Here is a 168,710-nt window from a genome sequence, read left to right on the forward strand (position 1 = left end):
ATGGCACGCGACGACCTGCGCGGGATGGCGCGCCTGACGGCCGAGCTCGTCGACGCGAACCAGAACAGCCAGAGCGTGTCGCACCTCGTGCGCAGCAACTTCTCGCTGTTCGCGCGCAAGCTCGTCGAGACCAACGCGGACACCGGCGAGCACTACATCTCGCGCGGCCGCGCCGAGTACCTGAAGATGCTGCGGATGGCCGCGGGCGGCGGGCTCGTCACCGTCGTGACCGTGTGCGTGAAGTTCGCGATCACCGGTGCGCACCTGCAGTCGATGCTCGAAGGACTGCTCGCGGGCGTCAACTACGCGGCGAGCTTCATGTTGATGCACTTCCTGCACTTCACGCTCGCGACCAAGCAACCCGCGATGACTGCGCCGACGCTCGCGCGCGAGCTCGACGACACCGGTCACGAGGAAGGCGTGAAGGCGTTCGTCGCATCGGTGATCGCGCTGATCCGCACGCAGGCCGCGGCGATTTCCGGCAACGTGCTCGTCGTGCTGCCGGTGTGCCTGCTCGTGCAGCTGTTCGCGGGCAACCTGCTGCACGCGAACCTGATCTCGCCGGAGAAGGCGCACGCGACGCTGCATTCGTTCTCGCTGCTGGGCCCGACGCCATTCTATGCGGCGCTCACGGGCGTGCTGCTGTGGGCGTCGAGCCTGCTCGCAGGCTGGGCCGACAACTGGTTCGTGCTGCATCGGGTCGGCGACGCGCTCACGTACAACCGACGGCTGCGGCTCACGCTCGGTGCGTCGGGTGCCGCGAAACTCGCGCACTTCTGTCGCTCGAACGTCGCGGGCGTGGTTGCCAACGTCGGTCTCGGCCTGATGCTCGGCCTGATCCCGGCGATCGTCACCGTGTTCCTGTTCCCGTTCGAGGTGCGCCACGTGACGCTGTCGGCCGGGTCGATCGGGATCGCGCTCGGCGTGCTCGGCAAGGGCGCGCTCGGCACGCCCGAGCTGTGGTGGGCCTGCGCCGGCGTCCTGAGCATGGCGATCCTCAACGTGCTCGTGAGCTTCGCGCTCGCGTTCACGATGGCCGTGCGCTCGCGCAGCCTGCGCCGCACCAAGGTGCGCGCGCTGGTCGGCGCGATCGTCCGCACGGTGCTGTCGAAGCCGTCCGCGCTGTTCTGGCCGGCCGGCACCCCGGCCGCCCGCGCCAGCCAGCCGGGCTCGCACTGATCCTTCGACGGCGGCGTGCCAACCCGCGCAGGCACCGCCGCGCGGGCCCGCCGGCTCGCCGTCACGGCCGGCGCGCCGGCGCCGGCGTCCCGAATCGGATGCAACGCCGGCTCCGGCGGCTCGCGCCGCGTACAATAGTGGACTTTTGCACGTCCTCACCCGCCTTATGTCCTCGCCCACCCTGTACGAATTCTTCGCTCCCTGCCCGCGCGGCCTCGAAGCGGCGCTTGCCGCCGAGCTGGCCGAAATCGCCGGCCGACATCTGGACGGTGCGCCGTTCACCGCGGGCGCGCAGGTGCCGGGCGGCGTTCATTTCCGGGGCGGCTGGGCGGCCGGCATGGCCGCGAACCTCCATTCGCGAATCGCGAGCCGGATCCTGCTGAAGATCGCACACCGCCCGTACCGCAACGAACAGGACGTCTACGCGCTCGCGCTCGAGCAGCCGTGGGAACGCTGGTTCGCATCGACGCAGACGCTTCGCGTCGACATCACCGCGATCAAGTCGCCGCTGAAGAGCCTCGAATTCGCGACGCTGCGCGTGAAGGACGCGATCTGCGACCGGATGCGCGACAAGACCGGCGCGCGCCCGAGCATCGACACCGGCGCGCCGGACGTGCGCGTGTTCGCGTTCCTGACGGCCACCGAGTGCACGCTGTACCTCGATACGTCGGGCGAGCCGCTGTTCAAGCGCGGCTGGCGCCTCGACAAGGGCGCGGCGCCGCTGCGCGAAAACCTCGCGGCCGGCATCCTGCGCCTGACGGGCTGGACGCCCGGCACGCCGCTGTACGACCCGATGTGCGGCAGCGGCACCTTCCTCGCGGAAGCCGCGCAGATCGCGCTCGGCGTCGCACCGGGCGTCGAGCGCCGGTTCGGCTTCGAAAAGCTCAAGCAGTACGACATCACCGCATGGCAGGGCCTGAAGGTCGCGGCGCTCGACGCGAAGCGCGCGGCGCGCGGCAAGCGCGATTCGCTCGGCGTGTACGGCAGCGACATCTCGGGCGACATGCTCGAGAAGGCGCGCGCGAACCTCGAGCGCGCGGGCGTGCCGTCGGTGTGGCTCAAGCAGGTCGACGCGCGCGGGATGACGCCGCCGTGCGACGGCCCGGGCATCATCCTCGCGAACCCGCCGTACGGCGAGCGGATCGAGGTACGCGGCCGCAGCGCGCGCGGCGAGGTCCGCGAGACCGGCCGCAACCGCGGCAACGACGACGCCTTCCGCCGCACGCACACCGACGCGCCGGACAGCGAATTCTTCAACGCGCTGGGCGATGCGCTCAAGCAGCGCTTCACGGGCTGGCAGGCGTTCCTGCTGACGTCGGACCGGTCGCTGCCGGGCCAGCTGCGCCTGCGCGAATCGGCGAAGACACCACTGTTCAACGGCGCGCTCGAATGCCGGCTGTTCCGCTTCGACCTGATCGCCGGCAGCGTGAAGGCACGCCCGGCCGCGCGTGAGGGCGACGCCTGACACGCGAGACGGCCGTCGCGGCCGCCTGCTGACACCCACACGACGCCCGGCCTGAGCCGGGCGTTTTGCTTTCCACAGCCCCCACGCGGGCGGCGCCCCGCGTGCCGCCCCGCCACCCGCGCGCCGATGCGGTTCCCGCACCGCCCTTGCCCGCCCAAGCCGTCAGGTTCGCCCTTTTGTCAGCACCGCCACGACTACTGACAGCACGCTGTCAGCAGCACCCGATCACACTGCAATCCCGGCGCAATGCAAGGCTGGTTTCCATCAAGAACCCGAACAACAAGGAGCTCGTCATGACGTCCGCAACTGCAACCGAAACCGCCACCGTGGAACGCGCGATCGCGTGGTTCGACATCCCGTCCCTCGATTTCGACCGGGCGATCCGTTTCTACGAAACCGTGCTGCAGACGACACTGCAGCGCGAAGTCATCGGCGGCGTGCCGATGGCCGTGTTCGATCACGAAGCATCGAGCACGGGCGGCAGCATCGTGTTCGATCCGCAGCAGATGAAGCCGAGCGCGAACGGCGTGCTCGTGTACCTGAACGCCGGGGAATCGGTCGTCGCGGCGCTCGAGCGCGCGAAGCGCGCGGGCGGCGTCGTGCAAGGCTCGGTCGTCGAGCTGCCGAACAACTACGGCTACATCGGCTACCTGATCGATACCGAAGGCAACCGCGTCGGCCTGCACGCACCGAAATGCCACTGAGCGCGTCCACGGTCCGGCCGGCGCGGCGCTATCATCGCGAAGTCCCCGTAGCCGTTGGAGTCGAGGTCCATCCATGACGCGCCGTGCCGACCGCCTGTTCCAGATTGCCGAGCTGCTGCGCGGGCGTCGTCTCACGACCGCGCAGCAGCTCGCCGACTGGCTGTCGGTGTCGCCGCGCACGGTCTATCGCGACGTGCGCGACCTGCAACTGTCAGGGGTGCCGATCGAAGGCGAAGCCGGCATCGGCTACCGGCTGAACCGCAACGCGAGCCTGCCGCCGCTCACGTTCACCGCCGAGGAGCTCGCGGCGCTCGCGGCCGGCGCGCGGATGCTCGAAACCTGGGGCGGCGCGCGCTTCGCGGGCGGCGCGCGTTCGGCGCTCGCGAAGATCGCGTCGGCGATGCCGGCCGACAAGCGCACCGCGCTCGATCGCCTGCCGGTGTTCGCGCCGTCGTTCCACATCGACGAGACGTTCTGCGCGAAAGTCGACGCAATCCACCAGGCGGTCGACACGCGTCACATCGTCAGCTTCGACTACCGCGACCGGCTCGGCGCGCACACGAAGCGCCGCGTGTGGCCGCTTGGGCTCGTCTACTGGGGCGGACGCTGGACGATCGGCGCGTGGTGCGAGCTGCGCGACGACTTCCGCACCTTCGACATCGCGCGGATGGGCGACATCACCGTGCACGAGCAGTTTCCGGACATGGAAGGCCGGCGCATCGCCGACTACATGCGGATCGCGGAAGCGCCGATGCGCTGACGCGCGCCGCCGCCACTCGCATGCCGGGGCGTCCGCGCCCCGGCAACGCCCGTCATTCCCCGAACACGACCGACCGCTTCGGCCGCTCGTCGACGTGCAGCGAAAACACGTCGGGGCGCGCATAGTGCCCGACCACGTCGAAGTCGTAACGCGCACGCACGAGCTCGTCCGTATCGATGCGCGCGGTCACGAGCCCGGCCTCGCCGATCAGCGGCTCCGTCAGCAGGTCACCGAGCGGCCCGACGATCACGCTGCCGCCGCGGATCAGCGGCCGCTCGGGATCCCAGCCCGGCACGTCGATGCCGAGCACGCGCGGCGACGGCTGCACCTGGCACGCGCTCACGACGAAGCAGCGCCCTTCGTGCGCGATGTGCCGCATCGAGTTTTGCCACAGGTCGCGCTCGTCGACGGTCGGCGCGCACCAGATCTGCACGCCTTTCGCATACATCGCGCACCGCAGCAGCGGCATGTGGTTCTCCCAGCAGATCGCGGCGCCCGCACGGCCCGCGGCCGTGTCGATCACCGGCAGGGTCGAGCCGTCGCCCTGCCCCCAGATCAGCCGCTCGGTGCCGGTCGGCATCAGCTTGCGGTGCTTCGCGACGAGCCCGTCGCGCGGATCGAAGAACAGCGCCGTGCAGTAAAGCGTGCTGCCGCCACGCTCGATCACGCCGACCACGAGGCTCGCGCCCGTGCGCTGCGACAGCGCGGCCAGTTCGTCGGTTTCGGGCCCCGGCACGTCGATCGCCTGTGCGGCGTAGCGCGCATACGCGTCGCGGCCTTCGGGCAGCCGGTAGCCGAGCCGCGTGCCGAAGATCTCGCCCTTTGGATAGCCGCCGAGTACGGCCTCGGGCAACAGGACGAGCGACGCGCCGCTGTCGCGGATCGCGGCTTCGTAGCCGAGGATCGTGTCGAGCGTGGCGCGCGTGCCGGCGGGCGATGCGCCGATCTGCAACGCGGCGATGACTGAGTTGGACATGAAGGCGTCTCCGGTGAGTGGGTGACGCCATCTTTATCGATATCATTTCATCGATCAAATCGATAAAGCGATAACTGACATGAATGCGGATGATATCGCCGCGCTCGACCTGAACCTGCTGAAGGTGTTCGAGGCGCTGTACGAGGAAGGCGGCGCGAGCCGCGCGGCGCTGCGGCTCGGCCTCACGCAATCGGCGGCGAGCGCGGCGCTCGCGCGGCTGCGCGTGATCTACGCCGATCCGCTGTTCGTGCGCACCGGCCGCGGGCTCGCGCCGACGCCACGCGCCGACGAACTGAAGCCGATCCTGTCCGACGCGCTCGACCGCTGCCGCGCAAGCCTCGCGATCGCGGCCGACGGCGGCGAGCGGGTCGGCCGTACGATCTCGATCGGGTTGTCGGACGACTTCGAGATCGCGCTCGGCCGCGCGCTGATCGACGCGGTCGCCCGCGAAGCCGCGGGCATCCGGCTGATCTTCCGGCAGACGCACAGCGGCATCGCGGGCGACGCGCTGCTGCGGCACGGCGTCGATCTCGCGATCGCGTCGGGCGGGTTCTCGGCGAACGGGTTGAGCCGGCGCGCGGTCGCGACAGGCGGCTACGCATGCCTGATCGATCCGGCCGGCCGCGCGCACGCGCCGAGCACGCTCGCGCTCGCGCTCGCCGATTTCGTGCAGCGCGATCACCTGCTCGTGTCGTCGGGCGGCGTGATCGGGATCGTCGACGAAGCGCTGGCCGCGCTCGGCCACAAACGGCGCGTCGCGGCGTCGACCACGCATTTCGCGGCGCTGCCGTACCTGCTCGCCGGCTCCGACGCGGTGGCGACGATTCCGGCGCACGCGGCACGCGCGATCGCGCAGTCGACGTCGCTGCGCGCGCTCGCGTGCCCGGTCGAGCTGCCGCGCTATCCGGTGGAAATTGGCTGGCGCACGAGCACGCAGCGCGACCCGGCAATCGTGCGCGTGCGGGATACGATCGCCGCCTGCGTCGCAACGATCGTCGCACCGTGAAAAACGGGGCGCGATTCGGCGCGTAACGGTCGGACCGCCCTGGCTGGCCGCCAGCCTAGGCAGGCGGCGCCGCCGGAACGCGTCGCGGCGATCGGGCAGACCCGTTGCCGCCACGAGAACGACCGGGGTCGGATTCGTCTAACCTGACGACCGGCAGCGTCCGGGCGCAACCGGTAAAATGCCGAACCATGAAACCCGAAATCTGGACCCCGCATGTGACCGTCGCGGCGCTCGTCGAGCGTGCCGGTCGCTTTCTCGTGATCGAGGAAGAAACCTCGACGGGCCTGCGCATCAACCAGCCGGCCGGCCATCTCGAAGCCGGCGAGACGCTCGCCGACGCCGTGATCCGCGAGACGCTCGAGGAAACCGCGCATCCGTTCGTCCCCGACGCGCTCGTCGGCGTCTATCTCGCGCACTACGACCGCCCGGACAGCACCGGCGCGACGTACCTGCGCTTCACGTTCTGCGGCACGGCTGGCGAGCCGCTGCCGGGCCACATGCTCGACGACGGCATCGTCCGCACGCTGTGGATGAGCGCCGACGAACTGCGCGCGTGCAGCGAGCGCCATCGCTCGCCGGCGGTGATGCGCTGCGTCGACGACTATCTCGCCGGGCGGCGCATTCCGCTCGATTTCGTGCACACGCATTCGGTCGCGCCGCGCCCGGAAGCATTCGACCGTCAGGCGGTAAACAAATGAGCAAGCGCCGTGTAGTAGTGGGCATGTCGGGCGGCGTCGATTCGTCGGTGACCGCGTGGCTGCTGAAGGAACAGGGGTACGACGTGGTCGGCCTGTTCATGAAGAACTGGGAAGACGACGACGACGGCGAATACTGCTCGACGCGCCAGGACTGGATCGACGTGGTGTCGGTGGCCGACCTGATCGGCATCGACGTGGAAGCCGTGAACTTCGCGGCCGAATACAAGGACCGCGTGTTCGCCGAATTCCTGCGCGAATACTCGGCCGGCCGCACGCCGAACCCGGACGTGCTGTGCAACGCCGAGATCAAGTTCAAGGCGTTCCTCGACCACGCGATGTCGCTCGATGCGGAAATGATCGCAACCGGCCACTACGCGCGCGTGCGCGAGCGCGCCGGTCGCTTCGAACTGCTGAAGGCGTTCGATCATACGAAGGATCAGTCGTACTTCCTGCACCGGCTGAACCAGGCGCAGCTGTCGAAGACGATGTTCCCGCTCGGCGAGATCCCGAAGACGAAGGTGCGCGAGATCGCCGCGCAGATCGGCCTGCCGAACGCGAAGAAGAAGGACTCGACTGGTATCTGCTTCATCGGCGAACGGCCGTTCCGCGACTTCCTGAACCGCTATCTTCCGACGAAACCAGGCCCGATGAAGACGCCCGACGGCAAGGTGGTCGGCGAGCACATCGGCCTCGCGTTCTACACGTTCGGCCAGCGCAAGGGCATCGGCCTCGGCGGCAGCAAGGACGGCAGCGGCGAACCGTGGTTCGTCGCGGCGAAGGACATTGCGTCGAACACGCTGTACGTCGTGCAGGGCCACGACCACCCGTGGCTGCTGTCGCGCGAGCTCGTCGCCGGCAACGTGAGCTGGGTCGCGGGCGAGCCGCCGGCCGACGGCTTCTCGTGCGGAGCGAAGACGCGCTACCGGCAGGCCGACGCGGCCTGCACGTTCGGCCGGGCCGCGTTCGGCCGGGCCGCGCTCGGCCGGGCCGACGGCGAACGCTTCTCGCTCGCGTTCGACGACGCGCAATGGGCGGTCACGCCCGGCCAGTCGGCCGTGCTGTACGACGGCGAGATCTGCCTCGGCGGCGGCATCATCGAGTTCGCGGCCACCGGCCAGCCCGGCCAGACGGCGCCGTCGGCAACGCACGCGGGCGCGCTCGCGGAAGCACGCTGACATCCATTCGGTTTAGACTTGCGGCACGCCGCGCCCGGCGGAACACGATTCCGCCGCGGCCGGTGCGCCGCCGCGCAGCGTACGCATGGCGGCATTTCAAGATGCTTACGGAGCCCCCATGCTTTCACGACGCTACCTCGCGATGTGGTGTGCCGTCCTGCTGCTCGTTGCTGCGGCCGCACTCGCGTCGATCCACGTGCTTTCCTGGCTGTGGATCATCCTCCCCGTCGCCCTCGTCGCCCTCGGCCTGTACGACCTGAACCAGGACCGTCACGCGATCCTGCGCAATTATCCGCTCTGGGGTCATTTCCGCTTCCTGTTCGAGTTCATCCGCCCCGAGATCCGCCAGTATTTCGTCGAGGACGACACCGACGAGAAGCCGTTCTCGCGCGCGCAGCGCAGCCTCGTCTACCAGCGCGCGAAGAACGTCGCCGACAATCGCCCGTACGGTACCGAGCTGAACGTGAAGGCCGTCGCGCACGAATGGATCAGCCACTCGCTCGCGCCGACGAAGCTGCCGAACCATGACTTCCGCATCCGGGTCGGCGCGAACCGCGCGCAGCCGTACGACATCTCGATCTTCAACATCTCGGCGATGAGCTTCGGCTCGCTGTCCGCGAACGCGATCCGCTCGCTGAACCTCGGCGCGAAGAAAGGCGGATTCGCGCACGACACCGGCGAAGGCTCGCTGTCGAAGTACCACCGCGAGAACGGCGGCGACATCATCTGGGAAATCGCATCCGGCTACTTCGGCTGCCGCAACGACGACGGCACGTTCAATCCGGACAAGTTCGCGAAGCAGGCCGCCGATCCGCAGGTCAAGATGATCGAGATCAAGCTGTCGCAAGGCGCGAAGCCGGGCCACGGCGGCGTGCTGCCGGCCGCGAAGATCACGCCCGAGATCGCCGAGACACGCGGCGTGCCGATGGGCAAGGACTGCATCTCGCCCGCGACGCACTCGGAATTCTCGACGCCGCGCGGGCTGCTCGAATTCGTCGAGCGGTTGCGCACGCTGTCGGGCGGCAAGCCGACCGGCTTCAAGCTGTGCATCGGGCATCCGTGGGAATTCTTCGGGATCGCGAAGGCGATGATCGAAACGGGCATCGTGCCGGACTTCATCGTCGTCGACGGTGCGGAAGGCGGGACCGGCGCGGCGCCGCTCGAATTCACCGACCACGTCGGCGTGCCGCTGCAGGAAGGGTTGCTGCTGGTGCACAACACGCTCGTCGGCATCGGCGTGCGCGACCGCGTGAAGATCGGCGCGAGCGGCAAGATCATCACCGCGTTCGACATCGCGCGCACGCTCGCGATCGGCGCGGACTGGGTGAATTCGGCGCGCGGCTTCATGTTCGCGGTCGGCTGCATCCAGGCGCAGCACTGCCACACCGACCGCTGCCCGACCGGCGTCGCCACGCAGGACCCGGTTCGCCAGCGCGCCATCGTCGTGCCCGACAAGGCGGAACGCGTGTACAACTTCCACCGCAATACGCTGCATGCGCTGCAGGAACTCGTGCAGGCGGCCGGCCTCGGCCATCCGTCCGAGCTGCGCGCGCATCACATCGTGCAGCGGGTCGCGCCGCACGAGGTGCGGCTGATGTCGCAGCTGCTGAAGTACCTGAAGCCCGGCGCGCTGCTCGACGGCCACACCTGCGGCTATACGCTGTACGACAAGTGGTGGCCGATCGCGCGCAGCGATTCGTTCGTGCTCGGGGAGACCGTTTACGCGTCGATCGAGTGACGCGATCGCCAGCCGCCGGGCGGCTCGCCATAAAAAAGCGCCCCGCGGGGCGCTTTTCTTTTGTCTGCGCGATCCGCCGCCGGCGGTCGGTCAGCCCTGCGGCAGCGTATCGACGAACGTCTGCCGCTGCGACAGCTTCACGAAGTGCTTGTCGAGGTTCGGATGGCGATCGCGCCAGTTGAGTTCGGGCATCCGGAAGTCGAGGTAGCCGAGCGCGCAGCCAAGTGCGATGTCGGCGAGCGTGTAATGATTACCGACGCACCACGTCTTGCCGCCGAGGCCTTGCGACATCGCGACGAGCGCGTCGTCGATCTTGCGCTGCTGGCGCGAGACCCAGCTCGCGCTGCGCTGCGCTTCGTCGCGCAGCGTGTGTTCGAGACGAATCGCCACGGCCGCGTCGAGCACGCCGTCACCCAGCGCCTCCCAGCAACGCACTTCGACACGCTCACGCCCCGACGGCGGAATCAGCTTGCCGACCGGCGACAGCGTATCGACGTATTCGCAGATCACGCGGGAATCGAACACCGCGGCACCATCCTCCATCACGAGACACGGGACCTTGCCGAGCGGATTCGATGCATGAATGTCCGTCTCCGGCGCCCACACGTTCTCGAGCTCCAGCTTGTAGTCGATCTTCTTTTCAGCAAGCACGATCCGCGCCTTTCGGACGTACGGGCTGCTGAGCGAACCGATTAATTTCATCATCTGCCTTTTTAAGGGAACCGCCGAGAGTATACGTTGTCGCCGATCATAACCGGCCGGCGTGGCCGGGCAGAAAATCGCCCGTCCGGCCTGTGGATGGTTTGCAACAGCCATCGCCGAGCCCCGTCCGGCGCGGCTTGCAGCCGCGCCACTCACGCGTCGCGTCCGGCGGCGCTACAATCGCACGATGAATGCGCCCCTCGATACCGCCATCGCCGTCGACGTCTACCGCCAGCGCCGCGAACGCGTGCTTGCCGCACTGCGCGCCGCGGGCGGCGGCGTCGCCATCGTTCCCACCGCGCCGGAAATGCTGCGCAACCGCGATACGGCCTTCCCGTACCGGCATGACAGCTACTTTCACTACCTGACGGGCTTCACCGAGCCGGATGGCATGCTCGTGCTGAACGCGGCCGGGTCGCACGGCACGCCGGAATCGATCCTGTTCTGCCGCGCGAAGAATGCCGACCGCGAGATCTGGGAAGGCTTCCATTACGGGCCCGAGGCCGCGCGCGATGCGTTCGGCTTCGACGCGGCCTACGCGGTCGACGTGATCGACACCGAAATGCCGCGCCTGCTCGCCGATGCGGGCACCGTGCACTATCGGTTCGGCGCCTCGGCCGAGTTCGACCGCCAGCTCGCCGGCTGGATCGACGCGGTGCGCGCGCAGGCGCGCACGGGCGTCGCCGCGCCGGACGCGCTGCTCGACCTCACGCCGCTCGTCGACGACATGCGGCTCGTGAAGGACGAACACGAACTCGCGATCATGATGCGTGCCGCGCACATCTCCGCGCTCGCGCACCGTCGCGCGATGCAGGTGTGCCGCCCGGGTATCCGCGAATACGAACTCGAGGCCGAGCTGCTGTACACCTTCCGCAAGCATGGCGCGCAGGCGCCCGCGTACGGCTCGATCGTCGCGGCCGGCGCGAACGCGTGCGTGCTGCACTACCCGGCCGGCAACGCGGCCGCGCGCGACGGCGACCTGATCCTGATCGATGCCGCGTGCGAACTCGACGGCTACGCGTCGGACATCACGCGCACGTTCCCGGCCAACGGGCGCTTCTCGCCCGCGCAGCGCACGCTGTACGACATCGTGCTCGCCGCGCAGCAGGCCGCGATCGACGCGACGCGCGCGGGCGTATCGTTCGAGGCGCCGCACGACGCAGCCGTGCGCGTGCTGGCGCAAGGGTTGCTCGATACGGGCATCATCCCGAAGACGCGCTTCTCGAACGTCGACGACGTGATCGCCGAGCGCGCATATGCACGCTTCTACATGCACCGCACCGGCCACTGGATCGGCATGGACGTGCACGATTGCGGCGATTACCGCGAGCGGCTCGCCGCACGCGATGCCGACGGCGCGTTGCCGTGGCGCACGCTGAAACCCGGCATGACGCTTACCGTCGAGCCGGGCCTGTACGTGCGCGCAGCCGACGACGTGCCGTCCGAATACTGGAACATCGGCATCCGCATCGAGGACGACGCGATCGTGCGCGAGCACGGTTGCGAGCTGATCACGCGCGACGTGCCGGTGGCGGCCGCCGAGATCGAGGCGCTGATGCGCGCGGGCGCGGCGCACGGCGCGTGAGCGTGCCGCGGGTTGCCCTCGCCCCGCTGTCGAGCCACCGTTGTCTCGCTGTTGACCGCCGTTGACCGTTACCCCGTTTCACGAACACTGATGACGACCGCTTCCTCCCCGGCCACGCCGGACTACGATCTCGCCATCGTCGGCGCGGGCCCCGTCGGGCTCGCGCTCGCCGGCTGGCTCGCCCGACGCAGCGCGACGCAGCACGCGACGATCGCGCTGATCGATGCGCGCGAGCCGGCCGCGAGCGCGAACGATCCGCGCGCGATCGCCGTGTCGCACGGCAGCCGCGTGCTGCTCGACACGCTCGGATGGCCGGGCGACGCGACACCGATCGAACACATCCATGTCTCGCAGCGCGGCCATTTCGGCCGCACGCTGATCGAACGCGACGAGCACGACCTCGCCGCGCTCGGCTACGTCGTACGCTACGGTTCGATCGTGCAGGCGCTCGCGCAGGCCGTGCGCGGCACGCGCGTCGACTGGCTCACGTCGACCACCGCACGCACGCCGCAACAGGACGCCGACGGCGTCACGCTGACGCTCGACGGCCCGCAAGGCGAGCGCATGCTGCGCGCGCGCATCGTCGTCAACGCCGAAGGCGGGCTGTTCCACGAACAGCAGGCCGATACCGGCAAGCATCGCCGCGACTACGGTCAGACCGCGATCGTCGGCACGGTCACGGTCTCGGCGCCGCGCCCGAACGTCGCATGGGAACGCTTCACGCACGAAGGCCCGCTCGCGCTGCTGCCACTTGGCGGTGCCGCGTACTCGCTCGTGTGGTGCTGCACGCCCGACGAAGCGGCCCGCCGCGCCGCCCTTCCCGACGACGCGTTCCTGCGCGAACTCGGCGCTGCCTTCGGCGAGCGGATGGGGCAGTTCGTCGCGATCGCGGGGCGTGCATCGTTTCCGCTCGGGCTGAACGCCGCACAAACGCTCGTCAGCGGGCGCATCGCGATCGTCGGCAACGCCGCTCAAACGCTGCATCCGGTCGCCGGCCAGGGGCTCAACCTCGGGCTGCGCGATGCGCATACGCTCGTCGACGTACTGTCCACCCAAGGCTTCGAAGCGACCGCGCTCGCAACCTTCAACGCGCGGCGTGCGCTGGACCGGCGCTTCACGATCGGCGCGACCGACACGCTCGCGCGGCTGTTCACGGTCGACACCGGCCCCCTTCCGCTGTTGCGCGGCGCGGCGCTTACCGCGCTCGAATTCGTCCCGCCGCTGAAGAAGGCGATCGCGCGCCAGATGATGTTCGGCCAGCGCAACTGACGCGCGGCGCGGCGCGCGTTGCGTCTCATCGGCGCCGCGCAAACCGGGTCAAATCGGCGGGGCATGGGAATACGGTAAAATGCGCGTTTTCCCTCCGCCCTTTTTTGCCCGCGACGCCCGGCGCTCGCGGGCGGTGCCATTGCGATGCCCGTTATCGGCCCTCACGTATTGCGTAACAACCTGTTCGTCGCCCCGATGGCCGGGGTGACGGATCGCCCGTTCCGCCAGCTGTGCAAGCGGCTGGGGGCCGGATACGCCGTGTCCGAGATGGTCGCGTCCAATGCGCAGCTGTGGAAGAGCGCGAAAACGATGCGGCGAGCGAACCACGAAGGCGAGGTCGAGCCGATCGCGGTGCAGATCGCCGGCGCCGATCCGGCGATGATGGCCGAAGCCGCCCGCTACAACGTCGACAACGGCGCGCAGATCATCGACATCAACATGGGCTGCCCGGCGAAGAAGGTCTGCAACGTCGCGGCCGGCTCCGCGCTGCTGCAGAACGAGCCGCTCGTGCAGCGGATCGTCGAGGCCGTCGTCGCGGCGGTCGGCACGGGGCCGGATGCGGTGCCCGTCACGCTGAAGATCCGCACCGGCTGGGATCGCGAGCACAAGAACGCGATCACGGTCGCGCGCCTCGCCGAAGCGGCCGGCATCTCGATGCTGACCGTGCACGGCCGCACGCGCGCGGACCTCTACCGCGGCGACGCGGAATACGACACCATCGCGGCCGTGAAGGCGGTCGTGCGCATCCCGGTCGTCGCGAACGGCGACATCACGTCGCCGGCGAAAGCGAAGGCCGTGCTCGACGCAACCGGCGCCGACGCACTGATGATCGGTCGTGCCGCGCAAGGCCGGCCATGGCTGTTCCGTGAAATCGATCATTTTCTGCAAACCGGCGAGCTGCTGCCCCCGCCGCGGATCGACGAGATCCAGCACGTGATGAACGAACACCTGGAAGACCACTACGCGTTCTATGGTGAATTCACCGGCGTCCGTACTGCGCGCAAGCACATCGGCTGGTACACTCGCGGCCTTTCCGGTGCCAACGGGTTCCGGCACAGGATGAACACGCTCGATTCCACCCGCGAGCAACTCGCCGCCGTCAATGCATTCTTCGAGGCGCAAAAAGCGCTGTCGGACCACCTCGTCTACGTCGATGACGAAGAGGAAAACGGCCAGGGCGAGTCGGACGACCATAACCAGTTAGCAGCATGAGCAAGCACAACATCGAACAATGTGTCCGCGAGAGCCTGGACGTGTATTTCCGGGACCTAGACGGCTCCAATCCGCACGACGTCTATGAAATGGTGATGTCCTGCGTCGAAAAGCCGATGCTCGAGGTCGTGCTCGTACAGGCCGGCGGCAATCAGTCGCTCGCCGCGGAGTACCTCGGCATCAATCGCAATACGCTGCGCAAGAAGCTGCAGCAGCACGGCCTGCTGTAGGCGGCCGTCCCGTCCCCGTTTCCCTGGCTATTGGTGGTTCCATCATGATCAAGCAAGCGCTCATTTCCGTTTCCGACAAGACCGGCATCGTCGACTTCGCAAAGTCGCTGTCCGACCTCGGCGTCAAGCTGCTGTCGACCGGCGGCACCGCGAAACTCCTCGCCGACGCGGGCCTGCCCGTTACCGAAGTGGCCGATTACACGGGCTTTCCGGAAATGCTCGATGGACGCGTGAAGACGCTCCACCCGAAGGTGCACGGCGGCATCCTCGCCCGCCGCGACCTGCCCGAGCACATGCAGGCGCTGGAGCAGCACGGTATCCCGACGATCGACCTGCTGGTCGTGAACCTGTATCCGTTCGTCGCGACGATCGCGAAGGACAACTGCACACTCGCCGACGCGATCGAGAACATCGACATCGGCGGCCCGACGATGCTGCGCTCGGCCGCGAAGAACCACCGCGACGTGACGGTCGTCGTCGATCCGGCCGACTACGCGGTCGTGCTCGACGAAATGAAGGCGAACGGCAACGCGATCGGCTACGCGACCAACTTCCGCCTCGCGACCAAGGTGTTCGCGCACACGGCGCAATACGACGGCGCGATCACGAACTACCTGACGAGCCTGACCGACGAGCTGCAGCACGCATCGCGCAGCGCGTACCCGGCCACGCTGAACATGGCGTTCGACAAGGTGCAGGACCTGCGCTACGGCGAGAACCCGCACCAGAGCGCAGCGTTCTACCGCGACCTCGCGGCACCGGCCGGCGCGCTGGCGAACTACCGCCAGCTGCAGGGCAAGGAACTGTCGTACAACAACATCGCGGATTCGGACGCGGCGTGGGAATGCGTGAAGACGTTCGACGCGCCGGCCTGCGTGATCATCAAGCATGCGAACCCGTGCGGCGTCGCGGTCGGCAACGACTCGGCCGATGCGTACGCCAAGGCATTCCAGACCGACCCGACGTCGGCGTTCGGCGGCATCATCGCGTTCAACCGCGAAGTCGACGAGACGGCCGCGCAGGCGGTGGCGAAGCAGTTCGTCGAAGTGCTGATCGCGCCGTCGTTCTCGGACGCCGCGAAGCAGGTGTTCGCCGCGAAGCAGAACGTGCGCCTGCTCGAAATCGCGCTGGGCGACGGTCATAACGCGTTCGACCTGAAGCGCGTGGGCGGCGGCCTGCTCGTGCAGTCGCTCGATTCGAAGAACGTGCAACCGAGCGAGCTGCGCGTCGTCACGAAGCGTCAACCGACCGCGAAGGAAATGGACGACCTGCTGTTCGCATGGCGCGTCGCGAAGTACGTGAAGTCGAACGCGATCGTGTTCTGCGGCAACGGCATGACGCTCGGCGTCGGCGCCGGCCAGATGAGCCGCGTCGATTCCGCGCGCATCGCGAGCATCAAGGCACAGAACGCGGGCCTCACGCTGGCCGGCTCGGCCGTCGCGTCGGATGCGTTCTTCCCGTTCCGCGACGGTCTCGACGTCGTCGTGGCGGCAGGCGCGACCTGCGTGATCCAGCCGGGCGGCTCGATGCGCGACGACGAGGTGATCGCAGCGGCCGACGAGCACGGCATCGCGATGGTCCTGACGGGCGTGCGTCACTTCCGTCACTGATCGCACGCGGCCCGCGCGGCCGCTGAATGCAAACCCGGCGGCATCACACCCGCCGGGTTTTTTATTGCGCGGCGCCGGCGCACACGACCGTGCGACCGGCACCGCACACCATTCGTTGTAGTATCGCTGCATCAGGTTTTTCTCCTCACTCATGCGAATTCTCGGCATCGACCCCGGCCTGCGCGTCACCGGCTTCGGCATCATCGACGTCAGCGGCCATCGGCTCGCCTATGTCGCGAGCGGCGTGATCCGCACGCCAACGGCCGACCTGGCCACCCGACTCGGCACGATCTTCCAGGGCGTATCGACGCTCGTGCGCGAACACGCGCCCGACCAGGCCGCGATCGAGCAGGTGTTCGTCAACGTGAACCCGCAGTCGACACTGCTGCTCGGCCAGGCGCGCGGCGCCGCGATCTGCGGGCTCGTCGCCGGCGGCTTGCCGGTGGCCGAATACACGGCGCTGCAACTGAAGCAGGCCGTCGTCGGTTACGGCCGCGCGACCAAGTCGCAGATGCAGGAGATGGTCACGCGGCTGCTCAATCTCACGGGCCAGCCCGGCAGCGACGCGGCCGACGCGCTCGGGATGGCGATCTGCCATGCGCACAGCGGTAATACGCTCGGCACGATCAGCGGCCTCGCGCCGGCGCTCGCGAAAAAGGGGCTGCGGGTGCGGCGCGGACGGCTCGTCGGCTGACGCGGCGGCACTCACGTCTACGGCGCTTCGCGCGTGGCGCCTGCGACCACCCTGCCCGCCGATCAACTTGATCGCCTGCGTCACGCACGCGTGTCGCATCGCCCCGACCTGAAGGGCAACCCATCGGCATCGCGCCACACCTGCGCTACACTCGCGCTTTCTTCCTCGCTTCCCGCCATCCATGATCGGTCGCATCGCCGGCATCCTGCTCGAAAAGAACCCGCCCCACCTGCTCGTCGACTGCAACGGCGTCGGCTACGAGATCGACGTGCCGATGAGCACCTTCTACAACCTGCCGCAGACGGGTGAGCGCGTCGTGCTGCTCACGCAGCAGATCGTGCGCGAGGACGCGCACCTGCTGTACGGCTTCCTGACGCCGCAGGAGCGCACGACCTTCCGCGAACTGCTGAAGATCACCGGTATCGGCGCGCGCATGGCGCTGGCCGTGCTGTCCGGCATGAGCGTGCAGGAGCTCGCGCAGGCGGTGACGATGCAGGACGCCGCACGTCTCACGCGCCTGCCCGGCATCGGCAAGAAGACCGCCGAGCGCCTGTTGCTCGAGCTGAAGGGCAAGCTCGGCGCGGACCTCGGTGCGCTCGCCGGTGCCGCATCCCAGTCCGATCACGCGACCGACATCCTCAACGCGCTGCTCGCGCTCGGCTACTCGGAAAAGGAAGGTCTCGCCGCGATCAAGAACGTGCCGGCCGGCACCGGCGTGTCCGAGGGCATCAAGCTCGCGCTCAAGGCACTGTCGAAGGCGTAACACCCGCCAGAACCGGCTGTCGCAGCCAGTGTCGCGCCGCCGTGCGGCGCACACCAGTCGGCCGTTCGGCCAGTTCGACCGCGTGACCGCGCGCGGTACAATGGCCGCATGATTGAAACCGACAAACTCGCCGCCGAGCGGATCATCGCCGCCACGCCCGCCTCGTCTCACGAGGAGGTGTTCGAACGCGCGCTGCGGCCGCGCCAGCTCGACGACTACGTCGGCCAGGAAAAGGTGCGCGGCCAGCTCGAAATCTTCATCGAGGCCGCGAAGCGCCGCTCCGAGCCGCTCGACCACGTGCTGCTGTTCGGGCCGCCGGGCCTCGGCAAGACCACCCTCGCGCACATCATCGCGCGCGAGATGGGCGTGAACCTGCGTCAAACGTCGGGCCCCGTGCTCGAGCGCGCGGGCGATCTCGCCGCGCTGCTGACCAACCTCGAAGCGAACGACGTGCTGTTCATCGACGAAATCCACCGGCTGTCGCCGGTCGTCGAGGAAATCCTGTACCCGGCACTCGAGGATTACCAGATCGATATCATGATCGGCGAAGGGCCGGCGGCGCGCAGCGTGAAGCTCGACCTGCAGCCGTTCACGCTGGTCGGCGCGACCACACGTGCAGGGATGCTGACCAACCCGCTGCGCGATCGCTTCGGGATCGTCGCGCGCCTCGAGTTCTACGATGCCGACCAACTGTCGCGCATCGTGCGGCGCTCGGCATCGCTGCTGAACGCGCAGATCGATCCGAACGGCGCGCTGGAAATCGCGAAGCGCTCACGCGGCACGCCGCGGATCGCGAACCGGCTGCTGCGCCGCGTGCGCGACTTTGCGGAAGTGAAGGCTGACGGCCAGATCACCGCGGCCGTCGCCGATGCCGCACTCGCGATGCTCGACGTCGATCCGGTCGGCTTCGACCTGATGGACCGCAAGCTGCTCGAGGCGATTCTGCACAAGTTCGACGGCGGCCCGGTCGGTATCGACAACCTGGCGGCGGCGATCGGCGAGGAGCGCGACACGATCGAGGACGTCCTCGAACCGTACCTGATCCAGCAGGGCTTCCTGCAGCGCACGCCGCGCGGGCGCGTCGCGACGCTGCTCACGTACCGCCACTTCGGGCTCTCCGCGCCCGATGCCGGCAACACCGAACGCGGGATGTGGGATACCTCCGACGGGAAGTAACCCCCGCCCACGCCACGCCTGCCATGACCACGCCGCCCAGCCCGCACCCCGCCACACCCACGCCGGGCCCGCGTTGGGTCGAACCGATCCGCAAGCGGCTCGTGGCCGGCATTACGCACCTGACGACCGGCGGCGGCGGTCCATCGATCGACCTGTCGTCGCCCCCCGGAGACCCGGGGCTGTTCGGCCCCGACGCCATCTGCTGGCGCGTGCATGCCGATTTCACGTCGATGATGACGGGCGGCATTGCCGCGCTGCTGCTGCAGGCGCTCCATCCGCTCGCGCTGGCAGGCGTCTGGGATCACTCGTCGTTTCGCACCGACATCCTCGGCCGCTTGCGACGCACCGCCACTTTCATTACCGGCACGACGTTCGGCAGCCGCGCGGACGCACTCGCGCTGATCGAGCGCGTAAAGACAATCCACGCGCGCGTATCGGGTACCGCCCCCGATGGCCGGCCGTACCGAGCCGACGATCCGGCGTTGCTCACCTGGGTGCATGTCGCGGAAGTATCGAGCTTCCTCGCCGCACATTTGCGCTATGTGAATCCGTCGCTGTCGGGCGAAGAGCAGGACGGCTACTACGCCGAGACAGCATTGATCGCCGAACTGCTCGGCGCCCGGGATGTTCCCCGCTCGCGTGCGGAAGTCGCAGCCTATTTCACGCGCATGCGGCCCGAACTCGAAGCAGGGCCACGCACCTTCGACGTCATGGACATCCTGCTGAATGTGCCGATCGCTACGCCCGCGCTACGGCCGGCCGCGTCACTGATCATGCATGCGGGCATAGACCTGCTGCCGCACTGGGCGCAGCGCATGCTCGGCGTGTCGACGTTCGCGCCGCTGCGACGCGCGGTGGTCCGGCCCGGCGTCAAGGCGGTCGCCCCCGTGCTGCGCTGGGCGCTCGTCAATGGCGCCTCGAAACGCGCACGCCGACGCGCAACGGCGACGCCGCCCGACGGTACCCCGCCCGCCTGACGGTCCGTTTCTCCGGATCATTTCAATTTGCCGTCGAATTCCCGTGACCGCGGTGTCGATGCGATCAATGGCGGCAAGAAGTACCCGAAAGGAGAATTCGACAAGCTGCGCCAGCCGATTACGGCCGACAAGCCCGGCAGGATCGCGTACGCGCTCGGCTACAGGACGCGCGAAGCACTGCCGCACCGCACCTGACATGGAAAGCGGCCCCCGGCCGGTCACGCCGGCGGCACCGGCATGACCGCATCAAAGTACCTTGCGATACCCGTCATCGTCGCTCGCGGTATCCAGATGCGACACGTCGGCCCATTGCACGATTTGCGCACGGCCATCGACGTAATCGACGACGTTGATGCTGGTGTTGAGCAACTGATAGCTGCGCGGCGCCGACAGGTCGAGACCGTTGGCAAAGCGATACACGCAATCGAGCACGCCGCCGTGCGCGACGCATGCAATGCGCCCGCCAGGATGCGCAGCGACGATCGGCTCGAGCGCATGCAGCACGCGATGATAGAACTCGCGCTGCGACTCGCCGCCGTCGGGTGCGAAACCCGGGTCGCGCGTCTGCCACGCGGCGTAGGCGTCCGGAAACAGCGTCTCGATCTCGGTGCTGTCATGCCCCTGGAACACGCCGTACGCACGTTCGCGCAGCCCTTCGCGCAACCGCAGCGCCAGCCCGAGCGCATCGGCAAAGGGTTGCGCGGTCTGCTGCGCGCGCATCAGGTCGCTCGAATAGATCGCGTCGATCCGCTGCCCTTCATGCGCGTCCCGCGCGAGCCGGACGGCCAGCCGCAGCGCCTGCGCGAGCCCCGTGTCGGCCAGCGGAATGTCGATATGGCCCTGGATGCGCTTGATGCGGTTCCAGGCCGTCTCGCCATGACGAATGAACAGAATCTGCGTGGTGGCCATCGCGGCGCGTCTCCGGGCAAGAATCAGGGCCGCACTTGCAGCCAGAACGTCACGGGGCCGTCGTTGACGAGCGACACCTGCATGTCGGCGCCGAATTCGCCCGTCTCGACGACCGGATGGCGCGCGCGCGCGGCCGCGACGAAATAGTCGAACAGGCGCGCGCCTTCGTCGGGCGGCGCGGCCGGCGTGAAGCTCGGCCGCAGCCCGCTGTTGGTATCGGCCGCGAGCGTGAACTGCGACACGAGCAGCAGGCCGCCGGCGCCGCCCGCGCCGTCGATGTTCGACACCGGCAGGTTCATCTTGCCGGCCGCGTCGCTGAACACGCGATAGCCGAGCAGCTTCGCGAGCAGCTTGTCGGCCGCGGCCTCGGTGTCGCCTCGCTCCGCGCAGACGAGCGCGAGCAGCCCTGCGCCGATCTCGCCCGTCGTGCGGTCGCCGACGCGCACGTCGGCGCGCTTCACACGCTGGATCAGCGCGATCATGCGGTCAGCGTGACGCGCGCGAAGCGGCGCTTGCCGACCTGGACGACGAATTCGCCGGCCTCGACCTTCAGGCCCTTGTCGGACACCGTCGCACCGTCGATCTTCACGCCGCCCTGCTCGATGTTGCGCAGCGCTTCGCTCGTCGATGGCACGAGGCCCGCCTGCTTCAGCAGCTGGCCGATCGCGAGCGGCGCGCCCGCGAGCGTGACCGACGGGATGTCGTCCGGCACGCCGCCCTTCGCGCGATGATTGAAATCTTCGAGCGCACGCTCGGCGTCGGCCTGCGAGTGGAAGCGCGCGACGATTTCCTGCGCGAGCAGCACCTTGAAGTCGCGCGGATTGCGGCCGCCTTCGGCTTCGCGCTTGAAGCCGGCGATTTCGTCGAGGCCGCGGAACGACAGCAACTCGAAGTAACGCCACATCAGCGTGTCCGAGATGCTCATCAGCTTGCCGAACATGTCGGTCGGCTTCTCGCTGATGCCGACGTAGTTGCCCTTCGACTTCGACATCTTCTCGACGCCGTCGAGGCCTTCGAGCAGCGGCATCGTCAGAATGCACTGCTGTTCCTGGCCGTACTGCTTCTGCAGTTCGCGGCCGACGAGCAGATTGAACTTCTGGTCGGTGCCGCCGAGTTCGAGATCGGCGTTCAGCGCGACCGAGTCGTAACCCTGCATCAGCGGGTACAGGAATTCGTGGATCGAGATCGGCACGCCGCTCTGAAAGCGCTTCGTGAAATCCTCGCGCTCGAGGATCCGCGCGACCGTGTAGCGCGAAGCAAGCTTGATCATCCCGTCCGCGCCGAGCGGCATCGACCATTCGCTGTTGTAGCGAATTTCGGTCTTTGCGCGGTCGAGCACGAGCGCAGCCTGCTCGAAGTAGGTCTTCGCGTTCGACTCGATCTGTTCGCGCGTGAGCGGTGGGCGCGTTGCGTTGCGGCCCGACGGGTCGCCGATCAGCGACGTGAAATCGCCGATCAGGAAGATCACGGTGTGGCCGAGATCCTGCAGCTGGCGCATCTTGTTCAACACGACCGTATGGCCGATGTGGATGTCGGGCGCGGTCGGATCGAGGCCGAGCTTGATGCGCAGCGGCGTGCCGGTGGCCGCGCTGCGCGCGAGCTTCTGCGCGAACTCTTCCTCGATCAGCAGTTCGTCGACGCCGCGCTTCGTGACGGCGAGCGCATGGCGGACTTCGTCGGTGATCGGGAAAACAGGCTTGGAACTGGGTTCGGTGCTCATCGGTGCCGGGAAGAATGTCGCAAAGACAGGGATTTTCCCATAACTTGCGCGTGCATCGCTTAACGACGCGTCAGGTTGCGCGGATAATCGGGCGCAAGGCGCGTGGCACAGGCCCGCGCCGCTCGATCCAGGAGAACCCAACGTGCCGCAACGACATCCGCAACCCGCCCATCCGGCCGACGGCATCTACTTCGGGCTGATGTCGGGAACCAGCATGGACGGCGTCGACGGCGTCGCCGTGCGTTTCGAGACCGGCCGCGCGCCGGTCGTGCTCGCGGAAGCGTTCGTCGGCTTCGCGCAATCGCTGCGCGATGCGCTGTTCGCGCTGCAGCAGCCCGGCGACAACGAGATCGACCGCGAATCGCTCGCGGCGAACGCGCTCGTCGCGCGCTACGCGGTGTGCTGTCACGAGTTGCAGCGCACCGCCGGCCTGTCGCGCGACGAGATCCGCGCGATCGGCGTGCATGGCCAGACGGTCCGGCACCGCCCCGAGCGCGGCTACACGCGCCAGCTCAACAATCCGGCACTGCTCGCGGAGCTTGCCCATATCGACGTGATCGCCGATTTCCGCAGTCGCGACGTCGCGGCCGGCGGCCACGGCGCGCCGCTCGCGCCTGCGTTCCATGCGACGATGTTCGGCTCGCCGGGCGAGACGCGGGTCGTCTGCAACCTCGGCGGCATCAGCAACATCACGATCCTGCCCGGTGACGGCGGCGACGTGCGCGGCTTCGACTGCGGGCCCGCGAACGCGCTGCTCGACGCATGGGCGACACGCCACCTCGGCAAGCCGTACGACGACGGCGGCAAGTTCGCCGCGCGCGGCACCGTGCACGGGCCGCTGCTCGACGCGCTGCTCGACGAGCCCTACTTCACCGCGTTGCCGCCGAAAAGCACTGGCCGCGACCTGTTCAATCCCGCGTGGCTCGACGCGAAGCTCGCCGCATTCGCGCAAGTCGCGCCGGAACACGTGCAGGCGACGCTGACGGCGCTCACCGCCGTCTCGGTCGCCCGCGAAGTCGCGCAGCACGCGACGGATTGCAAGGCCGTGTTCGTCTGCGGCGGCGGCGCCCGCAATCCGGTGCTGCTCGCCGCGCTCGCGGAAGCGCTGCGCGAGGCCGGCGTGCCGTCGACGGTGGATACGACGGCCGCGCTCGGCGTACCGCCGCAACAGGTCGAAGCGCTTGCGTTCGCGTGGCTCGCGTATCGCTTCACCGCGCGCCAGCCCGGCAACCTCGCGAGCGTGACGGGTGCCGCGGACGCGCGCGTGCTAGGCGCGCTCTATCCGCGCTGATAGACGGCCCGAGGGAGCGGTTCGCGCCGCGCGTGGGCACAAAAAACGGGGCATGATGCCCCGTTTTTCATTCCGGCGAACCGGACAGGATCCGTCGTGCGCTCAGACCGAGAACGACGAGCCGCACCCGCAGGTGGTCGTTGCGTTCGGGTTCTTGATCACGAACTGGGCGCCGTTGAGGTCGTCCTTGTAGTCGATCTCGGCGCCGACCAGGTACTGGTAGCTCATCGAATCGATCAGGAGCTGGACGCCGTTCTTGTTCATCACGGTGTCGTCCTCGTTGACTTCCTCGTCGAACGTGAAGCCATACTGGAAGCCCGAGCAGCCGCCGCCCTGCACGAATACGCGCAGCTTCAGGTCGGGATTGCCCTCTTCGTCGATCAGTTGCTTGACCTTGTCGGCCGCGGCGTCGGTGAAGACGAACGGTACCGGCATTTCGGTGGTCGTTGCTGCGGATTCGGTAACAGCGTTCATGCGAACTCTCCAAAAAGCTTTAGCCGCTATTGTAGGGCCGATCAGAAGATCGTGCTGATGTCCATGAAATCAATAGGTTCTTGTTGATTTCCGTAAAGGAAACGGCCCGCGGGGCCCCGCCGCGCGGGCATAAAAAAACCGCCAGCGCGAAAGCTGGCGGTTTTTCCGGCGGACGCCGCCCGGAAGCGGCGCGGCCATGAAGCGGAATTAACGCTTCGAGAACTGCTTTGCGCGACGTGCCTTGCGCAGACCAACCTTCTTACGCTCGACTTCACGTGCATCGCGCGTGACGAAGCCTGCGTTCGACAGCGACGGCTTCAGCGTCGCATCGTAGTCGATCAGCGCGCGGGTGATGCCGTGGCGCACTGCGCCTGCCTGACCCGTTTCGCCGCCGCCGTTCACGTTCACCTTGATGTCGAACGTCTGGCCGTGGTTCGTGAGTTCCAGCGGTTGACGCACGATCATGAGCGACGTTTCGCGCGAGAAGTAGTCAGCGATGGGCTTGCCGTTGACGATGATGTCGCCCTTGCCAGCCTTGATGAAGACACGTGCGACTGCGCTCTTGCGGCGGCCCGTACCGTAGTTCCAGTTACCGATCATGTGGGCTCCCCTTAGATCTCGAGCGCTTTCGGCTGTTGAGCCGAGTGCGGATGCGTCGCTTCAGCGTAGACCTTCAGCTTCTTGATCATCGCGTAGCCGAGCGGACCCTTCGGCAGCATGCCCTTGACCGCCTTCTCGAGCGCACGGCCCGGGAAGCGTTCCTGCATCTTGCCGAACGTCGTTTCATAGATACCGCCCGGGTAGCCCGAGTGACGGTAGTACTTCTTGTCCAGAGTCTTGTTGCCCGTGACCTTCAACTTGCTTGCGTTGATGATGATGATGAAATCACCAGTGTCGACGTGCGGGGTGAACTCAGGCTTGTGCTTGCCGCGCAGACGGCGTGCCACTTCGCTGGCAACACGGCCGAGAACCTTATCCGTCGCGTCAATCACGTACCATTCGCGCGTCACCTCATGGGCTTTTGCGGAAAACGTCTTCATGATCGATCCAAAAAAAATGCTTTGCCCGATGTGTTCTTCCTGCTTGTCTGTGTGCGCTTCGAGGCGCGGTGCAGGCTCTCCCTGTTCTTTTTCCGTGGGCATGAATGCGGAAAAGCCCTGAATTATAAAGGAAATACGGCAGCGCGGTCAAAAAGAATCCACGTCCCGTGCCGGCGGCGCCCGAAATGGGCCAAAATCAGGTCGTGCCCCGATATATCGCGCGAACCGAGCGCCCGGGGAGGCACCCATCGACGCGCGGCACCTGACCTTGCCCCGCCAGACCGGCCGACAACGGAAGAACAACAAACAAGCACGATGAAACAACGACTTACGCCCCTTCTCGCGACGGCATTGCTGGTCGCCGCTGCGCCCGCCGTCGCCGCCCGGGCCGGCTGCGAGGCCAAGCTCGACGCACTCGACGCTCGTATCGCCGACGCCCGCGGCGCCCATGCCGAAGATCGCATCGCCCGCCTGCGCGCGGTCCGCGAACGCGTACGCCATTTCTGCGCGCGCGGTCATGGCCACGCATCGGCCGCGCAGGTTTCGCCCCCTGCCGCCGGCTCGACCGACACGCCAACCGGCGCGGCATCGCAGGCAGCCGCACGACAGCCCGCGTAAACGGAGTCAAAGACAGGAAGTCAACGACCGACATCGAAGCGCGCAAACTGCGCGTCTATGCTTGCATTGGACGAAAAAAAGCCCGAACGGCTGGTTCGGGCTTAATCCACCTTAGGAGGAGGGTGGAGGAGACATGCGGAGGTTGCCGCAGCGCGACAACCAATGAGGCTCATTATACGAATGCGCCGGCGACTTCACAAGATAATCTGCATTGCGAAATCCATAACCATAATGCGGAATATGATGGATTTCGCCGTCAAATCGCGTTTTCTCTTTTGAAATCAACCGATTGGGAAACAAGGACGCAACCGGAAGTCTGCCGCATCTAGAGCAAAACCCCTAAAGCAGGCAGGGAAATCGGCGTTCGGCGCGCCGCCAGGCGCCGCTTGCAGCGGCGCGACGTTGCGCGTCGTGCAGCGCATCAGCCGACCGTTACACTGCGGGCTACAATGCATGATCGAATTCGAATCAGGCAACGCTGGAGTGCAAGCATGGAATGCAAAGTAAGCTGGATGGGTCAGGACGGCATGGCGTTTTCCGCTCAGACCGGGAGCGGACACCTCGTCGCGATGGACGGCGCACCGGAAGGCGGCGGCCATAATCTCGCACCGCGCCCGATGGAAATGGTGCTGGTCGGCACCGGCGGCTGCACCGCGTACGACGTCGTGCTGATCCTGAAGAAGAGCCGCCAGGAAGTCACCGGCTGCTCGGTCACGCTGAAGGCCGAACGCGCGAGCGAAGATCCGAAGGTGTTCACGAAGGTCCACTTCCACTTCACCGTCACGGGCCGCAACCTGAACCCGGCCACGGTCGAGCGCGCGATCAACCTGTCGCACGACAAGTACTGCTCCGCGTCGATCATGATCGCGAAGACGGCCGAGCTCACGCATTCGTTCGACATCGTCGCGGCCTGAACGCCCGGCGGCCACGCATGAAAAAAAGGGCCGGCGCTCCTGACGGAGCGCCGGCCCTTTCGCATTCGAGCGGCAAAGCAGGCCGATAAGCCGGATTCTGTGCACGCTGCACGCCGAAGCGCACGGCGCGTGGCAGCCATTCCTCTAGGCGCGCCATTGCTGACGCGCTCAAGCTTCCTACCCGCAGACGAGACGGGGGCACCGTCCTGCATCCGAAAATGCGCGCCTGCCTACTTGGAATTGCTCCGGGTGGAGGTTACCGTGCCGGCGGACGTCGCCGTCGCCGCGGTGCGCTCTTACCGCACCGTTTCACCCTTACCTGATCCCGGCTTGCGCCGGGCCATCGGCGGTTTGCTTTCTGTTGCCCTGTTCCGCGTGTCGCCACGGATGGCCGTTAGCCATCACCCTGCCCTGTGGAGTCCGGACTTTCCTCGTCCTCGCCTGCCCGAAGGCGGCGAGGCCGCGACTGCCTAGCCTGCTTTGCGACGCGCATTCTAGCACTGCGCGCCGCCGCCGGCAGCGCGCGAACGGCGGCCGCTGCGGAAAACCGCCGGATCGTCGTAGAACGCGGGCACGGCATTCGCGTCACACCAGCCCGGCACGCCGAGCACCGGGAGAGGCGCGAAATCGCGGCTCGTCAGGTCACGGGTCGCGAGTTCGCCGGCGATCCGCTCATCGACGTGCGCGGCACGCTGCGCGTCGGGCCACGAGAAATAGTCGTCACTCACTTCGACGATCCACGTGTGCGCGGTGCAGGACTTGTACGGCACGACGAGCTTCTCGAGCAGCGCATGGCCGACGAGCCGCGCCTCGCAGCGCGTGCCCCACGCGTCGCGCGCCGCCACCAGCAGTTGCTGCCAGTTGAAGCCACGCAGCGCGTCGGCGAGCGCACGGTCGGCCGTCACGAACAGCGCGGCGTTCTCGTCGAACAGCGTGAGCGCATCGCGCAGCGTGCCGCGCACGGGACCGACGCCGCCCGCGGCGTCGATCGCCGCGGCCTGGCGTGCGTTCAGCGCGGCCTTGGTGCGCGGATACGCGAACCAGACGAGCGCATTGAAGAAGTCGTGAAGATTGTGGCGGGTCGGGACGCCGCCCGTGTCGGCGATATGCGTTTCGTATGCGATGCCTGGCGGCAGCTCCGCCTGCGGCACGAAGCGCAGCGGCCGGCCTCGGCCGCTCGCCCGCGTACCGCCGCGCAGCGCGCCGTTCAACGCATCGAGCAGCGCGGTCTCGCCCGTGAGCGCCGCCGCCTGCAGCGTACGACCGGGCGCCGCGTAAGGCGCGAGCCACGGCGCCGACCAGTCGATCTGCGCGAATACCGCCGCCCCGCCGCCAGCCGTCAGGCCGGCCCCGCGCGGCGGCGTGCCGGTCACGCGAACTTCCAGCCGATCGTTTCGCCGGCGCGCAGCGGGACGACCGGCGTATCGCCTGCGAAGACCTCGCGCGGCAGTTCCCAGGTCTCGCGGCGCAGCGTGATCGTCTCGGTGCTGCGCGGCAGCCCGTAGAAATCGGCGCCGAAGCGGCTCGCGAAATTCTCCAGCTTGTCGAGCGCGCCGGCCTGGTCGAACGCTTCCGCATACAGCTCGAGCGCGTGCAGCGCCGTGTAGCAGCCCGCGCACCCACACGCGGTTTCCTTCGCGCCGCGCGCGTGCGGCGCGCTGTCAGTACCGAGGAAGAAGCGCGGGTTGCCCGACGTCGCCGCTTCGACGAGCGCGACGCGGTGCGTTTCGCGCTTCAGCACCGGCAGGCAGTAGTAATGCGGGCGAATCCCGCCGACGAACAGCGCGTTGCGGCTGTACAGCATGTGCTGCGGCGTGATCGTCGCGCCGAGCAGGCCCGGCGCCGCGTCGGCGTCGCGCACGTAGTCGGCCGCGTCCTTCGTCGTGATGTGCTCGAACACGACCTTCAGGCCCGGGAAATCGCGGCGCAGCGGCGTCATCACGCGGTCGATGAACACCTTCTCGCGATCGAACATGTCGATCGCCGGATCGGTCACCTCGCCGTGCACGAGCAGCGGCATGCCGGTTTCCTGCATGACCTCGAGCGTCTTCGCACACTTCGCGAGATCGCTGACGCCGTGATCGGAGTTCGTCGTCGCGCCGGCCGGATACAGCTTCACGCCGTGCACGAAGCCGCTGTCGCGCGCGCGGCGGATTTCGTCGGGCGCCGTGTTGTCGGTCAGGTACAGCGTCATCAGCGGCTCGAACGCCATGCCCGCCGGCAGCGCGGCCAGGATTCGCTCGCGATAGGCCTGCGCCTGCGCGGTGGTCGTGACGGGCGGCTTCAGGTTCGGCATGACGATCGCGCGGGCGAACTGGCGCGCCGTATGCGGCAGCACCGCGGCCAGCATGTCGCCGTCGCGCAGGTGCAGGTGCAGGTCGTCGGGACGGGCGAGCGTGAGCGTCGCCGGAGAGGAAGCGTTCGAGGCAGTCATAGGAGGCGTCGTGAGGAACGGGCTGGCCATCTGCGGGGCCGGAACGCACGTGCGCGGGCCGACTGACGGCAAACCGCAACACGAGGCCTTCGGCCGGCGGAATCCGCTTTTTACCGCTCAAGGCTCGGTGATATGCTAGAAGCCACATTGTACCGGGGTTCACCCGGTTGGTTACCCCGCTTCCGCCCCCGCCCCAAGTAAAATGTGCCAACTCCTAGGAATGAACTGCGCCGCGCCGACGGACGTCACATTCTCCTTCACAGGTTTCGCGGCCCGGGGCGGCCTCACCGATCACCACGCCGACGGCTGGGGGATCGCGTTCTTCGAGGACAAGGCGTGTCGCCTGTTCATCGACCAGCAGGCGTCGGCCACGTCGCCGATCGCCGAAATGGTGAAGCGCTATCCGATCAAGTCGAAGAACACGATCGCGCACATCCGCAAGGCCACGCAGGGCCACATCCTGCTCGAGAACAGCCACCCGTTCATGCGCGAGCTGTGGGGGCGGCACTGGATCTTCGCGCATAACGGCGATCTGCAGGACTACGAACCCGACCTCGACGGCAGCGTCTACCATCCGGTCGGCACGACCGACAGCGAGAAGGCGTTCTGCGTGCTGATGCAGGGGCTGCGCGAAGCGTTCCCCGGCGCGCAGCCGCCGCTGCCGGAGCTGTTCGAGCGCGTCGGCGAGCTGACGCGCGGCATCACCGATCACGGCGTGTTCAACTTCCTGATGTCGAACGGCCAGGCGCTCTTCGCGCACTGCTCGACGCGGCTGCACTACCTCGTGCGGCGCTGGCCGTTCTCGACCGCGCATCTGGTCGACGAAGACCTGTCGATCGACTTCGCGAAATACACGACGCCCGAGGATCGCGTCGCGGTGATCGCCACGCAGCCGTTGACCGACAACGAAATCTGGACCTCGTTCGAACCGGGCGAGCTGATCATGTTCCAGTGCGGCGACGTCGCCGCGCGGATGCAGATCCCGGTGCCCGAACGCGTGCTCGAAAAGCTGCGCAACCCGGCGCTCGACGCATCGGCGTCCGCGCCGTGCGGCGGTGTGCGGCGCGAGGCGCTGGCGGCCGGCACCGCGGACGACGCCGACGACCCGATCGACTTCTGAGTGCGCCGCGCCGTCGGGCGCCCGCCTTTCCCGCCATCCGCGTGTGTGCGAACGTCACGACCCGGCGATCCCCGGCAGTGAAAGTCTGCGCCCGATGACGTTACACGTTTCATTCAGATCGCCATTAGATGCACGCGATCAACGACATACAACATTCGCTTTTATTTTATTAATTTTCGAGTAAAAATAATTCATCGACGAAAAACAAAGACAAAAGCGATCGAAAGCGGATAATCTGGAAACCATAGAATAAAGTACAAACCAAATACCGACCGTGCGTTATCCCACCGACCGGACGATTCCGGCCGGTCTATAGAAAAACCTGCCAAACCCTTCCCCACCAAGGCTTTCAGTTCGATTAGCCACACAATTCAGAAATACCACCCCATACCGTTACCATCCCTACATATCTTGATTTTCCGACAATCGACCGCCCCGTCGATTAGTAGACTCGCTCCATCTTCGGTGTAACGCATCCTGATTGGCACTCGACGCAGCCCCGGCTGCCGCACGCCCATTCGAAATACACGTCACCGTGGAATGCGCATTCGCCGCATACGGCGAATACCAGTTCAAATAAAGAGAGAGGGGCTTGTCGTGAATCACTCATTTCGATCGATATGGAGCGAAGCCGCCGGCTGCTGGGTCGCGGTTGCGGAAACGGCTCGGGCGCGCGGCAAGCGTTCGGGCAGCCGCTCGGCCGCAAGCCGCCGTGCCGGCCGCACGGCGATCCGCCGCTCGCCGCTGCGCGTCGCCGCGCTCGGTGCGGCGCTGGCCGCGCTGTCGGCCGGCTCCGCGTACGCATCGACCTGCGGGGATGGTTCGGCGGTCGCAAGCGACGGCAGTTGCGCGCTCGGCAGCGTCCGCCCGACCGTCAACGACAACCGGGCCGGCGCCACGACCGTGTCGGGCGGCGACACGGTCGGCGTGACGGGTGCATGGACGGGCGCCGCCGGCGACCCCGGCTATACGCTCACGCCGATCGGCAATACGTCCATCGTGTCGGGCGACCCGAACCAGCCGCTGCTGTCGCTCGGCGGCAAGACGCAGAGCGTCAGCACGCCCGACACGATCACGGGCACCCATACGTCGATCGCCACGTACAACTCGTCCGCGTTCGCCGCGTCGACGGCCGGCTCGACCAACGTGCCCGTCTACCACGACGTGAACGGCGACCAGTACGTGAACCTGCGAATCGGCACCGTCGACAACACCGGCGGCACGCTGAACGTGTCGATCGGCAACCCCGCGAACGCGCCCGACGCGGCCGGCAACGCGATCTCGATCGCGCCGAAGCAGACCGACCTGACCTTCGCGGACGGCACCGGCTCGGCAAAGAGCGTCGTCAACTGGAATTCGCGCAACCAGGTCTGGCTCGGCACCGGCGACTATCTCGCGAGCGGCGGTGCCGTCGGCAATCTCCAGCTCGACGTCCCGGCCTACGCGGGTACCTTCACCGCGTTCGACGGCAGCACATGGACCGTCACCGACGCCGCATCGCTCGCCGCGTACAACGACTTCCTGGTGCGCTCGGTCCAGAGCGGCGCGCTCGGCTCGCAGGCCGCCTACGACACGGCATTCGGCCAGGCCGTCACGTTCTCGAAGGAAACCTTCCAGTACGCGAACAACGTGTCCGCCGGCGACAAGAACACGCTGCCGATCGATCACCTGTCGGCCATGCACGGCACCGGCGCGAACGCGACGCTGCAGATCGGCAAGGACGGCCAGATCGACTTCCGCGGCACCAACACGATCGCGTCGAGTTCGGCCGTCCTCGCGGAAAACGGCGCGCACTTCGTCAACAACGGCCGCCTGTCGGGCGACTTCACGCTGGTGCGCCTGCTGAGCGGCGCGAGCGGCGTCAACAACGGCACGATCTCGTCCGGCTACGCGTCCGGCGACAATTTCGACACGAGCGGCAGCGCGCCGCCCGACAACTTCGGCTTCCACGCGTACACCGAGGGCAACGGCGTGTATGCAAGCGGCACGGGCACCTCGTTCGTCAACAACGGCGTGATGAACGTCGGCGCGTGGACGCTCGACGGCAACCGCCCCGACCTGCAGAACTACGCGGTGGCCGTGACGAGCGGTGCGAACGCGTCGAACGCCGGCACGATCAACGTCGGCGTCAACGCGACGACGCTCGACAGCCAGGTGATCGGCGGCCTCGCGGCCGGCGGCACCTTCACGAACGCGGCCGGCGGCACAATCTATCTCGGCCGCGCGGCCCAGTACGGACCGGGGGCAGCGGCGAACGACGTCGCGCTGTCCGCGCATTCCTACGGGATCCTGCTCGGCGCATCGGGCACCGCCAGCAACCTCGGCTCGATCGTGATCGGCTCGCAAACGCAAAACGGCGCCGGGATGGCGAGCATCGACTCGACGTCCGGTACGCTGCGCAACGCGGGCACGATCGTCGTGAACGGCGCGGCACCCGGCACGCCGTTCGCCAACGTCGGCATGCTCGCGGCCAATACGGCCGCGACCGTGACCAACACGGGCACGATCACGCTGAATGGCGTGAACGGCATCGGCATCATGGTGGTCGGCACCGGTGCGACCGCGACGGCCGCGACGTCGACCGGCACGATCAACGTGGCCGGCGGGCTCGATCCGGCGTCGGACACGCGCAACTACGGCGTGTGGGCCGAAGGGCCGCGCGCGAAGGCCACGGTCGACGGCGCGCTCAACCTGACCGGCAACGGCGCGATCGGCGTCCATGCGCGCTCGGGCGCGACGATCGACGTCGATGCCAACGCCGTGCCGGCCTTCATGTCGGGCACGAACCAGACCGGCTTCTACGCATACGGCGCCGGCTCGAAGATCAATGTCGCCGCGCAGCATCTGAGCGTCGATACCGACGATTCGACGCTGTTCCGCATCGCGGGCGGCGCGGCCTACACGGGCGCGTCGGCGGCCGGCACGCTGACGACCGACGTGAACGGCCAGCGCGCGCGCGGCGTGCTCGCGACGGGCGCCGGCACGACGCTGTCCACCGGCCACGCCACCTACAACGTCAACGGCGCGAACGGCATCGCGGTCGCGGTCGAAGGCGGCGCGAAGGGCACGATCGACTCGGGCGCGACCATCGGCCTGAAAGCAGCCGGCGCGATCGCGGGCACCGTCGACGGCCAGGCACACGCGCTCAGCGGCGCGAACGCCGGTACGCCGGTGGCGACGACGCTGACCAACAACGCGGCGGTCGCGTCGTCGACGGCCGGCGTGACCGGCTTCGTCGCGCAAAACCTCGGCACGCTCGAGAACCGCAATACGGTGCTGCTGACCGGCGCCGGCTCGACGGGGGTCGTGGCCGGCACGCTCGGCACGGTGAACAACGCATCGGCGATCCGCGTATCGAACGGCACCGGGGCGCTCGTGCAGGGCGCGTCGGCCACGCTCGCCAACGCGGGCACGATCGAGGCGGACGACGGCATCGCCGGCGTGCACCTGACGGGGTCCGGCGCGTCGGTCGCGCTGTCGGGCGCGGGCACCGTCGTCGCGAACGGCAACGCCGACGGCGTGCTGATCGACTCGACCGTATCGGGCGGCGGGATCGCGGCCGGCGCGACGTCGATCGCGGTGGGCGGCGCCGGCAAGGGCATCGACAACCTCGGCGCGAACACGACGATCGTGCTGTCGGGCACGCAGATCGGCACGACCGGCAACGGCGCCGACGGACTGTCGTCGACGGGCGCCGGCGCGCGCATCGCGACCGGTGCGGCGACCGTCGTGCGCACCGCCGGCGACGACGCGCGCGGCCTCTTCGTGACGGGCACGGATTCGACGCTCGCGGCCGGCGGTACGACCGTCGCGACGACGGGCGCCGGCGCGCACGCGATCGTCGCGGGCAGCGGCGCGACCGCCCTGCTGTCGGGCGCGAAGGTGTCCGCGGCGGGCACGGCGGCCGACGGCCTCGTCGCACGGAACGGCGGCCGCATCGGCGACACGGGTTCGTCGATCGCGAGCGCGGCCGGCAACGGCGCGACGGTCGACGGCGGCGGCGTGCTCGCGCTGACCGGCACGACGCTCGAGGGCGCGACGGCCGGCGTGCTGAGCACCGACACGCTCGCGACCGGCGCGACCAGCGCCGTGCTCGTCGACGGCGGCAGCGTCGCGTCCATCGCCGGGCCGGCATTCGCCGCGCGCGGCGGCACGGTCGACATCGCGGTGCGCAACGGCACCGTCGTGACGGCCGGCAACGGCACGCTGCTGGACCTCGCGAACGGCAGCACCGCAACCTTCAACGCATCGGCCGTGAATCTCGCCGGCGACATCGTGTCGGACGCGTCGAGCACCGGCAACGTGTTCCTCACGAACGGCACGACCCTCACCGGCAAGATCGACCCGGTCGCGCTGACCGTCGACGGCACGAGCACGTGGCACATGACCGGCAGCTCCGTGCTGAGCAGCCTGAACAACGCGGGTCTGGTCGCGTTCGCCGCGCCGTCCGGCGCGCCGGCGGCGGCAGGCAGCTACCGGACCCTGACGACGGGCAGTTATGTTGGCAACGGCGGCACGATCGCGCTGAACACCTATCTCGGCGCCGATGCATCGCCGACCGACCGGCTGATCGTGAACGGCGGCGCCGCGACGGGCACGACGGGGCTGAAAGTCGCGAACACGGCCGGAACCGGCGCGCAGACGACGGGCGACGGCATTCCGGTGGTCGTCACGACCAACGGCGGCACGACCTCCGCATCGGCGTTCCATCTCGCGGGCCCGGTGCAGGCAGGCGCATATGAATACCGGCTCTACCGCGGCGGCCAGAGCGATGCGAACGGCTGGTATCTGCGCTCGCAACTCGACCCGACGGACCCGGGCGATCCGGTCGGCCCGAACGTCATCAACGGCGGCGGCAATCTCGCGTACCGTCCAGGCGTTGCAGGCTATGCGATGACGCCGCTGCTGAACGCGGACTACGGCTTCTCGACGCTCGGCAAGCTGCACGAGCGCGTCGGCGACATCTACAACCTCGAGAAGCAGGCGCCGGGCAACCGCCACGGCGTCTGGGGCCGCGTGGGCGGACAGAGCCTCGATGCGAACGCGGGCCGCTTCGCGGCCGACGAGCGCACGTTCTTCGCGCAGTTCGGCAAGGACTGGACGCTCGACCAGGCGCCGGCCGGCGGCAGCACGCATGCGGGCGTGACGGCGAGCATCGGCGGCGCGAACGCGAGCTTCAGCGACATGGCACGCGCCGGCACGGCGGGCCTGTCGACGTCGACGGGCTCGGTCGAGATGCACGCGCAGAGCATCGGCGGCTACTGGACGCGCTACCTGTCCGACGGCACCTACTTCGACAGCGTCGGCCAGGTCACGCACTACGGCAACCGCTATCGCGACAGCTACGGCAACGAGGCATCGCAGAACGGCTTCGGCATCGCACTGTCGCAGGAGGTCGGCAAGCCGTTCGGGATCGGCGGCACGCCGATCGCGGTCGAGCCGCAGGCGCAACTGATGTACCAGTACCTGAAGCTGAACGGGTTCAACGACAACGTGTCGGCCGTGTCGGGCACGACGACCAGTGCGTTGCGCGGACGCGTCGGCGTGCGCATCTTCCGGCCGAACCTCGATGCGAACGCGGGCGGCGGCGCCGCGACGCCGTATTTCACGGCCGACGTGCTGCACGACTTCCTGTCGCCGGGCCAGACCGTCGTCGGCGGCACGCCGTTCGCGACGCACCTGGGCCGCACGTGGTACGAGCTCGGCCTTGGCGTGACCGCGGGCTTCGGCAAGTCGGGCGAGTTGTACGCGAACGTGAAATATGCGCGCAACCTCGGCGGCGATTACCGGCGCGGCGTCACCGGGCAGGTCGGCTACCGCTACAGCTGGTAACGCCCCGTGCCGGAATCCGTCCTTCGCCCGCGGTGACCGACGGGCAACAGGCGAAAAAAAAACGCCCGGCGTTCGGCCGGGCGGTTTGCGCATTCCGCGCGCACGGAGCGCGCGACGCACGAGCGTTCAGTGCAGGATCTTCGCGAGGAAGTCCTTCGCGCGATCCGACTTCGGATTCGAGAAGAAATCGTCCTTGCGATCGTCCTCGACGATCGCGCCCTTGTCCATGAAGATCACGCGATGGGCGACCTTCTTCGCAAAGCCCATTTCGTGCGTGACGACCATCATCGTCATCCCTTCCTGCGCGAGCTCGACCATCACGTCGAGCACTTCGTTGATCATCTCCGGATCGAGCGCGGACGTCGGTTCGTCGAACAGCATCGCGATCGGGTCCATCGACAGCGCGCGCGCGATCGCGACCCGCTGCTGCTGGCCGCCCGACAACTGCCCCGGAAACTTGTGCGCATGCGCCTTCAGGCCGACGCGATCGAGCAGCTTCATGCCCTTCTCGGTCGCTTCGTCCTTGCCGCGACCGAGCACCTTGATCTGCGCGAGCGTCAGGTTCTCGGTGATCGACAGGTGCGGGAACAGCTCGAAATGCTGGAACACCATCCCGACCTTCGAGCGCAGCTTCGACAGGTTCGTCTTCTTGTCGCCGACCGACTGGCCGTTCACGAGGATCTCGCCCTGCTGGAACGGCTCGAGGCCGTTCACGGTCTTGATCAGCGTCGACTTGCCCGAGCCCGACGGGCCGCACACCACGACCACCTCGCCTTTCTTCACCTCGGTCGTGCAATCGGCGAGGACCTGAAACTGGCCGTACCACTTCGAAACGTTCTTGATGGAAATCATCTTGTGACCTTTTTCTGGAGACCTTTGACGAGGGCAGACGCCACCGAGCAAATCACGAAATAGCATGCACCCGCGAACAGGACCATCTCGACGGTCGTGCCGTCGCGATCGCCGATGTTGGCGGCCGTGCGGAAGAAGTCCGCGAGACTGATCACGTACACGAGCGACGTGTCCTGGAACAGGACGATCGCCTGCGTGAGCAGCAGCGGCACCATCGCGCGGAACGCCTGCGGCAGGATCACGAGGCGCATGGCCTGCGCGTAGTTCATGCCGAGCGCGAACGCGGCATTCACCTGCCCGCGCGGCACCGCCTGGATACCGGCGCGGATGATCTCGGAATAATACGCGGCTTCGAACAGCGAGAACGCGACCATCGCCGACGCAAGCCGGATGTCGATCGTCGGCGACAGCCCGAGCACGCCCTGCAGCACCTGCGGCACGATCAGGAAGAACCACAGCAGCACCATCACGAGCGGGATGGAGCGGAACACCGTCACGTATGCCTTCGCGAACCACTCGAGCGGCTTCACGCCGGACAGCCGCATCAGCGCCAGCAGCGTGCCCCAGACGATGCCGATGACGATCGCGATCAGCGTGATCTTGAACGTGACGATCGCCCCCGTCCACAGCGTCGGGATCGCGCCGGGAATACTACTCCAGTCGAACTGATGCATCACTTGCCTCCGATGTAGCCGGGCAGCCGCGTGCGGCCTTCGATCCAGCGCATGAACGCCATCACGACGAGGTTGATGAGCACGTACGCGAGCGTCACCGCGATGAACGACTCGTAGGTCTGCGCGGTGTAGTCGACGAGCTGTCGGGCCTGCGCGGACAGGTCGAGCAGGCCGATCGTCGACGCGACCGCCGAGTTCTTGAAGATGTTCAGGAACTCGGACGTGAGCGGCGGCACGATGATCCGGTATGCAACCGGCAGCAGCACGTAGCGGTACGTCTGCCATTGCGTGAAGCCCATCGCGAGGCCGGCCGCGCGCTGGCCCTTCGGCAGCGCGTTGATCCCCGAGCGCACCTGTTCGCAGACGCGTGCGCCCGTGAACAGGCCGAGACAGATGATCGACGCGGTGAAGAACTGCGTGCCGGGCGGCAACTGCTTGATCCAGGTGCCGATCGACGCGGGCAGCAGTTCGGGCACGACGAGGTACCAGACGAAGAACTGCACGATCAGCGGGATGTTCCGGAAGATCGACACGTATACGGTGCCGATCGCGGACAGCCATTTGTTCGGCACCGTGCGCAGCACGCCGAACAGCGAACCGACGATCAGCGCGACGACCCAGGCGACGAGCGACACCTCGATCGTCACCCAGAATCCGGACATCAGCCATCCGAAGTAAGTCGTCGGCTCGCCGGTCGAGACGGGGCTCAGGAAGATGCCCCAGTTCCAGTGGTAAGACATGGGCAAGACTCCAGCAAAAAGAAACGGAAGAAGCGAAGCCTCTTCCGTTTCAGTAGCGTCATTTCTGCGTCAACGGCTGCGTGGTCAGTCGAGCGCCTTGTCGTTCGGGTTCGCGTACAGCTTCTTCATCGAATCGGACAGCGGGAAGTTCAGGTTCAGCCCCTTCGGCGGGATCGGGTTCTCGAACCACTTCGCGTAGATCTTCGCGGCCTCGCCCGATTTCTCGACTTGCGAGATCGCGTCGTCGACGACCTTCTTGAAGTCCGCATCGCCCTTTCGCATCATGCAGCCGTAAGCTTCCTCCGACTGCGGCGTGCCGACGATCACCCACTCGCCCGGCTGCTTCGCCTTCGCGCGCTCGCCCGCGAGCAGCGCGTCGTCCATCATGAACGCGACCGCGCGGCCCGACTCGAGCGTGTTGAACGAGTCGCCATGGTCCTTCGCGCTGATGATGTTCATGCCCAGCTGCTTGTCGTTGTTCATCTTGCGCAGCAGGCGCTCGGACGTCGTGCCGGCGGTGGTCACGACCGTCTTGCCCTTCAGGTCCGCGAAGTCCTTCACGCCCGAATCCTTCTTCGTCATCAGGCGCGTGCCGATCACGAAAATCGTGTCGGAGAATGCGGCCTGCTGCTGACGCTCCGTGTTGTTGGTCGTCGAGCCGCACTCGATGTCCACCGTGCCGTTCTGCACGAGCGGGATGCGGTTCTGCGACGTCACCGGGATGTTCTTGACCTGCAGGTTCGGCAGGTTCAGCTTCTTCTTCACCGCGTCCACGACCTTCATCTGGAATTCGCGCGAATAACCGACGACCTGCTGGTTCTGGTCATAGTAGGAGAACGGAATCGACGATTCGCGGTGACCCAGCGAGATCACGCCCGTGTCCTTGATCTTCTTCAGCGTGCCGGTCTCCTGTGCATGCGCGCCGCTCGCGAACGCGCACAGCGCCGCGACCATCAGGACTGCCTTCTGGTATTTCATTTTGGTCATCTCCTTGGCTAAAACCCGCGCCAGTGTATCAAAGTAATATTTTTGAAAGTACTGGTTGTTTACCGTACTACGAATCGTCCTGAACGAAGCCGTCCTCCCGGCTTCGCGCGCCCTTGGCGGCGCCTGAATGCGCACGCGGGCGGCGCCGGATTCGGCACCGCCCGCGAGGGTTCATGCACACAATCGGGTGGATTGCGTCATGCTTTTGTCATAGTCTCCGATCGTCTCGGCAATGACCGATCAGGGATACAGGCCGCGCATTTCGCGCGCCATCAGGATGCGCTTGCACGCGACGATGAACGCCGCCGTACGCACCGACACCTTGTGCTCCTCCGCGACCGCCCACACGCCGGCGAACGCTTCGCGCATCACGCGCTCGAGACGGTGGTTGATCTCGTCTTCCGTCCAGAAGAAGCTCGAGAAGTCCTGCACCCACTCGAAGTACGACACGGTCACGCCGCCCGCGTTCGCGATCACGTCGGGGATCACGAGCACGCCGTTCGCGCTCAGGATGTCGTCGGCCGCCGTCGTCGTCGGGCCGTTCGCGCCTTCGACGATGATCTTCGTGCGGATCTTCGATGCGTTCTTCTCGGTGATCTGGTTTTCCAGTGCCGCCGGGATCAGGATGTCGGTCTCGACCGTCCAGAACTCGTCGTTCGGCATCGGTTCGGCGCCCTCGAAGCCCGCGACGCCGCCCGTGCGTGCGACGTGGTCGAGCAGCTTGTTCGAATCGAGGCCGGCCGGCTGGTAGATCGTGCCCGTGTGATCCTGCACCGCGATCACCTTCGAACCCGCTTCCTGGAACAGCTTCGCCGCGATGCCGCCGACGTTGCCGAAGCCCTGCACCGCGATGCGCGCACCTTCGATCTCGAGGCCCTTCTTCTTCGCCGCCTCGCAACCGACGACGAACACGCCGCGGCCCGTCGCTTCCTTGCGGCCGAGCGAACCGCCGAGCGAGATCGGCTTGCCGGTCACGACGCCGGTCGACGTCTGGCCCTGGTTCATCGAGAACGTGTCCATCATCCACGCCATCACCTGTTCGTTGGTGTTGACGTCCGGTGCCGGAATGTCGGTGTTCGGGCCGATGATGATGCCGATTTCGCTGGTGTAGCGACGCGTCACGCGTTCGAGCTCACCGCGCGACAGCTTGCGCGGGTCGACGCGGATGCCGCCCTTCGCACCGCCGTACGGCACGTTCACGGCCGCGTTCTTCACCGACATCCATGCCGACAGTGCCATCACTTCCGACAGCGTCACGTCCTGGTGGTAGCGCACGCCGCCCTTGCCCGGACCGCGCGACACGTTGTGCTGCACGCGATAGCCCTCGAAGTGCGCGACGGTACCGTTGTCGAGCTCGATGGGCACGTCGACGATCAGGATGCGCTTCGGACGCTTCAGCGTTTCCAGCCAGCGCGACAGCGAACCGAGGTACGGTGCGACGCGATCGACCTGCTGAAGGTAGTTGCCCCACGGGCCGAGATCGTCGGCATGAAGGTAGGACGGGATGGACTGCAGTTGCGAAGACATGGACGCTCCAACGTTCAACGGATTGCGCACATTGTCGAAAAACCCGTTTTTTTTATCCAATGCCGTTTGCTTATTCGATTATGCGTTTCTTGCATGATCGCGATTTTTCGCAAATCCGCGGTCGATTTGCGCAAGAACGCCCGCGATCGGTCGTGCATCGCGTCGGCGAAAAGTCGGCGGGGGAAATACGCGGAACGCCCGCCGGACGTGCGTCCGATGGGCGCGGCAAGCGCGTCGGCGGCGGCGTGCGCTCGGCTGGCGCGGTTAACCGCCCACGGTTAACCGGCGGTTTCGCGCAGCTCGTCGCGCACGACTTCCCACAGCGCGCGCACGAGCTTCTGATGCGGGTCGTCGCCCTGCAGCGCGAGCTTGTCGCAGTACAGGCGGATCTCCATCGTCAGCGTGAACGGGTGCGTGCCGCCGCGCGCGGACCGGTCCAGCCGGATCAGGCGGCCGCTTGCCACCGCATCCTCGACCGCGCTGTGCGGCAGGAACGCGACGCCGTGGCCCGCGAGCGCCATCGCCTTCAGCCCTTCGGCCATGTCGGTTTCGTACACGCGATCGAGAAACAGCGACGTCGGTGCGTTCGCAACGATGACTTCGGTCATCCGGCCGAGATACGCGTTCGGCGTATACGACAAGTACGGCACGCGCGCCTCGGCCGTGCCCGGCAGCGTGTAGCGCGGCCGGCCCGCGCGGCCCGGCGCCGAAAATGCGCTGATCGGCTCGCTGCCGAGGACCAGCATGTCGTAGCGGGCCGGATCGAGCGCGACGGGGTGGCTCGGGTGGTGGTAGCCCATCACGAGATCGCAGCCGCCCTCGACCAGAGACAGCACGGCGTCGTGCACGTTCAGCGCGCGCAGCCGCGTGTGGACCTGCCCCATCTTCGCCTCGATCCGCTGCAGCCAGCGCGGAAAATACGTGAGCGACAGCGTATGCGGCACCGCGAACTCGATGGTCGGCACCGGCGCGCCGACGTGGCCGCGCAGCAGCGTGCGCGCCTCGTGCGCCTGCGACAGCATCGTCAGCGCCTGCTCGTAGAAGATCTGGCCGGCCTGCGTGAGCCGCGTCGGATAGACCGAACGATCGATCAGTTCGGTCGCGAGCCACGCCTCGAGCGCCTGGATGCGCCGCGAGAACGCGGGCTGCGACACGTGCCGCAGTTCGGCGGACCGGCTAAAGCTGCGCGTTTCCGCGAGCGAGACGAAGTCTTCGAGCCATTTCAGTTCCATGCAGGCGGGCGCGACGGGCGGCGGTCGGGAGGAAGCCTGCATTCTACCGGCGGGCGGGCCAGCCCGGCGGTGCGGCGACCAGCCCGGCGAGCCGGCCCGGGCGCCGGCCGGCGTCCGCATGCGTGCCGATCGCGTACGGCGGGCGGCGGCCGGACCGGTTCGGCCGGAATCGCCCCGCGCCAATGGTAAAATGTCGGATTCTCCTCCCCTCGTTCGCACCGGCCCCAAAGGCCACGCCCGATCATGTCCGACACTCGTCCCGATACGCTTTTCGCCCTCACCGCGCTCTCGCCCATCGACGGCCGCTACGCCAGCAAGACCGAAGCGCTGCGCGACTGGCTCTCCGAAGCCGCCTTCATGCGCCACCGCGTCACCGTCGAGGTGCACTGGCTGATCGCGCTGTCGCGCGCCGGCTTCGCGGAAGTCCCGCGCTTCTCGGACGCCTCCGAACAATTCCTGCTGCAGCTCGCCGAGCGCTTCACGGCGCACGACGCCGCGCGCATCAAGGAAATCGAGCGCGTGACGAACCACGACGTGAAGGCCGTCGAATACTGGCTGAAGGAATCGGTCAAGGGCCAGGCCGAACTCGAGAAGGCCAGCGAATTCATCCACTTCGCGTGCACGTCCGAGGACATCAACAACACGTCGCACGGGATGATGCTCGCCGGCGCGCGCGAGCACGTGATCGTGCCGGCGCTGCGCACGGTCCACCAGCGCCTCGTCGCGCTGTCGCACGCGCTTGCCGAGCAGCCGATGCTGTCGCGCACGCACGGCCAGCCGGCCAGCCCGACGACGCTCGGCAAGGAGCTCGCGAACGTCGCCGCCCGCCTCGCGCGCGCGATCACGCGCATCGAGAAGGTCGAGATCCTCGGCAAGATGAACGGCGCGGTCGGCAACTTCAACGCGCATCTTTCCGCGTATCCGGAATTCGACTGGGAAGCGTTCTCGCGCGACGTGATCGAGAACCGCCTGAAGCTCACCTTCAACCCGTACACGATCCAAATCGAGCCGCACGACTACATGGCCGAGCTGTTCGATGCCGTCGCGCGCGCGAACACGATCCTGCTCGACCTCGACCGCGACGTGTGGGGCTACATCTCGGTCGGCTACTTCAAGCAGAAGACGAAGGCCGGCGAGATCGGTTCGTCGACGATGCCGCACAAGGTCAACCCGATCGACTTCGAGAATTCGGAAGGCAACCTCGGCCTCGCGAACGCGACGCTGCGCCACCTCGCCGACAAGCTGCCGGTGTCGCGCTGGCAGCGCGACCTGACCGACTCGACGGTGCTGCGCAACATGGGCGTCGCACTCGGTTATTCGCTGCTCGCGTACGACTCGCTGATCCGCGGCCTCGACAAGCTCGAAGTGAACCCGCAGCGCCTGAACGAAGACCTCGACAACTGCTGGGAAGTGCTCGCGGAGCCGGTGCAGACGGTGATGCGCCGCTACGGCATCGAGAACCCGTACGAGCAGCTGAAGGAACTGACGCGCGGCAAGGGCATCACGCGCGAAGCGCTGCAGGAATTCGTCGGCACGCTGGCGATCCCGCAGGACGCGAAGGACCGCCTGCTCGCGATGACGCCTGCGTCGTACATCGGCAAGGCCGTCGAACTCGCAAAGCGGATCGCGTAAGCGCCGCCGTCGCCGGACGGAAAAAAGCCCGATGCGAGCAATCGCATCGGGCTTTTTCATTGGCGGCTCGCGCGCGCTCGGTACGCGGCAACGCCGGCGATCAGAACGAAATCATCCGCCCCGGATTGATCGCGCTCATCACGCTCATCGCCGCCTTCGCGGCAGGAATCGCGATCGGCGACAGTTGCCGGCCGAGCGGAATCTCGCGGTGGTCGATTCCGGTCAGCATCGAGAAATCGTCGTTGCGTCCGACGAAGTCGTCGCAGATCGCCTTGCCGATCCGCACCGTCTGCGCGACGCCATGCCCGCTCCAGCCCTGCACCATGTACATCGGCACGCGGCCGTCGGTCTTGCGGCTGTCGGTCGCGCCGTTCAGCGTGAAGTCGCTGACGCCGCTCCAGCAGTAGTCGAGCGCGAACTGGCCGTCGACCTGCGGGAACACCGTGTTCAGCCGCGTCAGCAGATACGCGTTCACATCGGGCTGCGGCCAGCACGTGCCTGTGCCCTGCCCGCCGAACAGCAGGCGATTGCCGCGCACCGGCCGGTAATAGTCGATCTGGAACTGCGTGTCGTACACCGGCATGCCGGCCGGCATCAGCGTCGCGACGTCGACGTCGAGCGGTGCCGTCACGCTCACGTACGTGAAGAACGGCACGGTGGTGGTGGCGCCGTCGTCCAGCAGCCGGAACGTCGTGTTGTGCAGCGCGAGCACGACGCCACGGCGCGCGGTGATCGTGCCACCCGGCGTCGTCGCGACGACACCTGCCGGCGTTTCGTCGAGCTCCAGCACCTCGGTGCCCTCGTACAGCGCGCCGCCGTTCAGCCGGAAGCCGTGCACGAGGCCGCGCACCAGCGCGAGCGGATGAAGCTGGCCACCGGTCGCGTCGATCGCCGCGCCGTGATACAGCCCCGAGCGCACGTATTCGTCGTGCAGCTGATGGCGGCCGACGAGCGTCACGCCGGCGTCGCCGAGATGGCGGCGTGCGTCCGCGCCGTCGAGCAGCGCGCTCATGTGGCCCGGGTGGACCGCCGCCGTGATGTGGCCGCGCTTGCGGTCGAGGTCGAGCGCGTAACGCGCGCCGATCGCGTCGATCAGGTCCATCGATTCGGCCGACGCGAAGCGCCACAGCCGCTTCGCGTCGTCGTGCGACAGATGGTCGATCATGTCGGCCGCTTCCCAGCGCGCGAGGCCCGGCGTGAGCTGGCCGCCGTTGCGGCCCGACGCCGCGGAGCCGACGTGATGCTTGTCGACGAGAATCGTGTCGACACCCGCTTCCGCGAGATGCAGCGCAGCCGATGCGCCGAGCAGCCCCGCGCCGATCACCAGCACGTCGCACACCGTGTCATGCGCGAGCGGCGCGCTGTTTTCATGGCGCGACAACGACGCCTCGTACCAGTTGGCCGGGCGCTCGCCGTCGTAGCGCGACGGATCACACCAGTTCCAGTTGTCCTTTTCGATGTTCAGTTGCGTCTGGTCGAAACGCGATTCGCCCTGGATCAGGGGTTTGTGATTCGAAGTCATGATTGCACTTGCATGGTCTTGGGCCGCCTGTCGAAGGGCCGTTCAGGCTTCGCGGGTGGGGCAGCCGGTTCCACTTGGGTGTCAACGAGATAAAGGGCGCGAAGGCCCGTGTTGACGGCAGGCACGCTCGTGCCTGCCAGGATCCCGGACCGTGCGAAAGCACGCATTGAAAGGTGCCGGGACACCCAATTTCTACACCGCAGAAATAATTCTACAGCGTAGAATACACTTTCGTCAAGATTACAACCGCTGTCATCCTGCTTCCATGAAAGACAAACCTGCCCAAGGCCCGCGCGGCCTCGACAAGGATGCGATCGTCGCGGCCGCGCTCGCGCTGCTCGAAGAGGTCGGCGAAGCCGCGTTCAGCGTGCGCAAGCTCGCGCAGTCGGTCGGCTGCGACCCGATGAGCGTGCTCTATCACTTCAAGTCGAAAGAGGGCCTGAGCCGTGCGATCGCGAACGCGCTGTCGCGCTCGCTCGTGCCGGTCGATCCTTCGCTGCCGTGGCGCGAGCGGCTGCGCGATCTCGCACGCCAGTATCGCGCGCTCGCGCTGCGCCACCCCGCCGCGTTCGCGCTGCTGCAGCGTCACATGAGCACCGGGCCGGCCGATCTCGCGCACATCGAGACCGTGCATCGTGCGCTGGCCGATGCCGGCATCCCGCGCACCGCGCTGCCGTCCGTGTGCGTCGGCTGGTATGCGAGCGTGATCGGCCTCGCCGCCGCCGAGGCCGGCGGCCTCACGCGGCCCGCGAACGAGGTCGAGCTCGCGGAAATGCATGCGCTGTCCGATACCGCGCATCCCCTCGTCAAATCGGCCGCCCCGCTCTATGCGCAGCTCGATCCGGCCGCCGTGCACGACACGATGCTGGACGTGCTGCTCGACGGCATCGCGCAGCACGCCCGCGCGACCTGAGCGGCGCGACGCACCGCCAACGAAAAAAGGCGCCCCGAGGGCGCCTTTTTCACTGCTGCATGACGATTGCCGCGAACCGCGCTCAGTGCTGCTGCGCGATACCGATCTTCAGCATGACCTGATCGACGATCTGTTCGGGCGTCAGCTCGATGCTGACTACGATCGCTTCATCCGGGCCCGGTTCCTCGAGCGTGTCGAGCTGGCTCTTCAGCAGCGACGGATCGAAGAAATGGCCGGTACGGGTCTTCAGGCGCTCGTGCAACACCTCGAACGAACCCTTCAGATACACGAACCGCACGTCGGTATCGGAGCCGCGCAGCACGTCGCGGTACGACCGCTTCAGCGACGAGCAGGTGAACACGGCGGTCTCGCCGGCACGCTGCTTCTCCTCGATGGCCGCGCGGATCGTGCGCAGCCACGGCCAGCGGTCGTCGTCGGTCAGCGGAATGCCGTTGTGCATCTTTTCCTTGTTCGCCGCGCTGTGAAACGCGTCGCCGTCGGTATAGCTGCACGACAGGCGTTCTGCCAGCATTTCGCCGATTCGCGATTTGCCCGCGCCCGACACGCCCATTGCGATCAGAATCATTGACTACCCCTTGTTACAAAACCACGCTCAGCAGCAGCGTAAAGCTCAGACCGAGCACCGAGATGATGGTTTCAAGCAGCGACCAGGTCTTGAACGTCTGGCCGACCGTCATCCCGAAATATTCCTTGATCAGCCAGAAGCCGCCATCGTTCACGTGCGAGAAGATCAGCGAGCCCGAGCCCGTCGCGAGCACGAGCAGCTCCGGACGAACCGCCGCGCCCGACGCCGCCGCGATCGGCGCGACGATGCCGCAGGCCGTCGTCATCGCGACCGTCGCCGAACCCGTCGCCAGACGCATCAGCGCCGCGACGAACCAGCCGAGCAGCAGCGGCGACAGGTGCGCGTGCTTCGCGGTCTCGACGATCTGCTGCGAGATCCCGCTGTCGCGCAGGACGCCGCCGAAGCCGCCGCCCGCACCGACGATCAGCGTGATGCCTGCGATCGGCGCCAGGCACTCGCCGCAGAACTTCTGGATCTGGTCGCGGTTGAAGCCCTGCAGCTTGCCGAACGTGAAGAAGCTCACGAGCACGGCGATCAGCAGCGCGACGTCGGAGTTGCCGGCGAAGCGCAGCAGGTTGTTCGGCAGCGACTTCGGTGCGAACACCAGGTCGGCCCAGCTGCCGACGAGCATCAGCACGACAGGCAGCAGGATCGTGAACAGCGTGATGCCGAAACTCGGCAGTTCGCGCTTGCGGCCATCCGTGTGCGTATCGACGAACTGCGCCGCGAGCGGGTTGTTTTCCGGCAGCTTCACGAACTTCGAGATCATCAGCGCGAACAGCGGACCGGCGATGATCGCGGTCGGCACGCCGACGATCAGGCCGAATGCGATCGTCTTGCCGATATCGGCGCCGTATTGCTGAACGGCCAGCAGCGCGGCCGGGTGCGGCGGGATCAGCCCGTGCACGACGGACAGGCCGGCCACCATCGGCAGACCGACGACGAGCAGCGACTTGCCGGTGCGCTTCGCGACGTTGAACGCGATCGGGATCAGCAGCACGAAGCCGACTTCGAAGAACACCGGCAGGCCGACGATGATCGCGACGAACATCATCGCCCAGTGAATGTTCTTTTCACCGAACCAGTCGATCAGCGTGGTCGCGATCCGTTCGGCGCCGCCCGATTCGGCCATCATCTTGCCGAGCATCGTGCCGAGGCCGACGACGATCGCGATGTGGCCGAGCGTGCCGCCCGTGCCCGTTTCGAACGACTTGACGATCTTGTCCATCGGCATGCCGACGACGAGACCCAGGCCCAGCGAAACGATGATCAGCACCAGGAACGGGTAGATCTTGTAGCGCGCGATCATCAGGATCAGCGCGGCAATCGCGATCAGCGTGAATACGAGCAGCATGCTGCCTTGGACAGCCCCCATGTGGCACTCCTCCTAGGATTGTTCGAAACCGGGCGAGTTGTTGCGAGTATGCCCGGCTATGCAGGTCTCCGAAACACGGGAGGTAACCCACCCCGTGAGGACGCTGAATTTTACTTATCTTTACGGCCCGCGGATAGAACCGGTTCCATCAGCAAAAACCCTCGGTAAAACAAGCACTAAGCGCTTGCTTGCCGAGGGTCAAACCTTCATTTCGTACAAGTATTAACGGTGAAGCTGGCTTGCGGCTTGCGCGAGACGCGTGACCTCGGCCCAGTCCTGCGCGGCGAGCGCGGCCTTCGGCGTGAGCCACGAACCGCCGACGCACACGACGTTCGGCAGCTTCAGGAAATTCGGCGCAGTGTCGACCGTGATGCCGCCCGTCGGGCAGAACTTCAGCGCCGGGAACGGGCCGTGGAACGCCTGCAGCATCGGCACGCCGCCGGCCTGCTGCGCGGGGAAGAACTTGACGATTTCGTAGCCGAATTCGAGCGCCTGAATGATGTCGCTCGGCGTCATCACGCCCGGCAGCAGCGGCAGGCCGGCGTCGAGCGACGCGAGGTGCAGGTCCTTCGTCAGGCCCGGCGACACGCCGAACTTCGCCCCCGCGCGCTTCGCCTGCTCGCAGTGCTCGGGCTTCGTGATCGTGCCGACGCCGACGACGATGTCGTCCGCGAGCTGGCTCGCGCGCTGGATCGCCTCGAGGCCCGCCGGCGTACGCAGCGTGATCTCGAGCACCTTGACGCCGCCCGCGTGCAATGCGCGCGACACGTGTTCGCCCTGCTCGACCGAGTCGAATGCGAGCACCGGAATCACCGGGCCCAGCTTCACGATTTCAGCAATCGTCTTCATCAAATTCGCTCCTTGAAATTCATGCAGAGACGCGGACGGCCGCTTCGCCGACCAGCGCCCCGAAAACCGATGCGCCCTGCTCGGCCGGCGCGGCCGCCGCGCGGAACACGCCGAACAGTTCGCGACCGAAACCGACTTCGTTCTCGGCCTGGTGCAGCGGCTGCGCGACCGGGCGTGCCTGCCACTCGGCATCGTCGACCTCGATGTCGAGGATGCCGGCTTCCGCGTCGATCACGAGCGTGTCGCCCGTCTTCACCTTGCCGAGCGGGCCCGCCAGCAGCGCTTCCGGCGACACGTGGATCACGGCCGGCACCTTGCCCGACGCACCGGACATGCGGCCGTCGGTCACGAGCGCGACGTGGAAGCCCTGATCCTGCAGCACGCCGAGCAGCGGCGTCAAACGGTGCAGCTCGGGCATCCCGTTGGCGCGCGCGCCCTGGAAGCGCACGACCGCGACGAAATCGCGCTTCAGCTCGCCGCGATCGAACGCCTCCTGCACGGCTTCCTGCGAATCGAACACGATCGCGGGCGCGGTCACCTTGCGGTGCTCGGGCGCGACCGCCGAAATCTTGATCACGCCGCGGCCGAGCCGGCCCTGCATCAGGCGCAGGCCGCCGTCCGGCTGGAACGGGTCGCGAATGCCGCGCAGCACCTTCGTGTCGTGGCTCTCGGCCGTGCCGTCGACCCACGTCAGCTTGCCGTCGATCAGCTTCGGCTCCTTCGTGTAGTGCGACAGCCCCTTACCCGCGACGGTCGTCACGTCTTCGTGCAGCAGCCCGCCTTCGAGCAGGTTGCGCACCAGGAACGCGACGCCGCCGGCCGCGTGGAAATGGTTCACGTCGGCCTTGCCGTTCGGGTAGATCTTCGCGAGCAGCGGCACGACCGCCGACAGCTCGTCGAAATCGTTCCAGTCGATCAGGATGCCGGCCGCGCGCGCGATCGCGACGAGGTGCAGCGTGTGATTGGTCGAGCCGCCCGTCGCGAGCAGCGCGACGATCCCGTTGACGATCGCCTTCTCGTCGATCACGTGGCCGATCGGCGTGTACTGGCCGCGCTCGACCGTCAGGTCGAGCACGCGGCGCGCCGCTTCGGCCGTCAGCGCGGTACGCAGCGGCGTGTGCGGATGAATGAACGCCGAACCCGGCAGATGCAGGCCCATCAGTTCCATCAGCATCTGGTTGCTGTTCGCGGTGCCGTAGAACGTGCAGGTGCCATGACCGTGATACGCGGCGGATTCGGCTTCGAGCAGCGCGTCGCGGCCGACCTGGCCGGTCGCGAACTGCTGGCGGATCTTTGCCTTGTCGTCGTTCGACAGGCCGCTCGTCATCGGGCCGGCCGGCACGAAGATGGTCGGCAGGTGGCCGAACTGGAGCGCGCCGATCAGCAGGCCCGGCACGATCTTGTCGCAGATGCCGAGGCAGAGCGCCGCGTCGAACATGTTGTGCGTGAGCGCGATCGCCGTGCCCATCGCGATCGCCTCGCGGGAGAACAGCGACAGCTCCATCCCCGGATTGCCCTGCGTGACGCCGTCGCACATCGCGGGCACGCCGCCGGCGAACTGCGCAACGCCGCCGTTCTCGCGTGCGGCGGCCTTGATGATGTCGGGGAAATCCTTGTACGGCGCGTGCGCGGACAGCATCTCGTTGTACGAGGACACGATGCCGATGTTCGGCTCGCGGATCGCCTTGATCTGGAATTTGTCGCTGCCTTCGAGACCCGCGAAGCCGTGCGCGAGGTTCGCGCACGACAGCGCGCCACGCGCCGGGAACTTGCCCTGCGCGCCGTCGATGCGCTGCAGATAGGCGGAACGGGTCGATTGGCTGCGGGCGATCACGCGTTCGGTGACTTTCGCCAGGGTGGGGTGCAGCGACGTCATGCTGGGCGCTCCTGTATGCCGGACGACACCGGCGGTTGGAATCGTGGGGACGGTCGAGTGCGTCGAACGAACGAAGCCAGTCTAGTAGAAAAACTACAAGCATGCAATGCGGATTCACATGCGCGCAACCCTCATTCCCGCCACCAGCAAGGCTTTACCTAGTATAAACCCTAATCTTCATCACTCACCGCCCCGGAAATCTCCGGTGACGGAGCTAGTATTTTCATGTAGATTTTCTACAATTCGATTGCGATACACTCGCTCATCCGAACCCGATTTTCATTCGCCGTCCCATGCTGCCTCGCATTGAAGCGATCCGCGCCGACCTGCGCCCGTCCGAGCGCAAGCTCGCCGACTACATTCTCGCCGCGCCGCGCGAGGTGCTCGACCTCGCGATGACCGAGCTGTCGACCCGCGCGGGCGTCAGCCAGCCGACCATCGCGCGCTTCTGCCAGGCGCTCGGTTGCAGCGGCTTTCGCGAATTCAAGATCCGGCTCGCGCAGAGCGTCGCGCCGGGCGTGTCGTCCGTCTATCGCGACGTCGAGCCCGACGAGCCCGCGCCCGGCATCATCGGCAAGGTGTTCGACCGCACGATCGGCGCGCTGATCGAAGTGCGCAACAGCCTGTCGGCCGGCAGCGTCGCCGACGCGATCGCGCTGCTGTCGAACGCGTCGCGCATCGAGTTCTACGGCGCCGGCGGCTCGGGCATCGCCGCGCAGGACATCCAGCACAAGTTCTTCCGGCTCGGCGTGCCGAGCGTCGCGTATTCGGACCCGCACACGTTCTCGATGTCGTCGGCGCTGCTCGGGCCGCACGACGTCGTCGTCGCGATCTCGAATACCGGCCGCACGCGCGATATCGTCGATGCCGCGCGCTCGGCGCTCGCGTGCGGCGCGAAGGTCGTCGCGATCACGCAGAGCCACTCGCCGCTCGCGAAGCTCGCGACGGTGAGCCTCGCATCGAACGTGGCCGAGGAAACCGACGTGTTCTCGCCGATGACGTCGCGGATGTCCCATCTCGCGATCGGCGACATCCTCGCCGTCGGCGTTGCGCTGTCGCGCGGGCCCGCGCTGATGGAGCGCGTCGGCCGCGCGAAGGAAGCGATCACGCGTCGCCGGATAGACGACCCGACGAAGGAATGACGTGTACGAGGCGCACGTGAAAACGGCGCCCCGAGGGGCGCCGTTGCGCAGCGATCGATTACCGGCGTGCCGCCGCCGGAAAGTTCAGAACGGCTTGATCACGACCAGCGCGACCGCCGCGAGCATGCCGAGCACCGGCAGTTCGTTGAACACGCGATACCACTTGTCGGTGCGTTTGTTCTCTCCACGCTCGAACACCTTCAGCAGGTGCCCGCAGTACGCGTGATAGATCACGAGCAGCAGCACGACCGTCACCTTCGCGTGGATCCAGCCCTGCCCCTGGCCGATGCCGATCACGAGCCAGAGCCACAACCCGCATGCGAGCGCCGGCACGGCGATCATCGTCATGAAGCGAAACAGCTTGCGCGCCATCAGCAACAGGCGCCGCACCGCGGCCGGATCGGTCTCCATGGCCAGGTTCACGTAGATGCGCGGTAGGTAGAACAACCCCGCGAACCACGCGGCGATCAGAACGATATGGAACGTCTTGACCCAGAGCATTGCCATCGGTTGTGCGCCTCGCTTTACTGACGGCCTTCGCCGTGCCCCAGCACGACGTACTTCAGCGACGTGAGCCCTTCCAGGCCGACGGGGCCGCGTGCGTGCAACTTGTCGTTCGAGATGCCGATTTCCGCGCCGAGGCCGAATTCGAAGCCATCCGCGAAACGCGTCGACGCGTTGACCATCACGCTCGCCGAGTCGACTTCGCGCAGGAAGCGCATCGCGCGGTCGTGATCCTCGGTGACGATCGCATCGGTGTGATGCGAGCCGTAGTGGTTGATGTGCTCGATCGCGGCGTCGAGGCCGTCGACGACCTTGATCGCGAGCACCGGCGCGAGATATTCGGTGTGCCAGTCTTCGTCGGTGGCGTCGACGAGCGGCCCGATGCCCGCCTCGGCGAGCACCGCGCGCGCGGCCGCATCGACGCGCAGCTCGACCTGCTTGTCGCGATACAGCTTGCCGAGCGGCGGCAACAGCGTCGCCGCGATGCCGCTCGCAACGAGCAGCGTTTCCATCGTGTTGCAGGTGCCGTAGCGGTGCGTCTTCGCGTTGTCGCACACCGTCAGCGCCTTGGCGAGATCGGCGCGATCGTCGACGTACACGTGGCAGATGCCGTCGAGGTGCTTGATCATCGGCACGCGCGCCTCGTTGATCAGGCGCTCGATCAGGCTCTTGCCGCCGCGCGGCACGATCACGTCGACGTATTCGGTCATCGTGATCAGCTTGCCGACCGCCGCGCGATCGGCTGTCGCGACGACCTGCACGGCGTCCTGCGGCAGGCCGGCCGCCTCGAGCCCCTCGCCGATCAGCTTCGCGAGCGCCGCGTTCGATTCGAGCGCCTCGGAGCCGCCGCGCAGGATCGTCGCGTTGCCAGACTTCAGGCACAGCGCGGCCGCGTCGATCGTCACGTTCGGGCGCGACTCGTAGATGATGCCGATCACGCCGAGCGGCACGCGCATCTGGCCGACCTGGATCCCGCTCGGGCGGTACTTGAGATTGCTGATCTCGCCGATCGGATCGGCCAGCGATGCAACCTGACGCAGGCCTTCCACCATCGTCTTCAGCGCCTTGTCCGACAGCGTCAGGCGGTCGATGAACGCCGCATCGAGCCCCTTTTCACGGGCACGGGCGACATCGCGTGCATTCGCATCCTTCAGCGCCTGCGCGTCGCGCTCGATCGCGCGTGCCACGGCGTCGAGCGCCGCGTTCTTCGCTGCCGTGCTGGCGCGCGCCATCGCGCGGGAAGCGTGCCGGGCACGGCGGCCCAGGTCCGTCATGTACTGGTCGATATCCATCGTGTGACTCGAAAAGCGAGCCGCTTGGCGCGGCGTGAATTCGTGGGAAGCGTGGAGCGCGGCGGCAAGCGGGCCGCGCCAGCAATCGAAACATTGTAAGCGGGTTGCGATGCGTGTGCCGAAGGCCCGGACGGGGCCTAACGACGCACGCGACCCGCGGTCGGCGGTCGCTCGCCGCGGGCGCCTGCCACCGTCATCGCGAGCTGGAACAGGCCGTCCCACGGATCGGGCGGCGGATCGTCCTGCGTGCGGCGGCCCGGCGTGACGGCGGACAGCCCCTTCACCTGCCGGTCGAGCTTCGCGGCGAACGCCAGCGCCTTCTCCAGCACAGCTTCCGACACGCGGTTCAGCGCGGGGCCGATCAGCCGCTCACGCGGGCCCCACACGCGGTTCTCGCGCAGCAGCGTGGCGAGCGGCTTGCCGGCCGTCGCGCCGCGCTTGATCCGCAACAGCGTGCGCAATTCCTCGACGACGGCCCACATCACGAGCACGATCGCCTCGCCCTCGCCCTTCAACCCGTCGATCATCCGCGCGAGCCGCGCTGCGTCGCCCGCGAGCATCGCCTCGTTCAGTTTGAAGACGTCGTAGCGCGCGACGTTCAATACCGCGTCATGCACCTGCTCGAACGACAGCACGCCCTGCGGATAGAGTAGCCCGAGCTTCTGGATTTCCTGGTGCGCGGCGAGCAGGTTGCCCTCGACGCGCTCCGCGATGAACTGCAGCGCGCGCCGGCCATCGTCGCCCGGCGCGGCGCGCTGGCCCTGCATCGACAGACGCTGGCCGATCCAGTTCGGCAGCTGCGCGCGGTCGACCGGATCGATCTTCAGCGCGACGCCGCCGTTCTGCAGCGCGGTAAACCACGCGGATTTCTGCGTTGCAGCGTCGAGGCGCGGCAACGTGACGAGCATCAGCGCGTCGGGATTGGGCGTCGCCGCGAGCGTCTTGAGCGCGTCGGCGCCTTCCTTGCCGGGCTTGCCCGACGGAATGCGCAGCTCGATCAGCTGACGCTCGCCGAACAGCGACATCGCCTGGGTCGCGCCGAGCAGCACGCTCCAGTCGAAGCCGCGCTCGACGGTATGCACCGAACGTTCGGTGAAGCCAGCCGCGCGCGCGGCCGCACGAATGCGGTCGCACGCTTCCTGCGCGAGCAGCGGCTCGTCGCCGTAGACGGTGTAGAGCCCGGCCATCCCCTTCGCGAGGTGCGGCTCCAGTGCATCAAGTCGCAATTGCATCGGTGCGTGCGCGGGCGATCAGAGCGGCGGCGGCGGCAGCGGCGCGCGCGGCGCAACGCCCGGCACCACGTCCTCCGGCGCTGGCGTCAGCGAGTGGACGATCGCAAGACGCCGCATTAGCTGGTCGACCGCGTCGTTCTGCATGTCGCCGTACAGGATGTCGGCTTCCTGAGCCTTCGCGTTCGTGTACTGGTCGCTGTACGTCATCGCGCGGTTCAGCGCGATCGCGCTCGGCGGGATCAGCACGGTGCCGTCCTTGCTCGTCAGCGTGTAGTTCAACGTGTAGAAGAGCGCATATTCCTGCGCCGAGCCGTACTTGTTCAGCGTCAGCGTGTTCTGCCCGCGCGACTCCCACATGCGCAGCACGGCGTCGGCGTCGTCCGCCGACTTGACGATCTTCGTGTCGCTGCCCGCCTCGACGAGGCGCACCAGGCGCGCCGCGACGGGCGCCGGCGCACCGGCCACCAGCAAGTGCTTGAACGCGTAGTTCTGCTGGCCGCGCAACTGGAAACCGCATGCCGACAGCGCGACTGCGCTGCCGACGGCGAGCATCAAAAACGATCTGCGGATCACCTTCGCTCCTTCTGTGTACGTCCAACGGCCAGCGGCCGTCAGACGACGATGTTCACGAGGCGGCCCGGCACGACGACGATCTTCTTCGCCGGCTTGCCGTCGCTGAACTTCGCGAACGCGTCGTCGGCCACCGCCGCGGCCTCGATCGCCTCGCGGCTCGCGTCCTTCGCGACCTTCAGCGCGCCGCGCACCTTGCCGTTCACCTGCAGCACGAGTTCGATCTCGGCCTGCTCGAGCGCGGCCTCGTCGACCTTCGGCCACGGGGCGTCCAGCAGCGGGCCGAATTCGTCAGCGTAGCCGAGTGCCTTCCACAGCTCGAACGTGACGTGCGGCACGACAGGGTACAGCACGCGCAACAGCACGCCGTACGTCTCGCGCAACACGCCGGGCGTCGCGCCCTTCGCGCCGTCGATCGCGTTCAGCATCTTCATCGCGGCCGATACGACCGTGTTGTACTGCAGACGCTGGTAGTCGAAATCTGCCTGCTTCAGCACGCTGTAGATCTCGCGGCGCAGTGCCTTGTCGGCGTCGCCGAGCGCGGCCGCGTCGAAGCCCGCGCGCGCGGCGAGCGCTTCGCGGTTCGTCGCGCCGAAGCTCCACACGCGACGCAGGAAGCGGCTCGCGCCTTCGACGCCCGCGCCCGACCACTCGAGCTGCTGCTCGGGCGGTGCGGCGAACATCGTGAACAGGCGCGCGGTATCGGCGCCGTACTGGTCGATCAGCACCTGCGGATCGACGCCGTTGTTCTTCGACTTCGACATCTTCTCGATGCCGCCGAGCACGACCGGCTGGCCGTCGGTGTTCAGCGTCGCGCCGACCGGGCGGCCCTTGTCGTCGTGCGTGACCGTCACGTCGGCCGGGTTGTACCAGGTCTTCTTGCCCGCCGCGTCCTCGCGGTAGAACGTCTCGTTCAGCACCATGCCCTGCGTCAGCAGGTTCTTCGCCGGCTCGCCGAACTTCACGAGGCCGAGGTCACGCATCACCTTGGTCCAGAAGCGCGAATACAGCAGGTGCAGGATCGCGTGCTCGATGCCGCCGATGTACTGATCCATCGGCATCCAGTAATCGGTGCGCGCGTCGACCATCGTCTCGGCGTCCGGCGCCGTATAGCGCGAGAAGTACCACGACGAATCGACGAACGTGTCCATCGTGTCGGTTTCGCGCTTCGCGGCCGCGCCGCACTTCGGGCACGTGCAGTTCAGGAACGCTTCCGACTTCGCGAGCGGGTTGCCCGAGCCGTCCGGCACGAGGTCTTCCGGCAGCACGACCGGCAGGTCCTGCTCCGGCACCGGCACGTCGCCGCACGACGGGCAGTGGATGATCGGGATCGGCGTACCCCAGTAGCGCTGGCGCGATACGCCCCAGTCACGCAGGCGCCACGTGACCTGCTTGTCGCCGAAGCCGCCGGCCTTCAGGTCGGCCGCGATCGCATCGACCGCCGCGCCGTATGCCATGCCGTCGTACTTGCCGCTGTTGACGCAGACCGCGACTTCCTTGTCGCCGTACCACTCCTGCCACGCGTCCAGCGAGTACGTCTGGCCTTCGGCCGCGATCACCTGCTTGATCGGCAGGTCGTATTTCTTCGCGAACGCGAAATCGCGCTCGTCGTGCGCCGGCACGCCCATCACCGCGCCTTCGCCATAGCTCATCAGCACGTAGTTGCCGATCCACACCTCGACCGGCTCGCCCGTCAGCGGATGCGATACCGTGAAGCCCGTCGCGACGCCCTTCTTCTCCATCGTCGCGACATCGGCTTCGGCGACGCCGCCGCGCTTGCATTCGTCGATGAACGCCTGCAGTTCCGGCTTGCCCTGCGCAAGGCGCGTGGCGAGCGGGTGCTCGGCCGCGATCGCGCAGAACGTGACGCCCATGATCGTGTCGGCACGCGTCGTGAACACCCGCAGGAGCGCCTTCTCGCCGTCGAGTTCGTACGGGAAGCCGAAGTTCACGCCGAAGCTCTTGCCGATCCAGTTCTGCTGCATGATCTTCACGCGCTCGGGCCAGCCGAGGCCGTCGAGGTCGTTCAGCAGCTCGTCCGCATACTGCGTGATGCGCAGGTAGTACATCGGGATCTCGCGCTTCTCGACGAGCGCGCCCGAGCGCCAGCCGCGGCCGTCGATCACCTGCTCGTTCGCGAGCACGGTCTGGTCGACCGGGTCCCAGTTCACGGTGCCCGTCTTCTTGTACGCGATGCCCTTCTCGAGCATCTTCAGGAACAGCCACTGGTTCCACTTGTAGTAGTCGGGCTTGCACGTCGCGATCTCGCGCGACCAGTCGATCGCGAGGCCCATCGACTGCATCTGGCCCTTCATGTAGTCGATGTTGTCGTAGGTCCACTTCGCGGGCGGCACGCCGTTCGCCATCGCGGCGTTCTCGGCCGGCATCCCGAACGCGTCCCAGCCCATCGGCATCAGCGTGTTGTAGCCGTTCATCCGCAGATAGCGGTACATCACGTCGTTGATCGTGTAATTGCGCACGTGACCCATGTGCAGCTTGCCGGACGGGTACGGCAGCATCGACACGCAGTAGAACTTCGGCTTCTGCGAATCTTCCTTCGTCTTGTAGGCATCGGCTGCGCGCCAGTCGCCCTGAGCGGCGGCTTCGACGTCGGCGGGTACGTATCTCTCGTGCATGGTGTGGTTCGGACTAGGCTTTAAGCGGCGCGCCACGAGGCGGGCACGCGGAAGTGGACGAAATCGGGCAGCCCGGCGGCGGGAGCAGGCTCACGGTTCTCGGGCCTGCCTCATGGTTCTGGATATTCGCCGGGTAACCCGGAAGGTCTCCAGGTTACCCGGCGAAACCCTGCCAACCGGGCGGAAACGACGATTATACCGTCCGTGGCGGGCGGGACGGCCGGTCTCGCGGGCCGGCCATGCATTCTTGCCCGCCCGGGCGCGCGGGCGGCCTGCGCGTCAGCGTGCCGCGCCCGCGGCAGCCGGCGCGGCGGTGCCCGCCGGCGGCATGTCGGTGACGAAGCCGATCCGCGTGAGGCCCGCGGCCTGCGCGGCGCCCATCACCTGCGCGATCACGTCGTAGCGGGTCGCGCGCGATGCGCGCAGCCGCAGCTCGGGCGGCGCAGCGCCCGCGGCGGCGGCCCGGAAGCGCGCCGGCAGCGCGTCGAGTGCGACGGGTGCGTCGTCCCAATAGAGTTTGCCGGCGTCGTCGATCGACAGCGTGACCGACTGCGGCGTGTCGCGCGCGACGCCGGCCGCGACCTTCGGCAGGTCGAGCCGGATCGCGTGCGTCATCAGCGGCGCGGTGATGATGAAGATGACGAGCAGCACGAGCATCACGTCGATCAGTGGGGTCATGTTGATCTCCGCCATCGGCGCGGACGTCTTGTGGTGCTCCAGCCCGCCGAATGCCATGGTCGTTCCTCCCGGCCGCGCGTCAGGCGCCCTGCGCGCACACGAATACGTGCAGGTCGCGCGCGAAGCCGTCGAGTTCCTCTGCGAGCTGGCGCACGAGCCGCCCGAGGATGTTGTAGGCGAGCACCGCGGGGATCGCGACGACGAGCCCGAACGCGGTCATGATCAGCGCCTCGCCGACCGGCCCCGCGACGTTCTCGATCTGCGCCTGCCCGCTTGCGGCGATGCTGCCGAGCGCGTGGTAGATGCCCCAGACGGTGCCGAGCAGGCCGACGAACGGCGCGGTGCTGCCGATCGACGCGAGCAGCACCTGACCGAACTCGAGACGCCGCTGCGAGCGCAGCATCGCGTGACGCAGCGCACGCAGCACACGTTCGCTGCGCTCGACACGCGCGGCGAGCGCGGCCGGATCGTGTTCGTCGGCCGCATCGCGCGCGGCTTCGGCGAGCGGTACGAACACGCGCTCGCGGTCGGCATCGGCGAGCGCGGCGATGCCGGCGTCGAGCGACGCCGCGCGCCAGAACGAGGCGAGCGCCCGCGGCCCCTGCCGCTTCGCGCGGACCAGCAGCCAGGCTTTCATGAGGAGGAAGCACCAGCTGGCGACGGACATCGCCAGCAGCACATAGGCGACGGCGTGCGTGATCGCATCGCCGCTTTCGAGGTAGTGGACAACGCCGGTGGGAATCGCCATCGGAGTTTCCCCGTGAGGGTCAGCGCAGGCCGAGCACGTCCTGCATGTCGAACAGGCCGGCGCCGCGCGCCGACAGGAAGCGGACCGCACGCAGCGCGCCCTGCGCGTACGACACGCGGCTCGACGACTTGTGCGTGATCTCGATCCGTTCGCCGATCCCGGCGAACAGTACAGTGTGATCGCCGACGATGTCGCCGCCGCGCACGGCCGCAAAGCCGATCGTCGACGGATCGCGTTCGCCCGTCACGCCGTGGCGGCCGTACACCGCGCATTCGTCGAGCGAGCGCCCGAGCGCGCCGGCAACGGCCTCGCCCATCATCAGCGCGGTGCCCGACGGCGCGTCGACCTTGTGACGGTGGTGCGCCTCGATGATCTCGATGTCGTAGCCGTGCGAGAAATGCTTCGCCGCGAATTCGAGCAGCTTCAGCGTGACGTTCACGCCGACGCTCATGTTCGCCGCGAACACGATGCCGATCTTGCCTGCCGCGGCCTGCAGCTCCGCCTTCTGCTCGGCGGTGAAGCCGGTCGTGCCGATCACGAGCTTCACGTCGTGGCGCAGCGCGGCCGCGACGTGCGCGATCGTGCCTTCCGGCCGCGTGAAGTCGATCAGGTAGTCGGCCTGCGCGAAGACGGCGTCGAGGTCGTCGGTCAGCTTGATCCCGGTTTCCTTGCCGAGGAACGCGCCAGCGTCCTGGCCGAGGAACGGCGAATCGGCGCGGTCGAGCGCGCCGACGAGCTGCGCGTCGGAATCGTTGAGAACGGCTTCGATCAGCATCCGGCCCATACGGCCCGATGCACCGGCAATCGCAATCTTCATGGCTTTCTACACGACAGGTCTAAAGGCGGGCGGCGCATGCCGCCCTGTTTCCGCTCGCCGGCCGCTTATTGCGACTGGGCCGGCGCGGTGAGCGGCTGATTCTGCAGGTTGTCCGAACCTCGCGGGCCGACCGGCGGCGACGCCTCGTTCGACACGTTCGGCTGCGGCGGGCGATGGAACTGGAATTGCGGCTGGATCGCCGGCGCGGCGCCCGGCGGCTGGCCGCCCGGCACCGGCGCGCCACCCGAGGCCTGCGCGGACGGCGTGAAGCGGCGAGCGGTCGTGCCCTGCCCCGACACCTGGTTGGTCGCGCGGTTCGCCGCGCGCGCCGCCTGGGCGTTGGCATCCTGATCGACGACCGCGCCGGACACCGGCTCGGCGGACGGGCTCGCGGCAGCAGCGGCTTCGGACGCCTTCTTCGCCGCGGCCGCGGCCTTCGCCTTCTTGCCGCCGCGATCGCCGTCGATATCGGCCAGCAGGTCGAGTTCGGAAGGCAGGTTCTCGGCACCCGTCCAGCTCGCGAGGCGATCGCCCGAGAACGTCAGCACGAGGTCGCGCTGCTGGACGACGGACGTCGAGCCGCGCTTGAAGTAAAAGAGGTAATCCCAGCGGTCGGCATGGAACATGTCCGACAGCAGCGGCGTGCCGAGCAGCGCGCGGACCTGCTCGCGCGTCATTCCGGCCTGCAACTGCGCGGCCTTCTCCTGCGACACGAAGTTGCCCTGCACGACGGTGATCCGATAGGGCGTGATGCTCTGCGCGATGCGCTGCGTCACGCTGTCGTACGACGAACAACCAGCCAGCGCGGCAACGGCGGCGGCAGCGATGATGGCACTCCGCATGCGACTCCTCTGAAGGTGCGAAAGAGATTCCGGGAACATTTCCGTCACCGTGCAGGCCCGCGTCGCGGGCCGCGCGTGTTTCTGGAACGGCGAAAAGCCGGTAACATTGAAGCCCTGCATTGTACTCTAGGGATGCCTAGCCATGACCAATCCGACGGATCTCAAGAATATCGGGCTAAAGGCCACCCTACCGCGCCTCAAGATTCTCGAGATCTTCCAGCAAAGCCCGGTGCGTCACCTGACGGCCGAAGACGTCTACCGCAACCTGCTCAACGAGCAGCTCGACATCGGGCTCGCCACCGTTTACCGCGTGCTGACGCAGTTCGAGCAGGCCGGCCTGCTCACGCGCAGCAACTTCGAATCCGGCAAGGCCGTGTTCGAACTGAACGAAGGCTCGCACCACGATCACCTCGTCTGCCTCGATTGCGGCCGCGTCGAGGAATTCTTCGATGCCGAGATCGAAAGCCGCCAGCAGGCGATCGCGAAGGAACGCGGCTTCCGGCTCCAGGAACACTCGCTCGCGATGTACGGCTCCTGCACGACCGAGAACTGCCCGCACCGCAAGCACTGATCCGCACGCTTCACGCCTGCGCCACGGCCCGGCCGGCATCTCGCCGTCCGGGCCGTGTTGTTTTCGGGATCGGAATGGAAAAGGCCCGCACGTTGCGCGCGGGCCTTTTCCGGAACGTTTCCAATCGTGAGCGGCGAAGCCATGCTGCCGCCGCACGGTGCGCGATGCTCGACGCCCGATGCCGTGCCTTCGCCGCGCGTCAGGCCGCGCTCGCGCACGCCGGCGCGAACTCGAGCGCCCACGCGTCGTCGAGCGGAATCTCGTGGCAGTTCGGCTGCGGGCCGCCACGGTCGACGATCACGAAGTCGCTGACCGCGTCGAGCGCGAGCAGCGGATGGTGCCAGACGCCCTTCGCGTAGTTCACGCCCTGCCAGCCTTCGGCGAGGAACGCGCGCATCGCGTCGGGCCGGAACTCGCCGGCCGGCGCGACGACGATCGCGTAGCGCGACACGGCCGCGAGCGGAATGAACGCCTGGCTGCCGTGCGGATGGCGCTCCATCAGCGTGATCGCGACCGGCAGCGCGCGCGGCTGCGCGCGAAACACGCTGACGAGCGGCCGGCCGCCGTCCGCGCAGACGTCGATCGTCGCGAGATCGTGGAAGCGCTCGGTCGTGCCGCCGTTGATCGGGAAGTGCCGCGCGCCTTCGAGCGCGATCACGTCGCCGAACGGCGCGAACGCCTCGCGGGTCAGGCGCTCGACGCGCAGGATGTGTGGTCCGCTCATGCCGATCCCTCCTTCAAGCCGGCTCGCCCCACAGACGCAGGCGCGACACGCCGCCGTCCGGGAAGATGTTGAAGCGCACGTGCGAGACGGGGCCGAGCGCCGCGAGCTGGTCGAACGTATGCACGTGGTCCATCTGCAGCTTCTGCTCGCCGAGCAGTTCGGCCCAGAACATCGCCTGCGTGACGAGCGAATCGTCGGTGCCGCCCGCGACCCGCGCGGCCTGCAGCGAACAGCGGTCGGGGAAGTTGCCCTTGAAGAACGCCGTGTCGACTTCGACACGCCGGATGATGCCCGGCCGCGCCAGCGCGACGATCGCCCAGTCGTTGCCGGGCTCGCGGCGGCGCCGCGTTTCCCAGCCGTCGCCCATGTTCGCGCCGCGCCCCGGCATCAGCATCTGCGAGGCCGGACCGAAGTGCTGGTTGTTCGCGGCCACCAGGTAGCCGCCGTTCTCGATCGCCGCGAGATCGACGAGCTCGCCGGCCGGCACGTGGCGCCAGTCGCGCTGCGGCTGGCCGTATACGCGCAGCCGCGCGAGCCCGCCGTCCGGATACAGGTTCACGCGCAGGTGCGTGACCGGCTGCGCATCGTCGACGCTCACGTAGTGGTGCGAATTGCCCTGCAGCGTCGTCGCGGGCACGATCGTGCGCCATTCGGCATCGTCCGGCGGCGTGTCGCCGTCCACCGCGCATGCCTCGATAGACGCGGCCGGCGGGAAGTTGCCGGTGAAGTGGCTCGTATCGAGATCGACGCCGTGAATCACGCCCGGCCGCGCGAGCCGGACCACGCAGAAGTCGTGGCCGGTGGTGCGCTTGCGGCGCGTTTCCCAGCCGTCCATCCACTTGCCGTGGTCGTCGTACTTGCCGGGAATGAAGACGGCCGGCTCGGGATTCAGCATGCGCTCCTTCGGCGCGAAGAATTCGTCGCTGGCGAAGAGCGCCTGCGCGCCCAGGCGCGGGTCGGCGAGGTTCATGTAGCGCCGCGTGAAGGCCGGCGCGTTCGGATCGAGGATGGGGGCTGCCATGTCGTCTCCATTATCTTGATGAGGGCCGGCGCATCGTGGCGCCGGCCGCAGGAAATTCGTTCGCGCGAAGCGGTCGGGGAAGCCGCTTCGCGCGAGGGCGCTCAGAGCGCGTGGGCCTGGTCGCCGGCGACCGGTGCGGCGCTGCCCTGCTCGTCGGCCACGTAGCGCAGTTCGCGGTTCAGCACGCGCGTCGCTCGGGCCCGGTCGATGTCGTTCTCCCACACGGCGACGACCACCGTCGCGACGCAGTTGCCGATCAGGTTGGTCAGCGCGCGGGCGATGCCCACGAACCAGTCGACCGGCAGGATCAGCACGAGGCCGAGCACCGGAATCGCGGGAATCGCCGACAGCGTCGCCGCGAGGATCACGATCGCCGACCCCGGAATCCCGTGCGCGCCCTTCGACGTGACGAGCGATACCAGCAGCACGACGATCAGGTCATGCGTGGACAGCGGCGTGTTGGTAGCCTGCGCGATGAACAGCACGGCCAGCGTCAGGTAGATCGAGAAGCCGTCGAGGTTGAACGAATAGCCGGTCGGGATCACCAGGCCGACCGTCGAATCCTTGATGCCCATGTATTCGAGCTTGCTCATCACCTGCGGCAGCACCGCGTCCGACGACGCCGTGCCGAGCACGATCGACAGCTCTTCGCGCAGGTAGCGGATCAGCTTGAACACCGAGAAGCCCGCGATGCGCATCACGATGCCGAGCACGACCGTGACGAACACGATGCAGCTCAGGTAGAACACGGCGACGAGGTAGCCGAGCTGCTTGAGCGACGCGACGCCGTACTTGCCGGTCGTGAACGCGATCGCGCCGAGCACGCCGAGCGGCGCGAGCTTGATGATGAAGCCGATGATGCGGAAGAACACGTGCGACAGCTCCTCGATCAGGCTGTTCACGCGCTGCGCCTTGTCGCCGAGCAGCGACAGCGCGGAACCGAACAGCACCGCGAACACGAGGATCTGCAGGATGTCGCCCTTCGCGAACGCGTCGATCGCGGTCTCGGGGATGATCTTCATCAGGTAGCCGGCCGTGTCCTTCAGGCTTTCGGCGTTCTTCGCGTACGACGAGAGCGAGGCCGCGTCGAGCGAGCGGAGGTCGATGTTCATCCCGACGCCCGGGCGCGTCAGCCACGCGAGGACGAGCCCGATGCCGAGCGCGATCGTCGTCATCACCTCGAAGTAGACGACCGCCTTCAGGCCGACCCGGCCGACCTTCTTCAGGTCGCCCGCATTGGCCATCCCGCTGACCACGACGCAGAACACGATCGGGCCGATGACCATCTTGATGAGCTTCAGGAAGCCGTCGCCGAGCGGTCGCAGCGACTCGGCGAAATGCGGGAAGAACGCGCCGAGCGCGACCCCCAGGATTAATGCGACGACTACCCGGCCAAACAGCGAATTGAGGAATTTCGACACGGCGCTCTCCCGATCCAACGGTTGCAGTTTCGTCTGTTCATACTGGTAAGACCAGTGATGTTATGGTGGATAGTAGGAAGCCGATATAGTCGCGTCAAGGGCGAATAAAATAGGGATTTCCCGCGCATGCGGGGGCGGATCGTGGCTTTCCCGTAGGCCGGTCATGCATCGCGCGCAGGCGGATTACAATGCCGGTCAGACCGGCCATCGTTCACATCATGAAAAACGTTCCGCACACCGTGACCGACGCCGCCATCGCGACGATTCGCGACCGGATCGAGGCAGGCGTGTATCCGGTCGGCAGCCTGCTGCCGGCCCAGCGCCAGCTCTCCGAGGAGCTGGAAATCAGCCGCGCGTCGCTGCGTGAGGCGCTCTCCACGCTCGAGGCGCTCGGGATGCTGCGCATCCGCGCCGGCAAGGGCGTGTATGTCGAAAGCGCCCAGGCGACGGCCGCCCATCCGTGGCAGTTCGCCGAGCAGTCGTCGCCGCCCGATACGTACCAGATGCGCTATGCGCTCGAAGGGTTCGCCGCGCGGATGGCCGCGCACGTCGTCACCGACGACGACATCGCATGGTTCGAGGACAACCTCGCCGACCTGCACGTCGCGCTGACCGAAAGCGCACTCGACGAAGCGTCGCGGCTCGACTTCGACTTCCACATGCGGATCATCCATCTCGCGGGCAACGCGGCGATCGAGTCGGTGCTGCGCAGCAGCGCGGACATCATGAAGGAAAGCCAGCGCATGCCGTTCTACCGGCGCGAGCTGCTGCTGTCGACATGGCACGAGCACCGCGCGATCGTCGACGCGCTGATCGCCCGCGATGCGGCCGCGGCCGGCACGGCGATCGAGACGCACATCGCGAACGCCGCGCAACGCGCGGGCATCTTCTTCCCGACTCCGGGCGCCTGACGCCGCCGTCGGCCGGCGGTTCCGGCGGTCCCGGCAGCCGCGGCAGCCATTCTCCGGTCGTACCGGTCATCCCCCCGAAGGATCGCGATACGCGAGCGCACGCGCGATGAACGCGCGCGCCGCGACGCTGCGGTACGCGCCCTTGCGCGTGAGCAGCGCCGCCGTGCGCGACGGCAGCGGCGGATCGAGCGCCAGCGCGCACAGGTCGCCGCTCTCGCGCGCGACCGCGTCCGGCAGCACCGTCGCGAGCCGCCCGCGGCGCACGAGCTCCAGCACCGCGCTGACCGTGTTCGTCTCGATCGCGATCGTCGGCCGCGCACCCTGTTCGATGAAATACCGGTCGATGCTTTCCCGCGTCGCGAACACGCGGCTCAGCAGCACCAGCGGCTCGCCGACGAGCTCGGCCGGGCTCAGCGCGCGCCGGCGGCGGGCAAGGCGGTGCGTGCGCCCCGTCACGAGCGCGAGCGGTTCGTCCCACAGCGGCAGCGCGTCGATGTCCGGTGCACGCGGCGGCACGAACGCGAAACCCGCATCGAGCCGGTCGTCGGCGAGCAACGCCTCGATGCGCTCCTGCGGCATCGCGTCGATCGTCAGCGCGACGTTCGGGAAATCCGCATGGAACGCGTCGATCAGCGAGCCGCTCAGGTAGGCCGCGAAGGTCGGCATCATCGCGAGCCGCAGCGAACCGCTGCCAAGATCGGCGACGTCGTGCAGCGCGCGCTGCCCGGCATCGAGTTCATGCAGCGCCGCGCGCGCGTGACGCGCATAGACCTCGCCGAATTCGGTGAGCTGAACCGCGCGGCCCGAGCGGTCGAACAGCTGCACGCCGAGCATGTCCTCGAGCTGGCGGACCTGCTGCGACAGCGTCGGCTGCGACACGTGCAGCACATCGGCCGCGCGCGTGAAGCTGCGCTGCTCGGCGACGGCCAGGAAATAGCGGATGTGACGGAGTAGCATCGCGGCCAGTGTATTGGTAATGCCAATGGATACCATAAGAATCCAGTCTTGGACGCTATGGTTCGATTTCCGCATCATACGCACATCCGCTCCCGCCCACGACGCCTGGCCGCCGCACCGGAGCGGCTCACCCGGGCCCGCCCTCCCTTCGCCCGCCGCACGACGATCCGCTGCCCCGTCCGGGCGCCGGCCACGCTCACCCCGGCGCGCATCGGCGCATCGCCGATACGTAGACGTCGGCCCCGATTTCCGCAACCCCGCGTTGCCGACGGCCCGTGCCGCCGGCCGGCGGCGCTGTTTTTTCGCGACCATGGAACCGCATCACGACAACCATCCTCCCCTGACCCGCGCGATGACGCTGTTGTTCGCCTGCGCGTGCGGCATCGTCATCGGCAACATCTATTACGCGCAGCCGCTGCTCGCGGCGATCGCGCACAGCTTCGGCCGCCCGCCCGCCGAACTCGGCTATCTCGTCACGCTGACCCAGCTCGGCTATGCGGCGAGCCTGCTGCTGATCGTCCCGCTCGGCGACGCGGTCAATCGCCATACGCTGATCGTTCGGCTGCTCGTGCTCAACGTGATCGCGCTGATCGCCGTCGCGTTCAGCACGAACTTCACGATGTTCGTCGTCGCGAACGTCGCGCTCGGCTTCGTCACGTGCTCGACGCAGCTGCTCGTGCCGTTCGCCGCCTCGCTCGCCGATGCGCGCACGCGCGGCCGCGCGGTCGGCACCGTGATGAGCGGGCTGCTGCTCGGCATCCTGCTCGCGCGCGTCGCGGCCGGCGCGATCGCCGACGGGTTCGGCTGGCGCGCGGTGTACGGCATCGCCGCGGCGATGATCCTCGCGCTGACCGGCGTGCTCGCGGCGAAGCTGCCGAAGGATCGCCGCCACGCGCGGCTCGACTACTCGGCGCTGATGAAGTCGCTCGTCGCACTGGTGCGCGCGCAGCCGCTGATCGCGCTGCGCTCGATCTACGGCGCGCTCGTGTTCGCATGCTTCAGCCTGCTGTGGACCGGCCTCACGTTCCTGTTGAGCCAGCCGCCGTACAGCTATTCCGAAGGGCAGATCGGCCTGTTCGGGATCGTCGGCGCGGTGGGCGCGCTCGCAGCGACGTCGGCCGGCCGCCTCGTCGATCGCGGCCACGGCAACGCGGCGACAGGCCTGTTCGCTGCGGCCGTGCTCGCCTCGTTCGCGATGATCGCGGCCGGCGCGCATTCGCTCGTCGCGCTGATCGCGGGCATCCTGCTGCTCGACGTGGGCGTGCAGGGCATGCACATCTCGAACCAGAGCGTGATCTATGCGCTCGCCGGCAACGCGCGCAGCCGTGTGACGACGATCTACCTGACGAGCTACTTCATCGGCGGCGCATTCGGGTCGTTCGCGGCGAGCGTCGCGTACGGCGTCGATGGCTGGCGTGGCGTCTGCATCGCGGGCGCGGCGCTCTCGGGCGTGCTGATCGCCCTGTGGCTCGTGTCGCAGCGCGTCGACGCGCGGCAAGTCACGCAGTAGCCCGCTTTCGCCCTCGCCAATGAAAAAGGCACGCTCCGCAAATCGCGGGCGTGCCTTTTCTGCATGCGCGCCGTCGCGTCATCAGCAGACGATCATGCCCCCTCGTGCGCGAAATCGATCAGCACCTTCATCGCACGCTGCCGGTCACCGGCCAGCTCGAACGCGCGATTCGCGTCGCGCATCGGGAACACGCCCGTCACGGCCGGGCTCAGGTCGACGCGCCGCGCATTGATCAACTGCACCGCGAGCGCGAATTCCGCGTGGAAGCGGAACGACCCGCAGATCGACAGCTCCTTGGCGACCACGACGTTCTGCGGCAGGCTGACGTCACCGCCGAGCCCGAGCTGCACGACGACACCGCGCGGCCGCATCACGTCGAGGCCGTCGCGCAATGCGCGCGCATTGCCCGAACACTCGATCATCACGTCGAACGCCCCTTTGTCGGCGCCGTAGCGCGCGACCCAGCCGGTGTCCGTCGACGCGTTGATCGCGTGATCCGCGCCGAGCGCGCGGGCGACCTCGAGCGGCGCATCGACCACGTCGGTCGCGACGATCTCCGCCGCGCCGTGCACGCGCGCCGCCGCGACCGCCAGCACGCCGATGGGCCCGCACCCCGACACGAGCACGCGGCGGCCGATCAGCGGGCCGGCGCGCGACACCGCATGCAGCCCGACCGCGAACGGCTCGGCGAGCGCCGCGAGCGACAGCGGCACATGGTCCGCCACCTTCACGCACTGCGCGGCATCGCACACGAGCGCGTTGCGAAATGCGCCCTGCACGTGCGGCACGCGCATCGCGCTGCCGTAGAAGCGCATGTCGAGACACTGGTTCGGGAGCCCTTCCAGGCAGTAGCGGCACGCGCCGCACGGGCGGCTCGGATTCACCGCGACGCGATCGCCGACCTTCACCGACGTCACGCCCGGCGCGACCGCCGCCACCGTGCCGGCCACTTCATGGCCGAGCACCATCGGCTGCTGCAGCCGGATCGCGCCGAAGCCGCCGTGCCGGAAATAATGGAGATCGGAACCGCAGATGCCGCCCATCGCGACATCGACGCGCACCTGGCCCGGGCCGATCTCGCCCGCGTCCTGCTCTTCGAGCCGCAGGTCGTTCGGCCCGTGGATCACGAGACACATGCAACGCATACGCATGACGCTCTCCTATACCGCGCTGGTCAGGCCGCCGTCGACGAACAGCGTGTGGCCGTTCACGAAATCGGATGCGGCCGATGCGAGAAAGATCGCCGCGCCGCACAGCTCGTCGACGCGCCCCCAGCGGCCGGCCGGCGTGCGCTTGCACAGCCAGTCGGAAAACGTCGCGTCGTCGACCAGCGCGCGGTTCAACTCCGTCTCGAAATAGCCTGGCGCCAGGGCGTTCGCCTGGATGCCGTGACGCGCCCAGTCGGCGCACATCCCTTTCGTCAGCATCCGCACCGCGCCCTTGGTCGCCGCATACGGCGCGATCGTCGGCCGCGCAAGCTCGCTCTGCACCGAGCAGATGTTGATGATCTTGCCGCGGCCGCGCGCGATCATGTGGCGCGCCACCGCCTGCGCGACGTTGAATACGCCGTCGAGATTCACGCGCATCAGCGCGTGCCAGTCGTCCGGATCGAATGCATCGAGCGGCGCGCGACGCTGGATGCCCGCGTTGTTCACGAGGATGTCGATCGCGCCGACGCGCGCCTCGAAATCGTCGATCGCCGCACGCACCTGCGCGTGTTCGGCCACGTCGAACACCGCGTGATCGGCCGCGAAACCTTCGTCGCGGAAATGGCGCGCGAGCGTCGCGGCCTTCTCCTCATTGCGATCGTTGATCACGATCGCCGCACCGGCCTCCGCGAGCCCGCGGGCGAGCGTCAGCCCGATCCCGCGTCCGGAACCCGTGATCAGGGCGCGGCGGCCGTCCAGGCGGAACCGGTCAAGCGCGTTGCTCATGCATGTCTCCTCGTGCCATCGAGCCGACCGCCGGTCGCGGCCGGTCTCGCGATGAGCGTATCTTCGGCGCTCGGCCGGGGTCGCGCCAATGGTCATTTTTGATCCGGTTATCATGAAACCCGATCACCATCCGCTGCCGCCCGCCCACCATGGAACTCAAGCAATTGCGCGCCTTCGTCACGCTCGCGGAAGAGCTGCATTTCGGGCGCGCCGCGCAGCGCCTTTTCATCGTGCAGTCCGCGCTGAGCATGCAGATCAAGGCGCTCGAGGAAGATCTGGGTGCACGCCTGTTCGAGCGCGATCGCCACAAGGTCGAACTTAGCGATACCGGACGCGTGTTCCTGCCCGAGGCGCGGGCGACGCTGCAGCAGGCCGCGCGTGCGGAGCAGATGGCGCGGCTGTCGAGCCGCGGCGAGATCGGCACGCTGCGCATCGCGTTCGTGTCGTCGGTGCTGCCGGCGCTGCTGCCGGCCGTGCTGCGCACGATGCGCGAGCGCTATCCGCTGATCGCGCTCGAACTGAAGGATCTGCCGACGCCCGACCAGATCGCCACGCTGCGCGACCGGCGCATCGATTTCGGCATGATCCGGCTGCCGGCCGCGTATGCGGGCATCGATACGCGCGTGGTGCTCGAGGAGGGCTTCGTCATCGCGCTGCCGATCGACCATCCGCTCGCCGCGCACGAGACGATCGACCCGGCCGCGTTGCGCGGCCAGCCCGCGTTCGTGCTCGCGCGCCGCTACGCGCCCGGCTTCCACGACGACATGCTGCTCGCGCTGAGCCGCGCGGGCACGACGCTCGAGATCGCGCAGGAATTCGGCGAATTCACGACGATGCTCGCGCTCGTCGCGGCCGGGATGGGGATCGGGCTGATCCCGGCGGAAGCCGCGAGCGCGCTGCCGCCGAACGTGCTTGCGCGGCCGCTCGACCTGGCCGGGCACCGGACCGGCATCGGCCTCGCGTGGACCGACCTCGACGGCCCGCTGAAGCGCGCGTTCGTCGACGCGCTCGAACACGTGACGGCGAACGCCGGGCAATAAAAAAAAGCCCGGCCGGAAAAACCGGGCCGGGCTCGTTCGCCACGCAGACCGCCTTGCGGCGGCCGCCTGACGTGCGGGATTACTTCGCGTTCGCGAATGCGACTGCCGTATCCAGCATGCGGTTCGAGAAACCCCACTCGTTGTCGTACCAGCTCGACACCTTGACGAGGCGGCCCGACACCTTGGTCAGCGTCGCGTCGAACGTCGACGAAGCAGGATTGTGGTTGAAGTCGATCGACACCAGCGGTGCGTCGTTGTAGCCGAGGATGCCCTTCAGCGCGCCTTCCGATGCTTCCTTCATGATCGCGTTGACTTCCTCGACCGTCGTGTCGCGCTTCGCGATGAACGACAGGTCGACGATCGACACGTTGATCGTCGGGACGCGGATCGCGTAACCGTCGAGCTTGCCGTTCAGTTCCGGCAGCACGAGGCCGACGGCCGATGCAGCACCCGTCTTCGTCGGGATCTGGCTGTGGGTGGCCGAACGCGCGCGGCGCAGGTCTTCGTGGTAGACGTCCGTCAGCACCTGGTCGTTCGTGTACGCGTGGATCGTCGTCATCAGGCCGGTTTCGAGGCCGATCTTGTCGTTCAGCGGCTTGACGAGCGGCGCGAGGCAGTTCGTCGTGCACGATGCGTTCGAGATGACGGTGTGCTCGGCCTTCAGCACGTCGTGGTTCACGCCGTAGACGATCGTTGCGTCGACGTCCTTGCCGCCCGGCGCCGAGATGATCACCTTCTTCGCGCCGCCCTTCAGGTGCGCACTCGCCTTTTCCTTCGTCGTGAAGAAGCCCGTGCATTCCATCACGACGTCGACGCCCAGCTCGCCCCACGGCAGTTCCGCCGGGTTGCGGTTGGCCAGCACGCGGATCTTGTCGCCGTTCACGACGAGGTAGTCGCCGTCGACCGACACTTCGCCCGGGAACTTGCCGTGCGCGGTGTCGTACTGGGTCAGGTGCGCGTTGGTCTTCGCATCGCCCAGGTCGTTGATCGCGACGATCTCGAGATCGTGCTTCTTGCCGTTTTCATAAAACGCGCGCAGCGTATTGCGGCCGATACGGCCGTAGCCGTTGATTGCGACGCGAATCGTCATGGTCTATCTCCTGATGGCTGAAAAAATTCGTTTCGTGCAGCTTCACGGTGCGACGCGCGCCGGGGGTGGCGCGCGTCGCGAATGCTTTTAGGCCAGCACGGCCTTCGCGGTCTCGACGACGTGCTCGACGGTGAAGCCGAAGTACTTGAACAGCACACCGGCCGGGGCCGATTCGCCGAACGTGTCGATCCCGACGACGCCGCCTTCGAGGCCGACGTACTTGTGCCAGAACGCGGTCACGCCCGCTTCGATCGCGACGCGGCGCACGCCGTGCGGCAGCACGCGTTCGCGGTACTCGGCGTCCTGGCGGTCGAACACGTTGGTCGACGGCATCGACACGACGCGGGCCGCGATGCCCTGCTGCGCGAGCGGCTCGACGGCCTTCATCGCGAGTTCGACTTCCGAGCCCGTCGCGATCAGGATGATCTTGCGCGCGACGATCTCTTCGTCCCAGTCCTTCAGCACGTAGCCGCCCTTCTCGATGTTCGCGATCTGCGCGTCGGTGCGCGGGTTGAACGCGAGGTTCTGGCGGCTGAAGATCAGGCTCGACGGACGGTCTGCGGCAACCGCGTGGGTCCATGCGACGGCCGTCTCGACCGTGTCGGCCGGACGCCATACGTCGTGGTTCGGGATCAGGCGCAGGCTCGACACGTGCTCGATCGACTGGTGCGTCGGGCCGTCTTCGCCGAGGCCGATCGAATCGTGCGTGAACACGAAGATCGACGGGACCTTCATCAGCGACGCGACACGCAGCGCGTTGCGGCTGTAGTCGGAGAACGTCAGGAAGGTGCCGCCGAACGGCTTGTGGCCGCCGTGCAGCGCGAGGCCGTTGATCGCGGCGCTCATGCCGAATTCGCGCACGCCGTAGTTGATGTGGTTGCCGAGCAGCACGCCCGCGCCTTCCGGATTCGCGCGGACCGCCTTCGATGCCTTCCAGTTGGTCAGGTTCGACCCGGTCAGGTCGGCCGAGCCGCCGAGCAGTTCCGGCAGTGCGGCAGCCAGCCCTTCGATCGCCTGCTGCGATGCCTTGCGGGTCGCGACCGTCTCGGCGCGCTCGTTCGCGCCGGCGATGATCGCCGCGGCCTTCTCGGCCCAGTCGGCCGGCAGCTTGTTGGCCATCCGGCGCTCGAATTCAGCGGCTTCTGCCGGGAACTTCGCGCGATATTGCGCGAACGATGCGTCCCATTCGGTTTCGGCACGCTTGCCGGCTTCCTTCGCGTCCCATGCCGCATAGACTTCCTGCGGGATCACGAACGGTTCCCACTTCCAGCCGAGCGCTGCGCGCGTCTTCGCGATTTCTTCCGCGCCGAGCGCCGCGCCGTGCACGTCGTGGCCGCCGGCCTTGGTCGCCGCGCCCTTGCCGATCACCGTCTTGCAGCAGATCAGCGTCGGCTTGTCCGACAGCTTCGCCTTCGCGATCGCCGCGTCGACTGCGTCGACGTCATGGCCGTTCACGTTCGGGATCACGTTCCAGCCGTAGGCTTCGAAGCGCTTCGGGGTGTCGTCGTGGAACCAGTTGACGACGTCGCCGTCGATCGAGATGCCGTTGTCGTCGTACAGCGCGATCAGCTTGTTCAGCTTCAGCGTGCCCGCGAGCGAGCAGGCTTCGTGCGAGATGCCTTCCATCAGGCAGCCGTCCCCGAGGAACACGTACGTGTGGTGATCGACGATCTTCGCGCCGTCGCGGTTGAACTCGTCGGCCATCAACGCTTCGCCGAGCGCCATGCCGACCGCGTTCGCCAGACCCTGGCCGAGCGGGCCGGTGGTCGTCTCGACGCCCGGCGTGATGCCGAATTCCGGGTGGCCCGGCGTCTTCGAGTGCAGCTGGCGGAAGTTCTTCAGCTCTTCCATCGGCAGGTCGTAGCCGGTCAGGTGCAGCAGCGAGTACAGCAGCATCGAGCCATGGCCATTCGACAGCACGAAGCGGTCGCGGTCTGCCCAGTGCGGGTTCGTCGGGTTGTGCTTCAGGTGGCGCGACCAGAGCGCAACGCCGATTTCGGCCATGCCCATCGGCATGCCGGGGTGGCCGGAGTTCGCTTGCTGGACGGCGTCCATCGCGAGCGCACGGATCGCGTTGGCCATCAGGGTGGTGGAGGCGGGAGACGAAGTCGTCATGTCGAGTCCGGAGAACGAGTCGAGGAAACGGGGGCACGGCGGCATCCGGCAGCTCGAGCGTCAATCGTTCCCGGCGCGCGGTGCGGCGCCTGACGGACGCGAAGCGGACGGAGCCTACGGACGGGGCTGCAAAGCTCGACATTTTAACAGATGGGCTGACATTTCCCTTGTCGGCGCGCGGTGTTCCGGCACGCTTTTCCGCGGAACCGCACGCCTCCTATAATTCAGGCGTCGGAACTGCCCGCCCCGAGCGGCCCGCCCGTGAACACGACCCTTCTCTTCCATCCCACGCCCGACGCCGCGTACGGCTTCCCGAACGCACGCCGGCTCGCGCACGTCGCGTCGCCGCACCAGCACATCGAAGTCTGGGAAACCCCGCAGCTCGGCCGCCTGTTCACGCTGGACGGACGGCCGATGACGTCGGTCGGCGACGAATACGTGTACCACGAGTGCATGACGCACCCGGCCGCGCTCGCGCATCCGTGCCCGCGCAAGGCGCTCGTGCTCGGCGGCGGCGACGGCGGCGCGGCGCGCCAGCTGCTCAAGCACGCGTGCATCGAGCGGATCGTCGTCGCCGAACTCGACGATGAAGTGGTCGGCATGGCGCGCCGCTATCTCGACGACGTGCACCAGGGCGCGCTCGACGACCCGCGCGTCGAGGTCGTGATCGGCGACGCCGCGCATTTCGTCACGTCGACCGTCGAGCATTTCGATCTCGTCGTGTTCGACCTCACGCCGCCCGATTCGCCGGCGGCCGGCCTCTATACGCGCGAGTTCTACGCGCGACTCAAGCGGATCCTCACGCCGTGCGGCGCGATCTCGCTGCATCTCGGCTCGCCGGTGTTCCACGCGGCGCGCATCGCCGCGCTGCTCGCCGACCTGCGCGCGAGCTTCGCGTTCGTCGATCCGTTGTCTGCGCACGTGCCGCTGTACGGATCCCAATGGCTGATGGCGATCGCGAGCGACACGCTCGATGCCGCCGCGCTGTTCGCGCACGACATCGACGAGCGTCTCGCCGCGCGCCGCGTGCAGGGCTTGCGCTACTACGATGCGCGACTCCATGCGGCCCTCTTTGCCCTGCCGCGCGCGCTGCGCGATACACTGGGCGTTCGTCGCTGAGCGTCCCGGGCAGACGCATCGTTCTGCGGGTTGATCGCGCGTTCTCCCGCGCTCGACCCGCGACGCCCGCGCCCGGAACGATGCACGCGGCCCGCCGGCATGTCCGCGGGACCACACCGGGCACCCGCGCGCCAATATCCGTTGGACTGCCAAGCATGGGACCGGAGTGACCGCTCAAGCGCCAACACCGTTCGACAGGAGATTTTCATGACCGATCCACGTCCGGCCAACGTGCCTTGGTTGACGCCTTACCTGGCCGTGCGCAATGCGCATGCGGCCATCGAGTTCTTCCAGGCCGCATTCGGCTTCGAGTTGCGCGACGTCCTCGACGAGGACGGCGCGATCATGCACGTCGAGATGACCTACCGCGGGCAGCTGATCGTGATGTTCGCGCCAGAAGGCGCGTTCGGCTCCACCGCGCTCACGCCGAAGAGTGCGGGCGCAACCGCCCCGCAATCGTTCTATTTGTACGTCGACGACGTCGACGCGACCTGGCAGCGCGCGCTCGACGCAGGCGCGAAATCGCTGACCGCGCCGCAAGACCAGTTCTGGGGCGACCGCTTCGCGCAGATCGAGGATCTCGACGGTTACCGCTGGGCGCTCGCGCGCCGTCTGAGCGCATGAACGGAGCTGCGATACGCATGAGTGAAGCCACCACCACCGCGGCCGTGCCGCGCTTTTTCATCGAGGCGGCGCTGCGCACCGACGCGACGCTCGCGTTGCCCGCCGACGTCGCGCGTCACGCGCAAGTGCTGCGGCTGCAGCCCGGCGACGCGCTGGCGCTGTTCGACGGCAGCGGCGGCCAGTACCTCGCGCGGCTCGTCGAGATCGACAAGCGCAGCGCGCTCGCGCAGATCGAGGCGTTCGACCCGGCCGAGGCCGAACCGCCCTACCGCGTGACGCTCGCGCAAGGCATCGCCGGCGGCGACAAGATGGACTGGGTGATCGAGAAGGCCGTCGAGCTCGGCGTCGCGGCGGTCGTGCCGCTGTCGACCGCGCGCGGCGTCGTGAAGCTGTCCGGCGAGCGCGCGGACAAACGCATCGCGCACTGGCGCGGCGTCGTGCGCGCGTCGTGCGAACAATGCGGGCGCAACCGCGTGCCCGACGTCGCGCCGGTACGCGGCTTCGGCGCCTGGCTCGATGGGCTGCCGGCCGTGCCGGCCGACGGCGAGCTGCGGCTGCTGCTGTCGCCGCGCGCGAGCATCCCGTTCGCTTCGCTGCCCGACGCGCCGCCCGCGGCGGCCGTCACGCTGCTGATCGGCCCCGAAGGCGGGCTGTCGCCGGACGAGGAAAACGCGGCACGCGCACGCGGGTTCACCGCGTTGTCGCTCGGCCCGCGCGTGCTGCGCACCGAGACGGCCGGCGCGGCCGTGCTCGCGGCGCTGGCCGCGCGCTGGGGTGGCTGGTGACGAAACCGAAGTGTCGCGACACGCGGCGCGCCGGCTCCCGGGGTCGCCGCGTGAATGTGGCGCACGGACGCAAAAAAGCCCGCGCGTGGCGGGCCTTTTGCCGGATCGGCCGCGTTCGGGCGGCCGACGGGTTCGCGCTTTACGCGAACGAATAGAACACGCGGAACGCGACCTTGCGCTCGGCCCAGAATTCGGCGGCTTCGCGGAACACGTCGAGCAGCGTCTCGCGCCCTTCCTTGTCGAATTTCTGCGCAATCGGCAGCCCTTCGAGGACGATCACGAAACCGGGCTGCGCGCCGGCCTTCGCGACCAGGTCGGTCAGGCAGTCGTACAGCGCATCGTAGTTCTTCCCGAAATGTTTCGGAAACAGGAACGACGTCGCGATCGTCTCCATCACTTCCTGCTTCGACTGCGCGGCGCCGCAATACGCGTACAGGAAATGCTGGCCGAGCCGGTTGGCTTCGTCGGCGAGATCCTGCACGCGGAACGCGCGGATCGACTGCACGAGATTGGGTCGCACGGTCGTGAAAAGGCTCATAGGCTCCTCGTTCGATGAAAGCCCGGGCTCGGCTTCCTGTTGCTCCGGCGCGCCGCCGGCCTGTGCCGCCGCGTGGAGTTGCATCACGCGCTGAAACAGATTGCCGTCGCCGGCCGCGAACAGTTCCGCCGCCGCCGTATCGTGCGCGTAGATGGAGTCGCTCATGCCGTTCATCCCGAAGTCATTCAACAATACGTTTAAAACTGTTGTAGTGGTCGTCCGTGTAATAACAGTTGTCGATCCGGCGCAATGGCCCGCCACAGACGATCCGGCGTGCGCCGCGATTGCGTGCGCGCGGCGTCGGCACCGTGTACTCGTGGTAGTAGCCGCGCTTCGCCTTCGGCAGAATCCGCTCGCGGTTGCCGAAGACGACGCCGTCTTTCTCGTACGGATAGGGGCCACCGGCGCCGATCAGCCCAAGCGTGGTCACGGCCTCGCGCGGCAGACGGGCGGTCGGGATCGTATCGACCCCGCCGACGGCCAAGTCGGCCGATGCGGCCTGCCGTGCGTAAGCGGCGGAAACCAGACTGCCCGTCGGTGTACCGACGATACCCATCGCGAACATCGCGAAGACGGACGCGAGCGCGCCGTTGCGGAGCCACTTGCGTGCCATGAACCAGGGTTCCCGCTGTTAAATCAAGTAGTTGACGACCAACCAAAGGCGTTAGCGTAGCGCTATTGTCCGCGCGAATCAATGTTCGTTTGGGAATCGAAAGGCTGGCCTCGCCCGGAATCGCGCATTTTTTACCGAAATAAGACTACATTTATCTTACATGAGATAGAATATTGGCGGCATCTCTCGTATGGCAAGACTTTGCCTCCTTGCCACGCTCGCTACCTGGAGTGGAGAGATGTTGCTGCTGCTTATGGGAAGCGCGTTTGCGCCCTGCCCGACGGCGTGCCCATTGCGGGCACGCCTCTTTTTGCTTTTGTTTACAATTTCGCCCGACGCGCGGCACCGGTTCGACCGTTGCCGCGCGGTTCTTTCCGGGCTCAGCGGGCGGCGTTCACGTCGGCGACCAGCAGCGCCGCCATGTTGACGATGCGGCGAACGGTTGCCGATTCGGTCAGCACGTGCACCGGCTGGGCCGCGCCGAGCAGGATCGGCCCGATCGCGATGTTGTTGCCGGCGGCCGTCTTCAGCAGGTTGTACGCGATGTTCGCGGCATCGATGTTCGGCAGGATCAGCAGGTTCGCGTCGCCTTCCAGCGTCGATTCCGGCAGGATTTCCTTGCGCAGCGCCGCGTCGAGCGCGACGTCACCGTGCATTTCGCCGTCGACCTTCAACTCCGGCGCACGTTCCTGCAGGATCGCGAGCGTATCGCGCATCTTCTGCGCCGAAGGCGCGTTGCTCGTGCCGAAATTCGAGTGCGACAGCAGCGCGACCTTCGGCTCGATACCGAACCGGCGCACTTCTTCCGCGGCCATGATCGTGATCTCGGCAAGTTGCTCCGGGGTCGGATCGACGTTCACATGCGTGTCGACCAGGAAGATCTGGCGGCCCGGCAGCACGAGGCCGTTCATCGCAGCGTACACGCTGCAGCCCGGGCGCTTGCCGATCACCTGGTCGATGAAGTGCAGGTGGCGGTGCGTGGTGCTGATCGTGCCGCAGATCATCCCGTCCGCTTCGCCCTTCTTCACCAGCATCGAGCCGATCAGCGTCGTGCGGCGGCGCATCTCCACACGGGCCAGCTGCTCGCTGATGCCCTTGCGCGCCATCATCTTGTGGTACGTCTGCCAGAAGTCACGGTAGCGCTCGTCGTGCTCCGTGTTGACGACCGTGAAATCGGCGCCCGGCGTGAGGCGCAGGCCGTAGCGCTGGATACGGTGCTCGATCACCGACGGACGGCCGATCAGGATCGGCTTGGCGAGCTTCTCGTCGACGATGATCTGCACGGCGCGCAGCACGCGCTCTTCCTCGCCCTCCGCGAACACGACGCGCTTCTTCTCCGCCGGCGCGCTGCGCGCGAGCTGGAAGATCGGCTTCATCGTCGTGCCGCTGTGGTACACGAACTGCTGGAGGTGAACGCGGTACGCCTCCATGTCCTCGATCGGGCGCGTCGCGACGCCGCCGTCCATCGCGGCCTGCGCGACGGCCGGCGCGATCTTGACGATCAGGCGCGGATCGAACGGCTTCGGAATCAGGTATTCGGGCCCGAACGACAGGTCCTGGATCCCGTATGCGGTCGCGACGATGTCGCTTTGCTCCTGCTGCGCGAGTTCAGCGATCGCGTTGACGGCCGCGATCTCCATTTCACGCGTGATCGTCGTCGCGCCGACGTCGAGCGCGCCGCGGAAGATGAACGGGAAGCACAGGACGTTGTTGACCTGGTTCGGATAGTCGGTGCGGCCGGTCGCGAGAATCGCGTCGGGGCGCACTTCGAGCGCCGCTTCCGGCAGGATTTCCGGCGTCGGGTTCGCGAGCGCGAGGATCAGCGGGCGCTCGGCCATGCCCTTCACCATCTCCGGCTTCAGCACGCCGGCGGCCGACAGGCCGAGGAAAATGTCCGCGCCGTCGATCACCTCGGCCAGCGTGCGGGCTTCGGTTTCGCGGGCGAAACGCTCCTTGTCCGGATCCATCAGCTCGGTGCGGCCCTTGTAGACCACGCCGGCCAGATCGGTCACCGTGATGTTCTCGAGCGGCAGGCCGATGTCGACCAGCAGGTCCAGGCACGCGAGCGCGGCCGCCCCCGCGCCGGACGCGACGAGCTTCACCTTCTTGATGTCCTTGCCGACGACCTTCAGGCCGTTCGTGACGGCCGCGGCCACGACGATCGCGGTGCCGTGCTGGTCGTCGTGGAACACCGGAATCTTCATCCGCTTGCGCGCTTCGCGCTCGACGATGAAGCAGTCCGGCGCCTTGATGTCTTCCAGGTTGATCCCGCCGAAGGTCGGCTCCAGCGCGGCGATCACGTCGACCAGCTTGTGCGGGTCCGACTCGTTCAGCTCGATGTCGAACACGTCGATGCCGGCAAACTTCTTGAACAGTACGGCCTTGCCTTCCATCACCGGCTTCGACGCGAGCGGGCCGATGTTGCCGAGCCCGAGCACCGCCGTGCCGTTCGTGACGACGCCGACCAGGTTGCTGCGCGCCGTGAAGCGCGCGGCGTTCAGCGGGTTCTCGACGATCTCCTCGCACGCATACGCGACGCCCGGCGAATACGCGAGCGCGAGGTCGCGCTGGTTGATCATCTGCTTGGTCGGGGCGATCGCGATTTTCCCCGGCGTCGGGAATTCGTGATAGTCGAGAGCGGCTTCGCGGAGCTTGGCTTTGGAGGAGGCTTGGGTCGACATGTGTCTCTTGACGTGCGGATTAGAATAACTGTTCGACGGCATTGTAGCGCCAATCGAAGGCCGCCAGACCGGCGATTCGGGTGCAACAGCCGCGACAAAAATGTACTGAACGGTGCAGGAACGGCGCCGTTCGCTGCGTACAATGCCGTTCCCTTCACCGCTTCCAGGTTCGTCCGCCGTGCCAGCCGCCCTGTCCGAGTTTTCGCTGATCGATCGCTTCTTCGCGCGCCGCGCGGCCCGGGGGGCGCGTGCATCGACGCTTGGCATCGGCGACGATTGCGCGCTGATCGCGCCTCGATCCGGAAAATTGCTGGCCATTTCGACGGACATGCTGGTCGAAGGCCGCCATTTCTTCCCCGATGTCGCGCCCGACGCGCTCGGCCACAAGACGCTCGCGGTCAACCTGTCGGATCTCGCGGCGATGGGCGCCGAGCCGCGCGCGTTCACGCTCGCGTGCGCCCTGCCGCGCGCGGACGCGGCGTGGCTCGAGGCGTTCAGCAACGGGCTGTTCGCCCTCGCCGAGCGGTTCGGCTGCGAACTGATCGGGGGCGACACGACGAGCGGTCCGCTGAACCTGTGCGTGACCGTGTTCGGCGAAGTCTCGCCGGACGCGGCGCTGCGGCGCGACGCCGCGCGCGACGGCGACGACGTCTGGGTGTCCGGCACGCTCGGCGACGCCCGCGCGGGGCTCGGGATCGCGCGCGGCGAATGGACCGCCGGCGCGGACGAAGCCGCCGCGTTCCGGCAGGCGCTCGAGCGTCCCGAGCCGCGCATCGCGCTCGGGCTTGCGCTCGCCGGCGTCGCGCATGCGGCACTGGACATCTCGGACGGCCTTGCCGGCGACTTGCAGCACATCCTGACCCGCTCGAACGTGCGCGCCGAGATCGACGCGGACGCGGTGCCACGCTCGGCCGCGCTCGCGACGCTGCCGCCGGATGTGCAGCGGCGCTGCATGCTCGCCGGCGGCGACGACTACGAACTGTGCTTCACCGCGCCGGCCGCGGCCCGCGCGGCGATCGAGGCAGCAGGCGCGAGCGCCGGCGTTCGGGTGACGCGAGTCGGTACAATACACGCGTTGTCCTCGCCGTCGGAGCAGCCCGCGATCGCGTGGCGCGACGCCGCCGGCGCCCCCCTGACTCTCACGTTGCACGGTTTCGACCACTTCCATGCAGACTGACCCGCCCGCGCAATCCGCGGCCGCGCCCGGCGCCGCCCGACACGTGCCGCAGCGCGCCACCGCGCGCTTCATGGTGTCGCATCCGGCGCACATCGTGTCGCTCGGCTTCGGCAGCGGGCTCGCGCCGTTCATGCCCGGCACGTTCGGCTCGCTGTTCGGCTGGCTCACGTTCGTGGTGCTCAACCGCTACCTGACGGTGCCCGAATGGTGGGCGCTGATCGCGGTCGGTTTCGCGGCGGGCACGTGGATCACCGGATTCACCGCGCGCAAGATGGGCACGTCCGATCCGGGCGCCGTCGTCTGGGACGAAATCGTCGCGATCTGGCTCGTGATGCTGTTCGTCACGCCCGCGACCTTCATCGGCCAGTTGTGGGCGTTCGTCGTGTTCCGCTTCTTCGACATGCTCAAGCCGCCGCCGATCCGCTATTTCGACCGTCGCGTGAAAGGCGGGCTCGGCATCATGGTCGACGACCTGATCGCCGCGTTCATGACGCTGCTCGTGATCGCGTTCTGGCGCTCCGTCGTCGGCTGACCGATTTCCCGATTCCCGTCTCCCGACGCGCATGCCAACCGATTCCGTCGTCCATCAGCTTGCGATCCGCGCAGGCAACAAACTGCGTGACGAGCACCTGACGCTCGCCACCGCCGAATCCTGCACGGGCGGCCTGATCGCCGCCGCGATCACCGACATCTCCGGCAGCAGCCAGTGGTTCGAGCGCGGCTTCGTCACCTACTCGAACCAGGCGAAGATCGACATGATCGGCGTGCCGCCCGACCTGATCGAGAAATACGGCGCCGTCAGCGAGCCGGTCGCGCGCGCGATGGCCGAAGGCGCGCTGCGCAACAGCCGCGCGCAGGTCGCGCTGTCCGTAACCGGCATCGCCGGCCCGGCGGGCGGCAGCGAGAAGAAGCCGGTCGGCACCGTGTCGTTCGCGTGGAGCAACCGGCTGCATACCGACGTCGAGACCCTCGTATTCAAGGGCGACCGCGAGCAGATCCGCACGCAGGCGGCCACGCATGCGCTGCGCGGACTGCTGAAGCTGCTCGATGAACGCGAACGCTGATTCGCCGGCGCAGCGGCAGGGGCGTCCTCCGCCCGTGCCCGCCTGCCGGATCGCGTCGGGCTTCGCGACGCTCCCGTTCTAGTCCGCCGTGACCGGCAGGCCGGGCGCGTTCTGCCGCGCGGCCCGCGGATGCGGGCTTGGCGGTGAAAGGCCGCCCGTGCAGGCGGCCCGTGTTTCGGCGATATTTCAGCGATACGCGTTGATCGTATCGCGCGTTTTCTGCGCGGCGAGCGCGGCGGCTTCGGCGAAATCCTCGCCCTTGCTCGCGTACAGGATCGCGCGCGACGAATTGATCATCATCCCGGTGCCGTCGGCGGTGCGACCCGCGTTGACGGTCGCCTGCACGTCGCCGCCCTGCGCGCCGATGCCGGGGATCAGGAGCGGCATGTCGCCGACGATCCCGCGCACGATCTCGATTTCCTTCGGGAACGTCGCGCCGACCACCAGGCCGAGCTGGCCGTTCTTCGCATTCCACTTGCTCGCCGCGAGGTCGGCCACGACCTGGTACAGCGGCCGGCCGTTGGTGTCGAGGAACTGCAGATCCGACCCGCCCGGGTTGGACGTGCGGCACAGCACGATCACGCCCTTGCCTTCATGCTCGAAGTACGGCTCCACCGAGTCGTAGCCCATGTACGGGTTCACGGTGACCGCGTCCGCGCGATAGCGCTCGAACGCCTCGCGCGCGTACTGCTCGGCCGTGCTGCCGATGTCGCCGCGCTTCGCGTCGAGGATCACGGGCAGGCCCGGATGCTGGAGGTGGATGTGCGCGATCAGGCGCTCGAGCTGATCTTCCGCGCGATGCGCGGCGAAGTACGCGATCTGCGGCTTGAACGCGCTCGCATACTGCGCGGTCGCATCGACGATCTGCCGGCAGAATTCGAAGATCGCGTCGGGCTGGCCGTCGAACTGCACGGGAAAGCGCGACGGCTCGGGATCGAGGCCGACGCACAGCAGCGAATTCGTGCGCTGCCACGCGGCGCGCAGCGATTCGATGAAAGTAAGCGGGGAAGACATGGCGGATACTCGCGGCAAACCGTTGGTAGACCGCGTATTTTACCCGCGTCGCCGGCGTCCTTCGCGCGCGGCGGCGTCGATGCGCGCATCGGACCGCTCGACGGTGAACGCGAAACGCCGCGTAAGCCGCTCGCCCGGCGCGAGCAGCGTCATTCCGTGCGCGGCCGCGCCGCCCGGCAGGTTCACCGCATTGATCGGATGATCGACCGGCTCGAAGCAGAAGAAATGCTCGCCGGGCGGCGTATAGAGCACGTACGCATCGGCGTCGGCCGCGATCGTCAGCAACAGCCCGCGGCGCGGCCAGCTCACCGTCGCGTGGCCGCCCCAGCCGGTGAACGCATGATTGACGAGCGTCGCCGGCAACGGATACGCGACGCCGAACTGCCAGGCCGGCGGCACGCGCACGTGCCGCACCGGCAGGAAGTCCGTGCCCGACAGCCACAGGCCGCCTGCGGCCGCGGCCAGCTCGGTCGCGTCGTCGCGCACGAGGAACGGATGCAGGCCGAGCCCGAACGGCAGCCGTGCACGCCCTGCGTTTTCGATCGTCAGCGCGATCGACAGCGTCGTGTCGTCGAGCGCGAACGACTGGATCGCGCGAAACGCGTACGGTGCGCCGCTCGCGCGATCGAGCGACAGCTGCAGCGTCGTGTCGGTCGCGTCGTCCACCTGCCACGGGGCGAGCCAGCCGTCGCCGTGAATCGGCAGCGGCTCGTCGCGGCGGTTGCGCGGCACCGCGACGCTGCGTCCGTCGCATTCGAAGCGGCCGCTGCCGATCCGGTTCGAGTACGGCAGCAGCGGATAACACGCGAGCGCGTTCGGATCCGTCGCCGTTTCCGGGTGCTCGCACCGCCGGAACACCGGCACCAGCGCGCCGTGGTCGCCGCGCCAGTCGAAGCGCGCGATGCCGCCGCCCAGGTGCGGCAGCACGTCGAGCCGCAGTGACGCATTCGACAGCGTGACGGCCGCCGCATGCGCGGCGCCGACGCCCTGCGCGAACGCGGCGGTCTGCGGGCCGGCGCTGACCGGCTGCGCGGCGGCAGCCAGGCGCGCGCGGCGCGACTGGCTCGTGGACGACGACGATGCGCGCGAGGACGTGGCGGTCATGGTGAGCTCCTTTCCTTCGTCGATGAAGCGATACGGGTCGTCGCGCGGTGCCGCGCGAACACGAACGTCGGCAATCAGGCCCAGCCGCCGTCGACCACCACGTCCTGCGCGGTGATCATCCGGCTGTCGTCGGCCGCGAGAAACAGCGCCATGCGCGCGAGATCGTCCGGCAGCAGCTCGGCGTCGATGCACTGGCCGGCCTTGATCGCCGCGCGGCCCGCGTCGTCGAGCCACAGCCTGCGCTGCTTGTCGGTCATCACCCAGCCGGGCACCAGCGAATTCACGCGGATCCCGAACGGGCCGAGATCGCGCGCGAGCCCGCGCGTGAGGCCCTGCACGGCCGCCTTCGCCATCACGTAGACGGGGTAGCCGCCGTTCTTCAGCATCCAGCTGATCGAGCCGAGATTGATGATCGCGCCGCCACCGCGCTGCTTCATGTCGTCGATCACCGCCTGCGCGGCGAAGAACTGGTGGCGCAGGTTCACCGCGATGCCCGCGTCGAACGATTCGGGCGTCACATCGCCGATCGCGTGGCGCGCGTCGTTCGCCGCGTTGTTCACGAGCACCGCGATCGCGCCGATGCGCGCGCGGATCGCGTCGATCGCATGGCGCAGCGCGTCGATGTCGGTCAGGTCGCACGGGAGGAACAGCGGCGCGTGGTGCACGTCCGGCGCCTGCGCGAGGTTTTCCGCGAGCGCCTGGCCCGCGTGCGCGTCGAGATCGACGAACGCCACGCGCGCGCCTTGCCGCGCGAAGTGCTCGACGAACGCCGCGCCGATTCCGGTCGCGCCGCCCGTGATCAGCACCGCGCGATCCTCCAGGCTCGGGTAGCGCGCATAGCGCGCGTCGCTCGTGGCGCGCGGGTTCTGCGCGGAAGTTTCGTTGGTCATGCGAATCGTCTCCGTGGAATCGGTCAGTCGCGTACGCCGCGGTTCTTCAACTGGTCGAGCAGCACGGCCGCGAGCAGGATCGCGCCGCGCACCAGGTACTGGTAGAACGCGTCGATGTTCAGCAGGTTCATCACGTTCTCGACGGTGCCCATGATCAGCACGCCGATCACGACGCCCGAGATCGTCGCGCGGCCGCCCATCAGCGACACGCCGCCGAGCACGCACGCGGAGATCACGTTCAGCTCGAAGCCCTGCGCCGCGTTCGGCTGGCCCGACGTGATGCGCGATGCGAGGATCACGCCGGCGAGCGCCGTCACCGCGCCCTGGATCAGGAAGATGTACACGCGCGTGCGTTCGACGTTGATCCCCGCGAGGCGCGACGCCTCGGGATTGCCGCCGATCGCGAGCGTGTTGCGGCCGTACACGGTCTGGTTCAGCAGCACGCCGAACACGATGAAGCACATGAGCGTGACCCAGATCGGCAGCGAGACGCCGAAAAGCGACAGCCCGCCGAGCGCGATGAACGTATCCGACGACACGCCGACCGCCTGCCCCTTCGACACGATGAAGCCGAGCCCGCGCACGATTTCCATCGTCGCGAGCGTCGTGATCAGCGCGTTGATGCGCAGGTACGCGATCACCGCGCCGTTCACGAAGCCGATCGCTGCCCCGGCCGCGACCGCCGCGACGATCGCGACGAACGTATTGTCGGTCGCATTCAGCACCATCGCGCACAGCACGCCCGAGAACGCGACGGTCGAGCCGATCGACAGGTCGAAGTCGCGCGAGGCCAGACAGAACATCATCGTGCACGCGACCATCCCGATCTGCGAGATCGACAGCGCGAGGCCGAGCATGTTGTCGATCGAGAAGAAGTGATCGACCGTCAGCGACATCGTCACGAACATCACCGCGAAGATCGCGATCAGGCTGTATTCGGTGAGGTGCTGCCACCACTTCTGGCGGTCGCTCTGCTGGGGGACCAGCGCGTCGGCCGACGGCTTCACGGCTGCGCTGGCGAGGTTTTCCCTGACTTGCATGGTGGTGTCTCCTGGTCCTGCATCGCGCGGCCCGCGCCGCGCTTGATCGATTCGAATGTCGTGCGCCGCCCGTGGCGACCTCACGCTGCGTCAGCCGCCTCGACGACGCTCGTCTGCGGCAGCGCGAGGCTCAGCACCGCATGCTCGTTCGCCTGCTCGCGCGGCAGCTCGCCCGCGATGCGGCCTTCGCGCATCACGACGATGCGGTCGGACACGCCGAGCACTTCCGGCAGTTCCGACGACACCATCACGATCGCGCAGCCGCGCTCCGCGAGCCGGTAGATCACGTCGTAGATCTCGTGCTTCGCGCCGACGTCGATGCCGCGCGTCGGCTCGTCGAGGATCACGACCTTCAGGTCGGGCTCCGCGAGCCAGCGCGACAGGATCGCCTTCTGCTGGTTGCCGCCCGACAGGAAGCGGATCTTCTGCCGCCGGTTCGGCGTCTTGATCTTCAGCCGCTGGATGAAACGGTCGGCCGTTTCGCTTTCGGTCTTGCGGTCGATGAACAGGCCCGCGCGCAACGAATGGCGACGGCAGCTGATGTTGATGTTCTCCGCGACCGACGCCATCGCGATGATCCCTTCCTCCTTGCGGTCTTCCGGGCACAGCACGATGCCGTGACGAATTGCGTCGCCGGTGCGCTTCACGTCGATGCGCTTGCCGTCGAGCGTGAGCGCGCCCGCGCGCCGGCGGTCCGCACCGTACACGAGCCGCATCAGTTCGCTGCGCCCCGCGCCGACCAGCCCGAAGAAGCCGACGATCTCGCCCGCGCGCACCGAGAAGCTCGCGGGTTCGCGCAACGCGGGGCCGTCGACGCCTTCGGCCGAAAACCGCACGTCGCCGAGCGCACGCGGCGCGTAGTGGTAAATGTCCGCGATCTCGCGCCCGACCATCTCGGCGACCAGCCGCTCGCGCGGCACGTCGGCGAGCGATTCGTGCGACGCGATCTTGCGCCCGTCGCGAAAGATCGTGCACGCATCGCACAGCCGGTAGATCTCGTCCATCCGGTGCGAGATGTAGATCAGCGCGCGGCCCTGCGCGCGCAGGTCGTCGACGAGCTTGAACAGCACCTCGGTCTCGCGATGCGACAGCGAGCTCGTCGGTTCGTCGAGCGCGATCACGCGCGCGTTGCGCATCAGCGCCTTGCAGATCTCGACCATCTGCCGCTGCGCGATCGACAGCCGCCCGAGTTTCGCGTCGGGATCGAGATCGACGCCCATCGCGGCAAGCCGCTCGCGCACATGGCGCTTCGCCTCGCCCTTCCTCACCCAGCCGAGCGCATTCGGCAGGCGGCCGAGCAGCAGGTTCTCCGCGACCGTCAGGTCGGGCACGTACTGCAGCTCCTGGTGAATCACCGCAATGCCGGCCGCGATCGACGCGGCCGCACTCGAAAAATGCACGGGCTGGCCGTCGACCAGCACGCTGCCCGCATCGGGCTGGTATTCGCCGCCGAGAATCTTCAGCAGCGTCGACTTGCCCGCGCCGTTCTCGCCCATCAGGCCATGCACCTCGCCCGCGTGCACGTCGAACGAGATGCCGTCGAGTGCGCGCACGCCGGGAAATACCTTGCCGATATTGTCAAAACGCAGTGCCGCTGACACGTCGTCTCCCTGCTTGCAGTTCCATCGATCGCCGGCCGCCGCATCGCCGCGGCAGCCGGCGGGCCGCTTACTTCGATGCGAGCCCCATCTCCTCGCGCACCTTCGACACGTTGTCGCGCGTCGCGAGCATGCCCGTCGTCAGCGTCAGCGCCGGCGGTGCCTTGCCCTGCGTGATCCACGCGTACATCAGGTCCGAGGTTTCCTCGCCGTGGCGCTTCGGGCTGATGATCACGGTGCCGTAGAAGCCCGTCGGCTGCGGCTTCTTGAACTCGTTCAGCGCCGAATCGGAACCGCCGATGCCGATGCCGATCATGTTGTCCGCCTTGAAGCCGCGTCCCTCCGCCGCGCGCACCGCGCCGAGCACGGCCTCGTCGTTCAGGCCGTAGGCGACCCAGTGCTTGAACTGCGGGTTCTTGGTGAGCGCGATGTTCGCCGCGTTGAACGCGTTCTCGGTGTCGGTCTTCGCCTGCGGCGCCGCGATCACGTTCGCCTTCGGGAAGCCGGCCGCCACCAGCGCGTCGGTCGCGCCGCTCGTGCGGTCGTGCGCGGTCGGCAGCTGCTCGTAGGTGATGTCGATCGCGCCGACGTCCTTCATGTCCCAGCCGCGCTTCTTGATCTCGGCCGCGATGCCGTCGCCGACCTGCTTGCCGATGTTGTACGCCGAGATCCCCATGTGCGGCACCGCCTCGATCGGCTTGCCCGCGCCGTCGACGAGGCGGTCGTCGACCGTCATCATCTTCAGGTTGTGCGACTTCGCCTTCGCGACGATGCCCGGCCCGAGCTTCACGTCGGGCGTGCAGATGATGAAGCCCTGCGCCTTCTGCGCGGACAGGTTGTCGATCGCGCTCATCACCTTCTCGCCCGACGGCGCGCCGATCTTCACGAGCGTGAAGCCCTTGTTCTTCGCCGCGATCTCGGCGAACTTCCATTCGTCCTGGAACCACGGCTCTTCCGGCTGCTTCACCAGGAAGCCGATCTTGACCGGGTCGGCCGCATGCGCGACCGGGCTTCCGATCACCACTGCCGCCGCGGCGGCCAGCGTTACGAAGGTTCTGCGTTTCATCTCCAGTGTCTCCTTGTCTTCATCGAACGGAATGCAGCCGCTTGTTGGTTTCGACGCAGCGTGCGCGCGGCCGTCGCACGTGCGGTCTGTCGAATCGTTGCGTCAGTCGTGGTACAGCGCCGCACGCCCGCCGTCGACGGTGATGCACGCGGCATTGATGAACGGCGCCTCGTCGGACGCGAGGAACACGGCCGTCATCGCGACTTCCTCCGGTTTGCCGATCCGCTTCATCGGCTGCAGCGCGAGCGTCTCGGCGCGCGCCGCGGCCGGGTCGGCCTGCGCGTCCCACCAGTCGCGCGTGAGCTGCGTCTCGATGTAGCCGGGCGCGATCGCGTTCACGCGCACGTTGCGCGCCGCGTATTCGATGCCGAGTGCGCGCGTGAGGCCCAGCACGCCGTGTTTCGCGACCGGGTACGGAAAGCAGCCCGGGATGATCCGGAACGCATGCGTCGACGCGATGTTCACGATGCTGCCGCGACCGCGTTCGACCATCCCCGGCAGCGCCGCGCGGCAGCCGTGCCACACGCCGTCCAGGTCGACCGCGAAGCAGCGGCGCCAGTCGTCATCCGTCATCGTCAGCGGATCGGCGAAAACATTGATGCCGGCGTTGTTCACCAGCACGTCGAGCGGGCCGAATGCGGCCTCGGTCTGCGCGAGTGCGTCGCGCACCGAATCCTGCCGCGTGACGTCCGCATGCAGCGGCAGCACGCGCGCGCCGTCGATGTCATCGGCGATCGCCGCGGCCGTGCGCTGCGCTTGCGGGAAGTCGAGGTCGACGAGCGCGACGGCCGCGCCCTCGCGCGCGAACGCCTGCGCGATCGCGGCGCCGATCCCGCGGCCCGCGCCCGTCACCATCGCGACCTTGCCCGCGAGACGTCCCATCATGCGGCTCCGCCGCGCGCCGCGCGCAGGCCGGCCTGGAACGCGCGCGCGTTCGCCGCGGTCGCGTCCGCCGACTGGCCGGGCCGGTACAGCGCCGAACCGAGCCCGAAGCCGTTGGCGCCGGCCGCGAGGAACGGCTGCATGTTGTCCGGCGAAATCCCGCCGACCGGAATCAGCGGCACCGCGCGGTCGATCACCGCGCGCCATGCCTTCACGACGGGCACGCCGAGCTGCTCGGCCGGGAACATCTTCAGCACGTCGGCACCGTTCGCGAGCGCGGCGAACGCCTCGGTCGGCGTCGCGACGCCCGGCGCGCTCGCGAGCCCGCGCTCGCGCGCACGGCGGATCACGGCCGCGTCGCTGTGCGGCATCACGATCAGCGTGCCGCCCGCGTCCTGCACGCGGTCGACATGCTCGGCGCGCAGCACGGTGCCGGCGCCGACGATCATGTCGTCGGGCAGCGCGCGGCGCAGCGCGGCGATGCTGCCGAACGGATCGGGCGAATTGAGCGGCACCTCGACGATCCGGAAGCCCGCTTCGTGCAGCGCAAGGCCGTGGTCGGCCGCTTCGGCGGACGTGATGCCGCGCATGATCGCGATCAGCGGGCACGCGTCGAACGCGCGCATCAGCGCGGCGTGCGGCGTGTACGGGGCGGGCAGCGTAAGGTCGGACGACATCGGCGGTTCCTCTTCAATCGATTCACTGGTCGACGCAGACGGGCTCGCCGTCCGCGCGCACGAGCCCGGCGCGCGACGCGATCCACCACAAGCCGCGCTCGGTCGCCTGTCCGACGACACGCGCATGCGTGCAGCCGAATACGCTCAACGCGTCGACGTAGCGCGCGCACAAACCGTCGTCGCCGATCAGCAGCAGAGGCTGGTTCGCAAGTGCGACGCCGCGTTCCGCGAGCATCGCGTCGAGCGCGTTCAGCTCATGGCCGATCAGCAGGCCGGACAGGTAATCGCCCTGCGCATCGGGCGCGAGCCGGTCGGTCAGGCCGAGCGTGCGCGTGCTGAAGATCGTCGCGAGCAGCCCCGCGCGCTGCGCGCCGCGGGCCACCGCGACACCGCGCGCGAATGCCGCGCGGTCGGGCGACACGCTCGCGCGCATCGTGCGGCCGAGGATCGTGTGATCGCGCAGCGCCGCGAACAACTCGCCGGTCATGAAGGTCTGGAAGCGCTCGATGAGCCCGTCCTTCACCCATGCCCATTTCGCATGCGTGCCCGGCAAGCCGATCAGTACGCCTGAACGATCTGCATCAAGCATGGGATCGTTCGCGAGTGCACCGAATATTTGCGTTTCTTCGCCGCGCATCACGTCGGGCAATTCTCCCGTCACGATCACGCCCGGCACGATCGACACCGTCGTGCCGCGCGACGTCGTCACCGTGACGAGCCCCGCGACGAGCGCGTCGGCGCCGGCGGGCACCTGGACGTACGGCGCCTCGCGCCAGCCCTGCGCGCTGCCGACCATCCCCGCTGCCAGCACCGGCACGCCCGGCGCGCGGTCGAGCCAGTCGCCGCACGCTTCCTCGAACACGACGTCGAAGGCACGCGCGCCGCCGGCAGGCACGTGCATCACGCCCGCGGCGCGGCTGCGCGTGTCGAGCAGCGCACCGTGCGCGTCGAACAGATACGCGCGCAGCGACGTCGTGCCCCAGTCGAGCGCGATCAGCGACGGTGCGGCGCAGGCGGCGTCCGGAGCGGTCCGGGTCGAATTGGTCATCGTTTGATCCTGCGGGTACCCTGCGGCGGGCTCCAGCCCAGTTCCGCGGAAATGGCTCGCGCTTCGCGCTGCACGAGCGGAATCAGTTCGTCCATCCGGTCGTGCGGCATGTACGGAATCGTGCTCGCGACCGATACGGCCGCGACGATCGCGCCCGACGCGTCACGGATCGGCGCGGCCACGCAGCGGATCGACGCCTCGTTTTCCTCGAGGTCGAACGTGTAGCCGCCGGCCGCGTAATGCGCCATGCGCTGCAGGAACGCGCTCGTCTCGGGCCGGTTGTCCGGCTTGAAGTTGACGCCGGCCAGCGCGCGCCGCGCGGCTTCGAACAGCGAGCGCCACAGGTCCGGATCGAGGTCGAGCATCATCGCCTTGCCGATGCCGGTCGACGCGAGCGGCATCCGGTGGCCGACACGCGAGCGCATCTCGAGGCCGCGCGTGCCGGGGATCTTGTCGATGTACAGCACGTCGTCGCCGTCGCGCACGCCGAGGTGGATCGTGTCGAGCGTCGCTTCGGCGAGCGCCTCGAGGTGCGGCCGCGCGACCGCCGTGAGCGGCATCTGCTCGAGCGCGATCGTGCCGAGCTCGATCAGCTTCGGGCCGAGCAGGTAGCCGCCCTGCACCTGGCGCAGGTAGCGCGCCTGCACGAGGCTGCTGACGAGGCGGTGCGTCGTGCTGCGCGTCGTGCCGAGCGCGGCGCCGATCGCACGCATGTCGCGCGCGCCGTTCGCGATCGCTTCGAGGATCGCGAGACCGCGCAACAGCGTCTGCGTGCCGGCCTGCTGCGCGGCGAGGTCGAGCGGCGTACTGGTCGCGCCGATGGTGTCGGTGAGCGGCGCATCGTCCGGCGTCGCGCGCCGGGCGTCGAGAGCAAGGGAATCGGGCATCTTGGTCATGGAACGTGCTTCTTCAGCGGAATCGGTGAAGCCGCTGTCGCGACGCCGGAACGAGGTCGGGCGTCGCGGCAACGCGGCGGTCGATGCACCGAGGAAAGCGCCCGGCGAACTTCATGGAATGTGTCTCCGTGTGCGTCGGGCGCCGCGCGATGCGTGGGTCCGAAGCTGTCGATGTGCTTCGGATTGTAGGAGCGCACGCACTCGTCTCCAATATTTGAATGCGTTGTCCAGATAATGAGATACGCCGGCAACGGGCTGCGACGGCCGTCGCGAAACGGCCGCGCCATGCGCACGGGGGCGGAACCCGATGCGTCGCGGGTTCCGCCCCCGTTGGTCACCCGCGCGGCGCTTACTGCTGGCTCGTGCTGCGCGCCTGCATGTAGCGCTGCACGTCGGAGAACGACACGCGACCGCTACCGCTCGCGTCGATCTGCCGGAAGTGATTCGCGACATAGCCGAGGCCGGCCGCGCGCGCCTGCGCTTCGGTGATCGAGCCGGTGTTCTGCGTATCGGCCGCGCCGAACTGCCGCGCGAGCTTGCGCACCACCTGCGCGTGCAGCGCGGCGCCCGTCGTCTGCGTGCCGGCGGTCGGCTTGCGCGCGGCCGGCGGCACGTACGGATCGCCGAGCTGCGCCTGGCGCGCGCGCGCCGGGGTGGCGGCGTCGCTCGCCTGCGCGAACGCGGACACCGATGCGGATGCTGCAACGCCGACGCATGCGAGCGCGGCGGCAACGACGATGAAACGTTTCTTCATGTCAGGCTCCAGTCTGGAATGAGGTCGTCGACGGCCGGCGAACGGCGCCGCCACGGGCGCGCGTCGCCAGGCCCGCACATCGCATCAGTGCGCGGCCGCGTTGTAGAAAGTCACGAGGTCGGCTTTCTCCTGCGGACGCGACGTATCGTCGAGATAGACCATGTGTCCACCCTGATAGTCCTTGATCGTCAGGTTCGGTTGCGAGCCGAGCCGCGCGAGGTCGAGCTCGGTCTGGTAGAACGGCGTCGCGATGTCGTGATACCCGTTCAGCGACAACACCTTCAGCGACGGATTCAGCGTCAGCGCAGCCGCAAGATCGGGAATCGTGTCGGGCATCGCGAGGCCGTCGTGCGTCCAGTCCCAGGTCTGGATCGCATTGCTGCTCACCGAATACGCCGACTGCGCGCTGTACTTCAGCACGTTCGGCAGGTAGCTGCCGATCGTGTCGGTGAACGGCTTCGTGATGAACGTGCTCGACGGGTCGCCGTCCGCCGCGAGCGGGCTCGACGACGGCACGTTCACGCGTGCGTCGTAGCGGCCGATCAGCGTGCCCGGGATCAGCGACACCTGGAAGCTGTTGTCGAAGAAGGTCGGGACCACGTTGAAGTCCGCGTTCCACAGCGTCTGCTTCACACCGGTCGAATTCACCATCGTCGTGACGAGCGTCGGCGGCGGCGGCGTGTGGCTCGCGAGATACGCGTTCACGGCGGGCGCGTAGCTGCCGGCCGTCAACTGGCGCATCTGGTCCGCATATTGCGGCAGGCTCGACGGGTTCGGGTTGTCGAGCTGGTAGTACGCGCCGACGGTGCCGTAGGACGGCACGAAGCCCGCGCAACTCACGGGGCTCGCCCCGTTGTTCGAGTTGCCGACATAGTCGCTCGCCATGTCGCAGTTCGTGTTGTAGTTCAGGATCGACGACTGCAGCACGATGCCGTCGAGCTTCACGCCGGCCGTCTCGAGCAGGTTCGCGAGCACGTCGGTGCGCGGCGTGCCGTACGACTCGCCGAACAGGTATTTCGGCGAAGTGTCGCGCTGGTTCACGGCGATGTAGCGCGTCACGAAGTCGCGGAACGCGCCGCCGTCCTGGTCGACGCCCCAGAACGTCTGGTTCGTGTTGGGTGCGATCGCCTCCGAGAAGCCGGTGCCGATCGCATCGACGAACACGAGGTCGGTCGTATCGAGCAGGCTTTCCGCGTTGTCGACGAACGGGAACGTCGATGCGTTCGCGTTCGGGTCGCCCGTCTGGATCCGCTTCGGACCGAACGAGCCGAGATGGAGCCACACCGATGCGGAGCCGGGGCCACCGTTGTACAGGAATGTGACGGGCCGCTTCGCCGCGGGCTGGTTGTCGGCGGTGTACGCGACGTAGAAGAACGATGCTTCGGGCGCGCCCGTCTGCGGATTGCGCGCGACGAGGTGGCCAGCGGTGGCCGTGTAGCGAATCGTCTTGCCGTTCAGCGTGATCTGGTGATGGGTGACGGCGGCCTTTTCGACCGCGGCGGACGCGTCGAGCGACGCGGTCGCGCTCGACGAATAACTGTTGGGATCGTTGTACGGCTTGTCCACCTGAGCGGCGGGATCGGCTGAATTGTCGGCACCTGCTGCGGAGGACGACGTCACGTCGTCGTTGCAGGCCGTCAGAATCAGCGAAGAGAACACAACTCCCAACAACAGCTTCGCTTTGCTCGCTGGCATCGTTGCTTTCCTTCTCTCGAATGTTTTTTGTGTCGAGCAGCCGGGTAAGCCGCCCCCCGCCTCGATTGCGGCCGATAAGCCGAGGCGCTGGCCAATATACGTGAGCGGGTGGGCTTTGAAAAATTTGGAAATATTTGAGCGACGTTCGGTGCGGTGCACACCTTTCAGGAATGCTTCGATTGACGAACCATTGTTTTTCGGTAGCCTTTCAACTGCTTTCGCGTTTACCCGGAAACACTAAAACCGCGCGGATTTCGCGCCATATCGGCAAACAAAATGCCCCGCGGGCGAGTATTGCTCAGTAAGGCGAAATAGACGAATTCGTCTAATGGATGTGTCCCGAAATGCGGGCGACACGAATGCGCTGCAGCGCACCAATGGCGCACCGGCGACGGAACGGACAATGTGACGGCGCGGGCGCGCCGATCACTGCGATTGCGGAAGTTCGGCCGCGCCCATCCGGCGGGCGATCACGGCCGCGCGCTGCGCCTGATAGGCCGAGCCGCGGTGCGCGTCGAACCAGCGCGGCTTCGGCAGCATCACCGCGAGGCGCGCCGACTGCCACGCGCCGAGCCGGCTCGCGGGAATCCTGTAGTAATAGCGAGCGGCGGCCTCCGCACCGTACACGCCGCGGCCCCATTCGACGGAATTCAGGTAGATCTCGAAGATTCGCTCCTTGTCGAGCACCGTCTCGAGCATCCACGTGATGATCAGCTCCTGCCCCTTGCGGATATAGCTCTTCTCGCGCGACAGGAACAGATTGCGCGCGAGTTGCTGCGTGATCGTCGAACCGCCCGCGACGATCCGTCCGCGCGCCTTGTTCTTCTCCCACGCCTGCAGGATCGCGTCGACGTCGTAGCCGTTGTTGGTCGCGAAGGTCGAATCCTCCGACGCAATCAGCGCGCGCTTGAGATTGCGCGAGATCTGGTCGTACGGCACCCACTGGTGCTGGATCCGAGCGGGCGGATCGTCGCGCGACAGCCACCATGCGTCGGTCCGCATGAACGCGGTGGAACCCGGATTGATGACCGACCACAGCGCGATCTGCGCGAAATAGAACAGCTGCGTCGCGAGCCACGCGCCCGCGAACACCGAACCCGCGTAGACGATCCAGCGGGTCGGGCTGATCGTCCGCGTGCGCTGCGTGCCGCTCACCGCCACCACCTGTCGCGCTCCGGTCAGGCGGCCGCAAGCGCCTGGCGCAGCGCGGCCAGCACCGGTGCGCCGTCCGGCCGCACGCCGCGCCAGATGAAGAACGATTCGGCCGCCTGCTCGACCAGCATCCCGAGCCCGTCGGCCGTGCGTGCGCCGAGCGACGCCGCATGCTGCATGAACACGGTCGGCTGCGCGCCGTACATCATGTCGTACGCGAGCGTGCCCGGGCCGAACGCGGCCGCGTCGCACTCCGGCAGCGCCGCGTCGAGGCTGCCGGCCGTCGCGTTGACGATCACGTCGTACGGTTCCGCACGCACGGCGTCCGGGCCGCCGCCCGACAGCACGCAGCCCGCATCGTGCGCGGCCTGCGAGAACTGACCGACGAGCGCCTCCGCCTTGCTCGCGGTGCGATTCACGATCGTGATCGACAGCGGCGCGCGCTCGAGCATCGGCAGCACAACGCCACGCGCCGCGCCGCCCGCACCGAGCAGCAGGATGCGCGCGCCCGCGAGCGACACGCCGAGATTCGATTCGATGTCGCGCACGAGGCCGACGCCGTCCGTGTTGTCGCCGTAGATGCGGCCGTCGGCTTCGATGCGTAGCGTGTTGACCGCGCCCGCCGCCGCCGCGCGCGGCGACAGCGTGTCGGCAAGCGCATGCGCGTCGAGCTTGAACGGCACCGTCACGTTCGCGCCGCGCCCGCCTTCGGCGATGAATGCGCGCACGGCGGCTTCGAAGCCGTCGACCGGCGCGAGCCGGTGCTCGTAGACGATCGCCTCGCCTGTCTGCGCGGCGAACTGCGCGTGGATGAACGGCGACTTGCTGTGCGCCACCGGATTGCCGAACACCACGTAGCGGTCGGCGCCGCTCGTCGACGCGGCTGCGTTCATGATGCGCGCCCCGCTTCGCGTTCTTCGCTTTCCTGGCCGGTGCCGCTCGCGGCCTCGCCGTCTTCGACCGCCGCGCCGTCCGCTTCGGCCAGTGCCTCGGCCTCGGCTTCCGCCGACGCGTCTTCCGCATCGACCAGCGTGTCGTCGCCGCCTTCGGCCTCGTCTTCGTCGTCGGCCGCGTCGCCGCTCGTCACGGTCGGCGCATCGAGCACGTTCAGCAGCCGCACCGACGCCTCGATCGTCAACTCGTCGAGCGACATCACGTCGAGCAGCACGCGCGTGCCGCGCGCATGCACGCCGAGCCCCGGCACGTGCAGCAGCAGCGGAATTTCCTCGAGGCGCACCAGGTCGCCCTTCACGACGCTCGCGACGACCTGCTTCTTCTGCTCCTGCGCGAGCCAGCGCAGGCACCAGAAGTACTCCATCCGGCGCTGGTAGTCGGCGTAGGCGGTATAGGTGTCGTCGAAGCCCTGCACGACCGCGTACAGGTCGGCGTCCTTCGGCTTGAACGGCGCGGCGAGCTTCGCGGTGACGCCGTGCTGCACGCACGCGAGCAGCTGCCACTGGTTCACGAGGTCGACGTAGCGGCGCAGCGGCGACGTGCTCCACGCATACTGCGCGACGCCGAGGCCTTCGTGCGGCGCAGCCGTCGTCTGCATCCGCGTGCGCTTCGGGCCCGGCGCGCCGAAACCGCGCTGCGAGCGATAGATGCCGGGCACCGTGTGATCGTGCAGGAACGCGCCCCACGTCGAGTTCGCGAGGATCGCGAGCTCCGACACGATCAGGTCGAGCGGCGACCCGCGGCGACGCGGCGTGATCGTCACGTGCTCGCCTTCGACGTAGAAGTTGTAGTCGGTGTTGCGCTGCACTTCGCGCTTCAGGCCGTAGCCCGCGCGCGCGACCTGGCGCTTCTCGAACAGCGCCTGCGCGAGCGGCCACAGCACGGCGATGTCGTCCTTGTGCGGGTAGTCGCCGGTGCCGGCCGCGAGCGTCTCTTCATTGACGAGCTCGTCGAGCGTGTTGTGGCGCAGGTTGTTCTTCACGAACACGAGTTCGGCACGCGTCTCGTTCGCGACGATCTCCTGCGTCTCGCGGTTGACGATGATGTACAGCGACAGCGCCGGGCGGTAATCGCCTTCCTTCAGCGTGAACACGTCGACGACGTCGTCCGGCAGCATCGTGATCTTGTCGCCCGGCATGTAGACGGTCGACAGGCGCGCGCGCGCGATCGCGTCGACCGCGTCGCCGCGCACGATGCCGAGCGCCGGCGCCGCGATGTGCACGCCGATCCGCACGCGACCGTCGGACAGGTGTTCGACCGAGAACGCGTCGTCGATTTCGGTCGTCGTGATGTCGTCGATCGAGAACGCCTCGACGTCCGCGCGCGGCAGGTCGTCCGGCAGCGGGCCGACCGTGACGGCGGGAAAGCCCGTGCCGTGCGGGAAGAATTCCGCGAGGAAGCGCGCCTCGTGCAGCGCACGCGGCGACGCGATGCCGCCGCAGTCGAGCATCAGCCGCGCCGGCGACACGCCGCGCGCCCCGGCGGCCGCTTCCATCGCCTTGTATTCGATCGCGTTCTTGTCCGGCCGCGTCAGCAGCCCGAGCACCTTGCCCGCGAACGCTTCCGGCAGCTTGCCGGCCTTCAGTTCCTCTTCATACTGCGCCTGGACGAGCGCCTGCTGGCGCTTGCGCTCGAGCGACGCGAGCGCCATCTTGAGCTGCTCTTCCGGCGCGCGCTGATACTGGCCGCGCCCCTTGCGTCGGAAGTAGACGGGCGAGCCGTGCAGCCGCAGCACCAGCGCCGCGCGCTCGACCGGGCCGTAGGTCGCGCCGAAATATTCCGAGGCGAGCGCCGTATATGCGAATTCCTCGGCCGGCGCGCATTCCCACAGGAAATCCAGGTCGATCTGCTGCGCGGCCGTATCGGCTTCCTGCATCAGCTCGCTCGCGGCCGGCTTCTCGAATTCGATCAGCACGTCCTTCGCACGCACCTTCGCGCGCCGCCCGCCGGGCAACTCGACCTGAAATGCGTCGCCCTGGCGCGACAGCACGCTGCCCGCCTTGAAACTGCCCGATTCCTCGAAGAAAACGTTCACTCAGTACTCTCGTTCAGACTGCCGGACGCCGCATCGGCGGCGCCGCATGATGATGGGAATTCGATCGGCATGACGCCGGGTTCATGACGTTCTTTCGTCGCAAAAGGCGAGAACGTCGTCGACATAGTCGGCAAATTCGCTGATTCCATGATCGCTGCCTTCGATCACGCGCGTTTTCGCGCCCGGGTAATGGGCGAGCATCTCGCGGTAGTCCAGCACTTCGTCGCCCGTCGCCGCGAACAGATAGTAGCGTTCGGGCCGCGAAATCGCCGGCACGCGCAGCGCATCGAGCTCGTGCAGGTGATGGCGCTCGACGACGATCGACCCGCCCCCGTGCCACAACGGCTGCTCGCCCAGATACTGCTCGAGATCGCGCTGCGGCACGATCGCCGGATTCAGCACCACCGCCTTCCAGCCGTGCTTTTCGGCGAGCCAGGTCGCGTAGTAGCCGCCGAGCGAGCTGCCGATCACCGTCACGTCATGCGCACCGGCCACCTCGGCTTCCGCGACGGCGATCGCCTCGAGCGGCGACACCGACAGCGACGGGCAGCGCCACTCGTGCGCGCGGCCGAGTTCGGCCATGCGCGCGGCGAGGAGCCGCGACTTCTGCGACTCCGGCGACGACCGGAATCCGTGCAGATACAGGATCACGCGCGGCTCCCGAGCGCGTCGAGCAGCTTCTGGTGCACGCCGCCGAAGCCGCCATTGCTCATCACGAGCACGTGGTCGCCCGGGCGCGCGGCCTCGACGACCGACTTCACCAGCAGATGGAGATCGTCGAACGCGCGGGCCTTGTCGCCGAGCGGCGCGAGCGCGTCGCCGAGGTTCCAGCCGAGCGCGTCGCGCCCGGCCGGGGCACCGTAGCCGAACACCAGGTCGGCGTCGGCGAGGCTTGCCGGCAGTTGCGCCTTCATCACGCCGAGCTTCATCGTGTTCGAACGCGGCTCGAGCACGGCGAGAATGCGGGAATTTTGACGGCCGATGCGCGCACGAAGACCGGCGATCGTCGTTTCGATCGCCGTCGGATGGTGCGCGAAGTCGTCGTAGACGGTCACGCCGTCCACGCTGCCGCGCACTTCCATGCGCCGCTTCACGTTGCGGAACGATGCGAGCGATTCGGCAGCCTGCGCGGGCGGCACGCCGACGTGGCGCGCGGCGGCGATCGCCGCGAGCGCGTTCATCCGGTTGTGGTCGCCCTGCACCTGCCACGCGACCTCACCGACGCGCTCGGCCTGCGAATACACCGCGAAACGCTCGTCGACCGGCACGCCGTCCTCGGCAGGCAGCGCCTGCCAGCCGCCGTCGACGCCGAACCGCTCGACCTCGCTCCAGCAGCCGCGCGCGAGCACGCGCTCCAGCGCGTCCGAGCGGCCGTTGGTCACGATCCGGCCGACGCCCGGCACGGTACGCACGAGGTGATGGAATTGCGTTTCGATCGCGGCGAGATCCGGGAAGATGTCGGCGTGATCGAATTCGAGATTGTTGAGCACCGCGGTGCGCGGCCGGTAGTGGACGAACTTCGAGCGCTTGTCGAAGAACGCCGTGTCGTATTCGTCGGCCTCGATCACGAAGAAACTCGAATCGGTCAGCCGCGCCGACACACCGAAGTTCAGCGGTACGCCGCCGATCAGGAAGCCCGGGTTCAGGCCCGCATCTTCCAGCAGCCACGCGAGCATCGACGACGTGGTCGTCTTGCCGTGCGTGCCCGCGACCGCCAGCACCCATTTGCCGGCCAGCACGTGCTCGCCGAGCCATTGCGGGCCCGATACATACGGCAGGCCGCGATCGAGGATCGCCTCCATCAGCGGGTTGCCGCGCGTGACGACGTTGCCGATCACGAACAGGTCGGGCTTCAGGTCGATCTGCTCGGCGCCGTAGCCCTCGATCAGCGTGATGCCCTGCGCTTCGAGCTGCGTGCTCATCGGCGGATAGACGCCCGCGTCGCAACCCGTCACCGTGTGGCCCGCCTCGCGCGCGAGCACGGCGAGACCGCCCATGAAGGTGCCGCAGATGCCAAGAATGTGGATGTGCATAGATGAATGCTTTCGCGCCGCCGGGCGCCGTCGATTCGGAAAGATGGTCTGCGGCACGCCGGACGGGCCGCCCGGCCAACGACTTTCGCCGCGACACAAAGACCGTCATTGTAACTGACGGCCCGCCCTGCCCGGCGGCCCGAACGATGGATCCGAACGCCGCGCGGTGCGGCGGGCGGCACCCGGCCGCACCGCGTTCGGCCGTGGCGGCGATCGAGTATGATTGCCGGATCATGTCTCGCAAACCTCTTATCGACCCGCGGCGCGCCCGCGAGGAAATTGCCCAGTCCGCCGCCCGCCTGATCGCGGAAGACGGCCTCGATTACGCCGGCGCGAAACGCAAGGCCGCGCGCCAGCTGTTCGGCGATACACGCGTTGCCGGCGAATGGCTGCCGGATAACGACCTGATCGAGGAAGAACTGCGCGAGTACCTCGCCCTGTTCCAGAGCGACACGCAGCCGGACGAACTGCGCCGCCTGCGCGAGATCGCGCTCGACTGGATGCGCCGGCTCGCCGAGTTCAATCCGTACGTGACGGGCGCGGTGCTGAACGGCACCGCGAACGCGCATTCGGACATCCATTTGCAGATATTCACCGACAACCCGAAGGACGTCGCGATCTACCTGCTGAACCAGAACGTTCAGTACGACGTGTCCGAAACGCGGCATTTCGCCGGTCGCGCCGACGTCGAGACGCTCAGCTTCCTGTGGCGCCCGCGGCGCGACGTGGACGCGATCGGCATTCACGTCGCGCTCTACGCGAGCGACGACCTGCGCGGCGCGGTCAAGGCCGACGCCCGCGGCCGGGTCGCCCGCGCCGACGCCACCGTGTTGCGCGCGCTGCTCGAGGCCAGCAACGCCCCTTCCGAACCGGAATGATTCAACGATGATGATGAAACGCATGTTGGCGCTCGCGGTGGTCGCGGCCGCCGCCGTCGCCGGCGGGCTCGCCGCCGGCCATTGGTTCCGCGGCGGCAGCACCGATGACGGCGTGGCCGTCGCCGCATCCACCGCGAAAGGCAGCCCGGCCGACCAGCTGTGGGCCGCGTCGCTGACCGGCGTCGACGGCAAGCCGGCGTCGCTCGCTTCCTTCAAGGGCCAGAAGGTCGTGGTCAATTTCTGGGCGTCGTGGTGCGGCCCGTGCGTCGAAGAGATGCCGGAGCTCGTCGCGCTGTCGCACCAATACCAGCAGAAGGGGATCCGTTTCATCGGGATCGGCGTCGATTCCGACCAGAACGTGAAGAACTTCCTGCAGAAGGTGAAGGTCGACTATCCGGTTTTCGTCAGCGGTTATGCGGGCGCCGATCTGGCCCGGAATTTTGGAAATACCGCCGGCGCGCTACCGTTTACGGTCGTCATCGACGAAACCGGCAAGATTCGCGAGACAAAATTGGGACAAATCCAACCGGCCGAGCTGAAAAAGACCCTGGACGCGTTGTGATTGCCCTGAACGACTGCGTGCGCGTTGGCGGCGATTTGTGCGTCGATCGCCGCAATTTCACGGGAATTCGCCGATACTTCGCGCCCGCACCGGTAATTCTTGCAGGTCCGGCGCGCCCGGCCGTTCGGCAAAACTAGACAAATTTCTCTAAATAGCGCTAAAGTTCGCGCAATTCCGCAGAAATAGAAGCGACCATGACACGATTGCTGGTGCTGCACGGCCCCAACCTGAACCTTCTCGGCACCCGGGAACCGGAGGTGTATGGCCGCGTCACGCTCGCGCAGATCGATCAGGCGCTTGCCGCGCGGGCACGGGAGGCCGGCGCCGAACTGTCGTCGTTCCAGAGCAACCATGAAGGCGCGCTCGTCGACCGCATCCAGGCCGCGCGGGAGGAACAGACCGATTTCATCCTGATCAATCCGGCCGCGTATACGCACACGAGCGTCGCGATCCGGGACGCGATCGCCGGCGTTGGCATCCCGTTCGTCGAGGTTCATCTGTCGAACGTGCACCGCCGCGAAGCGTTCAGGCACCACTCCTACTTTTCCGACCAGGCCGAAGGCGTGATCTGCGGGCTCGGCTGGAAAGGTTATCTGTACGCGCTCGAGTACGCGCTCGACAAGCTGCAAGGCGCGTCGCGCGGCTGATTTCGCGATCTAGATTCAGCGCCGGTCCCACCGGCGCTTTCACGTATTGAAAGGGGAATTCCCGATGGATCTTCGTAAGCTGAAAACTCTGATCGACCTCGTCTCCGAATCCGGCATCTCCGAGCTGGAAGTGACGGAAGGCGAAGGCAAGGTGCGTATCGTCAAGAACGCGCCGCCGGTCTATGTCCAGCCGACGGGCGGATTTGCCCCGCAGGTCAGCGCGCCGGCCCCGGCGGTCGCGCTGCCGACCGAAGGCGCGGCTGCCGCGCCGGCCGCAGGCGCCGCTGCCGCGCCCGCCGCACCGCAAGGCCACGTCGTGACGTCGCCGATGGTCGGCACGTTCTATCGCGCGCCGTCGCCGGGCGCGGACCCGTTCACCCAGGTCGGTGACACGGTCAAGGAAGGCCAGACCATCTGCATCATCGAAGCGATGAAGCTGCTCAACGAGATCGAGTCGGACAAGGCCGGCGTGATCAAGGAAATCCTCGTCGAGAACGGCCAGGCCGTCGAATACGGCCAGCCGCTTTTCGTGATCGGCTAAGCCCGCCGCGCGGCCTGTCCGGCCGCGCACCGCCGATGCTCGCCAGGCGCCGTTCGCGCGCCCCTCGAAGAGACGAATACTCGCTATGTTTGAAAAAATCCTCATTGCCAACCGCGGTGAAATCGCACTGCGCATCCAGCGCGCGTGCCGCGAGCTCGGCGTCAAGACGGTGGTCGTCTACTCGGAAGCCGACAAGGAAGCCAAGTACGTCCGCCTCGCGGACGAAGCCGTCTGTATCGGCCCGGCCCCGTCGAACCTGAGCTACCTGAACATGCCGGCGCTGATCAGCGCCGCGGAAGTCACCGATGCCGAGGCGATCCACCCCGGCTACGGCTTCCTGTCGGAGAACGCCGACTTCGCGGAACGCGTCGAGCAGTCGGGCTTCACGTTCATCGGCCCGCGTCCGGAAACGATCCGCCTGATGGGCGACAAGGTCACCGCGAAGCAGACCATGATCAAGACCGGCGTGCCCTGCGTGCCGGGCTCGGAAGGCGCGTTGCCGGACGATCCGAAGGAGATCGTGAAGATTGCCCGCGCGATCGGCTATCCGGTCATCATCAAGGCAGCGGGCGGGGGCGGCGGGCGCGGGATGCGCGTCGTGCACACCGAGGCCGCGCTGGTCAATGCGGTCAACATGACCCGCGAGGAAGCCGGCCGTGCGTTCGGCAACCCGCAGGTGTACATGGAGAAGTTCCTCGAGAACCCGCGCCACATCGAAATCCAGGTGCTGTCGGACGCGCACAAGAATGCGATCTGGCTCGGCGAGCGCGACTGCTCGATGCAGCGCCGTCACCAGAAGGTGATCGAGGAAGCGCCGGCGCCCGGCATTCCGCGCCGCCTGATCGAGCGCATCGGCGACCGCTGCGCCGACGCGTGCAAGAAGATGGGCTATCTCGGCGCGGGCACGTTCGAATTCCTGTACGAGAACAACGAGTTCTACTTCATCGAGATGAACACGCGCGTGCAGGTCGAGCACCCGGTGTCGGAGATGATCACGGGCGTCGACATCGTCCAGGAACAGATCCGCATCGCGGCCGGCGAGAAGATCGCGCTGCGCCAGCGCGACATCCAGTTCCGCGGACATGCGATCGAATGCCGGATCAACGCGGAAGATCCGTTCAAGTTCACGCCGTCGCCGGGCCGGATCACGTCGTGGCATACGCCGGGCGGCCCCGGCGTGCGCGTCGATTCGCATGCGTACAATGGCTATTTCGTGCCGCCGAACTATGATTCGATGATCGGCAAGCTGATCACCTACGGCGCGACGCGCGACCAGGCGATCCGCCGGATGCGCATCGCGCTGTCGGAAATGGTCGTCGAAGGCATCCAGACCAACATCCCGCTGCACCGCGAGCTGATGATCGACTCGAAGTTCGTCGAAGGCGGCACCAGCATCCACTATCTCGAACACCGGCTCGCCCAGAAGCAGCAGGTCGCACCGGAAGAAGCGTAAGCATGAGCTATCGCGAACTCGTCGTCGAACTGGCCCGTGAGCATGCGGAGGCGCTGTCCGACGCGCTGCTCGATCTGGGCGCGCTGTCGGTGTCCGTCGAGGACGCCGACGCCGACACGCCCGACGAACAGCCGCTCTTCGGCGAGCCGGGCCTCGTTCCCGAACGCACCGCGTGGCAGCACTCGCGCGTGATCGCGCTGCTGTCGCCCGATCACGATCCGGCCGTGCTGCTCGCGGCGGCCGCGAACGAGATCGGCGTCGCCGAGACGCCGAAGTTCGACGTACGCGAAGTCGAGGAACAGGACTGGGTGCGGCTCACGCAGTCGCAGTTCGAGCCGATTCCGATCGGCGAGCGGATCTGGGTCGTGCCGTCGTGGCACGACGCACCCGACCCCGACGCGCTGATCCTCGAACTCGACCCCGGCCTCGCTTTCGGCACGGGCAGCCACCCGACCACGCGCCTCTGCATGGAGTGGCTCGAACAGTCGGTGAAGCCCGGCCATTCCGTGCTCGACTACGGTTGCGGCTCGGGCATTCTCGCGATCCTCGCGAAGAAATGCGGGGCGAACCCCGTGGTCGGCATCGACATCGATCCGCAAGCGGTCGAATCGGCGCGGCAGAACAGCGAACGCAACCACGCGGAAGTCACGTACGGGCTGCCCGACGCATGCCCGGCCGGTGAGTTCGACATCGTCGTCGCCAACATCCTGTCGAACCCGCTGAAACTGATGGCGTCGATGCTCGCATCGAAGGTGAAACCGGGCGGGCGCATCGCACTGTCGGGCGTGCTCGCGCGCCAGGCGGACGAAGTCGCGGCCGTCTATGCGCGCTACGTCGACATCTCGGTCTGGCGCGAACACGAAGGTTGGGTATGCCTCGCCGGAACGCGGCGGGAAAGCCATTAGAATAGCGCTGTCCTTCACTCTGGCCAGCAGGCCGCCCGGCTCGACATGCTTCTTGCGACGCGCTGCCCTCATTGCGAAACCGTCTTCCGGCTGCAGCAGGAACAGCTCTCGCTGCATGATGGGCTCGTGCGCTGCGGACACTGCCATCAGGTCTTCAGCGCGTCGCAGTCGCTCGTTCCCGAGCCGGCGCTGACCGAAGCGGCACCGGCCGGGCCGGCCGCCGCCGTACCGCAACACGAAGCCGCGCCCGCGCGGCTCTTCGCCACCGACGCACCGGTCGAGCCGACGTCCGGTTCCGACTACCAGCCCGAAGGCTGGGACATGTGGGCGCCGTGGCTCGATGCCGGCGTCGACCCGTCCCTGCAGCACACCGTGCAGACCGTGCGCACCGAGCCGCTGGTTCCGCTCGCGCTGCCGGCCATGGACGCCGGCGTCGTCCACCTGTCCGGCACGCCTGCCCCGATCGCATCGGCTCCGGCCGAACTGCACGCCGTCGCGTCGGCCGAGCCGGATCGGGCGCAGCACGAATTCGACTCATCCGACACATCGCGGGCCACGCCACCCGCGGAACCCGACCTGCGCGAACCGCGCTTCGTCGCGCACAGGCCGTCGGCGGCCGACGCGGACGAACCTGTCGGCAACGCGCACTTCTCCGTACCCGACGACGAACGCGCACCGCGCGAACCGCGCTTCGCATTCATGCCGGCGCAAGCCGTCCCCGATCCCGGCGCCGACGCCGACGAGCGCGCCCCCGCACCGGCCGCGGCGGCCAGCGAAGCGGCCGTCCAACCGGCCGCGCCCTTCCCCGCCGCACTGGCCGACGACGATCGCCCGCACTTCGCCGTGACCCGCGAGACGCGCGCGCCACAGCGACGCGGGATGCTCGGCGGCTTTTTCGGCGGGCTCGTCGCCGCCGCGCTCGCGGTGCTGCTCGTCGCGCAACTCGCGTGGTGGCAGCGCGAAACCGTGATGATCTACTGGCCGGTCACGCAAGGCTGGTTCCGGCAGGCGTGCGCGCCGCTCGGCTGCACGGTCACGCCGCCGCGCGCGATCGACGGCCTGCGGCTCGACGCGGCCGACCTGCGCCAGCTCGACGGCCCGCGCGTGCTGGAGTTGAAGGTGCCGCTGACGAACCGCTACCGCGTCGCACTCGCCTACCCGTCGCTCGAGCTGACGCTGCTCGACGACACGAATCACGTGACCGTGCGCCGCGTGCTCGCGCCGCGCGACTACGTCCGCCCGGGCACCCCGATCGACGCCGGGCTGCCGCCGGGCACGACGCGGACGATGGTCGTCCGTCTCGACACGAACGGCGCGCCCGCCTCGAATTTCCGCGTCCAGATCTTCTATCCGTGACGCCCCGCGGCGCGCGCATGCGCGCCGTCTCAACCCGCGCGCCGCAGCGGCGCGCTATTTCGGAGCACGAACATGAGCAAAGTTACGCTGGGTGGCAACCCGATCGATCTCGCCGGCACGTTCCCGGCCGTCGGCTCGCAAGCCCCCGACTTCAAGCTGGTCGGCAAGGATCTCGCCGATCTGTCGCTTGCCAGCTTCGCCGGCAAGCGCAAGGTGCTGAACATCGTCCCGAGCCTCGACACGCCGACCTGCGCAACGTCGACCCGCAAGTTCAACGAAGCTGCGTCGTCGCTCGACAACACGGTCGTGATCGTCGTATCCGGCGACCTGCCGTTCGCCGCCACGCGCTTCTGCACGACCGAAGGCCTCGCAAACGTCGTGACGGCTTCGACGTTCCGCGGCGCCCGCGCGTTCGCGAACGCGTACGGCGTCGACGTGACGAGCGGCCCGCTGAACGGTCTGACTGCCCGCGCGGTCGTCGTGCTCGACGCGCAGGACAAGGTGATCCACGCGGAACTCGTCGGCGAGATCAAGGACGAGCCGAACTACGACGCAGCGCTCGCCGCACTGAAGTAACCCGCTGCCGCCCGGCGCTGCCGCGCGAGGCCCGACGGCCTCGGCGCACCGGCCGGGCGGCCGCTTCCTTTTGCTCTCTACAGGAACGCACGCCTTGACTACGCTGATTTGCGGCTCGCTCGCCTACGACAACATCATGACCTTCGAAGGCCGGTTTCGCGAGCACATCCTGCCCGACCAGGTTCACCTTTTGAACGTGAGCTTCCTCGTGCCGACGATGCGTCGCGAATTCGGCGGTTGCGCGGGGAACATCGCTTACGCGCTGCACACGCTCGGCGGCGACGCGCGCATCATGGCGACGGTCGGCGCGAACGACGCCGATCGCTATCTCGAGCGTCTCGACAGCCTCGGCCTGTCCAAGGCCAGCGTGCGCGTGGTGCCCGAGACGCACACCGCGCAGGCGATGATCACGACCGATCTCGAGAACAACCAGATCACCGCATTCCACCCGGGCGCGATGATGCAGTCGCACCTGAACCGCGCGGACGAGGTGTCGGGCGTGAAGCTCGGCATCGTCGCGCCGGACGGCTTCGACGGGATGGTCCAGCACGCCGAGCAATTCGCGAAGGCCGGCATCCCGTTCATCTTCGATCCGGGCCAGGGCCTGCCGCTGTTCGACGGTGCGACGCTGCGCCGCATCATTGAACTCGCGACCTTCGTCGCGGTCAACGACTACGAGGGCAAGCTCGTCAGCGACAAGACGGGCTGGTCCGAACAGGAAATCGCCAGCCGGGTTCAGGCGTTGATCATCACGCGCGGCGAGCACGGCTCCACCATTCTTCACAAAAACGGCGAAGAACAGATTCCGGTCGTGCAAGCCGAGCGTGTCGTCGATCCGACCGGCTGCGGCGACGCCTTCCGGGGCGGCCTGCTGTACGGCATCGAGTATGGCCTCGACTGGGCAACCACGGGCCGCCTCGCGAGCCTGATGGGCTCGATCAAGATCGCCCACCAGGGGCCTCAAACTTACGCATTGACGCGCGCCGAAATCGACGCGCGCTTCGAGGCTGCCTTCGGGTACAGTCTCAAATGAACATTGTGGGAGAGCAAAAATGTTGACCAAGAAAACCCTCACGCTTGCCGCCATGCTGACGGCCACGATGACGCTCGCGGGGTGCTTCACGGCACCGGGCTCGGCAGATGTCTATAGTGTTGGCCAGGCACAGCGCGAACAAACCGTTCGCATGGGCACGGTCGAAAGCGTCCGTGCCGTGCGCATCCAGTCCGATGGCGGCGGCAGCGCGATCGGCACGCTCGGTGGCGGTGCGCTCGGCGCGGTCGCGGGCAGTGCGATCGGCGGCGGCAAGGGGTCGATCCTGACGGCCATCGCGGGCGGTCTCGTCGGCGCGGTCGCGGGCAACGCGGTCGGCGAAAACCTCAGCACGGCGAACGGTGTCGAGATCACCGTGCGCCTCGACAACGGCGACCTGCGCTCGATCACGCAGGCGGCGAGCGGCGAAGTGTTCCGCGCCGGCGAGCGTGTGCGACTGCTGTCGAGCGGCGGTGTCACGCGCGTCACGCACTAACGAGCATCCTCAGCACGCGGCGCAAGCCGCGGTCGAACGCATGTGCGAAGCTGCACATGCGTTTTTTTCGTCCGTGCCCGGCAGCCGGTCGACACATCGACGAATACGGACGAAAAAAATCCCGCCACCTGAGCCAGATGGCGGGACCGATTGAGTAGCGCTACTCAACCCACGGACACCACGTGAGTGTCCGGGTGGTACTGTCAGCCGCGATTACGGACGGCTGCCGGTCGGGAACGGCCATGCCGCTGCCGGGTTGAGCGCGGTCTTCACGCCCGATGCCGGCGCGACCGATGCGGTCGACGCGGTGGTTGCCGGTGCAGCCTTCTTCACGACGGCCTTCTTCGGAGCAGCAGCCTTCTTCGCCGGTGCGGCAGCCTTCGGTGCGGCAGCCTTGGGAGCAGCGGCAGCCTTCTTCGCAGGCGCAGCCTTCTTGGCAGGGGCAGCCTTCTTCGCAGCGGCCTTCTTCGCAGGCGCAGCCTTCTTGGCGGCAGCCTTCTTCGCCGGCGCGGCCTTCTTCGCAGCGGCCTTCTTCGCCGGTGCTGCCTTCTTCGCAGCAACCTTCTTCACTGCGACCTTCTTGGCTGCAACCTTCTTCGCAGCGGCCTTCTTCGCCGGTGCTGCCTTCTTCGCGGCAACCTTCTTCACCGCGACTTTCTTCGCAGCGACCTTCTTGGCTGCAACCTTCTTCGTTGCGACCTTCTTTGCCGCGACCTTCTTCGCAGCAGCCTTCTTCGCCGGTGCTGCCTTCTTCGCGGCGACCTTCTTCACCGCGACCTTCTTCGCAGCAACCTTCTTCACCGCAGCGGCCTTCTTCGCCGGAGCAGCAGCCTTCTTCGCAACGGTCTTCTTGGCAGCGACCTTCTTAGCAGCCGGTTTTTTCTTGGCAGTAGCCATGTTGTTCTCCTTCAGGTTCAGATGAGAGTCAGTTCAAACTACACCCTTCGTCAAAACCCGCTTCCCGCGGACGCTGTTCAGGACGTGCGCTTCGAAGCGGGCTATTCATCGGCGTACGCGGATACCACGCGCTTACGCTAATGAATACGGTATGGCGCGCGTGACCCCATGGCCTCGCGCGCCAAATCAAGTCGGTAGCCGGCGCACCTCGCGCCGCTACCCCTAATCGCTTGATCAAGCGGACCGCCACACGGCCGCCCGCTTTTTCCGGAGGGAAGTTTGCCCATCCCACTGAAGGGTTCGCAAAGTGCCGATCATGTCGTTGGGCCGATAAGGCACCGGGCATGCTTTGCATCAGGCGTTCTTGCTCCTAAACCTTGGGCCGGGGCCGAGAGGCCGCCGGCTGCTCCATCATGTGACGGGTTCGCTGCTGCGGGTTATTCCCAGGACAGCGCACCGCCCGTCTGATACTCGATCACACGCGTCTCGAAGAAGTTGCGTTCCTTCTTCAGGTCGATCATCTCGCTCATCCACGGGAACGGGTTTTCCTCGTTCGGGAACAGCGGATCGAGGCCGATCTGCTGGCAACGACGGTTGCTGATGAAGCGCAGATAGCTCTTGAACATCGACGCGTTCAGACCCAGCACGCCGCGCGGCATCGTGTCTTCTGCGTAGCGGTATTCGAGTTCGACAGCCTGCTTGAACAGCTCGCGGATCTCGGCGCGGAATTCCGCGGTCCAGAGATGCGGGTTCTCGAGCTTGATCTGGTTGATCAGGTCGATGCCGAAATTGCAGTGCATCGACTCGTCACGCAGGATGTACTGATATTGCTCTGCAGCACCCGTCATCTTGTTCTGGCGGCCGAGTGCGAGGATCTGCGTGAAGCCGACATAGAAGAACAGGCCTTCCATGATGCAGGCGAACACGATCAGCGACTTCAGCAGCTTCTGATCCGCTTCGAGCGTGCCGGTCTTGAAGGCCGGGTCCGTCAGCGTGTGGATGAACGGGATCAGGAACTCGTCCTTCGCGCGGATCGACGTGACCTCGTGGTACGCGTTGAAGATCTCGCCTTCGTCGAGACCGAGCGATTCGACAATGTATTGATACGCGTGCGTGTGGATCGCTTCCTCGAACGCCTGGCGCAGCAGGAACTGCCGGCATTCGGGCGCCGTGATGTGGCGGTACGTGCCGAGGACGATGTTGTTCGCGGCGAGCGAATCGGCCGTCACGAAGAAACCGAGGTTGCGCTTGACGATGCGGCGCTCGTCCTCGGTCAGACCGTTCGGGTCCTTCCACAGTGCGATGTCGCGGGACATGTTGATTTCCTGCGGCATCCAGTGGTTCGCGCAACCCGCCAGATACTTTTCCCACGCCCACTTGTACTTGAACGGCACCAACTGATTGACGTCAGTCTGGCCGTTGATGATGCGCTTGTCGGCGACATTGACCCGCGCTTCCGAACCACCAGCGGGAACAGCCGATGCTTGCGGCGGCACCGCAAGATCGCCTTCGAAAATGTCGCGGACCTGATGGGCGGCAGGCGTTGCAGCCTGCAGTCCGACAGCCATCCCTGCGGAGGTGCGCATTGCGTTTTGCTGCGCTCCGCTCGCGGGGGTTACGGCAGTCTTCTCGTCATCCCAGTTGAGCATAAATTCTCACCATCAATTTAGAACGGTTTGTACCATCTTTTCCTGAGCGATAAAAGGGTTCGCTCACGAAAAATCCTTTTTTCGATTCGCGTTGCGACCTCGATACAACACTTTGAGCAACGCATCGTCGTTCATGCAGAGCGCGACGCGTGTCACGCATGTACCGCAAGGTGCGCTCGACGCATCGAACGCTGATCGAAACGCGACGTCGTCGGGGATGCTTCGATCGCTTGTCACTGCCTGCAACGCAAGTGCCGCGTTACAGATTCCTTATCATTTTTTTAGTTGAGAGCGGCGCACACTTCAACCTCGATCGGTTGCCGTGCGCGCCGCCCGAACCTTCTTCAGGTCATGCGCGCCGCGTTACTGGCAGGCTTCGCACTCGTCGAAGCCCGGGTCGCCCGGACGCATCGTGCACACCGGACCGTCTGCTTCGACCGGCGTCAGCGCCGGTGCAGCATTGACCGCGCCCGACGATGCATCGCCGCCCGCCGCACCGAAGCCGCCTGCCGCGCCTTGCGCGCCGCCGCTGCTCGAGCCGCCGCTCGTCGGCACTGCGTTCAGCGCGCCGTGTGCGACCGTCGACTTCTCGACGTGCGTCGCCGCCATCGTGCGGAGGTAGTAGGTCGTCTTCAGACCGCGCAGCCATGCAAGCTTGTAGACCTCGTCGAGCTTCTTGCCCGACGCGCCGCCCATGTAGATGTTCAGCGACTGCGCCTGGTCGATCCACTTCTGACGACGCGACGCCGCTTCGACCAGCCACGTCGGGTCGACTTCGAACGCCGTCGCGTAGATCGCGCGCAGGTCGGCCGGGATGCGGTCGATGCGCGACAGCATGCCGTCGAAGTACTTCAGGTCGGCGACCATCACTTCGTCCCACAGGCCGCGTTCCTTCAGGTCGCGAACGAGGTACTCGTTGACCACCGTGAATTCGCCCGACAGGTTCGACTTCACGTACAGGTTCTGGAAGGTCGGCTCGATGCATGCCGACACGCCGATGATGTTCGAGATCGTCGCCGTCGGCGCGATCGCGACGCAGTTCGAGTTGCGCATGCCGTGCGCGGCGATCCGCGAACGCAGCGTCGTCCAGTCGAGCGACTCGGACGTGTCGACCTCGACATAGCCGCCGCGCGCTTCCGTCAGCAGCTTCAGCGTGTCCTGCGGGAGGATGCCGCGATCCCACAGCGAGCCGCGGTAGCTCGAGTAACGGCCGCGTTCCTCGGCCAGCTCGGTCGACGCGTAGTACGCGTAGTAGCAGACCGCTTCCATCGAACGATCGGCGAACTCGACGGCCGCTTCCGACGCGTACGGCGTGCGCAGCAGGTGCAGGCAGTCCTGGAAGCCCATGATGCCCATGCCGACCGGACGGTGCTTCAGGTTCGAGTTACGCGCCTTCGGCACCGCGTAGTAGTTGATATCGATCACGTTGTCGAGCATGCGCATCGCGACGCTGATCGTGCGCTTCAGCTTGTCGTGGTCGAGCGCGTAGCTGCCGTCGGCCTGCTTCACCAGGTGGGCGACGAGGTTCACCGAGCCCAGGTTGCACACCGCGATTTCGGTGTCGCTCGTGTTCAGCGTGATTTCCGTGCACAGGTTCGACGAATGGACGACACCGACGTGCTGTTGCGGCGAGCGCACGTTGCACGGATCCTTGAACGTGATCCACGGGTGGCCGGTTTCGAACAGCATGCCGAGCATCTTGCGCCAGAGTTGCTGCGCCGGGATCTTCTTGAACAGCTTGATCTCGCCGCGCGCGACCTTGTCTTCGTAAGCCGTGTAAGCCTTCTCGAACTCCGCGCCGAACTTGTCGTGCAGATCCGGGCAGGTCGACGGCGAGAACAGCGTCCAGTCGGCACCTTCCATCACGCGCTTCATGAACAGGTCGGGAATCCAGTTCGCCGTGTTCATGTCGTGCGTACGGCGGCGGTCGTCGCCCGTGTTCTTGCGCAGCTCGAGGAATTCCTCGATGTCGAGGTGCCACGATTCCAGGTACGCGCACACCGCGCCCTTGCGCTTGCCGCCCTGGTTGACCGCGACGGCCGTGTCGTTGACGACCTTCAGGAACGGGACCACGCCTTGCGACTTGCCGTTCGTGCCCTTGATATGCGAGCCGAGTGCGCGCACGCGGGTCCAGTCGTTGCCGAGACCGCCGGCGAACTTCGACAGCAGCGCGTTTTCCTTCAGCGCTTCATAGATGCCGTCGAGGTCGTCCGCGACCGTCGTCAGGTAGCACGACGACAGCTGCGAGCGGTGGGTGCCCGAGTTGAACAGCGTCGGCGTCGAGCTCATGAAGTCGAAGCTCGACAGCACGTTGTAGAACTCGATCGCGCGCGTTTCGCGGTCGATCTCGTTCAGCGACAGGCCCATCGCGACGCGCATGAAGAATGCCTGCGGCATTTCGATGCGCGAGCCGTCGACGTGCAGGAAGTAGCGGTCGTACAGCGTCTGCAGGCCGAGGTAGCCGAATTGCAGATCGCGGTTCGCGTCGAGCGCTTCGCCCAGGCGCTTCAGGTCGAACTGCAGCAGCTTGTCGTCGAGCAGGCCGGCGTCGACGCCGCGCTTCAGGAACTGCGGGAAGTATTCGGCGTAGCGGGCCGACATCTCGGCCTGGACCACTTCCTCGCCGAGAATCTCGCGACGGATCGTGTGCAGCAGGATGCGGGCCGTGACCTGGCTGTATGCCGGATCCTTTTCGATCATCGTGCGCGCAGCGAGGATCGCCGAGTCGTAGACCTGGCTCATCGGCACGCCGTCGTACAGGTTCTTCACCGTTTCCGCGACGATCGGGTCAGGGTTAACCGCAGCGCCGAGGCCGTCGCACGCCGACACGATCAACGCACGCAGCGCGTTCATGTCCAGCGGACGCGTGACGCCGTTGTCGACGACGTTGATGCCGGTGCTCGCCTCGCCGCTCGCCGCCGCTGCTTCCTCGCCCGCATGCTGGCGCTCGAGGTGACGCTTCTCGCGATACAGCACGTACGCACGCGCGACGTTGTGCTCGCCGCCGCGCATCAGCGCGAGTTCGACCTGGTCCTGGATGTCTTCGATATGGAACGTACCGCCGTTCGGACGGCTGCGCACGAGCGCGCGCACGACGTTGTGCGTCAGCTGCTCGACGAGTTCGCGTACGCGCGCCGATGCCGCGCCCTGCCCGCCGTTGACGGCCAGGAAAGCCTTGGTCACCGCAATCGCGATCTTCGAAGGCTCGAACGACACCACGCTGCCGTTGCGGCGGATCACCTTGTAGTCGGCGAACGTGGCCTGCGGCGCGAGCGCCTGTGCGCCCTGTTCGGTCCCGCCGAGCGGACGGCTCGAGGCGCTCTCGTACTGGGACGTCGCGTTGTCGGTGGTTTGCATGTGCAAAGCTCCTGGTGTTGGATGGTGCGGAGAGAACCGCGGATTAAAACGAACGCTGCGCAATGGCGTGCGCGAGCGGTAAGAGGCGAGCGATGCGTCGGGGAAGCCGGTTCGGTCGATGCGCGACAACCGTTCCGGTCGTGTGCTTCGTCATGTGTACCCTGCCCCGTCGAAGTTCGCTGCGCTTGATCGCGACGCCCGGACCGCCCGGCCTGGCGCGCCGCCCTGAGAACCCTGTCCGCCGGCGTTGCCCGCCGGCCGGTGCCGCTCGGGTTTCCCCTGCGACACACACTATATCTAGTACAGAACCGCTCAACTGGCACCAAGTATAGTGGACATTCGGACGAGGTCAAAACGGATAATTTGCGATGGAGGTCTTGACATCGCTCGCGCGCAGACACGACAAGGCATTGGTCGGAGAAAAAACTTTCCCCGACCAAAAAACCCTGCGCTCAGTGCTGACGGAAAGGAAAGTATTCGGCGGAAAAGCCGGCATCGCCTGCGAAGCGTTGCCAATCGAAGTGCGGCCCCGGGTCGGTCTTGCGGCCCGGCGCGACGTCGGAATGCCCGGCTACCGCATCGATCGGATAGCGCGCGGCAAGCGTGCGCGCGAGCACGCCGAGCGTCGCGTACTGCGCCGCGTCGAACGGCACGTCGTCCGCGCCTTCGAGCTCGATGCCGATCGAGAAGTCGTTGCAGCGCGGCCGGCCGAAGAACTCGGACGCGCCCGCATGCCATGCACGCTCGTCGCACGACACGAACTGCACGAGCTCGCCGTCGCGACGGATCAGGAAATGCGCGGACACGCGCACACCGCGCAGATGGCTCTGGTAATAGGGGTGCGCATCGCAATCGAGGCGATTCAGGAACAGCGCCTCGATCGCGTCGCCGCCGAACTCGCCGGGCGGCAGGCTGATGTTGTGGACGACGACGAGCGTCGGCACCGCGCCCGCGGGCCGCGCCTCGAAATTCGGCGACGGCGCGTGGCGCGCTTCGCGCACCCAGCCGTGCGCGTCGACCGACAGCAGCGCTGCGTCGCTCATCGGGCGTCGCGGCCGCTCGCGTGTGCGCCGTGGCGCTGCGCGTGCTCGGTGCTGCAGAAGTAATCGCCACCCGCGGCGACGGCGTCGCCCTTCGGCGTATGCACGCCGCATTCGGCGCAGCGCACCATCGGTTCGGGCAGCGAGCGCGCATCGCCGTTCGGGCGTGCCGTCCCGGCGCCGGCGGAACCGGGCGCGCCGTCGAAGCCGCCACCGCGGCCGTTGCGCGCCTGCGCGTGCTCCTGGGCCTGGCGCAGCTTGCGCGTGAGCCAGGAACCCGCGAAGAAGAGAAGGATCAGGAGAAGAATCTGTCGCATCGGAAACCTGCGTTCAAACCACGGAGCGGTGCAGCAGCACCTCGAAAACGAACCGGCTGCCGACATACGCGAGCAGCAGCGCGGCGAACGACACGAGCACCCAGCGCGCGGCGCCGCGCCCACGCCAGCCCGACGTCTTGTGGGCGACCAGCAGGCCGCCGAACATCAGCCACGACAGCACCGCGAACACGGTCTTGTGATCGAGCCGCAGCGCGCGCGCATCGACCTGCTCGCTGAACAGGATCCCCGACGCGAGCGTCAGCGTCAGCAGCACGAAGCCGGCGCCGATCAGGCGGAACAGCAGCTTCTCGAGCGTGAGCAGCGGCGGCAGCGTTTCGAGCCAGCTCGCGATCCAGCCGGTCGAGCCGTCGCGCCCGCCGCTCCTCAGCGACTGCAGGCGCCGCTCGACCATCAGCATCAAGACCGCGTGCAGCGCGGCGATCGCGAAAAGGCCGTACGCGATGTTCGCGATCAGGAAGTGCATCTTGAACAACGGCGCTGCGGCATAAGGCAGCACCCGCACGCCGCCGAACACGAGCGGCAGCAGCGACGCGCCGCACGCGAGAGGCAGCACCAGCAGGCGCAGACTGTCGAGCGGGAAGAAGAAGCTCTCGATCCAGTAGATGCCGGCGCCGAGCCAGAACATCGCCGACAACGCGAACGCGAAGCCGAAGATCATCGCGTCGTGCGGAAAAATCGTCATGTGCAGCAGCACGCCGTGCGCGACGAGCGCCGCGAACAGCAGCGCGCGGCCGGCTCCGCTCATCCCCGACGCGGCGGACGCCGGAACCGGCACGGCCGGCACGCTCGCGACGAGCGAGGTCGCGCCCTGGCGGTGCGTGCGCCAGCCTGCGACGGCGAGGCCGCCGTACAGGAATGCGGTGAGGGCATACAGTACAATATCCATGTTCGAAGTTTACACTAGGCCCCCTTCCCGCGACGGCTCCCTTTGTTCGGTTCCGTTGCGCCTTCGGGCCCCACTGTCCATCGCTCCCCATGCTCGACAATCTCACTCAACGGATGGCGCGCGTCGTCAAGACGCTGCGCGGCGAGGCCCGGCTCACCGAGGCGAACACCCAGGAGATGCTCCGCGAGGTGCGTCTCGCGCTGCTGGAAGCCGACGTCGCACTGCCCGTCGTCCGCGAATTCATCGCCAAGGTCAAGGAAAAGGCGCTCGGCGAGGAAGTGATCAGCAGCCTGTCGCCGGGTCAGGCGCTCGTCGGCGTGGTCCAGAAGGAACTGACCGCCGTGATCGGCGGCGACTACGAAGGCAAGGCCGCCGAGCTGAACCTCGCCGTCACGCCGCCCGCCGTGATCCTGATGGCCGGCCTGCAGGGCGCCGGCAAGACGACGACCGTCGGCAAGCTCGCGAAGCTGCTGCGCGAGAAGTACAAGAAGAAGGTGCTGACGGTGTCGTGCGACGTGTATCGCCCGGCCGCCATCATGCAGCTGAAAACGGTGAGCGAACAGGTCGGCGCCGATTTCTTCCCGTCGACGCCGGACCAGAAGCCCGTCGACATCGCACTCGCGGCCGTCGACTGGGCGAAGCGCCACTACCATGACGTGCTGATCGTCGACACGGCCGGCCGCCTCGGTATCGACGAGGCGATGATGCAGGAAATCGCGGCGCTGCACGGCACGCTGAAGCCGGCCGAAACGCTGTTCGTCGTCGACGCGATGCTCGGTCAGGACGCGGTCAATACCGCGAAGGCGTTCAACGACACGCTGCCGCTCACCGGTGTCGTGCTGACCAAGCTCGACGGCGATTCGCGCGGCGGTGCCGCGCTGTCGGTGCGCCACATCACCGGCAAGCCGATCAAGTTCGTCGGCGTCGCCGAGAAGCTCGACGGCCTCGAGGTGTTCCACCCGGACCGGATGGCGAACCGGATCCTCGGCATGGGCGACATCCTCGCGCTCGTCGAGGAAGCCCAGCGCGGCGTCGACGTGCAGGCCGCGCAGAAGCTCGCCGACAAGGTGAAGAAAGGCGGCGACTTCGACCTGAACGATTTCCGCGCGCAGATCTCGCAGATGAAAAACATGGGCGGCCTGTCGTCGCTGATGGACAAGCTGCCCGCGCAGTTCCAGCAGGCGGCGGCCGGCGCCGACATGGGCCAGGCCGAGAAGCAGATCCGCCGCATGGAAGGGATCATCAGCTCGATGACGCCCGCCGAGCGCGCGAAACCCGAAATCATCAAGGCGACGCGCAAGCGCCGCATTGCAGCCGGCGCGGGCGTGCCGGTGCAGGAAGTCAACCGGATGCTGAACCAGTACGACCAGATGCGTACGATGATGAAGAAGCTGAAGGGCGGCAACATGCAGAAGATGATGCGCGGCCTGAAGGGCATGATGCCCGGCATGCGCTGATTCCGCCCGTCGGTCGGCGCGCGGGTTTTTGCCGTAGCGCGCGCCGGCCGTTCTGCTTCATCCTTATTTGTATACCGACTGCCCGCCAGAACACATGAACCGCGAAGAAGCCCTCCACATTTTCGACCACTCCGAAGAGATCGTCTCGGCCGATGCCGTCAACGCATCGATCGCCCGGATGGCCGACGCGATCCGCGCCGACATCGGCGACGCGTTCCCGCTCGTGCTCTCGGTGATGGGTGGCGCCGCGGTGTTTACCGGGATGCTGCTGCCGCATCTCGATTTCCCGCTGGAATTCGACTACATCCACCTGACCCGCTACCGCAACACGACGCAGGGCAGCCCGGAGATGCACTGGCGCGTCGCGCCGCGCGAATCGGTGAAGGACCGGATCGTGCTCGTGCTCGACGACATCCTCGACGAAGGCGAGACGATGGCGGCGATCCGCGACCGCATCCTCGACATGGGCGCGAAGCGCTTCATGTCCGCCGTGTTGTGCGAGAAGACACTCACCAAGGCGAAACCGCTGCACCCCGACTTTTGCGGCTTCTCGGTGCCGGACCGCTACGTGTTCGGCTGCGGGATGGACGCAAAGGGCTACTGGCGCAATCTGCCGACGATCCGCGCGCTGACCGCGAACGTCTGACCGCCCTGCCCGCCACAAAGAAAAGCGGCGCTCCGGTTTCCCGGAGCGCCGCTTTTTTGCGTCGGCACGCGCCGCGCCGCCCGCGCTACAGCTGGTGCACGAACGCCCGGATGCCGGCCAGCAGCATCTCGACCGAGATCGCGACGAGCACCAAACCCATCAGCCGCTCGAATGCAGCGACGGTTCGCTCGCCGAGCCACTGCTGGATCCGTTCGGCCAGCACCAGCGTGATCGCGCAGACGATCATCGTGACCGTCAGCGCGCCGACCCACTCGAACATCTTGCCCGGCGCCTGCGACGTCAGCAGCATCACCGTCGCGAGCGCGGACGGCCCGGCAAGCGCCGGAATCGCGAGCGGCACGATGAACGGCTCGCCGCCTGCGCGCGGATCGGTGCCGAGCGCGCCGTCCGGATGCGGGAAGATCATCCGCAGTGCGATCAGGAACAGCACGATCCCGCCGCCAAGCCGCAGCGACAGGTCGGTGAGGCTCATCATCCGCAGGAAGCGGTCGCCGACCACCATGAAGAACAGCAGGATCACGAACGCGATCCCCACTTCACGCAGGATCAGCTTCACGCGCCGCTCGCGCGGCACGTCCCGCATCGCCGTGATGAACAGCGGGATGTTGCCGAGCGGATCCGTGATCAGCACGAGGAGCACGGTGGCCGACAGGAAGGTGTATTCCACCGTGTTCCCCGGTTGCAGCGCTTAGCGCACGAGCGCGGCGCGGATCTTCTCCGTCACCGTCGCCGCGGCTGCGTCGGCCGGAAGCAGCGTTGCTTCGGCGTCGCGGCGGCCCTGATACTCGATCTTGCCCTCCTTCAGGCCACGCTCGCCGATCACCAGGCGGTGCGGCACGCCGATCAGTTCCCAGTCGGCGAACATCACGCCCGGGCGCTCTCCGCGATCGTCGAGGATCACGTCGATGCCGGCGGCGGCCAGTTCCGCGTACAGCTTGTCGGCCGCCTCGCGAACCATGTCGCTGCGATCGTAGCCCATCGGGCACAGCACGACCTCGAACGGGGCGATGGACTCGGGCCAGATGATGCCGCGGTCGTCGAAGTTCTGTTCGATCGCCGCACCGAGAATGCGCGTGACGCCGACGCCGTAGCAGCCCATCAGCATCGGCTGCGGCTTGCCCGATTCGTCGAGGAACGTCGCGCCCATCGCTTCCGAGTACTTGGTGCCGAGCTGGAACACGTGGCCGACTTCGATGCCGCGGCAGATGTCGATCTCGCCCTTGCCATCCGGCGACGGATCGCCCTTCTTCACGTTGCGCACGTCGGCGACGTCCGGCTCCGGCAAGTCGCGGCCCCAGTTCACGCCCGCGATGTGATAGTCGACCTCGTTCGCGCCGACGACGAAATCGCTCATGTTCGCGACCGTGCGATCGGCGATCACCTTCACCGGCTTCTTCGTGCCGACCGGGCCGAGATAGCCCGGCGGCGTGCCGAACCATTCGACGATTTCCTGCTCGGTCGCGAAGCGGTGGTTCTTCAGCCCCGGCAGCTTCGACACCTTGATCTCGTTCAGATCGTGGTCGCCGCGCAGCATCACGAGCCAGATGGTCGGCTCGGCGCCTTCGTTGTCGGTAGCGAGCACGATCGACTTGATCGTGCGCTCGAGCGGGATCGCCAGCAGTTCGGCGACGGCTTCGCACTTCGCCTTGCCGGGCGTCGCGACCTTCTCCATCGCTTCGGCCGGTGCGGCGCGCGCGGGCGTCAGCGGCAGCGCTTCGGCCGCTTCGACGTTCGCCGCGAAGTCGGATGTCGGGCAGTAGGCGATCGCGTCCTCGCCGGTATCGGCGATCACGTGGAACTCGTGCGAGAAGTTGCCGCCGATCGATCCGCTATCGGCCGCGACCGCGCGGAACTCGAGGCCGAGGCGCGTGAAGATGCGCACGTATGCGTCATACATCTTGCGATACGACTCGTTCAGGCCGGCCGCGTCCTTGTCGAACGAATACGCGTCCTTCATGATGAATTCGCGTCCGCGCATCACGCCGAAGCGCGGACGAATCTCGTCGCGGAACTTCGTCTGGATCTGATAGAAGTTCACCGGCATCTGCCGGTAGCTCTTGATCTGGTTGCGCGCGATGTCGGTGACGACCTCCTCGTGCGTCGGCCCGATCACGAAGTCGTTGTCCTTGCGGTCCTTGAAGCGCAGCAGCTCGGGGCCGTACTGTTCCCAGCGTCCCGATTCCTGCCACAGCTCGGCCGGTTGCACGGCCGGCATCAGCAGCTCGATGGCGCCTGCCCGGTTCATTTCCTCGCGCACGATCGCCTCGACCTTGCGAATCGAACGCAGGCCGACCGGCAGGTAGTTGTAGATGCCGCCGGCGACGCGACGGATCATGCCGGCGCGCACCATCAGCTTGTGGCTGACGATCTCTGCGTCGGCCGGTGCTTCTTTGAGGGTGCCGATAAAGAAACGGGAAGCTTTCATGCGGACGGTTCCAAATACGGCGCCCCAGGCGGGGCGCCCGAAAAAGTTTCAAGGTGAAAAAGCTGCGCGCGACGAACGACGATGGCGCAGATGACGTAGCAGACTAATCAGGGACAATTCAGCCGGTGCACCCCGCGCGGATTCGCTCCGTCACGGTGCGCAGCGCCCGTTATCTGTTTATAATCAAAGCAATTTTAAAGGATTCGAAGGTGGTTGTATGCTGGATCGTGAAGGCTTTCGCCCGAACGTCGGCATCATCCTCTTGAACGCGCGCAACGAGGTGTTTTGGGGCAAACGGCTCCGCGAGCATTCCTGGCAGTTTCCTCAAGGTGGGATCAAGTACGGCGAGACCCCCATGCAGGCGATGTACCGGGAACTGCACGAGGAGACGGGCCTGCACCCGGAACACGTCAAGATAATCGGCCGCACCCGCGACTGGTTGCGTTACGAGGTGCCTGACAAGTTCATCAAACGCGAAGTACGCGGCCATTACCGCGGCCAGAAGCAGATCTGGTTCCTGCTGCGGATGGTCGGACGCGATTGCGACATTTGCTTGCGCGCGACCGATCATCCGGAGTTCGATGCGTGGCGCTGGAACGAGTATTGGGTGCCGCTCGATGCGGTGATCGAGTTCAAGCGGGATGTCTATCAGTTGGCGCTGACGGAACTGTCGCGCTTCCTGCGCCGCCCGGCGCAGCGAGCCGAAAAGCCGCGTGGGCCGCGTCCGTCGCGCTATCCGCGCGTCATCGGTGCGCAGGTCCAGCAGACGCTGACGATTGTCGACACATCGGTAGTCTGTTCGGAGATTGAAGTGGAGGCGAGCACGCTCGACGAGATGCCGCCCCGCGAGATCGTCGGCAAATGACGAGTCGGACTGCATGACCGGGCGCGACCTTGTGTCGCGCCCTTTTTTTACGAGGAATGCATATTGAAAGCGATTGCTCTCGCGCTCGCATCGATTGTCGCGGCGGCCACGCTGGCCGGTTGCGCGAATTCGAAGACGCCGACCAACAAGGATGACAGCGAGTTCGTGTACCTGCTGGACCGCCAGGGCAACTGGAAGGAAAACCCGGTCGACACGCTGCCGCCGCTTCCGCAAGCGGGCGACCTGCTGCCGTTCAACGTCTCGCAGAACACGCCGCTCAAGTTCTCCGTCGATGCGAAGTCGCTCGCGGTCGGCACCGACGGCGTCGTGCGCTATGCGGTCGTCATCACGAGCCCTGCCGGCGCACGCAACGTGAACTACGAAGGCATCCGCTGCGACACGTACGAATGGCGTCAGTATGCGGGCCTGAATTCGGACCACGACGGCTGGGACCGCACGGTCGAGAACGACTGGCGTCGCATCGAGAACGGCGAGCTGAACGCGTACCACTCGGCGCTGTATCAGGACTACTTCTGCTCGAACAAGATGCCACAGGGTACGACCCAGCAGATTCTCGAGAACATCCGGTTCCACCGCACCGCCATGAGCCAGCTGCGCTGACGATGCGACGCAGGGCGCCGGCCCGGCCCTGCCTCGCCAGTCGCAACAAAAAGCCCGCATAACGCGGGCTTTTTCAGTGTCTCGCGACGCCTTGGCCGAATGATTACACGAGCACGAGGTTGTCGCGGTGAATCAGCTCCGGTTCCAGCATGTAGCCAAGCACCGCCTCGATCTCGCCGCTCGGCTTGCGGTGAATGAGCTTCGTTTCCGCGCTGCTGTAGTTCGTGAGACCGCGCGCCACTTCGCGTCCGTCGGGGCCGACACATGCGATCACCTCGCCGCGCGCGAATGCACCCTGCACGCCGATCACGCCGATCGGCAGCAGGCTCTTGCCGCCGGCCGTCAGCTTTTCGACCGCGCCGGCGTCGATCACGACGTGCCCGCGTACCTGCAGATGATCGGCCATCCATTGCTTGCGCGCAGCCATCCGCGCGGTGCGCGCAATCAACTGCGTGCCGATCGCCTCGCCTGCCGCCAGCCGCACCAGCACGTCGGCTTCGCGGCCGCTCGCGATCACGGTGTTCGCGCCGCTGTGCGCTGCGCGCTTCGCCGCGAGGATCTTCGTCAGCATTCCACCGCGGCCGAGGCTCGAGCCGGCTCCGCCCGCCATCGCCTCGAGTTCCGGTGCGCCCGCACTGGCTTCCGCGACCAGCGTCGCGTTCGGATCCTTGCGCGGATCGGCGGTGAACAGCCCGGACTGATCGGTCAGGATGATCAGCGCATCGCCTTCGATCAGGTTCGCGACCAGCGCGCCGAGCGTGTCGTTGTCGCCGAACTTGATTTCGTCGGTGACGACCGTGTCATTCTCGTTGATGATCGGCACGACGCCGAGCCGCAACAGCGTGAGCAGCGTCGAGCGCGCATTCAGGTAGCGTTCGCGATCGGCAAGGTCGGCATGTGTCAGCAGGATCTGCGCCGTGCGGATATCGTGCTCGGTAAAGCGGCTTTCGTAGACTTGCGCGAGCCCCATCTGGCCAACCGCGGCGGCGGCCTGCAGCTCGTCGATCTCGCGCGGACGCTTGCTCCAGCCGAGCCGCTGCATCCCTTCAGCGATCGCGCCCGAACTGACGAGCACCACTTCCTTGCCCTGCGCGCGCAGCGCGGCGATCTGGGCCGCCCAGCGGCCGATCGCAGCATGATCGAGCCCCTTGCCGTCGTTGGTTACGAGGCTCGAGCCCACCTTCACCACCAATCGCTTCGAATCCGCGATGATCGAACGCATCGTGCGCTGTCTCCTGTATCTGATGCCGGCCCGACCGGGCGCGATTAAATTCCGGCACCAGGCGCGACGCCCGGTGCGTTCCGGCCCCGCTCAGGCGTCGTCGCCGGGCGTCGCGCCGCCATCGGCGGGCGGCGCATCGCGGAATCGCACGTCCGCGGCCAGGTCTTCCTCTTCCGCCGCGCGATGCGCGTCGGAATGCTCCGCGAGGTAGTCGTAGATCGCGTAGCACAGCGCTTCGCAGCCCTGACCCGTGAGCGCCGAAATCTCGAACACCGGGCCGTCCCAGCCGAAACGGTCGAGGAAATCGGCGACGCGCGCCTCGCGCTCGTCTTCCGGCACCATGTCGAGCTTGTTGAGGACGAGCCAACGCGGCTTCTCGTAGAGCGCCTCGTCGTACTTGCGCAGTTCGCCGACGATCGCAGTTGCTTCCGCGACCGGATCGACGCTTTCGTCGAACGGAGCCAAATCGACGAGATGCAGCAGCACACCGGTGCGCTGCAGGTGTCGCAGGAACTGGTGGCCGAGGCCCGCGCCTTCGGCGGCACCTTCGATCAGCCCCGGGATATCGGCAATCACGAAGCTCTTGCTCGGGCCGACACGCACGACGCCGAGGTTCGGCGCGAGCGTCGTGAACGGATAGTCGGCGATCTTCGGCTTCGCGTTCGACACCGACGAGATGAAGGTCGACTTGCCGGCGTTCGGCATGCCGAGCAGACCGACGTCGGCGAGGACCTTCAGTTCGAGCCTCAGCATGCGCCGTTCGCCCGGCTTGCCGTCGGTTTTCTGGCGCGGCGCGCGGTTCGTGCTCGACTTGAAATGCAGGTTGCCGAGGCCGCCTGCGCCGCCCTTCGCGAGCATCACCTGCTGATCGTGCTCGGTCAGGTCGGCGATCAACTCGCCCGTGTCCATGTCCGTCACGACCGTGCCGACCGGCATGCGCAGCGTGACGTCGTCACCGCCCTTGCCGTAGCAATCGGATCCGCGACCATTTTCGCCATTGCGCGCCAGGTGCTTCTTCGCGTAACGGTAGTCGATCAGCGTGTTGATGTTGCGGTCGGCGATCGCGTAGACGTTGCCGCCCCGGCCGCCGTCGCCGCCGTCCGGCCCGCCGAACGGGACGAATTTCTCGCGGCGCATCGACGCGCTGCCATCGCCTCCGTCGCCGGCGATGACTTCGATTCGTGCTTCGTCAATGAACTTCATTCGTCACTCCGACCAGTATTTCCGCTATTGTGCCGCGCGCCGGCGCGCTTGAACAATCTGCCGTTCGGCCGATTGCCCGCCGTTTCGCGACGGCCGCCGGCGCGCACAATGCGCCCGGCGGCCAAATAAAAAAAGGCCCCGCCAAGACTGCGGGGCCTTTCGGCTACGAAGCCCGTGGGTGCCTGAACTTAGGCAGCCGCCGGGACGACGATGACCAGATGCTTCTTGTCCGCGCCCTTGGTCGCGAACTTGACGTGACCGTCGACCAGCGCGAACAGGGTGTGATCCTTGCCCATGCCGACGTTCTCGCCAGCATGCATGCGCGTGCCGCGCTGACGCACGATGATGCCGCCAGCGTTGATCGCCTGGCCGCCGTACACTTTCACGCCGAGACGTTTCGACTCGGAGTCGCGGCCGTTCCGGGAAGAGCCGCCTGCCTTTTTGTGTGCCATCTGATTGCTCCTTTACCGAGGCGCTTACGCGTTGATCGCGTCGATGCGCAGCTCAGTGTAGTTCTGGCGGTGGCCGCCGTGCTTTTGGTAGTGCTTCCGGCGACGCATCTTGAAGATGGTGACCTTGGCATGACGACCGTGCGACACAACGGTGGCCTTGACGGAAGCCCCACTGACCAGCGGCGTACCGAACTTAATCGATTCGCCTTCGCCCACTGCGAGAACCTGGTCGAGCGTGATTTCAGCGTCAATGTCAGCCGGTATCTGTTCTACTTTGAGTTTTTCGCCAACGGCAACCTTGTACTGCTTGCCGCCGGTTTTTATGACCGCGTACATTGAGAACCTCACTCTGGATCCAATTTTTCCGCACACCACGCGCGGAAAACACGTGATTATACATGGGGTTAGCACCCAAGTCAAAGCGGATCCACGATTGCCTCGCGCGAGCCCTGGCCAGACGGCCAAAATCACGGTGCCGGCACGTCGGACAGACCGGGATATCGCGGATTCGACTTATAATCCGCGGCATCACCCATTTCGATCATCATGTCGTCGTCCACCGCCTCCCCCACCCTCAGCGCCGCCCACCTGCTCGCCCCGATCGCCAGCGACATGGAGCAGGTGAATCGCGTTATCCGGCAAAGTCTCGCGTCCGACGTGCTGCTGATCAACCAGATCGCCGAGTACATCATCGGCGCGGGCGGCAAGCGGCTTCGTCCGGCCCTGCTGTTGCTCGTCGCCGGTGCGCTCGGCGAGACGTCGCACCAGCGGCACGTGCTGGCCGCCGTCGTCGAGTTCATCCACACTGCCACGCTGCTGCATGACGACGTCGTCGACGAATCCGAACTGCGGCGCGGCCGCCAGACGGCCAACGCACTGTTCGGCAACGCGGCGAGCGTGCTGGTCGGCGACTACCTCTATTCGCGCTCGTTCGAAATGATGGTCGGCGTCGGCAAGATGCGCGTGATGGAAATCCTGTCGGAAGCGACGACGATCATCTCCGAAGGCGAGGTGCTGCAGCTTCTGAACATGCACGACGCGGACGTCGACGAGTCGCGCTACATGCAGGTGATCCGCTACAAGACGGCGAAGCTGTTCGAGGCATCGGCCCGCCTGGGCGCGGTGCTCGCCGGCGCCGATGCGCCGACCGAAGCCGCCGCGGCCGAATACGGCCGCCGGATCGGCACCGCGTTCCAGATCATGGACGACTGGCTCGACTACGCGGGCACGGCCGAAGCGATGGGCAAGAATGCCGGCGACGATCTGCGCGAAGGCAAACCGACGCTCCCGCTCATCTATCTGATCGAACGCGGCACGCCCGAACAGTCGGCGCTCGCGCGCGAGGCGATCGAACAAGGCGGCACCGATCGCTTCGATACGATTTTCGACGCGATCACGCGTTCGGGCGCGCTCGACCATACGCTCGAATGTGCGCGTCAGGAAGCTCAGGCCGCCGCGGCCGCGATCGCGGCGTTCCCGGATTCGATCTACAAGGAAAGCCTGCTCGCGCTGTGCTCGTACTCGACGTCGCGGCAGTCGTAAGCGCGCCGCGAAGGGAACGCGATACCCTGCCTCGAAAAATTTCTTCGACAAGGTATTCCCTTTTAGAAAAAACATCGTTATAGTTACGTTCTTGCTTGAGACGACGCAGCGATCTTCACGAAGACGCCGGAGTCGGAAGAGCAAAAAATCGGGGTGTAGCTTAGCCTGGTAGAGCGCTACGTTCGGGACGTAGAGGCCGGAGGTTCGAATCCTCTCACCCCGACCAGATTTGAAAAAACCGTGCACCATGTGCACGGTTTTTTTTTGCCTTCCTTTTCCCGGTCGCACGGGCCCGATGCCGCGTGCGACACATCCCGGCCGCCGGCCTCTGCTATATTCCCCCCATCCCTGTCCTTCACTGCCCCTCTGACGCGTGGACCAAATTCCCTTATGGGCGCAAATCGGCGCCGTTTTCCTGCTTCTCCTCTGCTCCAGCTTCTTTTCCATTTCCGAGACCGCGATGATGGCGCTCAACCGCCATCGGCTGAAGCACCTCGCCGGCCAGGGCGTGCTCGGCGCGAAAACCACGCAGGGTCTTCTCACGCGCACCGACCTGCTGCTCAGCGTGATCCTGATCGGCAACAACCTGTTCAACACGATCATCCCGGTTCTGACCACCTCGCTCGCGCTGCACACGTTCGGCCGTAACAATCTCGCACTGTCGATCGCGACCGGCATCGTCGCGTTCCTGATCATCGTGTTCGCAGAAATCGCGCCGAAGATCGTCGGCGCGACCTTTCCCGAGCGCATCGCGCTGCCCGCCAGTCTCGTGATCGCGCCGCTGATGCGCGTGTTCAAGCCGGTTGTCTGGTTCGTCAACGCGCTCGCGAACGGCGTGCTCTGGGTGCTGCGCATCAACACGAAGAAGGGCCGTGACCAGCGGATGTCGGCCGATGAGCTGCGCGCAATCGTGCTCGAATCGAGCAGCTTCATGCCGACCAAGCACCGCAGCATCCTGCTCAACCTGTTCGATCTCGAGAACATCACCGTCGACGACGTGATGGTGCCGCGCCGGCAAATCGAATCGCTCAACTTCCATGCGCCGCTCGACGACATCCTGCATCAGCTCGAGACCTGCTATCACAACCGTCTGGTCGTGTACGAAGGTGACATCGATAAAGTGCTCGGCGTGCTGCACGTTCGGAAGACACTCGCCGCACTGCACAACCAGGATTTCGACCGCGAAACGTTGCGCACGCTGCTCGCCGAGCCGTACTACGTGCCGTCGGGCACGCCGGTCGTCCAGCAGCTCCAGTATTTCCAGGAAAGCCGGCAGCGAACCGCGCTCGTCGTCAACGAATACGGAGAACTCGAGGGGCTCGTCACGCCCGAGGACATCATCGAGGAACTGATCGGCGAATTCACGACGTCGATGCCGCATGGGGAACGCGCAGGCGGCTGGGACCAGAACGGCGAATGTATCGTCGCCGCCAGCATGCCGCTGCGCGAACTGAACCGCTGGCTGCACCTGCAACTGCCAACCGACGGACCAAAGACACTGAATGGCCTGATCCTCGAAATCCTCGAGGAAATTCCCGAAGGCGACGTGTGCCTGAGAATCCGTGGCGTGATGCTCGAGGTCATGCGCAGTGACGACCAGGCCGTACGCACCGTCAAGCTCTTCAAGCCGCGCACCGCGCGCACGCGCGCCGCGCGCTAGCCGAACAGCCGACTGTCGGCGCCGCTCGCGATACGCGACCATTTGCAGGTCACGATCAACAGGCGGCCGAGCGCCGGCTCACATGCACTTCCAACCTCCCGGGGCGCCGCCGCGCACGCAGCGGCCGCCTGCCTCCCTCGACGCATCGCCCGCTGAAACGCCCCGGTCGCTCGATGCGGCGCAGCTCGACGACTCGCCCGCCGTACGGTTGCTGACCGAGACGTTGCACGCCGCCCGCGTGCGCGACGCGTCCGACATCCACGTCGAGCCGTTCGAAGGAGGCTGGCGCATCCGCCTGCGCATCGACGGCGTCCTGCATGAACACGTGCGGCCGCCAGCTCATCTGCGCGACGCACTCGTGACACGGATCAAGGTGCTCGCCCGCATGGACATCGCCGAGCGCCGGCTTCCGCAAGACGGCCGGCTGCGCATCGCGGTCGACGGCGGCATGCGAGGCGACTACCGGGTCAGCTCGCTGCCCACGCTGTTCGGCGAGAAGCTCGTGTTGCGCCGCCTGGAAATGTTGCCGCCCGACCTCACGCTCGCGCGCCTCGGCTTCGACGCGCGGCAGGCCGCGGCGATGGAGGCCGCGATTCGCGCGCCGCACGGTCTCGTGCTCGTCACCGGGCCGACCGGAAGTGGCAAGACGCTGTCGCTCTACTGCGCGCTGCAGATGCTCGACCGCGATGCGCACAACGTGTGCACGGTCGAGGATCCGGCCGAGATTCAGCTCGATGGCATCAACCAGGTCGGCGTGGCCGAAAAAGCCGGGCTCACGTTCGCCACTGCGCTGCGCGCGCTGCTGCGGCAGGACCCGGACGTCATCATGGTCGGCGAGATTCGCGATGCGGAGACGGCCGACGTCGCGATCAAGGCCGCGCAGACCGGGCACCTCGTGCTGTCGACGCTGCACACGAACGACGCGCCGACAGCCGTCGCGCGACTGCTCGACATCGGCGTCGCACCATACAACCTGGCGGCCGCATTGCGCCTCGTCACCGCGCAACGCCTCGTTCGGCGCCTGTGCACCGTCTGCCGCGCCCGCTCGGATGCATCGGCACGCGCGCTGCGCGAAGCAGGCTGCGATTCGGCCGCACTGGAATCCGGATGGCGTCCGTTCATCGCGCGCGGCTGTGCCACCTGTCACGGCATCGGTTATCGCGGCCGGATCGGCCTGCATCAGACGATGCCGGTTTCACCGGCAATGGCGGAGCACATCGTCGCGCGCGCAAGCGTCGGCACGCTCGCGCAATGCGCAGCATCCGAGGGTGTATGCAGTCTGCGCGACGCGGCACTCGCGCACGTCCGCGACGGCACGACGAGCATCGCGGAAGCGCTGGCCGCGACGCCTGACGCGTGATCGCCATGCATGCACCGCTAAACGAAACCTGCTTCGCGTGGCGCGGCCGTCGTCGGGACGGCACGCACTGCCGGGGGAACGTCATCGCCTTCGATGCAGCCGCCGCACGGGCAGCACTCGCGCGCGACGGCGTCGCGGTGCTGTCGCTCGACGTCCGCGGCGCGGCCCGACCACCCGCGGCCGGCGCACGAGAGGTCACGCGCTTCACGCGTCAGCTCGCGAGCCTGCTGCAAGCCGGACTACCGCTCGCACCGTCGCTCGAGATGCTCGCCCGCACCCGTACACGCGACGGGCTGCCGCGCATCGCCGCCGGTCTCGCGCGCGAGATCGTCGGCGGGCAACGCTTCGCCGCCGCGCTCGCGCGCTATCCGTCCCAGTTCGGCACGCTGTATCGCCAGTTGATCGAGGTGGGCGAGGCATCGGGTGCGCTCGGTACCGTACTGACCCGCGTCGCGGAGCACCGGGAACGCGCCGACGCGCAATGGCGTAAGCTGCGTGCCGCGCTCGCGTACCCGGTCGCCGTCATCGTGTTCGCGCTCGCGATCTCGGCCGCGCTGATGGTATGGGTCGTGCCGACGTTCCGACAGATTTTCGACGGTTTCGGCGCGGCGCTGCCGGCACCGACCCGCGCCCTGCTCGCCCTCTCTTCCGCGACATCGGCCTGGGGTGGCACGTTGGTTGCGGGCGCAGCCGGCGCCGGACTCGTCGCGCGCCACGCGCTGCGGCGCTCGCCTTCGCTGCGCTATACGGTCGCGCGGCATCTGTTGAATCTGCCGCTCGTCGGCACCGCGCTCACACGCTTCGCGACCGCACGCTGGTGCCGCTCGCTTGCAACGCTGCTCGGCGCGGGCGTCCCGCTCGCCGATGCGTTCGCCACGCTCGAGCGCACCGCCGGCCATCCGGTGTTCGAACAGGCCACCGCACAGATCGCGACGCGCGTGCTGCGCGGCGCGCGTCTGGCCGATGCGATGCACGCGGCGGGATGTTTCCCGGACGACATCGTGCAGCCGATCGCCGTCGCCGAGGAAACCGGCGCGCTCGACACGATGCTCGCCGATATCGCCGCGCTATGCGAGCGCCAGCTCGACGCGCGCCTCGATGCGCTCGCCGCGCTCGGCGAGCCGCTGATCGTAATCGTGCTGGGCGCACTCGTCGGCGGCCTCGTGATCGCGATGTATCTGCCCATCCTTCAGCTGGGCAACGTGGTGTAGCATCGCAACCGATTCTGTCGCCTTTCATGCCCGAACCCGAGCCCCATGACGTCCGCGCCCCTGATCACCGTTTTCGACTCGCCCGACAGCACGTTGCTCGCGCTGGCGATGCTGCCGCCCGCGGTGCAGTATGCGTTCGCCGTCGTGCTCGGCCTGTGCGTCGGCAGCTTCGTGAACGTCGTCGTGCACCGGATCCCGGTGATGATGCAGCGCGCCTGGCAGGCCGAGATCGCCGAAGCGACGGGCAGCGCAAGCGCGCCGCCGGACGACGGCTATCCGCCGCACTACGATCTGTGGCGCCCGCGCAGCGCGTGCCCGCATTGCGGTCACGTGCTGCGCGCGTGGGAGAACATCCCGCTCGTCAGCTACTTGCTGTTGCTCGGGCGCTGCCGTCAGTGCGGCCATGCGATCGGCGTGCGCTATCCACTCGTCGAGCTCGCTGGTGCGCTGCTCGCCGCGGGTTCGCTCGCCGCGTTCGGTCCCACCGTCGCCGCACTCGCAGCGTTCGGACTGTGCGCGGCACTGCTGGCCATGAGCGCGATCGATATCCGGACCGGGTACCTGCCCGATTCGATGACGCTGCCGTTGCTGTGGGCCGGGCTCGCACTGAACCTCGGCGGCACGTTCACGTCACTGCGTTCGGCCGTGGTCGGCGCGATGGCCGGCTACCTGTTCCTGTGGTCGGTCTACTGGCTGTTCAAATGGTTGCGCGGCATCGAGGGCATCGGCTTCGGCGACCTGAAGCTGCTCGCCGCGCTCGGCGCATGGATGGGCTGGGCCGCGCTGCCGCAGGTCGTGCTGTTCGCCGCGGTGACGGGCGCGCTCGTCGGGCTCGTCGCGACCTGGCGCGGACGCATGCGCTTCGAGGAGCCGATTCCGTTTGGCCCGTTCCTCGCGGCAGGCGGCGTCGCGACGCTGTTTTTCGGCACCCCTTTCTATTCGGCACTCGGCGGGTGACATGACGTACCGCCGGCGGTCACCATGTTCGCTGCGTCGCGAGGAGGCGCTTCGCTGCCTCGTGACGGCCCGGCGGAGGCTCACATGTTTGCAATAGGACTCACCGGCGGCATCGGCAGCGGCAAGACGACCGTCGCCGACATGTTCGCCGCACGCGGTGCATCGCTCGTCGATACCGACCTGATCGCGCACCGCATCACCGCACCGGCCGGCCTCGCGATGCCGGCGATCGAACATGCATTCGGACCTGACTTCGTCGCGGCCGACGGCTCGCTCGACCGTGCGAAGATGCGTGCACTCATTTTCAGCGACGACGACGCACGCCGGCGCCTCGAAGCGATCACGCATCCGCTGATCCGCGCCGAGACCGAGCGCGAGGCCCGCGAAGCGCAGGGCCCTTACGTGATCTTCGTCGTGCCGCTGCTCGTGGAGTCAGGTAACTGGAAGGCACGCAGCGATCGCGTGCTGGTCGTCGACTGTCCGGTCGAAACGCAGATTGCACGTGTGATGCGGCGCAATGATTTCACGCGAGAACAGGTCGAAGCGATCATCGCGAGACAAGCGACGCGCGAAGCGCGGCTCGCTGCGGCCGACGACGTGATCGTCAACGACGCGACGACACCGGCTGCTCTCGCCGCACAGGTCGATGCACTGCACCAACGTTATCTCGCATTCGCGGCCGCCGCCCACTGACCGACGCGCGCGATCGTGATGGTGTACGAAATTGGTGCGTTGCTAGGGTAGACAGTGAGCATTAGAATGTCCTGCATTGTTTCAATCCCTACCCTAGAGGCGAGCGCGCTTGATTCTTTACGAGTATCCGTTCAACGAGCGAATTCGCACGCTGTTGCGCCTCGAAGACCTGTTCGAGCGCTTCGCGTTCTTTTTGGCTCAGGAGGACCCGCGTGAGCATCACGTCGCGCTGACGACGCTGTTCGAAATCGCCGAGGTCACAGGCCGCGCGGACCTGAAATCGGATCTGATGAAGGAGCTCGAACGTCAACGCCAGACGCTCGCCCCCTTTCGCGGCAATCCGGGCATCGAACAGAATGCGCTCGAGGCCGTGCTCGGTGAAATCGAGCAGACGCTCGCCAATCTTGCGCAGATGCAGGGCAAGACCGGGCAGCATCTGATCGACAACGAGTGGCTCGCCAGCATCCGCAGCCGCGCGGTGATTCCCGGCGGCACGTGCAAGTTCGACCTGCCGTCGTACTATGCGTGGCAGCAATGGCCCGCGGAACAACGGCGCCAGGACATCGCGAAATGGATCCTGCCGCTGCTGCCGCTGCGCGACGCCGCTGCGATCGTGTTGCGGCTCGCGCGTGAATCGGGCCAGGCTTCGAAAGTGATGGCGATGCAGGGCAGCTACCAGCAAATGCTGTCGGGGCGCACTTATCAGCTGATGCAGGTGCGCGTGCCCCCGGAGCTGCGCGTGATTCCCGAAGCGAGCGCCAACAAATACATGCTGTGGGTACGGTTCACCATGCAGGACGGCGACGTGCGGCCGCGCGCGGTGGACATCGACGTGCCATTCCACCTGACACTGTGCAATCTGTAACGGCCGCGTGCCGGTTCGACGCTCTCGTATGACTACCGTTGTGAAATGTCCTTCGTGCGGCGCAGAAGTGCGCTGGACGCCTGAAAACAAGTTCCGTCCCTTCTGTTCGGCCCGCTGCAAGCAGCTCGACCTCGGCGCATGGGCCGCAGAAAAGTACCGGATCGGCGGGTCCTCCGACGAGGGTCCGTCGTCGGAGGAAGACGGCACCGACGGCCGCCGCGACAGCTGAGCGGCGCGCGACACCGCCCGTCCTGCGATATGGCCCGCCTTTCAGGCGAGCCGCCACGGCGTCATTGCGACGCCGCCTCCTTCTCGAGCAGCTCCAGCACCGGCAGCGCCGCCGGCAACAGCGGCGCGACCTCGACCGGCAGCTGCTGCCACACGAACGCCTGCCCTTCCTTGCTGTGCGGCTCGCCCGTCCAGCCCGTCACCTTGCAGAAATAGAGCCGCACGTACGCGTGCGGATAATCGTGCTCGAGCGTATGCCAGCGGTGGCTGGCCGTGACTTCGATGCCGAGTTCCTCGTGCAATTCGCGCGCCAGCGCGTCCTCCACACTCTCCCCGGCCTCCAGCTTGCCGCCGGGAAACTCCCAGTAGCCCTCGTACGGCTTACCCTGAAGCCGCTGCGCGAGCAGGTAACGGCCGTCCGCCTGCACCATCACGCCGACCGCGACCTCTGTCACCTTGCGTCCATCGGGCGCGCGCACGCTGCCCGCTGCGAAATCCGCACTCATGCCTGCTCCTTGCGACCCGACCAGTCGCGCGCGAACTGCCATGCGACGCGACCCGAACGCGAACCACGCTCGAGCGCCCAGACGAGCGCGTCGCCGCGCGCCGTCTCGATCTCGGCGTCCGCACAGCCGAAATGGCGTAGCCAATGCGCGACGATGTCGAGGTAATCGTCCTGCTTGAACGGGTAGAAGCTGACCCAAAGGCCGAAGCGCTCCGACAGCGAGATCTTTTCCTCGACGACTTCACCGGGGTGGATCTCGCCGTCCGGCAGATGCTTGTACGACTCGTTGTCGCTCATATACTCGGGCAGCAGATGGCGGCGGTTCGACGTCGCGTAGATCAGCACGTTGTCGGACTGCGCGGCGATCGAGCCGTCGAGCGCGACCTTCAGCGCCTTGTAGCCCGACTCGCCCTCCTCGAACGACAGGTCGTCGCAGAACACGATGAACCGCTCCGGACGCTGCGAGATCAGGTCGACGATGTCGCCGAGATCGTGCAGGTCGTCTTTGTCGACTTCGATCAGGCGCAGGCCGTCCTTCGCATACGCGTTCAGGCAGGCCTTGATCAGGGACGACTTGCCGGTGCCGCGCGCACCGGTCAGCAGCACGTTGTTCGCCGGCTTGCACTGGACGAACTGCCGCGTGTTCTGCTCGATCAGCCCTTTCTGTCGATCGATGTTGTGCAGGTCGTCGAGCGTGATCGACGATGCTGCCGGCACCGGCTGCAGATAGCCGCGCCCTTGGCGCTTACGCCAGCGGAACGCGGTGGCGGCGTTCCAGTCGATGGCCGCCGACGCAGGCGGCAGCATCCCCTCGAGGCGGCCGAGCAGCGCTTCCGCGCGCGTCAGAAACTGTTCGAGCTTGTCCATGTCGTTCGGGCGCTCCCGATCAGGAGCGGTAATCCGCGTTGATGCTCACGTAATCGTGCGACAGGTCGCACGTCCAGACCGTTGCCTGCGCGTCGCCGCGGCCGAGCAGCACGCGGATCGTGATTTCGCTCTGCTTCATCACGCGCTGGCCGTCCTCCTCCTGGTAAGCCGGGTTGCGGCCACCGGCCTTCGCGACGAGCACGTCGTCGAGATAGAGATCGATCTTGCCGACGTCGAGATCCGTGACGCCCGCGTAGCCGATCGCCGCGAGGATCCGGCCCAGGTTGGGGTCGGATGCATAGAAGGCCGTCTTCACGAGCGGCGAGTGCCCGATCGCATACGCGATCTGGCGGCACTCGGCGACGCTCTTGCCGCCCTCGACCTGCACCGTCATGAATTTCGTCGCGCCTTCGCCATCGCGCACGATCAGCTGCGACAGCACCTGGGCGACCTGCGTGACCGCGTCGCGCAGCGCCGCATAGGCCGGCGAATCGGTCGACGTGATCGCGGGCAGCGTGCTCTTGCCGGACGCGATCAGGATGAACGAGTCGTTCGTCGACGTGTCGCCGTCGATCGTGATGCAGTTGAACGAGCGGTCGGCCACTTCCTTCACGAGCGTGTCGAGCACCGGCTGCGCCACGTTCGCATCGAACGCGAGGAAGCCCAGCATCGTCGCCATGTTCGGCTTGATCATGCCCGCACCCTTGCTGATGCCCGTCAACGTGACCGTGTGGCCGTCGATCGTCACCTGGCGCGACGTGGCCTTCGGCAGGGTGTCGGTCGTCATGATCGCCTGCGCGGCGTCGTACCAGTTCGCGGCCTTGCGATTTGCGAGCGCTGTCGGCAGCCCGGCCTTCAGGCGGTCGATCGGCAGCGGCTCGAGAATCACGCCGGTCGAGAACGGCAGCACCTGTGCAGCGTCGATGCCCGTGAGGCGCGCGAGTTCCGAGCAGGTCTCGCGCGTGTTCGCGAGGCCCGGCTCGCCGGTGCCCGCATTCGCATTGCCCGTGTTCACGACGAGCGCGCGGATGCCCGCACCGCCGGCACGCACCTTTGCCAGGTGCTCGCGGCACACCGTCACCGGCGCGGCGCAGAAGCGATTCTCGGTGAACACGCCGGCGACCGTCGCCCCTTCGTCAACGGAGATGACCAGCACGTCCTTGCGATTCGGCTTGCGGATGTTCGCTTCCGCCCAGCCGAGCGTGACGCCGGCGACGGGATGGAGTTGGGCGGGATCGATCGACGGAAAATTGACAGCCATGGGGCACACCTGCCGGATGGAAAATGCCGGCATGCGCCGGCATCGATTGGAAGAACCGGCGGCCGCACGCGCGGGCCGCCGCAACTCACATCACTGACTCGAAGCTGCGAACGAAGCGGCACGCGAATGCGCGCCGCCGCCGATCATGACAGCTTCCCGTGACATTGCTTGTACTTTTTGCCGCTGCCGCACGGGCACGGGTCGTTGCGGCCGACCTTCGGCATCTCGCCGCCGGGGCCGCTGTGGGTCATCGCGCTGCCGACCATGTCGGCCGTCGCCGTGGCCGCGGTGGCGGCCGCGACGTTCGCGACCGGCGCGCCGGATTCCGCGTAGTCGGCATGCTGATACTCGACGTTTTCGAGATGACCGCCGCGCTCCTCGATCTGCTCGGCGGCTTCCTCGAGCTGCTCCGGCGACTGGATCTGCACGTTCATCACGATGCGCGTCACTTCCTGCTTGATCGCCTCGAGCATCGCGGCGAACAGCTCGAACGCTTCGCGCTTGTATTCCTGCTTCGGGTTCTTCTGCGCGTAGCCGCGCAGGTGGATGCCCTGGCGCAGGTGGTCGAGCGCCGCGAGGTGCTCGCGCCACAGGCGGTCGACCGTCTGCAGCATCACCGAGCGCTCGAACGCGCTGAACGATTCACGGCCGACCATCGCGACCTTCGTCTCGTACTGCTCGTCGGCGGCGGTCGTCACCGCTTCGAGAATCTCCTCGGCCGTGATCGACGACGACTCGTTCACCATTTCCTGGATCGCGAGGTCGAGCTGCCAGTCGTTGCGCAGCACTTCCTCGAGTTCGGGCACGTCCCACTGTTCCTCGATGCTGCCCTGCGGCACGAACTGGTGGACGACTTCCGCGATCACGCCATGACGCATCGCCGAGATCGTCTCGGTGATGTCGTGGGCTTCGAGCAGTTCATTGCGCTGCTGGTAGATCACCTTGCGCTGGTCGTTCGACACATCGTCGTATTCGAGCAGCTGCTTGCGTATATCGAAGTTGCGCGCTTCGACCTTGCGTTGCGCGGACTCGATCGAACGCGTGACGATGCCGGCCTCGATCGCCTCGCCTTCCGGCATCTTCAGGCGATCCATGATCGAGCGCACGCGGTCGCCCGCGAAGATGCGCAGCAGCGGATCGTCGAGCGACAGGTAGAAGCGCGACGAGCCCGGGTCGCCCTGGCGGCCCGCACGGCCGCGCAGCTGGTTGTCGATCCGGCGCGATTCGTGGCGCTCGGTGCCGATGATGTGCAGGCCGCCCGCGGCCTTCACCTGCTCGTGCAGCGTTTCCCACTCGTCGTGCAGCTGCTTGATGCGGCGCGCTTTTTCGTCGGCGGGGATCGCGTCGTCGGCGTCGATGAACGCAGCCTGCTTCTCGGCGTTGCCGCCGAGCACGATGTCGGTACCACGACCGGCCATGTTGGTCGCGATCGTGATGCGGTTCGGACGGCCGGCTTCCGCGACGATCGCAGCTTCACGCTCGTGCTGCTTCGCGTTCAGCACCTCGTGCGGCAGGCCGGCCTGCTTCAGCAGGTGCGACAGCAGTTCCGAATTCTCGATCGACGTCGTGCCGACCAGCACCGGCTGGCCGCGCTCGTAGCAGTCGCGAATGTCGCGGATCACCGCGTCGTAGCGCTCCTTGGCCGTCTTGTAGATCTGGTCCTGCTTGTCGATCCGCTTCGGCGGGCGGTTGGTCGGGATCACGACCGTCTCGAGGCCGTAGATCTCGTTGAATTCGTACGCTTCGGTGTCGGCCGTACCGGTCATGCCCGCGAGCTTCGCGTACATGCGGAAGTAGTTCTGGAAGGTGATCGAGGCGAGCGTCTGGTTCTCGCTCTGGATCTTCACGTGCTCCTTCGCCTCGACCGCCTGATGCAGGCCGTCGGACCAGCGGCGGCCCGCCATCAGGCGGCCCGTGAATTCGTCGACGATCACCACTTCGCCGTTCTGCACGACGTAGTGCTGGTCCTTGTGGAACAGCGTGTGCGCGCGCAGCGCGGCGTACACGTGGTGCATCAGCGTGATGTTCTGCGGCGCGTAGAGGCTTTCGCCCTCGCCGATCAGGCCCCACTCGGCGAGCAGCCGCTCGGCCTTCTCGTGGCCCGACTCCGTCAGGAACACCTGGCGCGCCTTCTCGTCGAGCGTGTAGTCGCCCGGCTTCTCGACACCCGTGCCGTCGGCCTTCTCCTCGCCGATCTGGCGCTCGAGCAGCGGCGGCAGCGCGTTCATCCGCACGTACAGTTCGGTGTGATCTTCCGCCTGGCCGGAGATGATCAGCGGCGTACGCGCCTCGTCGATCAGGATCGAGTCCACTTCGTCGACGACCGCGAAGTTCAGTGCCCGCTGCACGCGCGCGTCGGTCTCGTAGACCATGTTGTCGCGCAGGTAGTCGAAGCCGAACTCGTTGTTCGTGCCGTACGTGATGTCCGCCGCGTAGGCTTGCTGCTTCTGGTCGTGCTCCATGCCGGACAGGTTGATGCCGACCGACAGACCGAGGAAGTTGTAGAGGCGCGCCATCCATTCGGCGTCGCGCTGCGCGAGATAGTCGTTGACCGTCACGACGTGCACGCCACGGCCGGCCAGCGCATTCAGGTAGACGGGCAGCGTCGCGACGAGCGTCTTGCCTTCGCCGGTGCGCATTTCCGCGATCTTGCCGTAGTGGAGCACCATGCCGCCGATCATCTGCACGTCGAAGTGGCGCATCTTCAGCACGCGGCGGCTCGCCTCCCGGCAGACCGCGAACGCCTCGGGCAGCAGCTTGTCGAGCGACTCGCCGCCCGCGATCCGCTGGCGGAACTCATCCGTCTTGCCGCGCAACTGGTCGTCCGTCAGCTTCTCGATCTGCGTTTCGAGCGCATTGATCGTCGCGACGGTCTTTTGGTATTGCTTGACGAGCCGCTGGTTGCGGCTGCCAAAAATTTTCTGGAGAAAACCGGTTGTCATCGGATCGGATCCTGCGTCGCAGCACCGGCGCCCGGCGCGCGTTGCGCGCCCCGACGCCCGAGCCTCGGCGGCTTAGCGAATTAGTGGAATCAAACGAGGAATTTTAGCACGCGAGGAAGCATGCGCCGGTGTCCCGGCCGGACTCGCGCCACACGCCAAACCCGTGCGGGCAATCGGGCGCATGGCCCGAAAGCCGCCCGTGCGCGAGCCGGCGCGGGTACAATCGGCGTCAACGTCCGCGCCCGTGCGCGCCCGAAGAATGCCTCGATGAACCGATTTCCCAAGCGTTTCGGCCCGCTCCCCGCGTATCGCCCGCAACCCGTGTCCGAAGTGCTCAACCGCACCGACGCGTTCGCGGCGCTGCGCGCCGGCGTCGAACAGGTCGCGTCGCTGCAGCGCGATCTCGCCGCGCTGCTGCCCGACTATCTTGCGAATCATGTCGAACCGGGCTCCATCAAGGACGGCACCCTGACCCTCTTTGCCGCGCACAATGCGCTTGCCGCCCGGCTGCGGCAGGTCGAGCCGCGCCTGCTCGCCGATCTCCAGAAGCGCGGCTGGCCGGTCTCGGCGCTGCGCGTGCGCGTGCGTCCGAAGGACGCGCCGGAACCGCCGCACGTGAAGCAGGCGCGCATGACGACCGTCGGCGCCACCGCGTTGCGCGACCTCGCCGATCACCTCGAGCCGTCGCCACTGCAGGCTGCACTCGCGCGAATGGCCGCGCGGCACGGTGCGAAGTCGTCGCGCTGAGTGCGCGCCGCCCCCGCGGGCCTGACGCCCAACAAAAAAGCGACCCGAAGGTCGCTTTTTTATCGCGGGTGCCGAACGCCGATCAGGCGAAGGCCGTCTGCGTGTCGAATGCGAAGCCGCTCGGCGCGGCTTGCGGATCGTCGAACGTGACGATCTCGTACGCGTCCTCGTGCGCGAGCAGTTCGCGCAGCAGCGCGTTGTTCAGCCCGTGACCCGACTTGTATGCGGTGTACGACGCCAGCAGCGGGTGGCCGACCACGTACAGGTCGCCGATCGCGTCGAGCATCTTGTGCTTCACGAACTCGTCGTCGTAGCGCAGCCCGTCGTTGTTCAGGATCCGATATTCGTCGAGCACGATCGCGTTGTCCATGCTGCCGCCGCGTGCGAGACCCAGCTCGCGCATCATTTCGACTTCATGGGCAAAACCGAACGTGCGCGCACGCGCGATCTCGCGCACGTACGACGTGTTCGCGAAGTCGACCTCGAGTTCCTGGCCGGTCTTGTCGACGGCCGGGTGACGGAAGTCGATCGTGAACTTCAGCTTGAAGCCGAAATACGGATCGAGACGCGCGAACTTGTCGCCGTCGCGGATTTCGACCGGCTTCTTCACCTGGATGAAGCGCTTCGGCGCGTTCTGCTCCTCGATGCCCGCGGACTGGATCAGGAACACGAAGGACGCGGCGCTGCCGTCCATGATCGGGATTTCCTCGGCCGTCACGTCGACGTAGAGGTTGTCGATGCCGAGGCCGGCACATGCCGACATCAGGTGCTCGACGGTCGACACGCGCGCACCATCCTTCTGCAGCACCGACGCGAGCCGCGTGTCGCCGATCGACATCGCGGATGCCGGAATGTCGACAGGCGTGGGCAGGTCGACGCGCGAGAAAACGATCCCCGTGCCCGGCGCGGCCGGGCGGAGCGTCAGTTCGACCTTGCGGCCCGAGTGGAGACCGATGCCCACGGTCTTCACGATCGATTTGATGGTGCGCTGCTTCAGCATGATGTTCTTCATCTTGATTGAGAATATCAATCAGGAGTTATATTCGATAGGTGGGATTATAGCGTAATTCCCTATTCAACGCTGTTTGAAACTGCGTATCAATCTGTTTCGACTGTTTACCCGCGCCGATACGGGACGGGCCGATGCCCGGAACGGAGGCGTTTCCGGTCATCGGCCCGTGTTACAACTGCCCTGAGGCCGGTGAGCAGCGTTGCCGGGAGGCAACGGCGCACCGCACGATCAGGACGTCAACGTCGCGAGCACACTCGCCGCATCGCTCACTTCGAACTTGCCCGGCGCTTCGACGGCCAGCGTCTTGACCACACCGTCGTCGACCACCATCGCGTAGCGCAGGGAACGGATTCCCATGCCACGCGCGGACAAATCCTGCGTCAGCCCCAGCGCATGAGTGAAAGCAGCGCTGCCGTCCGCCATCATGCGCACCTTGCCCGCGGTGTGCAGATCACGTCCCCATGCGCCCATCACGAATGCGTCGTTGACGGACACGCACCAGAGCTCGTCGATGCCCGCCGAGCGCAGTTGCTCGGCGTGCTCGACATAACCCGGCACATGCTGCGCCGAACAGGTCGGCGTGAAAGCGCCCGGCAATCCGAAGATCACCACCCGCTTTCCCGCAACCTGGTCGCGCACGCTGCAGGCATTCGGCCCCAGCGTGCAGCCTTCGCGCGCGTCGTCGATGAACTCGAACAGTTGCGCGTCGGGCAGCGCGTCGCCCACTTGAATCATGGCTGGTCCCTCATAGCGATACGGTTTTTCGGCGTATTGCGGACAGCACGTCCCATCCCGCTCCGCTCATGCGAAGAGGGCACGTTTCCCGGCCCGGCGTCGCATTCGACGCGGCCTGTCGTGGTCCGTGGCATCCGTCACGCCGGCGTTACCGCGGCAATCTCGTCGATCGCGCCGCGGCTTCGCCTGTGTGTGCGTCGTCAGTCAGCCTGCTTGCGCAGGAAAGCCGGGATGTCGTACGTGTCGACCCCCTTCTCCTGCAGCGCCTGCACGTGCGATGCCGCGGTTTCGCGCGAGTTGCGCCATACCGCCGGCGTATCGAGCGCGCCGTAGTCGGCCGTGCTGACGTGCTGCGGCTGCGCATAGCCGTGCGAGACCGCGCTGACCGGCTGGTTGTCGGTACCCGTGCGCAGCAGCGTCATCGGAGCCGATTGCTGCTTCTTCGCCGCACGGCCCAGACCCGTCGCCACGACCGTCACGCGCAGTGCATCGCCCATTGCGTCGTCGTACACCGCACCGAAGATCACCGTGGCGTCTTCCGCCGCGTAGCTCTTGATCGTGTTCATCACTTCGCGCGTTTCCGACAGGCGCAGCGAACGGCTCGACGTGATGTTGACCAGCACACCGCGCGCGCCCGACAGATCGACGCCTTCGAGCAGCGGGCTCGCCACGGCCTGTTCCGCCGCGAGGCGTGCGCGATCGACGCCGGCGACCGTCGCCGTGCCCATCATCGCCTTGCCCTGCTCGCCCATCACCGTCTTCACGTCTTCGAAGTCGACGTTCACGAGGCCATCGACATTGATGATTTCGGCAATGCCTGCAACCGCGTTGTTCAACACGTCGTCCGCGCACTGGAAGCACTTGTCCATCTCGGCGTCATCGCCCATCACGTCGAACAGCTTGTCGTTCAGGACGACGATCAGCGAGTCGACGTGATCCTCCAGTTGCTGCGAGCCTGCTTCCGCGACGCGCATGCGCTTGCCGCCTTCGAATTCGAACGGCTTGCTGACGACACCCACCGTCAGGATGCCCATCTCCTTCGCGATCTGCGCGACCACCGGCGCCGCGCCCGTGCCCGTACCGCCACCCATGCCGGCCGTGATGAACACCATGTGCGCGCCACGCAACGCGTCGGCGATGCGCTCACGCGCCTCTTCCGCCGCCGCCTTGCCCATTTCCGGCTTCGCGCCGGCGCCGAGGCCGGTGTTGCCGAGCTGGATCACGGACGGTGCGCGCGCACGCGACAACGCCTGTGCGTCGGTGTTCATCACGATGAAATCGACGCCCTGCACGCCACGGTTGATCATGTGCTGAACGGCATTGCCGCCAGCGCCGCCAACGCCGACCACCTTGATGATGGTGCCGTTGGTTTCGGTTTCCAGCATTTCGAATTCCATTGTTGCCTCCGTCAAGAAAATAAAACTACTCGGCCGTTATTCGGCAGGAGATCGGGCAACCCCCTGTCGCGCGCCAGCCGCCGGCACCGGCGCGAATTTCGATTCGGTTCGTCAGAAGTTGCTCAGGAACCATTCCTTCATCCGCGAGAAGATCTGCCCCGCGTTGCCGGACTGCACGGCGACCTTGCGGCCGCGCATGCGCTGAGCACTGCCTTCGACGAGCAGGCCCATCGCCGTCGAGTAGCGCGGATTGCGCACCACGTCGGCGAGGCCGCCTGCGTATTCCGGCGCGCCGATGCGCACCGGTTTCAGGAAAATGTCTTCGCCGAGCTCGACCATGCCCGGCATCATCGAAGCCCCGCCGGTAATGACCACGCCGGAGCTCAGCAGTTCTTCGTAACCCGACTCGCGCACGACCTGCTGCACGAGCGAGAACAGTTCCTCGACGCGCGGCTCGATAACGGCCGCGAGCGCCTGGCGCGACAGCGTGCGCGGGCCGCGTTCACCGAGGCCCGGCACTTCGACCATCTCGTCCGGATCTGCGAGCGCCTGCTTCGCGATCCCGTAGCCGACCTTGATGTCTTCCGCGTCCGGCGTCGGCGTGCGCAGCGCCATCGCGATGTCGCTCGTGATCTGGTCGCCGGCGATCGGAATCACCGCGGTATGGCGGATCGCGCCTTCGGCGAAGATCGCGATGTCGGTCGTGCCGCCGCCGATGTCGACCAGCACCACGCCGAGATCCTTCTCGTCTTCCGTCAGCACGGCCAGCGACGACGCGAGCGGCTGCAGGATCAGGTCGTTCACTTCCAGCCCGCAGCGGCGCACGCACTTGACGATGTTCTGCGCGGCACTGACCGCGCCCGTCACGATGTGCACCTTCACCTCGAGGCGGATGCCGCTCATCCCGATCGGCTCGCGCACGTCTTCCTGGCCGTCGATGATGAATTCCTGCGTGAGGATGTGCAGCACCTGCTGGTCGGTCGGGATGTTGATCGCCTTCGCAGTCTCGATCACGCGCGCGACGTCGGTCTGCGTGACTTCCTTGTCCTTGATCGCGACCATCCCGCTCGAGTTGAAGCTGCGGATATGGCTGCCGGCAATCCCCGTGAACACGTTGGTGATCTTGCAGTCGGCCATCAGTTCGGCTTCCTCGAGCGCGCGCTGGATCGACTGCACGGTGGCCTCGATGTTGACCACCACGCCCTTCTTCAGACCCTTCGATTCGCTCTGGCCGAGGCCGATCACCTCGTAGTGGCCTTCGCCCTTCAGCTCGGCGACGATGGCCACCACCTTCGACGTGCCGATGTCGAGGGAAACCAGCAGATCCTTGTAGTCTTTGCTCATAAAGTGCTCTTGCGTGTGATCTCTCGTTACTTCTTGCGCTTGTCGGTATCGGTCAGGAACCGCATGCCTGCCGCACGAATCGCGAATCCGTTCGGATAACGCAGGTCCGCGTACTCGATGTCGTTGCCCCAACGCTCCGTGACGGCCGGCCACGCGGCGACGAGGCGCTGGCTCCGGTCATGCAGGGTCTCGCTGTTGCGCTCCTTGCCCAGCTCGACCTGCATGCCGTTCGACAGCTTCACCGTCCACGCGTAGCGCGCCGACAGCGTCACTTCTTCCGGCGCCGCCTTCAGCGGCGCAAACCAGTTCGTGAAGTCGCGATACCGCGTGACGACTTCCTTCGCACTGCCCTCCGGGCCGTCGAACGCCGGCAGTTCCTGATCCAGTTCGCCCTGGTTCGCGGTGAACAGCTCGCCGTCGACGCTCACGAGCTGCGCGCTGCCCCAGGTCCCGAGCGGTTTGTACTCCTCGAGCGTGACAGCCAGCGCATTCGGCCACACCCGGCGCACGCTCGCGTGGCGCACCCACGGCATCTGCTCGAACGCGGCACGCGCCGTATCGAGATCGACCGTGAAGAAATTGCCCTTCAGCCGGCCGACCACGCCCGCACGCACCGTCGGCGTGTTGATGTGCTCGGTGTCGCCGTCGATCCGGATTTCGCGCAGCGCGAACGTCGGACGCTGGATCAGCCAGTAGCAGCCGGCCGCCGCCAACACGAGCAGCAACAGCGCGTACAGCGCGCTGGCGGCAAGGTTGAGTTGGCGAACGTTGTTCCACATACGTCGTTCCGTTCCTGCGTCAGTCGTTGAGCGTAAGCGACAGCACCTTCACGACCAGCTCCGAATAGCTGATGCCGATCGATCGTGCGGCCTTCGGCGGCAGCGAGTGGTCGGTCATCCCGGGGGCCGTGTTCACTTCCAGGAAATACGCGTTGCCGGCGGCATCGAGCATGAAGTCCGCCCGACCCCAGTCGGTGCAGCCGAGCACGTCGAACGCGCGGCGCGCGATGCGCTTCAGTTCCGCTTCCTGTTCCGCGGGCAGCCCGCACGGAATCAGGTACTGCGTATCGTCGGCGACATACTTCGCGTGATAGTCGTAGAACTCGCCGGCCGGCACGATCTTGATCAGCGGCAGGTCGAGATCGCCGGCGATGCACGCGGTGTATTCGCCGCCGCCTTCGATGCTCTTCTCGACGATCACGATCTTGTCGTGCGTCGCCGCTTCCGACAGTGCGGCGGGCAACGCGTCGGCCGTCTTCACCTTCAGCACCGCGACGCTCGAGCCTTCGCTCGCCGGCTTCACGAACAGCGGCAGGCCGAGCTTCGCGACGATGTCCGCCGCGCGCGCCGCGTAGTCGTCGCCGCGCATCACCGTCTCGAACGGCGGCGTCGGCACGCCCGTCTGCTGCCACACGAGCTTCGTGCGGAACTTGTCGAGGCCGAGCGCCGAGCCGAGCACGCCGCTGCCCGTGTAGCGGATCCCGTAGAAATCGAGCGCGCCCTGGATCTGGCCGTTCTCGCCGTAGCCGCCGTGCAGCGCGTTGAACGCGCGGACGAAGCCTTCGTCCTTCAGCGCCGACAACGGCCGCTCGGCCGGGTCGAACGGATGCGCGTCGACGCCCGCGTCACGCAGGCCCTGCAGCACGAGACGGCCCGAGGTGAGCGACACCTCGCGCTCGGCCGATTCGCCGCCGAACAACACCGCCACCTTGCCGAAACGTTTCGGATCGATCCCGCTCATGTCATGCCTTCTGTTGTGTGTGTTGCACGAGCTTCGCCGGCACGCCGCCGATCGAACCCGCGCCCATCGTGATCACCACGTCGCCGTTCTTCGCGACCCTGGCCAGTGCGTCCGGCACGTCGTCGACCGTCGCGACGAACACCGGGTCAACCTTGCCCACCGCGCGCAGCGCACGCGACAGCGCGTCGCCGTTGGCCGTCGCGATCGCCGCTTCGCCCGCGGCGTAGACTTCCGTCAGCACCAGCGCGTCGACCGTCGACAGTACGTTGACGAAGTCGTCGAAACAATCGCGCGTGCGCGTGTAGCGGTGCGGCTGGAACGCCAGCACGAGGCGGCGGCCCGGGAATGCGCCGCGCGCGGCCGCGATCGTCGCGGCCATCTCGACCGGGTGGTGGCCGTAGTCGTCGATCAGCGTGTACTGGCCGCCGTCCGCGCTCGGCACCTCGCCGTAGCGCTGGAAGCGTCGGCCGACGCCGTTGAATTCCGCCAGCGCCAGCTGGATCGCGTCGTCCGCCACACCGAGATCGGTCGCGATCGCGATCGCCGCGAGCGCGTTCTGCACGTTGTGCAGGCCCGGCAGGTTCAGCACCACCGCGAGCGGCGCACGGCCATCGCGGATCACCGTGAAGTGCATGCGGCCGTCGCGCGCGTCGATGTCTTCCGCGCGCACCTGCGCGTCCGGCGACAGACCGTAGCGCACGACCGGCTTCGAGATGAACGGGATGATCTGCCGCACGTTCGGATCGTCGACGCACACCACCGCGCTGCCGTAGAACGGCAGGCGCTGCGTGAATTCGATGAACGCCTGCTTGAGCCGCGCGAAATCGTGGCCGTAGGTGTCCATGTGATCGGCGTCGATGTTCGTGATGACCTCGATCACCGGATACAGGTTCAGGAACGACGCGTCCGACTCGTCGGCCTCGGCGACGATGAAGTCGCCCGTGCCGAGCCGTGCGTTCGCGCCGGCGCTGATCAGCCGGCCGCCGATCACGAAGGTCGGGTCCAGCCCGCCCGCCGCGAGCACGCTCGCGACGAGGCTCGTCGTCGTGGTCTTGCCGTGCGTGCCGGCGATCGCGATCCCCTGCTTCAGGCGCATCAGCTCTGCGAGCATCACCGCGCGCTGCACGATCGGCACGCGCTGGTGGCGCGCGGCGAGCACTTCGGGGTTGTCCGAGCGCACGGCCGTCGACACGACGACCGCGTTCGCGCCCTCGATGTTCGCCGCGTCGTGCCCGATCGCGATCCGCGCGCCGAGCGCCGCGAGACGATCGGTTACCGCGTTGCGCGACAGGTCGGAGCCGCTGACCTCGTAACCGAGGTTGACGAGCACTTCGGCGATGCCGCTCATGCCCGCGCCGCCGATCCCGACGAAATGAATGTGTTTGACGATGTGTTTCATTGCAGTTGTTCCAGGTTCGCGCCGGCCACCTTCGCGCAGACGCGCGCGACTTCGTCGGTGGCCTCGGGCTTCGCCAGCGAGCGCGAACGCTCCGCCATGTCCGCGAGCGACGCCCGCGACTGGCCGTGCAGCCAGTCGGCAAGCAGTTCCGCCGACAGGTCGCGTTGTTGCACCAGCACCGCCGCGCCCGCATCGGCGAGGAACGCGGCGTTGGTCGTCTGGTGGTCGTCGACCGCGTACGGGAACGGCACGAACAGCGCCGCCACGCCCACTGCCGCGATTTCCGATACCGTCATCGCGCCGGAGCGGCAGATCACGAGATCCGCCGCCGCGTAGGCGGTGGCCATGTCGTCGATGAACGGTACGAGCCGCACGTCGTCGCCGCCGGTGAATCCGGCCGCTTCGTAGTTCGCCTTCAGCGCGTCGATGTGCTTCGCGCCGGCCTGGTGCACGATGCGCGGGCGCTCGCCCGGCGCCAGCAGCGCCAGCGCGCGCGGCACGACTTCGTTCAGCGCGGCGGCGCCGAGACTGCCGCCGACGACCAGCACGTTCAGCGGGCCGCTGCGCGACGCATAGCGTGCTTTGGGCGTTTCCGTGCGCGCAAGTTCCGCGCGAATCGGGTTGCCGGTCCATTCCGCGTGCGGCAGTGCGCCGGGGAACGCGACGAGCACGCGCTTCGCGAATTTCGCGAGCACCTTGTTCGCGAGACCGGCGATCGAATTCTGTTCGTGCAGCACGAGCGGGCGGCCCGACAGCGCGGTCATCACGCCCGCCGGGAACGTGATGTAGCCGCCCATCCCGAGCACGACGTCCGGCCGCACGCGGCGCAGCGCGCCGAGACTCTGCCAGCATGCGCGCAGCAGGTTGAACGGCAGCGTCAGCTTGGTCTTCAGGCCCTTGCCGCGCAGTCCGCCGAAGCGCACGTATTCCATCGGAATGCCGTGCTTCGGCACGAGCGTCGCTTCCATCCCGGCCGGATTGCCGAGCCACACGACGCGCCAGCCCGCCGCTTCCATCCGGTGCGCGACGGCGAGCCCCGGGAACACGTGGCCCCCGGTGCCGCCTGCCATCACCATCAGCGTGCGTCGCGACGCGGTCATACCTTCCCTCCGCGCATCAATACGCGATTTTCATAGTCGACCCGCAACAGCACCGCAAGCGCGACACAGTTCAGCAGGATGCCCGAGCCGCCGTAGCTCACGAGCGGCAGCGTCAGGCCCTTGGTCGGCAGCAGGCCGAGGTTCACGCCCATGTTGATGAACGTCTGCGCGCCGAACCAGATGCCGATGCCCTTCGCCATCAGGCCCGCGAACGTGCGGTCGAGCGCGAGCGCCTGACGGCCGATCTCGAACGCGCGGCGCACAATCCAGTAGAACAGCAGGATCACGACCAGCACGCCGACGAAGCCGAGTTCCTCGCCGATCACCGCGAGAATGAAGTCGGTATGCGCTTCGGGCAGGTAGTTCAGCTTCTCGACGCTGCCGCCGAGGCCGACGCCGAACCACTCGCCGCGGCCGAACGCGATCAGCGAGTGCGTGAGCTGGTACGCCTTGCCCTGCGCATAGCGCTCGTCCCACGGATCGAGATACGCGAAGATCCGCTCGCGACGCCACGGCGACAGCCATACGAGCATCGTGAAAGTGCCGACTGCCGTCGCGACCAGCCCGCCGAACAGCTTGCCGTTGACGCCGCCGAGGAACAGCACGCCCATCGCGATCGCAGCGACCACCATGAACGCGCCCATGTCCGGCTCGAGCAGCAGCAGCGCGCCGACGAGACCGACCGCGAACGCCATCGGCAGGAAGCCCTTTGCGAAGCTCTGCATGTATTCCTGCTTGCGCACCGTGTAGTTCGCCGCGTAGATCGTCACCGCGAGCTTCATGATTTCCGACGGCTGCATGTTGGTGATGCCGAGCGGAATCCAGCGGCGCGCACCGTTCACACCCTTGCCGACGTGCGGGATCAGCACGATCACGAGGCCGACCAGTGCGATCAGGAAGAGATGCGGCGCGTATTTGTCCCAGGTCGACACGGGCACGCGGAACGCGATCACCGCCGCGATGAACGCGACGACGAGCGACACGCAGTGGCGCATCAGGAACGCGTAGTCGTGATACGACGCATATTTCGGCGAATCGGGCATCGCGATCGACGCCGAATACACCATCACCACGCCGAGCCCGAGCAGCGCGATCGCGACCCACAGCAGCGAGTAGTCGAAATCGAGCATCCGCGAGCGGCTCGGCCGCACGCCGTTGACGACGCTCGCGAGGCCGCCGGTCGCGGCGCGCGTGGCCGACGCGACGCGGCCGCCGGCGGCATTGCCGCCGGTGTCGCGCCGGTCGTTGAAACGGGAGACGAGGCGATCGGACCAGCTCATGGCGTCGCTCCTTTGTCGATGGCGATTTCATCCACCGCCGCGCGGAACACATCCGCGCGATGGGCGTAGTTCCTGAACATGTCGAGGCTCGCGCACGCGGGCGACAGCAGCACCGCATCGCCCGGCTCGGCGAGGTCGGCGGCGGCACGCACCGCGCCTTCGAGCGTCGCGTGGTCGGCGAGCGGCACGCCGGTTTCGGCGAGCGTGTCGCGAATCGCCGGCGCATCGCGGCCGATCAGCATCACCGCGCGGCACCAGCGCGCGACCGGCGCGACCAGCGGCGCGAAATCCTGCCCCTTGCCGTCGCCGCCGGCGATCAGCACGATCTTCTGCGCGAGCCCGTCGAGCGCCGCCACCGTCGCGCCGACGTTCGTTCCCTTGCTGTCGTCGACGTAGTCCACGTCGTCGATCGTCGCGACCACTTCGACGCGATGCGCCTCGCCGCGATATTCGCGCAGCGCGTGCAGCAGCGGCGCGGCCGGCAGGTCGATCGCGCGTGCAAGCGCGAACGCGGCCAGCGCGTTCGCCGCGTTGTGCAGCCCGCGGATGCGCAGCGCGTCGGCCGGCATCAGGCGCTTCTGCGCGATCTCGGGTGTATGCGCGCCGTCGCGCTTGCGGCGGCGGCTCGACGTCGTCTCGTCCGGCGCGTCGCGGTCGACCGCTTCGACCAGCCACGCAATGCCGTTGTCGCGCGACAGGCCGTAGTCGCCGTCCTGCGTCGGTTCGTTCAGGCCGAACGTGACCGTGCGCGCAGCGTCGCCCGCGCCGGCGGCCGGTGCGAACTTCATCACGGCCGCATCGTCGCGGTTGAGCACGCGCGTGGTCGTCGCGCCGAAGATTCGGCCCTTCGCGGCGGCATAGGCGTCGAAGCTGCCGTGCCAGTCGAGGTGATCCTGCGTGATGTTGAGGATCGCGGCCGCGTCCGGCGCGAACGTGCGTGCCGTCTCGAGCTGGAAGCTCGACAGTTCGAGCACCCAGACGTCGGGCAACGCCGTATCGTCGATCGCGCCCGCGAGCCGGTCGAGCATCGCCGGGCTGATGTTGCCGGCGACGGCGACCTTCTTGCCCGAACGCTGGCACAGCAGGCCCGTGAGGCTGGTCGTCGTGGTCTTGCCGTTGGTGCCGGTGATCGCGAGCACCTTCGGTTGATAACCGCTCGTGCCCAGCGCGCGCAGCGCCTGCGCGAAGAATTCCAGTTCGCCCCACACGGCGATCGCGCGCTCGTTCGCGGCCGCGATCAGCGCCGCCAGTGCCGGTTCGAGCGGCGACAGGCCGGGGCTCAGCCCGACGATCTCGACGCCGCCGTCGAGCAGCGCAGACGTGAACGGCCCGCCGACGAACTCCGCATCGATGCCTTCGGCCTGCAGCGCGGCAAGGTTCGGCGGCGCCTCGCGGGTATCGGCAATTCGCAGCCGGCACCCGTGCCTCGCGCACCATCGCGCGATCGCGAGACCCGATTCCCCGAGCCCCAGTACGAGCACCATCGGCCGCTGCCGATCTCCAAACATCTCGCCAGACATCCTTGTTACCTTTCCTTTACCGCAACTTGAGGGTGGACAGACCGAACAGGCACAGCATCAGCGTGATGATCCAGAAACGCACCACCACCTGCGTTTCCTTCCAGCCTGACAATTCGAAATGGTGATGCAACGGTGCCATCTTCAGCAGGCGCCGCCCTTCGCCGTAACGCTTCTTCGTGTACTTGAACCAGGACACCTGCAGCATCACCGACAGCGTTTCCGCGACGAAGATGCCGCCCATGATGAACAGCACGATTTCCTGGCGCACGATCACCGCGACCGTGCCGAGCGCGCCGCCGAGCGCCAGCGCGCCGACGTCGCCCATGAACACCTGCGCGGGGTGCGTGTTGTACCAGAGGAACGCGAGCCCTGCCCCGCCCATCGCGGAGCAGAAGATCAGCAATTCGCCGGCGCCCGGGATGTGCGGGAACAGCAGGTATTTCGAATAGACCGAGCTGCCCATCACGTACGCGAACACACCGAGCGACGCACCGACCAGCACGACCGGCATGATGACGAGACCGTCGAGGCCGTCGGTCAGGTTCACCGCGTTGCTCGCGCCGACGATCACGAAGTAGGTCAGCACGATGAAGCCCCAGACGCCCAGCGGGTAGCTGATCGACTTCAGGAACGGCAACATCAGGTCGGCCCGCGCGGGCAGCCCCATCGACAGGCCGCTGCGCACCCACGCCATGAACAGGTCGAACACGCGCACGTTGTTCGCCTCGGACACGCTGAATGCGAGGTAGACGGCAGCGAACAGCCCGATCACCGACTGCCAGAAATACTTTTCGCGCGACGACATCCCGCGCGGGTCCTTGTAGACGACCTTGCGGTAGTCGTCGACCCAGCCAATGACGCCGAAGCCGAACGTGACGAGCATCACGATCCAGATGAAACGGTTCGTCAGGTCGCCCCACAGCAGCGTCGCGACCGCGATGCCGATGAGGATCAGCACGCCGCCCATCGTCGGCGTGCCGGACTTGACGAGATGGCTCTGAGGGCCGTCCTTGCGCACGGCCTGCCCGACCTTCATTTGCGTCAGCTTGCGGATCACCCACGGTCCGCACACGAGCCCGATCCCGAGCGCGGTGATGGTAGCCATCACCGCACGGAACGTCAGGTACGTGAACAAGCGCAAAAAGCTTGCGTCTCCTTGCAGCCATTGCGCCAGCGCCAGCAGCATGCTTCCTTCCTTCTACTCAGTGTGCCGCGGGCACCGTGCCCGCCGCGGGTTGTTTCGTCAGCGCGTCGACCACGCGCTCCATCTTCATGTACCGCGAGCCCTTCACGAGCACCGTCGCCTGCGCGCCGTAGCCCGCCGCGAGCAGTGCCGTCACCAGCGCATCGACGTCGCCGAAATGGCGGGCCGTGTCGCCGTACGCGGTACATGCATCGCGCGACGCATCGCCGAGCGCGAACAGCGCATCGATGCCGCGCTCGCGCGCATACGCGCCGATCTCCCGGTGAAATGCCGGGCCTTCGTCGCCCACCTCGCCCATGTCGCCGATCACCAGCACGCGCGGCGCCGGTTGGGCAGCCAGCACGTCGATCGCCGCACGCATCGAATCGGGGTTCGCGTTGTAGGTGTCGTCGACGACCATCGCGCCCGCGAGGCTGCCGACGTCCGCTCGCCGGACCTGCAAACGGCCCTTGACCGGCTCGAACGATTCGAGACCCTGCTTGATCGCGGCCAGCTCGATACCGGCTGCGAGCGTCGCGGCCGTGGCCGCCAATGCGTTGCGTGCGTTGTGCTCGCCGAGCGCGCGCAGCCGCACCGTCACCGAGCCGGACGGCGTGTCGATCGCAAGCTCGCCGCCGTGCAAGCGGCCCGTGACCTGCGCTTCGATTTGCCGTTCGGCGTCGTGCAGCGCGAAATCGAGAATCCGGTTGCCGGTCGCCGCGACACGCCAGATTCCGGCGTACGCATCGTCGGCCGGAAACACCGCGACGCCGTCCGGCGTCAGCGTGTGGATCACGGCCGCGTGTTCGAGCGCGACCGCCTCGACCGTCGCCATGAATTCCTGGTGTTCGCGCTGCGCATTGTTGACGAGCGCGACGGTCGGCGCCGCGAGGCGCGCGAGGACTTCGGTCTCGCCCGGGTGATTCATCCCCAGCTCGATCACCGCGACGCGATGCGCGCCCGACAGGCGCAGCAGCGTCAGCGGCACGCCGATGTCGTTGTTCAGGTTGCCGGCCGTCGCCAGCCGTGCGTCGGCGCCGACTGCCGCCGTAAAGATCGACGCGATCATTTCCTTGACGGTCGTCTTGCCGTTGCTGCCCGTCACCGCGACGAGCGGCACCGCGAAGCGCTTGCGCCAGCCATGCGCGAGCGCGCCGAGCGCGGCACGCGTTTCACCGCCCTCGACGACCGGCATCGCAAGGCCCGCCGGCGCGTGCGCGACGAGCGCCGCGGCCGCGCCGCGCGAGGCCACGTCGCCGAGGAAGTCGTGCGCGTCGAAACGCTCGCCCTTCAGCGCGACGAACAGGTCGCCCGGGCCGACCGTGCGGCTGTCCGTCGACACGCGCTCGAAGGTGGTGTCCGGATCGCCGTGGACGGTCGCGCCGGGAATCAGGCGCGCGGCTTCGCCGAGACTGAGCATCGTCATTCGCCGCCTCCCTTGCCGTGCGTCGCGCGTGCCGCGAGCGCGAGCCGCGCGTGATCCTGATCGGAGAACGCGCGCTTCTTGCCCATGATTTCCTGCGTCGCCTCGTGCCCCTTGCCGGCCAGCACGACGACATCCTCCCGGGCCGCGCCGCGCACGGCCTGCAGGATCGCGCTCGCGCGATCCTCGATGCGGCGTGCGCGATCGGGCGCGGTCATCCCCGCGATGACCTGGTCGATGATGCGCTGCGGATCCTCGCTGCGCGGATTGTCGCTCGTGACGACGACTTCGTCGGCGAGCCGCTCGGCGATCGCGCCCATCAGCGGGCGCTTCGTCGCGTCGCGATCGCCGCCGCAGCCGAACATGCAGACGAGCCGCCCGCCGCGCGCCGCCGCGATCGGGCGCAATGCATCGAGCGTCTTGTCGAGCGCATCGGGCGTGTGCGCGTAGTCGATCACGACCAGCGGTTCGTCGTTCTGCAGCCGGCCGCCAAGGCGCTGCATGCGCCCGTTGACGGACTCGAGCCGCGCAATCTCCGCGACGGCCGCGTCGAACGGCACGTCGGCCGCGAGCAGCGAGCCGAGCACCGCGAGCAGGTTGCTGACGTTGAACGTGCCGAGCGTGCCGACCTCGACGTCCGCGTCGCCCCACGACGAGCGCAGGCGGAAAGCCGTGCCCGTGGCGGTCGCGCGCACGTCGAGCGCAACCAGCTCGCGATCGGCGTCGGCCGCCTGCGCATCGCCGATCCCGTATGCGATCGTGCGCACGCGGCCGGCCAGCTTCTCGAGCAGGCGGCGGCCGGCTTCGTCGTCGCGATTGACAACCGCCGCGCGCAGACCGCGCCACGCGAACAGCTTCGACTTCGCGGCTTCGTACGCGTCGAACGTGCCGTGATAGTCGAGGTGATCCTGCGTGAGGTTCGTGAAGACGGCGATGTCGAATGCCGTGCCGTTGACGCGGCCCTGATGCAATGCGTGCGACGACACTTCCATCGCGACGGCTTTCGCGCCGGCGTCGTGCAGTTGCGCGAGGCTGCGCTGCAGCTGCGGCGCGTCAGGTGTCGTGAAGCCGGTCGGCACCAGCTGCCCCGGCATGCCGCTGCCGAGCGTGCCGATCAGCGCGCACGGCTGGTGCAGCGCCGTCAGCGCGGCCGCGATCCATTGCGTGCAGGACGTCTTGCCGTTGGTGCCGGTCACGCCGATGGCGAGCAGGCTGTCGCTCGGGTCGCCGTACCAGCCGCTGGCGATCTCGCCGGCCAGCTGGCCGAGCGCCGGCACCGCGAGCGCGACGGGCACGGCCGGTGCGGCTTCGAGACCTTCCGGCTGATACAGCACGGCGGCCGCGCCGCGCGCGACGGCATCGGAAATGAAGGCGCGATTGTCTGCCCCGTCGACCGCATAGCCGAGGAACACGTCGCCGGCCTTCAGGCTGCGCGTGTCGGCATGCAGTTGCGCCGCGGGGGCCACATGCTGGCGCAGCCACGCAAGCGCGGCCGCGATCTGCTGATGCGCCGGATGGGAACTGCGAGCGGCGCTCATCGAACAACTCCTGGTGAATTACGTGTCGTGCTGGATACGATCATATGCTTCGCGCCGCCGCCCGCGGCGAGCTTTTGCGGGCCCGTCCCGGCGGGCGCGCCAGGCGCGTCGTCGGACACGACGAGCTGCTTGATCGGCATGTTCGGCGGCACGTTCAGCGCGCGCATCGTATCGCCCGCGATCGCCGAGAATACGGGGCCGGACACCTGGCCGCCGAAGTGGCTGCCGGCGGTCGGCTCGTCGACCGACACCGCGATCACGACCCGCGGATTCGGCATCGGCGCCATCCCGACGAACGACGCGCGATACTTGCGCGTATAGCCGTGGCCTTCATGCTTGTAAGCGGTACCGCTCTTGCCGCCGACGCGATAACCCGGCACGGCCGCATCCGGCGACGTGCCGCCCGGCGCCACCACCGTTTCGAGCATCGCACGCACCTCGCGCGCGGTGGTCGGGTTGAACACCTGGGTGCCCACGATCGGCTGGTTGGGGTCCGTCTTGAAAATGGTCACGGGCATCAGCTCGCCGTCATGCGCGATCGCCGTGTAGGCGCGCGCGAGCTGGAACAGCGACACCGACAGGCCGTAGCCGTACGACATCGTCGCCTGCTCGATGCGACGCCAGCTCTTCCACGGACGCAGGCGGCCGGCCACCGCGCCCGGGAACCCGACCTTCGGCGCCTGGCCGAGGCCGATGCTCGTATACATATTCCACATTTCCTCGGGCCGCATCGTCATTGCGATCTTCGTCGCGCCGATGTTGCTCGACTTCTGGATCACGCCGCCGACCGTCAGCGTGCCGAAACCCGCGTCGTCGGTGATCGGTGCGCCGTCGAGTACGAAATGCCCGTTGCCCGTCTCGACGAGCGTGTTCGGCGTCACGCGGTGCAGGTCGAGCGCGAGCGACACGGTAAACGGCTTCATGATCGAGCCGGGCTCGAACACGTCGGTCATGATCCGGTTGCGCAACTGCTCGCCCGTCATGCGCGAGCGGTCGTTCGGGTTGTACGTCGGGTAGTTGACGAGCGCCAGCACCTCGCCGGTGCGCACGTCGACGACCATCGCCGCGCCGGCCTTCGCCTTGAACTTCTCGACGGCGGCCTTCAGGTTCGCGTACGCGATGTACTGGATCTTGCTGTCGATCGACAGGTCGACGTCCGTCCCGTTGTGCGGCGGAATCTGTTCGGCGACGTCCTCGACGATGTGCCCCATCCGGTCCTTGATCACGCGGCGCACGCCGGACGTGCCGGACAGCAGCTTCTGGTCGCCGAGTTCGACGCCCTCCTGCCCTTCGTCCTCGACGTTCGTGAAGCCGATCAGGTGAGCGGTGATCTCGCCTTCCGGATAGAAGCGCTTGTATTCGTTGCGCTGATAGATACCGGGAATGTCGAGCGCGGCGACCTTGTCCGCCACATCGATCGGCACCTGACGCTTTACGTAGACAAAACCTTTATCTTCCGACAGCTTCACGCGCAGTTCCTTCGGCGTCATGCCGAGGAGCTTGCCGAGCTGGTTGACCTTGCCGGCGTCGAGATCGTCCGGCACGGCGTCCGGAATCGCCCAGATCGCGCGCACGGGCAGGCTGGTCGCGAGCACGAGCCCGTTACGGTCGAGGATCTTGCCACGCGTGGCCGGCAGCTCGATCGTGCGCTGGTAACGGCTCTCGCCCTGCTTCTGATAGAAGGCGTTGCCGGGTCCCTGGATCCAGAACGCGCGCGCGGCGAGCGCGACGAACGCCATGAACAGCAGGAATACGACGAGTTTCGAGCGCCACATCGGCAGGTGCACGCCGAGCACGGGGCTCGCCGAGAACTTCACGTCCTGGCGCTTTTGCGACGGCTTCATCGCGCGCCTCCGTTGCCCTTGGTGGCCGTATCGGCCGACGCGGGAATCGGCGCGTCGATCGCCTTCGCAGCGCCCGACGGCAGCGTCAGGTACTGGGTGCGCCCCGTCGAGATCGGCTGCATCTTCAGCGAATCGTTCGCGAGCTGCTCGATGCGGGACGTCTTTGACAACGCGCTCTGCTGATATTGAAGCTGCGCGTAATCCTGCTGGAGCTGACGCTCCTGCGACTGCGCGCGCTGCAGCTGAATGAAGATCTGCCGCTGCTGGTTCGTCGAGTTGACGACCGACAGCGCGCAGCCCATCACGATGATCAGCAGGAAGATGTTGAAGCGGCTCATGGCGTGACGCGCTCCGCGATGCGCATCACGGCCGACCGGGCGCGCGGATTCGCGGCGACTTCCGCCTCGCTCGGGAACTGACGGCTGATGATCTTGAGCGGCGGGCTCGGGAGGTCGACGGCGCGGATCGGCAGGCGACGATCGACCGCAGGCGCACTCGCGTGCGCCTGCATGAATCGCTTGACGATCCGGTCCTCGAGTGAATGAAAGCTGATGACCACCAGCCGCCCCCCTTGCTCCAGCAACGACAATGCCGCGTCTAGTACGACTTGCAGGTCCGCAAGCTCTTGATTGACGTGAATCCGTATAGCCTGAAAGGTGCGGGTTGCCGGATCCTTGCCCTTCTCACGGGTTTTGACGACGTTACCCACGATTTGGGCAAGCTCGCCCGTGGTGTCGAGAGGCCCAAGACGGTCGGACTCTGCCCGGCGAGCAACAAGCGCCTTTGCAATCTGAAAAGCAAACCGTTCTTCCCCATAATCTCGTATCACCTCCGTCAATTCCTGCACCGAAGCCCGCGCGAGCCACTCGGCCGCCGACTCGCCGCGCGTCGGATCCATTCGCATGTCCAGCGGGCCATCCGCGCGAAAGCTGAAGCCGCGCGCCGGATCGTCCACCTGCGGCGAGGACACGCCCAGGTCCAGCAACACACCCGACACCTTCTCGACACCGCGCGCCGCAAGCGCGTCGCGCATCGATGCAAAGCTGTCATGCACGATCGAGAAGCGCGCGTCCTCGATGCGCTGCGCCGTCTCGATCGCCCTCGGATCCTTGTCGAACGCGATCAGCCGGCCGCCCGGCGCCAGCCGCGCGAGCACCGCGCGGCTATGACCGCCGCGTCCGAACGTGCCGTCGACATAAATGCCGTCCGGCCGCGTCACGAGCGAATCGACCGCTTCGTCCAACAGTACGGTCCGATGCTGCAATTCGTTTCCCATCGCGGGCGTCTCCGTCACCGCAATCAGAACGTGAAGTTCTTCAGCGCGTCGGGCATGCCCTGCGCCATCGCTGCCTGCTCCTTCGCGATGTAGGTCTGCGAATCCCACAGCTCGAAGTGACTACCCATTCCCAACAACATGACTTCCTTTTCCAGTCCGGCCGCCATCCGCAGCTCGGGCGATACGAGAATCCGGCCTGCGCTGTCGAGATCGACATCCATCGCATTGCCGAGAAAAATGCGCCGCCACCAATGCGCGTCCATCGGCAGCGCGGCGATCTTGGCGCGGAATACTTCCCATTCGGGGCGCGGAAACAGCAACAGGCAGCCGTCCGGGTGCTTGGTCACAGTCACCCGTCCTTCTGCCTGTCCTTGCAGCGCTTCGCGATAGCGAGCCGGCACCGACATCCGCCCTTTCGCATCGAGCGTCAGCGCCGACGCCCCTTGGAACACTTTCCGCTCTCCCGTTCAGGGCACCGAAGCACCCGCTCAATGCTCAAGAATTTAGCCGGAATAGCCCGCCAAATCACACAAAAATACACTTTCTCACACTGTCTCCCACTTTAGTGGAAGGGTTTGGCACGGTCAAGGGAGCGGCCCGGTTTTTGACGAATTTTGTTAGTTAGAACAAGGACTTACGCGCTCATGCTCATGCGGCCCCTCATACCAAAAACCGTTATAAATGAATGAGCTAGTGCAACTTGTGAAGGTGATACGTGAGAAAGGCGGGCCAGACTGGCGTGCGGACGGGGCTTTCGGGGGCGGGAAAACGCGGAATAAACGGGCGGTATCGGGAACGGCGAACCGGGACGGCGTCGCGCGCCGCCCCGGCCCGAATGTCAGAGATAGTATGCAGTGCTCGTCATGACTTTCGACGCGGCGCGCATCAACATCCGCGCGGGCAGTGGCAGTTCGATCCCGCCGGCGTCGGTCGCGGCCTTGCCGTGCTTCACCTCGTCGAGCCGCATCTGCTCGACGATCGCCCGCGACGTCGCGTCGGTCGCCGGCAGTTCGGACAGGTGCCCGTCGAGATGGCTCTCGACCTGGCGCTCCGTCTCCGCCATGAAGCCGAGGCTGACCTTGTCGCCCAGCGTGCCGGCGACGACGCCGATCGCGAGCGCGCCAGCGTACCACAGCGGGTTGAGCAGGCTCGGACGCGAATCGAGTTCCTTCAGCCGATGCGCGGTCCACGCGAGATGATCCTCCTCCTCGCGTGCGGCTTCCTCGAACATCGCCTTCGACGACGACGAGCGCGCGGTCAGCTTCTGCGCCTGATAAAGCGCCTGCGCGCAGACCTCGCCGACATGGTTCACGCGCATCAGCCCGGCGGCATGCGTGCGCTCCGCGGGCGTCAGTTCGCCGGCCGGCGGCTCCGCCGGCGCGGGCACCGGGCGGCTCATCCGGCTAATGCCGGTCAGCGATCGCAGGCCGCGATCGAATTCGCTGATCAGTTCATCCAACACCATCCTGTTCTCCTGGCTGCGTGTGCTGCCGCGGGCGGCAAAGGCACGTGCTCCGCTGCGTAACCGACTTGATTATTCAGCGGAAATTGCGGTTAACCCGTGATTTTAACCATTGTTGCATAAAGGAAACATGGCAGCTTTGCGCCACGGCATTTCGCTTTGTCGGAAAAATCGGCTTTGCTACATTACGTGCGACTTCTCGTGAAGTTGTTGGGGCCCGTCAACACAACATAACTATCTGCCCCGCCAAAAAAATTCAGTGTTTCTTGGAGATCCGTTAATGAAAAAGTCGCTTCTCGCGCTCGTCGCGCTGGGCGCGTTTGCTGGCGCAGCCCATGCGCAAAGCAGCGTGACGCTCTACGGCATCATCGATGAAGGCTTCATCTTCAACAACAACGCCAAGGGCGGCCACCTGTACGGTCTGGCAAGCGGCGTGATGCAAGGCAGCCGCTTCGGCCTGCGCGGCACCGAAGATCTGGGCAGCGGCCTGAAGGCGATCTTCGTGCTCGAAAACGGTTTCGACGTCAACTCCGGCAAGCTGGGTCAGGGCGGCCTGATGTTCGGCCGCCAGGCTTACGTCGGCCTGTCGAGCCAGTACGGTACGGTCACGCTGGGTCGCCAGTACGACTCCGTCGTCGACTTCGTCGGCCCGCTCGAGGCAGGCGACCAGTGGGGCGGCTACATCGCTGCTCACCCGGGCGATCTCGACAACTTCAACAACGCATATCGCGTCAACAACGCGGTCAAGTACACGAGCCCGACCTACGGCGGCTTCTCGTTCGGCGGCATGTACAGCTTCGGCGGCCAAGCCGGCCAGTTCTCGAAGAACCAGGTCTGGTCGCTCGGCGCCGGTTACAACAACGGCCCGCTCGTGTTGGGTGTCGGCTACTTGAACGCACGCACGCCGGCTAACTTCGGCGGCATGTTCAACACCGGCGCGTCGGCTGCAGCGACGGCCGTGTCGTCGCCGGTCTACGGCGCATATGCGAACAGCGCGAACACGTACCAGGTCATCGGTGCGGGCGGTGCGTACACGTTCGGCGCAGCAACGATCGGCGCGACGTATTCGAACACGAAGTTCAAGGGCTTCTCGGTCGGTCCGTTCGTGGACCAGACCGCGACGTTCAACAACGGCGAAATCAACTTCAAGTATCAGCTGACCCCGGCGCTGATCGTCGGCGCGGCGTACGACTACACGCAAGGCAGCAAGATCGACGGCAACTCGGCAGCCAAGTACCACCAAGGCTCGCTGGGCGTCGACTACTTCCTGTCCAAGCGCACGGACGTCTACGTGATCGGCGTGTACCAGCATGCGTCGGGCAACGCGCTGAACTCGAAGGGCGAGGTCATTCCGGCAACGGCGTCGATCAACGGTCTCGACCCGTCGAGCACCAGCAACCAGGTTGCAGCGCGCGTCGGCATCCGTCACAAGTTCTAATCAGCTGGACTGACAAGCCGCAGCATATTGAAGGCGCCTTCGGGCGCCTTTTTCTTTTGCGGCTGCGAAGCGGTGAGCGGCGAACAGGACGATCGCCGGGCGGCCCGTTCACGGGGGCGAACCGTTCCCGACGCCTCATCGACATGAATGTCACCGCTGCCGGCGGGCAGCATGCGCCGAAGTACCGCGCCATGCGAATCACGGCTCGCGGCCGCCACGGGCGGCCCGGTCACGCCGCTCCGTCAGCCACGAAGTATCCCGGTAGATCATGCGCCGTTCCCGCGGCCGTCGAACCACGGCGCGGCAACCTCGGTGCCAGCCCCACGAACAAAAAAGCCCGGCACTGGCCGGGCTGGTTGATTCGACTTCAGTGTTACGCGCGTCCGTCGCGCAGTTCGCGCCGAAGGATCTTGCCGACATTCGTTTTCGGCAGTTCCGTGCGGAACTCGACGAGTTTCGGCCGCTTGTAGCCGGTGAGCCGCTCCTTGCAGTACGCGAGGATGTCCTTGTCAGTGAGCGCCGGATCCTTCTTCACGACGAACAGCTTCACGGCTTCGCCCGAGTGCTCGTCCGGCACGCCAACCGCCGCCACCTCGAACACGCCCGGGTGAGACGCCACCACGTCCTCGACCTCGTTCGGATACACGTTGAAACCAGATACCAGGATCATGTCCTTCTTCCGGTCGACGATCTTCACGTAACCGCGCGCGTCCATCACGCCGACGTCGCCGGTCTTGAAGAAACCGTCCGGGAACATGACTTTCGCGGTTTCGTCCGGACGATTCCAGTAGCCGGCCATGACCTGCGGCCCGCGGATGCAGATCTCGCCCGGCTCGCCGAGGGCGACGTCGTTGCCGGCGTCATCGCGGATGGCCACTTCGGTCGACGGCAGCGGCAGGCCGATCGTCCCGCTATATTCGGTCGCCGTCACCGGGTTGCAGGTCGCGACCGGCGAAGTCTCCGACAGGCCGTAGCCCTCGACGATCGCCGTATGGGTCTTCTCATACCAGCGCTTCGCGACGCCCTCCTGGATCGCCATGCCGCCGCCGTTGGCAATCACGAGCTTCGACAGGTCGAGCTGGTTGAATTCGGGATGGTTCAGCAGCGCGTTGTACAACGTGTTGACGGCCGGAATCGTCGAGATCTGGTAACCCTTCAACTCCTTGATCATGCCGCCGATGTCGCGTGGATTCGGGATCAGGACGCCCATGCCGCCCGTGCGCATCGTCAGGAAGCCGCAGACCGTCAGCGCGAACACGTGATAGAGCGGCAGCGCGACAACCGTCACGAACTGTTTCACCTCGGGGTACTTCTCGTGCGCGGGATGGTGCCATGCGCCGGCCTGGAGCACGTTAGACACGATGTTCCGGTGCAGCAGCGTCGCGCCCTTCGCAACCCCTGTCGTCCCGCCCGTGTACTGGAGGAACGCAACGTCATCCGGGCCGAGTTTCTGCGCCTTGAAGGTCTGCCGCGCACCTTCCGACAGTGCGGCCTTGAAGCGCGTGAACGACGGAAGCTGCCAAGCCGGCACCATCTTCTTCACGTTGCGCACGACGTAATTGACGAGCCAGCCCTTGATGCCCAGCAGATCGCCCATCGAAGCGACCACGACATGCTTGACCGCGGTATTGGCGATGACGGCCTGCAGCGTCGACGCGAAATTCTCGAGAATGACGATCGCCTCCGCCCCGCTGTCCTTCAGCTGATGTTCGAGCTCGCGCGGCGTATAGAGCGGGTTGACGTTGACGACGGTGAAGCCCGCGCGGAGCACCGCGACGATCGCCACCGGATACTGCAGCACGTTCGGCATCATGAGCGCGACGCGCGCACCGCGCTTCAGGCCGCGCGACTGCAGCCACGCGCCGAACTGGCGTGACAGTGCATCGAGTTCGCCGTACGTGATGCTCTTGCCCATGCAGACGAACGCCTTTCGGTCACGATACTGCTTGAAGCTTTCGTCGAGGAGATCCGGGATGGAAGGATACGGGGACGCGTCAATTTCGGCTGGAACGCCGGGTGGGTACGATTTCAGCCAAATTTTGTTCATACGGCGCGTCTCCTCACAGATTTTCGAATGGTCGTGCTAAAACGCATCGTAGCGGCTCGCCCATGCCGAGACAACAGGGTTAGATGCCCACTTCGAACTTTCGGATACATTCGTCTGATGGTATCAAGAAGTTCGGTCAAATCCGCTCAACTTCGACCAGACAATCGTAAAACGTCGCCGAGTTGCCGAGATCGGTCAGCGCCTGGCTCGTTACCTCGTTCGCGTTCCGTCCATCCGCCGACAATTTCTTCCACCAGATCGACAGTCCGACGACGAGCCCCGCGCGCGCACGATCGGTCACCCTCGCGACCGCCTGCATCGATCCGCGGTCGTTGAAGATGCGCACGATGTCGCCCTCCCCGATGCCGCGCGCGTCGGCGTCGGCCGGGTGTATATCGAGATGCGGCTGTCCTTCCGTACTGCGCAGGCTGTCCACGTTCACGAACGTGCTGTTCAGGAAGTGGCGGGCCGGCGGGGAAATCATCGCCAGTGGATAGCGAGCGGCGAGTTCGGGTGCGGCCTCCGCAGATTCGAACGGCGGCAGGTAATCGGGCACCGGGTCCATGTCCATCTGCTCGAGTCGTGCACTGTAGAACTCGCATTTGCCGGACGGCGTGCGGAAACCGCCATTCTCGAAAGGCGCGTCCGCCACCTTGAGCTTCAGCCAGCCGGCACGCTTCAACGTCTCCCAATCGCTGTCGAGCGCCGGATCGTTCCAACGGAGCGCCGCCTGCGCCACCTCTTCGTCGCTGTGATAAAGCGCGGGCTCGTCGAGCCCCATGCTGCGTGCGATACCGCGAAAGATTTCCGTGTTTGGCCGTGCGTCGCCGACTGGCGGAATCGCCGGTAGATTCGCCATCACATAGGTGTGTCCGTACGACTTGTGGACGTCGAGATGCTCGAGTTGCGTCGTGGCCGGCAACACAATGTCGGCGAAATCGACCGTATCTGTCTTGAAATGTTCGAGAACGACCGTGAACAGATCTTCGCGCGCGAACCCGGCGGCAACTTTCGACGAGTCGGGCGCAACCGCGACGGGATTCGAGTTGTAGACGATCACCGCTTCGACCTTCGGCCCGAAGGTGGCGTCGCCCGGATGCAGCAGCGCATCGCCGATTGCATTCATGTTGATGATGCGCGGCAGTTTGTGAGGCCAGCCGGGCATCAGATCCGGACGCAGCAGCCCCGCCTGATTGACCGGTGCGGATTCCGACGACGACAGCAGAAGCCCGCCGGCCCGGTCGCGCCACGCGCCTGTCAGCGCGGGCAGGCTCGCAATCGCGCGCACGGCATTGCCGCCGCCGCGCACGCGCTGCATGCCGTAATTGAGGCGAATCGACGCCTTGCGCGTCGCGCCGTAACGACGTGCGAGTTCGATCAGTTCCGACGCTTCGATGCCGCAGATCTGCGCGACACGCTCCGGCGGATAGGACAGGGCTCGGGCCTTGAGCGCCTCGAAACCGAGCGTATGACGCGCGATGTAGTCGTGATCGAGCAGATCTTCGGTAATCAGCACATGCATCATGCCGAGCGCGAACGCGCCGTCGGTGCCCGGTTTCAACGCGATGTGCTGATGGCATTTCTCGGCCGTCAGCGAGCGGTAGGGATCGATCGCGACCAGACGGGCGCCTCGACGCTTGGCTTCCTGCGCTCGGGTCCAGAAATGCAGACTTGATGCGATCGGGTTGGCGCCCCAGATCAGGATCAGCTCGCTTTCCTCGAAATGCTCGAGATGCATGCCGACGCTTCCGCCATACGTGTAGCGCAGCCCCGCTGCACCGGCTGCGGCGCAGATGGTCCGCTCAAGCCGGGACGCACCGAGCTTATGGAAGAACCGCTGAGCAATGCCTTCGCCCTGCACGAGCCCCATCGTTCCCGCGTAGCTGTATGGCACGATCGCTTCCGGCGCGCGCCCGGCGATTTCCCCGAGACGACGACCGATCTCGTCAAGTGCTTCGCTCCAGCTGATCGGTACGAAGCGCCCTTCCCCCTTCGCGCCGATGCGCTTGAGGGGCTCGGTGAGCCGGTCGGGATGATGAACGCGGTCGGCATATCGGCTGACTTTCGTACACAACACGCCCTGCGTGGGCGGATGGTCGGGATCGCCCGTCACCTTGATGGCTCGGCCGTTTTCAACGGTCACGCGCATTGCGCACGTGTCCGGACAATCGTGCGGGCAAACGGCCCGAGCTATCTGAGTGACGGCGTTCATCGTTTTGGATGCGACTAGGGTGGTGATTCGCAAATTTTACGTGGATGGGCCAAGTAAGGCCTCATTTCGCGCGAATTTCCCGGCATGCAGCGAAAATCCCTGGCCGGCGATTGCGGCGAATCAGCCGGTGATTGGTCCGGGATGAAGGAAAGCGGTGGGTTCCGGCGAT

Annotated in this window: 154 protein-coding genes, 1 tRNA gene, 1 other RNA gene and 1 pseudogene (1 of these 157 only partly in view); 61 read left to right on the top strand and 96 right to left on the bottom strand. The window is 66.9% G+C overall.

What is annotated here, in order from left to right; all coding sequences use genetic code 11:
• The 4 genes from ACV22W_RS18310 to ACV22W_RS18325 form a co-directional block, all read left to right on the top strand.
• Nucleotides 1-1,179 carry the 3' portion of a site-specific recombinase gene (locus ACV22W_RS18310; RefSeq protein WP_448020880.1) on the top strand. The gene continues 945 nt to the left of window position 1, outside the view, so the window shows 1,179 of its 2,124 coding nt (coding positions 946-2,124); its start codon lies off the left edge, out of view; its stop codon occupies nt 1,177-1,179.
• 166 nt (nt 1,180-1,345) lie between these two features.
• Nucleotides 1,346-2,644 (top strand): THUMP domain-containing class I SAM-dependent RNA methyltransferase, encoded by a 1,299-nt coding sequence (locus tag ACV22W_RS18315; RefSeq protein ID WP_448020882.1) that lies wholly within the window; start codon nt 1,346-1,348, stop codon nt 2,642-2,644.
• A gap of 293 nt (nt 2,645-2,937) precedes the next feature.
• Nucleotides 2,938-3,348, top strand: a complete 411-nt coding sequence (locus tag ACV22W_RS18320; RefSeq protein WP_448020883.1) for a VOC family protein — start codon at nt 2,938-2,940, stop codon at nt 3,346-3,348.
• A gap of 73 nt (nt 3,349-3,421) precedes the next feature.
• The gene (locus tag ACV22W_RS18325) at nt 3,422-4,108 is read left to right on the top strand and encodes a helix-turn-helix transcriptional regulator (RefSeq protein WP_124610543.1); all 687 of its coding nucleotides are present in this window, start codon (nt 3,422-3,424) and stop codon (nt 4,106-4,108) included.
• Nucleotides 4,109-4,160: 52 nt separating this feature from the next.
• On the opposite strand, the gene ACV22W_RS18330 is transcribed toward ACV22W_RS18325, so the two are convergent.
• Entirely contained in the window at nt 4,161-5,084 is a 924-nt protein-coding gene (locus ACV22W_RS18330; protein WP_448020884.1) for a carbon-nitrogen hydrolase family protein, read from the bottom strand.
• A gap of 79 nt (nt 5,085-5,163) precedes the next feature.
• Here ACV22W_RS18330 and ACV22W_RS18335 point away from each other — a divergent pair, with 79 nt between their 5' ends.
• From ACV22W_RS18335 to ACV22W_RS18350, 4 genes are all read left to right on the top strand, one after another.
• On the top strand, nt 5,164-6,090 hold the full coding sequence (locus tag ACV22W_RS18335; protein ID WP_448020885.1) for a LysR family transcriptional regulator: 927 nt from the start codon (nt 5,164-5,166) through the stop codon (nt 6,088-6,090).
• A 188-nt stretch (nt 6,091-6,278) separates the two neighbouring features.
• A complete protein-coding gene (locus tag ACV22W_RS18340; RefSeq protein ID WP_448020887.1) occupies nt 6,279-6,788 on the top strand; it encodes an NUDIX hydrolase in 510 nt (169 codons plus the stop codon).
• Nucleotides 6,785-7,963 (top strand): tRNA 2-thiouridine(34) synthase MnmA, encoded by a 1,179-nt coding sequence (gene mnmA, locus ACV22W_RS18345; RefSeq protein WP_448020888.1) that lies wholly within the window; start codon nt 6,785-6,787, stop codon nt 7,961-7,963. The genes ACV22W_RS18340 and mnmA overlap by 4 nt, the downstream gene beginning before the upstream one ends.
• Nucleotides 7,964-8,081: 118 nt before the next feature.
• The gene (locus ACV22W_RS18350; protein WP_448020889.1) at nt 8,082-9,701 is read left to right on the top strand and encodes an FMN-binding glutamate synthase family protein; all 1,620 of its coding nucleotides are present in this window, start codon (nt 8,082-8,084) and stop codon (nt 9,699-9,701) included.
• A gap of 90 nt (nt 9,702-9,791) precedes the next feature.
• On the opposite strand, the gene ACV22W_RS18355 is transcribed toward ACV22W_RS18350, so the two are convergent.
• Nucleotides 9,792-10,403 (bottom strand): glutathione S-transferase family protein, encoded by a 612-nt coding sequence (locus ACV22W_RS18355; RefSeq protein ID WP_448021022.1) that lies wholly within the window; start codon nt 10,401-10,403, stop codon nt 9,792-9,794.
• Nucleotides 10,404-10,590: 187 nt separating this feature from the next.
• Between ACV22W_RS18355 and ACV22W_RS18360 the strand changes: the two genes are divergently transcribed.
• From ACV22W_RS18360 to ACV22W_RS18405, 10 genes and pseudogenes are all read left to right on the top strand, one after another.
• Nucleotides 10,591-11,988, top strand: coding sequence for an aminopeptidase P N-terminal domain-containing protein (locus tag ACV22W_RS18360; protein ID WP_448020890.1), 1,398 nt, complete (start codon nt 10,591-10,593; stop codon nt 11,986-11,988).
• A gap of 90 nt (nt 11,989-12,078) precedes the next feature.
• Nucleotides 12,079-13,257 (top strand): UbiH/UbiF/VisC/COQ6 family ubiquinone biosynthesis hydroxylase, encoded by a 1,179-nt coding sequence (locus tag ACV22W_RS18365; RefSeq protein WP_448020891.1) that lies wholly within the window; start codon nt 12,079-12,081, stop codon nt 13,255-13,257.
• Between the two features lie 144 nt (nt 13,258-13,401).
• Nucleotides 13,402-14,469, top strand: a complete 1,068-nt coding sequence (gene dusB, locus ACV22W_RS18370) for a tRNA dihydrouridine synthase DusB (protein WP_448020892.1) — start codon at nt 13,402-13,404, stop codon at nt 14,467-14,469.
• Nucleotides 14,466-14,699 (top strand): Fis family transcriptional regulator, encoded by a 234-nt coding sequence (locus ACV22W_RS18375; RefSeq protein ID WP_006476892.1) that lies wholly within the window; start codon nt 14,466-14,468, stop codon nt 14,697-14,699. The genes dusB and ACV22W_RS18375 overlap by 4 nt, the downstream gene beginning before the upstream one ends.
• A gap of 44 nt (nt 14,700-14,743) precedes the next feature.
• Nucleotides 14,744-16,309, top strand: a complete 1,566-nt coding sequence (purH, locus tag ACV22W_RS18380; protein ID WP_448020893.1) for a bifunctional phosphoribosylaminoimidazolecarboxamide formyltransferase/IMP cyclohydrolase — start codon at nt 14,744-14,746, stop codon at nt 16,307-16,309.
• 151 nt (nt 16,310-16,460) lie between these two features.
• Nucleotides 16,461-17,003, top strand: a complete 543-nt coding sequence (ruvC, locus tag ACV22W_RS18385) for a crossover junction endodeoxyribonuclease RuvC (protein WP_059465409.1) — start codon at nt 16,461-16,463, stop codon at nt 17,001-17,003.
• 181 nt (nt 17,004-17,184) lie between these two features.
• Complete coding sequence (ruvA, locus tag ACV22W_RS18390; protein ID WP_059451998.1) at nt 17,185-17,766, top strand: Holliday junction branch migration protein RuvA; 582 nt, start codon at nt 17,185-17,187, stop codon at nt 17,764-17,766.
• Between the two features lie 108 nt (nt 17,767-17,874).
• On the top strand, nt 17,875-18,942 hold the full coding sequence (ruvB, locus tag ACV22W_RS18395) for a Holliday junction branch migration DNA helicase RuvB (RefSeq protein WP_448020895.1): 1,068 nt from the start codon (nt 17,875-17,877) through the stop codon (nt 18,940-18,942).
• Nucleotides 18,943-18,965: 23 nt separating this feature from the next.
• On the top strand, nt 18,966-19,919 hold the full coding sequence (locus tag ACV22W_RS18400) for an oxygenase MpaB family protein (RefSeq protein WP_448020896.1): 954 nt from the start codon (nt 18,966-18,968) through the stop codon (nt 19,917-19,919).
• 57 nt (nt 19,920-19,976) lie between these two features.
• Nucleotides 19,977-20,114: pseudogene (locus tag ACV22W_RS18405) on the top strand (ParB/Srx family N-terminal domain-containing protein); the annotation flags it as partial.
• Nucleotides 20,115-20,165: 51 nt separating this feature from the next.
• Here ACV22W_RS18405 and ACV22W_RS18410 read toward each other — a convergent pair.
• The 3 genes from ACV22W_RS18410 to tyrS are packed head-to-tail and all read right to left on the bottom strand — an operon-like array spanning nt 20,166 to nt 22,548.
• Entirely contained in the window at nt 20,166-20,828 is a 663-nt protein-coding gene (locus ACV22W_RS18410; RefSeq protein WP_448020897.1) for a histidine phosphatase family protein, read from the bottom strand.
• 23 nt (nt 20,829-20,851) lie between these two features.
• Entirely contained in the window at nt 20,852-21,310 is a 459-nt protein-coding gene (gene dtd, locus ACV22W_RS18415) for a D-aminoacyl-tRNA deacylase (RefSeq protein ID WP_006759921.1), read from the bottom strand.
• Nucleotides 21,307-22,548: a tyrosine--tRNA ligase gene (gene tyrS, locus ACV22W_RS18420; RefSeq protein WP_448020899.1), complete on the bottom strand. Its 1,242-nt coding sequence runs from the start codon at nt 22,546-22,548 to the stop codon at nt 21,307-21,309. The genes dtd and tyrS overlap by 4 nt, the downstream gene beginning before the upstream one ends.
• A gap of 142 nt (nt 22,549-22,690) precedes the next feature.
• Between tyrS and ACV22W_RS18425 the strand changes: the two genes are divergently transcribed.
• On the top strand, nt 22,691-23,839 hold the full coding sequence (locus tag ACV22W_RS18425; protein ID WP_448020900.1) for an anhydro-N-acetylmuramic acid kinase: 1,149 nt from the start codon (nt 22,691-22,693) through the stop codon (nt 23,837-23,839).
• A gap of 102 nt (nt 23,840-23,941) precedes the next feature.
• Here ACV22W_RS18425 and erpA read toward each other — a convergent pair whose 3' ends face one another.
• The 3 genes from erpA to rplM all read right to left on the bottom strand — a co-directional run bounded on the left by erpA (nt 23,942) and on the right by rplM (nt 25,353).
• The gene (gene erpA, locus ACV22W_RS18430) at nt 23,942-24,313 is read right to left on the bottom strand and encodes an iron-sulfur cluster insertion protein ErpA (protein WP_059451991.1); all 372 of its coding nucleotides are present in this window, start codon (nt 24,311-24,313) and stop codon (nt 23,942-23,944) included.
• A gap of 207 nt (nt 24,314-24,520) precedes the next feature.
• Complete coding sequence (rpsI, locus tag ACV22W_RS18435) at nt 24,521-24,913, bottom strand: 30S ribosomal protein S9 (RefSeq protein WP_011883283.1); 393 nt, start codon at nt 24,911-24,913, stop codon at nt 24,521-24,523.
• Between the two features lie 11 nt (nt 24,914-24,924).
• Nucleotides 24,925-25,353 carry a 50S ribosomal protein L13 gene (gene rplM, locus ACV22W_RS18440; protein ID WP_009687896.1) on the bottom strand — a complete coding sequence of 143 codons (429 nt, stop codon included), beginning with the start codon at nt 25,351-25,353 and terminating at the stop codon, nt 24,925-24,927.
• A gap of 315 nt (nt 25,354-25,668) precedes the next feature.
• Here rplM and ACV22W_RS18445 point away from each other — a divergent pair, with 315 nt between their 5' ends.
• Entirely contained in the window at nt 25,669-25,971 is a 303-nt protein-coding gene (locus ACV22W_RS18445; RefSeq protein WP_448020902.1) for a hypothetical protein, read from the top strand.
• A gap of 449 nt (nt 25,972-26,420) precedes the next feature.
• Nucleotides 26,421-26,885, top strand: coding sequence for an OsmC family protein (locus ACV22W_RS18450; RefSeq protein WP_082721941.1), 465 nt, complete (start codon nt 26,421-26,423; stop codon nt 26,883-26,885).
• A gap of 70 nt (nt 26,886-26,955) precedes the next feature.
• On the opposite strand, the gene rnpB is transcribed toward ACV22W_RS18450, so the two are convergent.
• The 3 genes from rnpB to pyrC all read right to left on the bottom strand — a co-directional run bounded on the left by rnpB (nt 26,956) and on the right by pyrC (nt 29,319).
• Nucleotides 26,956-27,367: RNase P RNA component class A (gene rnpB / locus ACV22W_RS18455), an RNA gene on the bottom strand.
• 12 nt (nt 27,368-27,379) lie between these two features.
• The gene (locus tag ACV22W_RS18460; protein WP_448020904.1) at nt 27,380-28,258 is read right to left on the bottom strand and encodes a DUF3025 domain-containing protein; all 879 of its coding nucleotides are present in this window, start codon (nt 28,256-28,258) and stop codon (nt 27,380-27,382) included.
• Entirely contained in the window at nt 28,255-29,319 is a 1,065-nt protein-coding gene (gene pyrC, locus ACV22W_RS18465; protein WP_059689071.1) for a dihydroorotase, read from the bottom strand. Before pyrC ends, ACV22W_RS18460 begins: the two co-directional genes overlap by 4 nt.
• A 202-nt stretch (nt 29,320-29,521) precedes the next feature.
• Between pyrC and ACV22W_RS18470 the strand changes: the two genes are divergently transcribed.
• Together ACV22W_RS18470 and ACV22W_RS18475 are read left to right on the top strand one after the other, a co-directional pair.
• Entirely contained in the window at nt 29,522-30,439 is a 918-nt protein-coding gene (locus ACV22W_RS18470; RefSeq protein ID WP_059535322.1) for a class II glutamine amidotransferase, read from the top strand.
• A 597-nt stretch (nt 30,440-31,036) separates the two neighbouring features.
• Nucleotides 31,037-36,271, top strand: a complete 5,235-nt coding sequence (locus tag ACV22W_RS18475) for an autotransporter outer membrane beta-barrel domain-containing protein (protein ID WP_448020906.1) — start codon at nt 31,037-31,039, stop codon at nt 36,269-36,271.
• Nucleotides 36,272-36,397: 126 nt separating this feature from the next.
• On the opposite strand, the gene ACV22W_RS18480 is transcribed toward ACV22W_RS18475, so the two are convergent.
• The 6 genes from ACV22W_RS18480 to ACV22W_RS18505 all read right to left on the bottom strand — a co-directional run bounded on the left by ACV22W_RS18480 (nt 36,398) and on the right by ACV22W_RS18505 (nt 42,283).
• On the bottom strand, nt 36,398-37,123 hold the full coding sequence (locus ACV22W_RS18480; RefSeq protein ID WP_059465398.1) for an amino acid ABC transporter ATP-binding protein: 726 nt from the start codon (nt 37,121-37,123) through the stop codon (nt 36,398-36,400).
• A complete protein-coding gene (gene gltK / locus ACV22W_RS18485) occupies nt 37,120-37,797 on the bottom strand; it encodes a glutamate/aspartate ABC transporter permease GltK (RefSeq protein ID WP_448020908.1) in 678 nt (225 codons plus the stop codon). Before gltK ends, ACV22W_RS18480 begins: the two co-directional genes overlap by 4 nt.
• Nucleotides 37,797-38,537: an amino acid ABC transporter permease gene (locus ACV22W_RS18490; RefSeq protein WP_059535316.1), complete on the bottom strand. Its 741-nt coding sequence runs from the start codon at nt 38,535-38,537 to the stop codon at nt 37,797-37,799. Before ACV22W_RS18490 ends, gltK begins: the two co-directional genes overlap by 1 nt.
• A gap of 84 nt (nt 38,538-38,621) precedes the next feature.
• On the bottom strand, nt 38,622-39,515 hold the full coding sequence (locus tag ACV22W_RS18495; RefSeq protein WP_448020910.1) for a glutamate/aspartate ABC transporter substrate-binding protein: 894 nt from the start codon (nt 39,513-39,515) through the stop codon (nt 38,622-38,624).
• A gap of 249 nt (nt 39,516-39,764) precedes the next feature.
• Nucleotides 39,765-41,051 carry a Glu/Leu/Phe/Val family dehydrogenase gene (locus ACV22W_RS18500; protein WP_059465395.1) on the bottom strand — a complete coding sequence of 429 codons (1,287 nt, stop codon included), beginning with the start codon at nt 41,049-41,051 and terminating at the stop codon, nt 39,765-39,767.
• A 278-nt stretch (nt 41,052-41,329) separates the two neighbouring features.
• Nucleotides 41,330-42,283, bottom strand: coding sequence for a LysR substrate-binding domain-containing protein (locus tag ACV22W_RS18505; protein WP_059535314.1), 954 nt, complete (start codon nt 42,281-42,283; stop codon nt 41,330-41,332).
• Nucleotides 42,284-42,526: 243 nt separating this feature from the next.
• On the opposite strand from ACV22W_RS18505, the gene purB reads away from it, so the two are divergent.
• On the top strand, nt 42,527-43,915 hold the full coding sequence (gene purB, locus ACV22W_RS18510) for an adenylosuccinate lyase (RefSeq protein WP_059535312.1): 1,389 nt from the start codon (nt 42,527-42,529) through the stop codon (nt 43,913-43,915).
• A 100-nt stretch (nt 43,916-44,015) separates the two neighbouring features.
• On the opposite strand, the gene ACV22W_RS18515 is transcribed toward purB, so the two are convergent.
• Nucleotides 44,016-45,437 (bottom strand): NAD(P)/FAD-dependent oxidoreductase, encoded by a 1,422-nt coding sequence (locus tag ACV22W_RS18515; RefSeq protein ID WP_448020911.1) that lies wholly within the window; start codon nt 45,435-45,437, stop codon nt 44,016-44,018.
• 265 nt (nt 45,438-45,702) lie between these two features.
• Between ACV22W_RS18515 and ACV22W_RS18520 the strand changes: the two genes are divergently transcribed.
• Entirely contained in the window at nt 45,703-46,350 is a 648-nt protein-coding gene (locus ACV22W_RS18520) for a TetR/AcrR family transcriptional regulator (RefSeq protein WP_448020913.1), read from the top strand.
• A gap of 82 nt (nt 46,351-46,432) precedes the next feature.
• On the opposite strand, the gene ACV22W_RS18525 is transcribed toward ACV22W_RS18520, so the two are convergent.
• The 4 genes from ACV22W_RS18525 to edd all read right to left on the bottom strand — a co-directional run bounded on the left by ACV22W_RS18525 (nt 46,433) and on the right by edd (nt 51,036).
• Nucleotides 46,433-46,936 (bottom strand): gluconokinase, encoded by a 504-nt coding sequence (locus ACV22W_RS18525; RefSeq protein ID WP_059535306.1) that lies wholly within the window; start codon nt 46,934-46,936, stop codon nt 46,433-46,435.
• A gap of 13 nt (nt 46,937-46,949) precedes the next feature.
• Complete coding sequence (locus ACV22W_RS18530) at nt 46,950-48,311, bottom strand: GntP family permease (protein ID WP_059535304.1); 1,362 nt, start codon at nt 48,309-48,311, stop codon at nt 46,950-46,952.
• A gap of 222 nt (nt 48,312-48,533) precedes the next feature.
• Nucleotides 48,534-49,160, bottom strand: coding sequence for a bifunctional 4-hydroxy-2-oxoglutarate aldolase/2-dehydro-3-deoxy-phosphogluconate aldolase (gene eda, locus ACV22W_RS18535; RefSeq protein WP_059465387.1), 627 nt, complete (start codon nt 49,158-49,160; stop codon nt 48,534-48,536).
• Between the two features lie 19 nt (nt 49,161-49,179).
• Nucleotides 49,180-51,036 carry a phosphogluconate dehydratase gene (gene edd / locus ACV22W_RS18540; RefSeq protein ID WP_448020915.1) on the bottom strand — a complete coding sequence of 619 codons (1,857 nt, stop codon included), beginning with the start codon at nt 51,034-51,036 and terminating at the stop codon, nt 49,180-49,182.
• A gap of 293 nt (nt 51,037-51,329) precedes the next feature.
• Here edd and ACV22W_RS18545 point away from each other — a divergent pair, with 293 nt between their 5' ends.
• Nucleotides 51,330-52,178, top strand: coding sequence for a MurR/RpiR family transcriptional regulator (locus tag ACV22W_RS18545; protein ID WP_059608236.1), 849 nt, complete (start codon nt 51,330-51,332; stop codon nt 52,176-52,178).
• 84 nt (nt 52,179-52,262) lie between these two features.
• Here ACV22W_RS18545 and ACV22W_RS18550 read toward each other — a convergent pair whose 3' ends face one another.
• The 9 genes from ACV22W_RS18550 to ACV22W_RS18590 all read right to left on the bottom strand — a co-directional run bounded on the left by ACV22W_RS18550 (nt 52,263) and on the right by ACV22W_RS18590 (nt 61,497).
• Nucleotides 52,263-52,685: a CopD family protein gene (locus ACV22W_RS18550; RefSeq protein WP_107938103.1), complete on the bottom strand. Its 423-nt coding sequence runs from the start codon at nt 52,683-52,685 to the stop codon at nt 52,263-52,265.
• A gap of 17 nt (nt 52,686-52,702) precedes the next feature.
• Entirely contained in the window at nt 52,703-53,974 is a 1,272-nt protein-coding gene (locus tag ACV22W_RS18555) for a glutamate-5-semialdehyde dehydrogenase (RefSeq protein WP_175909072.1), read from the bottom strand.
• Nucleotides 53,975-54,111: 137 nt separating this feature from the next.
• The gene (gene holA / locus ACV22W_RS18560) at nt 54,112-55,206 is read right to left on the bottom strand and encodes a DNA polymerase III subunit delta (RefSeq protein WP_448020917.1); all 1,095 of its coding nucleotides are present in this window, start codon (nt 55,204-55,206) and stop codon (nt 54,112-54,114) included.
• 18 nt (nt 55,207-55,224) lie between these two features.
• Nucleotides 55,225-55,779: an LPS-assembly lipoprotein LptE gene (locus tag ACV22W_RS18565; protein ID WP_448020919.1), complete on the bottom strand. Its 555-nt coding sequence runs from the start codon at nt 55,777-55,779 to the stop codon at nt 55,225-55,227.
• Nucleotides 55,780-55,817: 38 nt separating this feature from the next.
• Nucleotides 55,818-58,412: a leucine--tRNA ligase gene (gene leuS / locus ACV22W_RS18570; protein ID WP_448020920.1), complete on the bottom strand. Its 2,595-nt coding sequence runs from the start codon at nt 58,410-58,412 to the stop codon at nt 55,818-55,820.
• Between the two features lie 279 nt (nt 58,413-58,691).
• On the bottom strand, nt 58,692-59,147 hold the full coding sequence (locus ACV22W_RS18575; RefSeq protein WP_448020921.1) for an ExbD/TolR family protein: 456 nt from the start codon (nt 59,145-59,147) through the stop codon (nt 58,692-58,694).
• Between the two features lie 22 nt (nt 59,148-59,169).
• Nucleotides 59,170-59,838 carry a MotA/TolQ/ExbB proton channel family protein gene (locus ACV22W_RS18580; RefSeq protein ID WP_059535286.1) on the bottom strand — a complete coding sequence of 223 codons (669 nt, stop codon included), beginning with the start codon at nt 59,836-59,838 and terminating at the stop codon, nt 59,170-59,172.
• Nucleotides 59,839-59,857: 19 nt separating this feature from the next.
• A complete protein-coding gene (gene dapB / locus ACV22W_RS18585; protein WP_059535284.1) occupies nt 59,858-60,655 on the bottom strand; it encodes a 4-hydroxy-tetrahydrodipicolinate reductase in 798 nt (265 codons plus the stop codon).
• A gap of 65 nt (nt 60,656-60,720) precedes the next feature.
• Nucleotides 60,721-61,497 (bottom strand): outer membrane protein assembly factor BamE, encoded by a 777-nt coding sequence (locus tag ACV22W_RS18590; protein ID WP_448020922.1) that lies wholly within the window; start codon nt 61,495-61,497, stop codon nt 60,721-60,723.
• Nucleotides 61,498-61,639: 142 nt separating this feature from the next.
• On the opposite strand from ACV22W_RS18590, the gene fur reads away from it, so the two are divergent.
• Entirely contained in the window at nt 61,640-62,068 is a 429-nt protein-coding gene (gene fur, locus ACV22W_RS18595) for a ferric iron uptake transcriptional regulator (RefSeq protein ID WP_006753314.1), read from the top strand.
• Between the two features lie 199 nt (nt 62,069-62,267).
• On the opposite strand, the gene ACV22W_RS18600 is transcribed toward fur, so the two are convergent.
• The 3 genes from ACV22W_RS18600 to ACV22W_RS18610 all read right to left on the bottom strand — a co-directional run bounded on the left by ACV22W_RS18600 (nt 62,268) and on the right by ACV22W_RS18610 (nt 65,234).
• On the bottom strand, nt 62,268-62,792 hold the full coding sequence (locus tag ACV22W_RS18600) for an ureidoglycolate lyase (RefSeq protein WP_448020924.1): 525 nt from the start codon (nt 62,790-62,792) through the stop codon (nt 62,268-62,270).
• Between the two features lie 13 nt (nt 62,793-62,805).
• On the bottom strand, nt 62,806-63,813 hold the full coding sequence (gene alc, locus ACV22W_RS18605) for an allantoicase (RefSeq protein WP_448020926.1): 1,008 nt from the start codon (nt 63,811-63,813) through the stop codon (nt 62,806-62,808).
• Nucleotides 63,814-63,914: 101 nt separating this feature from the next.
• Entirely contained in the window at nt 63,915-65,234 is a 1,320-nt protein-coding gene (locus ACV22W_RS18610; protein ID WP_059535511.1) for a C4-dicarboxylate transporter DctA, read from the bottom strand.
• 188 nt (nt 65,235-65,422) lie between these two features.
• Between ACV22W_RS18610 and ACV22W_RS18615 the strand changes: the two genes are divergently transcribed.
• The gene (locus tag ACV22W_RS18615) at nt 65,423-66,145 is read left to right on the top strand and encodes a FadR/GntR family transcriptional regulator (protein ID WP_175911119.1); all 723 of its coding nucleotides are present in this window, start codon (nt 65,423-65,425) and stop codon (nt 66,143-66,145) included.
• Nucleotides 66,146-66,211: 66 nt separating this feature from the next.
• Here ACV22W_RS18615 and cynR read toward each other — a convergent pair whose 3' ends face one another.
• Nucleotides 66,212-67,102: a transcriptional regulator CynR gene (gene cynR, locus ACV22W_RS18620; RefSeq protein ID WP_448020928.1), complete on the bottom strand. Its 891-nt coding sequence runs from the start codon at nt 67,100-67,102 to the stop codon at nt 66,212-66,214.
• Nucleotides 67,103-67,412: 310 nt separating this feature from the next.
• Between cynR and ACV22W_RS18625 the strand changes: the two genes are divergently transcribed.
• Complete coding sequence (locus tag ACV22W_RS18625; RefSeq protein ID WP_448020929.1) at nt 67,413-68,612, top strand: MFS transporter; 1,200 nt, start codon at nt 67,413-67,415, stop codon at nt 68,610-68,612.
• Between the two features lie 92 nt (nt 68,613-68,704).
• Here the strand turns inward: ACV22W_RS18625 and ACV22W_RS18630 are convergent, their stop codons facing one another.
• Together ACV22W_RS18630 and ACV22W_RS18635 are read right to left on the bottom strand one after the other, a co-directional pair.
• Nucleotides 68,705-69,763, bottom strand: coding sequence for an L-idonate 5-dehydrogenase (locus tag ACV22W_RS18630; protein WP_448020931.1), 1,059 nt, complete (start codon nt 69,761-69,763; stop codon nt 68,705-68,707).
• A 9-nt stretch (nt 69,764-69,772) separates the two neighbouring features.
• The gene (locus ACV22W_RS18635) at nt 69,773-70,546 is read right to left on the bottom strand and encodes an SDR family NAD(P)-dependent oxidoreductase (protein WP_448020933.1); all 774 of its coding nucleotides are present in this window, start codon (nt 70,544-70,546) and stop codon (nt 69,773-69,775) included.
• Nucleotides 70,547-70,695: 149 nt separating this feature from the next.
• On the opposite strand from ACV22W_RS18635, the gene ACV22W_RS18640 reads away from it, so the two are divergent.
• On the top strand, nt 70,696-71,586 hold the full coding sequence (locus ACV22W_RS18640) for a LysR substrate-binding domain-containing protein (protein ID WP_448020934.1): 891 nt from the start codon (nt 70,696-70,698) through the stop codon (nt 71,584-71,586).
• A gap of 79 nt (nt 71,587-71,665) precedes the next feature.
• Here ACV22W_RS18640 and gap read toward each other — a convergent pair whose 3' ends face one another.
• Together gap and tkt are read right to left on the bottom strand one after the other, a co-directional pair.
• Entirely contained in the window at nt 71,666-72,676 is a 1,011-nt protein-coding gene (gene gap / locus ACV22W_RS18645; protein WP_006485712.1) for a type I glyceraldehyde-3-phosphate dehydrogenase, read from the bottom strand.
• Nucleotides 72,677-72,763: 87 nt separating this feature from the next.
• Nucleotides 72,764-74,836: a transketolase gene (gene tkt, locus ACV22W_RS18650; RefSeq protein ID WP_448020935.1), complete on the bottom strand. Its 2,073-nt coding sequence runs from the start codon at nt 74,834-74,836 to the stop codon at nt 72,764-72,766.
• Between the two features lie 216 nt (nt 74,837-75,052).
• On the opposite strand from tkt, the gene speE reads away from it, so the two are divergent.
• The 3 genes from speE (at nt 75,053) to ACV22W_RS18665 (ending at nt 77,319) form a co-directional block, all read left to right on the top strand.
• On the top strand, nt 75,053-75,910 hold the full coding sequence (speE, locus tag ACV22W_RS18655) for a polyamine aminopropyltransferase (RefSeq protein WP_448020937.1): 858 nt from the start codon (nt 75,053-75,055) through the stop codon (nt 75,908-75,910).
• Between the two features lie 207 nt (nt 75,911-76,117).
• Nucleotides 76,118-76,534 carry a VOC family protein gene (locus ACV22W_RS18660; RefSeq protein ID WP_059535265.1) on the top strand — a complete coding sequence of 139 codons (417 nt, stop codon included), beginning with the start codon at nt 76,118-76,120 and terminating at the stop codon, nt 76,532-76,534.
• A 17-nt stretch (nt 76,535-76,551) separates the two neighbouring features.
• A complete protein-coding gene (locus tag ACV22W_RS18665) occupies nt 76,552-77,319 on the top strand; it encodes a 16S rRNA (uracil(1498)-N(3))-methyltransferase (protein ID WP_448020938.1) in 768 nt (255 codons plus the stop codon).
• Nucleotides 77,320-77,458: 139 nt separating this feature from the next.
• On the opposite strand, the gene ACV22W_RS18670 is transcribed toward ACV22W_RS18665, so the two are convergent.
• The 3 genes from ACV22W_RS18670 to ACV22W_RS18680 all read right to left on the bottom strand — a co-directional run bounded on the left by ACV22W_RS18670 (nt 77,459) and on the right by ACV22W_RS18680 (nt 81,193).
• Nucleotides 77,459-78,022: a barstar family protein gene (locus tag ACV22W_RS18670; RefSeq protein WP_059820729.1), complete on the bottom strand. Its 564-nt coding sequence runs from the start codon at nt 78,020-78,022 to the stop codon at nt 77,459-77,461.
• A 16-nt stretch (nt 78,023-78,038) separates the two neighbouring features.
• Nucleotides 78,039-78,470, bottom strand: a complete 432-nt coding sequence (locus tag ACV22W_RS18675) for a ribonuclease (RefSeq protein WP_014898117.1) — start codon at nt 78,468-78,470, stop codon at nt 78,039-78,041.
• A 380-nt stretch (nt 78,471-78,850) separates the two neighbouring features.
• Complete coding sequence (locus tag ACV22W_RS18680) at nt 78,851-81,193, bottom strand: NADP-dependent malic enzyme (RefSeq protein ID WP_448020941.1); 2,343 nt, start codon at nt 81,191-81,193, stop codon at nt 78,851-78,853.
• A gap of 100 nt (nt 81,194-81,293) precedes the next feature.
• On the opposite strand from ACV22W_RS18680, the gene thiL reads away from it, so the two are divergent.
• Genes thiL through ACV22W_RS18695 form a run of 3 tightly spaced genes read left to right on the top strand, consistent with a single transcriptional unit; the run spans nt 81,294 to nt 83,392 of the window.
• A complete protein-coding gene (thiL, locus tag ACV22W_RS18685) occupies nt 81,294-82,328 on the top strand; it encodes a thiamine-phosphate kinase (RefSeq protein ID WP_448020943.1) in 1,035 nt (344 codons plus the stop codon).
• Nucleotides 82,318-82,860, top strand: coding sequence for a phosphatidylglycerophosphatase A family protein (locus tag ACV22W_RS18690; RefSeq protein WP_448020944.1), 543 nt, complete (start codon nt 82,318-82,320; stop codon nt 82,858-82,860). The genes thiL and ACV22W_RS18690 overlap by 11 nt, the downstream gene beginning before the upstream one ends.
• A 31-nt stretch (nt 82,861-82,891) precedes the next feature.
• The gene (locus tag ACV22W_RS18695; RefSeq protein WP_448020946.1) at nt 82,892-83,392 is read left to right on the top strand and encodes a CinA family protein; all 501 of its coding nucleotides are present in this window, start codon (nt 82,892-82,894) and stop codon (nt 83,390-83,392) included.
• 186 nt (nt 83,393-83,578) lie between these two features.
• Here ACV22W_RS18695 and pyrF read toward each other — a convergent pair whose 3' ends face one another.
• From pyrF to mpl, 17 genes are all read right to left on the bottom strand, one after another.
• Nucleotides 83,579-84,406 carry an orotidine-5'-phosphate decarboxylase gene (gene pyrF, locus ACV22W_RS18700; protein WP_448020947.1) on the bottom strand — a complete coding sequence of 276 codons (828 nt, stop codon included), beginning with the start codon at nt 84,404-84,406 and terminating at the stop codon, nt 83,579-83,581.
• Nucleotides 84,407-84,445: 39 nt separating this feature from the next.
• Entirely contained in the window at nt 84,446-85,510 is a 1,065-nt protein-coding gene (locus tag ACV22W_RS18705; RefSeq protein ID WP_448020948.1) for an aldose 1-epimerase, read from the bottom strand.
• Between the two features lie 74 nt (nt 85,511-85,584).
• The gene (locus tag ACV22W_RS18710) at nt 85,585-86,400 is read right to left on the bottom strand and encodes an SDR family NAD(P)-dependent oxidoreductase (RefSeq protein WP_448020949.1); all 816 of its coding nucleotides are present in this window, start codon (nt 86,398-86,400) and stop codon (nt 85,585-85,587) included.
• 23 nt (nt 86,401-86,423) lie between these two features.
• Nucleotides 86,424-87,440 carry an L-arabinose ABC transporter permease AraH gene (araH, locus tag ACV22W_RS18715; protein WP_059465359.1) on the bottom strand — a complete coding sequence of 339 codons (1,017 nt, stop codon included), beginning with the start codon at nt 87,438-87,440 and terminating at the stop codon, nt 86,424-86,426.
• Nucleotides 87,441-87,520: 80 nt separating this feature from the next.
• Nucleotides 87,521-89,041, bottom strand: coding sequence for an L-arabinose ABC transporter ATP-binding protein AraG (araG, locus tag ACV22W_RS18720; RefSeq protein ID WP_059535249.1), 1,521 nt, complete (start codon nt 89,039-89,041; stop codon nt 87,521-87,523).
• 67 nt (nt 89,042-89,108) lie between these two features.
• Nucleotides 89,109-90,104: an arabinose ABC transporter substrate-binding protein gene (locus tag ACV22W_RS18725; protein ID WP_059465357.1), complete on the bottom strand. Its 996-nt coding sequence runs from the start codon at nt 90,102-90,104 to the stop codon at nt 89,109-89,111.
• Between the two features lie 102 nt (nt 90,105-90,206).
• Entirely contained in the window at nt 90,207-90,986 is a 780-nt protein-coding gene (locus ACV22W_RS18730; protein WP_448021023.1) for an SDR family oxidoreductase, read from the bottom strand.
• Nucleotides 90,986-91,663 (bottom strand): 2-dehydro-3-deoxy-6-phosphogalactonate aldolase, encoded by a 678-nt coding sequence (locus ACV22W_RS18735; protein WP_448020951.1) that lies wholly within the window; start codon nt 91,661-91,663, stop codon nt 90,986-90,988. The genes ACV22W_RS18730 and ACV22W_RS18735 overlap by 1 nt, the downstream gene beginning before the upstream one ends.
• A gap of 22 nt (nt 91,664-91,685) precedes the next feature.
• Nucleotides 91,686-92,711 (bottom strand): 2-dehydro-3-deoxygalactonokinase, encoded by a 1,026-nt coding sequence (locus ACV22W_RS18740; RefSeq protein ID WP_448020953.1) that lies wholly within the window; start codon nt 92,709-92,711, stop codon nt 91,686-91,688.
• Complete coding sequence (locus ACV22W_RS18745) at nt 92,708-93,607, bottom strand: IclR family transcriptional regulator (RefSeq protein WP_059465354.1); 900 nt, start codon at nt 93,605-93,607, stop codon at nt 92,708-92,710. The genes ACV22W_RS18740 and ACV22W_RS18745 overlap by 4 nt, the downstream gene beginning before the upstream one ends.
• Before the next feature lie 349 nt (nt 93,608-93,956).
• A complete protein-coding gene (locus tag ACV22W_RS18750; protein WP_448020955.1) occupies nt 93,957-94,361 on the bottom strand; it encodes an EF-hand domain-containing protein in 405 nt (134 codons plus the stop codon).
• Between the two features lie 84 nt (nt 94,362-94,445).
• On the bottom strand, nt 94,446-96,056 hold the full coding sequence (locus ACV22W_RS18755) for a S10 family peptidase (RefSeq protein ID WP_448020957.1): 1,611 nt from the start codon (nt 96,054-96,056) through the stop codon (nt 94,446-94,448).
• 426 nt (nt 96,057-96,482) lie between these two features.
• A complete protein-coding gene (gene mtgA, locus ACV22W_RS18760) occupies nt 96,483-97,220 on the bottom strand; it encodes a monofunctional biosynthetic peptidoglycan transglycosylase (RefSeq protein WP_448020959.1) in 738 nt (245 codons plus the stop codon).
• A 14-nt stretch (nt 97,221-97,234) separates the two neighbouring features.
• Nucleotides 97,235-98,101: a shikimate dehydrogenase gene (gene aroE / locus ACV22W_RS18765; RefSeq protein WP_448020961.1), complete on the bottom strand. Its 867-nt coding sequence runs from the start codon at nt 98,099-98,101 to the stop codon at nt 97,235-97,237.
• Nucleotides 98,098-100,197: an RNB domain-containing ribonuclease gene (locus ACV22W_RS18770; RefSeq protein ID WP_448020963.1), complete on the bottom strand. Its 2,100-nt coding sequence runs from the start codon at nt 100,195-100,197 to the stop codon at nt 98,098-98,100. Before ACV22W_RS18770 ends, aroE begins: the two co-directional genes overlap by 4 nt.
• Before the next feature lie 81 nt (nt 100,198-100,278).
• Nucleotides 100,279-100,848 (bottom strand): YqiA/YcfP family alpha/beta fold hydrolase, encoded by a 570-nt coding sequence (locus ACV22W_RS18775; protein ID WP_448020965.1) that lies wholly within the window; start codon nt 100,846-100,848, stop codon nt 100,279-100,281.
• Entirely contained in the window at nt 100,845-102,230 is a 1,386-nt protein-coding gene (mpl, locus tag ACV22W_RS18780) for a UDP-N-acetylmuramate:L-alanyl-gamma-D-glutamyl-meso-diaminopimelate ligase (protein WP_448020967.1), read from the bottom strand. The genes ACV22W_RS18775 and mpl overlap by 4 nt, the downstream gene beginning before the upstream one ends.
• Before the next feature lie 233 nt (nt 102,231-102,463).
• Here mpl and ACV22W_RS18785 point away from each other — a divergent pair, with 233 nt between their 5' ends.
• The 10 genes from ACV22W_RS18785 (at nt 102,464) to ACV22W_RS18830 (ending at nt 110,674) form a co-directional block, all read left to right on the top strand.
• The gene (locus tag ACV22W_RS18785; RefSeq protein WP_448020968.1) at nt 102,464-103,108 is read left to right on the top strand and encodes a UDP-N-acetylmuramate--alanine ligase; all 645 of its coding nucleotides are present in this window, start codon (nt 102,464-102,466) and stop codon (nt 103,106-103,108) included.
• 7 nt (nt 103,109-103,115) lie between these two features.
• Nucleotides 103,116-103,670, top strand: coding sequence for a TlpA family protein disulfide reductase (locus ACV22W_RS18790; protein WP_448020969.1), 555 nt, complete (start codon nt 103,116-103,118; stop codon nt 103,668-103,670).
• Nucleotides 103,671-103,864: 194 nt separating this feature from the next.
• Nucleotides 103,865-104,317, top strand: coding sequence for a type II 3-dehydroquinate dehydratase (gene aroQ, locus ACV22W_RS18795; RefSeq protein ID WP_027783493.1), 453 nt, complete (start codon nt 103,865-103,867; stop codon nt 104,315-104,317).
• 64 nt (nt 104,318-104,381) lie between these two features.
• Entirely contained in the window at nt 104,382-104,858 is a 477-nt protein-coding gene (gene accB, locus ACV22W_RS18800) for an acetyl-CoA carboxylase biotin carboxyl carrier protein (RefSeq protein ID WP_059465345.1), read from the top strand.
• Nucleotides 104,859-104,943: 85 nt separating this feature from the next.
• Nucleotides 104,944-106,311: an acetyl-CoA carboxylase biotin carboxylase subunit gene (gene accC, locus ACV22W_RS18805; protein WP_059535225.1), complete on the top strand. Its 1,368-nt coding sequence runs from the start codon at nt 104,944-104,946 to the stop codon at nt 106,309-106,311.
• A gap of 2 nt (nt 106,312-106,313) precedes the next feature.
• Nucleotides 106,314-107,216, top strand: coding sequence for a 50S ribosomal protein L11 methyltransferase (gene prmA / locus ACV22W_RS18810; RefSeq protein WP_448020970.1), 903 nt, complete (start codon nt 106,314-106,316; stop codon nt 107,214-107,216).
• A gap of 45 nt (nt 107,217-107,261) precedes the next feature.
• Entirely contained in the window at nt 107,262-108,572 is a 1,311-nt protein-coding gene (locus ACV22W_RS18815) for a zinc-ribbon and DUF3426 domain-containing protein (protein WP_448020972.1), read from the top strand.
• A 72-nt stretch (nt 108,573-108,644) separates the two neighbouring features.
• Entirely contained in the window at nt 108,645-109,148 is a 504-nt protein-coding gene (tpx, locus tag ACV22W_RS18820; RefSeq protein WP_059535219.1) for a thiol peroxidase, read from the top strand.
• A gap of 94 nt (nt 109,149-109,242) precedes the next feature.
• Nucleotides 109,243-110,181 (top strand): carbohydrate kinase family protein, encoded by a 939-nt coding sequence (locus ACV22W_RS18825; protein WP_448020973.1) that lies wholly within the window; start codon nt 109,243-109,245, stop codon nt 110,179-110,181.
• Between the two features lie 19 nt (nt 110,182-110,200).
• Nucleotides 110,201-110,674, top strand: a complete 474-nt coding sequence (locus tag ACV22W_RS18830) for a glycine zipper 2TM domain-containing protein (protein ID WP_448020974.1) — start codon at nt 110,201-110,203, stop codon at nt 110,672-110,674.
• A gap of 213 nt (nt 110,675-110,887) precedes the next feature.
• On the opposite strand, the gene ACV22W_RS18835 is transcribed toward ACV22W_RS18830, so the two are convergent.
• The 7 genes from ACV22W_RS18835 to ACV22W_RS18865 form a co-directional block, all read right to left on the bottom strand.
• Nucleotides 110,888-111,571: a histone H1-like DNA-binding protein gene (locus ACV22W_RS18835; RefSeq protein WP_059451920.1), complete on the bottom strand. Its 684-nt coding sequence runs from the start codon at nt 111,569-111,571 to the stop codon at nt 110,888-110,890.
• Nucleotides 111,572-111,599: 28 nt separating this feature from the next.
• The gene (locus ACV22W_RS18840) at nt 111,600-111,926 is read right to left on the bottom strand and encodes a hypothetical protein (RefSeq protein WP_082721943.1); all 327 of its coding nucleotides are present in this window, start codon (nt 111,924-111,926) and stop codon (nt 111,600-111,602) included.
• Between the two features lie 82 nt (nt 111,927-112,008).
• Complete coding sequence (locus ACV22W_RS18845) at nt 112,009-113,220, bottom strand: ribonucleotide-diphosphate reductase subunit beta (protein ID WP_059535212.1); 1,212 nt, start codon at nt 113,218-113,220, stop codon at nt 112,009-112,011.
• Nucleotides 113,221-113,583: 363 nt separating this feature from the next.
• Nucleotides 113,584-116,577, bottom strand: a complete 2,994-nt coding sequence (locus tag ACV22W_RS18850; RefSeq protein WP_448020976.1) for a ribonucleoside-diphosphate reductase subunit alpha — start codon at nt 116,575-116,577, stop codon at nt 113,584-113,586.
• A 452-nt stretch (nt 116,578-117,029) separates the two neighbouring features.
• On the bottom strand, nt 117,030-117,620 hold the full coding sequence (gene ampD, locus ACV22W_RS18855) for a 1,6-anhydro-N-acetylmuramyl-L-alanine amidase AmpD (protein WP_059608190.1): 591 nt from the start codon (nt 117,618-117,620) through the stop codon (nt 117,030-117,032).
• The gene (locus tag ACV22W_RS18860; RefSeq protein WP_448020978.1) at nt 117,617-117,934 is read right to left on the bottom strand and encodes a PP0621 family protein; all 318 of its coding nucleotides are present in this window, start codon (nt 117,932-117,934) and stop codon (nt 117,617-117,619) included. Before ACV22W_RS18860 ends, ampD begins: the two co-directional genes overlap by 4 nt.
• 13 nt (nt 117,935-117,947) lie before the next feature.
• Nucleotides 117,948-118,841, bottom strand: coding sequence for a cytochrome C assembly family protein (locus tag ACV22W_RS18865; protein ID WP_448020980.1), 894 nt, complete (start codon nt 118,839-118,841; stop codon nt 117,948-117,950).
• An 89-nt stretch (nt 118,842-118,930) separates the two neighbouring features.
• On the opposite strand from ACV22W_RS18865, the gene ffh reads away from it, so the two are divergent.
• Together ffh and ACV22W_RS18875 are read left to right on the top strand one after the other, a co-directional pair.
• Nucleotides 118,931-120,298: a signal recognition particle protein gene (gene ffh, locus ACV22W_RS18870; RefSeq protein ID WP_448020982.1), complete on the top strand. Its 1,368-nt coding sequence runs from the start codon at nt 118,931-118,933 to the stop codon at nt 120,296-120,298.
• Nucleotides 120,299-120,392: 94 nt separating this feature from the next.
• On the top strand, nt 120,393-120,944 hold the full coding sequence (locus ACV22W_RS18875; protein ID WP_059535202.1) for a hypoxanthine-guanine phosphoribosyltransferase: 552 nt from the start codon (nt 120,393-120,395) through the stop codon (nt 120,942-120,944).
• A gap of 85 nt (nt 120,945-121,029) precedes the next feature.
• On the opposite strand, the gene ACV22W_RS18880 is transcribed toward ACV22W_RS18875, so the two are convergent.
• A complete protein-coding gene (locus ACV22W_RS18880) occupies nt 121,030-121,632 on the bottom strand; it encodes a MarC family protein (RefSeq protein WP_105834688.1) in 603 nt (200 codons plus the stop codon).
• Between the two features lie 21 nt (nt 121,633-121,653).
• The gene (locus ACV22W_RS18885; protein WP_448020984.1) at nt 121,654-123,390 is read right to left on the bottom strand and encodes a proline--tRNA ligase; all 1,737 of its coding nucleotides are present in this window, start codon (nt 123,388-123,390) and stop codon (nt 121,654-121,656) included.
• Between the two features lie 217 nt (nt 123,391-123,607).
• Between ACV22W_RS18885 and ACV22W_RS18890 the strand changes: the two genes are divergently transcribed.
• Both ACV22W_RS18890 and ACV22W_RS18895 read left to right on the top strand, forming a co-directional pair.
• Nucleotides 123,608-124,255 carry an RNA pyrophosphohydrolase gene (locus tag ACV22W_RS18890; protein WP_059510973.1) on the top strand — a complete coding sequence of 216 codons (648 nt, stop codon included), beginning with the start codon at nt 123,608-123,610 and terminating at the stop codon, nt 124,253-124,255.
• Nucleotides 124,256-124,318: 63 nt separating this feature from the next.
• The gene (locus tag ACV22W_RS18895) at nt 124,319-124,876 is read left to right on the top strand and encodes a CNP1-like family protein (RefSeq protein WP_059465329.1); all 558 of its coding nucleotides are present in this window, start codon (nt 124,319-124,321) and stop codon (nt 124,874-124,876) included.
• A gap of 103 nt (nt 124,877-124,979) precedes the next feature.
• Here ACV22W_RS18895 and proB read toward each other — a convergent pair whose 3' ends face one another.
• The 4 genes from proB to rplU all read right to left on the bottom strand — a co-directional run bounded on the left by proB (nt 124,980) and on the right by rplU (nt 128,089).
• The gene (gene proB / locus ACV22W_RS18900) at nt 124,980-126,098 is read right to left on the bottom strand and encodes a glutamate 5-kinase (protein WP_059681797.1); all 1,119 of its coding nucleotides are present in this window, start codon (nt 126,096-126,098) and stop codon (nt 124,980-124,982) included.
• A 90-nt stretch (nt 126,099-126,188) separates the two neighbouring features.
• On the bottom strand, nt 126,189-127,301 hold the full coding sequence (gene cgtA / locus ACV22W_RS18905) for an Obg family GTPase CgtA (protein ID WP_059535195.1): 1,113 nt from the start codon (nt 127,299-127,301) through the stop codon (nt 126,189-126,191).
• A 188-nt stretch (nt 127,302-127,489) separates the two neighbouring features.
• Nucleotides 127,490-127,753, bottom strand: a complete 264-nt coding sequence (gene rpmA, locus ACV22W_RS18910) for a 50S ribosomal protein L27 (RefSeq protein WP_006476999.1) — start codon at nt 127,751-127,753, stop codon at nt 127,490-127,492.
• 24 nt (nt 127,754-127,777) lie between these two features.
• Entirely contained in the window at nt 127,778-128,089 is a 312-nt protein-coding gene (gene rplU, locus ACV22W_RS18915) for a 50S ribosomal protein L21 (RefSeq protein ID WP_006025184.1), read from the bottom strand.
• 210 nt (nt 128,090-128,299) lie between these two features.
• On the opposite strand from rplU, the gene ACV22W_RS18920 reads away from it, so the two are divergent.
• From ACV22W_RS18920 to ACV22W_RS18960, 9 genes are all read left to right on the top strand, one after another.
• Nucleotides 128,300-129,295, top strand: a complete 996-nt coding sequence (locus tag ACV22W_RS18920) for a polyprenyl synthetase family protein (protein ID WP_059451907.1) — start codon at nt 128,300-128,302, stop codon at nt 129,293-129,295.
• 149 nt (nt 129,296-129,444) lie between these two features.
• Nucleotides 129,445-129,521 (top strand) — tRNA-Pro (locus ACV22W_RS18925).
• 147 nt (nt 129,522-129,668) lie between these two features.
• Nucleotides 129,669-130,955: an HlyC/CorC family transporter gene (locus tag ACV22W_RS18930; protein WP_448020987.1), complete on the top strand. Its 1,287-nt coding sequence runs from the start codon at nt 129,669-129,671 to the stop codon at nt 130,953-130,955.
• 82 nt (nt 130,956-131,037) lie between these two features.
• Entirely contained in the window at nt 131,038-132,315 is a 1,278-nt protein-coding gene (locus ACV22W_RS18935) for a GspE/PulE family protein (RefSeq protein ID WP_448020988.1), read from the top strand.
• A 5-nt stretch (nt 132,316-132,320) separates the two neighbouring features.
• On the top strand, nt 132,321-133,526 hold the full coding sequence (locus ACV22W_RS18940; RefSeq protein WP_448020990.1) for a type II secretion system F family protein: 1,206 nt from the start codon (nt 132,321-132,323) through the stop codon (nt 133,524-133,526).
• 45 nt (nt 133,527-133,571) lie between these two features.
• Entirely contained in the window at nt 133,572-134,483 is a 912-nt protein-coding gene (locus tag ACV22W_RS18945; protein WP_448020991.1) for a prepilin peptidase, read from the top strand.
• Between the two features lie 84 nt (nt 134,484-134,567).
• On the top strand, nt 134,568-135,176 hold the full coding sequence (gene coaE, locus ACV22W_RS18950) for a dephospho-CoA kinase (RefSeq protein ID WP_059820699.1): 609 nt from the start codon (nt 134,568-134,570) through the stop codon (nt 135,174-135,176).
• Nucleotides 135,177-135,285: 109 nt separating this feature from the next.
• Complete coding sequence (zapD, locus tag ACV22W_RS18955) at nt 135,286-136,041, top strand: cell division protein ZapD (RefSeq protein ID WP_059535184.1); 756 nt, start codon at nt 135,286-135,288, stop codon at nt 136,039-136,041.
• A 28-nt stretch (nt 136,042-136,069) separates the two neighbouring features.
• Nucleotides 136,070-136,270, top strand: a complete 201-nt coding sequence (locus tag ACV22W_RS18960) for a DNA gyrase inhibitor YacG (RefSeq protein ID WP_039317342.1) — start codon at nt 136,070-136,072, stop codon at nt 136,268-136,270.
• A 61-nt stretch (nt 136,271-136,331) separates the two neighbouring features.
• Here ACV22W_RS18960 and ACV22W_RS18965 read toward each other — a convergent pair whose 3' ends face one another.
• The 4 genes from ACV22W_RS18965 to secA form a co-directional block, all read right to left on the bottom strand.
• Entirely contained in the window at nt 136,332-136,775 is a 444-nt protein-coding gene (locus ACV22W_RS18965) for an NUDIX domain-containing protein (protein WP_059820698.1), read from the bottom strand.
• Entirely contained in the window at nt 136,772-137,641 is an 870-nt protein-coding gene (locus ACV22W_RS18970; RefSeq protein WP_448020993.1) for an ATP-binding protein, read from the bottom strand. The genes ACV22W_RS18965 and ACV22W_RS18970 overlap by 4 nt, the downstream gene beginning before the upstream one ends.
• Before the next feature lie 19 nt (nt 137,642-137,660).
• Nucleotides 137,661-138,902 carry a bifunctional glutamate N-acetyltransferase/amino-acid acetyltransferase ArgJ gene (gene argJ, locus ACV22W_RS18975; RefSeq protein WP_448020995.1) on the bottom strand — a complete coding sequence of 414 codons (1,242 nt, stop codon included), beginning with the start codon at nt 138,900-138,902 and terminating at the stop codon, nt 137,661-137,663.
• Between the two features lie 143 nt (nt 138,903-139,045).
• On the bottom strand, nt 139,046-141,844 hold the full coding sequence (secA, locus tag ACV22W_RS18980; protein ID WP_448020997.1) for a preprotein translocase subunit SecA: 2,799 nt from the start codon (nt 141,842-141,844) through the stop codon (nt 139,046-139,048).
• Between the two features lie 267 nt (nt 141,845-142,111).
• Here secA and ACV22W_RS18985 point away from each other — a divergent pair, with 267 nt between their 5' ends.
• Nucleotides 142,112-142,591, top strand: a complete 480-nt coding sequence (locus tag ACV22W_RS18985; protein ID WP_448020999.1) for a DciA family protein — start codon at nt 142,112-142,114, stop codon at nt 142,589-142,591.
• Nucleotides 142,592-142,673: 82 nt separating this feature from the next.
• Here the strand turns inward: ACV22W_RS18985 and lpxC are convergent, their stop codons facing one another.
• The 18 genes from lpxC to coq7 form a co-directional block, all read right to left on the bottom strand.
• Nucleotides 142,674-143,591, bottom strand: coding sequence for a UDP-3-O-acyl-N-acetylglucosamine deacetylase (gene lpxC / locus ACV22W_RS18990; protein WP_059535496.1), 918 nt, complete (start codon nt 143,589-143,591; stop codon nt 142,674-142,676).
• Nucleotides 143,592-143,831: 240 nt separating this feature from the next.
• Nucleotides 143,832-144,338: a peroxiredoxin gene (locus ACV22W_RS18995; RefSeq protein WP_059535173.1), complete on the bottom strand. Its 507-nt coding sequence runs from the start codon at nt 144,336-144,338 to the stop codon at nt 143,832-143,834.
• A 200-nt stretch (nt 144,339-144,538) separates the two neighbouring features.
• Nucleotides 144,539-145,735 (bottom strand): cell division protein FtsZ, encoded by a 1,197-nt coding sequence (gene ftsZ, locus ACV22W_RS19000; RefSeq protein ID WP_011883181.1) that lies wholly within the window; start codon nt 145,733-145,735, stop codon nt 144,539-144,541.
• A gap of 111 nt (nt 145,736-145,846) precedes the next feature.
• Entirely contained in the window at nt 145,847-147,079 is a 1,233-nt protein-coding gene (gene ftsA / locus ACV22W_RS19005) for a cell division protein FtsA (protein WP_006752447.1), read from the bottom strand.
• Between the two features lie 26 nt (nt 147,080-147,105).
• The gene (locus ACV22W_RS19010) at nt 147,106-147,858 is read right to left on the bottom strand and encodes a cell division protein FtsQ/DivIB (RefSeq protein ID WP_448021000.1); all 753 of its coding nucleotides are present in this window, start codon (nt 147,856-147,858) and stop codon (nt 147,106-147,108) included.
• 19 nt (nt 147,859-147,877) lie between these two features.
• Complete coding sequence (locus ACV22W_RS19015) at nt 147,878-148,819, bottom strand: D-alanine--D-alanine ligase (protein ID WP_059535171.1); 942 nt, start codon at nt 148,817-148,819, stop codon at nt 147,878-147,880.
• Nucleotide 148,820: 1 nt separating this feature from the next.
• On the bottom strand, nt 148,821-150,218 hold the full coding sequence (gene murC / locus ACV22W_RS19020; protein ID WP_448021001.1) for a UDP-N-acetylmuramate--L-alanine ligase: 1,398 nt from the start codon (nt 150,216-150,218) through the stop codon (nt 148,821-148,823).
• Nucleotides 150,215-151,318 (bottom strand): undecaprenyldiphospho-muramoylpentapeptide beta-N-acetylglucosaminyltransferase, encoded by a 1,104-nt coding sequence (gene murG / locus ACV22W_RS19025; RefSeq protein WP_448021003.1) that lies wholly within the window; start codon nt 151,316-151,318, stop codon nt 150,215-150,217. The genes murC and murG overlap by 4 nt, the downstream gene beginning before the upstream one ends.
• Nucleotides 151,315-152,598, bottom strand: coding sequence for a putative lipid II flippase FtsW (ftsW, locus tag ACV22W_RS19030; RefSeq protein WP_059465312.1), 1,284 nt, complete (start codon nt 152,596-152,598; stop codon nt 151,315-151,317). Before ftsW ends, murG begins: the two co-directional genes overlap by 4 nt.
• Nucleotides 152,595-154,106, bottom strand: a complete 1,512-nt coding sequence (murD, locus tag ACV22W_RS19035; protein WP_448021005.1) for a UDP-N-acetylmuramoyl-L-alanine--D-glutamate ligase — start codon at nt 154,104-154,106, stop codon at nt 152,595-152,597. The genes ftsW and murD overlap by 4 nt, the downstream gene beginning before the upstream one ends.
• 28 nt (nt 154,107-154,134) lie before the next feature.
• A complete protein-coding gene (gene mraY / locus ACV22W_RS19040) occupies nt 154,135-155,304 on the bottom strand; it encodes a phospho-N-acetylmuramoyl-pentapeptide-transferase (RefSeq protein WP_059451891.1) in 1,170 nt (389 codons plus the stop codon).
• Nucleotides 155,305-155,320: 16 nt separating this feature from the next.
• Nucleotides 155,321-156,727 (bottom strand): UDP-N-acetylmuramoyl-tripeptide--D-alanyl-D-alanine ligase, encoded by a 1,407-nt coding sequence (locus tag ACV22W_RS19045; protein ID WP_448021007.1) that lies wholly within the window; start codon nt 156,725-156,727, stop codon nt 155,321-155,323.
• On the bottom strand, nt 156,724-158,262 hold the full coding sequence (locus ACV22W_RS19050; RefSeq protein WP_448021009.1) for a UDP-N-acetylmuramoyl-L-alanyl-D-glutamate--2,6-diaminopimelate ligase: 1,539 nt from the start codon (nt 158,260-158,262) through the stop codon (nt 156,724-156,726). Before ACV22W_RS19050 ends, ACV22W_RS19045 begins: the two co-directional genes overlap by 4 nt.
• Nucleotides 158,259-160,106 carry a peptidoglycan D,D-transpeptidase FtsI family protein gene (locus ACV22W_RS19055; RefSeq protein ID WP_448021011.1) on the bottom strand — a complete coding sequence of 616 codons (1,848 nt, stop codon included), beginning with the start codon at nt 160,104-160,106 and terminating at the stop codon, nt 158,259-158,261. The genes ACV22W_RS19050 and ACV22W_RS19055 overlap by 4 nt, the downstream gene beginning before the upstream one ends.
• The gene (ftsL, locus tag ACV22W_RS19060) at nt 160,103-160,444 is read right to left on the bottom strand and encodes a cell division protein FtsL (RefSeq protein WP_448021012.1); all 342 of its coding nucleotides are present in this window, start codon (nt 160,442-160,444) and stop codon (nt 160,103-160,105) included. Before ftsL ends, ACV22W_RS19055 begins: the two co-directional genes overlap by 4 nt.
• Nucleotides 160,441-161,382, bottom strand: a complete 942-nt coding sequence (rsmH, locus tag ACV22W_RS19065; RefSeq protein ID WP_059535156.1) for a 16S rRNA (cytosine(1402)-N(4))-methyltransferase RsmH — start codon at nt 161,380-161,382, stop codon at nt 160,441-160,443. The genes ftsL and rsmH overlap by 4 nt, the downstream gene beginning before the upstream one ends.
• Nucleotides 161,383-161,405: 23 nt before the next feature.
• On the bottom strand, nt 161,406-161,834 hold the full coding sequence (mraZ, locus tag ACV22W_RS19070) for a division/cell wall cluster transcriptional repressor MraZ (RefSeq protein WP_006400450.1): 429 nt from the start codon (nt 161,832-161,834) through the stop codon (nt 161,406-161,408).
• Nucleotides 161,835-162,220: 386 nt separating this feature from the next.
• Nucleotides 162,221-162,847, bottom strand: coding sequence for a 2-polyprenyl-3-methyl-6-methoxy-1,4-benzoquinone monooxygenase (gene coq7 / locus ACV22W_RS19075; protein ID WP_448021014.1), 627 nt, complete (start codon nt 162,845-162,847; stop codon nt 162,221-162,223).
• A gap of 277 nt (nt 162,848-163,124) precedes the next feature.
• Between coq7 and ACV22W_RS19080 the strand changes: the two genes are divergently transcribed.
• Complete coding sequence (locus tag ACV22W_RS19080; protein ID WP_448021016.1) at nt 163,125-164,282, top strand: porin; 1,158 nt, start codon at nt 163,125-163,127, stop codon at nt 164,280-164,282.
• A gap of 373 nt (nt 164,283-164,655) precedes the next feature.
• Here the strand turns inward: ACV22W_RS19080 and ACV22W_RS19085 are convergent, their stop codons facing one another.
• Together ACV22W_RS19085 and ACV22W_RS19090 are read right to left on the bottom strand one after the other, a co-directional pair.
• A complete protein-coding gene (locus tag ACV22W_RS19085; RefSeq protein WP_322039697.1) occupies nt 164,656-166,329 on the bottom strand; it encodes a long-chain fatty acid--CoA ligase in 1,674 nt (557 codons plus the stop codon).
• A 136-nt stretch (nt 166,330-166,465) separates the two neighbouring features.
• A complete protein-coding gene (locus tag ACV22W_RS19090; protein WP_448021017.1) occupies nt 166,466-168,541 on the bottom strand; it encodes a molybdopterin-containing oxidoreductase family protein in 2,076 nt (691 codons plus the stop codon).
• Nucleotides 168,542-168,710: the final 169 nt, after the last annotated feature.

Source organism: Burkholderia sp. AW49-1 (assembly GCF_053427845.1).

Bases quoted from the DNA above. Each gene is read 5' to 3' on its own strand.
- ACV22W_RS18935 (WP_448020988.1), top strand. From the start codon at position 131,038: ATGCACTTCCAACCTCCCGGGGCGCCGCCGCGCACGCAGCGGCCGCCT.
- ruvC (WP_059465409.1), top strand. From the start codon at position 16,461: ATGCGAATTCTCGGCATCGACCCCGGCCTGCGCGTCACCGGCTTCGGC.
- ACV22W_RS18505 (WP_059535314.1), bottom strand. From the start codon at position 42,283: ATGGAACTGAAATGGCTCGAAGACTTCGTCTCGCTCGCGGAAACGCGC.
- ACV22W_RS18735 (WP_448020951.1), bottom strand. From the start codon at position 91,663: ATGTCGTCCGACCTTACGCTGCCCGCCCCGTACACGCCGCACGCCGCG.
- ACV22W_RS18635 (WP_448020933.1), bottom strand. From the start codon at position 70,546: ATGAGCAACGCGCTTGACCGGTTCCGCCTGGACGGCCGCCGCGCCCTG.
- ACV22W_RS18350 (WP_448020889.1), top strand. From the start codon at position 8,082: ATGCTTTCACGACGCTACCTCGCGATGTGGTGTGCCGTCCTGCTGCTC.
- ACV22W_RS18590 (WP_448020922.1), bottom strand. From the start codon at position 61,497: ATGCGGAGTGCCATCATCGCTGCCGCCGCCGTTGCCGCGCTGGCTGGT.
- leuS (WP_448020920.1), bottom strand. From the start codon at position 58,412: ATGCACGAGAGATACGTACCCGCCGACGTCGAAGCCGCCGCTCAGGGC.
- ACV22W_RS18490 (WP_059535316.1), bottom strand. From the start codon at position 38,537: ATGTCTTACCACTGGAACTGGGGCATCTTCCTGAGCCCCGTCTCGACC.
- ftsL (WP_448021012.1), bottom strand. From the start codon at position 160,444: ATGAGCCGCTTCAACATCTTCCTGCTGATCATCGTGATGGGCTGCGCG.
- ACV22W_RS18860 (WP_448020978.1), bottom strand. From the start codon at position 117,934: ATGCGACAGATTCTTCTCCTGATCCTTCTCTTCTTCGCGGGTTCCTGG.
- ACV22W_RS18580 (WP_059535286.1), bottom strand. From the start codon at position 59,838: ATGGCGATTCCCACCGGCGTTGTCCACTACCTCGAAAGCGGCGATGCG.
- ACV22W_RS18885 (WP_448020984.1), bottom strand. From the start codon at position 123,390: ATGAAAGCTTCCCGTTTCTTTATCGGCACCCTCAAAGAAGCACCGGCC.
- ACV22W_RS18545 (WP_059608236.1), top strand. From the start codon at position 51,330: ATGCTGCCTCGCATTGAAGCGATCCGCGCCGACCTGCGCCCGTCCGAG.
- ACV22W_RS18960 (WP_039317342.1), top strand. From the start codon at position 136,070: ATGACTACCGTTGTGAAATGTCCTTCGTGCGGCGCAGAAGTGCGCTGG.
- mnmA (WP_448020888.1), top strand. From the start codon at position 6,785: ATGAGCAAGCGCCGTGTAGTAGTGGGCATGTCGGGCGGCGTCGATTCG.
- ACV22W_RS18680 (WP_448020941.1), bottom strand. From the start codon at position 81,193: ATGCCGTCGAACAGTTATTCTAATCCGCACGTCAAGAGACACATGTCG.
- ACV22W_RS18815 (WP_448020972.1), top strand. From the start codon at position 107,262: ATGCTTCTTGCGACGCGCTGCCCTCATTGCGAAACCGTCTTCCGGCTG.
- ACV22W_RS18615 (WP_175911119.1), top strand. From the start codon at position 65,423: ATGCCGGTCAGACCGGCCATCGTTCACATCATGAAAAACGTTCCGCAC.
- thiL (WP_448020943.1), top strand. From the start codon at position 81,294: ATGCCGTTCCCTTCACCGCTTCCAGGTTCGTCCGCCGTGCCAGCCGCC.
- accC (WP_059535225.1), top strand. From the start codon at position 104,944: ATGTTTGAAAAAATCCTCATTGCCAACCGCGGTGAAATCGCACTGCGC.
- ACV22W_RS18550 (WP_107938103.1), bottom strand. From the start codon at position 52,685: ATGGCAATGCTCTGGGTCAAGACGTTCCATATCGTTCTGATCGCCGCG.
- ACV22W_RS18875 (WP_059535202.1), top strand. From the start codon at position 120,393: ATGAACCGCGAAGAAGCCCTCCACATTTTCGACCACTCCGAAGAGATC.
- ACV22W_RS18710 (WP_448020949.1), bottom strand. From the start codon at position 86,400: ATGACCAACGAAACTTCCGCGCAGAACCCGCGCGCCACGAGCGACGCG.
- ACV22W_RS18845 (WP_059535212.1), bottom strand. From the start codon at position 113,220: ATGCTCAACTGGGATGACGAGAAGACTGCCGTAACCCCCGCGAGCGGA.
- ACV22W_RS19090 (WP_448021017.1), bottom strand. From the start codon at position 168,541: ATGAACGCCGTCACTCAGATAGCTCGGGCCGTTTGCCCGCACGATTGT.
- ACV22W_RS18740 (WP_448020953.1), bottom strand. From the start codon at position 92,711: ATGACCAATTCGACCCGGACCGCTCCGGACGCCGCCTGCGCCGCACCG.
- lpxC (WP_059535496.1), bottom strand. From the start codon at position 143,591: ATGCTGAAGCAGCGCACCATCAAATCGATCGTGAAGACCGTGGGCATC.
- ACV22W_RS18970 (WP_448020993.1), bottom strand. From the start codon at position 137,641: ATGGACAAGCTCGAACAGTTTCTGACGCGCGCGGAAGCGCTGCTCGGC.
- ACV22W_RS18375 (WP_006476892.1), top strand. From the start codon at position 14,466: ATGAGCAAGCACAACATCGAACAATGTGTCCGCGAGAGCCTGGACGTG.
- ACV22W_RS18340 (WP_448020887.1), top strand. From the start codon at position 6,279: ATGAAACCCGAAATCTGGACCCCGCATGTGACCGTCGCGGCGCTCGTC.
- ACV22W_RS18320 (WP_448020883.1), top strand. From the start codon at position 2,938: ATGACGTCCGCAACTGCAACCGAAACCGCCACCGTGGAACGCGCGATC.
- ACV22W_RS18985 (WP_448020999.1), top strand. From the start codon at position 142,112: ATGAACCGATTTCCCAAGCGTTTCGGCCCGCTCCCCGCGTATCGCCCG.
- cynR (WP_448020928.1), bottom strand. From the start codon at position 67,102: ATGCTACTCCGTCACATCCGCTATTTCCTGGCCGTCGCCGAGCAGCGC.
- tkt (WP_448020935.1), bottom strand. From the start codon at position 74,836: ATGCCGCCGTGCCCCCGTTTCCTCGACTCGTTCTCCGGACTCGACATG.
- ACV22W_RS18840 (WP_082721943.1), bottom strand. From the start codon at position 111,926: ATGCAAAGCATGCCCGGTGCCTTATCGGCCCAACGACATGATCGGCAC.
- purH (WP_448020893.1), top strand. From the start codon at position 14,744: ATGATCAAGCAAGCGCTCATTTCCGTTTCCGACAAGACCGGCATCGTC.
- ACV22W_RS18890 (WP_059510973.1), top strand. From the start codon at position 123,608: ATGCTGGATCGTGAAGGCTTTCGCCCGAACGTCGGCATCATCCTCTTG.
- ACV22W_RS18830 (WP_448020974.1), top strand. From the start codon at position 110,201: ATGTTGACCAAGAAAACCCTCACGCTTGCCGCCATGCTGACGGCCACG.
- ACV22W_RS18445 (WP_448020902.1), top strand. From the start codon at position 25,669: ATGAAACAACGACTTACGCCCCTTCTCGCGACGGCATTGCTGGTCGCC.
- ACV22W_RS18630 (WP_448020931.1), bottom strand. From the start codon at position 69,763: ATGCGTATGCGTTGCATGTGTCTCGTGATCCACGGGCCGAACGACCTG.
- ACV22W_RS18730 (WP_448021023.1), bottom strand. From the start codon at position 90,986: ATGGGACGTCTCGCGGGCAAGGTCGCGATGGTGACGGGCGCGGGCCGC.
- ACV22W_RS18835 (WP_059451920.1), bottom strand. From the start codon at position 111,571: ATGGCTACTGCCAAGAAAAAACCGGCTGCTAAGAAGGTCGCTGCCAAG.
- ACV22W_RS19010 (WP_448021000.1), bottom strand. From the start codon at position 147,858: ATGTGGAACAACGTTCGCCAACTCAACCTTGCCGCCAGCGCGCTGTAC.
- tyrS (WP_448020899.1), bottom strand. From the start codon at position 22,548: ATGAGCACCGAACCCAGTTCCAAGCCTGTTTTCCCGATCACCGACGAA.
- rpsI (WP_011883283.1), bottom strand. From the start codon at position 24,913: ATGATCGGTAACTGGAACTACGGTACGGGCCGCCGCAAGAGCGCAGTC.
- tpx (WP_059535219.1), top strand. From the start codon at position 108,645: ATGAGCAAAGTTACGCTGGGTGGCAACCCGATCGATCTCGCCGGCACG.
- ftsZ (WP_011883181.1), bottom strand. From the start codon at position 145,735: ATGGAATTCGAAATGCTGGAAACCGAAACCAACGGCACCATCATCAAG.
- ACV22W_RS18500 (WP_059465395.1), bottom strand. From the start codon at position 41,051: ATGTCTTCGCAACTGCAGTCCATCCCGTCCTACCTTCATGCCGACGAT.
- ACV22W_RS18920 (WP_059451907.1), top strand. From the start codon at position 128,300: ATGTCGTCGTCCACCGCCTCCCCCACCCTCAGCGCCGCCCACCTGCTC.
- ACV22W_RS18530 (WP_059535304.1), bottom strand. From the start codon at position 48,311: ATGGGGGCTGTCCAAGGCAGCATGCTGCTCGTATTCACGCTGATCGCG.
- ACV22W_RS18865 (WP_448020980.1), bottom strand. From the start codon at position 118,841: ATGGATATTGTACTGTATGCCCTCACCGCATTCCTGTACGGCGGCCTC.
- aroE (WP_448020961.1), bottom strand. From the start codon at position 98,101: ATGAACGCAGCCGCGTCGACGAGCGGCGCCGACCGCTACGTGGTGTTC.
- ACV22W_RS18555 (WP_175909072.1), bottom strand. From the start codon at position 53,974: ATGGATATCGACCAGTACATGACGGACCTGGGCCGCCGTGCCCGGCAC.
- ACV22W_RS18665 (WP_448020938.1), top strand. From the start codon at position 76,552: ATGAGTGAAGCCACCACCACCGCGGCCGTGCCGCGCTTTTTCATCGAG.
- cgtA (WP_059535195.1), bottom strand. From the start codon at position 127,301: ATGAAGTTCATTGACGAAGCACGAATCGAAGTCATCGCCGGCGACGGA.
- ACV22W_RS18495 (WP_448020910.1), bottom strand. From the start codon at position 39,515: ATGAAATACCAGAAGGCAGTCCTGATGGTCGCGGCGCTGTGCGCGTTC.
- ACV22W_RS18725 (WP_059465357.1), bottom strand. From the start codon at position 90,104: ATGAAACGCAGAACCTTCGTAACGCTGGCCGCCGCGGCGGCAGTGGTG.
- ACV22W_RS19045 (WP_448021007.1), bottom strand. From the start codon at position 156,727: ATGACGATGCTCAGTCTCGGCGAAGCCGCGCGCCTGATTCCCGGCGCG.
- accB (WP_059465345.1), top strand. From the start codon at position 104,382: ATGGATCTTCGTAAGCTGAAAACTCTGATCGACCTCGTCTCCGAATCC.
- purB (WP_059535312.1), top strand. From the start codon at position 42,527: ATGTCCGACACTCGTCCCGATACGCTTTTCGCCCTCACCGCGCTCTCG.
- holA (WP_448020917.1), bottom strand. From the start codon at position 55,206: ATGCAATTGCGACTTGATGCACTGGAGCCGCACCTCGCGAAGGGGATG.
- coq7 (WP_448021014.1), bottom strand. From the start codon at position 162,847: ATGGTGTTGGATGAACTGATCAGCGAATTCGATCGCGGCCTGCGATCG.
- rplM (WP_009687896.1), bottom strand. From the start codon at position 25,353: ATGAAGACGTTTTCCGCAAAAGCCCATGAGGTGACGCGCGAATGGTAC.
- ACV22W_RS18850 (WP_448020976.1), bottom strand. From the start codon at position 116,577: ATGCAAACCACCGACAACGCGACGTCCCAGTACGAGAGCGCCTCGAGC.
- mpl (WP_448020967.1), bottom strand. From the start codon at position 102,230: ATGCACATCCACATTCTTGGCATCTGCGGCACCTTCATGGGCGGTCTC.
- ACV22W_RS18315 (WP_448020882.1), top strand. From the start codon at position 1,346: ATGTCCTCGCCCACCCTGTACGAATTCTTCGCTCCCTGCCCGCGCGGC.
- ACV22W_RS18515 (WP_448020911.1), bottom strand. From the start codon at position 45,437: ATGACTTCGAATCACAAACCCCTGATCCAGGGCGAATCGCGTTTCGAC.
- ACV22W_RS18470 (WP_059535322.1), top strand. From the start codon at position 29,522: ATGTGCCAACTCCTAGGAATGAACTGCGCCGCGCCGACGGACGTCACA.
- ACV22W_RS18660 (WP_059535265.1), top strand. From the start codon at position 76,118: ATGACCGATCCACGTCCGGCCAACGTGCCTTGGTTGACGCCTTACCTG.
- ACV22W_RS18600 (WP_448020924.1), bottom strand. From the start codon at position 62,792: ATGAGCGGACCACACATCCTGCGCGTCGAGCGCCTGACCCGCGAGGCG.
- gltK (WP_448020908.1), bottom strand. From the start codon at position 37,797: ATGCATCAGTTCGACTGGAGTAGTATTCCCGGCGCGATCCCGACGCTG.
- ACV22W_RS18995 (WP_059535173.1), bottom strand. From the start codon at position 144,338: ATGATTCAAGTGGGCGACGCGCTGCCCGACGCGCAACTGTTCGAGTTC.
- fur (WP_006753314.1), top strand. From the start codon at position 61,640: ATGACCAATCCGACGGATCTCAAGAATATCGGGCTAAAGGCCACCCTA.
- ACV22W_RS18355 (WP_448021022.1), bottom strand. From the start codon at position 10,403: ATGAAATTAATCGGTTCGCTCAGCAGCCCGTACGTCCGAAAGGCGCGG.
- ACV22W_RS18400 (WP_448020896.1), top strand. From the start codon at position 18,966: ATGACCACGCCGCCCAGCCCGCACCCCGCCACACCCACGCCGGGCCCG.
- gap (WP_006485712.1), bottom strand. From the start codon at position 72,676: ATGACGATTCGCGTCGCAATCAACGGCTACGGCCGTATCGGCCGCAAT.
- ffh (WP_448020982.1), top strand. From the start codon at position 118,931: ATGCTCGACAATCTCACTCAACGGATGGCGCGCGTCGTCAAGACGCTG.
- ACV22W_RS18695 (WP_448020946.1), top strand. From the start codon at position 82,892: ATGCCAACCGATTCCGTCGTCCATCAGCTTGCGATCCGCGCAGGCAAC.
- ACV22W_RS19050 (WP_448021009.1), bottom strand. From the start codon at position 158,262: ATGAGCGCCGCTCGCAGTTCCCATCCGGCGCATCAGCAGATCGCGGCC.
- aroQ (WP_027783493.1), top strand. From the start codon at position 103,865: ATGACACGATTGCTGGTGCTGCACGGCCCCAACCTGAACCTTCTCGGC.
- ACV22W_RS18330 (WP_448020884.1), bottom strand. From the start codon at position 5,084: ATGTCCAACTCAGTCATCGCCGCGTTGCAGATCGGCGCATCGCCCGCC.
- ACV22W_RS18520 (WP_448020913.1), top strand. From the start codon at position 45,703: ATGAAAGACAAACCTGCCCAAGGCCCGCGCGGCCTCGACAAGGATGCG.
- ACV22W_RS19055 (WP_448021011.1), bottom strand. From the start codon at position 160,106: ATGAAGCCGTCGCAAAAGCGCCAGGACGTGAAGTTCTCGGCGAGCCCC.
- murD (WP_448021005.1), bottom strand. From the start codon at position 154,106: ATGTTTGGAGATCGGCAGCGGCCGATGGTGCTCGTACTGGGGCTCGGG.
- rsmH (WP_059535156.1), bottom strand. From the start codon at position 161,382: ATGGGAAACGAATTGCAGCATCGGACCGTACTGTTGGACGAAGCGGTC.
- ACV22W_RS18575 (WP_448020921.1), bottom strand. From the start codon at position 59,147: ATGGCATTCGGCGGGCTGGAGCACCACAAGACGTCCGCGCCGATGGCG.
- dapB (WP_059535284.1), bottom strand. From the start codon at position 60,655: ATGAAGATTGCGATTGCCGGTGCATCGGGCCGTATGGGCCGGATGCTG.
- ACV22W_RS18790 (WP_448020969.1), top strand. From the start codon at position 103,116: ATGATGATGAAACGCATGTTGGCGCTCGCGGTGGTCGCGGCCGCCGCC.
- edd (WP_448020915.1), bottom strand. From the start codon at position 51,036: ATGACGTCGCTGCACCCCACCCTGGCGAAAGTCACCGAACGCGTGATC.
- argJ (WP_448020995.1), bottom strand. From the start codon at position 138,902: ATGGCTGTCAATTTTCCGTCGATCGATCCCGCCCAACTCCATCCCGTC.
- dtd (WP_006759921.1), bottom strand. From the start codon at position 21,310: ATGATCGCGCTGATCCAGCGTGTGAAGCGCGCCGACGTGCGCGTCGGC.
- ACV22W_RS18625 (WP_448020929.1), top strand. From the start codon at position 67,413: ATGGAACCGCATCACGACAACCATCCTCCCCTGACCCGCGCGATGACG.
- ACV22W_RS19015 (WP_059535171.1), bottom strand. From the start codon at position 148,819: ATGAGCGGGATCGATCCGAAACGTTTCGGCAAGGTGGCGGTGTTGTTC.
- ACV22W_RS18675 (WP_014898117.1), bottom strand. From the start codon at position 78,470: ATGGCACGCAAGTGGCTCCGCAACGGCGCGCTCGCGTCCGTCTTCGCG.
- ACV22W_RS18640 (WP_448020934.1), top strand. From the start codon at position 70,696: ATGGAACTCAAGCAATTGCGCGCCTTCGTCACGCTCGCGGAAGAGCTG.
- ACV22W_RS18360 (WP_448020890.1), top strand. From the start codon at position 10,591: ATGAATGCGCCCCTCGATACCGCCATCGCCGTCGACGTCTACCGCCAG.
- proB (WP_059681797.1), bottom strand. From the start codon at position 126,098: ATGCGTTCGATCATCGCGGATTCGAAGCGATTGGTGGTGAAGGTGGGC.
- ACV22W_RS18755 (WP_448020957.1), bottom strand. From the start codon at position 96,056: ATGCCAGCGAGCAAAGCGAAGCTGTTGTTGGGAGTTGTGTTCTCTTCG.
- secA (WP_448020997.1), bottom strand. From the start codon at position 141,844: ATGACAACCGGTTTTCTCCAGAAAATTTTTGGCAGCCGCAACCAGCGG.
- murG (WP_448021003.1), bottom strand. From the start codon at position 151,318: ATGACCGCGTCGCGACGCACGCTGATGGTGATGGCAGGCGGCACCGGG.
- ACV22W_RS18690 (WP_448020944.1), top strand. From the start codon at position 82,318: ATGCAGACTGACCCGCCCGCGCAATCCGCGGCCGCGCCCGGCGCCGCC.
- ACV22W_RS19080 (WP_448021016.1), top strand. From the start codon at position 163,125: ATGAAAAAGTCGCTTCTCGCGCTCGTCGCGCTGGGCGCGTTTGCTGGC.
- rplU (WP_006025184.1), bottom strand. From the start codon at position 128,089: ATGTACGCGGTCATAAAAACCGGCGGCAAGCAGTACAAGGTTGCCGTT.
- ACV22W_RS18785 (WP_448020968.1), top strand. From the start codon at position 102,464: ATGTCTCGCAAACCTCTTATCGACCCGCGGCGCGCCCGCGAGGAAATT.
- ruvB (WP_448020895.1), top strand. From the start codon at position 17,875: ATGATTGAAACCGACAAACTCGCCGCCGAGCGGATCATCGCCGCCACG.
- ACV22W_RS18335 (WP_448020885.1), top strand. From the start codon at position 5,164: ATGAATGCGGATGATATCGCCGCGCTCGACCTGAACCTGCTGAAGGTG.
- dusB (WP_448020892.1), top strand. From the start codon at position 13,402: ATGCCCGTTATCGGCCCTCACGTATTGCGTAACAACCTGTTCGTCGCC.
- ACV22W_RS18410 (WP_448020897.1), bottom strand. From the start codon at position 20,828: ATGGCCACCACGCAGATTCTGTTCATTCGTCATGGCGAGACGGCCTGG.
- ACV22W_RS18365 (WP_448020891.1), top strand. From the start codon at position 12,079: ATGACGACCGCTTCCTCCCCGGCCACGCCGGACTACGATCTCGCCATC.
- ruvA (WP_059451998.1), top strand. From the start codon at position 17,185: ATGATCGGTCGCATCGCCGGCATCCTGCTCGAAAAGAACCCGCCCCAC.
- ACV22W_RS19085 (WP_322039697.1), bottom strand. From the start codon at position 166,329: ATGAACAAAATTTGGCTGAAATCGTACCCACCCGGCGTTCCAGCCGAA.
- eda (WP_059465387.1), bottom strand. From the start codon at position 49,160: ATGAAGACGATTGCTGAAATCGTGAAGCTGGGCCCGGTGATTCCGGTG.
- ftsW (WP_059465312.1), bottom strand. From the start codon at position 152,598: ATGAGCTGGTCCGATCGCCTCGTCTCCCGTTTCAACGACCGGCGCGAC.
- ACV22W_RS18965 (WP_059820698.1), bottom strand. From the start codon at position 136,775: ATGAGTGCGGATTTCGCAGCGGGCAGCGTGCGCGCGCCCGATGGACGC.
- ACV22W_RS18940 (WP_448020990.1), top strand. From the start codon at position 132,321: ATGCATGCACCGCTAAACGAAACCTGCTTCGCGTGGCGCGGCCGTCGT.
- araH (WP_059465359.1), bottom strand. From the start codon at position 87,440: ATGCAAGTCAGGGAAAACCTCGCCAGCGCAGCCGTGAAGCCGTCGGCC.
- mraY (WP_059451891.1), bottom strand. From the start codon at position 155,304: ATGCTGCTGGCGCTGGCGCAATGGCTGCAAGGAGACGCAAGCTTTTTG.
- ACV22W_RS18670 (WP_059820729.1), bottom strand. From the start codon at position 78,022: ATGAGCGACTCCATCTACGCGCACGATACGGCGGCGGCGGAACTGTTC.
- ftsA (WP_006752447.1), bottom strand. From the start codon at position 147,079: ATGAGCAAAGACTACAAGGATCTGCTGGTTTCCCTCGACATCGGCACG.
- coaE (WP_059820699.1), top strand. From the start codon at position 134,568: ATGTTTGCAATAGGACTCACCGGCGGCATCGGCAGCGGCAAGACGACC.
- ACV22W_RS18750 (WP_448020955.1), bottom strand. From the start codon at position 94,361: ATGAAGAAACGTTTCATCGTCGTTGCCGCCGCGCTCGCATGCGTCGGC.
- ACV22W_RS18480 (WP_059465398.1), bottom strand. From the start codon at position 37,123: ATGATTTCCATCAAGAACGTTTCGAAGTGGTACGGCCAGTTTCAGGTC.
- ACV22W_RS18450 (WP_082721941.1), top strand. From the start codon at position 26,421: ATGCATGATCGAATTCGAATCAGGCAACGCTGGAGTGCAAGCATGGAA.
- rpmA (WP_006476999.1), bottom strand. From the start codon at position 127,753: ATGGCACACAAAAAGGCAGGCGGCTCTTCCCGGAACGGCCGCGACTCC.
- murC (WP_448021001.1), bottom strand. From the start codon at position 150,218: ATGAAACACATCGTCAAACACATTCATTTCGTCGGGATCGGCGGCGCG.
- erpA (WP_059451991.1), bottom strand. From the start codon at position 24,313: ATGAACGCTGTTACCGAATCCGCAGCAACGACCACCGAAATGCCGGTA.
- alc (WP_448020926.1), bottom strand. From the start codon at position 63,813: ATGGCAGCCCCCATCCTCGATCCGAACGCGCCGGCCTTCACGCGGCGC.
- ACV22W_RS18705 (WP_448020948.1), bottom strand. From the start codon at position 85,510: ATGACCGCCACGTCCTCGCGCGCATCGTCGTCGTCCACGAGCCAGTCG.
- prmA (WP_448020970.1), top strand. From the start codon at position 106,314: ATGAGCTATCGCGAACTCGTCGTCGAACTGGCCCGTGAGCATGCGGAG.
- ACV22W_RS18945 (WP_448020991.1), top strand. From the start codon at position 133,572: ATGACGTCCGCGCCCCTGATCACCGTTTTCGACTCGCCCGACAGCACG.
- pyrC (WP_059689071.1), bottom strand. From the start codon at position 29,319: ATGACTGCCTCGAACGCTTCCTCTCCGGCGACGCTCACGCTCGCCCGT.
- ACV22W_RS18745 (WP_059465354.1), bottom strand. From the start codon at position 93,607: ATGACCAAGATGCCCGATTCCCTTGCTCTCGACGCCCGGCGCGCGACG.
- ampD (WP_059608190.1), bottom strand. From the start codon at position 117,620: ATGAGCGACGCAGCGCTGCTGTCGGTCGACGCGCACGGCTGGGTGCGC.
- pyrF (WP_448020947.1), bottom strand. From the start codon at position 84,406: ATGTCTTCCCCGCTTACTTTCATCGAATCGCTGCGCGCCGCGTGGCAG.
- ACV22W_RS18525 (WP_059535306.1), bottom strand. From the start codon at position 46,936: ATGATTCTGATCGCAATGGGCGTGTCGGGCGCGGGCAAATCGCGAATC.
- ACV22W_RS18325 (WP_124610543.1), top strand. From the start codon at position 3,422: ATGACGCGCCGTGCCGACCGCCTGTTCCAGATTGCCGAGCTGCTGCGC.